Here is a 227,176-nt window from a genome sequence, read left to right on the forward strand (position 1 = left end):
TTTGATTTTTTAACCTGGTTGTCATCCAGGTGACTCGATCTCATCACTAAAAGTGACTTGACCCGCACATCTGTCAACAATATTCAGTTCTCAAAGTTCGTCTCGCTGTCTTGCGACAGCTTGTTTATTCTATCAGGAATCTTCATTCTTGTCAACAACTTTTTTATTTTCTTTCGAAAATATTCGGTTGCTGGGAAGATTTCCCGATATCATTCTCTCTCGAAAACGCTTCATTATAATACCATACTTATACAAAACCTTCAAATTCTGTATTTAAGTTTATTATTTCGTTATTTAAGTTTATTTACGTATATTTTACTTTTATACCTGTTTTTTACATTCTTTACCTCCATTTTTTATTTTAATTCGTTTCATTTATAAAAGAACGTTTAATTGTTCGATACGGTTCGGACAATTAAACGTTCTTTTATTTCTTTTATCCAATCATTTGATTTTATTTAACTTGGCTGCCAGTTCTTCCGCAGAGGGATCGTCCCCGGTGCTGGTGATAATAGGCTGCTGTCCCATCATCACTGTATCTCCACTGGCATAGGCTTCCGGCGCGGTCTTGTTGTTGTGATACACCGCAGCCAGATTCCCCATGACAAAATAGGACCGCTCTTTGCTGGACATGGATCCGGTGGCGCTGGGTGTCAGGAACTCTTTCTTGTTCACATAGACCACCCCATCTTTGTCATCCACATGTTTGTTGCTCCAGGCGTTCAGCTTCTTTACGTAGTTTTCCCGCCGTTCCGTACAAGTAGGATGGTCGCTCCAATGGATGTTCATATCCCCGTACTTTTCCAGGAACCGCTGCCATACGGCAGCCGTAGCTCCTGGGTTGTAATTGGTGTGGGTGATGTAATCAAAGGCCAGGTTGTCCGCTTCCCATTCCATGGGTTTGGACAGATGGACATTCCGGGTATAGGTATACAGCTGACCGATTGCCCCGCTGGCAATCCCTCCGGTTGCCGCATTGGCCATTTCCGCCAGCACTGCAGCATTCAGAGACTTCTTGACACCCTGGAGAGGATGGTCTTTCTGCCCATGGCCCAGTTCATGGCCGATGACCACAGCAATTTCATCGTCCGTAGGCATCAGATTGAAGATGCCCCGGTACACATTCACATTGTGCCCAATGGTGCAGTAGGCATTGGCATCATCATTGGGGCTGATGAAGTAGTTGTAGGGTTTCTTGTACACCGTAGGATCCACAGCAGCGATTCCGGCGGTCACATTGCTCATAATGGTATCCAGCCGGCTGTTCAGATACTCATCTTCATCCACCCCTTCTTCCTTCTTCATTTGTTCGAACCATTCCTGACGGCCCTTGTCCGTATTGTTGTAGGTCTTGTAGACCCCCATCACCTTGTCCCTGTACATGGTGCCGGCAATGGCGGTACCCAGTACGTCCACCAGCACCCCGCCGGCTTCTGCCGATCTGGCGGGAACCACAGTTCCGGAAACAGCGCCCAGGCTCAGCATTCCGGCCAGAGCACACCCCATCAAGCGATTCTTCCACAGTTTCATCTCATATCCACTCCTTTGTTACACTCCCTGATCCATATTCAGGTCGATGATCCCCACAGCATAAGGGGCAATTTCATACTGTCCGAAGACAAAATGGATATGTCCTTCCTGGTCCAGATAATAGTTTTCCGGCAATTTTTCCAAGCCCTTGAAATCCTGGAAGAAATAGTGTCCTTTTCCGTAATCTGTATTCCACAGGGCCTTGTTGATCTTGTCCAGGGTAAAGTTCCCTCTCACGGCCGGTGTCAGGACCTTCTGCCAGGGAACCAGCTTTCCGGTTTCCAGATCAAAGGTCTTCCCCAGTTCCCAACTGGTGGGATGGGCTGCCCTTTCCACAAAATCATAGCCGTAGGTCTGGAAGGAGAGATACCGTTCTCCATGGTAGCTGACTGCAAAATCCACCCGGGAAGTGAGTTTTTCCTCCATGGTATTGGCCTTGTTGTAATTCTCCCGGGAAATTTCCGCCTGTTTTTCAAAATACCGGGTAATTCTCCGGGACACTTCCGGTTTGCCCATGACCCTCACCTGAGGATAATGGATCAGCAGATCTTTCTCCCGGATGATCCCGCTACGGATCACCACACCGTTCTGGGCATAGACTGCCTGGCCTGGTACATGGCTCTGGAGTTCCTGTTCAATCACATGGTGAGCCGCTTCGGAAGGAGTGACCGACTGAGCCTGGACGGCTCCTGTTCCCATAAAGGCTATGACCCCTGCCAACAGAGCAGTGCCGGCAAAGGCACGGATTTTTTTCTGATCCATCGTACATCTTCCTTTCCCTTTTCTCCATCGACTGTATTATACAAAGACTCTTCCCCTGGTGCAAGACGCATCGCCAAAAGAGCTACTCGTTGAGGGAATAGACCACATGGACGGTTTTCCGGGTAGGTACTGGCCGCCCGGAGGCATCCAGGGCCGGGGAAAAACTCCACTGCCAGGCGCTTTTCAGGGCTGCCCGGTCCAGCCGGTCATACCCGGAGCTCCCTTCCAGCCAGGCGGAGGTCACTTCTCCCCCGGCGCTTACCGCCACCCCCACCAGGGCAGTCCCTTCTTCCCCGGAAGCCCGGGAGGCCTGGGGATAGATTTTGCTGTAGCCGGTGAGGCTGGCATCCCGGCTCCGGTCGCCGGCCTCTTCTCCCTCTCCTTCTCCGCCCCCGCCGGAGGTTCCGGTTCCGCCTTCCGAAGCGCTCTCTCCATTGCCGCTGCCTCCGGTTGTTCCTGTTCCCGGAACTTCTCCGCCGCTCCCCTGGGACGAGCCGCTCCCGGACAGGGTGCTGTCCGCCGTTTCCCTGGAGGAACCGGCCGGTGCCTGGACTTCTCCCTGGTCACTGACCTGGCTGGGGGCTTCCAGCAGCTGTTCCAACAGAGCCTCCCTGGCTGTTTCCCCAGATTCCCGGGATGCCGGTGTTCCCCCGCCAACTGGTTCCCCGAGAACGCCCTGGTTTCCGTTTCCCGTCCCCCGGGTCTTTCCGGAGTTTCCTCCAGCCGGCCCCGGCTCTGCCAGATGGACCCGGATGGGTTCCGCCCCTTTGTCCGGCAGGGAACGATGAGCATAGAGCAGGGCTCCTCCGGCGGACAGCAGGACCAGGTGGATCACCAGGGACAGCCGGACATACCGGCTCCACTCAGGCTTTCCCATGGTCTTCTCCTGTGGAGACGGACAGGGAGAAATCTTCCAGGCCCGCCCGTTTCAGTTCTCCCATAATGCCCATGACCCGGCCGTAGCTCACTTCCTTGTCCGCCCGGAGATTCACCGTCTGTCTGGGATTTTCCCGGGCCGCAGCCGCTCCTTCCCGGAGCAGTTCCTCCAGGGTCACCTGATGGTCCTGGAACCAGATGGTCCCGTCCCGGGGCAGGGTCACTTCCACCTGAGCCTTCTGCTGGAGCTGTCCCCGGCCTTCCGGCAGTTCCACCGGCACCCCTTTCTGCTGGGTCATGTACATGGTGCACACAATGAAAAAGATCAGCAGCAGGAACACCATGTCGATCATGGGAGAAATTTGGATGGAGGGCTTTTTGTCCCCTCCGGAACGATGGAGATGGATCATGCCCCCTGCCCTCCCTGGCCGGGCATTTTCCCGGCATTTTCCATAAAGGCGTTGTCCATCTGCTCCACTTCCTCCATCACCGTATTCACCTTCTGGGAGAAATAGGTGTGGAAACAGATGGTGGCAATGGCAATGAGCAGTCCGAACACTGTGGTGATCATGGCTTCCGCCACCCCGGCGGTCACTCCCAGAGGATTTTCCCACCGGTCTCCCAGAGCCTGGAAGGAGGACATCATGCCGGTAATGGTCCCCAGGAGCCCCAGGATGGGGGCCAGGGTCACGATGACGGACAAGTAGTTCAGCCCTTTTTCAAACTGGTTCACCAGCTGCTGGCTCTCCCCCAGGATATAACTTTCCTTTTCCCGGACGGCAGATGGCGCCGTCAGGAGTTTTTTGCCCAGTGCCGCCTGGGCTCCCGGTGTTTCCCAGGTCCCGTCCAGCAGTTCCTGCCATTTTCCTTGCCGGACCTGCCGGCAGAAGGTCCGGGCATAGGCTCTTCCGGAATCTTCCCGGCGGTAAAAAGCCAGCCGTTCCAGGATAATAGTCAGGGATGCCAGAGAACAGAGCAGAAGGGGCCACATGACCACCCCGCCCCGGAGAAAAAATGTCCACCCATGCTGCAGCCAACCAATCATCTAATTATGCCTCCCTGTTTTCCAGTATTGTATTGAGTCTTGCCAGCTCTCTTTTTTGCTGTTCCGGATCCGGACAGATCCGGATTTCCAGTCCCTCTTCTCCCTGCCGGACCTGGAAGGGAACCTGGTAGGCCGCTTCCAGATTTTCCTTCCGGAGCACCTGTTCCGGTGTCCCCTGGGCCAGCAGCTTTCTCTGTCCCAACAGCAGCAGCCGGGTGCAGTACCGGGCCGCCTGGCCGATGTCATGGAGGGACAGGACCACGGTCCGCCCTGCCCGGGCCAGGTGCCGGCTCAGTTCCAGCACGGTGTTTTCATACACCAGATCCAGCTCTGCGGTAGGTTCATCCAGCAGGATCACCGGGGTCTGCTGGATCAGGATCCGGGACAGCAGCACCCGCTGCCGCTGTCCCCCGGAAAGATCCGTCACTGGCCGCTCCTGCATATTCCCCAGACCGAAGACCTCCAAACAGTCCCGGGCCAGAGCTCTTTCCCGGCCGCCTTCCTGCTGGTGCCAGTCCAGATAGGGATACCGGCCCATGAGCACCACCTGTTCCGCCGTATAGGCAAAGGGCAGTTCCCGTTCCTGGGGCAGATAGCTGACCTTTCGGCTCAGAGCCTGCCGGTTCCAGGATTCCAGAGGTTTTCCTTCCAGTTCCAGGGTCCCGGACTGGAGGGGCTGGATCCCGGCCAGGGTCTTCAGCAGGGTACTCTTCCCTGCCCCGTTGGGGCCGATGAGCCCTACGCACTCTCCCGCTTCCAGGGTGAAATCCAATCCCGTCAGCACCGGTTCCCGGCCATAGCCCAGGCTGCCCTTTTCCATTGCAAATTCCATATCAGTATCCTTTCAGCAGAGGTTCCTGCCCCTGAGGGAACAGGACCTTCCCATAGGCCCCGTTGGCCAGGGCCCGGATGCCGTACACCGCCATGGGAGAAGCATCGTACACGTACCGGTCCGGCAGGGCCACCCGCCGTTCCAGGCCTTTCAGCCCCTGGAGGGCCGGATCGGCGAAGAACTGCTGCTGGAATTTTTCATAGTCCGCCTTTTCCTCTCCATAGGGCAGGGCTACCAGGAAAAAGTCCGGATCCGCCTGGAGAATGGCTTCCCGGGTCAGGGGCTGGCCGTTTTTCAGCCCGGCCCGGCTGAGGCCGTTCCCCACATGGGCCCGGCGGCACAGGTCGTCATACAGGGACCCGGAGCCTCCGTACCGGCTCATAAGGGAAACCAGCAGGCCCACCGGTTCCGGGCCCTGCAGATTCTTCAGGACCCGTTCCGTCTCTTCCAGTTCTCCGTCCATCCGTGCCAGGACCTGTTTCCCGGCTTCCGGCCGGTCCAGAACCCGGGCCATGAGCCCCACATTGTCACGGATTTCCTCCACAGTCACCGGACCCCGGCAGACCACCACAGGGATCCCCATTTCCTCCACTTTCTGGATCAGCCCGGGATCGGACCAGGTGGAAGCCAGGAACAGATCCGGTTTGGTCCGGGCTACGGTTTCCGGAGTCACCTGCCGGAGCACCGGTTCCATGTCACGGGTTTCTTCGGCAATGAAGGAAATCCCTGGTTCCCGGTCCTGGTAATAAACCCCGGCCAGATGGTCTGCCGGCACCAGGGTCAGCAGGGTCTCATCCAGATGGAGGGAATCCGTCAGGATCTTTTGGGGAGGCCGGGCCAGACGGACCGTCTTTCCCCGTACATCCTCCACCGTATAGCCTCCCTGTTCCGGAGCGGCAGGGCCGCAGCCGGCCGTCAGGAGCAGAAACAGGATCCCCAGGATCCGCAGCAGTTTCATAGATCTTCTCCTTTGCAAAAAAAGATGGGGCTGTTGCCCATGCAGCAGCCCCTGGTTCAACTGAAGAAATGGATACGGGCCCGGTTGCCTCCCGGAGCCACATAATACAGATTCCCCATCCGGAGCTTCCCGTCAATCAGTTCAAACTGGGGAGCCACAATGTCGCCCCCGTCGGATTTGATTTCCACATCGCTGAATTTCAGCTGTTTGTACTGGTTGGAAAAAGTCCCCTTGATGGAATTGAATTTGATGATGGCGTAAATGCCCTTGCCGGAATAAAAGGATCCGTAGGTGAGGGTGGACCGGCTGTTCCCGTCGCAGAGCATTTTCAGGTCCAGCTGGACCAGCGTCCGGAAGTAGGGAATGTTGGTGGCATCCTCACTGTGGAGATCATGGCCCATGACGCTTACATTGTAGGCTTTGGTATCGATGTTGAACCCGCCCCGGGCGTCGCAGGTCCCTTCAAACACATCCGCCGTCACGTTCTGGGCATCGATGTACCCGTCCGCATACTTGAAGTTCCCTTTCACATTGGTGAACCGCAGTCCCGGCAGGTTCAGCTTGGGCATATACAGTTCCCCCACGATCACCGGATCCGGCAGTTCCCCGGTTACGGTGGCGCTGGCGGTAACCCGTTCCTTGATGTCCAGGCCGGTGCCCAGGGAGGAAGGATTCAGCTCCTTGATCCCCAGTTTCAGGTCGTAGGTGGAAACCTGGGGTTTCAGGTCCACACTGCCCTGGATGTCCACTCCCTTGCCTTCCAGGGTCCCTCCCAGTTCCCCGGTGGAAAAATCAATGGTCAGCTTGTCGCTGCTGTTGTACCGCAGGTCCGCATTCACATCCTGGAAGGCGTGAATCCGCTGTTTGTAGCAGGCAGTCAGTTTGCAGTGGTTCAGCTTCACATGGGCATCCACGTTTTTCAGCTTGATGTCGAATTTTTTCTTCCGGCCCTTCTGCTCAGCCGGTTTGGGTACTTCTGCCGCCCGGATCCCCCGGATATGCATGTTCTCCGTAAAGGTCAGCTGGATTTCCGCCTCATTGAGCTCCAGTTCCTGGATGGTCCGGGTGCTGATCCGTTTCAGCACAATGTCCAGAGGCCGTACCTGGAAGGAGCCGCTGGGGATGAAGACCCGGTTCCCGTCATGGCTGCCCTTCCATTCCAGGTTTTCGAACCGCACATGGCCCATGGGGGTAGCCGTCAGCCGCTCCACGGTAATGGTCCCGTCAAAGAAATGCTGTTTGGCCATTTCCCGGTTGAAAATCTGGGCCGCATGGACACTGGCAATGTAGGCCAGCCACACCAGCACCAGCAGACTGGCCAGGAAGCTCAGCAGGATCCATTTGATTTTCCGGCGGTGCTTCTGGAGAAACCCTTTCAACCTTTTCATGGCTGATTACCGCAGGGCAGAGACCGCTTCCTGCATATCCGGAGCCCCAAAGACGAAGGACCCGGCCACCAGCACGTCAGCCCCGGCGTCCCGGCAGGCTTTGGCGGTTTCCCCGTTGACCCCGCCGTCCACTTCGATGAGCACCTTCAGATTCCGTTCCCGGATCATGGCCTTCAGCCGGCGGATCTTGTCCACGCTGGTGGGGATGAATTTCTGCCCCCCGAACCCCGGGTTCACGCTCATGATCAGGATCATGTCCGCATAGGGAAGGATTTCCTCGATCTGGCACAGGGGCGTGGCCGGATTCAGGGCCACCCCGGCCTGGATGCCCTTGCTGTGGATGGACTGGAGCAGCCGGTGGAGATGATGGGTGGCTTCCGCATGGACACAGATCAGGTCCGCGCCGGCAGCAGCAAAGCTGTCCACATAATTTTCCGGATTCTCCACCATCAGATGGCAGTCAAAGAACATGTCCGTCCGTTTCCGGAGACATTTCACCACCGGAGCCCCGAAGGTCAGGTTGGGAACGAACTGGCCGTCCATCACATCGATGTGGCACCAGTCGGCACCCGCATCCTGGATGCGGGCCACTTCTTCGGCCAAACAGGAAAAATCGGAAGACAAAATGGAAGGAGCGATGATGGTCATGATTTTTTTCCTCTTTTCTTTGGTTCCGCCAATTCCTGACGGATCGTGCAATAGGAAGCATAACGGCTGGGAGCGATTTCGCCCCGTTCCAGGGCCGCCTTGACTTCACAGTCCGGTTCATGGGTATGGGTGCAGCCGGTGAAGCGGCAGCAGCCTTCCCGCTGCCGGATTTCCCGGAACCCGTCGGCGGCATCCTCCATCTGGAGTTCCGACAGGTCGATGTTCCCGAAGCCGGGGGTATCCACAATGTAGCCGCCTCCAAAGGGCAGCAGCTGGGCAAACCGGGTGGTATGCCGGCCCCGGCCGATTTTACTGCTTACATGGCCGGTTTTCAGGGTCAGGGAAGGATCCAGATGGTTCAGCAGGGTGGATTTCCCGGCCCCGGAAGGTCCCCCGAAGGCCACAATGTGGCCCCAGACCTGTTCCAGGATGGGTTCCATCCCCATTCCCTCCCGGGCTTCCACCGGATACACCGGATAGCCCAGGGGCTGGTAGACCGCCTGGAACCGTTCCACCAGCCCTTCCGGCGCCAGGTCCCGTTTGTTCAGTACCAGAGCGGCCGGGATCCCGGCCGCTTCCGCCAGGGCCAGCAGCTTGTCCACCAGCAGGAAACTGGGATCCGGGTCACTGCAGGCGAAGACCGCCATAAGGCAGTCCAGATTGGCCACCAGAGGCCGCTGGAGCAGATTCTTCCGGGGCAGCACCTGCCGGATCATCCCTTCGGTGCCCTGGGCTTCCAGTTCCACCCGGTCCCCGGCAGCCATGGTGAACCGTTTCTGCTTCATCCGGCCCTTCACCTTGCAGGTGTACAGGATGCCGTCTTCTCCGGCCACATAGTAGTAGCCGTTGTAGGTCTTGATGATTCTTCCAATGGGATTGCTCACAGAGATTTATCCTCCGCCAGTTCTCCGTTCACGTAAATCTGGACGCTGGCCCCGGACCCCACATTTACGGTCCGGGTGATCCGGGTACCGGGAGCCACCGAATCGGAGAAGATGGTCCGGGTACTGCTGTCATCGGAAACGATGATCTTCACATTCTTGGCGCTGCCGCTGCCGGGAACCGTGTACCCGATGGTCCGGGTGCTGCCCCCGCCGCTGCTGCCGGAGCTGCTCCGGCTCTTCTTTTCTTCTTTTTTGCCGGCGGATACCACCAGGCTCACCGCGCCGCCCCGGTCCATGACGGAGCCGCTGCCGGGATCACTGGACAGGACCGTATCCTTGGCCTGGTCGCTTTCCTGGGTCTGGATGCTGCCGATGGTGAGTCCCACGCTGCTCAGCTGGTTCCGGGCTTCTGCCAGGCTCATGCCGGCCAGGCCGGGCACTACCGTCTGGTTGCCGCTGATGTTCACCACCAGGTCCACACTGGTCCCTTCGCTGACTTTCTGTTTGGGGGCGATGCTCTGGGACAGGACGGTTCCTTTCCCGGCCCCCGCCTCATACTTCACAGTCACGGTGCCCACCTTCAGCTTGGCTTTTTCCAGCATGGTGGTGGCTTCCGCCAGGGTCTTCTTTTTCAGGTCCGGCACCACCCCCGGTTCCGGTCCCTTGCTGACCACCAGCTGGATCTTCCGTCCGGCCTTCACCCGGCTGTGAGCCGCCGGATTCTGCTTGATGATCACCCCCGGAGTGGCAGTGGCATCATAGGCTTCCGTCAGGGTATACCCCAGTTTGTCCTTGGTCAGGATGGCTTCCGCCTCTACAATGGTCTTGCCCTTCAGGTCCGGTACCGTCACATCCCCGCTGGTGTAGCTGAGGATGGCATAGATGACCCCGGACAGGAGCACAATGGCCGCCATGAAAAAGGCCAGAAGCTTCTTTTTCCCGTATTTTTCCAGGAGGGTTTCCGGCTCTTCTTTTTTCTTCGGATCCGGTTTCTCCGGTCCCGCTGCCGGGCTCTTTTCAGCCGCTTCTGCAGTCTGGGGCTTCAGCAGCCCGTCCAGCATGTCGCTTTTGCTGATCACCATGGTCTCGTCGCTGACCGGGTGCTTCCGGGCATCGTTCCAGGTCTCTTCTTCCCCGCCCATATCTCCCAGGAGATGGGTCTGGGCACGCTTCAGATCCGTAAGAAAATCATCGGCGGTGGCATACCGGAGCCGGGGATTCTTGGCCAGGGCCTTGGTGATGATGTTGTCCAGGTAGTAGGGAATGTCCGGATCGTACCGGCGGGCGGATGGAGTGGAGGATTCCAGATGCATCCGGGCCACTTCCAGTGGGGTATCCCCGTCATAGGGCAGCTTCCCGGTGAGCATCTCGAAAAGCACCACACCCAGGGAATACAGGTCCGACTGGGGGGTCACCGGCTGGCCGGCCGCCTGTTCCGGAGACAGATAGTACACGGAGCCGATCACATTCTTGTCCGTCCCGTTGCTGGGCTGGCCGAAGGCCCGGGCAATGCCGAAATCCGTAATCTTGGGCACCCCTTTGGTGTCGATGAGGATGTTCTGGCTCTTTACATCGCAGTGAACGATGGAATGGTCATGGGCCTGTTTCAGGGCTGAAGCAATGCCGATGGCATACCGGACTGCCGTTTTGTAGTCCAGGGCGCCATTTTCCTGGATCACTTCCTTCAGGGACCGGCCCACCACATATTCCATCACAATATAGTAAATGTCATTTTCATTGCCGCTGTCGTAAATATTGACAATGTTGGGATGGGACAGACAGGCGGCATTGCAGGCTTCCTGGCGGAAACGGGCCACAAACTGCTTGTCCTGGATGAACTGATCCCGGAGGATCTTGATTCCCACATCCCGGTGGAGCACCGTATCATAGCCGTGGAACACCTCGGCCATGCCGCCTCCGCCGATTTTGTCAATGATTTCATAGCGGCCATTGAGCGTTATTCTTCCTTCCATTCTGCAGCCTCCAGATCAATGACAATAAAAGAAATGTTGTCGTCGCCGCCGGCGGTCATGGCCCCGTTCATCAGGCCGTCCGCCAGCCGTTCCAGGTTCCGGTCTCCCAGAATCCGTTCGATTTCCGCTTCTGAGATCATGTTGGTGAGACCGTCGGAGCAAACCAGCAGCTTCTGGGCTCCGTCCAGGAGGATTTCAAAGGTGTCCACCTGGACCTGGGGATCCACCCCGATGGCCCGGGTGATCATGTGCTTCTGGGCGGAGGCTTCCGCTTCCTCCTGGGTCATCTGTTTCTGCCGGACCAGTTCCGCCACATAGCTGTGGTCGCTGGTCACCTGGCGCAGGATCCCTTCCTGCCACACATAGATCCGGCTGTCTCCCACATGGGCCACAAAAGCGCTGTGGGGATTGGGCAGGTACACCGCCGTCAGGGTGGTGCCCATGCCGGTGAATCCTGCTTTTTCCTGGGAAAGTTCCCAGATTTTCTTGTTGATATTCTGGATGCTCCGTTCCAAAAATGGGAGGATTTCCTTTCTGGAAAGTCCGGACAGGTCCAGACGGCTCAGCTGATGAACCGCTTCATAGCTGGCCACTTCTCCCGCATCCGCACCGCCCATGCCGTCGGCAATGGCATACAGATCCGGTTCCCGTACCAGGATGCTGTCCTCATTGTTGGGACGCACCATGCCCCGGTTGGTCCGGCTCACTGCTATCATTGGTTCTGCGCCTCCTTTAATGCGCTGGCCCGCAGCTGGCCGCAGGCCGCATTGATGTCCTTCCCCATTTCCTTCCGGACCGTCACGTTCAGATGCCGTTTCTTCAGCAGCTGGAAGAAATGGTCCACCGCCCGGTCGCTGGGCCGTTCAAAGCCCTTTTCCGGCACCGGGTTGGCCGGGATCAGGTTGATCACACATTCTTTGTGTTCCAGGGCATCCGCCAGGTTCCGGGCATCTTCCGGCCGGTCGTTGATGCCGGCCAGCAGGATGTATTCGTACATCACCTGACGGCCATTGCTTTTTTCATAGGCATCCGCCGCCTGGATTACTTCCGGGAAAGGATACTTCCGGTTGATGGGCATCAGCCGGTTCCGCAGTTCCATGGAAGCCCCGTGGAGGGAAATGGCCAGGTTGATATTCCGGCCCTGGGCGGTCAGTTCTTCAATGCCCGGCACCACCCCGCAGGTGGAAACGGTCATGTTCCGGTAGCCGATGCACTGGCCCCGGTCGCTGTGGAGAATGTCCAGAGCCTTGAGCACATGGTCCAGGTTCAGCATGGGTTCCCCACTGCCCATGACCACGATCCGGCTCACCCGTTCTCCCCGGGGCTGGAGCCCGCTCTGGAAGAAATACAGCTGAGCCAGGATTTCCGCCGCCGTCAGGTTCCGGACGAAACCGTGGAGGCCGCTGGCACAGAAGGCGCAGTTCATGGCGCAGCCCACCTGGGAAGAAAGACAGACGCTGTAGCCATAGTCGTGGTGCATGAGCACCGTTTCCACCGTGGCTCCGTCCGTCAGCTCCAGGAGCACCTTGTGGGTCAGCCCGTCCCGGGATTTGTATTCCTTCAGGACCTTCACCTGGCTGGTGGCAATGGTGTACCGCTCTTCCAGCTGCTGCCGGGCTTCCTTGCTCAGGTTGCTCATCTGGGAAAAGTCCGTGGCCGCCTTTTCATACAGCCAGCGGAACACCTGTTCCGCCCGGAACTTCTTCATGCCCAGTCCCGCCAGTTCTGTCTGGAGTTCTTCCAGGGTCAGACCCATGATTTCTTTTTTGCACATGGCAGATCTCACTTTCGTTTTTCAAAAAGACAGAGATAGAATCCGTTGATTCCGTCCCGCTGGGGCAGAAGCTGGAGTTCCTCCACTTTTTCTCCGGTCAGGGGATGGGCAAAGGGAACAGAAACAAAATCCGGATGGTTTTCCAGGAACCATTTCCGCACCCGGGTATTTTCATCCTGTTCCAGGGTACAGGTACTGTACAGCAGCCGGCCCCCTGGCTTCACATACCGGGCTCCGTTGTCCAGGATCTTTTTCTGGAGCGGGGGGAACTGGCTGAGGGTCCGTTCCTCTTTGGTCCACCGGGATTCTGCCCGCCGGTTCAGCACCCCCAGGCCGCTGCAGGGAGCGTCCACCAGCACCCGGTCAGCCGTGTTTTCCCATTCCGGCACAAAGGTTGTCCCGTCCCGTTTTTCCGTCTGGATGCAGTGGATGCCCAGCCGCCGGGCATTCTCCCGGACCAGGGCCAGTTTGTGGTCATACAGATCCAGGGCCAGGATCTCTCCCCGGTCCTCCATTTTCTGGGCCAGATGGGTGGTCTTCCCTCCCGGGGCGCTGCACAGGTCCATCACCCGTTCTCCGGGCTGGGGATCCAGCACCGCCGCATCCAGCATGGAGCTTTCGTCCTGGATATAGATGTCCTCTCCGAACCGGTCCACCAGGGTCTCCAGGGAAGGCAGGCTGTCACAGATCAGCCCGTCCGGGGACCACCGGGAAGGATGGGTTTCGATGCCCTGGGCAGCCAGGCGGGCCTGGAGCGCCTCCCGGTTCATTTTCAGGGTATTCACCCGGAAGGAAAAAGTGGGCCGGGCGTTGTCATAGGCACAGAGCTTCACCGCATCTTCCAGTCCATAGCGGAATTTCCACCTCCGGACCAGCCATTCCGGATGGTAATATTCCAAAGCGATCCGTTCCAGCTCATGATCCGGTCCCTGGGGGAATTTCCATTGTTTCCGGGTCCGGGCCAGCTGGCGCAGAGCGCCGTTCACCAGTCCTGCCGCTCCCTCATGGACCCATTTCTTGGCCAGTTTCACACTTTCGTTGCAGGCGGCGGAAACCGGGATCCGGTCCAGGTACAGCAGCTGGTAGGCTCCCAGCCGCAAAATCACCAGCACCAGGGGATCCAGCTTCCGCAGGGGCCGGTTCACCACCTTTGACAGATACCAGTCCAGGGTCCCCATGGTCTTTACGGTGCCATAGACCAGTTCCGTGGTCAGGCTCCGGTCAAGGGGCGACAAAGGAGCCCCACGCAGCCCCTGAGCCAGAGCCAGGTTTGCATAGGCTCCCTTGAGAAAGATTTGTTCCAGTATCTGTAATGCCGCTTCCCGCGGATTCTTGCCGATTCTTCTCATTGTTCGTCCTCTTCCAGAATAAATGACCGTATGGCCTCTTCGATTTTCCCCATGTCCGCCCGGGTGTTGAAGCAGGGTCCGTTGGGCCGCTCGTTGAGCACCCCGATTACCGGCAGGGGGAACACGTCCTGGATCCCGCTGGTAAGATCCCGTTCACAGGCCACCGCCAGGATGGCTTTGGGCCGGGCTTTCTTCACCGCCTGCCGGGCCAGGGTCCCTCCGGTGGCAATGGCCACATGGACCCCGTACTTTTGGGACAGGGCCAGCAGCTGGCCCACTCCACAGCGGCCGCACTGGTGGCAGTTGCTGATGTCCCGGGTCACCTTATAGGGGCAGGTATCCAGCTGGATGCAGTGAGGTGTCAGGATCAGCAGCCGGTTGGCCGGGACCCGGATATGCTGGTTCCGGACCAGATGGTTGCTGACTTCAATAAAGGACTGCTCCACCCGCCGTTTGGAAATCCCCATAAGTTTCCCCAGGAACAGGGCCAGGGGATAGAGCAGGTTGATGATGTGCCAGGCCCAGAAATAAAAGAACCGGATGGTGGGAAAGCCCAAAATGGCCAGGACGATGCCCACCACTCCGGAAAAAAGAGCCAGGATCACCACCAGGACGATCCAGCCCACCACCTGGGGCAGCCAGGGATGGATCTGCGCCAGTCCCGGCACCAGCAGCTGCCATAGCCCATAAGCCGCTGCCGCCGCCAGCAGCACCGCCAGAGAGGCCAGTGCCATGAAAAGCCGTTTCTTCGGCCGAAATCCCATGTTCATAATCTATTCCAGTCTGTCTCCCTGTTTCACATGGCCCCCGTTTACAAAGGAGGCTGCCGGCATCCTTTTTTTTCCTTCCGGCTGACATTCCAGGATCTCCAGGGTACCCTGTCCGCAGGCTACCCGGAAACCCTTTCCGTCCGCCTGGAGCACGGTGCCCGGAGCACCCTGGGTGCCTTCCGGCGTGAAGATCCGGCTCTTCCAGAGCTTCAGCCGCTTCCCGTCCGGCAGCAGGGTAAAGGAACCGGGCCAGGGGTCAAAGGCCCGGAACTGGTTGTGGAGGGCTTCCGCCGTTTTGGTCCAGTCCGCCTTTTCCATGTCCCGGGTAATGAGAGAGGCATAGGTGGCCTCTTCTTCCGGCTGAGGTACCGGCTGGAGGGTCCCAGCCGCCAGCTGAGGAATGGTGTCCATCAGCAGCCGTGCGCCTTTTTCCTTCAGGATGTCATGGAGTTCTCCCTGGGTCATTTCCGGTCCCACCGGCACCGCCACCTTGCTGAGCATGGCGCCGGTATCCATCCCCACGTCCATCTGCATAATGGTGACCCCCGCTTCCTTTTCCCCTTTCAGGATGGCGTAATGGATGGGGGCTGCTCCCCGGTACCGGGGCAGCAGGGAAGCGTGGACGTTGATGCAGCCGTATTGGGGCAGATCCAGCAGGACTTTGGGCAGGAACTGGCCAAAAGCCGCCACCACGATCAGATCCGGACAGATTTTTTCCATCTCTGCCTGGAATTCCGGAGTCTTCACCCGTTCCGGCTGGAGCACCGGCAGATCCCGGGTCAGGGCATATTCCTTCACGGCGCTCATCATCACCTTGTGGCCCCGTCCTTTGGGACGGTCCGGCTGGGTGACCACCGCTGCGATTTCATACTGTCCGGATTCCACCAGGGCCTTCAGGCTGGCCGCGGCAAATTCCGGGGTTCCCATAAATACGATCTTCATTCTTGACCTTCCCTCGGTTTGGCAGAAAGGCTGATAGCCTTGTCAATGAACAGGACCCCTTCCAGATGGTCACATTCGTGCTGGAGGGCACGGGCCAGGAGCCCGTCGGCGGTAAGCCGGTAATGGTCCCCTTTCCGGTCCTGGAAATGGACGGTGATCTGGGCGGCCCGCTTCACTTCCCCTTCGTAGTCGGGGACGCTGAGGCACCCTTCCGAATCCACTGCTTCTCCCACCGGGTCCGTAAGCACCGGGTTCACGAATTCCCGGATGCCAGCCCCGTCGCCGGCGTCAATGACCACCAGCCGTTTGCTGAGGCCGATCTGGGGGGCCGCCAGTCCGCAGCCGTTGGCCGCATACATGGTCTCCGCCATATCCTTCAGCAGCCGGCCCAGTTTTTTATCGAATTTGGTAACAGGAACCGCCTTTTCCCGAAGGATGGGCGCCCCCACTTTTACAATGTCATAGATTGCCATATATCATCGACTCCTATCGCAATTTTTACTCTCTATTATACCATAGGAGATAAAAAAAAGGGGGGTGTGAAAAAATTCACACCCCCGGTCGCGGCCCTACACCACACTCATGGGATCCACGTCGAAATACACATTGGCCATATTCCTGTATTCGGACTGGCGGAGCCAATCTTTTACCGGCTTCATCCGGGGGCTTTTCAGCAGCACGTTGATCCGGTAGATCTGGTTCACTTTGGCCACGATAGCCGGGAAGGGACCCAGGATCTCCAGGGGATGGCCGGTTTCCAGCTGCCAGGCTTCCAGGGCATTCACCAGTTTCTGGGCTGTGGCCAGGGCCTCCTCTTCCCTTTTGTGATGGACGGTGACCTTCAGCATCCGGGTAAAGGGCGGATACCCCAGTTCCTTCCGCTGGGCCAGCTCCCTTTCGGCAAACCCTTCATAGTCCTGCCGGGCGGCCATCTGGAGAATGGGATTTTCCGCATCATAGGCCTGGAAGATCACCTGCCCCGGCTTCTCTCCCCGTCCTGCCCGGCCGGCGGCCTGGGTCAGCAGGGCAAAGCAGCGCTCTCCGCTGCGGAAATCCGGCAGGTTCAGCTGGGAATCCGCACTCAGGACTCCCACCAGGGTCACATTGGGGATATCATGGCCCTTGGCCACCATCTGAGTCCCCAGGAGCACATTGTAATCCCCCCGGCGGAAGGCCTGGAGGATCTGCTCATGGGCAAACTTTCCGCTGGTGGAATCCTGGTCCATGCGCAGGGGCCGCACCCCCGGGCACAGGTCCCGGATTTCCCGTTCCGCCTTTTCCGTGCCGGTGCCGAAGAACCGGATCCGGGGGCTGCCGCAGTAGGGACATTTGGTGGGCACCGGTTCCGTATGGCCGCAGTAATGGCATTCCATCAGCTGCTCCCGGGCATGGTACACCAGGGACACCGCACAGTTGGGACAGCTGAGGGATTCCCCGCAGTCCCGGCACAGCACAAAGGTGGAAAACCCCCGGCGGTTCAGCAGTACAATGGCCTGCTCCCCGTTCTTCACCACGTCTTCCAGCTTCCTCCGCAGAGCTTCTGACAGCACCGTCCGGTTCCCCTGGCGGAGTTCCTCCCGCATGTCCACAATGGACACCTGGGGCAGGTGGCTGCCGGTCTTGGCCCGGTGGGTAAGCCGGAGACGGGTGTAGACCCCCTGTTCCGCCAGATAATAAGACTCCAGGTCCGGGGTGGCGGACCCCAGCACCACCGGCACCTTCCGGTAATGGGCCCGGTACTGGGCCACCAGCCGGGCATGGTAGCTGGGCCGTTCCTCCTGCTTGTAGGTCCCTTCATGCTCTTCATCCATCAGGATCAGTCCCAGGTCTGCAAAGGGACAGAACACCGCCGACCGGACCCCGATCAGCACCCGGGCCTGGCCGGACCGCATCCGGCTCCACACGTCTCCCCGCTCGCTGGGGGAAAGCCGGCTGTGGGCCACCGCCACACCGGCGCCGAACCAGGCCTTGAACCGTTTCACGATCTGTCCGGTAAGGGCGATTTCCGGCACCAGCACCATTACCTGCTGGCCTGCCCGGAGGGCCCTGTCGGTGAGCCGGAGATAGACTTCCGTCTTGCCGCTGCCGGTGATCCCCTGGAGCAGGAAGGTCCGGGGATCCCGGTTTTCCCGGGCCCGGTCCACTGCCTGGATGGCCGCCTGTTGTTCTTCCGTCAGTTCCAGGGTTTCCTTCCGGGCTTCCAGCCCCTGGTAGCTGTCCCGGAGGACCCGCCGCCGGCCTTCCAGCAGCCAGCCTTTCTGGACCAGGTTCCGGAGCACTGCGGAGGAGATGCCTTTTCCTTCCAGCTCCCCGGCGCTGGCGGTGTTCCCGGACAGCAAAAAGTCCAGGGCAGCCAGCTGGCTTTTGCCCCGGACCTCTCCGTTTTCCCGTGCGGCCAACCCTTCCGGTGTTGCTGTAAAGGTCCGCTCTGTTTTTTCCCGCAGTTTGTATTTCACATCGTAGGAAAGGACCACCGCCTTTTGGGCGATCAGTCCCTTCAGGGCCGTCTCTCCTCCCGGGAGATTCCGGATGGCCCGCCGGGACTGGGGACCCTTCAGGGTCAGGAAATCGTACAGTTCCTGTTCCTCAGGAGTAAGCCCGGCCACTTCAGGCACTGGGACGTATTTCCCCACTGCCGCCAGGCTTTTCCGGCCCGGGATGAACAGCCGCAGGGCCTCCGCCAGGGTGCACAGGTAGTACTGGGACAGCCAGTAGGCGGTGGCCAGCATTTCACTGTCGAACCAGGGTTCCGTCCCCACCACATCGGCAATGTCCTTCAGTTCCCGGGACAGATCCGGGCTCCGGTCCTCTTCCACAATGAAACCTTCCAGCAGCTGCTGGCCGAAAGGCACCACCACCCGCCAGCCCTGGCCCAGGAAATCCAGGGCCTGGGGCACATGGTAGGTGAACTGCCGAAAAATGTTTTTGGCAGGCAGATTGATGGCAACCTTTGCGTATTCCATCTTATTCCAGTGCTTTTTTCAGCACATCCACTTTATCCAGCCGTTCCCAGGGCAAATCCACATCCGTCCGGCCGAAATGGCCATAGGCAGCAGTCTGGCGGTAAATGGGCCGGCGCAGATCCAGGCTCCGGATAATACCCGCCGGGGTCAGGGAGAAGTTCTTTTCAATCAGTTCCACGATCTTTTCTTCCGGAATGGCAGCGGTGCCAAAGGTGTTCACGCTGATGGACACCGGACGGGCCACCCCGATGGCATAGGCCAGCTGGATTTCGCATTTCCTGGCCAGGCCGGCAGCCACCACGTTCTTGGCCACATACCGGGCCGCATAGGCAGCACTCCGGTCCACTTTTGTGGGATCCTTCCCGGAGAAGGCACCGCCTCCGTGACGAGCCATGCCCCCGTAGGTATCCACGATGATTTTCCGCCCGGTGAGGCCGGAATCCCCCTGGGGCCCGCCGATGACGAACCGGCCGGTGGGGTTGATGTGGTAAATGGTCTTTTCATCCAGCAGATCCGCCGGCACCACCGGCCGGATCACCTGTTCCAGGATGTCCTTCCGCAGCTGTTCCATGGTGATTTCCGGGCTGTGCTGGGCAGAAACCACAATGGTGTCCACCCGTACCGGTTTGTCGTCATCATATTCCACGGAGACCTGGGTCTTCCCATCAGGACGGAGATAAGGCAGGGTGCCGTCCTTCCGGACCTGGGCCAGCCGGCGGGACAGCTTGTGGGCCAGGGAAATGGGCAGGGGCATGTATTCAGGCGTTTCATCGGTGGCATAGCCGAACATCATCCCCTGATCCCCGGCGCCGATTTTTTCTTCTTCTCCCTGGGCGCCCTGTTTGGATTCATCGGATTCATCCACCCCCTGGGCAATGTCCGGGGACTGTTCATCGATGGAGATCAGCACCCCGCAGGTGGCTCCGTCAAAACCATATTTGGCCCGGTCGTAGCCAATGTCGATCACCGTCTGCCGGGCAATCTTGGCAATGTCCACATAGCAGCTGGTGGAAATTTCCCCCACAATATGGATCTGGCCGGTGGCCACCAGGGTTTCGCAGGCAACCCGGGCATCCGGGTCCTGTTCCAGGATGGCATCCAGCACCGCATCAGAGATCTGATCGGCGATTTTGTCAGGATGGCCTTCCGTGACAGATTCAGACGTAAATACTTTCTTCATTATTTCCTCCTTACACAAAAAAAAATACTCCCAAAATGAGAGTACCTATGGGACTCTCATCTTACAATCGACAAACCGCATTGCAGGAATTAGCACCGTTGGCCCAGGGCCATGGTTGCTGTGGCTTCACAGGGCCATTCCCTCCGCCACTCTTGATGAGCTGTATTCGATTTTGCTTTGTAATTATAACAGATACAGTAGGAAAATACAAGACGGGTCCTCAGTAATGGACCACGTCCTGCTCTTTCCGGATCCGGTCCAGGATGGGCCGGGCTTCCTGGCTCTGGAGGAAGTCCCAGGTGGTGGGAGGCACCTGCTCCCGTACCAGCGCCCAGTTTCCTTCCTGGATGGCCTTCCGTACTGTGGAGGCACTGACCACCTGGCCCTGTTCTTCCCGACGGGGCACCACCACGCACTGGATCCCCGCTTCCGGCAGCCGCTTTTCCATCACCTGGTTGTACAGGCCGGTGACCACACTGGTGGGCTCTTCCCCCACATACCGGGCGGTAATCCCCAGTTTCCGGGCGATCTTCACGAAAATGGCCAGATCCAGGTTGGCATGGCTGGCGATCACCGCTTCCGCATCCTTCTGGAAATAGCTGGGGAAGGTGGCCTGGCTGATGATGTAGGGACCGCTGTCATGGTACCGGAGATTGGCCAGGTGCCGTGTCCCTTCCTGGATCAGCTTCTTCCGGACGGCATAGGGGAACAGGCTGGCGTCCTCGCTGACCATGAACAGGTGGACCAGGTCGTTTTCTGCCGCCGCTTTTTCCACCAGGTACTGATGCCCCAGGGTAAAGGGGTTGGCGTTCATGACAATGGCCGCCACTTTGGGAGCTTCCACCCGGCTCCGGGCCAGCTGGTTCAGATAGCTGGAGAAACCTTCCTTCCGGTTTTCCATAAAGACGATCTGGTCTTCGATCCGGGCGATTTCATAAAAACCCAGGTCCCCGAAAAATTTGGCGGAACTGCATTTGGTATACAGGAAAAGGTGGAGATTTCCCCGTTCATACTGGTACTGGACCAAATGGGACACAATCTCGTTCATCAGCCCTTCCCCCTGGTGGTGATGGTCCACCGCCATGCACCGGAGGGTGTTGCCGAAACAGCTTCCGGTGGCAATGGCCCGGTAATCATTGTCGAACATCACACAGGTATAGTCCAGGTTGGCATCCCGGCGGATTCCCTCCTGCTCCAGCAGGGCATCCACCTGGGCATTGGTCCGTTTATCGGAAGGATATACTTGAGAAATAAAATAATCAGACATCACGGTCTCCTTCTGGTTTCAAAGTGAATCCATTATACCACAAAAAAGGGAAAGGAAGGGTTGGTCCGCCAACTCCCTTTCCCTTTTCTTCCCGGTCAGAAACCCAGCTGATCGTTGATCAGGATCACATGGACCCGTTCCGGATGCCGGGCATACCGGGTGATCAGGATCTGGCAGCAGCGGGTTTCCGGCGCCTTGCAGTGGGAACAGAACCCGGTGGTCTTACAAGGTGTCTGGATGTCGAATTTCTGGGCACAGACCGCAGCCGCCGTGTTTTCCGCCCGGTCCAGGGCTGTTTCCAGGCTGGAACACACCTTGTTCAGGCTCACCAGGAACAATACATGGTGGGGCCCGTAGGAAATGGCGGAGACCCGGTTGCCATTGCCGTCGATGTTCACCAGGATCCCGTCCCGGGTCATGGCGTTGCAGCTGGCCAGATACCAGTCCGCATCATAGGCCTTCAGATGGGCCGGCCGCCGGGTGGGATATTCGTCCCGGTCGATGAAGGTCCAGTTGCCTTCCTTCAGTTTCTCCACCAGACCGCTTTCCCGTACGGTGGTGCTGCCGCCCATGTTCACCACACTGCCTTCCGGGATCAGTTCCAGGGCCTTCTGCACCGCCTCTTCCACCGTTGCCGCATAATACCCCTTCATGTTCCGGGATGCCAGCCCCCGGATCACCACCTGGGCCAGCAGTTCATTCCGCCGTCTCAAAGCCTCCTGCATTTCGATTCCCCCTCATTTGTGTTTTTTTTATTTTACCATAGAAAAAGAGGTTGCTGCACCTTTTGTGCAGCAACCTCTCCCTGCCTTACCTTCTTATTTTGCAAAATACCGGGCCAGCAGTCCGTCGAATACACGGCCGTGACGGGCTTCGTCTTTGGCCATTTCATGAACGGTGTCGTGGATGGCATCGTAGCCCAGCTGTTTGGCCAGGGTGGCGATTTCCTTCTTGCCGGCGCAGGCACCCTGTTCAGCGGCAGCCCGCATTTCCAGATTCTTCTTGGTGCTGTCGGTAACCACTTCACCCAGCAGTTCAGCGAACTTGGCAGCGTGTTCCGCTTCTTCGAAAGCGATCCGTTTGTAGGCTTCTGCCACTTCCGGATACCCTTCCCGGTCAGCCACCCGGCTCATGGCCAGGTACATGCCCACTTCGGAGCATTCCCCGGTGAAGTGCTGACGCAGGCCTTCCAGGACCCGTTCATCCACGCCTTTGGCAACGCCTACCACGTGTTCATCAGCGTATTCCTTCACGCCTTCCTTCAGTTCATCGAACTTGTCTTTGGGAGCGCCGCACTGAGGGCACTTTTCCGGAGCTTCTTCCCCTTCATACACATAACCGCACACTCTGCAAATGAATTTTTTCATAATATTGCCTCCCCTAAATGGTCAAGCCCTTTATTTAAGGACTTGCTATTTGTTGATATTTGTTATCTCTTACGGTTTTTATTATAACAGACTCTCAAAATAATGCAAGTACTTTTGGAAAATATTTTTCCATTTCGAAAGGTTTTTATTGCAGTCAGAGGTGCAGCTCTTCCAGCAGCTTCCGGAACCGTTCCCGGAGCCTTTGGTTCCGGACCTGGGGATCCGGTTCCGCCACCTTCAGCTGCCGGCGGAAGCTCCCCATTTTTTCATTGAGGGCCCCCAGTCCTTCCGGCAGGGCCTGTCGGATCTTTTTTTTCACATACTGGGCCACCAAAGGACTCCGGCCTCCGCTGCTGACGGCGCAGACCACTTCTCCTTCCCGGATCAGGGCCGGAAAGATAAAGGAACACAGCTCCGGATCGTCCACCACATTCACCGGGATCCGCTTCTCCCGGCAGAGACGGCTTACGGTCCGGTTCACTTCCCGGTGATTGGTAGCCGCCACTGTCAGGATCCAGTCCCCCCGGTCCAGATCTTCCGGTTCGAAGGTCCGGCTCTCCCACCGGACCGGAAGCTCCCGGAATTCCGACAGGAGTTCCGGAGCCACCACCTGGACCCGGGCTCCGAAATCCACCAGGATCTTTGCCTTGTGGAAGGCTGTCCTGCCTCCTCCCACCAGGAGCACCGGAGCATCCTCCAGCTGGACCATCAAAGGAAAATAGCTCATGATTCCCCTCCCGGCTGTTCCAGGGCCGCCCGGATCCCCGCTGCTGAATGGACCCGGGCTGTTTCCACCTCCAGGCAGCCGGCTTCCCGGGCAGCCCGGGCCGTAACCGGACCGATGCACAGGACCCGGGTTTCCGAAGCCAGGGTATACTGCTGGAAAAAGACCCGGACCCCTCCGGCACTGCCGAAGATCATTACATCCGGAGCCAGGCAGGTCCCTTTTTCCGGCTGTCCCTCCCGGGGGCAGATCCTGTACACAGCAGCATCCCTGTATGGCCGCCCGGCCTTTTCCAGTTCCCGGACCAGATCCGGGGACCCGTTTTCCGCCCGGAGCAGCAGGCACCGCTCCCCAGGTCCCATTTTTTCAGCCAGACTCTTTCCCAGCGCTTCTGCCGTGTAGCATTCCGGAAGCAGATCCGCCTGGAATCCCTGCTCTGCCAGTTCCCGGGCGGTCCCTTCCCCGATGCAGGCAAACCGGGCCTGCCCCAGGAGCCGGAAGTCTCTTTTCTTTTCCCGGAACCACTGGAAAAAGAGCCGGACCCCGTTCCGGCTGGTGAATACCAGCCAGTCCCATTGTCCGAAGTCTTCAGGAATATTCCCCCAAAGTGGCTCTGCGGCCAGAAGGGGCAGTTCTCCTGTTTCCCTGCCGCCCTCAGCCAGTTCCCGTGCCACTTCCCGGCAGAACGAGAGGGTGCCGGTTACCAGGATTTTCTCTTTTTTCCCCGGCGCCTCCGGGCAGAGTCCCAGGCCGGCAACCGGTCCCACCAGGATCACCGCTGGAGGGAAGGCCCCCTGCTGCCGGGCTTTTTCCGGCAGGTCCTCCAGGGTCCCGTCAATGCGTTTTTCCCCTTCTCCGTATCCTCCGCAAAGGACGGAGGCCGGCGTATCCGCTTTTTTGCCGGCCTGAATCAGCCGGCGGCAAATGGTTTCCACCCGTTCCAGACCCATCAGGAATACCAGGGTACCCTGCAGATGAGCCAGGACCTGCCAGTCCTCTTCCGCCCCGTCCCGGGTATGGCCGGTGATCACCGTAAAGGACCGGGCCAGTCCCCGATGAGTCACCGGGATGCCGAAATGTTCCGGCACCCCAATGGCCGAGCTGATTCCCGGCACCACCTGCCAGGGGATCCCGGCCTTCTGGAGAGCCAGGGCTTCTTCTCCCCCCCGGCCGAAGACAAAACTGTCCCCCCCTTTCAGCCGTACCACCCTTTTGCCTTCCCGGGCCTTCCGGATCAGCAGTGCATTGATGGCTTCCTGGGCCACGCTGTGCCGTCCGCTCCGTTTTCCCACCGGCAGCAGTTCCGCTTCCGGACTGGCTTCCAGAAGGGTTTCCGGGGCCACCAGGGCATCGTAGAGCACGGTCTGGGCCCGGGACAGTATCCGGCGTCCTTCCTGGGTCAGAAGGCCCCGTCCGCAGCCGGCTCCCACCAGCCACACTTTTCCCACTGTATTTTCAGTGCCGGTCATAAAGTTCCTCCTTCAGGGACTGGCAGAGCGCCTGCCCATCCTTTTCCTTTCCCATCCGCCGGGCCCGTTTCCCGTCCACCATAGCCATCAGTTCCATCCGTTCCCCGGGCAGGAGCCGGCAGTGGATTCCCACCGGGCAGGAACAGTCTACTTTCATAGCGCAGAACAGCTGCCGTTCCCACCGGAACCGGCGCCAGGTCTCCGGATCAGAGAGCTGCCGGAGGAGCCGGACCAGCTCCCGGTCCTGGGTCCGGCATTCCACTCCGATGATGCCCTGGCAGCCGGCAGGGATCACTTTCTCCGGAGAAAAGGGGATCACCTGGAACCGGCCCATGTCCAGTTCCAGCCGTTCAATGCCTGCCATGGCCAATACGATGGCATCATACTCTCCCCGTTCCAGCTTGTGGAGCCGGGTGGTCACATTCCCCCGGATATCCCGGAACTGCAGGTCCGGCCGCTGCCGGCTGAATTCCCGGATCCGCCGGGGACTGCCGGTGCCCACCACATTGCCTTCACGGAGTTCCTTATCCCGGAGCAGCACCAGGGCATCCCGGGAATCCGCCCCCCGGGGGGTACCGGCGATCACCAGCCCCTGGGCCAGCTGATAGGGCAGATCTTTGACACTGTGGACGGCGATATCCGCCTCTCCACTAAGGAGTTCCCGCTCGATTTCCCGGACAAAGATCCCCCGGCCGCCGATTTTCACCAAGGCGTGGATCCGGTCCCGGTCCCCTGCGGTGGTAATGGTCCGGACTTCCGTTTCCACCCCCGCTTCCTTCAGAAGACCGCATACAATATGAGTCTGTGCCAGTGCCAGCCGGCTGCCCCGGGTGGCTACAATGAGTTTTTTCATCTTATCTCCTTACCCTGGGGGCCAGTTTTCCATAGACCAGCACCGCCAGTACACAAAGGGCCCCGTCCGGCAGCACCGTGCTCAGGAACCAGATTTCCAGCAGCCGGACCAGGCCGATGCCCCCGGTATTCTGCAGGACGAAATTGAACATCACATCATAGTACAGGAGCCCGCAGAAGTAGTAGGCCATTTCTCCCCCCAGGGCCGCTCCCACCAGCCGTTTCCGGCCGGCCTGGAGAGGTGCGTCCCCGGCCAGGGCTCCCGTGACCCAGGCTGCACAGGGGAACCCCAGCAGGAACCCGAAGGTGGGCTTGGCCAGGTACCCCACCCCGCCTCCATGGGCGAAAATCGGCAGCCCGCAGAGCCCCAGCACCAGGTAAGCCAGGACACTGAGGAACCCCTGCCGGCGGCCCAGGAACAGTCCGGCCAGCACCGCCACGAAAATCTGCAGGGAAATGGTCACCTGCCAGATGCCCAGGGGAATCATGATATGGATAAAGGCCCCCACTGCCATGAGAGCCGTAAACAGCCCGCACAGGGCCAGCGAAGAATGATTTGGATGCATGGTACCTCCTGCAAATTCCCCTCTGGAATCCAGAGAAGAAAACTGTGATTTTTGTATCTATTATAACAGGATTTGCTGGTTTTCACCGTTGTTTTTCCCACAGCACCGTGTTTTTTCATTTTTATACATTTCTTTTATATTTTACATAAGAAAACCTGTTATTATTTTTCTTTTTGCTTTTGTATATAATGTATACAAGACACAATATTTCAGACAAGAATCAGAAATCGGGACTTTTTCACAAGGTAAAGTCCCCAGGTTTGGGAGGACGTATTCATGAAATTACATCAACTGCGCTATTTTCAGGAGGTCTGCCGGCAGCACAGCATCACCAAGGCGGCCGAAGAACTGCATATATCCCAACCTGCGGTTTCAGCAGCGATCCGAGAACTGGAAGAAGAATTTGGGCTGAGACTGTTCAAACGGTCCCACAAAAAGCTGATTCTCACCACCGAAGGGTCCTATTTTTCTCTGGAAGTGGAAGAACTGCTCCAAAAAGCCAAGCAGATTGCCGATGATATGACCCGTCTCCAGAAAAAGAACACCTCCATCCGGGTGGGCCTGCCCCCTATGATCGAGGCTCTGGAGATTCCTCTTCTGGCCCTGTTCCACAAGGACCATCCGGACATCCGGCTGGAACTCCATCACGGGAATTCCCTGTCCCTCCGGAAGGCGCTCCAGGATGACCGGATCGACATTGCCATCGTCAGCGGCCAGGACGGGGATCAGGATACCATGGCCGCCCGTGCCATGAAACGCAGCGAAATCGTCTACTGTGTAAACCAGAGCCATCCCTATGCCCGGGAAAAGGTCCTGTCCCTGCCCCAGGTGGCCCAGGATGATCTGGTAGAAATCGAAAACAGCCAGAAATTCCGGGAAACCATCCTGGAGCGGTTCCATCAGGAACGGTGCACCCCCCGGATCCAGTGGTCCACCACCCAGCTGTACACCAAGATCCAGCTGATCCGCAGCGGCGTAGCCGGCGGCTTCCTGTACCGGACGGTGGCGGAACGGGAACCGGAACTGGTGCCCATTTCCCTGAATCCCCCTCTGTATTATGAAATCGAAATGCTGTGGCAGAAAAACTCTGTGGAAAACGAAACCATCCGTACCTTCCTGGAGTTTGCCCGGAAGCACGGGGTCATCAAAGAACCGGAGAATCTGGAACAGACGAAATAAAAGAGGAAAAAGCCTTCTGCTGGGGAAGCAGAAGGCTTTTTCCTTGAAAGGAAGTTGTTTATGATGATTTGATGGGGAAGATGTAACAAGGAGGGGTAATCCCTGTTACGATTATTAGTATACCCATGACCTGTGTCAAAGGAAGGGCAAACCCATGAATAATTTGTGAATTTGACTACTCAGTCAGACAGTCCGAAATATTCATAGATATTCTGGATCAGCCCCTGGGCATTTTCCGGGCTCAGCCCCGCTTTCTGGCTGAGGAGCAGCAGCCCCTTCAACTGGTTCTTCAGAAAGCCGTTGAACTTTTCCGGATCCAGGGACAGGTTGTCCCCTTCCAATTTGTCACTCTGACAGGTGAGCATCACCAGCAGCTTCAGGGTCTCCCCTTCCTTTTCCGCCAGGAAAAAGAGAAAGGGAAAGGCCTCCCCCAGTTTACGGACAAAGGCCACGGCTTTTTTGTTTTCCCACAGGGCCTCCCCGCAGTCCCCGGCAAAGGAAAGTCCCCACCGGCTGCAGAACTTCCGGGCCAGAGCCGGCTGGCTCCCTACCGTCTCCAGCAGCTGGAAATACCGCTGGAGCCGTTCCGGATGGTCCAGTTCCTCCTGATGCACCTGAAATCCGATGAAATCCTGCCGTTCCAGATAGGAACGGATTTTTTCTTCTTCCATGGCTGCCTACCTTTCCTTGATCATTACCGTCCACTGGCCGGGCAATTTCACCCGTTTCCAGGTCCCGGGCCAGTCTTCTTCCAGTTTCGTCTTCAGTTTCCGTGTCTTGGTGTCCACCAGTACCAGGGCCCTTCCCGGCTGCTGCCGGACTTGTCCGTAAGTGGTCCAGGGCATGATGTTTTTGGCGGACCAGCTGTCTTTCCGGGGTTTGAAGGCATCCGCCTCCTCATCAGGCACCAGCATCACCATTTCCCGGCCGGTGTAGAACACCCCGGAAGTGGGATAGCCCCCGCCCCGGATGTAGATGGGCATGTCTTCCGGCACCAGGGCGTTGATGAACTGGGCCGCCATCTTCCCGGTCACATCCTCCATCAAAGGCTTGGCCAGCAGATCCAGACTGCAGCAGTGGAAAGCGATGGTCAGCAGCACCACCGTGGAAAATACTTCCTGGCTGGTTTTGCCTTTATACTTGTGAAAGGCCAGCACCGCCATGCACAGAGTGTAGAGGAGCATGAAATAAAACAGGTTCTGGGGATTGGGGAACACCCCGGGAGCCAGCTTTGTCACCTGGGAGGCGGCGTAGGTCAGCGCCCCGTAGAACAGCAGGTTTCCGACCAGCATCCCCCGGATATCCAGGCGGCTGCCCTTTTTCCAGATGTAATCTGCCGTCAGGACGCACAGAGGCAGCAGCAGGGGATAGGTGTAGGTGATGTATTTGGTGGCCATACACTGGAAGAACACGAAAATGGCGGCGATCCACAGCAGCAGGAAAGCTTCCCGGGGAGCCGGATAGTTCCATTTCCCGTTTTTCCGCAGAAGGCTCCAGAGCATGCCGGGGACAAAGCCCACCCAGGCATAGGCGTTCAGCAGGTTCACCGCCGTATAGTACCAGACCACATTGTCCCGGGGATGTTCGGACACGGTAGCCCGGAGCACGTTCTGGGTCCCCAGGAAGCTGCCCAGGAAATCCGGATGGACCCGGGCCATGGCTATGTACCAGGGCAGAGCCACCAAAAGGAACAGCGGGATCCCGGTGGCCAGCTTGGCATCCTTCAGGCATTTCCAGTCCTTCTGGTACAGCAGGAACAGGGTAATGATGAGCCCGGGCATCAGAAAGCCAATAGGGCCCTTGGTCAGGGTGGCCAGGGCGGACAGGATGTACACCCCGTAGTACCAGTTCTTTTCCCGGCTGCTGTACCCCAGGAAGAAGCACAGCAGGGCCCCGTCCATGAACAGGAACAGCATCCCGTCCGTCAGGACGCTTTTGGAAATAGTAAAGAATTCCAGGGTCATAAGCAGCAAAATACCGCTAAGGAAACCCACTTCTTCCCGGTACAGCCGTTTTCCCGCCTGGACCGTCAGCCACAGGCCTCCCAGCCCAAACAGGGAGGGAAAGAACCGGGCCCCGAATTCGCTGAACCCGAAGATCTTGAACCCCAGGGCAATCATCCAGTAGGCAAAGACCGGTTTGTCATACCAGTACCGGCCATAGATCTGGGGAGACAGCCAGTCTCCGCTGAGGACCATTTCCTTGGCCGTCAGGGCGTAGTTCCCTTCCACACTGTCCGTCAGGGGCAGGGATGAATTCATGAAAAACAGCAAAAAAACCGCCGCGGCCCAAAACCCCAGCCAGTATTTTTTCTTCATACACGTTCCTCCAATGCTTTAGCGTAGACATATCTAATCTATTTTACACTAGAATGGGGGAAGAAGAAAGAGGCTGTTGCAGATGCAACAACCTCTTTCTGGATTGCAGGTGAATCCCTTCCCCCCTATTTTTTATATCCCGGATTATACGGACACCTCTCCCCCAGACACTGCCCGTTCTTTGGATAGAACCCGCAGACTGTGTTTTCTTCCGGCAGGGTGATCCCGAACCGTTCTTTTACGTAGGGAATGGCGGTTTTGAGAGCTGTATAGGCGTCCCTTTTGCAGCACCGGGGTCCCCCCATGGCTGCCAGATTGGCCAGAGCCTGGGAGGTACAGGTCATGTGGCTGCCCCAGGAAGAACCGGTGGTCAACGGGCCTGTTCCTTCCAGGAGAGCCAGGGCGGCGCCTACGGATGCCACGGCCCCGCAGACTCCCCAGTGGCCGCACATGGCCCCGGGCATCTGGAGTCCTTCCCGGCGGAGCTTCTGGAGCATCTCCTCCAAATCAAATTCCATGCCGGCGTTATGGAGGGCCGTCAGCAGGCAGGCCCCGTCCAGCACATGGTGCTCCGGCCCATGGATCCGGACGAAATCCTGTCCTGCCACATGGCGGAAAACGGCCAGGGGATTGGTTTCCTTTTCTTTTACACAGGCTTCGATGATGGCCTGGGTCCGCTGTTCCAGATCGTTCATGCTGCACACCTCATTTCATCCGCTTCAATACTTCCAGCAGCAGGTTCCAGGTCCGCTGGACAGAAGCAATGTGCATGGTTTCCCGGTAGGTGTGGATCTCCGTCAGGGTGGGCCCCAGGGAAATGCAGTCCAGTCCCGGCAGCTTGGCGGCGAACATGCCGCATTCCACCCCCGCATGGATGGCTTCCACTTTAGGGTCCTTTCCGTACTGTTCCCGGTACACCTGGACGAACAGATCCCGGAGTGGGGAATCCGCCCGGTATTCCCAGCCCGGGTAATCCCCTTCCCGGAAGGCCTGACCTCCCAGCTGCCGCAGCAGTCCTTCGATCCGTTCCGCCACCATTTCCTTCTGACTTTCCACGCTGCTCCGGACCAGGAGACCGGCACAGACCTGGTCCCTCTCCGTATACAGGATCCCCAGGTTCAGGGAGGTCTGGACCATGCCCGCCAGTTCCGGGCTCATGGCCTGGACGCCATTGGGCAGACTGGTCAGCAGGCACTGGACCTTTTCTGTGGAAGTCCGGTCCATGGGCAGGGTTTCCGTTACAGCTGGTCCAACAGCCACCTGGAGTTCCGGATCCGTCACATGGTATTCCTTCCGGACCGCCTCTCCGAAAGCTTCCGCCGCCCTCTGGAGCCGGTCCGGTTCCGGGGTCACCAAAAGAGCCCGGGCTTCCCGGGGAATGGCATTGTCCTTGGTGCCGCCTTCCACTTCCACCAGCCGGTACAGGGCTTCCCGGTCCAGATGGAGCAGAAGCCGTCCCAGGAGCATGTGGGCATTGGCCCGTCCCCGGCCGATTTCCGCTCCCGAATGGCCTCCGGTCAGGCCGCTGATTTTCAGTTCCAGGCAGGTGCCTCCAAAGACTTCCCGGCGGACGGGCAGGGCGCAGTTTACATCCACGCCGCCGGCGCAGCCTACGGTAAATACCCCTTCCTCTTCCGAATCCATATTGATCATCCGGCGGCCTTTGAGACCGCTAGCATCCAGGGCTTCCGCCCCCAGCATGCCGATTTCCTCATCCACGGTGAACACCACTTCCAGCCGGGGCCGGGGAATGGCGGGATCATCCAGGAGAGCCAGGCCCATGGCCACGGCAATCCCGTCATCGGCTCCCAGGGTGGTGCCCCGGGCAGTGATTTCATCCCCGGACACTTCCAGGTCCAGGCCTTCTTTTTCCATATCCTTGGTGCAGTCCGGTGCCTTTTCGCAGACCATATCCATATGGCCCTGGAAGATCACCGGAGCCGCCTGTTCATAGCCGGGGGAAGCCGGTCCCACCAGGATCACATTGTCCAGGGCATCCTGATGGACTTCCAGCCCCCGCTGCCGGCCAAAATCCGCCAGCCAGTTGCTGACGGCTTTGGTGTGCCGGGATCCATGGGGGATTTTCGACAGTTCTTCAAAGAAATGGAACACCCGGCGGGGTTCCAGAGAATCCAGTACAGTCATGACGCTACGACTCCTTTGCTTGTTGGTTGGTTTCCTTATATTCCAAGGGTTTACAGGATGCCCAGCATGGGTGCCACGGAAACGATCACGGCCCCGGTAATGAGCAGCAGCAGGGCGCCTTTCAGGATGAATTTCAGATAGATATCATAGGGCACCTTGTACAGTTCCAGGGTCCCCATGTTGGTGGCGCTGGGGTACAGGGCACTGGTGAAGTTGAGCCCGATGGTGAAGCTGGCGATCAGCAGCACCTGGCCGCCCACCGGTCCGATGGGAGCGGTTTCATAAAGGGCATAGGCCACGGCCCCCAGGATGGGCATGGTGATTCCGGCCACCCCGCTGGTGGACTGCATGAAGAAACCGATGGCCACATAGGACCCGATGACCGCCAGGGAGAAGGCCCAGGAGGGCACACCCTGGAGGGCGCTCTGGATCCAGTACACGAAGGTGACGGACATGCCGGCAGTCTTGCTGCCCATGATCACGGAAATCCCGTTGGCAATGGCCAGCACCAGGACCACACTGAGCAGGTCCCGGGCCCCGGCGATGAATTCTTTGATGAAGGTGGCTTCCGGGATCTTGTTGATGATTCCCAGGAGCAGGGCCCCGGCCAGGAACACGAAGGAAAATTCTTCAAAGTACCAGTCCCCGAACTGGGTATAGTGTTCCGCCCCCAGCAGGTTCCCCAGTACCGGTACCTTGGCCAGGGAAGTAAAGGGCAGGTTCACCAGGGTCTTGGCAGTGGTCCCGTCGGCGAACTTGATGGAATCCCAGGGCACATAGCCGCAGATCATGGCAATGACGATCAGCACCAGGAGCCCGATGGACAGGGCCTGCCGGGTGGTGATTTCCACTTCTTCCTGTTTTTCCTCCACCATGGTGTTCACCGGCAGCCCGGCTACAATGGATTTGGAGGGATCTTTCTTCACCCGGGCCGCATACTGGAGCACATAGGCCAAGGCCACCAGATACAGCACCGCAAAGAGCACCAGCCGGAGGACGATGCCGCTGCCCAGGGACAGGCTTTCGTTGCCGATGGCCCCTACGGCTGCGCCAATGGAAAAAGGATTCACCACGCTGGCCATATTGCCTGCGGTGGCCCCTACGGTCAGGACCCCGATCCCGGTGATCACATCATAGCCGGCTAGGACGAACAGGGGCACCACCGCCATGGAGTAGGCGGGGATTTCTTCCCACAGGCCGTAGACGGCACCGAACAGGGCGGAGAAAAAGGTGAGTACCACGATCAGGGTCTTGCCGGTGAACCGTTTCAGCAGCCAGCCGATCCCGGCCCGCATGGCTCCCACATAGTTCAGCAGGTGGAGGAAGGCCCCGGCCATCAGCAGGGCAAAGCACAGCTGGGCCGCCTTTACAAAGCCCTTGGCCGGTGCCATGATGATGTCCCACAGTCCCATGGGCTGGAGTCCCTGGCCTGCGACCACTTTCCCTTTGACCATAATGGCGTCGTAGATGATCTTCTTGGTTCCGTGATCATTGACCACCACCGACTGGGGCACGAACCAGGTAAGGATGGCGGTAAAGATCAGGAACAGGAACACGATGGAATAGGAGCTGAGCATCTTTCTCTGTTTCTTGGGTTGATCGGACATTTCACATTCCTTCTTTCTGCAGTCGCATTTTTGCCGGTGCAGCTGTTGGCTGCGGTTGTACAAAAAAATTATAGCATAGAAAAGCGAATTTTTCGAACTTTTGTACAGTTTGGCAGTGCGGAAAAACAGGGTTGGAGAAGAGACTGAAAGAACGGCCTTCCTGTCCACAGAATAGAGCCTTCATTGACACTTTTCCAGCCGCTGCCGTATACTGGAGCAAAGACGAAAAAAGGAGCGAATCATCATGGCCCAACCTGTACTTGTGAAAAATCTGGCAATCGGCGAAGGGCAGCCGAAAATCGCCATCCCTCTCACGGCCCCTACCCTGTCCGGGCTGGAAGAAGCCCTGGATTCCCTGGCGGAAGCTCCCTGCGACCTGGCGGAGTGGCGGGGAGACTGCTACGCCTCCATCCGGGAACCGGGAAGCTGGCAGGCTCCCCTGGCCCTGTTCCGGCAGCGGATTCCCCACCTGCCCCTGCTGTTCACCATCCGCACCACGGTGGAAGGGGGACAGCTGGAGATTTCCACGGAAGACTATGTGCGGCTGCTGGAAGAAGCGATGGACAGCGGAGCCATGGACCTGGTGGATGTGGAGCTGTCCCGGGGAAAAGATGTGATGGAACATCTGGTAAACCGGGCCCACAGGGCCGGGATCAAGGTGGTGGGATCCTGCCATGATTTCCAGAAGACTCCCTCCCGGGAAACCCTGGTCCGGACCCTGTGCACCATGCAGGACCTGGGCTGCGACCTGGCCAAATACGCGGTGATGCCCCAGAAGGAAGAAGATGTGCTGACCCTTCTGGCCGCCACCCTGGAAATGAAGGAAGGCCATCCCAGGACTCCGGTGATCACCATGGCCATGGGGCCCATGGGGGCCATTACCCGGATCGGAGGAGGCCGGTTCGGTTCCGCCGTCACCTTCGGCACCGCCGGAGCCGCCTCCGCCCCCGGCCAGCTCCCGGCGGACCTGTTGGCCCAGGTGATTCAACGGGTATGAAAAAAGGAACTGTGAAAAAATGAGGAATCATTTTTTCACAGTTCTTTTTTTGTCAGCGGTCAATGGTCAGCGGTCAGCGGACCGTTGACGGGGCTGCTGCGCTGCAGCAGCCCCTTTCTTACTTTTCCAGCTCTTCTCTCATCACCGTTCCCAGTCCTCCAGTCTGGGCGTCTATTTTCTTGTACAGTTCCTGGACGGCGGGCTGGTTCCGGACTGCTTGGTAGAATTCCGGAGGATAGGCCACCAGGGTCATGCCTTTTTTCTGGAGTTTTTCCTTGCAGTCCCGGTCCACCTGGATCAGGGTAGGTGCCAGTTCTTCCCGGGCTTCCCGGACCGCGTCTTCCAAAGCCTTTTGGTATGCCTTGGGCAGATTCTCCCAAGCTTTTTTGTTCAGGACCATTTCGTTGGCGTACAGGATCACATTGGTTTCCGCCACGTATTTCTGGACTTCGTTGAAATTGGCGGAAAGGATGCTGTCCGCCGCATTTTCTTCCGCATCCACAATGCCGCTCTGCAGGGAAAAATACAGTTCCGGCCAGGCCAGAGGCGTGGGATTGGCTCCCAGGGCGGACCAGAAGGCCATATGGTTCCGGTTGCTCATGGTGCGGATCTTCAGCCCCTGGAAATCCTCCACCCTTTTCACCGGCCGGTTGGAGGTCATCAGCCGGTAGGTGCCGTTCTGGAGGGTCCCCATATAGTGGAGCCCCGCCCGGTCATAGGCCGCCGCCAGTTTCTGCCGGAAGGACCCGTCCCCGTTGAGTACCCGGTCGATGGTTTTCCCGTCATAGGGAGCAAAGACCATGGGCAGGTCGAACACCGCTCCCTCCGGCACAAAAGCCGTCACCGGAGCCATCTGGCCCACCACCAGCTGGATGTCGTTGGCCCGGAGCTGCCGGAGCAGGTCTTCGTCCCCGCCCAGTTCCGCATTGGGATGGTAGTCGATGGTCAATTGGCTGCCGGTCCGTTCAGCCACCTTTTGGGCCACCAGTTCCCCGAACCGCTGGCCCACGGAGCCTTTGCCGGAGGAATCCCCTCCCACCAGCACCACTTTGGGCAGACCGGCATAGGGCCCGGCTTCCTTCTCTTTGTTTTCGGCCGCCGGCTGGCTGCCGCAGGCAGCTGTCCCCAAAAGGAGCACCATTCCCAGGCAGGCTGCGGCCAGTTTCTTCCATATTCTATCCATGGCTGTTCCGTCCTTTCTTACCACAATGCCGGCAGGAAGGTGGAAAGCGCCGGAATGTAGGTGATGCCCACCAGAGCCGCCAGGAAAGCACAGATGAACGGAACGGATTTCCGGGCCACGCTCATGGGCTGCTGTTCTGCAATGTTCCCGGCCACAAACAGGTCCAGGCCGAAAGGCGGAGTGGCCAGGCCGATGGACAGGCAGCACACCAGCACCACCCCCAGATGGATGGGATCCACTCCCAGCTTTTTACAGGCCGGCAGCAGCACCGGTACCAGGATGATGATGGCCGGTCCCGTGTCCATCACCATGCCCAGGGCCAGGAAAATCAGCACCAGTACCGTGAGGACCGCCACCCCGGAGGTGAAGTTCCCCAGGATGAAGCTTTCCACCGCTTTGGTAGCCCGGGTCATGGACAGGACCCGTCCGAAAGCGGTGGCAAAGGCCAGCACGAAGGCCAGTCCCCCATAGGTCCGGACCGATTCCCGGAGCATGGGCAGGATATCCCCGAAGGTCATGGTCTTATAGACAAAAAGAGACACCAGCAGAGCATAGAACACGGACACCGCCGCCGCTTCCGTAGGGGTGGTGAACCCGGTGTAAATGCCTCCCAGGACAATCACCGGGCACAGCAGGGCCCAGGCGCTGTCCCGGAACAGCTGGAGGAAACCCATCCTGGACAGTTCTTCCATCCGTTCCCGGACTTTGTCCTTGTCCTCCCCGTTCCGGAGACAGTGGATCACCGCATAGACCATCAGGGCCAGGCCCACCAGGAAGCCGGGGATGATCCCCGCCAGGAACAGTTTCCCGGTGGAAACCCCGGTGGCCAGGGAATAGAGCACAAAGGGGATGGAAGGCGGAATGATGACTCCCAGGCCCCCGGCCACGGCCACCAGACCGGCACTCCAGGTCTTGTCATAGCCCAGTTCCGTCAGGAAGGGCACGCACATGGCTCCCACTGCCGCCGTGGTGGCCGGACCGGAGCCGGAAATGGCCCCGTAGAACAGGCAGGTGAGGATCACTGCACAGGGCAGGCCTCCGGGGATCCGGCCGGCAAAAAAGGCGAAGAAGTTGAACAGTTTCCGGGAAATCCCGCCTTTGGCCATGATCACACCCCCCAGGATGAACAGGGGCACTGCCAGGATGGGGGTGGAATTGGCCCCGGAAAAGGCATTGTTCAGCACCTGGCCCATGGTGCCTCCCTGATGGAACAGGGCAATGGGAGCAGTGGCCCCCAGGATCATGCTGATGCCGATAGGCAGGGACAGAGCAATGGCCAGGAGAAAGACGGAAAAAATCAGTACCGCGGACATTCAGTCATCCCCTTCCCGGGCCAGGGCCGCTTCGTCAGCCGCATCCTGGAGAGTCTGTTCCAGGGTGGACAGTTCCTTTTCCTGGAGATGCTGGACATGGATCCAGAGCATCTGGACGGACCGGACCACTCCCAGGAAGAACCCCAGGACCATGAAGCTGTACACAAAGGCCATGGACCACTGCATAGCCGGGGAAATCTCGTGGCTTTCAGCAATTACTGACACCACTTCCACCGCGTAAAGGCCCAGGACCCCCATGCAGCCCAGAGTGATCCCGTCCACCACCAGATTCAGCACCTTCCGGAGAGTTTCCGGGAGCATGTCCTTCAGCACCCCCACCCGGAGCATACTGTCCATCCGGATGGTATAGGGCAGGGACAGAAAAACGCTCCAGATCCACAAAAACCGGCACAGTTCTTCTGCCCAGGTGAGAGACGCCATGCCCGGGATTTTCCGGACAATGACCTGAAGCATGGTGATGCCGGCAATGAGAACCAGCATCACCACCAGGAAGGTCTCTTCCAGGTGCAGATCCAGCCAGTGGATCAGAGCGTTTACAGAGTTGCGTTGTACTGTCTTGCTGCTTTCCTTCACATTTTCCATTTTGTTTCTCTCCATTCTACTTTGCTACTTTGCAGCAGAAGCCCTACTCCTGCTGCTTTTTTTCTGCCAGGATTTTCTCCAGTTCCTGACCCATGGCTTCCACCGGAGCCTTCTTCCCTGACCACAGTTCCACCTGGGCCGTTCCCTGGTAGAGACTCATGGTGAGCCCGTTCAGCACCGGGCACCCGGCTTTTTCCGCATTTTCCAGGAACCGGGTCCGGGCCGGATTGTAGCAGGCGTCGAAGTAAAACTGGCCGGGCCGGATGTATTCCGGAGGCAGAGGGGTCCGGCCTGCGGTTTTCCCCATGCCCACCCCGCTGGCATTGATGACGGCATTGGCTTCTTTGACCCGGGAAAAATCTCCATAAGCCACGAATTCCGCCACAGGTGCGAAGTTTTTGTTGATGTCCGCCACCAGGCTCCGGGCGCTTTCTTCCACCAGATCCGTAATCAGGATCCGGCCGGCTCCATGGTAGGCCAGCGCCGAACAAATGGCCCGGCCGGCTCCGCCGCTGCCGAAGCAGAAGAAGGTCTTTCCGCTGACGGGCACCCCGGCTTCCTCCAGGGCCCGGTAAAAGCCCACCCCGTCGGTGTTGTACCCTTTCAGCCGTCCATCCGGCAGTTTCACCACCGTATTGCTGGACCCCATTTTGGCACACAGGGGATCCAGTTCGTCCAGGTATTCCAGGACTTTCACCTTGTTGGGCTTGGTGACGGCAAACCCGGCAAAGGGCATGTGCCGCAGTCCCTGGATGATTTCACCCAGGTGTTCGTTCCCGGTCACCGTGTAGAAATACACCAGGTTCAGCCCTGCCGCCTCATACCCTCTGTTCTGCATCCGGGCCGCAAAGGATTGGGCCAGGGGATCTCCCAACAGGGTAATGAAACGGGTGTGGATATCGATATGCATGTTCTACCATCCTACTTTCCTGCTCTGCGGGACAGTCCCGCATTTTGTATACATTCGTGATGTTTTTCATTTTAGGCCTGTAATGCTGTTTTGTCAATGACTTCCCCTACAGGGTTGACAGCCGAAGGAAATCAATTTTAACAAATTGATCTTAAAATCGGTCAGACCGTAGGGGGCGCAGGCCCGGTGCCCCGCTGAATGCACGAACCAACGATGCAAAAGCGGGCTCCCCGGCGTGGAGCCCCTACGGGTCCAATTTACACATTCATAGAATTTGCCTGCAAATTTTATCATCCGGCCGCTGATCATTGACCGCTGACGGGCAAAACGCCAAAAAAAAAAAGCCCTTGAAAACAAGGGCCAAATGAGGGGCAAATTCAACTTACAGTTGCATTATAGCACTCTTGTATACAATATTCAAGAATATTTTCAGTTTTTTCATAGTTATTTTATTTGTTGGTTAATTCATATAATGTTGGTAGAGTAAAAAAGTGGCTGTTGCGTAGGCAACAACCACTTTTGGTCGCGAGTCGCGAGCTATAAGTCGCGGTCCGCGACCGGGGTGAATTCATTCACCCCCCTACTTCCCATAATCCCGTCCTACATAAATCACCACATCCCCGCTGCTGGGGCTTACGGCTCCCTGGATCAGCTGGAAGTCGAAAGGCAGGGCTCCGGTGCGCTCTTCGGCGGCGCTGCTGCCGGCATTGATCAGCACCTGGGTCCGATCCATGGGGCTGCCGTTGGTGATGCTCACAATGGCAAACCCGGCGTTCCGGGCGTCATTGGCCGCTTCCACTCCGTACTGAGGATTGCCGCTGCAGTTGACCAGGGAGGCCCGGGGGGGTTTCTGGGGCGGCGGGGGCGGCAGATTGGGCGCCGTGCTGCCCTTGCCGGTACCGCTGCTGTCTCCCACAGGCAGGGCCGCTTTTTCTTTGTCCATTTTCCGGGCTTTTTCCACGGCTTTCTTCAGTTCCTGGTTCTGCACCTGGAGAGTCCGTTTCTCACCGCTGCCGGCGGCACTGTTGGTGCCCAGCAGTTCGTCATACTTCTTCTTGGCTGCCTGGGCCGCCATCCGGTATCCTTCCCCTGGCTGGACCCCCTGGAGCTGGGCCACCTGCTGGCGCAGGGCCGTCATGTTGGGGATCCAGTAGCTGATGTCATCAATATAGGCGGGGCTTCCCTGGACCATGGCGGTTTCCAGCTGAGAGGTGCCGGACACGTTCTTGGCAAAGGTCACCAAAAGAGATGCCAGGTCCCCTGCCGACAGATCCGTATCGATGCTCTGGTACAGAGTATGGGCGATTTCCGGGGCCCGGGTCAGGAGGCTGGCGGACCGGAGCTTGGCGAACACCGCCTTCATGAACTTCTGCTGCCGGGCCACCCGGCCGATGTCCCCTTCCTCATCCCGATACCGGACGTACTGGATGGCGGTGGTCCCGTCCATATGCTGTTTCCCGGGCTGGAGATTGATCACCAGGCCGTTTTCCCCGTCATAAGGGTCCGTATACTGCATGGACTTTTCCACATCGATGTCCACCCCGCCAATGGCATCCACCAGCTTGATGAACCCCTGGAAATCCACCAGTACATAGTTGCTGACGGGGATTCCCAGGAAGTTTTCCACAGTCTTCCGGCTCAGTTCATGGCCTCCGTAGGCATAGGCATGGTTCACCTTGTCCCAGCCGTGGCCGGGAATGGAGACCAGGGTATCCCGGGGGATGGACAAAAGAGCTGCCTGGTTCCGGGAAGTGTCCAGCATGGTCACAAAAAGGGTGTCAGACCGGCCGGTATCGCCGCTCCGCCGGTCCACTCCCATCACCAGGATGTTCCGTTTCCCCTGGATCTGGGCCACCTGGCCCGGGTCCGGCTTCTTTCCCGGCCCCAGCAGGAAAAATCCCGTCACCGCCGCCAAAAGGACCCCGATTCCCGCAATCACCGCTTTATATTTTCCCAGCATGATGGTTCTCCCTTAAACGTTACAATTTATGATCATTCCTTCTTTCATTTCTATTATACCGTAAAAAAGAAATGGATGCATCAGAAAAAGGGGGTGTGAAAGAATTCACACCCCCTGGTCACGGGCCGCAGCTGGCGGAGAAGCAACAGCCTTGTTTCACTTCGCCTCTTCCACTGCCTCTGCCATTTCCTTTACGTACGCCTTCACCGGTTCCACGGCGTCTTTACCGTACTGGGCGCAGAGTTTCACGATGGCGCTGCCTACGATGGCTCCGTCGCTGATGGCTGCCATTTCTTTGGCCTGTTCCGGGGTAGAGATGCCAAAGCCTACAGCAATGGGTTTGTCGGAGACTTCCCGGATCTTGTCCACGATTTCCTTCAGGTTGGTGGTAATGGATTTCCGCACCCCGGTGACCCCCAGAGAAGAAACCAGGTAAATATATCCCTGGGCTTCTCTGGCAATCATCTGGATCCGCTGGTGGGAGGTGGGAGCAATCATGGAAATAATCTCCACCCCGTATTTTTCCGCTTCCGGAGCGATGGTGTCCTTTTCTTCATAGGGCACGTCGGGGACGATGACCCCGTCGATTTTCACATCCCGGCACTGCTGGAAGAACTTCTCCCGGCCGTAGGTGAAGATCGGGTTCACATAGGTAAGGAACACCATGGGGATCCGGGTCTTTTCCCGGACCCGGGCCAGCATGGCGAAAATGTCCTTGATCCTGGTCCCTGCAGCCAGGGCCCGGGTGTCCGCTTCCAGGATCACCGGCCCTTCGGCAGTGGGATCGGAGAAGGGGATGCCGATTTCAATGAGCCCGGCTCCTGCCTCTTCCATGGCATAGATCAGTTTTTCCGTAGTGTCCAGGTCCGGATCCCCTGCGGTAATGAAGGGAATGAACAGCTTCCCCTTTTTCTTGAATGCGTCAGTAATCCTAGTCATGCAGATCTACCCCCTTGTATCTGGCAATGGCTGCCACGTCTTTGTCCCCCCGGCCGGACAGGTTCACCACGATGATCTTGTCCTTGGGCAGGGTGGGGGCCAGTTTCATGGCATAGGCCACCGCATGGGCACTTTCAATGGCCGGAATGATGCCTTCCGTCCGGGACAGATATTCAAACGCTTCCACCGATTCGTCGTCGGTGATGGGCACGTACTGGGCACGGCCCGTATCGTACAGGTTAGCGTGTTCCGGCCCGATTCCCGGGTAATCCAGACCGGCGGAAATGGAGTACACCGGGGCGATCTGCCCGTCTTCATCCTGGAGGAAATAGGATTCCATCCCGTGGAAGATCCCCGGTTTCCCCCGGGCGATGGTGGCGGCGGTTTCCGCGGTGTTCACTCCCCGGCCGGCGGCTTCCACCCCGATCAGCTGGACGTTTTTGTCCGGGATGAAATCGTAGAACAAGCCGATGGCATTGCTGCCGCCCCCTACGCAGGCCATGACCACATCGGGCAGCCGGCCTTCCTTCTCCAGCATCTGGGCTTTCACTTCTTCCCCGATGATTTTCTGGAAATCACGGACGATGGTGGGATAGGGATGGGGCCCCATGCAGGATCCCAGCACATAGAAGGTGTTTTCCACATTGGTGCACCAATCCCGCATGGCCTCGCTGACCGCGTCCTTCAGGGTGCCGGTGCCGGTGGTCACTGGCACCACTTTGGCCCCCAGAAGTTCCATTCGGTACACGTTCAGGGCCTGGCGGATGGTGTCCTCCTTGCCCATGTACACTTCACATTCCAGGCCCATGAGAGCCGCCACAGTAGCGGTGGCCACCCCGTGCTGGCCGGCGCCGGTTTCGGCGATGACCCGTTTCTTGCCCATCTTTTTGGCCAGAAGGCACTGACCCAGGGCGTTGTTGATCTTGTGAGCCCCGGTGTGGTTCAGGTCTTCCCGTTTCAGATAGATCTTGGCGCCTCCCAGATCCCTGGTCATCTTTTCCGCATAGTACAGCAGGCTGGGCCGGTTGGCATAGTCATGGTACAGAGTCCGCAGTTCCTGAAGGAATTCCGGATCATCCTTGAACCGGTTGTAGGCTTCGTCCAGCTGCAGCACTGCGTTCATCAGGGTTTCCGATACATATTGGCCGCCGTGTCTGCCAAATCTTCCATTGCTCATGATTCTTCCTCTTTTCTTACAGCGCTCACAAAAGCGCGGATTTTGTTTTCATCTTTCGTTCCGGCAGTTTCGATGCCGCTGCTGGTATCCACCCCGAAGGGGCTGTACCCAGCAATGGCCGCCGCCACATTGTCTGCATCCAGTCCCCCGGCCAGGAAAAAGGGTCTGGAGAACCGGGCTTGCCGGAGCAGACTGTGGTCGAAGGTTTTCCCCAGCCCTCCGAACTGGCTGCCGGAATAGGTATCCAGCAGGAAATAATCGCAGTCATACCGGTTCAGGTCCCGGAGGCTTTCCGGTCCCCGTACCCGGATCACCCGGATGATGGGAGCCGTTGTCCGCTCTCGGAGGGCCTTCACATAGGCTTCGTCTTCTTCTCCATGGAGCTGGATCAGCTGGATGGTGCCCCGGTTGGCCAGGGCCGCCGCTTCTTCCACAGGAGCCTTTACGAAGACGCCTACGGCGGCAATGGCCGGGTCCAGCTGCCGGCGGAGGTTTTCCGCCTGTTCCGCCGTTACCTGCCGCCTGCCGGGGGCGAAGACGAATCCGGCATAATCCGGCTGGGCCCGGTTCACCATGGCCACATCCTCTGGCCGCCGGATCCCGCACAGCTTGATTTTCGTCACAGGACCTCACCCCGCAGTTCTGCCAGGGCGGCTTTCATATCCGGGCTCCGCATGAGGGTTTCCCCGATGAGCACTCCGTTGACCCCGGCCTGTTCCAGTTGGGCGGTCTGCTGCCGGCTTTTGATGCCGCTTTCCGCCACAAAGGGAATGGTTTCCGGTACCAGGGACCGGAGCCGGAGGCTGTTGCCGATGTCCACGGTAAAGTCCTTTAGGTTCCGGTTGTTCACTCCGATGACCCGGGCGCCGCTCCGGATGGCCCGTTCCACTTCCTCTTCATCATGGGCTTCCACCAGGGCGTCCATGCCCAGGCTTTCCGCCAGCAGCCGGTATTCCTGGAGCTGGCTGTCGCTGAGGATGGCGGCGATCAGCAGGATGGCATCGGCCCCCAGGGTCTTGGCCTGGCACACCATGTAGTCATCCAGGGTGAAGTCCTTCCGCAGGAGGGGCGTTCCCACCGCCTGGCGGATTTCCCGGAGATACCGGTCGCTGCCCAGGAAGTAGTCCGTTTCCGTCAACACGGAAATGGCGGCAGCCCCCAGGGCTTCATACTGCCGGGCAATGGCCACATAGGGAAAGTCAGGAGCGATGAGCCCTTTGGACGGAGAGGCCTTCTTCACTTCCGTAATGAAGTTGAGGCCCGGTCTCTCCAGGGCTTCCCGAAAGCAGCCCTCCCGGTCCCGGAGCAGGGCTTCCGCTTCCCGCCGGAGGGTGTAGAAGTCTTTTTCCTTTTTCTGTTTTTCCACCCGCTGCCGGGTGGCTTCTGCCAGGGTATCCAGGATCATGTTCCGCACCTTCCGTTTATTCGTTGCTGACTTTGATGACTTTTTCCAGGGCGGCCAGGGCCTTGCCGCTGTCAATGAGTTCCGCCGCCAGTTTCACCCCGTCGGCGATGGTATCCGCCTTCCCGGCCACGAACAGGCCGGCTCCGGCATTCATGAGCACCGCATTCCGTTTGGTGCCCTGGAGCTTCCCGGAGAGGATGTCCCGGGTGATCCGGGCATTTTCTTCCGGGGTCCCCCCCACCAGGTCTTCTTTCTTCCCGGGGACCAGACCGAAATCTTCCGGACGGATCACCGAAGACCGGTAGTACCCGTCCCGGAGCTCACAGATGGTGGTGGGCCCGTTGGGAGAGATTTCGTCCAGTTTTTCCTGGCCGTAGGCCACCAGGCCCCGTTTCACCCCCAGGGAACACAGCACCTTGGCCAAAGGTTCCACCAGGTAGCCGTCATAGACCCCCAGCAGGAACATTTCCGGTTTGGCCGGGTTGGTGAGGGGCCCCAGGATATTGAACACGGTCCGGAACCCCAGTTCCTTCCGGATGGGCCCCACATACTTCATGGCTGCATGGTATTTCTGGGCAAACAGGAAGCAGAAGTTGGTCTCCTCCAGCATTTTCAGAGCCAGGGCCGGATCCTGCTGGATGTTCACCCCCAGGGCTTCCAGACAGTCTGCAGTGCCGCACAGGGAAGAAGCCGCCCGGTTCCCGTGTTTGGCCACCTTCACACCGCCGGCGGCCAGTACCATGGCGGAGGTGGTGGAAATGTTGAAGGAATGGGCTCCGTCCCCGCCGGTGCCCACGATTTCCATCACTTCCATCCCCGGATGGGGGACGGGAGTGGCCAGGGACCGCATGGCTTCCGCACAGCCGGTGATTTCGTCGATGGTTTCCGCCTTGGCGCTTTTGGTGGAAAGAGCCGCCAGGAACGCTGCATTCTGGGTGGGAGTGGTCTTGCCTCCCATGATCTCCAGCATCACTTCCTTGGCTTCGTTGTAGGTCAGGTCTCCTTTGTTGACCAGTTTGATGATGGCTTCTTTAATCATGATCTATGCCTCCTGCTTGGTGATTTTCAGATCCAGGAAATTCCGGATGATGGTCATGCCTTCCGGGGTCAGGATGGATTCCGGATGGAACTGGAGCCCGTAAATGGGATAATCCCGATGTTCCACCGCCATCACTTCCCCGTCTTCCGTAGTGGCCGTTGCCTTCAGGACTTCCGGCAGGGTATCCGGGTCGATGGCCAGGGAATGGTACCGCCCCACCAGGATCTGTTCCGGCAGCCCCTTGAACAAGGGAGAGATCCGGTCCAGGGTTACCGTGGACTGTTTCCCGTGCATCAGCTGCCGGGCGTAGGTGACGGTGCCTCCGAACACTTCCCCGATGGCCTGATGGCCCAGGCACACCCCCAGGATGGGGAATTCCCCTTTCAGTTCCCGGAGAGCTGGTTCGCAGACCCCTGCATCGCAGGGCCGGCCGGGCCCGGGAGACAGGATCAGGTGGTCCGGCTGGAGCTTCCGGATCCCTTCCACCGTAATGGCATCGTTCCGGATCACCTGGATGTCTGGGTTCAGGGTGCCCATATATTGATACAGATTGTAGGTAAAGCTGTCGTAGTTGTCGATGATCAGTTCCATGTTACGCCTCCGTGGTTGCTTCCAAAGCCTGCCGTACGGCCGCTGCCTTGTTGATGGTTTCCATGAATTCGTCCTCCACCTTGGAGTCGGCCACAATACCGCTGCCGGTCTGGAAGGAAACGGTGTCCCCGTATTTCACAGCGGTGCGGATCACAATGCAGATGTCCATGTTCCCGGCAAAATCCAGGTATCCCATGCCCCCGCCGTAGGGTCCCCGCCGTTCCGGTTCCAGTCCATCCAGGATCTCACAGGCCCGGACTTTGGGAGCCCCGGAAAGGGTCCCGGCCGGGAAGGCGGCACACAGGGTGTCGATGGCATCCTTCCCTTCCTTCAGAGTACCGGTGACCCGGGTGGTCATGTGCATCACATGGGAGAACTTTTTCACCAGCAGATGATCATGGACTTTTACGGACCCGAATTCCGCCACCTTGCCCACATCGTTCCGGGCCAGGTCCACCAGCATATTGTGTTCCGCCAGTTCCTTGGGGTCCGTCTGCATGTCCCGTTCCAGGGCTTTGTCCTCCTCTTCGGTCCGGCCTCTCCGCCGGGTGCCCGCAATGGGCATGGAGGTGATTTCCCGGTCCTGGACCTTGATCAGGGTTTCCGGAGAAGAACCGGCGATTTCCAGATTGTCGTTCTTCAGCAGCACCATGTACTGGGAAGGGTTGGTGGTCCGGAGGATCCGGTACATGTTGAACAGATCCTGGTCGTAGGAAGCGGAGAACCGCTGGGAATACACCGCCTGGAAAATATCCCCCTGCCGGATGTGTTCTTTGATTTTCTCCACATTTTCTCCATAGGTCGCTTTGTCCTGATTGCTGGTGATGGGCCCCAGATGAGCCGGGGTGAAGGCCGGCGGCGCCACCGGCTGCCGGACCAGGGCTTCCATGGCATCCAGGTTCTTCTGGGCCTTGGCGTAGTTCCCTTCCAGGTCATCGGTCTTGATGTTCACGATCAGGTACATTTTCTGGAGCACCCGGTCGAAGGCGATCACCTTGTCGAAGAGCATCAGGTCGAAATCCGGGAAGGCCGTAGACTTGGCCGGGTCGAAATGGAGGCTGGGTTCACAGTACTGGAAAAAGTCGTAGGAGAAATACCCTACGAACCCGCCGGTAAAAGGAGGCAGCCCGGGGATTTTGGGGACCCGGTAGGCCTTCAGGATGGACCGGAGGGCCTCCAGGGGCCGGTTGGGATCTACCGGGATCCGGCTGCCGGCAAATTCCACCTGGGCGTTCCGGTCCTTGGCCCGGAGCCGGACAACAGGGTCGAAGCCGATGAAGGAATACCGGCCAGCCTGGTCGTTCTGTTCCAGGCTTTCCAACAGGAAATACCGGCTGCTTTCCTTCCGCACCAGGCTCACCAGGCCGATGGGAGTGGCGGTATCCGCCAGGATTTCCCGGACCACAGGCACCGCCGCATATCCCTGGGCCAGGGCTTTGCTTTCTTCCAGACTCTGTTGTTTCATGACTGTTCCTCCTTACTGATAAAAGAAAAAGACATCCAGGTTGGATATTCCACCTGGATGCCTGTTCCTGCAAGTCACTGTCTCTGCAGTAAAAAAACACCTGTCCTCCTACAAGGACAGGTGTCATAACCTGCGGTACCACCCTGTAATGGAGCCAAAGCTCCACACCTCAAGCAGAATGCCAACACATTCCTCACCGGTAACGTCGGTGCTGCGTCGCGGGATACTTTCCGAAGATTTCATCGCGCCCTCAGTGGTCCATTTGTCAGACTGCCACGGTCCGGCTCTCAGCTTCCCGGACTCTCTGTGCGCACATTTTCTGGCGTTATCTCCACCTCAAAGGTTTTTGGTTCTTATTGAATTGATGGTTGTATAGTAGCACTGGAGAAACAGCTTGTCAAATATTTTTTCTGAAAAAGTTTAAATTGTTCACTTCTGTATCTCTTTTAACAGTTTCTGGGACTTTTGTTTCTGTACACTCTACTCTTTTTCATACACATCTGCAAATTCCGGTTTCCGGTCGAACTGGACCCGGGCATAGGAACACTGGGGGATGATCTTCACCCCGGCTTCCCGGGCCATGTCCGCCACCGCCCGGACCAGTTTCCCGGCCAGGCCCTGGCCTCCGTACTGGGGATCCACAATGGTGTGTTCCAGGGTCCAAACCCCGGGACGGGTCACCCCATAGGTGCATTTTCCGATTTCCACGGCCCCGTCATACAGGGCCGCCCGGAAGTTTTCCGGTTCCTTTACAAGACGAATGGTGTCCATGAATTTCTCCTTTCAAGACCTGGCCGCTGAAGCAGCCAGGCCGGTCAACGGTCAGCTGTCAACGGCCGCTGACAGCCTTTTACTCTTCCACCGTCACCTTTGTCCCTACTTTCACACAGGCCTTCAGCTTTTCCAGATCTTCATTGTTCATCCGGATGCAGCCTTCGGAGGCCCGGGTGCCGATGGAGGCCGGGTCGTGGGTGCCATGGATGCCGATGCCGTCCCATTTTCCCTGGCTCAGGCTCCGGGTATCCAGGCTGATGAACCAGGGCCCGTAGGCGTGCTGGATCACCCCTTTGCCGTCGTGGAAATCATGGGACCAGCTGGAGGCATCGATGATTTCATCCACCGGGAAGGTTCCCTCCGGGGTCTTCATGTCCCCGCTCATCTGCTTCTGCCCGGGATTCTTCCCCAGGGCCACCGGCCATTGGGCCACCGGTTCCCCGTGGTCCAGGAGGAACAGGGTAAATTCTCCTTTTTTGACCAGGATGGAGTAGTCGTGGGGTTCCGGGGTCTGGCGCACATCCCTGGTAACAGCCGGTGCCGCCGGAATTTCCTCTGCTTCTTCCGCCGGCTGTCCGCCCCGGCAGCCTTTGATGGCGAACCCCACTGCCAGCAGCAGGACCAGGATGAAAAAGACGCCCCAGGCCGGTCCCTTCCATCTCCGTTTTTGGTACGCGTCATGATATTTTCCCATGGTCCCCTCCTTTCCGGAAGCCGGTTACAGACGCCGGCAGAACTGGACCGAAACATACCCGGTCTGTCCGTTGTCCCGTTTCACCCGATACCAGTTGTCCTTCCGTCCGGTAATCTCCACCTTTTCTCCTTCATCGAAATAGTCCACAATATCCGTATTGGTTCCGGCACCCGCCCGGAGACGCACGTCGGTACCGGTGATCTTTCCGAAGGATTTGTCCGTCTTTTTCCCGTCCGCGGCTTTCTGGTCAGCCCCTTCCGCCTTGGGCTGGGTCTTGGGAGCCGAAGTTCCCGGTTTCTTTTCTTCCTGGGTCACCGCCGGTTTGGCATCGGACCCGCTCCCGGCATCCTTCTGCCGGGCAAAGAAGATCCCTGCCCCGGCCGCCGCCAGCATCAGGAGAATCACCAGGGCAATCCATTTGCCCCGGCCGCTTTTGTGGGGCAAATCTTCCCGGGGCTGGAAAGTCTCAAAGGAAGCCTTCTGGGGCTGGGGTGCCGGCTGGGTTGCTCCCTTTTCCTGCTGGTCCGGCTGAACCGGGGCCGCCGGCTGCTGCACCGGCGTGCCGCAGACCGGACAAAATTTTTCCTCTTCCGTCAGCTGATTCCCGCAATGGGCACAAAATTTCGCCATGGGTTACGCCTCCTGCCCCTCAGTCCGCATCCTGGTCATTGATCTTGGTGGATTTGATCTGGACACTGATCAGGGTGGGGCTCTTCTGTTTCACGATACCCACGCATTTCCCCTTCACATTGACGAAATCCCCGATTTTCAGATCATTGACGATGCTGGCCCGTTTGGCCGGCACATCCACCAGCACCTGATAGGTCTTGCCGCCGTTTTTCCGGCTTTCCAGGGTAATGCTGTAATTCTGGGAATTGTTGAACTGCCCCTTCCATTTTACCTTACCGGAAACCTGGACGGTCTTGTCCTTGTATTTTTTATCTCCGGAACTCTGGTCCCGGATATAGTCATCCACGATTTCACCGGATTTCACCTGGATGGGTTTGCTGCCGCCCCCAAAGGCGAAGAACAGTCCCAGGACCACCACAAGTACCCCGATGATGGCCAGGATCTTCTTTTTCTTTCCGTTGCCCTCCGGAGGAACCGGAGGCATCCGGAAGTTCTGGAAGCCCTGGTTCCCGCCGCCTCCCTGGCCGCCGGAAACCGGTTCCGCCACCACTACTTTGTAAGTTTCTTCCTGAGCTGGCTGTACGGATTCAGCCGGCTTTTCATCTCCGGCACCCTTTTCCTCCGGCTTTGTTTCCTTCAGCCGGGTACCGCATTCGGTGCAGAAATCATTGGCCGCCGGGTTCATATGACCGCATTTGGGGCATTTCACCACCGGATCCTGTTTGGCGCCGCACTGGACGCAGAACAGGGCATCGTCCGCCAGTTCGCAGCCGCACTGTTTGCATTTCTTGGACATAACCATTCCCCTTCCGTATAAGGAAACCATCCCCAACTCCCGGTTTCCCGCAGTTTTCTTTATGATTCTTATTATACGCAGAAAATTGGGAATAGGAAAGGGGCTGTTGCGTGCGCAACAGCCCCTTTCCCTGTCATCAGCTCTTACATCTCCCAAATAAACGCCGCCAGCTGCTTCAGACCCGGTTCCAGGCTGGTCATGTCCAGTTCTTCCTGGAGGGTGTGGACCCCTTTGCCCAGGCTGATGCCGAAGGCGATGGCCGGGATGTTCCGGCTAAGAGGGATGTTGGCATCAGTGCTGCTGGCACTGAACACCGTTTTCAGGCCTTCCCGTTTCCGGATGGCGGTGATCCGGTCATGGATTTCATGGTGCTGCACCCCTTCGCTGCAGGGCCGCTCTCCCAGAAGCAGGGTCTCCACCTTTACCTTGTCCGTGGTATGGGCCTTCAGGATGGCCTGGAAGGCGGCATCCAGCTTTTCCAGTTCGGAATGGGATACGGACCGCATGTCCACGGTGAATTCCACTTCCGCAGCAATAGAGTTGATGGTGGTGCCTCCCTGGATGGTCCCCACATTGTAGGTGGTCCGGGGATTTCTGGGCACCTGGAGGCTGTAGAAATCCCGGATGATTCCCGCGGCTTCGTTGATGGCGTTGGCCGCCCCGAAAGCCGCATAGCTGTGGCCCCCGGCCGTGACCACATGGACCGCGTACCGCCGGGACCCTACGGCCAGGTTCACGAACCGGTCGCTGTTCCCGTCCACGGCCATGAAATAGCTGAGCCGGTCCCCGAAGGCATCAGTAAGGGCCCGGCTCCCTTTCAGGTTCCCCAGCCCTTCTTCTCCCACATTGAAGGCGAACACCGCCGGCGTCCGGAGCTTCAGGGTCAGCATCATCCGGATCAGGAACAGCAGGGCAGCCACGTCAGAACTGTTGTCCCCGCAGGAAGGGGCCTTCAGGATGTGCCCGTCGATGTCCGGAGTGATCCTGTCCACTCCCGCAAACACCGTATCCATATGGGCGGTGTACAAAGGGAACTTGTCCACTCCTTCAATGCAGTGGGGATAGATCACATTGCCGGCTTCATCCCGGTATGCGCCTTCCGCCCCCATGGCTTCCAATTGTTCCAGGATCCACTGGGCCTTCCTGTCCTCTTCTCCTGTGGGAGAAGGGATGGTGATCACATCATACAGAGTCTGGAGGTATTCCGGCATCCGGTTGTGGATATAGTCCTCCACCATTTTGCGCAGCACGTCATTCATGGGCATGACTCCTTTCTTAACTGACCAGTCCAGAGTATAGAATTTTTGTTTCTGCAGGACACCGGATCCATTTCGTGTCTCCAGTTCGAAAACTGTCCACAATATGATTTACGCCTGCCATTTCTCTGCACTCTGCACTCTTCACTCTTTACTCTTCACTCATTCTACCCCAAATTCTTCCGGAATAAAACCGCTGCCAGCCAGAGGGTCAGGACGGCCACTACGGCCATGGGCAACAGATCCGGGGCAATGGTGCCAAGGCCCGCTCCTTCAAAATAGATCCGGCGGATGGCATCCAGGGCAAACCGGAGAGGATCCGCATAAGTCAGGATCTGGAGGAACTGGGGCATGTTCCGAACCGGGGTGGCCACCCCGCTCAAAAGGGCATTGGGGATCAGATATACATAGGTGTACACCTGGACCTGCTGCATGGAACTGCACACGGAAGAAATGCTCAGCCCGATGCCGGTGGAACTGAGGAAATAGACCAGCAGCACCAGGTACAGGGTCAGGTAGGACCCTTCAAAAGGCACCTGGAACCAGAACAGATCCAGCAGCAGGAGCAGCGTCCCCTGGAGCAGCCCCACCAGCACCGGAGGGAACGCCTTCCCGATCAGGAGCACCAGGGGGGACGCCGGGGTCACCAGCAGCTGTTCGAAGGTCCCTTCCTCCCGTTCCCGGGCTACGGACATGCCGGCCAAAAGGATCACCTGGGAAAAGCTCATGAGCCCCAGGATCCCGGGAGCAAAATACCACAGGGTCAGCTGGTTGGGGTTGAACCAGGTCCGGGTTTCCACGGAAAGGGGCGGTTTCTGGCCGGTCCGGGCTTCCAGCCACTGCTGGACCACCCGGGAGGTGTAGGCGGAAGCCAGACTGGCGGTCATGGTATTCCGGCCATCGGTGATTACCTGGAGGGGGGCTTTTTCTCCCCGGGCCAGTTTCTCTTCAAAATCAGAGGGAATGGCCAGCACCACCATGGCTTCTTCCCGGTCGATGGGATCCTTGAGCTGGGCGGTATTCTGGAGATCCGCCACCCGATGGAAAAAGCGGGTGCCGTCCAGGGTGGCCAGCAGAGAGGTGGAAGCCTCTGAATGGCTCTGGTCCAATACCGCATAAGTCACATCCTCCACATTGAAGGTGGCGGTGTAGCCGAAAATCACCCCCAGGACCAGAGTGGGGACTACCAGAATCTGCCGGAAGGCCTTGTCCTTCCAGATGGCCAGCAGTTCTTTCCGGCAGATATACCGGACCTGCTGACAAAATAGCTGCCAGGGCGTCATTCATTCCACCTTCTTTCGGATACGCTGGAGGGCCAGGCCCAGGAAAAGCACCATGAAAAACAGCAGCCAGCCGGCCTGGGGCAGGATCACCGGCCACAGGTCACCGGCCAAAAACAGGGTCTTCAGGGCCACCAGATAATGCTTGAAGGGCAGTACTTCCCCGATCCACTGGACCCACCGGGGGGTGGCCCGCAGGTCGAACAGGAACCCGGAAAGCATGATGCTGGGCAGGAAGCTTACCAGAAGGGCAACCTGGATGGCCATGAACTGGGCTTTGGTCACCACAGAAATCAGCATCCCCATGCCCAGGGCGGTGAGCAGGTACAGGACGGAAAACAGCAAAATCAGGGACAGGGACCCTACCAGAGGCACCTGGAACAGGAACCGGGACAGGATCAGACAGATGAAGACCCCCAGCAGGGCAATGCAGAAATAGGGGATCATCTTGGCCACAATGATCTCTCCTTTTTTCACCGGAGTCACGAACAGGGATTCAAAGGTCCCCCGTTCGTATTCCCGGGCCATGACCCCGGCGGTGAGCAGCACCCCCACCAGGGTGACGATCATCAGGATCAGCCCGGGCAAAAAGTACCAGGTGCTTTCATGGGCATCATTGAACCAGAGCCTGGATTCCAGGTCCACGGCTCCCACGCCCTGGCCGGCCATCTGGCGGGCGGACCACTGAGCCGCCGCCGTTTCCACATAACTCTGGATGCTCATGGCGGTGGTGGTGTCCGTGCCGTACAGCAGCAGCTGGACCCGTCCGTCCCCCTGGTGGAGCTGGCGGCTGAAATCCGGAGGCACCCGGAGGATGGCGTCGATTCTCCGCTGTTCCATGGCTCGGAGCGCCTGGTTCATGCTGGTCATGTATGTAGGTCGGAAGTATTCCGATCCATCCACGAAATCCACCACCTGCCGGGCCTCCGGAGACGCGTCCTCCAGCACCACCCCGATGGGGGCGTGCTTCACATCCAGGCTGATGCCGTAGCCGATCACCAGGATCAGCAGGATGGGCAGCAGGATGCCCAGGGCCAGGCTGGAATTGTCCCGGAGCACTTCCCGGAACTCCTTCACCGTCAGAGCCCGGATCCGGCGCATATTATCTTTCATTGGGCTGCCTCCTCTCCCCTGGCCCGGGCCTGGTTCACGATGTCGATGAACATGGCATCCATGTTGGCCCCCGGTTTATGGAGTTTTTCCCGGATTTCATCGGTGGAACCGATGATCAGCATCTTCCCATGGTCCTGGATCATGATCCGGTCGCAGTACTCGGATTCTTCCATAAAGTGGGTAGTGATGATGATGGTGGTCCCTTTGCAGGACAGATCCGTGATTTCCCGCCAGAACATCCGCCGGGCCAGGGGATCGATGCCGCTGGTGGGTTCGTCCAGGAACAGGATCTCCGGCTCCTGGAGCAGGGCGCAGGCCATGGACAGCCGCTGTTTGTAGCCTCCCGGCAGGTCCCCGGCATTGTGGGATTCCGTCCCGGTGAGCTGGAACTCCTCCAGCACCGTGCGGATCCGTTCCTGGAGCTTCTTCCGGGGCAGGCCGTACATGCCTCCGTAGAACTGGAGATTTTCCAGTACGCTGAGCTTGGTGTACAGGGCGAATTTCTGGGACACGTAGCCGATTTTGGCCCGGGCCTCCGTCCGGGCAGTCCGCAGGTTCTCCCCGGCCACGCTGAGCTTGCCGCCGGTGGCAGGGATCAGGCCGCAGAGCATCCGGAAGGTAGTGGTCTTCCCGGCCCCGTTGGGCCCCAGAAGGCCGAACACCTCTCCTTTGTGGACCTGGAAGGAAGTATGGGAAACCGCGGTGAAATCCCCGAACTTCTTCACCAGGTCCTTCACTTCGATGCTCACTTCATTCTGGGAAGGACGGGGCGGGATCTTGTCCAGAGGAGCCAGGGGGATCCGGGTCTTTTCCAGATCCGCCGCCTGGTGGAGAAGGATCATGAACCCGTCTTCCAGCCGGGGTTCCACCGCCCGGGGGGTCAGGCTCCACCGCTCCAGGGTGGGAATGGGTTCCCCGGGCCGGGCGGCAATGTACCGGACGGTACCGCTTTCCGGAACCGCATCGATGATCTGTTCCGTGTCATCCAGCAGGGATCCCTGGAGCACCCGGTAGGGCAGTTCTTCCGGCGGGTCCACTTCGAAGCATTTTCCCGCCGCCACCTGGCTCAGTTCCTGGGGAGTCCCTTCAAACAGCATCTGGCCCAGGTTCAGCACATACACATGGTCGCACATGGCCGCCTCGTTCATGTAGGCGGTGCATACAATGACGCTGAGGTTTTCTTCCCGGACCATCTGCTTAATGATGATCCACAACTCGTCACGGCTGAGAGGGTCCACCCCTACGGTAGGTTCGTCCAGGATCAGCAGATCCGGAGAACGGACCAACGTGCAGGCCAGCCCCAATTTCTGCTTCATGCCCCCGGACAGCTTCCCTGCCAGCCGTCCGGTAAAGGGAGCCAGCCCGGTCATGTCCAGCAGTTTGGCAAAACGGTCCTTCCGGGTATCCTGGGGGATCCCGTGAAGGTCCGCATACAGATCCATATTCTCCTGGATGGTCAGATCTTCATAAAGGCCGAATTTCTGGGGCATGTAGCTGATCCGGGACTGGATTTCCTCCGCCCCGGCCACTGAATCCAGCCCCAGCACCTTCAGGCTCCCGCCGGTGGGGTCCATGAGCCCGCAGATCAGCCGCATGGTGGTGGTCTTCCCGGCCCCGTCCGGACCGATGAGGGCGGTCATTTTCCCTTTTTCCGCCCGGAAGTCGATGCCTTGGAGAGCATGGGTCTTTCCCTGCTTGTCATCAAAGAGTTTGTCCAGCTTTTCAGCCTGGACCACCCATTCAGTCATGGCTCTGCTCCGTGTCGATCTGCACCGTGGCGGGCATTCCCATCCGCAGCACATTGTCGGAATCGGTTACATAGACCCGGACTTCGTACAGCAGGGAGGTACGCAGTTCCGTGGTCTGGACCGTTTTGGGGGTGAATTCTGCCGTAGAGGAAATATAGCCAATCTGGCCTTCGATGGGATCCTTGGGATGGCTGTCCGTATAGATCTTCGCCTTCATCCCTTCATAGATCCGGCCCAGATCCTTTTCGCTGACATAGACCCGGATCCATTTCTTTTCATTGAGGGACAGCTTGAACACCGGTTTCTGAGGAGAAGCCATATCCCCCACTTCCAGCAGCCGGGACCGGATGACCCCGTCTGCCGGTGCCTTGAGTTCCGCCTGGCTCAGCAGGTAGTCCACGTGTTTGGCGTCTTCCTGGAGGGCTTTCAGCTGGGCTTCCCCGCTGGCCACATCTTCATCCCGGGGACCGGCCTGGGCTTTTTCATATTCCTGCCGGGCCGCTTCCGCCTGGGCCGCCGTTACATCCACCTTGGTCCGGGCCGCATCCCGGTCCTGTTTGCTGACGGATTTTCCATTGGAAGAGGCAAAGGCGTTCTCCACCCGGGCCAGATCCTGCCGGGCCTGGTCCGCCTGGGCTGCCGCCTCATCGGCTTTAGCCCGGGCCGCTTCCAGATCTTCCGCCCGGGTGCCGTTGTGGAGTTTGTCCACCACGCTCTGCTGGGCGGCGATCTGAGCCTGGAGCTTGCTCTTCTTGATTTTCAGTTCATCGGTATCCAATCGGGCCAGTACCTGGCCCTTGGTGACCTTATCTCCTTCTTCCACCATTTCTTCCGCGATCCGGTCGCTTTCCCGGAAGGCCACGGATACTTCCCGCACATCCACGTTCCCGTAGAGGGTCAGCTGCCGGGCCGCCTTCTGCACCTGATACCGGTGGTAACCGTAGGAGCCCCCGCCGATGAGCAGGGCTGCCGCTGCCACCAGGGCCGCCAGTTTCTTTTTGTCCTGTAAAAGGTTTTCCCAAAATGCCATCATTTATCCTTCCCTTCTGCCCTGCTGATTTCCGCCTGTTCCGCATCGGTAAGCGGCTGCCAGCCGCCACCCAGTGCCTTGTACAGGTGGATCAGGTCCGCCAGTTCCTGGCCCCGGCTGCGGTTTTCCTGCCGTTTCATGGTAAGCAGGATCCGTTCGCTGTCCAATACCGGCTGATAATCGCTGAGTCCCGCCTGGAAGCGGTTTTCCGCCAGGTCGAAAGCCCCCTGGGCATTGTCCACCCCGGCGGTGAGCTTGTCTTTCCGTTCCTTTTCCTGAACGATACCGGTCATGGCATCCTGGACTTCCCCGGCCGCCTTCAGCACCGTGTTTTCATACTGGGCCTGGTATTCTTTGGCCCGGGCATCCTGCAGCTTCACATTCTGCCGCAGCTGTCCCCCATGGAACAGGGGGAAGGTGAAGGAAGGCGCAATGGCAAAGGAATGGGCGCCGGAACCGAACAGATTCCCGCCCCCCAGGGTGATGAGCCCCAGGAACCCGTCCAGGGTGAACCGGGGCTTCAGTTCCGCCCGTGCCTCTTTGGTCCGGGCGATCTGGGCTTCCAGCCGCTCTTCCGCCGCCCGGATATCCGGCCGCTGGCGCATCAGGTTGGCGGGAATGGCATGATACAGTTCCGGATCGATTTCCGGTAAATCTTCCGGTTCCAACAGGTCATTGAGCTGGCCCGGTTCCGTCCCGGTAAGGATGGACAGTCGGGTAAGGGTCTCCTGGATGGACTGCCGGATCCGGGGGATCTCCGCCCGAGTATTCTGTTCCTGGGTCCGCATGGCTTCCAGAGGATAGCCGCTGATCAGCCCCGCATTGTAATTGGTCTGGAGCAGATCTGCTTTTTCCCCTTCCAGGGCTGCATGCCGTTCCAACAGGTCCAGATCCTGCTGGAGGGTCCGGAGAGATACATAGTTGAGGGCTGTTTCCGCACTGAGGGTCACCCAGGTGCTGTACAGGGCTGCATGCTGGGCTGCCAGGTTGTGGGCGGCGCTCTGCTTCTTGGCCTTCAGCCGGCCGAAGAAGTCCGGTTCCCAGGAAGCATCGATGCCCAGCCCGGCTACGGAAGAATTCCGGTTGGGCGGGTTGATCATCCCCGGATAGGGACTCATATCGCTGATTTTGTCGTTGACCCCCTGAGGGGCTTCATACCGTCCGTAGGTGCCTCCCACATTCAGCCAGGGCAGGGCTTCCCCCTTGCTGATCCCCAACTGGGCCCGTGCTTCTTCCACCCGGGCCTGGGCCGCCTGGAGATCCCGGTTGTTTTTCAGAGAAAGTTCGATCAGGGCGTCCAGTTTGGGGTCCTGGAAGGTCTTCCACCAGTCCGCCAGCTGTTCCTCACTGAGCCTGGCCTCCGGCGTGGCCTTGTCATAAGCTGCCGGTTGCTTCTGGGCCAGTTCTGTCCAGGAGGGCATCTTCACCGCCTTGGGCTGGGGATCCTTCTTCCCGGCCAGGGCCGGCTGCATCATCCCCGGTGCCAGGGTCAGGGACAGCCCCACCACCACAGGTTTCCACCATTTCATGGTCATCGCTCCCATCTGTACCAGTAAAATAATTATTCGTTTGATTAATTATACCCTCATTATAGCCCAAAACCGGTCCGGTGGCAAGATGGAGAAAAAAAATGGTTGCACAAAACAGAGGGATTTGTTATACTTCGTTTAGTTAGTAATTGCTAACTATTTTGGCTGGTATTTTTCGAAGTACAGCCATTTTTCTTTGGTTATTAATTAGTCATAACTAACTTATTCAAGGAGGCTCCACTATGACCATCACCCTGGAAACAGAACTGGTGCGCCAGTGCGCGCCCACCCTGGCCGGTCTCAAAGCCGCCAGTCTGTTCCGCTTCGTTTTCCGTCCCGGAGACAGCCCTTTCGCCCAGATCGGGGAAATCCAGCGCAGCCTGGAACCCAAACAAATCCGTCTGGAAGTCCTGAGCTATGACTGCATCCGGAAAAGTGCCCTCCTGTATGTGTACCGCCCCCACCGGCTCAGCATCCTTCTCCAGGATCCGGAAAGCAGTTCCTTCCTGAAACGCCAGGGCTATGAGGGCTCCACCTGTCAGGAGATCCTGGACCAGATGGCCCTGCGCCTGGCACGGCGGGACCCCTTCCCTCATGAAATCGGCATCCTGCTGGACTATCCTCTGGAAGATGTGAAAGCCTACATGGCCTCCCCCCGGGACAAAGGCGTTTGTTCCGGGTGCTGGAAGGCCTACGGAAACCGGGAACGGGCCGCCTGTTATTTTGCCAAATGCCAGAAATGCACCCGGATCTACTGGCGCTGCTACTGCGCCGGTACTCCCCTCAGCAGGCTGGCGGTGGCTTAAATAAAATGTTTGTCAGCCGGCGTGGCCGGCGGAAAGGATGGATTACAATGAGCAAAATCGCAGTGGTATTCTGGAGCGGGACCGGCAACACGGAAGCCATGGCCAAGGCCGTGGAGGAAGGTGCCAAAGGCAAAGGGGCTGAAGTGGTGGAATACAATGCTTCCGCCTTTTCCGCCGGGGAAGTGGCCAATTTCGACGCCATCGCCTTCGGCTGCCCGGCCATGGGAGCGGAAGTCCTGGAAGAAGGGGAATTCCAGCCCATGTGGGATGAAGTGAAAGGCAGCCTGAAAGGCAAGAAAATCGCCCTGTTCGGCTCCTACGGCTGGGGCACCGGAGAATGGATGGACAGCTGGAAAGCCGACGCGGAAGCCGAAGGCGCCGTGCTGGCCGCTGATCCGGTAATCGCCAACAACGCCCCGGATGACGATGCCCTGAATCAGTGCAAAGGACTGGGCGAGGCACTGGCGTAAAAAGAGGTGGTGCTGCACATTGCGTGCAACACCACCCTTAGCTGTAGAGCCGCATAGCGGCTCAAGTCTGGAGTCGGAAGTCTGGAGCCGAAGGTTAAATTTGTAGGCAAATTTTTTGAATGTGTAGAACCTTTGGACGAAATGATCTCTCAAATTGATTGCGATTCTGTTTCTACAGAATCAAAAGGATCCGTCCAGCCAGACGGATCCTGTCCTGAGGCTTCCGACTGCAGACTCCCGACTTCCGACTAAGGGGCTGTTGCGCATGCAACAGCCCCTTTCAATGAAACACCATTCCCAACACTTTCATTACACAGTACAAAATCCCGCTGGCGATCATGGGACCTACGGGGACGCCTTTGAAGAGGATGACGCCGATGATGGTGCCGATCAGCATGGCGGCCACCACCTGAGGATCCGCCCCCATCAGTTCCACCCCCCAGCGGCCCAATAAGGCCACCAGGGCACCGATGACCAGAGAGGCCATGCCCAGGGGTGTCTTGAACACTCCCAGGGTTTCCGCCAGACCGATTTTCCCGGTAGCGATGGGCACCATCAGCGCTGCCATCAGCAGCATGACCCCCCAGTTCACCCCGTGGCCGCCGAAATAGAGCAGTTTCTCCTCCGGCAGGAACAGCTTCAGCAAGACCAGGAGGCCGGCGGCATAAGATACCGTCAGATTATGGGCCAGATAGCCCAGGACAATCAGAAAGCCAAGGATCAGATAAGGCTGCATATACCTACTTCCCTTCCGTAATCAACAAATAAGAGGCTGGGCAGAACGCCACAGTCTCTTTATTTTACCCTACTTATCCTATTTCTTCAATTCCTCCTCCCACTCCAATACATACTGGACAAAATATTCCACACCCAGTCCCAGGGCTTTTTCGTCGATGTCGAAGTAGGGGCTGTGCTGAGGATACCGGCGGTCTTCTTCCGGGAAGCCGCCGCCCAACAGCAGCAGGCATTTGGGATTGTAGTACTTGGCGAAGTCTTCTCCTCCCATCTGGAGTTCCCAGTCCACCAGCTTGTCCGGATCGAAGACTTTGGCACAGGCTTTCCGTCCCGTATCCACACAGGCCTTGTCGTTGATCATGGGAGGAGGACCGAAATGGTACACCGTCCGCAAAGTCGCCCGGGTGGCAGTGCCCACGCCCTGGGCCACCCGTTCCAGGATCCCGGGATAAGCTTCCCGAAGTTCCTTGCTGAAAGTCCGGGCAGTGCCGGAGAGCTGGACTTCTCCCGGGATCACATTGCTGGTGGTGCCTCCCTGGAACCGGGTGACACTGAGCACTGCGGGCTCCAGGGGATTCACTTCCCGGCTCACCACGGCCTGGAGGGCGGTAACGAATTCCGCTCCGGCCAAAATGGGGTCGATGGTCTGATGAGGCAGGGCCCCGTGGCCTCCCTTCCCTTCCACAGTCACATCAAAGGTATCCGCGGCACTCATGACAGGCCCATACCGTAGGGAAGCCCAGCCCGCAGGGATCTTGCTCCAGATATGGAGGGCGATCAGCCGGTCGCATTCCTTCACCAGGGGTTCTTCCTTCATATAGGCGGCTCCGCTGTTGGCAATTTCTTCTTCCGCCGGCTGGAACAGGAACCGGACGGTCACCGTCAGCTGGTCCTTCAGGGCCGCCAGGATCCTGGCCGTCCCCAGCAGGATGGTAATGTGGGTATCATGGCCGCAGGCATGCATGGTCCCCAGGTTCCGGGATTTGTATTCCGCTTCTCCCAGTTCCGTAATAGGCAGGGCATCGATGTCCGCCCGGATCCCGATGATCCGGTTCGAAGCATGGGGCCCCTTCAAGGTGGCGATCACCCCGGAATGGCAGGATTCCACATAGGGGATCCCCAGTTCATCCAGATAGGCTTCAATGGCTTTCTGGGTCTGGAATTCCTTCCAGGACCGTTCCGGATTTTCGTGGAAATGGCGGCGCAGCCGGACCAGTTCCGGCTGGAGGGCTGCCACCTGTTCTTTTACATCCATGGCAAAGTCTCCTTTTCAGCAGGAAACCCCATCAGCCTGGGCCTCCGGGGTTTGTCTGCGTGTTTTTATTTCTTGGCATTGGGGTCGAACCACAGACCCTTGTTGTTCTTCTTCATGTATTCCTGGAATTCTGCGGACTTGTAGGCGTCGGCAATATCCTTGGCCCACTGGGCATCCTTGTTCTTGTCCTGGACAACCAGCTGGAGCAGCAGGTGCGGCAGGATATCTTCCTTCATCAGAGCGGTGGAAGGATCGATCTTGGCGTTGTAGATGATGGCACCGGTGATCACAATGTAGGAGAAGTCATTCCGGACAGCCGGGATGTTCAGGGATTTCATTTCGGTGAATTTCAGGTGATGGGGATTTTCAATGATATCCTGCTGGGTCACCGTGGACAGGTCCTTCTTGGGATCCAGTTTGATCCAGCCGGCCTTCTGGAGCAGGGCGTAGGCCCGGGCGGTGTTGGCGGCATCGTTGGGAACGGCTACCGTATCCCCGTCAGCCACCTGATCCAGGCTGCTCTTGGATCCAGCGAAGATTCCGGCCGGAACCGTGGGGATGGGGGTAATGGCCGCCAGATGGCCGTTCTGTTTCTTGTTGAAGTTTTCCATATAGGCGGTGTGCTGTTCCACGTTGAAGTCCACTTCCCCTTCGTTCAGGGCAATGTCAGCCTGGAGCAGGTCGGACATGTCCTTGCCAACGAACTTGTACCCTTTCTTTTCCAGGATGGGCTTTACCCCTTTTTCAAACAGGTCGGAATAAGGACCCTGGGATTTGCTGTACTTCAGTTCCTTTTTGGTGGAAGCCCCTTTGTCGGCGCTTTTGCCGGAATCGCTGCCGCAGCCTGCCACCAGGGCGGTGGTCATCACCGCTGCCAATCCGATTACCAGCCATTTTTTCAGTTTGCTTGTGTTCATGATGTTACCCCCTCAAAATTTGTTATCCATGATTTCTGGTTTTATACGCAAAGTGGTTGCCCACGGTCTGGATGATCTGGACGAAGACAATCAGTACCACCACCGTAAACAGCATCAGCGGCGTGTTCATCCGTTCATACCCGTATGTCAGGGCCAGGTCCCCTACGCCTCCGGCCCCGATGGCACCGGCCATGGCCGTGGCGCCGATCAGCCCGATGGTGCCGGTGGTAATGGACAGGATCAAAGATCCCTTGGCCTCCGGCAGCAGGAAGTACCAGACGATTTCAAAATAGGAGGCCCCCATGGACTGGGCGGCTTCCACAATGCCCCGGTTCACATCCAGGATGGAGTTCTCGAACAGCCGGGTGAGATAGGGCGTGATGAAGACGATCAGCGGGATCAGCGCCGCGGTGGTGCCGATCCGGGTCCCCACAATGGCCTTGGTCAGGGGCATGATGAAAACCATCAGGATAATGAAAGGAACGCTCCGGATGATGTTGATGATGGTGTTCAGCACCAGATAAATGGGCCGGTTCTTCAGGATCCCGTTGTCGTTGGTCAGCACCAGGATCATGGCCAGGACAATGGCCAGTATGGAGCCCACCAGAAGGGATACGAACACCATGTACAATGTCTGTTCCGCGCTCAGGATCAGCTGGGACGCGGGAACACCCAATTGGTCGATCATGACAGGCTCACCTCCTTCCACAGAATGCCCTGCTGGGTCAGGTATGCCTCACTCCGGGCAATTTTGTCTCCTTCATCCATGCACTGGAGGATGAACAGGCCCAGGGCAGTTTGCTGGAGTTCTGTCACCGTAGCGAAAACGATGTTGGTTTTCAGACCGAACCGGTCATTAAGTACGGAGATGTCTCCTTCCGAGGCCTGGCGGCCCAGGAAACGGAGTTTCAGCAGCTTGAAGGGACGGAGATCCTTTTTCAGATCTGCCTGGATGCTTTCCGGGATGGTGTCCGGGATGACCGTCCGGACGAACTTCCGGGTGATCTCCTGCTGGGGATTGCTGAATACTTCCAGCACGGACCCCTGTTCCACCACCCGGCCGTGTTCCATGACAGCCACCTTGTTGCACAGCTGCTGGATCACCTGGATCTGGTGGGTGACGAACAGGATGGTGATCTTCAGTTCCTTGTTGATCCGCCGGAGCAACTGGAGGATCTGTTCCGTGGTTTCCGGATCCAGGGCGCTGGTGGCTTCATCGCAAAGGAGGATGCTGGGGTTGGTGGCCAGAGCCCGGGCAATGCCCACCCGCTGTTTTTGTCCCCCGGACAGCTGGATGGGATAGGACCCGGCCTTGTCTTCCAGTCCCACGAACTGGAGCAGGGTCTTTACCGTCCGGTCCAGCTGCACCGGCTCCGTGTGGTTCAGCCGCAGGGGAATGGCCACATTTTCGTAGACGGTCCGGGAATCCAGCAGATTGAACTGCTGGAAGATCATGCCGATCTTTTTCCGTACCTTCCGCAGCTCATTGTGGGACAACTGGTCTATGACCTGTCCTTCGATCTCCACATGGCCTTCCGTGGGAGTCTCCAGGGCATTCACCATCCGCAGCAGGGTGGATTTTCCTGCCCCGCTGAAACCGATGACTCCGAAGATATCTCCCTTTTCCACTTCCAGGTTCACATGCTGGAGAGCCTGTACAGCCCCGCTGCCGATCTTGAAAGTTTTGCTGATATCCTGAAACTTGATCAAATCCAACACCTCTTGGTCTGTGTAAACAAAAAGGGCCATCGTCTCAACAGAGACGATGGCCCGTGGTTCCACTCTGATTCACCGGCATCCAAAGGCCGGCCTTTGCAGCAGGGATAACGGCTGCTGACCCGGGGCGCTCTACTGGAAATTCGAGGCCCAGCTCACGGAGGCATTCCCTAAGGTTCCCGCCGCCCGGCTCTCAGCTGCCGCCGGACTCTCTGTCGGCCTTCCCCAAAGGTACTGGTTCCGCTCATTGCTTTTTTCAATATGCTAATATCCTACTATGCAGGGGGTATTTTGTCAAGAGGAAATGTAATCTTTTTTCGAACAGTAAAAAAGGACCGCCCCAGGGGGACAGTCCTTTTGAAATACCAGCAGAAATTATTTCAGTTCTACGGTAGCGCCAGCTTCTTCCAGTTTGGCTTTCATGGCTTCAGCGTCAGCTTTGGCAACATGTTCTTTGATGGCGTTGGGAGCAGCATCAACGGCAGCTTTGGCTTCTTTCAGGCCCAGGCCGGTCAGTTCCCGAACAACTTTGATTACGTTGATCTTGCTGGCACCAGCATCTTTCAGAACAACGTCGAATTCGGTCTTTTCAGCAGCGGCAGCGCCGGCAGCAGGAGCAGCAGCTACGGCAACAGGAGCAGCAGCGCTAACACCGAACTTGTCTTCCATGGCTTTAACCAGGTCGGCCAGTTCCAGAACAGTCATATTTTCAATGGCTTCCATGATTTGATCTTTATCCATTTTTCATACCTCCAAAATTTTTAATGAAATGGGTAATGGTTTTCATCAGGCTGCAGAATCAGCCTGTTTTCCGATTAAGCAGATTCCTGCTCTTTCTTTTGCCGTACGGCTTCCAGGGTATACACAAAGTTGCGAATGGTCCCCTGCAGTACGTTGACCAGCCCGGAAATGGGGGCCTGCATGCTGCCAACCAGTTTGGCCAGCAGTTCGTCTCTGGAAGGCAGTTCTGCCAGAGCCTTGACTTCGTCCAGGGCGATTACTTTACCGTCCAGGATACCGGCTTTGATTTCCAGAGCTTTGTGGTCCTTGCTGAAATCGTTCAGGATCTTGGCAGGAGCCACAGGGTCTTCAGCGGAGAAGGCCACGGCGGTATTGTGTTCCAGATAGGAATCCAGTCCTTCAACACCAGCTTCTTTGGCGGCAATGCGGATAAAGGTGTTCTTGGCAACCATGTACTTCACACCGGCTTCACGCATTTTGCTTCTCAGTTCGGTATCTTCAGCCACGGTGAGACCGCAGTAGTCAACCAGAACAGCACCTTTGGAACTGGACAGCAGATCTTTCAGTTCTGCCACTTTACCAGCTTTTTCAGGTCTAATGTCATGCATCAGTAGTACACCTCCTTGCGTCAGTTTTTTATTAATCAATGAAAAGACCTCTCGGCGGGTCAGCCGGAGGTCATGTTTATCAACACTCCGACCTAGGCAGGTAGAAATCCGTTAGGCTTGCGCGCCTGCTGTCTTGGGTCCGATGGTCATTTTCTATTTGATTATTTGTTGCTGTCAGCTTTCAGTACGTCAACAGGAACGCCAGGGCCCATGGTGGTGCTCAGGGTTACGCTCTTGATGTACTGGCCTTTTGCGCCGGAGGGTTTTACTTTGATCAGGGTGGTGATCAGAGTCAGATAGTTTTCCAGCAGCTTGTCAGCGTCAAAGGAAACCTTGCCGATGGCAGTCTGTACGTTACCGGCTTTGTCGGTACGGTACTCGATTTTACCAGCTTTGATTTCGTTGACGGCACGGGTGACATCCATGGTCACAGTACCCACTTTGGGGTTAGGCATCAAGCCTTTGGGGCCCAGGATTTTACCCAGACGGCCTACAGTACCCATCATGTCAGGAGTGGCTACGCAGACGTCGAAGTCGGTCCAGCCGCCTTTGATCTTTTCCACGTATTCATCAGTGCCAACAAAGTCTGCGCCGGCAGCTTCGGCTTCTTTGGCCTTAGCGCCTCTGGCGAATACCAGCACAGTCTTGGATTTGCCGGTGCCGTTGGGGAGAACCAGAGCGCCGCGGACCTGCTGGTCAGCGTACTTGGGATCAACGCCCAGGCGGACGGAAACTTCCACCGTGCTGTCGAATTTGGTCACAGAAGTCTTTTTAACCAGATCAACTGCTTCCTTGGGGGAATATGCCTTGCCAGCTTCGATGAGCTTTGCGGCGTCGGTATATTTCTTACCAGCTTTACTCATTGTTTGTTCCTCCTTGTGGTCAAGCGGCTTTTGCCTCCCACAGTTTTTCAGACATTAGTCTTCTACAGTAATACCCATGCTCCGGGCAGTACCTTCGACCATGCGCATGGCAGCTTCAACAGAGCCAGCGTTTAGGTCTTTCATTTTGCTTTCAGCGATTTCCCGAACTTTGTCACGTTTAATGGTGGCAACTTTGTTCTTGTTGGGTTCACCAGAAGCCTTTTCGATGCCGCAGGCTTTCTTCAGCAGTACAGCTGCCGGAGGAGTCTTGGTAACGAAAGTAAAAGAACGATCTTCGAAAACGGTGATTTCAACAGGAATGATCAGGCCAACCTGTTTGGCAGTCCGTTCGTTGAAGTCTTTTACGAAGGCCATGATGTTGATACCAGCCTGGCCCAGTGCCGGACCTACGGGAGGTGCCGGAGTTGCCTTACCAGCAGGGACCTGCAGTTTGACCATCTTAACGACTTTCTTAGGCATAATTTACACCTCCTTACTTATTCAATAGCTTCCACTTGGGTGAATTTAACTTCAATGGGAGTCTCACGTCCGAACATTTCGACCATCACTTTGATCTTCTGCTGTTCGTCGTTGATCTCCGCTACCGTCCCTACCATATCGGTAAAGCCAGGGGCTTTGATGCGGACGGTATCATTCAAACCTACAGGGCATTCCATCCGGATTACAGGTTCTTCCACAGTCTTGCCGACTGCAGCAGTCTGTTCTCCTTCTTTGGGCATGGCCCCCAGGATGCGTTCTACTTCACGGTCAGATAAAGGAATGGGTTTTGTGCCGGTACCAACGAAGCCAGTTACACCAGGGGTGTTCCGCACAGCATACCAAGTCCGGTCGTCCACGATCATTTCGATCAGTACATAGCCTGGAAACACTTTCCGCGCCACGACCTTCTGCTTGTCATCCTTTGCGTCTACTTCATTCTGCATGGGAACCAGCACCTGGAAGATCTGCTCTTCCATACCCAGGGAATGGATTTTGCTTTCCAGATTCATCTTTACCTTATTCTCGTAACCAGAATAAGTATGAATGACATACCAGTGCTTTTGATTTTCCATGCTTACTGCACTCCCATCACTAAGCGAAACAGTACGGACAAGACAGCATCAATAGCCCAGATCAGGAAAGCTGCAAAGAGAGAGGAGAGGATCACCGTAATGGTGTACCCGATCAGTTCCCTCTTGGTGGGCCATGTTACCTTTTTCATTTCGGTTTTCACTTCTCGGAGAAAACCACCCACACCAGAGGTGCTCTTTACTTCCGGGGTGAATTGAGTTCCTGCCATAGTATCGCTCCACCTTATTTCGTTTCTTTATGCAACGTATGCTTTTTGCAGAACTTGCAATACTTTTTGATTTCGATACGTTCGGTATCGTTCTTTTTATTCTTCGTAGTCTGGTAGTTACGCTGTTTGCATTCGGTGCAAGCCAGGGTAATACCCACACGGTTTCCAGCTGCCATTCCTTAACACCTCACTTACATTCAAAACTCTTGATTCCCAAAAGCCGCCTATAAAGGTTATCATAGAACCGCCAGGATGTCAACAAAAAAGTGAGGCCGATGGATAGGTCGGCCTCAGTTTTACATCCGGTGATTCGATTAGCCTTCGATTTCAGTAACCACACCGGCACCAACGGTATGGCCGCCTTCGCGGATAGCGAAACGCAGACCTTGTTCGATGGCGATCGGGGTGATCAGTTCAACATCCATCACCACGTTGTCCCCAGGCATAACCATTTCGGTGCCTTCAGGCAGGTGAGCAACACCGGTAACGTCGGTGGTACGGAAGTAGAACTGCGGACGGTAGCCGTTGAAGAACGGAGTATGACGGCCGCCTTCTTCTTTGGTCAGTACGTAAACCTGACCTTTGAATTTGGTATGAGGATGGATGGTGCCCGGTTTGGCCAGTACCTGACCTCTTTCGATTTCGGTACGGTCGATACCACGCAGCAGGCAGCCGATGTTGTCGCCGGCTTCAGCCTGATCCAGGGTCTTCCGGAACATTTCCAGACCGGTGGCTACGGACTGTTTCTTTTCGTCGGACAGACCAACGATTTCAACAGTGTCCCCAACTTTGATCACGCCACGTTCCACACGGCCGGTAGCTACGGTACCACGGCCAGTGATGGTGAACACGTCTTCGATAGGCATCAGGAACGGTTTGGCCAGGTCATGGACAGGAGTAGGAATGTATTCGTCAACAGCCTTCATCAGTTTCCGGATGTTGTCTTCCTGTTCTTTGTCCCCTTCCAGGGCTTTCAGAGCGGAACCCACAACGATGGGCACTTCGTCTCCAGGATAGCCATACTGGCTCAGCAGGTCACGGACTTCCATTTCAACCAGTTCGATCAGTTCAGGATCGTCAACTTGGTCGGATTTGTTCAGGAACACTACGATGGCAGGTACGCCAACCTGGCGGGCCAGCAGGATGTGTTCACGGGTCTGAGGCATGGGGCCGTCAGCAGCGGAAACAACCAGGATGGCGCCGTCCATCTGAGCAGCACCGGTGATCATGTTCTTTACATAGTCAGCGTGCCCCGGGCAGTCAACGTGTGCATAGTGTCTGGTTTCGGTTTCATATTCAACGTGGGCGGTATTAATGGTAATACCACGTTCTCTTTCTTCCGGAGCCTTATCGATATCAGCATAGGCTTCGAAAGTGGCCTTGCAGCCCGGAGTTTCGGACAGCACCTTGGTGATGGCCGCAGTCAGGGTCGTCTTGCCGTGGTCAACGTGACCGATGGTCCCAATGTTCACATGGGGTTTGGTTCTTTCAAATTTCTCTTTAGCCATTAGAATACCTCCCAACGCTTTCTGAATATTTTTTTGGATTTTAAAATAGCCCCTTTACGGGGCTGTGTTGGTAATGGTAGCGGCGCACGGATTTGAACCGCGGACAGGCCGGGTATGAACCGACTGCTCTAGCCAACTGAGCTACGCCGCCATAATTGGAGCTGATGACCAGAATCGAACTGGTGACCTTATCCTTACCAAGGATACGCTCTACCATCTGAGCTACATCAGCATTTGGTTGCGGGGGCTGGACTTGAACCAACGACCTTCGGGTTATGAGCCCGACGAGCTACCAACTGCTCCACCCCGCGATGTTTGGTGGAGAGAGAAGGATTCGAACCTTCGAAGCCAGAGGCGGCAGATTTACAGTCTGCTCCCTTTAACCACTCGGGAATCTCTCCACATTTGTCTGTCAGGAACATTTGGAGCTGGCAAAAGGAATTGAACCCTCAACCTACTGATTACAAGTCAGTTGCTCTACCTATTGAGCTATGCCAGCGCTTTTCGTTCGTAACAAGTGTAAGTATAAAGGATGTTGGGGTTTTTGTCAACAACTTTTTCAAAAAAAGTGTAAGAAATTTTATAAACCAGAAAAACGGGGGCTGATGCCCTCCCTCAGCCCCCGTTTTCTTACAGATAAAAGTACCACACAGTCACCAGGGCCAGGAGGATCCGGTAGATCCCGAAGGCGGTCAGGGTGGACCGCTGGAGGAACTTCATGAACCAGACAATGGAGAAGTACCCCACCACAAACGCGGTGACGAAACCGATGGCCAGTACCGCCAGATCCCCTCCGGTCAGCGCGGAGATGTTCTTCAGCAGTTCATACAGACAGGCCACCACCATAACGGGCAGGGCCATGATGAAAGTGAAATCCGCCCCGGCTTTCCGGTTCACCCCCACCAGCAGGGCACCTCCCATGGTGGACCCGCTCCGGGAGAACCCGGGCCACAGGGACAGGAACTGGAAGAAGCCGATGTACAGGGCCTGGCGGATGCTGATGTGATCCACATCCTGGACCAGTTCCGCCTCATGGCCCCGGATCTTCCATTCCGCCACAATCATCAGAAGGGCTCCCAGCACCAGGCCCACAGCCACCGTAGCCGGAGAAAACAGGTATTTTTTGATGAAGGAGTGGACCAGATAAGCAAAGGCCATGGTGGGCACGCAGCCGGCGGCAATGTGCCAGCCGGTAAGTCCGGTGCCCATCTGCCAGCCTTCTTTGGTCAGGAACCGGGCAAACCGTTCCTTGTAAATCACCAGGACGGCCAGGATGGCCCCCAGCTGGATCACCACGTCGAAGATCTTGGCCAGGTTGCCCTCAAAGCCGATCATATGCCCTACAATGATCATATGGCCGGTGGAGGATACAGGGATAAATTCCGTCAGGCCTTCCACAATGCCCAACAGGACGGCAATCAGATTTTCACTCACGTCATACACTCCTTTTTCTTCTGCAATTCTTTTTGGTTAAGAGAACTTGTTCATTATATGGCAAATATCATAAAAAAAAAAGAGAAGACACGGATTTTTCCTCAGAGTTTAAGAAAAATTGTCCTTCTCTTTTTTCTTTGTTTCTATTATTCAGTCTTCCAGTTTTTCGTCTCCGAAAGAAATCCCCAGTTCCCGGCCGGTCCGGACGATGTCCGAATCCACCGGCACCTGATGGGGTTTGGACGCCGCCTGGGCGATGGGCACCCGGACGATGGCATTGGCCTGGAGGGAAACCATCACATTGTATTCCTCATCCAGACAGGCTTCCACAGCCGCTGCCCCGTACCGGGTGGAAAGCACCCGGTCGTAAGCGGTGGGAGAACCTCCCCGCTGGAGGTAGCCCAGAACCGTGCACCGGGATTCGATGCCGGTTTTCTCTTCGATTTCCCGGGCCAGTTTTTCCCCGATGCCACCCAGCCGGATGGGTTCGAAGCTTTCCTTCACCATCCGGGCAATGGTCAGCTGGCCCCCGATGGGTTTGGCCCCTTCCGCCACAGTGATGATGCTGAATTTCTTCCCATTCTGCTGGCGCCGGCGGATTTTCCGGATCACCGCATCCAGGTCATAGGGGATTTCCGGGATCAGGATCACATCCGCTCCCCCGGCTATCCCGGAATGGAGGGCGATCCAGCCTGCATACCGGCCCATGACTTCCAGCACCATCACCCGGTGATGGGATTCCGCCGTGGTATGGAGCCGGTCCAGGGCTTCCGTGGCCATGGCCATGGCCGTATCGAAGCCGAAGGTCCGTTCCGTGCAGGGCAGATCGTTGTCGATGGTCTTGGGGACCCCCACTACGTTCACCCCGCAGAACCGGTGGAGATCATAGGCGATCTTCAGGCTGCCGTCCCCGCCGATGACGATGAGACAGCCGATGCCGTGGTCTTTCAGGTTCCGGACCACATCTTCCCGCCGGTCTTCATAGATCACATTGCCTTTTTCATCTTCTCCGGCGGCATAATGGAAGGGATTGTCCCGGTTGGTGGTTCCCAAGATGGTCCCGCCCCGGGGCAGGATCCCGGAAACATCTTCCAGGCCCATCAGCTTCATGTCGTTGCAGATCAGCCCGTGGAAGCCATTGGAAATGCCGTAGATCTCAAATCCATGATGGATGGCCGTCTTTACCACGGCCCGGATCACGGCGTTCAGGCCCGGGCAGTCACCTCCGCCGGTAAGGACCGCCAGGGTTCCCCTTTTCTTTTCCTGCATTGGACTTCACCCTTTCCTGGCTGTTATTCCACTTCCCACACCGTATAGTCCGCGGCGGAGATCCGGATGGATTCCGTGCCGTCGAACTTGTCATAGCACAGCAGCCCGTCGTTTACATAACCGGGCCAGGCCAGCACTACCGTATAGGCTTTCCCCAGGGCATCGATGACGCTCTTGGGATCAATGTGGAACACGGGAACGAACAGCGTCTGCACCCGGTCCAGCAGGATCACATCTCCCCGGTGGCCGGACAGTTCTTCCGTCAGCATTTCCGGAGCTTTTTCCTTCCGTTCACTGGGCAGCAGCTTCAGGAATTCTTCGGTGATCAAAAGCCGGGTATCCACATAATCCCAGCCTTTGGCTTCCGCCGCTTCCCGGAGCAGTTTGCTTTTGCCGCTGCCGGGTTTCCCGGTAACGACCAGGACCTTTTCATCCTTTGCCTGTACGGCTTCCACCTGTTTCAGAAATTCTTCCATTTGACTCATGTGTATCGCCCTCCCTTAGATGCATGGATTTTCCGCTGTTTATACCATGTTATTCGCCGTGAGAAAAGAGAATTCCTGCAAAAGAGTTTTTTTCTTCTTTTCACCGGCCAGCGAATTGTCAGATTGTTTCAATTCTATCATTCTTGTTATGGCTGGTCCGGAGATGTTCCTTGGCTGCCATAATCAAAAGTCCCTTGTTCAGTGTCATCAGGTCCAGTTCATGGTTCCGGCTGGCCAGATATTTTTCCAGTTTCCGTTTTACCCGCTGAAGAGCGTTGTCAATGGATTTGGTGCTCCGCTGGAGTTCCCGGGCAATCTCCTGGTAGCTTTTGCTTTCCAGGTATTTGCACAGGGCCTGCCATTCCAGACTGCTGAGCATGGCACTGACGTTCCGCTCAATGTCATTGAAGGCTTCCTGGTCCACCAGCAGATTTTCCGGATCCACTCCGTGACTTCCCCCCAGCATGTCCAACAGGGTCCGTTCCTTGCCTTCCTCAAACACCGGCTTGTCCAGGGACACATAACAGTTGAGAGGCCGATGTTTCTGCCGGGTGGCGCTTTTGATGGCAGAAATGATCTGCCGGTTCACGCAGACTTCCGCAAAGACCTTGAAGGAAGCCTGCTTTCCCGGCCGGTAATCCCGTATGGCCTTGAAAAGGCCGATCATCCCTTCTTGGATGATGTCCTCCTTTTCCGCCCCCACCAGAAAATACCGGCTGGCCCGGATCCGGATGAATTCCTTGTACTTGTCCAGCAGATACTCCTGAGCCTGCCGGTCATCCCGGTCCTGGATCAGCTGGATCAGCTCCTCGTCGGACAGGGTGTCATAGACTTTCCGCAGTTCTTCCTGCAACAGTTCACGCCCCCTCTGGTGTGTTTTGTGCTCCTTCTGATGTTGAGACCGAGGGGCTGCATGCCGCCTGCCTCAGCCTCTGTGCTCTTTACTCTGCACCCTTCACGGCTTCTTCCGCCCTTCCAGGATCCGCTGCCGGACAATGTCATAGAGCAGGATCCCGCCTGCCACAGAGGCATTCAGGCTGGACACCTGCCCCAGCATGGGGATGCGGACGATGAAGTCACAGTTTTCTTTCACCAGACGGCCCAGGCCCTTGCCTTCCGCCCCCACCACCAGCACCATGGGGCCGGTAAGGTTGGCGTCGAAATACTGGGATTCCCCGTCCATATCCGCCCCGGCGATCCAGAAGCCCCGCTTTTTCAGCTGCTTCATGGTCTGGGCAATATTGCCGATCTGGATCACCGGCACATATTCAATGGCACCGGCAGAAATCTTGGCCACCACTCCGTTGAGAGGGCAGCTCCGGCGCTGGGGCAGCAGCACCCCGTGGACCCCAGCCGCATTGGCGGTCCGGATCAGGGCTCCCACATTCTGGGGATCCTGGAGTTCATCCAGGAGCAGCAGCAGGGGCACTTCTCCCCGGCTTTCCACCCGGGCCAGCACCGTATCCAGATCCTGGAAGGCCACCGGCGCCCCCTGGGCCGCCACCCCCTGGTGACGGACCCCGTCGGAAATTCGGTCCAGGGCTTCCCGGGTCACCTTTTCCACCGGGATCTTCCGTTCCTGAGCCAGTTCCAGGATCTCGCTGAGACTGCCCCCGTGGCTGCCTTCCTGGATCAGCACTTTGTTGAAGGGCCGGCCGCTGCGCAGGGCTTCCCGCACCGCATTCCGTCCCACAATGAAATCTTCCATGGTTCCTCCTGATACAAGGGAAGGGCTGCCGCAGCTGCGACAACCCCTTTCCCGTTGTCCCGGTCAGCGCCTTCCGCCTTTTGGCATCCGGTCCGCTGGTTCCGGCAGATTTTATTCTCCCTTGCTGACTTTTTCCGCAAAGTCGTAGCCGTACTGTTCTGCCGCTTCCAGTTCAGCAGGCAGCGGACGCCATTTCACATTGTACCCGGGCAGCAGTTCCATGCCGGACTCCTTGATCATGGCTTCCATATCCTTTTCCGCACCGCCGGCCCAGCCGTAGGTCCCGAAGGCAGCGGCCTTCTTGCCAGTGGGTTTCAGGCCCTTCAGGTAAGTAAGGAACCCGCCGATGGTGGGCATCATGCCGGAATTCTGGGTGGGAGAACCGATCAGGATCCCTTTGGCGGTGAGCAGGTCGCTGACGATATCCGCCTTCAGGCTGCTTTCATACCGGTACAGCTTCACCCGCATTCCCTGCTTTTCGATGCCTTTGATCATGGCCCGGGCCATGGCGGCGGTGCCGCCCCACATGGTGTCGAATACCACCAGTACCCGGTCCACGGTTTCACCCTTGCCCCAGGATTCGTACCGGCTCAGGATGTCGTCGATGTGGGAGCGCCAGATGCAGCCGTGGCAGCTGCAGATCATCTTGAGAGGCAGGCTCCGGACCAGTTTCACCGTATTGGGTACCAGTTTCCGGTAGGGCATCAGGATGTTGGCGAAGTATTTCTGGGCTTCGAAGAACATGTTTTCCACTTCGGTTTCGTCATCGAACAGCTTGCTGCAGCAGTAGTGCTGCCCGAAGGCATCGCTGGAGAACAGGATCTGTTCTTCCGGGCAGTAGGTGACCATGGAATCCGGCCAGTGGAGCATGGGAATGGGCTGGAAGGCCAGGGTCCGTTTGCCCAGGCTTACGGTATCCCCTTTTTTCACGATCTGGGTCTTGAAGATATCCCCGTAATGTTCTTTCAGTTCATTGGCCCCCTGGACCGTGATCAGGAAGGTGGCATTGGGGCAGGCCCGGGCCAGAGCCGGCAGGCTTCCGGAATGGTCCGGTTCCACATGGTTCACTACAATGTAGTCGATTTTTTCCGGATCCACAATGGTCCGGATGTTGCTCAGCTGTTCCCCGGCGAAGGGAGCCTTCACCCCGTCGATCAGGCAGATTTTTTCATCCATGATCAGGAAGGAGTTGTAGGTGACCCCCCGGGGAGTGGCAAAGCCGTGGAAGTCATGGAGGGTCCAGTCCCGGATCCCCACTTCGTATATATCATTGACAATAGTACGAGCTTTCATGTTGAATCTCCTTTCAAAAATAACAGTTCCTTTTTTGCCCTATCATTATACTATTTTCTTCTTTCCATGACAATTTGAAAAACGGAAGTCCCAGAGAGACTTCCGTTTTGTCAATGGTCGATGGTTCTGCTGCTCAGGCAGCAGAACCATTCTTCTTTTCCTCTTTCACATGCTCCATATACTTCCGGGTCTCGGACACCACCACACCGGCCAGGCCCAGAAGGGCGATCAGGTTGGGGATGGCCATAAGGCCGTTTACGATATCTGCCAGGATCCAGATGGATTCCAGTTTCAGGAAGGCCCCGCAGCCCACCAGCAGGATGAAGCCCACCCGGTAGGGCATGATCCCTTTGATCCCCACCAGGTATTCCATGCACCGTTCTCCGTAGTAGTTCCAGCCCAGGATGGTGGTGAAGGCAAAGAGCACCAGCCCCACCATGAGCATGTAGCCCCCGAAGTGGGGATAAGCCTGGAGGAAGGCCGCATTGGTCAGTGCGGCTCCGTTCAGATCCGTTTTCCACAGACCGCTGATCACCACTACCAGACCGGTCATGGTGCAGATGATGATGGTGTCGATAAAGGTACCGGTCATGGAAACCATTCCCTGTTCCGCCGGCCATTTGGTCTTGGCAGCAGCGGCCACAATGGGAGCGCTCCCCAGGCCGGATTCGTTGGAGAATACCCCACGGGCCACCCCGTTCCGCATGGCGAACAGCACGCTGGCTCCCAGGAAGCCCCCTACTGCCGCCGTGGGATGGAAGGCATCATAGAACACTTCCGCAATGGCCCCCGGCACTTTGTCCGCAAAGATCACCAGGAAGCCCAGGGTAGAAGCCATGTAGATTACAGCCATGGCCGGCACCACCTTGGATGCGGTCTTGGCAATGCTCTGAAGGCCTCCCAGAGTAATGGCCGCCACCAGGATGGTGAGTACCACGGCGGTGTATTCCACCGGGATCCCGGCATTCAGCTGGGTGATCTGGACAATGGAGTTCACCTGGGCAAAGGTCCCGATGCCGAAATAGGCCACCAGTACTCCGAAGAAGGCGAAAGCAATGGCCAGAGGCCGGTAGGCCCGGCCCAGCCCGTTTTCAATGTAGTACATGGGGCCCCCGGAAATCTGTCCCTTGTCATCCACGGTCCGGTATTTCACTGCCAGGCAGCCTTCCGCATATTTGGTGGCCATGCCGAAGAAGGCGGCGATCCACATCCACAGGATGGCCCCCGGCCCCCCGGCTTTGATGGCCGTAGCCACCCCTACAATGTTCCCGGTGCCCACAGTGGCAGCCAGGGCGGTGCACAGGGCCTTGAAGGAATCGATGTCCCCTTCTCCCTGGTTTTCCGCGGAAAAGATCAGCTTCAGGGAACGGGGCAGACGGAAAATCTGCAGGAAACCCAGCCGGAAGCTGAGGAAAATCCCGGTCCCCACCAACAGGACCAGCAAGGGCGGTCCCCAGACAAAGCTGTCAATCTGATTCAGCAACGCAATACTCATAAACAAACTTCCCCCTTTTTCATTGAGCCCGCAGGCGCTCTTCCCACTTCTCCGCACTTTCCAGAGAAGCTGTATGTGTTTCTTTATCCAAAGCCAGCACCCGCTGGTGATAGCGGAGCAGCGTGCTTCTGTGTCCAACGCTGACCAGGGTGGTCCCAGGCAGCTTTTCTCCCAGGGTCCGGTACAGGGCCCCTTCCGTTTCCTCATCCAGGGCGGAAGTGGATTCATCCAGGAACAGCCACCGGGGCTGATAAAGCAGGGCCCGGGCAAAGGCCAGCCGCTGCTGTTCCCCGATGGAGAACACATGGGACCAGTCCCCTTCTTCCTGAAGATGGACTGCCAGATACCCGATCCGGCACTGTTCCAGGGCCTCCTTCAGGGTTTCGTCGGAAAATTCCCGGGTGCCGGGATACAGCACCGCATCCCGGAGAGTCCCCAAGGGCAGATAGGGCCGCTGGGGAATGAACATCAGCTGATCCTGGGGCGGCAGGGCTACCTTTCCCCGGGCAAAGGGCCAGATCCCCGCCAGGGCCCGGAGCAGAGTGCTTTTCCCGCTGCCGCTGATGCCCTTGATCAGCACATTGGTGCCCGGCTCCAGGGTCAGGTCCAGAGGTTTCAGGATGGGCTGTCCGTTGGGCAGGTCCACTTCCAGAGGCTCCAGACGGACAGCGCCGCCGGTGCTTTCCACCCGTTCCACATGGCTCTGGCTGCCGGCTTCCTGGACCCGGACCATGTCTTCCTCAAACCCCGTGAGCCGGTCCACCACCGCCTGCCATTCCGCCAGGGAAGCGTACATGTCCACAAAGTAGGACAGGGAATCCTGGACCCGGCCAAAGGCCGTGGCCACCTGCATCAGGCCCCCCAGGGTCAGTTCCCGGCGCAGGAACCGGGGAATGGCCACTACAAAAGGAAAGATGATGGCAATCTGGGAATAGCCGGAATTCAGCCACACCAGCTGTTTCTGCTTCAGGACGATTTTCCAGAAGTTGTCCAGCAGCAGGGCGAAGCGTTTCTTGAACACTTTCCCTTCCAGCTGTTCTCCCTGATAGAATGCCACGCTTTCCGCATTTTCCCGCATACGCATCATGCTGAACCGGAAATCCGCCTCCCGGCGTTGTTGGAAGAAGTTCAGGGCCACCAGCTTGTGGCCCACCCGGTGGGTGAGCCAGGTTCCTACAGAGGCGTAAGCCACCGCCACCCAGACCATATACCCGGCAATGTGCCAGGTACGGCCCAAAAAGGCGAAGGAAAAGGGACCGGACAGCTGCCACAGGATCACCACAAAGGAAACCAGGGTGCACAGGGCCTTCACGATCCCCACAAAGAACCCCAGGGTCTTGGTAACGAACAGATTCACGTCCTCACTGATCCGCTGGTCCGGGTTGTCCATTTCCTTCCCGAACATTTCCAACCGGTAATAGGTCCGGTGCTGGAGCCACCGGTCGATGTACCGGTTGGTGAGCCAGCGCCGCCAGTTCAGCACCAGCACCTGCTGGAGGTAGTAGGCGTAAACGGCCAGGATGATATAGATAAAAGCCAGCACAGTGAACCGCTTCAGCTGATGGAAGATTTCATCTGTCTGGTAGTTCTGGAGCGCTGTATAGAAGGCATTGTTCCACTGGTTCAGCAGCACCAGCATGGCCACCACCGCCAGGGTCAGCACCAGTATGGCCAGCAGTAAGGCGTAGGCTTTTTTCTTTTCTTCACTTTTCCAATAGCTGCGGGTCAGGTGCCAGACCTGACTGAGCAGTTTTTTCGTACCATTTGTTTGTTTCACGTGTCCTTCACCTTACACAATCAAGAATAAAAACTATTATATCCGTTCCAATGAAAAAAAGCAAAGATTTTTGGAGAAAAAAGGGGCTGCTGCATACGCAACAGCCCCTTTTCAATTGTCGATTGACTATTGACAGTAAAGGACTGCTGCAATGCAGCAGTCCTTTACCACGTTATTTCTTTTCTTCTGGAATCGGATCATCCACGGAACCTACAGGCACCTTGGGATGGAAGACCTTTTCGATGGTGAGGAACAGGACCGGCACCAGGAACAGGCTCAGGAAGGTGGAAGCCATCATGCCGCCGATGATGGCGGTACCGATGGAGGTACGGCTGCCGGCACCGGCGCCGCTGGCCCAGGCCAGAGGCACAGCCCCGATGACCGTGGAGAAGGCGGTCATCAGGATAGGACGGAGACGGACCGTAACCGTATCCACCAGAGCGGGCATGACAGCCCAGCCGTCGTCCACTCTCATCTTGGCGTATTCCACGATCAGGATGGCGTTCTTGGCGGACAGCCCGATCAGCACGATCAGCCCGATCTGCATGTAGATATCACTGGTGAGCCCCCGGAGGAACTGGAAGCCTACAGCGCCCATAACGGCGGAAGGCACCGCGAAGATGATGCCCAGAGGCAGGGTCCAGCTTTCATACAGGGCGGACAGACACAGGTACACGAACACCAGGGAGATCCCGAACATCATAAAGGAAGAGTTCCCGGCGGCTTTTTCGTCCCGGCTCTGGTCCGTCCACTGGTAGGTATACCCACTGGGCAGTTCGCTGTTCAGCACGCTTTCGATGGCGGCAATGGCCTGACCGGTGGACACGTTGGTGGCGGGAGACCCGGCGATCTTGGCCCCACGGGCCCCGTTGAACCGGGTGATAACTGGGGCAGCCGGAATTTCCTTGCTGGTTACCAAAGCGCTCAGAGGCACCAGGGACCCGGTGGTGCTGGCCACATACAGGTTGGAGAAGCTCTTTACATCCCCTCTGTATTTGGGATCAGCCTGGATGACCACTTTCCAGGTCTTGCCCAGCAGGTTGAAGTCGTTGACTTCGCTGCCGCCCAGGTTGGCCTGGAGGGCGGTGAATACGCTGGATACCGGCACGTTCAGGCTTTCCGCCTTGGCCCGGTCCACATCGAACTGGAGGGCCGGAGTATTATCGGTAAAGGTGGTGTAGATGGTGGCCAGTTCCGGACGCTGCCGAAGCTTGCCCAGGATGGTCTGCACATCTTTGGCCATGGTGTTGGTGTCATGGCCGGTGGTATCCATGATGTACAGGCTCAGGCTCCCGGTGTTGGACAGACCGGGGAGTACGGCCTGGTTGAAGGCCATGGAAGTGGCCGCCGGGTTCTGGGCACCCATCATGTTCAGCTTTTTCAGGACGCTGAATACACTCGTATCCTCCGTGGTCCGGTTCTGGATATCATCCAGTTTTACCGGTATGATGGCCGCATTGGGCTTTCTGCCCATGGACAGTACATCGATGCCCACGATTTGCAGTACATGTTTCACCCCGGGGATCTTCCGGATCTCTTCCACCATTTCATTGGTGACTTTGGTGGTCCGGTTGGTGGAAGCCGCTTCCGGCAAAGAAGCCGTCATCATGGCAAAGCTCTGGTCTTCATCAGGCAGGTAGGAGGAAGGGATCAGCTTGAAGAACATGCCGATCAGCACAAAGACGATGGCCAGTCCCACCAGCCCCAGTTTGAAATGCCGGAGCAGCCGTTTCACGTTCTTTACGTATTTGCCGGTGGTCCGTTCCAACCACCGGTTGAAATAGCCGAACATTTTGCCCAGGAATCCTTTGCTGCCGTTGGGATCCTTGGGTTTGATCACCATGGCGCACACGGCAGGGCTCAAAGACATGGCCACTACCGCGGAGATACTCAGAGCCACCACGATACTCAGGGCGAACTGTTTGTACAGTACCCCGGTGATCCCGCTCAGGAAGGCTACGGGCAGGAACACGGCCAACAGTACGAAGGCAGTGGCCACAATGGCTCCGGATACTTCCCGCATGGCGTTGTAGGTGGCTTCCTTGGGATCCATCCCCAGGGCATCCACATTGTGTTCCACGGCTTCCACCACTACGATGGCGTCGTCCACCACGATCCCGATGGCCAGCACCAGGGCGAACAGTGTCAGTGTATTGATGGTAAAGTCAAAAATGATGAAGGATCCGAAAGTCCCCAACAGAGAAACCGGGATGGCCAGGGTAGGAACCAGGGTGGCCCGCCAGCTTTGCAGGAACACCCAGGTGATCAGCACCACCAGTACCAGGGTTTCCACCAGGGTGACCACCACTTCCTTCAGGGATTCCCGTACATATTCGGTGTTGTCCTGTACGATGGTCAGTTTCAGATCCGGCGGGAAGTTCTTTTCCGCCTCCGCCAGCACCTTCTTCACTTCTGCCACGGATTCCAGGGCGTTGGCGTCGGTGTTCAGGCTGATGGCGTAGTTCATGGCGTTCTTTCCGTCCAGTTTGGAGGTAACGCTGTCGTCACGGGGACCGAATTCCACCCGGGCCACATCTTTTACCCGGAGCAGATTCCCGCTGCTGTTCTTGATGATGATGTTGCCGAATTCATCCGCAGTGGAGAGACGGCCTTTCACACGGGCGGAATACTGGAATTCCTGATCCGCCTCATTGGGCCGGGCCCCGATGCTCCCAGCAGGTGCCTGGACGTTCTGGCTGGCAATGGCATTCTTTACATCTGCCGCCGTCACGCCCAGCTGGGCCATTTTCATGGGATCCAGCCATACCCGCATGGACAGTTCCGGTCCATATTCGCTGACTTCAGATACCCCTTTCACACGCTTCAGGGCATCCACGAACTGGGTGGCCCCATAGGTTTTCATGAACAGGGTGTCATAAGTGCCGTTGGGGGAAGTCAGGGCGAAATACATGATGGTTTCCGCCGATTCCTTCTTGGTGGTGACCCCGTAGGTGCTTACTTCACTGGGCAGAGAAGCAGAAGCCTGGGCTACCCGGTTCTGCACCTTGACGGAGTCCATATCCGGATCCGTCCCCAGTTCGAACTTTACGTCCAGGGTGTAGTTGCCCTGGTTGTCACTGGTGGAGTTCATATCCACCATGCTGTCCACCCCGTTGACCTGCTTTTCAATGGCCTGGGCCACAGACTGTTCCACAACCTCCGCACTGGCCCCCACATAGTTGGTCCGCACACTGATCCGGGGATTGGAGATCTGGGGATACTGGGCAATAGGCAGGTTGTAGGCGGAAATGATTCCCACCAGAGTGATGATGATGGCTATGACGCAGGCAAATACAGGGTGATCAATGAAATACTTTGCCACTCTACTTTACCTCCTTACTTCCCGCTGGTCTGGGTCGTGTCGGTGGTATCCAGATCCGCTTCCGTCATGGGGGAAGCGTTGACTTTGGCGCCTTCCTTCAGCTTCTGGACCCCTTCCACCACAACGGTTTCCGTACCGTCCAGACCGCTCTTCACCAGCCACAGTTTCCCGATCCGGGCCCCCAGCTGGACTTCCTTCATGCTGACGGTGTTGTCGCTGTTGATCACATAGACGAAATGCTTATACATCACGTCGGTGACAGCCCGCTGAGGCACCAGGATGGCGTTGGGCACCGTGGAACCCACCACGGAAATGTTGGCGAACATACCGGGCAGCAGCACCCCGTTGGGATTCTGGAACTCCGCCTTCAGGGTCAGGGTACCGGTGGTGTCGCTGACGCCCCGGTCCACCTGGGTCACGGAACCTTTTTCCGGATAGGTGGTGCCGTCGCTGAGCTTCATGGTCACGTTCTGGAGCTTGGTGCCGTTGTTGGTGTTCCCTTTCATGATATCCAGGTAATCCGCCTGGGATACGGAGAACCGCACCCGCATGGGATCACTGCCGGAAATGGTGGTGAGCACCGTGGAGTTGGCCGTTACGAAAGAACCTTCCGCCAGAGGATTGGTATCGATCTTCCCGGAGAAAGGAGCCACGATCTGGGTATCACTTACATCCACCTGGGAAGAAGCCAGGATGGCAGACTGGGCATCCACGGCAGCCTGGGCCTGAGCCAGCTGGGTGTTGTACTGGTCCGCGGTCTGTTTGCTTACAGCCCCCTGTTCATACAGGGTCTGGTACCGGGCGGCATCCCGCTGGGCATTGGCCAGAGTGGCCTGGGCATTGGCCAAATTGGCCTGGGCATTCAGCACGGAATTCTGATAGTTCCGGGGGTCGATTACATAGAGCAGCTGACCGGCTTCCACATAATCCCCGCCGTTCACCAGTTTCTGGACAATGGTACCGGTGACCTTGCTCTTGATCTGCACGTCATTGGCCGCTTCCACGAAGCCGGTGTAATCATAGGTAATGGGGGTATCCCGCTTGATGACCTTCATGGACTTTACAGCCACGTCTCCCGCCGCCGGTGTGGTCTTGCTGCCGCAGCCGGCAACGCCTACCAGCAGAAGGAGAGCCATCCCGATGGATATCGCTTTTTTCTTTCCTAACATGGACAATCCTCCTAAAATCCTGCCCTTGCGGGCATGTACTGCAATCGTGAAACAGTTATAGAAAACCTTGTATATTATATCGTATGCAATTTCCAGATTCAAACCTGTTATTTAGAGGTTTTTTCTTTATTTTCTACGTTTTTTACTTCTTTTTTCACGTTTTCTTCATTTGACTGGCTAGTCAAAAATACTTCCCCGGGACGGTTTTTCGTCAGGAACGGCAGGACCTTTTCCGCCTCCAGATCGTATTCCTTCTGGTCCCCGTACAAAAGGCCCAGAGCCTCTCCATCGAAGTAATAGCCAGTCACGTCTTCCGGCTTCAGCAGCAGTCCGCCGGCGGCTGTTTCCTTTTCCACCATCCGCCAGAATTTTCCCCAGGGCCGGATCATGTCCTTCAGGGCCACTTCCTCTCCGGTATCCATATTGAAGTTCCAGCACCGGGTAATGGCCTGGCTCTTGTCCCGTTCCGTCAGGAGCCCCAGGACCATAATGCTGGCATAGTGCCGGCCGCTGTATTTCACATCATAATCCAGGTTCAGCCGGGTGCCGATGGACACGTTCTTCAGCTGATTCCGGACAAAGGATTCGATGCCATGGTTCAGTTTCCAGGCCAGTTTCCCATCCAGCTTCTGGAAGTGGGGATATTCCACCGCCCCGTTTTCCGCCGGCACCTTCAGGGAAACGATTTCGTAGCCGCTTTCCCCGGTGACCTTGTCTCCGCTGGTATAGGTGGGTTTGGTGTACAGCTCCGCCTGGAACCCCACGTTCCTGGGTTCCCAGCCTCCGGCCCGGTATTCCCACACAGTCCGTACATAGCCCAGGGGTTCCGCGTTCAGCACCCCCAGCACCTTCTGGATAGTGATCACTTCATCCACCCCGTCCCCGTTCACGTCCAGGGCACTGAGCTGACTCAGGTTCTGGATATAGGGCCGCAGGCCGGATTCTTTCAGGCTGCCGTCCTCATTGTACACGTTCAGGTTCCGGTAGGCGTCCTTCTCCCCGGAAAGATCCAGCACCATGTCCTGTTTCAGATCCGGGAAGGACAGGCTGGCCCGGTAATCCGGCAGATAAGTGCCCACCATGGACACCCCCCGGTTCTCTTCCTGGCCGAACACCTCCTGGAGCTTCCCGTCGATCACATCCAGGATCCGGTAGGAGACCATCCCGCCGGAGCCGCCGCTGGGCGCAGCAATGATCACGTCCGGATACCCGTCTCCAGTCACATCCGCAAGGGTCAGGTAGGCATTGTAGCCTCCCAGGTTCTGAGGCCGGTAGTAGTATTTCACCCGGTTGGCCCCGGCAGCGCCGGTTTCCCGGACGATCAGGTACATATCCCCCATGTAGCTGGATTTATCCACCAGGGGATTCCCCATAAGATCCACCACTTCCTCCACGCCATCTCCGTCAATATCCCCGATGGCTTCGCTGAGCAGCTGACCCCGCTGGAGGGAAAAGTCCACTTCTCGGGTCCGGCGCAGATCATCGGCTTTTTGGACCGGATTGACACTGTCCTTCCCGGCTGCTTCCATCCCCGGCTTTTGGGTTCCGGTCTTGGCCGGTCCCTTTTTGTCAGCCAGAGCCGTTTCTCCGGAGCCGGCAGCCGGTTCCGTTCCGTCTGTCTGAGCAAAAGTCCGCAGGTCATGCACCGGTGCTGCTGCATCTGCCAGTACCGGCAGGCAGAGACTTCCTGCCAGGGCCAGGCTGAGTATGATTTTTTTCCCGATTGGTTGTTCCATGGTCCACCCACACTTACCCTTTCCATCATGTTTTATAGTTCATTATACTATAGGTTTCCCCTTTTCGTCTGCTTTCTCTGAAAAGATTCTGTATCCGGTGGATGGATAAGTTTTCACGAATTACCAAATATTAAGAAAGTTCTTTACAGTCCGTAAGAAATTGATTATACTATCCCCATGTTTCTTTTTATAGAACCGAAGGGGGAGCTTGTACAATGATCGAATACAATCCGATTACACCGGATGTGCTGGAAGCACTCCGTGAAATTTCTGGAAAACGGGTGATCACCGGCGAAGACATCAACCCGGACTACACCCATGATGATATGCCCATTTACGGCATCGGCATGCCGGAAGCCACCATCGATGTGGAAAGCACCGAAGAAATCGCCGCCATCATGAAGCTGTGCAACGAACATCACATCCCGGTCACCGTCCGGGGCGCCGGCACCGGCCTGGCAGGCGGAGCCACTCCGGTCCAGCGGGGCCTGGTGCTGTGCACCTCCCGGATGAACCAGATCCTGGGCTATGACGAAAAGAACATGAACGTGCGGGTACAGCCCGGGGTCCTGCTGGACACCCTGTCCAAGGACGCCCTGGCCCACGGGATGTTCTATCCCCCGGATCCGGGCGAAAAATTCGCCACCCTGGGAGGCAATGTGTCCACCAACGCCGGAGGCATGCGGGCCGTAAAATACGGCACCACCCGGGATTACGTCCAGGCCATGACCGTGGTCCTGCCCACCGGGAAAGTGATCCATCTGGGGGCTCCCGTCTCCAAGACCTCTTCCGGCTACAGCCTGCTGAACCTGATCATCGGCTCTGAAGGCACTCTGGGGATCATTACGGAACTGACCCTGAAACTGATTGCCCCGCCCAAATGCCATGTAACCCTGATCGTTCCCTTTGCGGAACTGGCTGACGGCATCGGTGCCGTGCCGGCCATCAAACATTCCGGCCTGGATCCCCAGACCCTGGAATTCTTCGAAAAGGAAATCCTGGAATCTTCCGAAGCCTACATGGGCAAAAGCGTCTTCCCGAAAGAAGTGGAAGGCCAGGAAGTGGGTGCCTATCTCCTGGTGACCCTGGATTCCAACGACCGGGACCTGCTGGACAAACAGGTGGAAGAAGCGGCAGAAATGCTCCTGGAAGCCGGTGCCCTGGATGTGCTGGTGGCAGATACTCCCATGTTCCTGGAAAAGACCTGGGCAGCCCGTTCCTCCTTCCTGGAAGGCATCGAAGAACAGTTCAAGCTGCTGGATGAATGTGACGTGGTGGTCCCTGTATCCAAGATCCCGGATTTTGTCCTGTACATCAAGGAAATCCAGGGAGACTTCCCCTTCGAAGTGAAGATGTTCGGCCATGCCGGGGACGGCAACCTGCACATCTACACCTGTGCCAACGACATGGATCTGATGGAATTCAAGAAATCCGTGGAACAGTTCATGCATCTGCTGTACGCCAAATGCACGGAACTGGGCGGCCAGATTTCCGGGGAACACGGCATCGGCTTCGGCAAGGTCCAGTTCCTGGCAGAAAACCTGGGCGACACCACCATTTCCCTGATGCAGGGCATCAAGGAAGTCTTCGACCCCAACCTGATCCTGAACCCCAACAAAGTCTGCTTCTGATTTTTGCAGCCAAAAGACTGCCGCAACTGCGGCAGTCTTTTTTTGTGCATAAAATGGAGGCTGTTGCAAAAGCAACAGCCTCCAGAGGGATGGTTATGGGATTTCTCAGAAGAACTTCAGGTCCACCTTGTCCTCTACTGCATCCAGGATACCGCCTTCCTGGACCAGGTTGGTGATCTTTTCCAGTTCTTTGAACATTTCGATGTCCTTGTCGTAGGCGATGAAGTCGTTGGTCTTCCGGACGGCATCATAGGCAGCCTGGGTACCGGCACCCAGTTTGAAGCCTTCCCCTTCCCGCAGGTCGATGGCCTGGCAGGCGGCCAGGATTTCCGTTGCCACCACCCGGCGTGCGTTGAAGGCGATTTCTCCGGCTTTCCGTGCGGCATGGGCACCCATGCTGACCAGGTCTTCCTGGTTTTCGCAGGAAGGAATGGAGTCCACAGAAGCAGGATGGGCCAGGACCTTGTTTTCGCTGACCAGAGCGGCTGCCGCATACTGGGTGATCATGAAGCCGGAGTTCAGGCCGGAATGTTTCACCAGGAAGGAGGGGAATCCGCTCAGGGAGTTGTTGATCAGCCGTTCCAGACGGCGTTCAGAAACGTTGGCGATTTCGGAGATCCCGATGCCCAGGAAGTCGAAGGGCAGAGCCATGGGTTCGCCGTGGAAGTTCCCGCCGGAGATCACATCTCCATCCGGCAGGACGATGGGGTTGTCGGTGGCCGCATTGATTTCAATGTCCACTTTGTCCTTCACAAAGCCCAGAGCATCTTTGCTGGCCCCGTGGATCTGGGGTACGCAGCGCAGGCAGTAAGCATCCTGTACCTTCAGCTGGCCCTGATGGGTCACATAGGTACTGCCGGCCAGCAGGTTCCGCATGTTGTAGGCGGTATCCAGCTGCCCTCTGTGGGGGCGGATCACATGGAGCCGTTCGTCATAGGCATCGATGATGCCCCGCTGGGCTTCTACGGACAGGGCGGCGGCAATGTCGCTCTGTTTCAGCAGGGACATGCCTTCCCACAGGGCAAACACGCCCATGGCGGTCAGGATCGGAGTGCCGTTGATGAGGGCCAGCCCTTCCTTGGCTTCCAGATGGATAATGGGAATGCCGGCTCTTTCCATGGCTTCCTTGCCGGGCATTACCGTGCCCTGGTATTCCGCATCACCCAGCCCCAGCATGGGCAGAACCATGTGGGCCAGAGGCGCCAAGTCACCGGAAGCCCCCAGGGAACCTTTTTCCGGAATGTAAGGATGGACACCTTTATTGATCATATCCACCAGGGTCTGCAGGGTGGACAGCCGGATGCCGGAATAGCCTTTCACCAGGGCGTTGGCCCGGATGGTCATGGCAGCCCGGGTCACTTCCCGGCTGAGAGGTTTCCCATAGCCGCAGGAATGGGTACGGATCAGGTTTTCCTGGAGCTGGGCACAGTCATCTTTGGAGATGTGGACCCGGCACAGGGAGCCGAACCCGGTGGTAACCCCGTAAACCACACGGTCACTGTTGACGATATCATCGATAAGAGCCCGGGAAGCCTTGATCCGGTCCACAGCATCAGGATCGAAGCTCAGCTTGGCATTGTACCGGCTGACGGCGATCAGCTGTTCCAGGGTCAGGTCATTCCCGTTCAGTACGACTTCTTTAATGGCTTTTACATCTTTCAGCATGTGATTTTCCTCCTTACAAGTGAATTCCATAGAAAGGGGCTGCCTGGCAGCCCCTGATTGTTATCCAGTCAGCCCAGGATCATGGCGCCGATCAGGCCGCCGATGAACAGGGTCACATCGAAGAAAATGAAGGTGGGTACGCAGGTATCCCAGATATGGTTGTGCTGTCCGTCCGCGTTAAGCCCCGAGGTGGGTCCCAAAGTGGAGTCGGAGGCAGGAGATCCGGCATCCCCTAGTGCTGCTGCAATCCCGATCAGCAGGATGATGGAAGGGATGCTGAAGCCCAGTTTCAGGCCCATGGGGATGTAGATGGAAGCCACCACAGGGATGGTCCCGAAGGAAGTGCCGATGCCCATGGTGATCAGCAGGCCCACGGCCAGCATCAGGAAGGCGCCGCTGAATTTGGTGTTGATTACAGCCGTGGTGGCCATAACCAGGGATTCCACAGAATGGGTTTCCCGGAGCACGTTGGCATAACCGGCAGCCACCAGCATAACGAAGGCGATGAAGCCCATCATCTTGACGCCGCCATCCACCATTTCATCCATCTTGTTCCATTTGATGGAACCAGTAACCAGCATGACCAGCAGGCCGCACATGGCGCCGATGGGCAGGGATTTGAAGTACAGCTGGGCCACAAAGGCGGCTACGGCACCGGCCAGGGCTTTCCAGCAGTCCGCGTTCATTTCCGTTTCCCCGGCTTTTTCATCCTGGCCCATAATGGGCAGGTCCTTGTATTCCCGGTCACGGCTGTAGAAAATGGTGGAAAGGATCAGGCCCACCAACATAGAGGCACCGCCGATCCACATAACGGAAGAAATGTCACTGATGGAAACCATTACGTTGTTGGCCACCATCTGATCCTTGATGATGGTCATGAACAGCAGCCCGAACCCTACAGGAAGGGATACGTACGGGGCTTTCAGTCCGAAGGTCAGTGCGCAGGCAACCGCTCTCCGGTCCAGTTTCATATGGTTCATTACCACCAGCAGAGGGGGAATCAGGATAGGGATGAATGCAATATGTACCGGGATCAGGTTCTGGGAGAAGCAGGCCACGAAAGCGATCAGGAATACAAAGGCTGTTTTTTTCGTCCCTACCACCTTGGTGATTTTCCGTGCTGCAATGTCTGCCAGGCCGGACCGTCCGATGGCCACTGCCAGGGTCCCCAGCAGGATGTAGCTGAGAGCGGTTTCCGAGTTGCCGCCCATCCCGCCGATCAGGATGCTCACCGTTTTGTCAATGGCCAGGCCGCCGGTGGCTCCGGCTACAATGGCTGCCACCAGGATGGCGAACAGGACGTTCATCTTGAGCAGGCACAAGACGGACATGACAATTACGGAGACGACGATGGGGTTGGTTAAGATTTCCATACATTGATCACTCCTTTTCTATTCACTTTTCCGTTTGCGGGGATTCCTGCGCAATCCCCTTTGTCTTACGGATTTATTGTACTGTAAAAAAGTCAGAAGAATGTCAAATATTTTTCAGACGGGACACGATTTTGAATTTTCTTTTTATTGTATACAGTATACTTTGTCGTTTTTTATTCCAGTATTTCGCTAAAGCAGAAGACGTTTTATGGACAAAAAGAAGGTGCTGCAGGCAACGTGCAGCACCTTCTTTTTAGACCTTCTTTTTACACCAGCTTCTTCCCCATTCCTTCTTCCGCCCAACGAAGGATGCTTCCGTCGTGGATCTTTTCCTTCAGGAACTCGATATGGGGATACAGGTACATGTCCTCTTTCATTTCCGGCACTGTTTGGGCGATTTCCGCCAGCACCTGCCGGCTGGCGCTGCTCCGCCGGAGGCTTCCGTCCACAAAGGGCTGGGCCTCGTAGACGGACAGCAGCTCAATGGCCAGGATGTATTCCAGTTTCTCCGCCACTTTCAGGGATTTCAGGGACGCATTGTATCCCATGGCCACATAATCTTCCTGGTTCCCGCAGGTAGGCGTGTTGTCAATCACCGCAGGAGTACACAGAATCCGCATCTGGTTCAGCAGCCCCGCCTGGGTGTACTGGGGAATCATCACCCCAGAATTGAGCCCCGGATTCTGGATCAGGAACCAGGGGTACCCGGACAGATTTCCGTCAATGAGCCGGTTGTTCCGCCGTTCGGACATTTTGGCCATCATGGTGGCCGCCATACAGGACGAATCCATGGCGATCCCCACATAGGCGGAATCCGCATTGCAGGCGGAGATTACGTCCTCGTTCCCGGGCTCCGGCCACAGGATGGGATTGTCGCAGCAGGCATTCATTTCGATTTCCAGGGTTCTCCTGGCATCTTCCAGGGTTTTCCGGGCCGCCCCGTGGAGCTGGGGGATGCACCGGAGGGATAAAGCGTCCTGGACCCGTTTTCCCCGGGCGGCGGCGATCACCTGGGAATCCGCCAGCAGGTTCCGAACGTTTTCCGCCGCTTTGGCCTGGTCCGGATGGGGCCGGACGGCCATGACCCGGGGATCGAAGGCATTCATGACCCCCTGGAGGATCTCCAGGCTCATGGCCCCCACCACATCGGCGGTCCGGGCCGCCTGGAGCAGGTCATAAAGACCGATGGCTCCCAGGGCCGTGGGAGACGTGGTGCCGGACACCAGGGCCAGCCCTTCCTTGGAAGCCAGGGTAAGGGGCTCCAGTCCCGCCTGTGCCAGGGCGTCCCGGCCTTCCAGCAGTTTCCCCCGGTACCAGGCTTTTCCCCGTCCGGTGATCACCAGGGCCATGTGGGCCTCCGGGCTCAGGTATCCCACGCTGCCGTCTCCAGGAGCCCAGGGCGTCACTCCCCGGTTCAGGAACTGCCGGATCTGTTCCAGCACTTCCAGACGGACCCCGCTGTATCCCTGGCCCAGATTCTGGAGCATCATCAAAAGGGTTCCCCGGACCGCTTCTTCCGGCAGAGGTTTCCCTACGGACACGGAATGGGACAGGATGATGTTCTCCTGGAGCTGGGCAGTTTCTTCCCTGCTGATGGCTTTGGTGCACAGGGCCCCGAAACCGGTAGTGACCCCGTACATGACTTTTTCTTCTTCCACCCATTTTTCCACCAGGGCCCGGGACCGGTTCACCCGTTCACAATACCCGGGAGAAAATTCCACCGGAGCATGGAACCGGGCCACGGCCATAAAATCTTCCAGATTGATTTTCGGTCCAAGGATAATTGTCTCAGACATGGTGTCACTTCCCTTCCGGTGTCTCGATCAGATCTTCACTGTCCACAATGTCCTTTTTGGTTTCTTTTTCCATAAAGAACACCTTCACTGCAGCTGCCACCTGAAGGATGAAAATGGCCAGCACCACAAAGCCGCCGCAGGCCGCCAGGAATTTCACCCCGTCGACTCCCTGTTCCCCGCCGCCGAAGGCCACCATGATAGCGGCAATGGCACCGATGGAGACCCCCCAGACCACTTTCTGCCAGAGAGCCGGTTCTTCATCATGACTGGCTCCTTTGGTGCACAGAGCTGCAATGGTGGTGGACATGGTGTCCGCAGTGGTGGAGAAAGCGGCGATCAGGGTGATGATGATCACCGGGATCAGCACGCCCCCAAAAGGAATGGCCTGGAGGAAGGTCCAGATCCCGGATACCGCGCCCCCGGCCTTGATGGCCTGGACAATATCCACCCGGCCGTCCATCTGCCACTGGAGGGCTGTGCCGCCCCAGACGGAGAACCACACCAGACCGAACACTGCCGGCAGGATCCAGTTGATCAGCAGGAACTGTTTGATGGTGCGCCCGTAAGCGATCATGGCAAAGAAAATCCCCATGAGGGGTGCATAGGCGATCCAGATGGCCCAGTCATACATGGTCCACCAGGTGACCAGAGCTTTCCCTTCCGCCAGGTAGGGATCCAGGGCCCAGGTCCAGAACCGGTCCAGCCAGTAGCCCATCCCCACATTGGTGATGTTCAGGATGTACACGGTGGGCCCGATGATGATTAAAAGGATCAGCAGGGCATAGAAGATCTTGGTGGTCAGGTTGGCCAGCCATTTGATCCCTTTGTCGATGCCCATGACGGAGGCAACTGTAAAGGTGGCGGTGATAACGGCCGTCAGGATGAACCAGACCACCGGCCCCTGTTTGATTCCGTAGGCAGCCGTAAGCCCGGTGCCCACCAGAGCCAACCCGGCACCCAGGGAAGCCGCCAGCCCCAGGGCGATGGCCAGCACCGACAGAGTGTCAATGGCTGCCCGCCAGAAGCCTTTGGTCACCCGTTCCCCGAAGAGAGGAGTCAGGGACGCGGCTACGGACAGTTCCTTCTTCCGGTTGTAATACATGTAGGCAATGATCACACCGCTTAGGGCATACATGGCATAAGGAATAAAAGTCCAGTTGTAGAAACACCGTGCCATGGCGAAGAAAGAGGCTTCCGGCGTAAAGGGAGCAATGCCCGTTTCCTTCAGTTCCCCGTAGATGCTGCCGTAATAGATCAACGGTTCATTGACCCCGTAGGTGATCAGCCCGGTGGCAATGCCTCCGGTCAGGGTCATGGCAAACCAGGCACCGAAGGAGAATTTGGCTTTGGCGTTGGGTCCGCCAAACCGGATCTTCCCCAGAGGAGAAAAGGCCAGCAGGGTGATCAGGATCAGGGTGCCCAGGGCCACCCACTGATACAGCCAGCCAAAAGTTTCCAGGGACCAGCCGAATATGGCCTAGGTCACCTTTGTCAGCCAGGCGTTGTTCACCACCCCCAGGATGGCGGCTCCGCCGATGATCAGGAAACAGGGGACGAAGACATCCCAGCGGATGCCCTTTTTGTCGGTTGTCTGCGCATTCATTGCAATCCCTCCCAGATTCTGCAGTTGTGGCTGCGTTTGTTGATTTCTGTCTTTTTATTATGCAAATTGGATGCCAGTTCTTCTGTTTTCCGGAAAAATCTCCTATGTATACTGCATACTTTTTCTTCTCACCCTGTTTTATTTCATTTACAACAAATTTCTGCCTTTCTGAAGCAGATTTCTCTTGCCTTTGCCCTGGGAAACAGGCATAATGAAAAGAGAAATGCAAAATCATTCTGCATCTGCAAAATTTTTCTGCGCATAAAAGGAGGGCATGATGACATCTTATATCCATTTTCTGGAAAAAGCCCTGGACCTTTTGGATGAAGCAGTCTACATTTATTCTCCTCTGGGGAAAGCCATTTTCATGAACCGGAAGGCCCGGCAGATGATGGGTGTGCCGGAAAACAGTCCGTATCGGGGAGAAGCTCTGCTGTCCGTGGTCAATGTGACTTCAGAAGAAAGCACCACCCTGTCCTGCATCCGGGAACAGAAAGAGATTCGGAACCGGCTCTGCCGGTACAAAACCATGGACGGAAAGGAACACTACACCTTCAACACCGCCTATCCGGTCTTTGAGAACGGGACTTTGACGGCGGCCATCGACTTTGAAGAAGACGTGTTTCTCCTGGACAAACGGCGGCAGCTGCTGGAACAGCTCCAGAACCGGGCCCAGAACCTGGCCCTGGCTCAGGGACAGGAAAAGAAAAAGCGCAGCTATGACCTGGAGGATTTCATTGGAGAAGCTCCATCCGTGCAGGAACTGAAAAAGACGGTCCGAAAGGTGGCTCCCCAGGACAGCAACATCATGATCTACGGAGAGACGGGCACCGGCAAGGAAATCCTGGCTCAAAGCATCCACCAGCTGAGCCGCCGGAAAGACAAGCCCCTGGTGGTGCTCAACTGTGCCGCCGTTCCCGAAAGCCTCATTGAAAGCATCCTGTTCGGTACCGTAGCCGGGGCCTATACCGGTTCCACCAACCGGAAAGGTCTGCTGGAAACCGCCCATGAAGGGACCCTGTTCCTGGACGAACTGAATTCCATGAGTCCGGCCATGCAGGCCAAGCTTCTCCGGGTACTCCAGGAAGGTGTTTTCCGCCGGGTGGGAGAGACCCGGGAACGGGAAGTGGATGTGCGGGTGATCTCTACCTGCAACAAGGACCCCTTCCAGCTGGTCCGGACCGGCCAGCTTCGGGAAGACCTGTTTTACCGGCTGGCCACCATGGTGCTCCAGATTCCCCCGCTCCGGGATCGGATCGATGATCTGGAAGCCCTGTGCCATTTCTACCTCCGCCGCTGCGCCAGCCGCTATGCCTATCCCCTTACCCATATTGCCCCCAAAGCCCTGTGGCAGCTGCAGCAGTACAGCTGGCCGGGAAATGTCCGGGAGCTGTTCCATGTACTGGACTATGCCATGAACCTGGCGGAAGGCAACGAGCTCACCGATGACCTGCTTCCGGACTTTATCCGTGCCCCCTGGACGGCCCCCTCCCTCAGGGAGACCAGCCGGAAGATATCCGCCCTGCCCCGGTCCGGGCGCCAGGACCCGCCTCCGGATATGCCGGGCCGTACCCTGGCGGAAAAAATGGCCAGCTACGAAATGTACCTATTGGAGGAAACCCTCCGCCGGAACCAGGGGAACATTACCCGCAGCGCCAAAGAGCTGGGGATCCAGCGTCAAAATCTCCAGTACCGGATCAGGAAATACGGGATCGAGGTGTAAAAAAAGGGGGGTGTTGCACGTTTCGTGCAATACCCCCTTAGCTGTAGAGCCGCATAGCGGCTCAAGTCTGGAGTCGGAAGTCTGGAGCCGAAGGTTAAATTTGCAGGCAAATTTTTTGAATGTGTAGAACCTTTGGACGAAATGATTTCTCAGATTCATTGCGATTTTGGTTCTACAGAATCAAAAGGATCCGTCCAGCCAGACGGATCCTGTCCTGAGGCTTCCGACTTCAGACTCCCGACTTCTGACTAAGGGGCTGTTGCTCTTGCAACAGCCCCTTTTTCTTACAGCTTCACCTTGCCCAGCAGTGCCTGTTCTCTGGCATCCACATCGGCTTCGATTTCAGCCATTCTCTTTTTCAGATCTTCCACGAACAGAGCATCCTTGATGCTGCCCAGGTTGATCTTTACGTTCAGGAAGGCTCCCCGTACGGCAGCCCGTGCATTCATGGCCGCCACTGCCCCATCGGTGATGGCGTTCTGGTTGCCTTTGGTGATCACGGTTTCCGCCAGAGCAAACAGCTCGTTGGCTTTCTGGCCCACCTTGAAGGGCACCAGGGCTGCGCCCTTGGTGGCTTCCTGGATGGCCGCGCTCCGGGCTTTCTTGGCTTCGTCCGTATCCTTCGGCAGCTTGAAGGCTGCCATGATTTTATTGAAAGCGTTGCTGTCCTCATCAATGAGGGCCAGGAAATCATCTTTCAGGGCCGTGGCTTTGGCCGCCACATCCTTCATGTCCCCTTCCACAGCCGCATACTTTTCCTTGCCCAGGGTCAGGTTGGCCACCATGGCGATCAGGGCGGCGGAAGAAGAAGCGTTCAGGGCTGCAATGCTGCCCCCTCCGGGAGCCGGAGAAGACGAGGCCGTTTCATTGATGAATCCTTCCACTGTCAGTTTGCGTAATTCCATTGGATCCTTTCCTCCCTGCTCAGAACAGGCCGTAAATCTTGCCGTTGTTGTCGATGTCCATCTTCAGGGCCGCCGGTTTCTTGGGCAGGCCGGGCATTACCATGATGTTGCTGGTCTGGCAGACAATGAACCCTGCCCCGTTGGATACCCGCACATCCTGGACATTGATCTTGAACCCTTTGGGAGCGCCCAGGAGAGCCGGATTGTCACTGAGGGAATACTGGGTCTTGGCCACGCACACCGGCAGTTTGTCCAGTCCCCAGTCTTCCAGCTGTTTGATCTGTTTCTTGGCATTGGGGGTAAAGGTCACTCCGTCACCGCCATAGATCTTGGTCACAATGGCCTTCAGCTTGTTGGGGATGGTATCGTTCACATCGTACAGTTCCACTTTTTCCGGAGCCTGTTCTTCCAGCATGGCCACCAGTTTGTTGGCCATGTCGATGCCGCCTTCGCCGCCTTTTTCCCAGCATTCGTTCAGGCTGACTTCCACTCCGTAGCTGGCGCATTTCTGGAGCAGCATGTCGATTTCCGCCGGAGTATCCGTGGCGAACTTGTTGATGGCCACCAGGACCGGCAGCCCGAAGGTCCGCATGTTTTCCACCTGTTTGGCCAGGTTGGAGAACCCGTCGCTGACAGCCTGGACATTTTCCTGGCTCAGATCAGCCTTGGCGACGCCCCCGTGCATCTTCAGGGCACGGATGGTGGCAACCAGCACCACTGCATCCGGATAGATGTTGCCGTAATGGCATTTGATGTCCATGAATTTTTCAGCACCCAGGTCAGCACCGAAGCCGGCTTCCGTAATGGCAATGTCGCCCAGTTTCAGGGCCATCTTGGTGGCCAGGAGGGAGTTGCACCCGTGGGCGATGTTGGCAAAAGGCCCCCCGTGGATAATGGCCGGAGTGTGTTCCAGGGTCTGGACCAGGTTCGGTTTGATGGCATCCTTCATGAGCATGGCCATGGCCCCTTCGCAGCCCAGCTGGTGTACATGGACCGGATTCCCGTCCAGGTCGCAGCCGATGACGATCCGGCCGAACCGGGCTTTCAGGTCTTCCAGGTCTTTGGCCAGGCACAGGATGGCCATGATTTCAGAAGCCACGGTAATGGTGAAGGCATCCTGACGGGGGAACCCGCAGACTTTGCCCCCCAGGCCCACCACCACGTTCCGCAGGGCACGGTCGTTCATGTCCATGACCCGGCGCCAGGTGATCTGACGGGCATCCAGCCGCAGTTCGTTGCCGTGATGGATGTGGTTGTCGATCATAGCGGACAGCAGGTTGTTGGCTGCAGTAATGGCATGCATGTCTCCGGTGAAATGGAGGTTGATGTCATCCATGGGAACCACCTGGGCATAACCGCCGCCGGCAGCCCCGCCCTTGATCCCGAACACAGGTCCCAGGGACGGTTCACGAAGGGCCACCACAGCCTTTTTGCCCACCCGGTTCAGAGCCTGGGCCAGGCCGATGCTGGTGGTGGATTTTCCTTCCCCGGCAGGGGTAGGGGTAATGGCGGTGACCAGCACCAGTTTCCCGTTGGGTTTGTTTTCCAGACGTTTCAGCACATCCAGAGAAATTTTTCCTTTGTAATGACCGTACTGTTCCAGTTCTTCCGGCAGGATCCCCACTTTGTCAGCAATCTTGCTGATGGGTTCCATCACATTCTTTTGCGCAATCTCGATATCGCTCAGCATCGAATTTCCTCCTTGTGGACCGACTTGTTACTCTTCCAGTTCCAGCAGCCGTTTTTCCAGGATTTCGTCCAGGTTGAAGTTTTCAATCTGCAGATAATATTCTGCAGCCATCAGCAGGGCCTTCATGGGAACGGTCCCGATGACTTCGCTGCCCACCACGTTGACGCCGTACCGGCGGGCTTCCATCTTGATCATTTCAAAAGCCTGGTACACAGCGGATTTTTCGTAGTTCACCAGGTTCATGGAAACCTGTACCTGGTTCCGTTCTTCCAGTTTCACGCCCATGGCCTTTACATAGTGGAGACCGCCGCCGATGTTCCGGACTTTCCGGGCAATGGCATCGGCCACAGCCTTGTCGCTGCAGTCCAGGTTCACGTTGAAGGCCACCAGAGGCACCCGGGCGCCTACAGCGGAACAGCCGGATTTTTCGTTCATGACGGCAGGGCCGTAATCCGGTTTCCATTCCGAATCCTTGATCTTTTCAAAGAAGCCTTCGTACTGGCCTTTCCGTACTGCAGCCAGGTTCCGGCGGGATTCCTTGGTGCAGGCATCTTCATACAGATACACAGGGATGCCCATTTCCCCATAAGCCTTGCCTACAGCATTGGCAATGGCCACACATTCGTCCATGGTCACGCCCATCACCGGAGTGAAGGGAACCACGTCCACGGCACCGAACCGGGGATGAGCCCCATGGTGGGTCCGCATATCGATCAGCTGGATCGCAACTTTGGCCATGTTGATGGCTGCTTCCGTAACCGCTTCAGGAGAACCGATGATGGTGACGACAGAACGGTTGTGGTCAGCATCGCTGGAGTAATCCAGGATCTTCAGCCCTTTGATCTTGCGGGCTTCGTCAACGATCTTTTCAACCTTTTCCTTATCCCGGCCTTCACTGAAATTCGGAACAAATTCAACCAATTTTTTCGCCATAATGGCACCTCCATCAGACAGTTATAGTTTGGTAACAGCTGAAAGGCATCTTTATGCCCCTGTTTGCTATTATAGTATGAATTCTTCGCCTAAAAAACGTCTGAAATCAATTTTTTCCGATATTTTTATTTTTTGACACTTTCTGGACGTTCTTTCCCTAGGATGAAACTGGAAAAGACTCTTGCAATGAGGTGATACTATGGATATCCTGAAACTGTCCCGGAGCCAGGCGGTGACCACCCGCTGGTCCGGAGGCACTACCACGGAATTTTACATCGATCCCCCTGGCAGCGCCTATGCCCGACGGGATTTCGCCGTCCGGATCAGTTCCGCCACGGTGGATCTGGAAGCCTCGGATTTTACCCTGCTCCCTGATTACGACCGGATCATCCTGCCCCTGAAGGGTGGTTTTACCCTCACCTTCCCGGAAGACGGGAACCGGCAGGTGACCCTGGGACCTCTGGAACAGGCTTCTTTTGACGGAGCCTGGCATACCCACTCCATGGGGAAAGCGGTGGATTTCAACGTGATGACCCGGAAAGGCCTGACGGCCCACTGCGAAAAGATCACTGGGAACAAGCCGCTCCAGCCCGCTCCCCGGCGTTTCGTCTACGTTCCCTTCTGGACGGAAGCCCAGCTGAAAGGCGCCACTCTGGACGGGAAGCCCCTGGATCAGGACACCCTGTATGTCCTGCCCCCGGAAGGGACCGGTGAGCTGGTCCTGCCGGAAGGGGTGGCCGTGTTGTATATTGTGGTGAAGTAAAAAGAGGTGCTGCCTGTGCAAAAACGCATACAGGCAGCACCTTCTTTTTGTCAGCGGTCATCGGCCGTTTATGCATCCTGCCCTGATCCTTATTCAAAGGTTTCGTGACAGTACATGGCATCGAACTGGGCCCTGATTTTTTCCGGCATCCATTCACTGGAAAACATGGGATGGCTGACGGCCAGCTGACGGACTTCCTGCTTTACCTGTTCCAGCAACTCTTCATTGTCTTTGTTCTTCAACACCTTTCCCAGCAGCCGGCCGATTTCATACATCTCCTCTTCCTTTGCACCCCGAGTAGTCATGGTGGGAGAACCGATGCGCAGCCCACTGCCAAGGCTGGGAGGCAGCGTATCATAGGGGATCATGTTCTTGTTGGTGATGATTCCCACGCTGGCCAGCAGTGTCTCCGCCAGCTGTCCATTGGCAATGACCGGCGTCACATCCAGCATGACCATGTGGGTATCCGTCCCGCCGGTAATCAGCCGCATCCCTTCATCCGCACAGCCTTTGGCCAGGGCCTTGGCATTTTTCACCACCTGATGGGCATAGGTCCGGAATTCCGGCTGCATCAGTTCCAAAAACAGCACGCCTCTGGCGGCCAGCATATCCCCTTTGGGCCCGCCCTGGATACGGGGAAAGACCCCTCTGTCGATTTTCTTCCCCAGAGCCTCTTTGCACAGGATCACTCCACAGCCCCGGGGCCCCCGGAGCGTTTTCTGGGTAGAGAATGTCACCACATCCGCATAGGGTACGGGACTGGGAATGGCACCGCCTGCAATGAGCCCGATATCGTGAGCACAGTCAACCCAGAAATAGGCCCCCACTTCGTCACAGATGGACCGGAATCCTGCATAGTCGATCATACGGGGATAAGAAGAAGCCCCGGTAACAATCAGTTTGGGATGATGTTCCAACGCCATCTGGCGAACCTGATCCATATCGATCCGTTCTGTTTCCCGGTTGACGCCATAGTGAAGGGCATTGAACTCCCGCCCACTGTAATGGAATTTGGCTCCATGGCTTAAATGGCCTCCATTATCCAGAGTCAATCCTAAAAAAGTATCTCCTCTTTCCAGAAGACCGGTCAGTACGGCGCAATTGGCAATCGTCGCATTGCCAGACTGGATATTGGCATGTTCTGCCCCAAAGACTTTTTTGACTCTTTCCAGGGCCAGCAGTTCCGCCTGATCCGCCAGTTCACAGCCTCCCACGAACCGTTTTCCCGGATACCCTTCCGTATTTTTGTTGGTGAATACGGATCCTTCCAGGCAGGTGGACAACGGAGATGCCACATTCTCAGAGGCGATCAGGCCAATGGTTTCGAACTGCCTTTTTTCTTCTCTATGCAGCAGACTGGCCATTTCAGGATCGAAAATATCCAACAGTTTGACAGCATCTTGTTTTACAGGTTTCATTTCAGGACTCCTTTCCAGCATGAGAGGTTGAGAACACAAGAAAAAAGAAGAACAAAACAGCTGAAATCCAACAGCTGCCTGTTCTTCCCCAAGACAGTACTGAGAGGTCATCCCAGTCCCATTAAAAAAGAATCTGCAGAAGAGTATTTATTTCGCCTGTGGGTACACCAGCAGAAAATGATTCTGGGCATCCTTGAAAGCGGTAATAACGGCTTTTTGTGACAGTGCCAGGAACCGTTTCTTCAAGATCAACGTAACGGCTTCCCCATCTGTCAGCAGATTGCGCCCTATCAGGATGTCTTTCAGGAACTCCACCGTATCCTGCATCACCATATTGGCACTGGCATTGAGGATCATCCCGGTGTGTCCATCGATGATCAGGCTCAGGCTGAACGTACCATACATGGCATTGATGGCGTCTTCCCGGGTAACTTTGGCCACCCCGGTCACAAAGACCGAATCTTCCGGATAGATACATTCTCTCATAGCTCTGCCCTCTTTTCAGGTACAAAAAAAGCCGACAAAAAGAAAACTCTTTTGTCAGCCTCCCATATGTCGGTTCCAGAAGGTTATCCTGCAACCCATATACTCGACGATTTAGGTGAATCATAGCATGGTCCGGCTGTTCTGTCAAGAATATTTTGGAAAATCGATTTTTCAGAAAATACTACTTGCAGGATTCCTGTTTGCTGTGGTATAGTATAACAAATTTCAAACCCCTTATAGACAGGGTACTGAATCTCCTTCATTACCCTCTGTTTAGAAGGCCTGACCAACTGCACTGCAGCTGCCGTCAGGCTTTTTTATTTCCTGTCAGGCCAAGGAGGAATATCCAATGTCCAGATTACTGATTGGTAAAACCGTAAGCGCAGCCCTGCTGCCCTCTCTGCAGAACCAGGCTTCCCTGCTGAAAGAAAAAGGTGTGGAACCGGTCCTGGCCCTGATCCGGATTGGAAACCGGCTCAGTGATGTACGGTATCAGACCAGCATCCAGAAACGCTGCAGCAGCATCGGCATCACCTGCCGTCCCCAGATCCTTCCGGAAAACTGCCGACAGCAGGATCTGCTCCGTCTGATCCGCCAGGTCAATCAGGATATGTCCATTCACGGATGCCTGATTTTTCGTCCTTTCCCACCGGCTTTTGATGATGCTCTGATCCGGGCTTCTCTTGCCCCTGAAAAAGACGTGGACGGAATCACGGATGCATCTCTGGCCGGGCTTTTTACCGGAGCTCCCACCGGATATTCCCCCTGCACCGCCGCTGCCTGTATGGAAATCCTGGATCATTACGATATCCCTGTCAAAGGCAGGGATGTGGTGGTAATCGGATCCAGCCTGGTCATCGGCCGGCCTGTTGCCATGGAATTCCTGAAACGGGAAGCCACCGTCACCATCTGCCACATCCGGACAAAAGATGTGGGGAAGTACTGCCGGTCCGCTGACATCATCGTTTCCGCCGCCGGCTGCCGGAACCTGGTTACCGCCTCCATGGTCCGTCCAGGACAGACCCTCATCGATGTGGGCATCAACCCTGCAGAAAACGGGGGAATCTGCGGCGATGTGGATTTTTCCAACGTATCCCCTATTGTGGACGCCATCACCCCGGTTCCCGGCGGCGTCGGTTCCGTCACTACAGCCATACTGGCCCGGCATGTACTGGAAGCAGCTGAAAAAGCATCCAGACCGTTCCTGATTCGTGGCCGCCCATCCCCTGAAAATGGATAAAAGAATGACGGCAGCAAAAAGACACTGTCCTTCCATCTCTTGAAAAGGAGGTATTACCATGACTATATCCCTGAATCTTTATCATACCATGGCTTTGGCCGTTATCGTATTCTATCTGGGATCCGTCCTGAAAAAGAGAATTGCATTTTTCCAGACATACTGTATTCCCAGTCCGGTAATCGGAGGAATTGTTTTTGCACTTCTCCAGTTTTCCCTTTTTGAACTCAACCTGCTGAATCTGACTCTGGACACCAGTCTTCAAAGTGTTTTCATGAATCTCTTTTTTACCAGTGTGGGGTTTTCCGCCAGCATTTCCATGGTTAAAAAAGGAGGTAAGACACTGATTGTCTTTATGGCGGTTGTAGCTGTTCTGATAGTTCTCCAGAATACGGCCGGTGCCCTGCTGTGTCACTTCTTCGGTCTTCCGCCTCTGCTGGGATTGGCATTGGGTTCTCTGCCCCTGACAGGAGGCCATGGAACTTCTGCTGCTTTCGCTCCTCTGCTGGAAGACATGGGCATCAGCAATGCTTTAACAGTTGCCATTGCTGCAGCCACCTATGGCCTGATTGCAGGAAATCTCATTGGCAATCCGGTTGCCAGAAAACGCATTGTTTCTCTTCACCTGACAACCAGTTCTTCAGGTTTCAAGAACGAAGAAGCCAAAGCAGAACTGGAGAAAAACACGCATTTTCGACAAACGCTGGATCCAGAACGAGGGACCTGGGCCCTTGCTCTTTTATTCCTGGCCTCTGGAGCAGGCACCTTTATCACGTACTTTTTCAACCAGATCCACCTGACCATGGCCTCTTATGTAGGCTCCATGATTATCGGGATCCTGATCCGCAATATCAGTGACAGCCAGGGGCAGAATATTCCCGTCCCGGAAATCAGCACCATAGGTTCCATCTGTCTGAATTTCTTCCTGGCCCTGGCCATGATGGGGCTGAAACTCCAACAGCTGGCAGGGCTGGCTCTGCCCATGCTGGTGATTCTCCTGATCCAGACAGGCATTTGTGCCGCATTCTGTTATTTTATCACCTTTTCCTGCTGCGGACGGGATTATGATGCAGCTGTCCTGTCCTCCGGCCACTGCGGATTTGGTATGGGGGCCACCCCCAACGCCATGGCCAATATGGATTCCCTGACAAAGGTCTATGGTCCTTCGGAAAAGGCTTATCTGATCATTCCCATCTGCGGAGGATTTTTTACGGATATCGTAAACTCGCTGATCATCACCCTGTTCATGAATCTGCTGTAAGACAGATGCTCTCTCTTTTCGCCTTTGTATCCGTTAAACTTGCGGGCCGCCCGACGTGCGTCCTCTACGGATTCCGAGTTCCCTATTCAAAAAATCTGCCTGCAGATTTTATCATCCGGCCGTTGACCGTTAACCGTTTGCCGCTGACAAAAAAGCCTGCTGCCCATGTGGAAGACATCCACGGACAGCAAGCTTTTTTATTCTCCTATTTTCTCCACCACCCACATAAGTCCTGCCACAATTGTCAGGAACAGGACCAGGGCCCGGCCCCGGTCTTTGATGTCGAAGCGGGTTTTGGGACGGCGGAGGAATTCTTGGAACCCTCTCCATTTCTGCCGGAGGGTGGGCTTGGGTGCCTTATTCATAGCGCAAGGCGTCGATGGGATCCAGGAGGGCTGCCTTCTTGGCCGGATAGAGGCCGAAGAACAGGCCGATGCCCACGGAGAACACCACAGAGATAATGGTGGCTGCAATGGAAATCACAATGGGCCAGCCAATGATCTTGGCAGCAATCACCGAAATCACCGTCCCCAGGATCATGCCGGTGGTGCCCCCGGTGACTCCGATCACCATGGATTCCACCAGGAACTGGAGCAGGATATCGTGATAAGTGGCCCCCAGAGCCTTCCGGATCCCGATTTCCCGGGTCCGTTCCGTAACGGACACCAGCATGATGTTCATGATACCGATGCCCCCCACCAGGAGGCTGATTCCGGCCACAATGGCCAGCAGCAGGGTAATGGACCCGGTGGTCTCCTGGGCGGTCTTGATGATTTCCGTCAGATCCCGGACGGAAAAGTCGTCATCCATTCCCGTCTTGATCTTGTGCCGGGTCCGGAGGAGCGTCACCACATCGGACTGGACCTGGGACACTGTGTTTTCATTTTCACACTGGATGGTGATGTTCCGGATATAGGTGAGCCCCATGAGCCGCTGCATGGCTGTGGTCAGGGGAACGAACACAATGTCATCCTGGTCCTGTCCCATAGCCGACTGTCCCTTGGAAGCCAGCACCCCGATCACCGTAAAGGGAGCCTTGTTGATCCGCATGATCTGCCCCACAGCATTCCCGTCCGGGAACAGGGTATCCGCCACGGTCTTCCCGATGACGCACACCCGTTCCCGTCCGTTCATATCCCGCTGGCTGTACATCCGGCCCTGATCGATGGAATAGTTCCGGATGGACAGGATGTTGGGTGTGACACCCTGGACCTGGGAGGTCCAGTTCTGGTTCCCGGCCACCAGCTGATAGCTGGCCTGCACCCCCGGGGCCACATACTTGATGCCATCCACGTTCTTTTCGATGGCCTTGGCATCTTCGTAGGTCAGTTTGGCCCCGCTGCCGCTGGCGATCCGCTGGCCATTGGCCGTCCGGCCGCCGCTCATAACGATCAGCAGGTTGCTGCCCATGCTGGTGATGTTTTCCTTGACCTTCTGCTGCATCCCCAGTCCCAGGGATACCATGGCGATGACGGCGCCCACCCCGATGATGATCCCGAGCATAGTCAGGAAGGTCCGGATCTTGTTGGCCAGCATCCCTTCAAAGGCCATTTTCACACATTCTCTAAACAACCACCTGACCTCCTCCCTCTTTCTCTTCCGTCAGCCGGCCGTCCCGCATCACCAGGATCCGCTGGGTCATGGCCGCCAGTTCCGGTTCGTGAGTAACCATGATCACTGTTTTCCCCTCCTGGTTCAGCTTCTCGAAGATGTCGATGATCTCCAGGGTGGATTTGGTGTCCAGGTTCCCGGTGGGTTCGTCGGCCATGATGATGGCCGGATTGTTGATGAGGGCCCGGGCAATGGCCACCCGCTGCCGCTGGCCCCCGGACATTTCGTTGGGTTTGTGATACATCCGGGACCCCAGCCCCACATTGGTCAAGGCCTGTTCCGCCCTTTTGGTCCGTTCTTCCAGGTTCACCCCGGCGTAAATCAGGGGCAGGGCCACATTTTCCACCGCCGTCAGCCGGTTCAGCAGGTTAAAGCTCTGGAACACGAATCCAATCCGCCGGTTCCGGGTCCGGGCCAGTTCATCGTCAGTGTAGTTGGCGATGTTCTTTCCCTCCAGATAATATTCCCCGGAAGTGGGCCGGTCCAGACAGCCCAGGATGTTCATCATGGTGGATTTTCCGCTGCCGGAAGGCCCCACAATGGAAGTGAATTTGCCCTGTTCGAAATCCACTGTTACATGGTTCAGGGCATAGACGATGGTATCCCCCATCTGATAGCTTTTTACAATATCTTTCAGTTCAATGACGTTCATGGCTGTCCTCCCGTCTCTTAGATCGGAGGCCCCATCCGTCTGTTGTTGGTTCCGCCGGTGGCCTTGGTGGTCTTTACCACCAGTTCATCCCCAGGCTGGAGATCCCCCTGGACCGCCACCCGGTCTTCCCCGGTAAGCAGCACCTGCACCGGCACCTTCCGGCTGGTGTTGGTGGCCTTGTCATAGACCAACACATACTTTTCCCCATTCTCCGTATGGAGGCACTTGTTGGAAACAGTCAGGGCATCCTGGATTTCATCCACGATCACATTGGCCCGGGCGGTCATGGTGGGCAGCAGCTTTCCTTCCGAATTTTCCACATCCACATAGCAGGTGTAGTAGTTTACGTTGTTGGTGGTGGTGGCGCTGCGGCCGATCAGGCTGATGGTCCCCTTAAAAGTTTCATTGGGATAGGCGTCCACGGTGAACTCCACGGTCTGCCCCTGTTTGATCTGGCCGATATCCGATTCATCCACCATCAGGTAGATCTGCATTTTGTCCAGGTTGGCCACACTCATCAGTACCTGAGGCGTGGAAATACCGGAGGATACGGTCTGCCCCACAGGAGTGGGTTTACCGATTACATACCCGTCAATGGGAGTGCTGATCACCGTATCATTCACATTGGACGTAGCCTGTTCATATTCTGCTTTGGCCACCCGATAATTGGCTTCTGCCGTATCGAATACGCTTTGGGCAATGGCCCCCTGTTCCAGCAGGGCCTGGTCCCGTTCGTAGGTGGCCTGTTTGTCCGCCAGAGCAGCCCGCTTCATTTCCTGGGTGGCCTTCAAAGAGGTGTCATCCAGTTTCACCAGAGCCTGGCCCGCGGTCACATGCTGGTTTTCCGTTACATAGACCTGGACGATACGGCCGGTGATCTTGGAGTTGATATCCACGTTGTCCAGGGCTTTCAGGGCCCCGGTGGCGGAAATGGTCTTCCGCAGATCCCCCCGCTGCACGGCATCGGTCCGGGTGGCCGCCACGGCCTCCTGGGTCTTTTTGACCTGGTAGTACTTATAGCCGCCGGCCCCGCCGGCAATCAGGACTGCCAGGACTATCAGCAGCACTTTATGCTTCTGCACGATGTTCACGCTGTTTTCCCTCCATCATCCTCCTGCTCCTGCAGGAAAAAAAGCACGGATGTACAGAGAATGGCTCTCCATACATCCGTTCCCTCATTCTCTTATGGATACTGCTATTGTATAAAAGATTTATGAATCTCCCATGAACAGTCTGTAAACAACTCAGAAATTCTTACTGTCCATGCATGGTCGTTCCGGTCATTTCCGGACCTGGCCATTGCCGTTGACCAGATATTTGGTGGTGGTCAGTTCCGGCAGACCCATGGGCCCTCTGGCATGGAGTTTCTGGGTGCTGATGCCGATTTCCGCCCCGAAGCCGAATTCGAACCCGTCAGTGAACCGGGTGGAGGCGTTCACATACACCGCTGCCGCATCCACCAGCTGCTGGAACTTCCGGGCATTTTCATAGTTGTCCGTGACAATGGCTTCTGAATGGCCGGTGCCGTACCGGCGGATGTGGGCCACGGCCTCTTCCAGGCTGTCCACCACCTTCACGGAAAGCCTTAGGTCACCGTATTCCGTGGCCCAGTCCTCGTCCGTGGCAGGCTGCACATCCCCGCTGTAGCCCTGGGTCCGGGCATCCCCCAGGATGGTCACATGAGCCTTTTTGTAAGCCTCCAGCATGGCCGGCAGGAAAGCGTCCGCAATGTCCTTGTGGACCAGCAGGGTTTCCATGGCATTGCAGGTGGAAGGCCGGTTCACTTTGGCGTTCATGGCGATTTCCACCGCCATGGGTACATTGGCATAGGCATCAACATAGGTGTGACACACCCCGGCGCCAGTTTCAATCACCGGCACAGAGGCGTTGTGGACCACGTTCTTGATCAGTCCGGCCCCGCCCCGGGGAATCACCACATCCACCAGGCCTTCCAGATGGATCAGTTCATCCACCGCAGCCCGGTCCGGCACATTGACGAACTGAACCGATCCCTGGGGCAGTCCCGCCTTTTCCCCGTAGGCAATCAGCACATCGCTGACGGCCTTGTTGGAATGGAGGGCTTCCCTGCCCCCCTTCAGGATCACAGCATTGCCGCTTTTCACGCACAGGGCAATGGCGTCGGCGGTCACATTGGGCCGGGCTTCATAGATGATCCCGATCACCCCCAGAGGTACGGAAATCTTGGTGATAGTCAGTCCGTTGGCCAGATTGGCCCCGCTGAGGATCCGCCCCACCGGATCCGGCAGCCCGGCCACCTGCCGGATGCCTTTGGCCATCTGGACCAGCCGGTCATGGGTCAGCAGCAGCCGGTCCAGGAGAGAGTCCCGGAGCCCGGATTTCCGGCCTTCTTCCATATCCACAGCATTGGCTTCCAGGATGGCCTTTTCTTCCGCCAAGAGCCCGTCCGCCATACTTTCCAGGATCGCATTCTTTACCCGGGTATTCAGGATGCCCAGTTCCAGCGAAGCCTTTTTGGCGGCTTCTCCCTGAGTCCGCACCATTCCCACTTCATACATGGTTTCCGCCCCCTCTTACAATACCACCAGGTTGTCCCGGTGGATGACTTCATCATAATGTTTGTAGCCGATCTTTTCTTCGATCTGGCTGGTCTTGCAGCCTTTGATCAGATTCAGGTCTTCCGCGTTGTAGTTGGTCATGCCCCGGGCCAGTTCATGGCCTTCCTGATCCCGGACACTCACCGTGTCCCCGCTGTCGAAGCTGCCTTCCACAGCGGTAATGCCCACCGGCAGGATGCTGCAGCTCCCCTTTTGACGCAGGGCTTTGGCCAGCCCCTCATCCACAATGATCTTTCCGCTGATCTTGGACCCGAAAGCCAGCCACTGGTTCCGGAACCGGAGATGGTTTTCCCGAGGGACGAACAGAGTCCCCACTGGTTCTCCTCTCATGATCCGACGAAGGATTTCCAGATCCTCTCCGTTGGCAATGATCAGGGCAATGCCGGCGCTCATGGCATTCTTGGCCGCCTGGAGCTTGGTGAGCATGCCGCCGGTGGCATTCTTGGACCCGGCCCCTCCGGCGGTAGCTTCGATTTCCGGCGTCACTTCCTCCACCACAGAAACCAGTTTGGCCTCAGGATGGGTCTTGGGATTGGCGGTATAGAGCCCGTCAATGTCCGACAGCAGGATGTCCAGATCCGCATCTGCCAGGCTGGCCACCAGGGCGGACAGGTTGTCGTTGTCCCCGATCTTGAATTCATCGATGGCCACCACGTCGTTTTCGTTGATGATGGGGATCACCCCCCAGGAAATCATCTCCTGGAGCGCATTCCGGGCATTGGCATAGCTGTGCCGGTTCACCATGTCCGACTTGGTCAGCAGCACCTGAGCCACCACCTGGCCGTATTCCCCGAAAAGCCGTTCGTAAATATGCATCAGGATGCCCTGGCCCACAGCGGCACAGGCCTGTTTCCCGGGAATGGTGGAAGGCTTGGCGTCCAGGCCCATCCGGCCCACCCCGGCTGCCCCGGCCCCGGAAGACACCAGGATCATTTCTTTCCCCTGGTTCTGGAGGTCCGTCATGATCCGGGCCAGTTTCTCGATTTTTTCATAGTTGATCTTGCCGTTGGGATAAGTAATGGTACTGGTCCCGACTTTCACCACCACACGTTTGACTTCTGCCATCTTGGCGCGATCCATGGAATCAACCCCTTTGTGCATACAGACAGAACCTGCTTTTCAGGCCCCGCTTCCCCTTACTGCTCTTCGTAATCGAAGACCATGTCTCCGATTTTCACCGACTGGCCTTCCTGGATGCCCTTTTCCTTCAGGGCCTTTTCAATCCCCAGTCTCCGCCAGATCAGCTGGAACCGGTACACCGCTTCCTCGTTGTCGAAATTGGTCATGGCCACCAGCCGTTCGATGTTCTTCCCTTTCACTTCGAAATCCGCATCTTCCGTATCCCGCAGGATGGTAAAGGAATCCGGATCCGCTTCTTCCACTTTGCCGATGTCGATGACTTCCTCTTCCGCCGGAGCCTTCTGGAGCATCTCATAGGCCTTCCACATGATTTCCCGGAGCCCCTGACCGGTGGCGGCAGAGGCTTTCATAATGGGATACCCCTGGGCCGTCACATAGGCTTCCAGCTTTTTGAAGTTCTCTTCCGCATCGGGCAGGTCCATTTTGTTGGCCACCACCAGCATGGGCCGTTTGGCCAGCTTTTCGCTGTAGAGGACCAGCTCTTCGTTGATCTTCTTGAAATCCTCCACCGGATTCCGGCCTTCGCAGCCGCTTACATCCACCACATGGAGGATCACCCGGGTCCGTTCGATATGCCGGAGGAAGTCATGGCCAAGGCCCACACCCTGGGACGCCCCTTCAATGAGCCCCGGCAGGTCCGCCAGTACGAAGCTGGTTTCCGCATCCAGCCGGACCACTCCCAGCACGGGAGTCAGGGTGGTGAAGTGATAGGCCGCCACTTCCGGACGGGCAGCGGATACCCGGGCCACAATGGAGGATTTCCCCACGCTGGGATACCCGACCATGCCCACATCCGCCAGCATCTTCAGTTCCAGCCGGAGCCAGCCCTTGGTCCCCGGTTCGCCTTTTTCCGCAAAAGTGACCCCCTGCTTGGTGCTGGTCACATAGCAGGCATTCCCTTTGCCGCCCCGGCCGCCCCGGGCAGCCACAAACTGGTCTCCCGGATGGGCCAAATCCGCCAGGGCCACCCCGGTGGCATCGTCATAGACCACGGTCCCCAGAGGCACTTTCACTTCCACATTGGGTGCCTTGGCCCCGGTGCAGTTCTTGGCCGCCCCGTTGCCGCCCCGCTGGGCCACAAACTTCCGCTTGTAGCGGAAATCCACCAGGGTATTCAGATCCTTGTCCGCCACCAGCACCACGGAACCGCCCCGGCCTCCGTTGCCTCCGTCCGGGCCCCCGCAGGCCACATATTTCTCTCTCCGGAAACTGGAAGCACCGTCGCCACCGGATCCGGCTTCCACATAAATTCTTGCTTTATCCGTAAACAGCATGTTACACCTTTGCCTTTCTTTCTGTAAAAACAGTAATTGATTAATATCTTATTATATAATATCAGGACGGAAATGCCTAGAGGGTCCCGGCTTTCCTCCCGGATATCTCCGATTTTCTTCCGTTTTTTCAAAAACACCTTGACAGATTTTCCCCTTTCCCGTATAATAATGACTGTTCGGTAATGACTCCGTAGCTCAGCTGGATAGAGCGTTTGGCTACGAACCAAAAGGTCGAGTGTTCGAATCACTCCGGGGCCACCAATTGAATGTACAAGAAGCTGTTGCAAATGCAACAGCTTCTTTTTTTGTGCCGTACCATTTTATACAAAAACTGTAACTTTTTCAGCCGCTTTCTGATTTTTCTTGCATATTTTTAGAAAAATGCTATGATAAAGCCAAGAAAGGAAATCCAACCAAAGACAGGGAAGGTTGGAAGTTCCGAAAGACAGGAGGGGTTTCCAATGGGCCTAGATAAAAAGATCGCGAAAGCAATCGTTGCCGGATTGGTTGTTGCTTCCTCTTTTGGTACGGTTGTTCCCGCAATGGCTGCACCAGCCGTAAAAGATACCATTGCCAGCAAACAGGCTGCGATTGATGTTGCAGCGAAGGTCGTACCGCCTGAAGCGGTGCTGACAAGTGCGAAGACGGATGATGCAAAGTTTGATCTGGAGTATCTGGTTCCCGATACCCTGCAGCGGTACGAAATCGTTGTGGACCGGGCCACCAGCAAGGTACGGAGTGCCGTCATCAAGACGAGCAACTATCCTGGATCCGTTACGGTGAACAAAACGGAAGCTGATGTGAAAGGAACCATATTGGCAGACTATCCGGATGCCAAGAATATTGTGGTCACGAAATATACAGACGATAAAAGCGGTACACCGTTTGTGATTTACAAAGCCACTTTCGAAACTGCAACCTTTACCGGGACTGCTCTTTTGAACCCGGCAACTGCGTTGATCGGTTATCAGGAATTGAAATTCAAGTAAGCCAATTGGCTTTTGGGGTGAGTCCAAAATACAGGATCGTGTAAGTACGAACAGAAATGATTATTGGGGTGAGTCCAAAATACAATTGAGTGAGAAAGACCTGGAAACTTTGACAACTGAATACAGAGAATGATCCCAGGAGCGGTAAGCTGGCTCCTGGGATCGTTGTTTTATGACCTTGCTTTTTTTTGTTCCACACGTTACAATATCCATAATCTGCTCCCTGCGTACAAGGTGAACCGAGTACTAAGGCAGTACAGGAACGAATCACAGGGGGAGCTGGGCCCTTTTCAGGCCGGGCTCCTTTTTTTCTATTTCAGAGGGAGCAAAGGGGAGGAAAAAATGACCATACCGTACAATCCTGCATCTCCGAAAGCGGATGAATTCATCAACCACCAGGAAATCCTGGACACCCTGGCCTTTGCGGATAAGCAGAGCAAAGACCTGGACTACTGCCGGAGCCTTCTGGAAAAGGCCCGGACCCTGAAAGGCCTCACCCACCGGGAAGCTTCCGTGCTCCTGGCCTGCGAAGACCCCTCCATCCTGGAAGGGATCTATGACCTGGCCCGGGAAATCAAGGACAAGATCTATGGCCAGCGGATCGTACTCTTTGCCCCTCTGTATCTGTCCAACTACTGCGTCAACGGCTGTGTGTACTGCCCCTATCACATGAAGAACAAACACATTGCCCGGAAGAAGCTCACCCAGGACGAAATCCGGAAAGAAGTCATTGCCCTCCAGGACATGGGCCACAAACGGCTGGCCCTGGAAGCCGGGGAAGATCCGGTGAACAACCCCATTGACTACATCCTGGAATGCATCCATACCATCTACAGCATCAAACACAAAAACGGCGCCATCCGCCGGGTGAACGTGAACATCGCCGCCACCACCGTGGAAAACTACCGGAAGCTGAAGGAAGCCGGTATCGGCACCTACATCCTGTTCCAGGAAACCTACCATAAAGAAAACTACGAAAAGCTCCATCCCACCGGTCCCAAACATGACTATGCCTACCATACGGAAGCCATGGACCGGGCTATGGAGGGGGGCATCGACGACGTGGGAGTCGGGGTGCTGTTCGGCCTCAATATGTACCGGTATGACTTTGCCGGCCTGCTGATGCACAAGGAACACCTGGAAGCCATGTTCGGGGTAGGGCCCCACACCATCAGCGTGCCCCGGATCCGTCCGGCCGACGACATTTCCGTCCAATCCTTCCCCAACGCCATTTCCGATGCCATGTTCAAGAAGATCGTGGCCATCCTGCGGATCACCGTTCCCTACACCGGGATCATCATTTCCACCCGGGAATCCGCTGCCACCCGGAAAGCTGTACTGGAAGTGGGGGTTTCCCAGATCAGCGGCGCTTCCCGGACCAGCGTAGGAGGCTATGCAGAAGAGGAAGAAGAAGATTCCGCCCAGTTTGAAGTAAATGACAACCGGACCCTGGACCAGGTGATCAACTGGCTCCTCACCGACGGGTACATCCCCAGCTTCTGCACCGCCTGCTACCGGGCCGGCCGCACCGGGGACCGGTTCATGAGCCTGGCCAAAACGGGAGAAATCTCCAACTGCTGCCAGCCCAATGCCCTGCTGACCCTCCGGGAATACCTGGACGACTACGCCTCCCCGGAAACCCGCCAGAAAGGCATGGAAGCCATCCAAAGAGAACTGAACCACATTCCCAACCCGCAAGTAAGAGCCACCTGCGAATCCTATCTCCAGAAAATCGATGGAGGGGAACGGGATTTCCGGTTCTAATAGTAAAAAAAGGGTGTTGCACGTTGCGTGCAACACCCTTTTTTGTCAGCTGACCGTTGTCCAGGGGGCTGCTCCACAGCCCCCTACCAACTCCTGCTGGAGCCCCCGCCGCCTCCGGAGCCGCCCCCGTAGCTGCCGCCTCCGAAGCCTCCTCCGCCGAAGCCTCCTCCGCCGAAGCCGCCGCCTCCGCGGCCGCCGCCCCGGAAAAAGAACAGGTAAAAGAGGAAACGGAACAGGGTGCCTCCCAAAAGCACCCGGTCCAGGAGAAACAGGATCAGGATCCCCAGGAGCCCGGCCCCTGCCATAAGGGGAGATACGGTCACACTGTCCCCCTGTTTGGCCGGCAGGGTCTTTTCCACCTGCAGGTCCTGAGGGGTAAGATTATACTCTTTCAGCACCATCTGGAGGATGGCCGAATAGGCATTCAGGATGCCCCGGTCATAATCCCCCTGACGGAAATAGGGCAGCATGGCCTGGTCCTGGATCCGTCCGGTGAGCCCGTCCGGCAGGGTGCCTTCCAGCCCATACCCTACCTCGATCCGGCTTTTCCGGTCCTGGACTGCCACCAGCAGCAGGACCCCGTTGTTCTTTTCCTTGTCCCCGATCCCCCACTGACGGAGCACCGTCAGGGAATAGTCCTCCAGGGACTGGCCCCGGAGGCTGGGCACCGTCAGCACCACAATCTGGGCCTTGGTCTTTTGAGCCAGGGCCGTACTGTAGGCACGGATGGTGTCCCGGGTGCTCCGGGACAGGACCCCCGCCTGGTCCTGGACATAGATGCTGGATGTGGGCCGGGGCGGGACCTGGGCTGCCGCTCCTGCCTGGAGCGGGGCAAAGACCATTTGGCAGACCAGCACCAGAAGCAGCAGCAGCCGTTTCATAGGCCTCCTCCTTTCATGGTGTTCCCCCGGTTAAAACTTCACCTGGGGCGCCTTCTGGGCCTGGGGATCCGCCTTGAAATAGCTCCGTTCCTGGAAGCCCATCATCCGGGCCACCAGCACCGTGGGGAAGCTTTTGATCTTGGCGTTGTAGGCCTGGGCCGCATCGTTGTAGTCCTTACGGGCCACCGCCAGCCGGTTTTCCGTCCCGGCCAGTTCATCCTGGAGCTGGATGAAGTTGGTATTGGCCTTCAGCTGGGGATAGTTTTCGGAAATGGCCAGAAGCCGGCTCAAAGCACTGCTCAGTTCCCCATTGGCCTGGGCCGCTTCGCTGACGTTCTGGGCCCCTGCCAGTTTGGCCCGGGCATTGGCCACATCGGTGAACACCTGGCTTTCATGAGCGGAATATCCCTTCACCGTATTCACCAGGTTGGGGATCAAATCACTCCGCCGCTGGAGCTGGGTTTCCACCTGGCTCCATTTTCCATTGACATTTTCGTTGGCGGTGACCACCCCGTTGTAGGACCCGAAGATCCACCCGGCCAGCAGCAGGACCACCGCAAAGAAAATCACCAGACCTTTTTTCATCTGTCCGTTCCTCCTTGTAAAGAACTGTCAAAATTTCCTTCTCTACTCTGCATAGTATCCGATTTTTGTAACCCTGTCAATGTCAAAAAGTCAAACTTCTTGTGAATTAAGGGGGGTGCTGCTCAGCAACACCCCCTAATTCAGATTCTCCACAAACAGCTTGATCAACAGCAGGGTGTGGGGCTGATAGGCCAGATCGGCCAGGCAGGACCCCACCACCGGCACGATCAGGAAGGCTTTCCGGCTCATGCCGTACTGGTCCGCCAGCACCGTCATGTTCACCATGGCAGAGGGCACCGCCCCCAGCCCGTGGCCGCAGAGACCGGCGCACATCACCGCCGCATCGTAGTTGCTCCCCAGCAGCCGGAACACCACAAAATAGCACATGGTCAGCATGAAAGCCACCTGGGCCAGCACAATGAGCATGACCCCGCTGAGGATCCCGGCCATTTCCCACAGTTTCAGGGACATGAGCACAATGGCCAGGTACAGGTTCAGCATAATTTCCCCGAAGGACCCCACCAGGGATTCACTGAACCGGTATACCTGGAACTTTTCATTCAGGTTCCGGACCAGCACCCCCACAAACATGGCGCACACATAACTGGGGAAGGTCATGTTCAGCAGGATTCCCACCCCCTGGGCCAGCCAGACCCCCAGGCCCATGCAGATCAGGATCACCGCCACATTGATCAGGATGTCCAGTTTGGCCATCTGCTGATGAGTCAGTTCCCTGGTTTTTTCCGGAAGGGACTGGACCTCTTCCGTGTCTTCCGAATGGAGATGGTATTTTTCAATGAGGAAACGGCCCATGGGCCCTCCGCACATCACCGCCGCAATGAGCCCGAAGGTGGCGGCGGAGGCCCCTACTTCCATACTGGCGGGATACCCCATTTTCAGGAAGGTGCTCCCGTAGGCCCCGGCGGCCCCATGGCCTCCCACCATGGAAATGGCAGAAGACAGCAGGGCATAGGCCGGTTCCAGGCCGATCACACGGCCTACGGCAAGGCCGATGAGATTCTGGCACAGGGAGATGAAGGCGGTGATCAGCCAGTAGACCAGCAGCAGTTTCCCGCCTTTGTTCACCCCTTTGCTGAAGGCAGACAGCTTGGCGCCCAGTCCCACCGCCGTAAAGAAGGAAATCATAAAGGGGATCTGGAACTGGGTATCGAATTCCATCTGAAACAGCCCGGTTTCGTGGCCCAGGAACACCAGGAGCATAGCCAGGGTGCCCCCTACCACCGGTGCAGGAAGGCAGTATTTCCGCAGCAGCCGGCTTTGTCCCTTCAGCCACACCCCCAAAAGCAGCATCACCGCTGCCAGGGAGGTGGTGCAGATGCCATCCGCCCGGATGGTCAATATTCCCTCTGACAGGGAAATAAACATGGTGTCACGTCCTTAGCGATTTTTCTTCCAGAAATCTTCCATAAAGTCCACCAGCTTCTGGACGCCTTCCAGCGGCATGGCGTTGTAGATGGAAGCCCGGATGCCCCCTACGGCCCGGTGGCCCTTCAGCCCTGCCATGCCGCAAGCCTTGGCTTCTTCCACGAACCGGGTTTCCAGGTCTTTGGTGGGCAGATTGAAGGTCACGTTCATCAGGGACCGGCTGTCCTTCTGGGCATGGCCCTTGTAGAAGTCCGGATGGGCATCCAGCACGTCATAGACCTTTCTGGCCTTGGCGATGTTCCGCTGTTCCACCTTCTCCAGGCCTCCCTGGTCCAGCAGCCACTGGGACATGAGATCCACCAGATAGATGCCGAATACCGGCGGGGTATTGTAGGTGGAATCGTGGTCCGCATAGGTTTCGTAGTTCATCATAATGGGCAGCTGAGGATCCCGTCCCTTCAGGAAATCCTTTTTGGCCATGACCACCGTGACCCCTGCAGGACCGATGTTCTTCTGAGCCCCGTTGTAGATCAGGGAAAACTTGTCCAAGGGGATGGGCCGGCTGAGGATGTCAGAAGACATGTCCACGATCAGGGGCACATCTCCCGTATCCGGATAGTCAAAATATTCCAGGCCTTCTGCGGTGCAGTTCCCGGTAAGATGGAGATAGGCGCAGTTGTCCGGCAGCACCAGTTCTTCCGGCCGGGGCACCCGGTCCAGGCCCGTGGCCTTGCTGCTGTACACTTCCACCGCATTTCCCACTTTATGGGCTTCCTTGATGGCCTTTTCAGAGAAGGTACTGGTAATGGCATAAGCCGCGGTCTTCCCGGGGGTCAGAAAGTTCATGGGGATCATGGAGAACTGCAGGGTGGCCCCGCCGCCCATGAACATTACGCTCCAGCTGTCATCCATGCCCAGAAGTTTTTTGATATGGTCCTGGGCCTGGTCGTTCACTTCCTCGAACAGGGGGCTCCGGTGGCTGATTTCCAGCATGGACATGCCGCTTCCCTTGTAATCCAGCAGTTCCCGCTGGGCCTGTTCCAGCACCGGCAGGGGCATCATGGAGGGCCCTGCCCCGAAATTAAAGATTCTTCCCATCTTGTTCATCTCCTATTAAGTGTACAGTCAGTGCGTCCCGGAGCTTCGGTTCAAACCAGGTGGATTTGGGAGGCATCACCAGTCCCTTGTCCGCCACCGTCATCAGCTGATCCATGGAAGTGGGGTACAGGGAGAAAGCCACGGTGGCATCTTCCCCGTCCACCGCGTCTTCCAGGGCTCCCAGCCCCCGTACGCCTCCCACAAAGTCGATCCGGGGATCCGTCCGGGGATCGTCGATGTCCAGCACCGGTGCCAGCAGATTGTCCTGGAGGATGCTTACATCCAGGGAATGGATGGGGTCAGCGGTGGGATAGGTATCCGGTTTGGCGGTCAGCCGGTACCACTGGCCGCTGATATACATGCCGAAGGTGTGAGGAACCTGAGGTTCCACCGGCCGGTCGTCCTTTTCCAACAGGAAGTTTTCCTGGACCATTTCCAGGAACTTCTCTTCGCTCAGTTCTCCCAGATCCCGGACAACCCGGTTGTAGGGCAGGATATGGAGCATGTTGGAGGGGAAGATCACGGACAGCACGTAGTTGTATTCTTCCTTTCCGGTCTGACCCGGCCGTTTGGCCAGTTCTTCCGCCACCCGCAGGGCTGCGGCGCACCGGTGATGGCCATCGGCGATGTACAGTTCCGGCACCTGTTGGAACAGACGGGTCACTTCCTTTACCTTCAGGGGTTCGCTGATTACATACAGGGTGTGGCGGATCTTGTCATCCCCTACAAAATTGTACACCGGCGTATGGCTGCCCATGTATTCCAGCAGGAAGGCGGTCAAAAGCCCCTTGCTTCGGTAGGCCAGGAACACCGGCCCGGTCTGGGCTTTGGTGGACAGAATGTGATTCACCCGGTCCGTTTCCTTCACCTGGCGGGTCAGTTCATGGCGTTTGATGATTCCTTCTTTATATTCCTTCAGAGAGGCGGCAGCCACCAGACCGATCTGGATATAGGCCCCCATCTGCTGCCGGTAGATATAGTAGCAGGGCTGGGGATCCTGTTTCATCTGGCCTTTGGCCACATAGTTCTCCAGGTTTTCCCGGGCTTTGGCATAAACCCTGGGATCCGATTCTGCCACATTTTCCGGCAGATCCGCTTCCGCCCGGGTGACCCGGACGAAACTCAGAGGATTCTTTTTCAGGATATCCCGTGCTTCCTGGGTGCTCATTACATCATAAGGTAATTCAGCAATCTGACTGACCAGTTCCGGAACCGGACGCAGGGCAGCAAAAGGTCTGATTTCTGCCATAATTATCACTCCCGAATGATAGCTTTGATTTTTGGGTGCTTTTCGTAACAAAAGTCCCTCTGCAATATTGTGTCATAGGTTCATTATACCATATTTGCGTTTTTATAGTAAAAATTCGTAAACTGGTATATAATATGGGACAAAGAATTCTGTATCCATTATACATAGAAAGAGGGGTTTTGTTCATGGCTTATATTACACGACGTGTACTGCAGAAAGACGCTCCCATTATCCTGGGGTACTGGGTGCTGGGAATGGCCTGCGGCATGTTGGGAGAAAAGGCCGGCCTGAATCCCTTCCATATGTTCATTATGAGCGTGCTGGCCTTTGCCGGCAGTTCCCAGTTCATCGGGATCGCCATGATGCTCCAGAGTGCCTCCTATATTTCCATTGCTCTCACCATCCTGATGGTGAACCTCCGGTATTCCCTGTTCACCTCCACTCTGGCTCCTCTGGTCTCTCAAAAATCAGGACTCTACACCGGGCTGTTCGCCTACGGTACCACCGATGAGACCTTTGCGGTGAACCTTTCTTCCTTCCAGGAAGGGCAGGACCACTGGACCCATGAAGAAGCGCTGGGCCTGGATATCCTCAGCATGGGGGTGTGGGCAGTAGCCAACGCCTTCGGCTGCTATGCCTCCCGGCTGATCCACCTGGATCTGTCCCTGGTGTCCTACATCCTTACCGCCATGTTCCTAGGGATCTGGTCCAACTACCTGAAGAACCGGACCATGGTGATCACCGGCCTGACTGCCGGGATCCTGGCTGTGGTGCTGTCCCAGGTGGTACCCTACAAGCTCCATATTGTGTTGGCGTCCCTGATCCCTTCCGGACTGGCCGCCTGGGTATACCTGAAGCATGAAAAGAAAATCCAGCCGGAAAAAGCGCCGGAAGCGGAAGAAGACTGCGGGCCTGTGGAAGGAGGCAGTGAAGCATGAACCAGACTTATATTCTCTGTGTAATCCTGATCATGGCCCTGACCGGCTTCCTGCCCCGGGTGATCCCCATGGCCATTATCCGGAAACATCCCATTCCCCACTGGTTCAAGGTGTGGCTGAATTTTGTGCCTCCGGCCATTTTCGGAGCCCTGGTGTTCCCGGATATTTTCCTGACAGAAGGCCGCCTGAACCTGTCCCTCCACAACATTCCCCTGCTGACCACCCTGCTGATCACTCCCCTGGTATTGAAGACCAAATCCCTGGGCGTAGCAGTGCTGGCCGGAGGCGGCGTGTTTGCGTTGTTGGAGCACTTTTTGTAAGGAGCTGTGAAGAAATGGATCCTCATTTCTTCACAGCTTTTTTTGTAACACCATGTTACACTTTTCTCTTTGTTTATTTTTTAATTGTGAAATTGATTTGTCTTTTTGACTTTTAATCTCCGTCTGCTATACTTATATCTGAAGTTGTAATGAAGGAGATGAGGGATCATGGAAAGCAAGCTGATCCATGATGCTGAACGGAAAGCCGTGGAAACGGTGGTTGATCATGTACTGTCTGTAAAAGATCCGGAAGAACGGAAGAAATCCCTGCTCCGTCTTTCCTATCTGATGGAGAAATTCTTTGGGAGCTTTTTCGCCCCTTCCTCCTTTGCCGGTGCCCGGGAACTGATTCGCCAGGACGGAAAATGGTGGAAGTTTGTGGAACGGGGCCTGGATACCCTGAATCCCCATATCCTGAAAACCGGGATCATGAATCTGGGTTTTGAATCGGGATTTTATGGACTGAAGACCCGGAAAGCCTGCCGGGAAAAATACCACTGCAACATTCCCTGGACCATCCTGTTCGACCCTACCAGTGCCTGCAACATGCACTGCATCGGCTGCTGGGCGGCGGAATACGGCCATACCCTGAACCTTTCCTATGAAACCATGGACAAGATCGTGACTCAGGGGAAAGCCCTGGGGGTCCATACCTTCATGATGACCGGGGGCGAACCTCTGGTCCGGAAAGGGGATATCCTGAAGCTCTGCCGGGCCCATCCGGACTGTGAATTCCACGCCTTCACCAACGGCACCCTGATCGATGAGGATTTCTGCCGCCAGGTAGTGGACGTGGGGAACCTGAGCTTCTCCATCAGCATCGAAGGCTATCGGGAAGTCAATGACAGCCGCCGTGGCAAAGGTGATTTCGATAAAGTGATGCACGCCATGGCCCTTTTGAAGAAATACGGGATTTTCTTCGGGACATCCATCTGCTACACCCGGAAGAACATCGAGACCGTCACCAGTGACCGTTTCCTCCAGATGCTGGTAGACAACGGAGCCTGGTACAGCTGGTTCTTCCATTATATGCCCGTGGGCAACGAAGCGTCCCTAGATCTGCTGCCCACCCCGGAACAGCGTGCCTATATGGTCCGGCGGATCCGGGAGATCCGCCGCAGTGACAGTCCCATCGCTCTGTTTCCCATCGATTTCCAGAACGATGGGGAATTCATCGGAGGCTGCATCGCTGGAGGACGGAACTACTGCCACATCAACCCAGCCGGAGATGTGGAGCCCTGCGTATTCATCCACTATTCCAACGCCAACATCAACCGGGACGACTTACTCACTTGCCTGCGCCAGCCCCTGTTCCAGGAATATGCCAAAGGGCAGCCTTTCAATGCAAACCACCTGCGGCCCTGTCCCATGCTGGAGAACCCGGACTGCCTGAAAGCCATGGTCCATCGCTCCGGAGCCCGTTCCACCGATCTCCAGTCTCCGGAAGACGTGGATACCCTCTGCGGCAGCTGCCAAGCTTATGCCAAAGCCTGGGCTCCTATGGCTGCAAAACTTTGGAAGGAGATCCAGGAAAAGAAAGAAAAAGAAGAAATACCTTTAGGAGCAGATTGAAAAGATGGGTGTGCTGCACAAGACGTGCAGCACACCCATCTTTTATTTTCCTAAGGGAACCAGATGTTTCTTCAATACCGGCAGTACCAGGCTCAGGATCCCGAACTTGATCACGATCCCGGCAGCGCACTGGAACAGCCGGAGAGTGGCCAGGTCTTTCCAGGGGACCTGGAACAATACCGTGAGCCAAAAGGTGTTCAGCAGCAGGCTGATGGCCACCTGGACCACCAGCACCGCCAACAGGATCTGCCGCTTGCCGATGCCCCGGCGGAAGCACCAGCCGTACACCACCCCATCCAGGAAGCTGGACAGGGTAAATCCGGGGAAATAAGCTCCCACCGGAAACAGCAGGGCTCCAATCAGATCCCCCAGGGCCCCGGTGATGCCGCCGGCCAGAGGCCCGCCCCACAGGGCAGCCGCCGCCACCGGCAGAAAGCTGAAGCCGATTTTCAGATTCCAGGTATGGAGAGACAGGAACCGGGCCAGGATCACCTCCATGGCCACACAGAACCCGATCATGGTGATCCACTGTCCGGGCCGCCTTTTCTGCAGCCCTGTCATGGCTTACTCCTGTTTCTTTTCCCGGGCCTTGGTGGCAAACCCCAGCATGTCAGAAATCAGCCGGGCCGCCAGATACCCGGTGGTGCCCCCCACATCGTCAAAAGGAGGGGCCACTTCCGTCAGCACCATCCCCACCAGTTCCGTATGGTTGGCAATGGCTTCCAGGATATCCACCGCATCGTCGTAGTTGAAGCCCCCAAACATGGGAGAACCGGTGGCCGGAGCGTACACCGCATCCATGGCATCGATGTCGAAGCAGAGCACCACTTTGTCCGCCGGCTGGAATTCGTCCAGGATGGCCTCGATGCCCTTTTTCCGCACGTCCCGGACGGAGTAGATCCCGTCCCCGTGTTCCCGGGCTTCTGCAAAGTCTTCCGGGCCGCTGCTGCCGATGCCCCGGATCCCCAGATGGAGGATCCGTCCCACATAGGGCAGGCTGGCTGCGTTCCGCATGGGAGACCCATTGAAATATTTCTGCCCGTCCAGAGGCTTGGTCCAGTCCAGATGGGCATCAATGTGGATGATGTCAAACTTGCCGGCCCCTTCCATGCCCTGAAGCATAGGGAAGTCCACGGCGCAGTCCCCACCCAGCACCACCGGCATGGTACCCTGGCTCTGGATGATCCGGACCGCTTCCCGGAGGTTGGCCATGGTACCCATCAGGTCCCCGGGGATATAATCCGCATCCCCGCAGTCCACCACCTTCCATTTGTCCGTATCCATGTAGAATTCTTTCCGTTCGGAATCGTAGGTGCCGCCTTTTTTGTAGGTAAACCGGGTGGAACCCAGACGGATGCCCCGGGGCCCCAGCCGGCAGCCAGTACGTCCCTGGATAGCCAGGTCAAACGGCGCTCCCAGGATGGCGATATCCGCATTCAGGTTGTAAATATCCGGCGCCAGGTCGGTTTTGGCAAAGGTGGCAATGCCCGTAGGGGCCATATTCAAAGGTTTCTGCAGGCTGAAGTTGTCCATGTGCAATCTCCTCTTCTTTCTGTACTTGGGTTTTCCCTTCTCTTGGGACCATTATAGGAAGACCCCTCTGGGAAGTCAACGAAATTGGACACTATTTCGCAATACGGACACTATAACGAAACAATTTTCCTTGACCCTGTTTTTGGTTCTCCGTATAATGAGGGAAAACAAGATCCATTGGGAAAGGAAGTTCAATGTTATGGCAGAAACCACACCGGCGGTCCATTCCGTCCTCCATGCCATCCGGATCCTTGAGCTGTATGCCGCCCAGCGCCGGGAAACCCTGAGCCTTACGGAAATCAGCAAAGCCCTGGGGCTCCACAAGACCACGGTCTACCGGATCCTCCGGACCCTCCAGCAGGCTGGATGGATGGAACAATCCGCCAAAACCGGAAAGTACTACCTGGGAACCGGGATCCTGCTGGTGGCTTCCGCCGTTTCCGTCCACAACACCTCCCGGGATCTGCTGTCGGAAGAAATGCACCGGCTGGCGGAAAAGTTCAACGAAACCGTGGTACTGTCCGTGCTCCTGGGCCATACGGGGATTTGTGCGGACCTGGCCAAAAGCCGGCACCGTCTGGGGGTGGCGGGAGAACGGGGCTACATCGTCCCTCTGCGCAGCGGCGCCACAGGCAAGACCCTGCTGGCCGCCCAGCCGGAAGAACTGCGGGAGCAGCTGCTCCAGGAACTGGAACCGGACCGGACGAAGCAACGGATCCTGAAGAACCAGCTGCTGAAGATCCTCCAGGACGGATACTGTATTTCGGAAGGAGAAGTGGACCAGGGGGTGGCCGCCATCGCCATGCCCCTCCATCTGAAGGATAAACGGTTCGTCCTGACCATTTCCGGTCCAGTGGACCGGCTTCGGGCCATCACCTACCCGGTGCTCCGGCAGGGACTGGAAGAAACGGTAACCCGGCTGGAGCGGAAAAGTGCATTGTTGGAAGAGTGAAAAAGGGGGCTGTTGCCCATGGCAACAGCCCCCTTTTATCACTTGCACGCAAAAGCTTCGATTTCCACCAGGGCCCCTTTGGGCAGAGCGGCCACTTGGAAGCAGGCACGGGCCGGGCATACGCCGGTGAAGAAGGTGCCGTACACTTCGTTCATGGGACCGAAATCGGCAATGTCGCTGAGAAGCACTGTAGTCTTCACCACATCCTCCATGGTGTAGCCGGCGGCTTCCAGGATGTTTTTCACATTGGTCAGGGACTGGCGGGTCTGGGTCACAATATCTGTCCCGGCAAATTCACCGGTAGCCGGGTCGATGGGGATCTGGCCGGAAACATACACGGTCTTGCCGGACGCTTCGATACCCTGGGAATAAGGTCCGATGGCACCGGGGGCTTTGGGAGTTGCAATCTGTTTGTTCATGGGAAAAACCTCCTTAAAAGTTGGGATAGGGGTATTATACCATGGAAGAGAGGGTGTTGCACATAACGTGCAACACCCTCTTCTTCACGTAATCACATAATTGCTCTTTTCGTTGTTCAGGAGGATCACGTCTTCCAGATCCAGGTACAGGGGTTCCCCATCGGCCCACTGATGATAGGCGCTGCCGTGGGTCATCACCCGGAGGACATGGTCTCCCACCTGGATCCGGTAATCCACCGCATCTCCCATGTAAAACCGGTGCTTCACCGTTCCCTGGAGCATCCCACCGGTTTTGGACAGGGTGATGTTTTCCGGACGGACCCCGATGATGGCCGGCCCTGCCGGCAGGTTCGCCTTATTGGGGAAGGACACCTGGGTGCCCTGGACAAAGACCCGTTCGCCCCGGACTTCCGCCGGCAGGAAATTCACCAGGCCGATGAAATCCGCCACCATCCGGTTCACCGGATGGGTATACACTTCATAAGGCCGTCCCACCTGCTGGACCACGCCTCCGTTCATCACCACGATCCGGTCACTCATGGTCATGGCTTCCGACTGGTCGTGGGTCACGTAGATCACCGTGATCCCCAGCCGTTTCTGGAGGGAGGAGATTTCGAACCGCATGCTTTCCCGGAGTTTGGCATCCAGGTTGGACAGCGGTTCGTCCAGAAGCAGCAGACCCGGCTGGGCGATCAGAGCCCGGGCCAGAGCCACCCGCTGCTGCTGGCCTCCGGACAGCTGGCTGGGATACCGTTCCCCGTACTTGTCCAGATGGACCATGGAAAGAGCCTCGGCCACCCGTTTGTCCCGTTCCTCTTTGGGGACCTTCTGGATCTTCAGGGGATAAGCCACGTTTTCCGCCACAGTCATATGGGGCCATACCGCATAGGACTGGAACACCATGCCGATGTTCCGCTTTTCCGGGGGTACGAACACATGGGATTCCGCACTGCTCACCAGGGTGTCCCCCAGCAGGATGTTCCCTTCCGTGGGCCGTTCAAAGCCGGCGATCATCCGCAGGGTAGTGGATTTGCCGCATCCGGAGGGTCCCAGGAAGGATATGAATTCCCCATCCGCCACCTCCAGGTTGAAATCCCCCACGGCCGTCACGGCACCGAACCGTTTGTAGAGATGTTCCAATTTTACTTGAGCCACAATAGTCCTCCTCATCAAATGGCAATATTGCCCTTGGATACCTTGTTCAGGATCAGGTTCCCCACCATGACGATCACCAGGATGATCACCGACAGCACGGAGGCATTCTGGGTATCCGCATAGGTCTGGAGCTCGTAAAGCAGCACCCCGATGGTCTGGGTGTCACTGCCGTAGAGCAGGTTGGACATGGTCAGTTCATAAAAGCTGGGCATGAAGATCAGGAACCAGCCGGCCACAATGGAGGGGGCGATCAGGGGCATGATAATGTCCCGGCACACCCGCAGCCAGTCGGCCCCGGCGTTGAGCCCCGCCTCTTCCAGACTGCTGGAGACCTGGCTCAGGGAAGCGGCAATGGTCCGGACACTCATGGTCATGTATTTCACCAGATAGCTGACGATCAGGATCCACATGCTGGAATACAGGTTCAGCCCATAGTTGCCGGAAAAGAAGATGATCAGGGCCAGGGCAATGACCACACTGGGGGTACTGCCCCCCACCATCACCAGGATATCCGGCAGGGACCGGCCGGGCACCCGGGTCTTTACGGACAGATAGGCTACAAACAGGGCCAGCAGGGTACCCACACAGGCGGAAATGAAGGCATAGCCCAGGGACCGCCAAATGCAGTCCAGGTACTGGCTGTTTTCCAGCACCGGGATCCAGGCGTCGATGCCGAAATTGTCCAGCCGGATGCCCTTGGACATGCTGACCATGAAGGAGGTCATCACAATGGACCCCAGGGGCAGGATCACGGAAAGGAAGGCATACAGCCCCACAAAGAAAGTGGCCAGTCCTTTCCAACGGCCCAGTTCCACCAGCACCGGACGGGTGCTTTTGCCGCTGATGGTGGTGTAGTCCTTCCGGCCCATGAGCCAGCTCATGAAGAACAGCAGCCCGTTGGCCAGAAACATCAGAGAAACCGCTAACGTGGTGGCGTCCCGGATTCCCTGGTCATCCCCCATGTACACGAAGGATACGATCCGGGTGGTGAGCACTTCGATGTTCCCGGGCATCCCCACTATGGCCGGGATCCCGAAACAGGAACCGGCACCGATGAACACCAGGAGTCCCCCGGCCAAGATGCTGGGAGCCATAAGAGGCAGAGTCACATCCCACAGGGCTTTGAGGGGAGACGCTCCGGCGATCCGGGAAGCCTCCTCCAGGGTAGGATCCATTTTTTCCATGGCCCGGGAAATGGTAATGAAGGCAAAGGGAGAATAGAATAAGGTCAGGACCCAGATCATCCCGCCCCGGGTATAGATGTTGAAAGGCGCCTGGGACAGGGAAAACAGGGTTTTCAGCAGCTGGTTCAGATAGCCCACATCCGGGTTCAGCAGCTGGGTCCAGGCAATGGCTCCCACATAGGGTGGGATCATGTAACTGGCCACCAGGATGGTCCGGAACTTTTTCCGTCCCGGCAGGTCCGTCCGGCCAATGAGCCAGGCCAGGGGAAAGGTGATCAGCACGCTGAGCAGCATCACCAGAAGGGAAATCTCCACGGTGTTCCGCAGGGCTTTCAGGTTCACTTTCTGGCTGTACACCGCTGCATAATTGCTCAGGTCAAAGGTCCCCTCCACCATCACGCTGTCCCAGATCAGTACCGCCAGAGGCAGCACGATAAAATACAACAGAGCCAGGACGGTAAGGGCAATGACCGCAAACTTACTGTCGATTCGAGGCAAATTCCACTTTTTCACCATACACTCCTTTGGACACAATGAGGCAGGAAAGGAGCCAGGGCTGGATTCCCGACCCTGACTCCTTTTGTCTCCAGGCATACTTGGGCATCATGTCCCGCAACACGCCGGATCAGGCATCCATGACTCTGGACCGGAATTCTTCCTTGATCTTGGATTCGTCCCGGGTGAGTTTTTCCCAATCCACTTTCAGAGCGTTCTTCAGCAGTTCCTTCAGACTGTACTTGGCCCCTTTGGGTTTTTCCACATCATCCCGCACAGAATGCATCCAGCCGGCTGTTACCGCCGCCTGGCCTTCCTTGCTCAGCCACCAGTCGGTGAGGGCTTTGGCCCCTTCCGGGTTCTTGGTGGCCTTGAAGATCCCGATGGGGGAAGAAATCAGGATGCAGCCTTCCTTGGGATAAACCACTTCCAGAGGTTCCTTCTTGGTTTGCTGGAGCTTCAGGATGTTTTCTTCCAGGATGATAGCGGCCATGTATTCTCCGGTCAGGAGCTTGTTCTGGATGGCGCTGTTCCCTTCTTCCACCCGGAGGCCGTTGGCTTTCAGGGCATCAAAGTATTCCCAGCCGAACTTGTCCGCCAGGGTCCCTACGGCCACATAGGCGGTACCGGACAGCAGGGGGTTGGGCATGGCAATCCGGCCCTTGTACTTGGGGTTGGTCAGATCCTGCCAGCTGGTGGGAACATCTTCCGGTTTCAGTTTGTCCTTGTTGTAGGCGATAATCATGTTGCAGACCCGGACAGCCGCCCAGGCTCCGTCCTTGTCCACTTCCATGATGTGATGCTTGGTTTCCGGAGATTTATAATCCAGCAGCAGACCTTTTTCCTTCAGATAGATGTAATAGGAAGGATCCGCCACCATCAGCACATCGTCGCTGATCTTGTTGGCCTTGACTTCCCCGGCGATTTTGGTCTTGATCTTTTCCGTTCCGCCCTGGAACCAGCTGACTTTCAGATCCGGGAAGGCTTTCTGGACTTTCGGTTTGCACATGGAGTTGACGATATCCGGATACATGGAGGTGTAGACCATTACATTCCCGGATACCCCTTTCTTCCCATCCGCCGCCTTTTTGTCTCCCCCGCCGCAGCCGGCCAGGAGGAGGGTTCCGCAGGCCAGCAGAGCTGCTGCCGCGGCCAGCCATTTCTTGCTGCTCATACAATCCCGTCCTTTCCTGATGATTTTTTCTATTCTGATAATTTGTGATGCCCTGATGCCTGTCAGGGATGATTTCTTTCAGTATATCCGTTTCCATCCGGAAAAACGTCAAAAATCAGTTTTGTCCATTACTTTTTTTCATAATAGGTAAACAGAGCCTGGGTCCCTAGGTCCCCCTTCCCTTCCTTGGCCAGGGAACGGTATTCCTTCAGCACCTGGTGGAGCACCGGCAGCTTCAGATCCTTCTTTTCCGCTTCTTCTTCCGCCAGGCCCATGTCCTTGATGAAATGCTTCAGGAAGAAGCCGGGAGCATAGTCTCCCTGGATGATCTTGGGCCCGAAGGCATTCAGCTGGGCACTGCCCGCCGCCCCGGTGGACACTGCCTTCAACAGGGTTTCCAGATCAAGGCCGTTGGCCTGGGCGTACCGGAGGGCTTCGCAGACTCCGGACAAGGCACCGGCAATCATGATCTGGTTGGCCATCTTGGCATGCTGGCCCATCCCTGCTTCTCCCATGTAGTTGATGTTGGTACCCATGCCCCGGAACACCGGCTGGAGCACATCGAAATCTTCCTTTTTCCCGCCCACCAGGATGGACAGGGTGCCGTTCCGGGCGCCGGTATCCCCGCCGGTCACCGGTGCATCCAGCACATGGAAGCCCCGTTTGGTTCCTTCCGCATACAGTTTCTGAGCCAGGGTGGGGCTGGTGGTAGTCATGTCAATGAGGAAGCTGCCGGGCCGGGCACTGTCCATAAGAGCCCCGGGGGCCAGATAGACTTCCTCCACATCCCGGGGAAAGCCCACAATGGTGATCAGGCACTGGCAGGCACCGGCCAGATCGGCGATGGAAGGATGAAAGGTAACCCCTTCTGCCTTCAGATCCGCCACTTTTTCCGGATGCCGGGCATAACAGTGCATTGCATACCCTGCCTTCCCCAGATTCCGCAGCATGGATTTTCCCATAATGCCCGTACCGATAAAGCCAATATCACGGATTTCCGTCATACAAACCCCTTCTTTCCGGAAAAATGCAAAACAAAACCACATCATTTAGAATCATTATAATTTATGGGAATGGAGGCGCGCAAGAGGGAATTGGATTGTCAGCTGACCGTTGACAAAGCCTCACATCCCCCTATTTCCCCTTGCTGGGGGTGATCTTCAGGGTGTTGATGATGTTGGTGAGCTTGTGGGTGTCTTCTTTCCAGTAGCCGTCATCCGCCTTGTTCCACACCACAGTCAGGGTATGGACCCGGTCCAGGTTGAACAGGGTCCACCGTTCTGCATGGAAGGTCATCAGAGGCTGTCCCTTCTGGAGCACTTGGAAGTCATAGCTGGTATGGAGATTTTCCACCCCGTTCACAATGGTGCTGGCCATGGGCTGCCAATTGCTGAACTTCACTTCATAGCCCTCCGGAGTCATTTTATGATAGATCCCTTCGATGCTCTTTCGGGTAATGTCTCCGAACTCTTTGATCTGGTCCCCTTTCAGGCCGATGTTCTGGCCGTACCGGGGCATTTTTTCCGGGCTGGCCACGGTCTTGAATTCCACCCACACCAGGTGTTCATCGGTATTCCAGGGCACCGGATCCAGTTTCCCGCTCTGGACGATGACGGACCCGGGGCTCTTCACCACTTCCTGGTCCGCTTCCAGCCATTTTTTCAAGAGCGGATCCAGGTCCGGAGCTTTCAGCAGTTCATCCCGGGTTTCCTGGCTCTGGAGGATCATTTCCGGAGGCACCGCAAAGGATTCCTGATCCCCGGCCTGGATTTCCACCCAGCCCGGATAAGAAGCCACATGGACCTGTTCTGTTTTATTGGTCTCTTTGCCGCACCCGGCTCCCAGAAAAAGGGCCAGCAGGCAGCCAAGGAGCATGATTTTCTTCAACATACGATTTCCCGCCTTTCTGATACGGGAATATTATAGCATAAAAAAAAAGGGGGAGTGCTGCACAGAACGTGCAGCACTCCCTTTAACTCAGTCCCCCACTGCCACCGCTGCTTTTTTGGCGGCTTTTCTGGCTTCGTACCGGTCCATGTTCCGGGCGAAGAGGCCGGCCAGGAAGGAACCGGTGATCTGATGGACGGCGGCGCCTACAGCAGCCGGGATGGCCACGGCAGGAGCGAAATACACGGCGCAGATGGACAGGGCCAGGGCGTCATTCTGCATCCCCACTTCCAGGGTCACGGAATGCTGCTGGGGTTTGCCCATACCCAGTTTCCCGGTGATAAAATATCCCATGCCGAAGCCCACCAGGTTATGGAGCAGCACCAGCACCACCACAAAGGCACCCAGGGCCACGATCTTGGCTCCGTTCACAGCCACCACGCCGCCCAGGATGGACAGCACCGCAAAAGCGGACAGCAGCACCAGCACTTTCTGAATCTGGGCCAGGAACTTTTCCCCTACGGCTTTGTGGACCAGGAGCCCCAGCACCAGAGGCACCAGGATCACTTTCATCACCGTGAGAGCCATGGAAACAAAGGAAACATTCACATATTCACCGGCCAGGGCCCATACCAGGAAGGGCATCATCACAGGAGCCAGCAGGGTGGAAACAGTGGTGACGGATACGGCCAGAGGCACATCCCCTTTGGCCAGGAAGCTCATCACATTGGAAGCGGTGCCGCTGGGGCAGGAACCCAGGAGCACCATGCCCACCGCCAGATCCGGGCTCAGATGGAACACCTTGGTGAGAGCAAAGGCCACCAGAGGCATGATGGTGTAGTGGCACACCGTACCGGCCAGGACTTCCTTAGGCCGCTGGAGCACCAGTTTGAAATCGGACAGATGGAGGGTCATGCCCATGCCGAACATCACCACACCCAGGAGCCATACAGTGTAATGGACGGACCAGGAAAAGGCCCCCGGAACAAAATAGCCGCCCACGATGGTAGCCAGCACCAGCCAGGTGAGATTTTTCCCTACAAAGCCACTTACTTTTGTCAACAGATTCATGTTTTACCCCTCCAAAAAATGTTTTCTGCAAAAATCAAACGGCTGATGGCTTCCCTGGGAGAAAAAGAAAAGCGCTTTGTCTCCTGTAAGAGACAAAGCGCTGTGCTCTGCGGTACCACTCTTGTTGTCGCTGCTGCGACCTCTTTACTAGCATCTCCGGATTTCCCTTCCAATGCCGGACAGAATAACGGCTGTCAGCCGGCCCCACTTACTTGGAATCTTTCAGCGGGCAGCTCCTGGGTGATTTTCCTTCTCCTCTCAGCATCCTGCCTCGCACCAAGCGGCAGGTTCTCTGGAATGTGAGACTGGACAAGTACTTTTCCCATTCAACACTGTCTGATGTTTTGTTATGGGCTTTATTATACGCTTTTGAGAAAATTTGTCAACAAGTTTTTTTCAAGTCCTCAATACGCGGACATCCATACGTCCATCAGAAGGGTCCCAGATGGGTAGCGGAAGCGTACCACATCACCACGAAGGCAAAGATCCATTCCAGCCCCAAAAGAGGGAAGGCAAACTTCCACCAGCGCCGGAGAGGCACACCGGCTACGGTGAGCACAGTCATGGTGGTGCCGCTGGCCGGGGTGATCATGTTGGTGAAGGCGTCCCCCATCTGGAAGGCCAGGACGGCGGTCTGCCGGGTGAGCCCCACCAGATCCGCCAGCGGTGCCATAATGGGCATGGTGATGGCTGCCTGGCCGGAGCCGGAAGGCACCACCAGGTTGAACACGTCCTGGACGATGAACATGCCGAAGCCCAGCAGAGAATGAGGGAATACATTCAGCCCGGCCGCCAGGTAGTAGATAATGGTATCCAGGATCTTGCTGTCCCCCATGAGCAGGGTCACCCCTTTGCACAGGGAAACCATCATGCAGGGCATGGCCATGTTCTTCACTCCGCCGATGAAGGCGTTGGCAAAGTCGTTGACGCTGAGCCGTCCCACAATGCCGGCGAACACCGCCATCATCAGGAACAGGGCGGCCAGTTCATCCATGTAGAAGCCGTATTTGATGACCCCCACCAGGATGGCGGCCACGGTGACCACAAAGCCGCCCATGATGATCTTCTGACGGCCGGTCATGAGCACATTATCCCCTTCATAGGCACTCAGGTCCATCTGGGGACGGTAGATCTGGTCATAATCGTACATGTAGCTGCTTTCCGGATTCTTCTTGATCTTCCGGGCATACCACATGGTATACACCACATTGATCACAATCAGCACCACCAGCATGGCCACCCGGACCTGGATGCCAGAGAACATGGGCAGGCCGGAAATGCTCTGGGCCACCCCTACGGTAAAGGCGTTGGTCACCCCGGCTCCGTAGCCCCCGCTTACAGCGGCCAGAGGCATGGCCACCGCCACAATGGAGTCGAACCCCAGGGCATAGCATACGGCCATGATCAGGGGCACAAAGGCGATGTATTCCTCGCTGCAGCCGGCAAAGGTGCTGAGACAGGTCATAATGGTGAGCAGCACCGGGATCAGCAGCATTTCCCGACCCTTCACCTTGGTGACCACATGGCCCAGAGCCCCGTTGATGGCCCCGGTGGCCGCCATTACGTTCAAAGCTCCCCCGATGATCATCAGGAAACCTACAATACCGCTGGCCCCTTTGACGCCCCGGGGCACCGCCTTGAACACGTCGAAGAAGCCGGCAGGATGCTTGGCGATGAAATGGAAGGTGTTGGGATCCACCACCATACGGCCGCTGGCCGCATCCTTCACCCGGTCAAAGATCCCGGCCGGGATCAGATAGGTGGCAATGGCGGTAAGGATCAGGATAAAGAAGATGATAATGATCGGGCTGGGTACCGATACTTTTTTGTTCACCGGTTTCTGGACGGTGTCCTGTTTGTTTTCTGTCATAACAACTCCCCTTTACAGCAGTTACAGACGGCAGATGGCTGCGGTCAGCAGCATGGTCCGTTCAAACATGGTTTCAACGATGGCATATTCCTGGAGAGTATGGGCTCCATCCCCCTGGACCCCCACGGAATCCAGGATGGGGATCCCCGCCTGGGCCATGAAGGAGGCATCGGAACAGCCCCCGGGATGAGCCGCACCGAAAGCCGGGATCCCGAATTCCGCAGCCGCCTGGTTCACCAGGGCCAGCAGGTGGTCATTGCCTTCGGTCCGTTCAAAGACGGGCATGAAGGCCGGGAATTCCACTTCTGTCCGGGTGCCGGCCACATGGGTCTCGGCGCAGATGGCCCGGATGGCTTCCTGGAGCTTGTCCTTGTCCTCATTGTAATCGTACCGGCAGTCCACTTCGATCCGGCAGGTATCCGGCACCGCATTGGAGGCCGTGCCCCCGGAAATGATGTCCGTGCTGACGATCCGGCCTTTGTCCAGGTCCGTAAGAGCCCGGAGGGCCACGATTTTGTGGGCCATTTCTTCAATGGCGTTGGCGGATTTGGTGTAGGCATTGCCCACATGGCCGGCCTTCCCGTGGACGGTGATCCACACATCCATGCAGCCTTTTCGGCCTACGGTGAGGCAGTTGTCCATCCGGCCGGTTTCCAAGTTGAAGGCGCACAGGCAGCCCTTGGCTTCTTCCGCCAGCAGCTGGTCCGCCCGGGACCCCTGGTGGGTGATTTCCTCATCGGGGACGAAAAGCAGTTTGATGGGATGCCGGTCATAGCCGATCTTTTCCAGCACTTTGGCCAGGTAGACCGCCATGACAATCCCCCCCTTCATGTCGCAGACCCCGGGGCCATAGGCCTTTCCTTCCTTGATGGTGAAGGGATTTTCCGGGTAGCTGCCGTTGGGGAACACCGTATCCAGGTGTCCGCTCAGGAGGATGGGCTGGCCGGCCCTTTCCTTCCCGGACCAGGCCCGGATCAGGGGGACCGCCCCGGTTTCCACCAGTTCGCTTTCCATTCCCAGCTTCTGGAGATAGGCAGACACCTTTTCCATCAGGGTCTCCATCCGTTCTTTTTCCTTGCTGCCGACCTGGAAGTTGATCAGATCCTTCCAAAAATCCAGCATGTCCTGCCGGAAGCTTTCCACCGCTTCCTGGATTTGTTTGTTTTGCTGCTCCATGGGTTTCTCCTTTGTACAATACAGCAACTTATCATCGATATTTTATACAGATATAGTGTATATTAATTTTTATTTTATCGAAAATCTTCGGAGTTGGCAATAGGAAAAAGGGGGTGTGAATTCTTTCACACCCCCTTTTTCACATAAAAAACAGCGCCAGTGCCGTGGTTATGATCCCGCACACACACAGGGATATGGAACTCATGGCACCCTGGATCTTGCCGATTTCCAGGGCCTTGCTGGTGCCTACAGCGTGGCTGCAGGCACCGATGGCCACCCCTTCCGCCACCGGATCCGTAATATGGAACAGTTTGCTCAGGAAGGGAGCCAATACCGCCCCTTCGATGCCGGTGATCACCACCGCTCCTGCGGTGATGCCCGGGATGCCCCCGCCGTTTTCCGAAATCCCCAGGGCAATGGCCGTGGTGACGCTTTTGGGCAGCATGGAGGCGGAAAAGACGGAATTGGTACCGAACAGATGGCACAGGGCCAGAGCCGCAATGATGCTCCCCAGGCTGCCGATGGTGCAGCCCACCAGGATGGGCAGGAAGTTCTCCTGTAGTACCTTCCGCTGCTGATAAATATTCAGGGCCAGCACCGCCGTGGCCGGTCCCAGGAGCATGGTGATCACCGACCCGCCCATATTGAAATGCTTCAGGGGCACCCCGGTGACCGTCAGGATCACCACGATCATCAGGGCTGACGTGAGCACCGGGTTGCACAGGAGCCAGCCGGTCTTTTTCTGGAGTTTCACCCCCAGGACCCAGCAAATGAAGATCAGGGTCAGGCCGAAAAACGGGGTACGGGTAAATGCATCAGGCATGGGAGGCTCCTTTCTTTCTCCACAGTTTCAAACAAATCTGGACACTCCAGCCGGTAATGAAATACACCAGAGGCGTGGTCACCAGGGTGATCACCAGGAAGGGGATCAGATAGTTTTTCAGGGTTTCCACATATTCCAGGGTCCCCACCACCGCCGGGACGAAAAAAATACCCATATTCCGGATGAAGAACCCGCCGGCATCTTTAATCTGCTCCGGTTTCAGGATTTTCCGGTACAGCAGAAAAGTCAGCACCAGCAGACTGATCACACTGTAGGGTACCGTAAAGGGCAGCAGCTCCGCGATGCCGATGCCGATCAGACAGACGCCGAAAATCAGCGCCAATTCCATGACAATATTCATGACTCCCCCCAACTACACTGCAAATACAAGACGTTCCGCAACACACAATATTAATAGTATATAGTATCAACGGCCGGAAGGGAAGATGTTTACTGTAAAATCTGACTTATTTTTACTTAATTAGCTGACAATTCTTCTGTACGAATTCAAATTTTATCGAACATACGTCATTGAGTTTTACATTGCCGTTCAATATTTTTAGAACGCTATGAAGAATTTATGCTTGATTGTTCGAGAAAAAGGTTTATAATGGGACCATAAATTGATTTCCAAGGAGGAAACAGGCAATGAGTGAGCAAAAACTCGAACGTTTGGAAAGTGATTCTATCGGCAAGAAGTACGTCCCCCGGGACGCCTATTATGGGGTGCAGTCTCTCCGTGCCCATGAGAACTTCCACATCACCGGTCAGTCCACTCATCCCGTCATGATCCGCAGCCTGGCGTACATCAAAAAAGCCTGCGCCCTGGCCAACCGGCAGGCAGGCACCCTGACTCCCAAAACCGCAGATGCCATTGTGGCCGCCTGCGATCAGCTCCTGGAAGGGAAATACCAGGACCAGTTCATCCAGGATCCCATCCAGGGCGGCGCCGGCACCTCCCTGAACATGAATGCCAATGAAGTAATCGCCAACATCGCCATCGAGATTTTAGGCGGGGAAAAGGGAGATTACACCCTGGTCCATCCCAACGATGATGTGAACCGGGGCCAGTCCACCAATGACGTGATCCCCACCGCCGGGAAACTGACCGCCCTTTTCCTGCTGGAAGACCTGTACAAAAGCCTGAAAGCCCTGAAAGAGGCCTTTGCCCAAAAAGGAGTGGAATTCGACCCGATCCTGAAAATGGGCCGGACCCAGCTCCAGGACGCAGTGCCCATCCGCCTGGGCCAGGAATTCAAAGCCTATGCCACCGCCCTGGACAGAGGGCTCAGACGGATCCAGTCGGCAGCCAGAGAAATGACCGAAATCAATATGGGCGGTACCGCCATCGGTACCGGAGTCAATGCAGCCCCTGCCTACTCCCGCCATATTGCCGAAGATCTTTCCCGGCTGACCGGCTTTTCTTTTACCCAGGCCGCGGACCTGATCGATGCCACCCAGAACATCGACAGTTTCGCCGCCGTATCCGGCAGCCTGAAGGACTGTGCCATTGCCCTGTCCAAGATTTCCAATGACCTGCGGCTCATGTCTTCCGGTCCCCGGACCGGACTGGAAGAGATCAACCTGCCTGCCAAGCAGAACGGATCTTCCATTATGCCCGGGAAAGTGAACCCGGTGATCCCGGAAGTGGTGAGCCAGGTGGCCTTCCGGCTGGTGGGCAACGACACCTGCATCGCCATGGCCATGGAGGCGGGACAGCTGGAACTGAACGCCTTTGAACCGGTGATCTTCTATTCCCTGTTCCAGAGCATCGACATGCTCCGGGAAGCGGCGGACACCTTGCGGATCAACTGTGTGGAAGGGATCACCGCCAACCGGGAACACTGCCAGCACCTGTTGAAAATGAGCGCCGGCATCGTAACGGCCCTGAGCCCCTACATCGGCTACGTAAAAGCCGCCAAGCTGGCCAAGGAATCCCTGGCCAAGAACATCCCGGTGGTGGAACTGGCCCGGAGCCGTCATTACCTTTCCGACACCCAGCTGGACAGAATCCTGGATCCCTACAAGATGACCACGCCGGTGGCGAAATAAAAAAGCTGCCTTGCGGCAGCTTTTTTTATCATCTGGTGCGATTGGCGCGAGTCGAACGCGCGACCCTCTGCTTAGGAGGCAGATGCTCTATCCAACTGAGCTACAACCGCATAACATGATTATTATAACAACTGCCGTCCCCGGAAGCAAGGTATACCCCTGCTTTTGTTAGGAAATGTAGACATTTTCCCTGATTCTCCCTTATAATATAAATTAACAGTTTATTCCGTCCTTTTATCCCAGGGGCGGTTCTCTGTATCCCTGAAAGGAGGAATTCCCATGACAGCCATCGAACAGGAACTGCTCCAGCTGGCCCGCACCATCCTCCATGCCTATTTTGAAAAAACGGATCCGGATCCTCTGCTGGCCCATCTGGCTCCTGATGTGATCTGGCTGGGGGCCGGGCAGGAAATGGAGGCGGAAGGCCGGGACAGAGTTGCCGCCATTTTCCGGAAGGGCCAGGATCAGCTGATTCCCTGCCGGCAGAGCCAGGAACGGTCCCTGGTGCGTCCTCTGGCAGAGGGACTGTGGCTGGTCCAGGTGTCTTCCCTGGTGGAAACGAATCCCTCCTACAAAATGTATCTCCAGGGCTACCAGCGCTGTGCCTTCTGTTTCCGGAAAAACGCCGCCGGCCGCTGGGAAATCACCTATCTGAACCATTCCATGGCCTATGAGGCCGTCCGGGAAAACGAGCTGTTTGCCATCAGCCAGGGAATCCGGAACTTCCGGAAGCTGAAGACGGCGGATCCGGACCTGTTCACCCCCCACGACAAGGAACTGATGTACCAGCTGATCCGGAAACTGTTCCATCCCCTTTCCCGGGAAGAACAGCAGGTCTGCCTGATTCTTTCCCTGTTCCCCCGTTTTTCCCGGGCCCAGGCGGAATTCCTCTGCCCCCACCCGGACACCCTGGCCCGGCTGGAAGAACACTGGAAGCGCAGCCCCTTCCTGACCTACGAGCCTTTCCAGGGGACCTTTGCCTTCCATCCGGTGTTCCAGGAATATCTCCAGAGCCAGTTCCAGTGTGAATCCTGGAACTGGCAGAAGAAAGCCTGTCTCCAGGCCGCCCGGTGGCAGCTCCGCAGCCGAGATTTTGCCCAGGCCCTTGCCCTGGCTCTCAGGGGAAAAGCCTGGCCCCAGGCCCTCCAGGCCGTAGAACAGGCGGGCCTTGCCATTTTATACCAGCAGCCTCCCTCCCTGCTGATCCAGCTGCTCCGGAAATGCCCTCAGGAGGAAAAAGCCCGGCATTTTGCTGGCTGCGGCCTGATCCTCCTGGCCCTGAACCTGCTCCAGTCCCCTCAGACCGCCCGGGAAGAACGGGAAATCCTGCTGGCCTCCCTGCCCGATGCCTGGACCTGTACCCCGGAAGACCAAGCCCGGATCCTTTTCCTTACGGCCCTGGACAGCCTGCCGGACCTGGGCGCCATGGAGCCGGCCTTCCGGCAGTTCTTCACCTATTGCCGGGAGCACCGTATCCGGCTGCCCCGGGATTATTTCCAAGGCATCCACCGGGGTGTCTCAGGTCAACTGGTGCTGTACTACCGCCGGGCCGGCAGCCTGGCCCGGAACACCCGCCAGCTCCAGGCCCTCTATGACGGCTGCGGAGAAGCCCTCCAGGGCGTCAGCGGTCCCCTGTGGCGTTCCACAGTGGCGGCGGAGCTGGCCTATCTCCAGGGGGAACTGTCCACGGCCGAAGAAGTGCTCCAGGCTTTTCTGGATGCTCCCTGCCGGACCCTGGATGAACAGCAGCGGGCCATCATCGCTCTGTTCCTGATGCCCCGGATCGCCCTGATCCGGCAGGACCAGGAACAGTTCCTAGGCTGGAAAAAGCATTACCAGAAGCTGTCCCAGCTGATTACAGACCCCCTGACCCGGACGGACCTGGATCTGGTGGGGATTTTCGTCCAGAGCCTTTTGGAACAGCCTTCTCCCAGCCTGGCAAAACATCTGGAACGGATGAACAGCCTGCCGGATTATCCTTCCCTCCAGGGGATGCGCCAGTCCACCCGGCACCGTCTCCAGCTGACCATGGGCAGATACCAGCTGCTGCTCCTTTCCACCCGTCCCCAGGATGCCGTCCCGGCTCCCACTTCTTCCCAAATGTGCCGGTGCTACGATGCCATTGTCCAGATTGCGGCCCTGGAGCATACGGGCCTTGGGGAAGAAGCGGCCGCCCTGCTCCGGTCCACCCTGGCTGAAGCCCTGAAAGACAGACTGTACCTGCCTTTTGTTGAGCACCAGTCCCTGCTGGGTCCCCTGCTGGTGAAAGCCGCCCGGCAGCCGGAATTTGCCGCATTCCTGCAGGCGGTCCTGTCCTATTCCCTCACTCCGGCCAAAGGCCGCCCGTTGAAGGAGGCATCCTTCACGGCCCGGGAAAAGCTGGTGATCCGGCGGGTGAAAGAAGGCCGGACCAACAAAGAAATCGCCCAAGAACTGAACGTGGCGGAAATCACCGTAAAAAAACAACTGAGCCTGCTCTATCAGCGTTTCCAGGTAAAGAACAGGACCCAGCTGCTCCATGCGGTGGAGAAAATGTGAAAAAAGGAGATGTCACACAGGACGCATGACATCTCCTTTTTTTAAAACTTGTACGATACCCCCACATTCACTTCATGGGTCTTGGCATCGATGTCTCCTTTGAAATCTTTGTACTTGCTGTCGTTGTAGGAGACGTTGGCTTCCCAGTTGTCGGTGAAGGCATAGCCCACGCCCAGTTCATACTGGGTGATGTTGTTGCCGGTGCCGAACTTGGCCCAGCCGGTGGTCTTGTCCGTAATGGGCAGCCGGCCTATGGCCCCCACCTGATAGCCGCTGTTGTTGTCATGGTAGCCATGCTGTTTCAGCCGGTTCCGCACATAGCCCCCGTACCCGTACAGATAGGGATTGAACTGATAGATCAGGCTTACCTGATGGGACTGGGCCGAAGCATCATGGTCCCCTTCATGGGCTGCATACCGGTAATCCAGACCCAGGTTGTCGGCGATCCCGATGGTACCCCCCACCCGGTACCGGGAATCACCTCCAAAGTCTTTGGTCTCTCCGTGCTGTTTCCATTTGAGAGTATTGCCCACCGTGACGTTGGCATCGACTTTTGCAGCGCCAGGAGCAATCTTGGCCAGGGGAGAAGCACAGGCCACGGTCAAAGGCAGCAGGCTCAGCACTGCAGTGGCCATCATCATTTTTTTCATGGGAAATCCCTCCTTCAATGGATTCAAACATTCATCATTCTTTCATTATACACTTTTTCATCAATTTTCGCAAAATTTCACTGTTTTTCCCCGGAGAGCTTCACGGCCGCTGCGGCTGCAGCCAGGGCCGCCAGGGTGGGCAGCAGCCAGCTCATCCCCAGGGAAAACAGGGGAAGCTGATGGTAGCAGCCCAGCAAAGCCTGGACCGGCGCCGTCCCCTGGAGCCCTTTGGGCAGCACGCTGAGGGCATCCCCAAAAGCCGCCACACCGGCCAGCACCATGGGCCACCGGTACAGCCGCCGGTTCTTCCCCAAAAGAGCGGAGGCAAAGGAGGACAGGATCAGGGTAATGGCCATGGGATACAGGAACATGAGGATGGGCACAGCCAGCACAATGATCTGGGTGAGCCCCACATTCCCGATCAGGAAGGAAATCCCTGCAAAGACCACACAGTAAGCCTTGTAGCCCAGGGTCCCGGGGAACAGTTCCTGGAAGGTGTTGGCGCAGGCAGTGATCAGGCCGATGGCGGTCTTCAGGCAGGCGAAGGTCACAATGGCCGCCAGCAGCATGCCTCCTACCGGTCCAAAATAGCCATGGGCGATCTGGGCCAGAGCAATGCCCCCGTTGGCGGATACCGCCAGCTGTCCCAGGCTGGAGGTGCCCAGCCAGGTGATCAGAGTATAGATCAGGGACATAAGGAACACCACAATGCCCCCTACCTTCAGCAGATCCACAGAAATGGTGGCCACATCCCGGACGCCCAGATTCTTCAGGGTATCGATCACCACCACGGAAAAGGCCAGCATGGCCAGTACGTCCATGGTATTGTACCCTTCCTTGAACCCGGTAAGGAAAGCATGGTCCACATAGTCTCCCTGGGGAAGGCTTCCGGCAATGGACCCCATGGGATGGACCAGGGCCACTGCCACCAGGATGGCCAGGAAAGCCAGGAACACCGGGTTCAGGAATTTCCCGATGTACACCACCAGTTTGGATGGCTTCAGGGAAAACAGAAGGGCCACTCCCATGAACAGAAAGGTAAACCCGGCCAGGATCAGGGTCTGGTTCTCTCCTACAAAGGGCACGATCCCGATCTGGTAGGACACGGTGGCAGTCCGGGGCAGGGCAAAGGCCGGCCCGATGGTCAGATACAGCAGTACTGTAAAGACCCGGGCAAAGACAGGGTGCACGTTTCCGGCCAGTTCTTCCAGGCTGCCGCTGCCGGAAAGGCCGAAGGCAATGAGCGCCAGGAAGGGCATCAGCACTCCGGTGGCAATGAAGCCGATGTTGGCGCTCCAGAAATGGGCACCGGCCAATTGGCCCATGTGCACCGGGAAGATCAGGTTCCCGGCTCCGAACAGCATCCCGAACAGCATGGAGCCCACAAAAAGATATTCAGCAGAAGTCAGTTTGTGATTGTTCATGGTGCCTCCTTATTTGGCGGTCAGGCCGCCATCCACGGAAATGATGGCGCCGGTCATGAAGCCGTTCATAGGGGACAGCACCGCACAGATCATATGGGCCGCTTCCTCCGGTTTTCCGATCCGTCCCATGGGATATACAGAAGCCATGGATTCCCGGGAATAGCCCCCTTCTGCCAGCTGCTTTTCCACCAGAGGGGTATCCACATCCCCCGGGCACAGGCAGTTCACCCGGATCCAGGGGGCCAGATCCAGGGCCAGAGACCGGGTAAAGGCCACCACCGCCCCTTTGGAAGCGGCGTACAGACAGCAGCCGTAATTTCCTTCCAGGGCCGCGTCAGAAGCGATGTTCACAATGGACGGACCGTCCTGGACAAAAAGGTCCAGCAGGGCCTGGGTGAGGAAAATGGTCCCCTTCACATTCACATCCATCAGCTGCTGATAATCCTCTTCCGTTACGTCCTGGAAAGGCTTTTCCTGGTAGATCCCGGCGCTGTTCACCAGAAAATCCAGTTCCTGGTGCTGTGCCTGGAGTTCCCCGGCGATTTTCCGGCAGCCTTCCACGGTGCTTACATCTCCCTGGAGATACAGGGCTTCTCCCGGCAGCCCTGTGAGGCTCTCCACTGCCTTTTGGCCCCGTTCCGGATCCCGGCCCACCAGCCACACTGTGGCTCCGTCCTGGACCAGCAGCCGGGCTGCTGCCAGGCCGATGCCGGACGTGCCACCGCTGATGACCCCTTTTTTCTTCTCCATTCCGTATCCGATCATATCCACGACTCCCTTCCTGCAATTTGTTCCCCAAACAGAAAAAAAGGAGATACCGTTTCCACGATATCCCCTCTTTGTTGCGCTTGTTGTTCTTGCAGATATCTATATCTTACAGTTTCACAACGTTGGCAGCCTGTTCACCACGGTTGCCTTCGACAACGTCGAATTCTACAGCCTGGCCTTCTTCCAGAGTTTTGAAGCCTTCACCCTGGATTGCGGAGAAATGAACGAATACATCGCCGCCATCTTCCCGTTCAATGAAACCATAACCCTTTTCAGCATTAAACCATTTAACTTTGCCAGTCATCTTTACTTGGCCTCCTAAAAATTATTGCGAAAAACGATCCAACTATATGTGATACCTGCGTGAGTTCAACATTCAGTAAGTCCGTTGTTTCTGTGTTCCATTCTAGCATAACCCCTGGACTTTTACAAGCAAAAGAATTGCGAGAGTACAGACGACTCAGGGTATTTTCAAAGATTTTCGAGGAAATTGACGGACCAGCTCTTCTTTTTGTTTTTTTGCCAGTTGTTTCAGTGCATATTCCCGCTGAAGGGCCGTCCTTTTGTCCGGCAGTTCCTCAAAATAGGCCAGGTCCACCGCCTTGAAGGCCCGGGTGTATTTGGCCCCGGACCCGCGGCGGTGCATGGCCAGCCGGTGGACCAGGTCGTTTGTCCAGCCGGTATACAGGGCGCCGTTGGCACAGCGCACCATATAGACGTAGGCAGTCATTCTGTTACGATTTCCACCTTTTCCATCACCACGTCCTTCAGGGGACGGTCGGCGAAATCCGTGGGGGTGGAGCCGATTTTATGGACCACATCCATCCCTTGGGTGATTTTCCCGAAGACCGCATGATGGCCGTCCAGCCAGGGGGTGGCATCCAGGGTGATGAAGAACTGGCTGCCTCCGGTGTTGGGGCCGGCATTGGCCATGGACAGGATCCCTTCCCCGCTGTGGGCCAGGCCGGGACCGAATTCGTCGTCGATGGTGTAGCCCGGGCCGCCCATGCCGGTGCCGGTGGGATCCCCGCCCTGGATCATGAAGCCGTCAATGACCCGGTGGAAGATGACCCCGTCATAGAATCCCTTCTCCACCAGTTCCCGGAAGTTCCCTGCGGTTTTGGGAGCCTTGTCCTCAAACAGCTCCGCAGTAAAATCTCCCAGATTCGTATGGAAATGCACTTTTTTGTTCATGTTGTTCACCTCGTTGTTGTGGGGCTGCCTTCAGCAGCCCCTGTCAATGGACGAGGATGCTGCCCCTGCAGCATCCTCTCAAAACTCCCTGATCACCAGATCCGACAGATCCAGATCCACCCGTCCTTTGCCCGGGACGGAGGCCAGGGCCACCAGACGTCCCTGGGTGGTGATGTAGAAATCATCCTTCTGGAGCCGGGCTCCTTCGCCCAGTCCGGCCAGCCGTTCCTGGAGCTCTTCCTGCCGGTTGGCTCCCAGGAAATAGTCCAGGGTCAGCCGGCTGCCGGTGGCCAGGTCGAACACCAGGGCATAGTGGAGGTCCGTGATCCGGGCCACCAGCAGGGTGGGATCAGCTCCTCCCTGGAGGGAGGATACATAAGCGTAGTTCTTCAGCCGGGTCCAGCTGGCCAGGCTGTTCACTTCCGACACCGGATAGCTCCGGTACAGGATGGGGGTCCCCTGGAACACCAGGCTCAGGATCTGCCGCCGGTTGTAGGTGACCTGGCACTGGAGCTCGCTTTCCACCGGGCCGGTAATGTGCCGGTACACGGACAGGTAGTTCCCCAGTTCCTGGTTGATCCGGTCCTGGACCTGAGGAGCCACACCGCCGGTCACCTGGGGAAAGGTGGTCTCATACCCATCGTTGGTGATCTTCAGGGGATTCCGTTTGTCCCGGGGCCCGGCCCCATCTTTGGCCGGCACCGCATACCATCCGGTGACCCCGTCCCGGGTGGCCACCTTGGCCCATTCCAGTCCGTTGATCTCCCGTTTCCCGAAGATCATCCCCTGAGCTCCCTCCGGGGCCGGCCGGAGGATGGTTTCCGGCTTTTCTTCCGGCAGGCTGCGCAGGTAACCTCCGCTGAATATGACCCGCTCCATTTTGTGTTCCCGGTTGACGAATTCCACCCTTGCTCCCTGTTCTCCCTCCCCGGGAGCCAGGGCCTTGGTTTCCGAAGCCGCTTCCGTTTCTCCGGCGGTCTGGCTGCTTTCCGCCGTCTGGGACCGGCTGCACCCGCCGGCCAGGCAGCCCAAAAATGCCAGAACCGTCAGGACCAGCAGGTAATGCCGGATCCTGCCACCGGTCATACCGGGTTCTCCCGGAGCCAGGAAGCCGCAGACAGCAGAGCCTTCTGGCCTTCTCCCGCCGCTTTGTTGATCTGCCAGGGATAGCCCACCGCATCTCCGGCGGCAAAAACTCCCTCCACACTGGTGGCCAGGTTGTCATCCACCCGGATGAAGGGACCATCCAGCCGGAGTCCCGGCAGGAGCCGGTCCAGAGGATCCGTTTCCCGGAGCAGGAACAGCCCCTCCAGTTTTTCCGTGCCGGCAGTGGTTTCCAGGGCTTCCACCCGTTCCTCTCCCAGCACCTTCCGGGGTTTGCCTTCCATGATCTGCACATTGGCAGGCCGTTTTTCCGGCAGGGGGAAGTCCGCCCACAGCTTCACTTCCCCAGCCACCCCCGCCAGAAATTCCACTTCTTCCCAGGCAGAGGGCAGATTGGTCACCACCCCGATGGTCTTTCCCCGGTACAGGTACCCGTCGCAGGTGGCACAGTAGGTGACCCCCTTCCCCACAAGGGCCGTTTCTCCCTCCAGGGGCTTTCCGTGGGAGGCTCCCGGGCACAGCAGGATGCTCCGGGCCTCGTACACTTCTCCCGGGGTGGCCAGATAGAAGTGCTTTTCCCGGGGCAGGATGCTCAGCACCTTGTGGGGGACCACCGTGGTCCCGGCGGCCTTCATGTGGGCGGTAAAGGCGTCCATCAGTTCCGCTCCCGACCGGTCCGGCATCCCCAGGTAGTTTTTCACCAGGGCGCTTTTCCGCAGGGCCAGGCCGAAATCCCCGGTATCCAGCAGCAGGGCGGACAGGGACCGGTTGGCGGCGGTCACCGCCGCACTGCAGCCTGCAGGGCCGCCCCCTACAATGGCAATGTCATACAGCATAGCTTTCTCCTTGTTTCCTCATCCGTTTATTTGAAATCCGCCACTTTTTCCAGGGGCAGTTTGGGCACATAATAATCCCGGGCCTCATCCACATAGTAGGCCAGTTTCCCTTCTTCCCCGGGCACCAGGGTGCTTTTGTGGGCGGGATAGCCCAGGGCCAGCACGGTGACCACTTCCCGGTCTTCCGGGATCTCCAGCAGAGCGGCGATCTTTACCCGGTCCACCGCTGCCAGGATGGCGCTGCCCACCCCCTGGGTCCAGGCAGTGATGGCCATGGCATCCAGGGCGATGCCCACGTCGATGCTGGTGATGGTGGGGTTGGCCTCCTTGGGCCGGGACACTACCACAAAGGCCACCGGCTGTTCCCCTTCCCTGGGGGTGCCGATTTCTTTGGGCAGGGCTGCCGCCCACCGGAGCAGCGGCTGCATGGCCTTCACGTTGGCGGGGCTTGCCACCACCGTGAACCGGAGGCTCTGGCCGTTCCGGCCGCAGCTCCGTTTCCGGGCCACATCCGCCAGGGTCCGCAGCAGGGCCGGATCCACCGGTTTCTGTTCAAAACGCCGGTAGGTCCGGCAGGTATCATACAGGGAAGCCAATTCCATTCCAATCACTCCTTTTTATTCCACTTCGGCCACATAGCCGTTTTCTCCGTCCGCCCGGAGGGCCAGCACATGGGGAGCCTGTTCCAGGAACAGCACCGCTTCCTGCTGGCGGATCTGGAGAGGACTGTTGAACACATCGGTGGGCACAAAGCCGTTCACCGGCAGCTGCCGGATCACCCCCAGGGAATCCTCCCCGATGACGGCCACTTCATTCAGATGGGTCTTGCCGGTGCCCCGGCGGCCGTAGCTGAGCACCAAGATATCCTGTTTTCCCGGACGGAAATCCAGTTTGTACAGGGCGTATTCCACCCCTTTCTGGAGGGTGCACAGGCCTACTCCGTCTCCCACCTGCCAGCCCAGCACCAGGACTTTTTCGCTGCCGGCGGCACCGGTAAGGCTGGCACTGATCTTCTGGGGAACCCCTTTCTGGAATTCCACCGTCAGAGGGGGCTGCAGCTGGCCGTTGGCGCTGAGGCTGTAACGGGGAGCAAAATACTGGGCCGCTTCCCCGGCCGCCGGCCCGCCCATCCCCAGCATCACGGCCAGAAGGGCAATTTCCCAGGTATTTTTCATACATCCACCTCCCCCAATGTTTGGGCTTTCATGATTTTTCTGTATCCTTTTTATTATACCCTACCCAGAGGAAAGAAGACAATTGTCTTTTCCTTTACTCCTCCAAGGCTTCCCGGAGGGCCTCCACTCCTGCCCGGATCTTTTCCTCTCCGATGCCGGCAAAGGACAGGAGGAATTCCGGAGGCCGGCCCGGTTCCGTACCCCGGACAGGGATCACCCGGACGCCTTTTTCCAGGGCCCGGGCGGCCAGTTCTTCTGCTGTCCCCGACCGATCCAGGGCAATGTGGAGATGGAGCCCGGAGCCGTAGCCCAGCAGCCGTACCTGGTCCCCGAACACGGCAGTCAGAGCTTCCTGGAGCAGCCGGCTCTTGGTCCGGTACAGGGTTCGGAGCTTCCGGATGTGCCGGGTCAGGTGCCCTTCTTCAATATAGGCCGCCAGGGCCAGCTGTTCCACAGTGGACGAGGTCTGGTTGTACCGGCCGGCAATGGCCCGGTAGGCAGGCAGCAGTTTTTCCGGCAGCACCAAAAAACTGATCCGCAGGGAAGGCAGCATGGTCCGGGAAAAGGACCCCAGATAGATGATCTGTTCCCGGTTCCCGAAGCTGTGGAGGGCAGGGGTGGGCCGGTGGAGGTAGCGGAATTCCCCATTGTAGTCGTCTTCCAGCAGGTACACCCGCTCCAGCTGGGTGGCCACGATCAGGTTGTTCCGTTCTTTTTCCGTCAGGGCCCGTCCCTTGTAGGGATTGGCGGTAGAGATCATCAAAAGGCCGGGCCAGTCCCCTTTGGGGTCTGCCGGATCGTAGGCACAGGTTTCCCAGCCCATGAGATGGAAGATCTGTTCCGCCTGGGGGAACCCGGGGGCTTCCAGTCCCGCCACCTTCCGTTCCAGCGGCAGCAGGGGCAGCAGCACCAGCAGCAGGGTCTGGAGACCGGCTCCCACCAGGATCTGTTCCGGCCGGCACACCACCCCCCGGGAAGCGTAGCTGTACCGGGCCAGCACCTTCCGCAGTTCCGGTTCTCCCTGGGGATCCCCGTATCCGGCAATGGAGGCGGGATTCCGGAGCACCTGGTTCAGGCACCGGCGCCAGAGCACCGTATCGAAGGTGGAGGTATCGATGTAATTGTTGGAAAAATTGTAAAGGACAGCCGGCCGGGCCGGATCCGGCGGGGTTTTCGGCTCCTCTCCCTCTTCCCGGGGCCGGTAGGCAGCCACCCGGTACCCCCGGTTGGGCAGGTTTTCCACCACTCCCTGGTCGATGAGGATCTGATAGGCTCCCTCCACGGTGGTCCGGCTCAGTTTCAGGTCCCGGGTCAGCTTCCGGATGGAAGGGAGAAAGTCCTGGGATCCCAGGTGGTGGAGCCGGATTTCCCGGCAGAAATAAGCGGCCAGCTGCCGGTAAAGGGGACCCGCCCCCGGCTGTACCCGGAAATTAAAAGTGGTCAGCAAAGAACCGTGCTCCTTTCAGTGCTGCTTTTCAGCAGGATCTATAGTCACGGATATTGTAGCATAAAAAAACAGAGTGCTGCAGACAACCTGCAGCACTCTGTTTTTCACGCCTGTTTCGCCATGATTTCCTTGGCTTTCATCAGGCGTACGGTGCTGGCTCTTTCGTTTTCGCTGAGCTTCATGGTGATGTACTTGATGCTTTCCTGCATTTCCGGGATCATGACATATTCCAGGGCGTTGACCCGCCGGCGGGTCTTTTCGATTTCATCCGCCAGCATGTTGCAGGTCTTTTCCACTTCCGCCAGTTCCAGAAGATCCGGCAGGCAGGTGGTCAGTTCCGTCACCGCCGTATCCAGTTCCCCGGTGGTGAACGCGAAGGAATAAGGCACCTGGGCCGCATCATCCGCCGTGGCCCCGGTATAGGTCAGGGTGGGCACATCCACGCTCATCACGTTCTTGCTTCCCACTTCGAACTCGGCGCTCCGTGCCGGGTACAGCAGGGCTTCGTTCATGGTCAGGAATCCCATATGGGCCCGGGCCACCACGAAATGGTGGGACACGTTCTGGAGGGCTTTTTCCATTTTCAGCCGCAGTTCGTGGTTCCGGCGGATGTAGATCATGAACTGCCGGACCATTTCGTCCCGTTTGTCTTTCAGCAGTTTATGCCCCCGGACGGCGGTGGCCAGCCGGCGTTTCAGCCGGGTCAGCTCCATCCGGGTAGGGTTTACGTTGGTAGCCATGGGTTATTCCCCCTTGGTGCCGTCCGCCGGTTTGTAGTACTTGTCCAGGTATTCATCCCGGATCCGTTTCAGCTCGCTGCGGGGCAGGATCCCCAGCAGCTTCCAGCCCAGATCCAGGGTCTCTTCGATGGACCGGTTGGTCCGGTACCCCTGGGACACGTATTCCTTTTCAAAGGCATCGGCGAATTGGGCATACAGCTTGTCCACCTTGCTAAGGGCCGAATCCCCCAGGATGGTGGCCAGTTCCTTGGCCTGTTTCCCCCGGGAATAAGCGGCGAACAGCTGGTTCATGGTATCCGCATGGTCTTCCCGGGTCTTGCCCTTGCCCACCCCTTTATCCTTCAAACGGGACAGGGAAGGCAGCACGTCGATGGGAGGGGTCAGCCCCTTTCGGTACAGTTCCCGGGACAGGATGATCTGGCCTTCGGTGATGTACCCGGTCAGGTCGGGGATGGGATGGGTCTTGTCGTCTTCCGGCATGGACAGGATGGGGATCATGGTAATGGACCCCTTCTTGCCCCGGATCCGGCCGGCCCGTTCGTACATGGTGGCCAGGTCCGTATACAGATACCCAGGGTAGCCCCGGCGTCCGGGGACTTCCTTCCGGGCAGCGGACACTTCCCGGAGGGCATCGGCATAGTTGGTGATATCGGTGATGATGACCAGCACGTGCATATCCAGCTCAAAGGCCAGATATTCCGCTGCGGTAATGGCCATACGAGGGGTGGCGATCCGTTCTACCGCCGGGTCGTTGGCCAGGTTGATGAACATCACCGCACGGCTCAGAGCCCCGGTCCGGTTGAAGTCCTGCATGAAGAAGTTGGCTTCTTCGAAGGTGATCCCTACGGCGGCGAACACCACGGCGAATTTTTCATCGGTTCCCCGGACTCTGGCCTGCCGGGCGATCTGGGCAGCCAGCTGGGCATGGGGCAAACCGGAGCCGGAGAACACCGGCAGCTTCTGGCCCCGGACCAGGGTGTTCAGGCCGTCGATGGCACTGATCCCGGTCTGGATGAATTCCGAAGGATATTCCCGGGCTGCCGGGTTCATAGGCTCCCCGTTGATGTCCTTGTATTCTTCCGGAATGATGGCCGGGCCTCCGTCAATGGGGTTGCCCATGCCGTCGAACACACGGCCCAGCATGGCAGGGGATACCCCCAGCTGGATCCCGTGGCCCAGGAACCGGGCTTTGGCGGTAGCCGGCTGCAGCCCCTGGGAGTCCTCGAACAGCTGGACCAGGGCTTTGTCCCCGTCCACGGTAAGCACCTTCCCGTTCCGGACTTCCCCGTTCTGCTGGTGGATTTCCACCAGTTCGTCATAGGTTGCGCCTTTTACCTGGTCCACCAGCATCAGAGGGCCCACCACTTCACGGATGGTTTTGTAATCCTTACGCATTTTCTTCACCCTCTTCCGTCAGTTCTGCAAAAGCCTGCTCCAGTTCCCGGTTCAGCTGGCCGAACTTTTCCTTCCGTTCTTTTTCCGGAATGTACTTGGCACGGCCAATCTGTTCCCGGATGGGCATGTCGATCAGCTTGTCCAGCTTCACATGCTTGGTCATGGCATCCAGGGCCTTTTCATACCAGGTGATGATCAGCTTCAGCATATCGTACTGTTTTTCCAGGGAAGTGTAGGTATCCACTTCGTGGAAAGAGTTCTGGTGCAGGAAGTCTTCCCGGATGGACCGGGCACATTCCATGGTGATCCGGTCCTTGAAGCCCAGGGCATCGATCCCTACCAGACGGACGATTTCGTTCAGGTTGGATTCTTCCTGGAGGATTTCCATGGCAGTCCCCACCAGTTTGGACCAGTCGGGAGCCACTTTGGCATCATAGTAGGCCCGGAGCCGGTCGGAATACAGGGAATAGCTCTGGAGCCAGTCGATGGCCGGGAAATGCCGGGCATAGGCCAGGGCCGAAGACAGGCACCAGAACACCTTCACGATCCGCAGGGTGGCCTGGGAAACCGGTTCGGAAATATCCCCGCCGGGAGGGGACACGGCCCCGATGGCGGAAACGGCGCCTACCCGGTCGTCCTTCCCCAGACATTCCACTTCCCCGGCCCGTTCGTAGTATTCGGCCAGACGGGAAGACAGGTACGCCGGGTACCCTTCTTCACCGGGCATTTCTTCCAGACGGGAGGACATTTCCCGGAGGGCTTCTGCCCAGCGGGAGGTGGAGTCAGCCATAATGGCCACTTTGTACCCCATGTCCCGGTAATATTCCGCAATGGTGATGCCGGTATAGATGGACGCTTCCCGGGCGGCCACCGGCATGTCGGAGGTGTTGGCGATCAGCACGGTCCGCTTCATCAGAGGCAGGCCGGTGCGGGGGTCGTTCAGGGCCGGAAATTCGTTCAGCACGTCGGTCATTTCATTCCCACGTTCTCCGCAGCCCACGTACACGATGATGTCCGCATCCGCCCACTTGGCCAGCTGGTGCTGGATTACGGTCTTGCCGCTGCCGAAAGGACCGGGCACAGCCGCCACACCGCCCTTGGCAATGGGGAACAGGGTATCGATGACCCGCTGGCCGGTAACCATGGGTTCTTCCGGAGGCAGCTTGGTCTTGTAGGGACGGGCCACCCGGACCGGCCACTGCTGAAGCATGGGATAGTCCTTCACATTCCCCTTGCTGTCCTTCAGTTTGTACACCGGGTCCAGGATGGTGGCTTCCCCTTCATAGACCCATTCCACCGTGCCGCTTTGGCCGGGAGGCACCATGATTTTGTGGAGCACGGCGGGTGTTTCCTGGACGGTACCGATCACATCGCCGCCGGACACCTGGTCCCCGGGTTTGGCCACCGGCACGAACTGCCATTTCTTTTCCCGGTCCAGTTTGGGGACTTCCACCTCACGGCTGATCCGGTCCCCGGCCAGTTCATAGATTTTTTCCAGCGGGCGCTGGATTCCGTCGAAGATACTTTCGATCAGCCCGGGAGCCAGTTCCACGCTCATGGGAGAGCCGGTGGATTCCACCGGTTCCCCAGGCCCCAGGCCGGCCGTTTCTTCGTATACCTGGATAGAAGCCTTATCATCACGAAGCTCGATGACTTCACCGATCAGGCGCTTGTCACTGACGCGGACCATATCATGGAGCTGCACGTCCTTCATGCCTTCGGCGACAATCAGCGGGCCGGATACTTTCACGATCTTTCCACTCACGATTGTTCCCTACCCTTCCTTGAATAGAATATCGGCGCCTACTGCTTTTTCCACATTTTCCCGGACACGCTTCATGCCCAGTCCCAGGGATTTGTTTCCTGCCGGGATGGGGATGATAGCGGGAAAGGTAGCGGTAGCATATTCTGCGATCACGGTCTGGGCCTTCTGGGCTGCGGTTTCCGTAATGTAAATCACGGCATAGCCCTCATCGGCCAGACGGTGGATCCTGCGCTCTATCTGTTCCTGTTCTTCCTCGTAGAATACATCGAACCCTACGGCCTTGAAGATCATCACAGAGCTGGGATCGCCGATCACTGCAATTTTCTTTTTATCCATCTTGCTGCCTCCCATGCTTCCTGTGATCAGGCATAGACGCTGGGCAGCTGGGGTTCAAAACCGCCCTGGATGGCTCCGAAGATCATCCGCAGGGCTTCCGCCTCGGTTTCCCGGGCTTCCAGATACCCTACGATGGGTCCCAGGGTATGGGTGTCCCATCTGGCCCGGCGGAGGATCAGGCTCAGGCCCTCTTCCATCCGGCGGGGAATGACCCCCAGCTCATTGGTCTGTGCAAATTCGTTGATGGCCTGGACCAGTTCGGCTCCATGGCTCCCCTGGTTCAGCCGGGCTCCCAGCTGTTCCGGAGGCACATCCAGGCTTTCCTCGAACACCGTTTTGGGGATATCCCCACAGTCCACCAGGACCAGACGCAGCTGGGACAGCTCCCAGTGGAGGTTCTGGGCCCGGATCAGGCTGATGGTGTTCTGGTAATCCGCCCACAGGGAGAAGTAGTTCCGGATGAAGCCCCGCTCCTTTTTCCGGTCCAGCACCTCTTTGGCCTGGCGGAACAGGGCTCCGTCCAGGAGCGCGCTGAGCCGGAACGGATCCGCTTCCCGGGCCAGGTCCCCTTCGATTTCGTTGAGCACCTGGCAGTAAATGGGCGGCAGGTCTTCATAATACTTGGTATGGACCATGTCCTTCAGCAGGTTCAGGTCGAAATTGCCTCCCTCCCGAAGGATGTCATCGGCCTGGATCCCCAGCAGCCGTGCCTTCAGCAGGCATTTCAGGTTGTGGGTATCCACCGGCAGCAGGAACAGGCCGGTAAGCTCCGGATCCGGGGTCAGTTCCTTGATCCGTTTCCGGGTCAGCTGCATCTGGGCCCGGATGATCAGGTCGATTTCTCCCCGGACCACTTCCTGTTCCGTGGCCACGTTTTCCCCATAGCCGGTTTCCAGCAGCAGCTTCATGGCTGTCTTCGTACTGTCCGCTTCCGCGATCCGCCGCAGCTGGGCGGCGGTGAGCAGATGGGTGGACAGGACGCTGATCCGGCCCAGGGCATATTCATAACTGGGCTGGGGCATATTACTTCACCTCCGCGCCAAACAGGAGCTCTGCCACGCGGTATTCCTCCCCGGTCCGTACGTCTTCCAGCAGGGTGGCGAAGGAGCCGTCATAATCACAGGTCTCCCCTTCGATGAGCACACCGTCGGTGAACTCCGCCTCTTTGTCCGAAAGGGTCAGGGACCCGTTCCGGCCCTGGGCCTTCAGCTCTTTGTTCAGCCGGTCCAGGAATCCCTTTTCATACCGGGAGCGGTCCTTGGCAGGCACCACCAGGGTTTCCCGGCCGGTAAGATCCGCTTCCAGGATGATCCGCCCGATCAGTTTCTCCCATTGTTCCTGGGGCAGGGCTTCCAGCTGCTCCCGGGCCCGGTCAAAGGCCTCCTGGAGCACTTTCCGCTTGCTGGCCAGGTTCTCTTTCCGGCTCTGCAGTTCGGCAATCAGCTGCAGACGGCCTGCAGCCTCTTTGGCATCCACCTGGGATTTGGCCTGGATTTCCCGGACCTGTTCCTGGGCTTTGGCCAGGATCTGTTCCTTTTCCTTCCGGGCCTTTTCCTGGGCTGCTGCTCCGATGGCTGCCGCGTCCCGCTTCGCTTCTTCTTCTATTTTCTGAATGATTTTATCGCCAGACACGACGGGTCACCCTTTCTTATAATTTGATCCCGTTCACCATGATGAAGGAAATCAGCAGACTCAGCACGGCGTAGGTTTCCACCATAGCCGTCAGGATAATGCCTTTACCGGTTTCTTCCGGCCGTTTGGCGGTCAGGTAGATGCCGGAGGCAGCCACTTTCCCCTGGTAAATGGCGGACAGCAGGCCCCCGATGCCCATGGGCATAGCGGCGAACAGATAGGCCAGGCCCTGGAAGGTGGTCAGGTCCTTTACGTTCCCGTCGATGACTCCCAGGTTCAGGATGATGATAAAGGCGATCAGCAGGCCATAAATGCCCTGGGTACCAGGCAGAGCCTGGAGCACCAGCACGTTACCGAATTTGTCCGGATCTTCGCTGACCACGCCGGAAGCGGCCTGCCCGGCAATCCCTACACCAATGGCACTGCCAACCCCTGCCAGAGCTGCAGCCGTTGCTGCTCCACCAAATGCCAGCGCTGTTCCTAAAGTAATCATAATGAAATCCTCCCTTATTTCGTAATATCCGTATACTTGGTCCGGAGTGCCAAAGGCAGGAACGCCCGGCCGCCGGCTTCATAAAACTTGCCGAAGAACTCGATGTACTGCAGACGGCTGCTGTGCACGAAGGCACCCAGCACGTTGATGATGATGTTGAAATAGTGACCGGCCAGAAGCACCAGGATGGCGGCCACAATGCCCACCGGTCCTGCACTCCAGAGCATCTGGGCCACCGTGTTGATGACCATGGCGATGACCCCGGTGGCCAGTCCCAGGGCAAAGATCCGGGAATAGCTCAACAGATCGCTGAGATAGCCGCTGATGTTGTACAGAGTCAGCAGCCCTCCCAGGAGCCGGCTGACGATGCCTTTTTTCTCCCGGCCTCCAAAAAGGATGATGATCCCGGCACCCAGCCAGGCCAGGTATTTGCCCACAGGCCCCGGAACCAGAGCCATCAGGAAAAAGCCCAGGAACATGATCAGCCAGCTGATCTGGTCACAGACCGCTCCCACAATGTCTCCCTCCCGGAAGAGCATGTAGACCTTCACCAGCATGCCGGCCACCAGATGGATGGCCCCCAGGCCGAAGCACAGGGCCAGCATCTTCAGGGGTTCCTTCATGGGGACAAAGAGCAGAGGTTTCCACTCCAGCCCGAACCAGCCTCCGAACATGGCCCCCCACAGGATGGTGGAAATGCTGCCGAAGAAAATCACCATGGCCAGCTGCCGGGCAAAGCCCGTAGGCCGGAACTTCTTCAGAGCGAAATACAGCATCACCGTGAGCACCAGCCCGTAGCCTGCGTCCGAAAGCATCATCCCGAAAAAGATGAAATGGAAAGGAGCCATGATCAGGTCCGGATCGATGGACCCGGCTTTGGGCAGAGAGTACAATTCCACTACGCTTTCGTAGGGTTCTACCAGCTTCCCGTTTTCCAGCACCGTGGGAGGGATCTCCCCTTCTGCCGGGTCGGCAAAGGTCAGCTGGTAAGCATCGGTGACGCCCTGGACCACTTTTTCCACCCGCTGGACCCGGTCCTTCCGGACCCAGCCCTGTACCTTGAAGGCACTGACGGTTTCCACCCCGCCGTTCTGGAGACGGTCATGGGCGGCGTTCAGCTGGTCGTAGTACAGTTCCACCTGCTGTTTCTGAGGGATGCTTTGCCGGGTTTCCTCTTTCAGCCGGGTGATCCGACTTTCCTTTTCTTCCGCTTCCTGGAGCAGTTCCTTCCGGACATCCGCTGCCAGGCCGCTGCGCTTGGGCAGCACCGCCTCGCTGAAATCATGTTCCTTCAGGAGATGCTTCACCTCATTGTCAGCGTCTTCATAAGCCAGGATCACCATGGCCTGGCCGTCCTGGGTCAAGTCATAGAAGCTCACATCCGCCAGGAGGCTGCTGATGGCCTTCTGGAATTCCGGCAATTCCTTTTCCGGCAGGAAACCCACATGGCAGCGGGTGGTTTCCGTAAAGCTCAGCTGCTCCAGGGGAATATCCAGTTTCAGCCAGGGATCCAGGCTTTCTGCCTGAGTCCGGAGGGCGGCCGCTTCACTTTCCAGGGAAGCGATCTTGCTGGCCGTAGTATCCAGTTTCTCCGTCAGCTGCCGGCCTTCCTGGGTCTCTTTCAGGAAATTTCCATAGGAAATGGCTTCTTTTTGGGGAAACAGAGGATTCTTGGCACCGTTCTGGACCAGGAACTGGAGCACCTGGCCGGTTTTATCCAGCTGGGCGCTGACTTTTTCTGATCCGGGCAGGGCCTTGGTTCCCGCTTCCGGTTCCAGCATCACACTCCCGTCCTTCTGGAGGGCCAGGAGCAGGGCATCGCGATCGGCTTTCAGAGCATAGAGGGTCAGTTTTTGCATGGGTACTAACATTCGATCACGACCTTCTTCATAATATACTGGACTGCCCCATCCAGATTTTTCCGGGCTTCCGCCGCCTGGGCCTCATCCCGTTTCCGGTTTTTCTCCACCAGAGCGTCTGCTTCCTGTTTGGCCTGGGCTTCCGCCTGGGCAATGGCTGCGGCGGCCTGTTTCCGGGCTTCCGCGATCAGGGCGTCCGCCTCCTTGTGGGCTTCTGCCTGGGCATCCCGTACGGTGTTCCGGGCTTCCAGGGTGGCCTGTTTCTTCAGGTCATCCGCCTTCTGTTCGGCATTTTTGATGTCTTCCAGCATGGACATGGTATCACCACCTTTGCACAGGGAAGGCTGTGCCTTCCGGATTTCAATGAAAAATAAAATTGCGGTAACAATATAGTATTTCAACAAAAACAGAGAAATTCCTGCTGGTATACTATAGACCCATTATACTATACTGTATCTATTTTTGTAACATAAACTTTGTGGAAATTTAAGAGTTTTTCCTGACTTTGTTCCATTATCAAAAGTTTTTGTATCATTTGGTACAAATATAAAAAGAGGCGCTGCCTGCACAGCAGCCTTCTCAACGGTCAGCGGCCAAAAGAAATCCATTTCAGCAAATTGATTTTGAGCCAGTACAAACCGTAGGGGCGTTGGCCCCGCTCCCTTCCATTGGCCTGTTCCTGTTTTTCCGCTATAATAGATTCATACTGACACAGTAAAGGAGAGATTTTCCATGGATATACAGGAAACCCTGACCCGGCAGCTGCCTTTGTATGCCCGGGTGCTGGTGAAAAAAGGGATCTGCCTCCAGAAGGACCAGATCCTGGTGATCAACGCCCCGGTGGAGGCCAGTTCCTTCTCCACTCTGCTGACGGAAGAGGCCTACCGGGCCGGTGCTTCCCAGGTGGTGTTCAACTGGTACTGCAACGGCACCACCCGGCTCCGGTACGAATATGAAACCCAGGACAAGTTTGAATCCGTCCCGGGCTGGCGCAGCGAATTCAACCTGTACTACTACCGGAAGGGAGCGGCCTTCCTGAGCCTAATCTCCGCAGACCCCTATGCCATGAAGGGCATCGACCGGAACAAGATCATGGCCTGGCAGAAGGCGTTCCACCAGGCGGTAAAGGAGTATTCCGACGGGATGATGGCTTCCAAGACCAACTGGCTGGTGGCCGCCGTCCCCAGTACCGTTTGGGCCCGCCTGCTGTATCCGGATCTGCCGGAACAGGAAGGAAGGGACCGGCTGTGGATCCAGCTGCTGGATGCGGCCCGGTGCCTGGGAGAAGACCCGCTGGCGGACTGGGACAAGCATCTGGCAGAGCTGAAACAGCGGCGGGAATGGCTGACCGCCCTGCAGTTCACTGCCCTGGAATATAGAAACAGCCTGGGCACCCATCTCACCGTAGGCCTGCCAGACCGTCACATCTGGCAGGGCGGAGCCGAAACTACCGGCCGGGGCTTTTTGTTCAACGCCAACATCCCCACGGAAGAAGTCTATTCCGCTCCCCAGGCGGACCGGGTGGACGGGGTGGTGTGCAGCACCCGGCCTCTGGTGTACAGCGGCAATCTCATTGAAAATTTCCGGCTGTCCTTTAAAAACGGAAAAGTGGTGGAAGCCACTGCAGAAAAAGGAGAAGAAATCCTGAAAGACCTGCTGAAAATGGACGAAGGAGCCTGCCGGCTGGGGGAAGTGGCTCTCATCCCCTACCACTCCCCCATTTCCCTTATGGACAGGGTTTTCTACGAAACCCTCCTGGACGAAAACGCCTCCTGCCACCTGGCCCTGGGAGATGCCTACCCCACCTGTGTGGAAAAGGGAGCGGACATGAGCGAAGAAGAGCAGAAAAAAGCCGGCCTCAACGATTCCATGATCCACGTGGACTTCATGGTGGGCAGCCCGGATCTTTCCATCACCGGGATCCGGAAAGACGGCACCCGGGTGCCCGTGTTCGTGGACGGGGATTGGGCGTAAAAAAAGGGGGTGTGAAAAAATCACACCCCCTTTTAATTTTTACTTCCCGTGCCGTTCCCATACAGCCTGAGGAATGAACACCAGGTGCTGATTCACGAAGGTATCGAATCCGCTCCGGGACAGTTCGTGGCCGTAACCGGAATTCTTTACGCCTCCGAAGGGCAGTTCCGGCAGAGAGGTCCAGCCATGATTGATGAAGCTCATACCGGTTTCGATCCGGGCCGCCACCCGGCCTGCATGGTCCATATCACTGCTGAACACCGTGTTCCCCAGTCCATAACTGGAATCATTGGCCAAGGCAATGGCTTCCTCTTCGTTCCGGACTTTGTATACCACACCTACCGGGCCGAAGACTTCTTTGTTGTAGAGGGGATTGTCTTTCGTCACATCGGTCAGGATGGTGGGCATCACGAAATAACCGGGGCTCTCGATAGGCTGGTTCCCGTACACCACCCGGGCACCGGCCTGGACAGCCTGGTCAATGGCGGCCAGCACATCCCGCTTGGCCGTGGCGGAGGACAGAGGTGCCAGCGTGGTAGCCGGATCCATGGGATCCCCCCATTGGGCGGAAGCAAAGACTTCCGTCAGATCCTGGAGGAACCGGTGATAGTTCTTTTCCGTCACGATAAACCGTTTGGAAGAAACACAGACCTGCCCTGCATTGTACAAACGGGCGGCAAACAGCTGGGACTTCACTTCGTCCATATCCGCATCATCCAGGACAATGAAGGCATCGTTGCCCCCCAATTCCAGGGAGGAAGGCTTCAGGGCCTTTCCGGCATGTTCTGCTACAGAGGAACCTCCCCGTTCCGATCCTGTCAGGCAGGCTCCGGCCACCCGGGGATCCTCGATGATCCGGGAAACCTGATCATAGCTGGCAAACAGATTCTGGAAAGCTCCTTCCGGAGCCCCCGCTTCCCGGACCAGGGCTTCAAAGGCCAGGGCAGAGCCAGGACAGTTGGAGGCATGTTTCAGCAGCAGCGGATTCCCTATGATGAAGTTGGGAGCAAACACCCGCATCACCTGATAGAAGGGAAAATTCCAGGGTTCCACCGCCATGATCACACCTCGGGCCTGTTTCAGGATATAGGCTTTGCCGGCAGGGGTTTCCACCGGTTCCCGAGCCAGGAATCCATCCGCCTGGTCCGCATAATATTCGGCAATGGCGGCGCAGAGGGCCACTTCTCCCTGGGCTTCCACAAACAGTTTGCCCATGTCTTTGGTCATGGTTTCCGCATACCGGTCCAAATCCCTCCGGAGCAGTGCGGCTACCTGACGCAGGACAGCTTTCCGGCCTTCCACATCATTGTCTTGCTGCCAGGCCTGATATTGTCCATAGGCCCGTTCCAGGGCTTTTTCCACCCCAGCATCGGACAGATTTTCATAGGACTGGAGCACTTCATTGGTATAGGGGTAAATCGTCTGATAAGCCATCTTTGTTCCTCCTTTATTTTTTCAATTGTATTTATGCCGTTTACAGTTAGCCATATTATACGATATAGCTTCCAGAAGCGCAAGTATTTTTAAGAATTTTTATTAATTAAAAAGGAACTGTTGCATATGCAACAGTTCCTGCAGCAGCCCTGTATTCTCTTTATTTCTCCATCCCCCAGGCATACCCGGTCATAGCCATGGATCCCAGGTTGCAAACTTTGTTGAACACCTGGGCCCGGTCGCTTCCGGCGGCTCCCAGGCACACCAGAAGGGGCAGGTAGTGGTCCGGAGTGGGTACGGCATACGCCGCATCCGGATGGGATCCGAACCCGATCACCTTGTCCGTGTCTCCCTGGAGCACCGCTTCGGTAATATAGTCATTGAACCGGAGAGTGGCGGCAGAACCGCCCTTGTTGTCCCATTCCACTTCCCGGAGGTTGTGGACCACGTTGCCGCTGCCCAGGATCAGATATCCCTGTTTCCGGAGATCTGCCAGCTTCCGGCCCAGCTGAAATTCTTCCTCATGGGAAATATCCCCGTCCACGGACAGCTGGACCACGGGAATATCCGCCTTGGGGAACATATGCACCAGCACCGTCCAGGCCCCGTGATCGATGCCCCAGTCGTCATTGACGGCCACGGCGGAACCCAGCAGTTCCTGCACCTTCCCGGTCAGTTCCCGATCCCCTTTGGCAGGATACTTCACTTCATACAATTCCTTGGGGAAGCCGTACATGTCATAGATCTGCCGGGGTTCCGGGGCGCTCTGGACGAAGGTCCCGTGGGTGTACCAGTGGGCGGACACCATGAGGATGGCCTTGGGTTTGCCGAACTGCTTTTCCACGGCCCGGCCGATCCGGTCCATCCCTTCCGTGATTGCATTGTGTGCCAGGGCAATCATGGGGCTGCCATGGCCGGAAAACACCACCGGCATGATTTTCTGATCTTCCATGGTTTCTCTCCTTTTATTTCAGATACTTGTCAAAGAAATCTCCAATCACCTGGAGCACATTGTCCTGAACCCAGTACACGCCTCCATGGGCGGCTCCCGGAATCTCATACCGTTCTGCCGGAACTCCCTTGGCTTTCAGGGCCTGGTACAGCAGGTCCGTCTGGCCCGGGGACACCACTTTGTCCGCCGTCCCGTGCATCAGCAGCATGGGGGCGCTGTTTTTCCCGATATAGGCAATGGGGTTGGCTGCTTCCGTGGCTTTGGGATCGGCGCTGACCCCGCCGTCTTTTCCGCCGAACACCGGGCTGCCATTGATCCACAGGGCTTCCGTGGCTCCGGCGGACTGATGGAGCTTCTGGTTTTCCGGGCTGTAGTCCATGCCCACCCGACTCAGGTCGGAGAGCCCGTAGAGATCCACGGCACAGTTCACCTGGCTGGATTCCTGGAGATTTTCTCCTTTGTCAAAGGTCCTGGTGCCGCTGGTGGTCCCTGCAAAAGCGGAGAGATAACCCCCGGCGCTGCCTCCCACGATGCCGATCCGGTTTTTGTCGATGTTCCATTTGTCCGCATGGGCCCGAAGATACCGGATGGATGCCTTCACATCTTCCAGAGGTTCCGGGAACCGGGCGGTGGGCGCCACCCGGTAGGTAATGCTGGCTACCACATAGCCTTTTTCCGCCAGGTAGTTCCGCAGCTGGACCCCGTTGTCCCGGTTGGCGTTGATGAAGCCCCCACCGGTTACAAAGACGATGGCGGGCATTTTCTCTTTTTTCTGGGGCTGGAGCAGATCCATGGCCATGGGCACATTGGGATAGCCCCGGGTGGGCACCTGTTCATAGACCACACCGGAAATCTGCTTCACTTCCGTTTTCACCGGAGTCACCTCCAGGGTCTTGCTGGCATAATGCTCTGCCCCTTCTGCCCCGGAAAATCCCGTCATGCCCAGCAGCAGCAGACTGGACAGCACCAGCCGGCTCATTTTTCCTTTCATTTTCATAAAACTGCCTCCCTTGCTCGCTCTCAGACTGTCTTCCTCCTGCTGAAGGAAAACATGTAAATATTTACATATTTTGGTTGTCACGAGTGTAGCATGTTGGCAGACAGGCTGTCAATATGCCTGGATGTCCTTTTTTCTATGATATAATACAACGGAAGAAAGGAGCCCTCCCATGACGAAAGAAAACACCCTCCAGTATGTTCTGCTGGGCCTTTTGGCCAAGCAGGATCTCACCGGCTACGACATCAGGAAGATCTTTGCCCAGGAAGTGGGAGACTTCTGGAGCGCCCGGCACAGCCAGGTCTATCCGGAACTCCGGAAGCTGGAAGAAAGTGGACAGATCACCAGCTATACCGGCACCGTGGGCACCAAGCTCCAGAAAAAATACTACCGCCTGGCCCCTTCCGGCCGCCAGCGGCTTCGGGACTGGCTGGCCCAGCCTTTGGGCAGCATCATGCCCACCCGGGACGAATTCACCATGAAACTGTACCTGATCCGCAGCCGGAAAGATCCCCAGCTCCGTCAGCTGTTCCTGGAAGACATCCAACGCCACGAAGAACGGCTGGCCCACCTCCGGCTCCGCTGGCAGCTGCTGTTCCCCACCCAGGAAGACCGGGAAAAAGAATACGGCCACGCCCTGATCCTCCAGGAAGCCATCCAGCGGGAAACCCGGAAGCTGGAGTGGGAAAAGAAGCAGTTGGCGGAGATTTAACAATTTGTAAATTTTTTGGGGAAACGGTTGAAGGCACCGGATTTTCGCGATAAAATATTGACCCGGTAGTCAAGATGTGCAGAACAATCGAAGAGTTGTACAGGACGTGCCGCCGGCACGTCCTTTTTGTAAGGAGCAGGTATGGAGAAAAAGGAACTGACGGATAAATTGAAAGGAATCAAGGGGATCCTCCCTTCCGGGCACCTGGTGGGAGCCGGTTTTTCTTTCCAGTGGAAAGATGCAGACGGGCAAATCCAGGAATTCCATGCAGGGCCCAAGCTGCTGGTGGGCTTCTGCGGTGCCTTCCTGGCCAGCCTGATGGGGCTGGCGGTGTGTGCCGGGCTGCTGTTCAAGGCCTGGGACGAACAGACGGAACTGGCCAACTACCGGGCGGACTATGGGGTCTATACGGAACGGCTGGCCAAGCTTATGGATGACAACGAAAAGCTCCAGCGGGAACTGGCCCAGGTGGTCCAGGTGGAAAACGCCGTCCGTCAGAAGCTGGCCAAGGACGGAGTAAAAATCGGAGAAGATGCCGTGGACAAAAAGTCCAAGGAACTGGACAAAGGGGGCCAGGGAGGCTCCACCACCGCTGACCAGCTTTCCGTACTGGAAGTCCAGGATGAAATCAACTGGAAAAAGCTGGCCTACAAGAAGGAAAACCTCACCAACATGCTGCTGGCCCTGTCGGATACCGGGGACGGCACCTACGGCTGGCCGGTGAGCGGCGGAGAAATCAGTTCCTTCTTCGGGCTCCGGGCAGATCCTTTCGGGAACGGCAGTGATTACCATCCCGGGGTGGACATCGCCGTGGATTACGGCACCCCCATCAAGGCATCCGCTGCCGGAACGGTGGAAGATGCCCAGTGGAACGGGGGCTACGGCCGGTTCGTCAGCATCAATCACGGCAACGGGCTCACCACCTGCTACGGCCACATGAGCGCCATCGCCGTCCAGCCGGGCCAGACCGTACGCCGGGGAGACATCATCGGCTACGCCGGCAGCAGCGGCTACAGCACCGGCCCTCACGTGCATTTCGAAGTGCGCCAGAACGGAAGCCCGGTGAATCCGCTGAATTTTGCAAGGCCGGTGGGATAAAAAAGGAGCTGTGAAGAAATGAATCCTCATTTCTTCACAGCTCCTTTTTCCAATTCCTGAAAATGCTTTTGGAGGGCGGTGGCCATTTCTTTTACCCAGAGCCGGTCTTCTCCCTGACGGCAGGCCAGGTACAGCCGGTGGAAAGGAGTCCTTTCCGCCAGGGGGAATACGGAAAATCCTCTTTCGCCCATGGCGGCGGCCACCGACCGGGGCACCAGCATCCAGTCTTCCGGAGCCTGGAAATACTTTTCGGCGGTGGGGGTGCTGTTCACCCGGATCTTGCTGTCCATGGCCCGCCAGTACTGATCATGCCAGCTGCGGAATTCTTCCGTAAAGATCTGGAAGATTTCCTGTTTCCCGTTGAGTTCTTCCATGGAAATGACCTTTTTCCCCTGGAAGTGTCCCGGATCCTTCATCACCACCAGGAACGGCTCTTCGTGGAGCAGCACACTGACCAGTCCCCTGTTGGAAAGGGGAAACTGCACAATGCCCACATCCAGCATCCCTTCCAGCAGCAAATCCCGGATTTCCACACTGTGATGGTCTTCCAGGGTAAGGCTGCACCTGGGATGCTCCCCCAGGTAATCCTGGAGGAACCCGGCCAGGAAATATTCCTGGGCACTGCGCATGCACCCAAGCCGCAGCAGATACCGTTCCTTTTCTTCCCGGAAAGAAAGCCCTTCCTCATACAATTCCAGCATATGGACCGCCACCCCCAGGAACTGTTCTCCCTTCCCGGTCAGTTCCGCTTCCTGCCTCCCTTTGCTCCGCAGCAGCAGCGGATACCCCAGTTCCTCTTCCAGCCGGGCCAGCCGTTTGCTGAGGGTGGATTGGGTCAGATAAAAATTCTTGGCGGTCTGGGTCATATTCCGGGTCCGGCAAAGATCCCGGAACAGGTAGAGTGATTCCGTATCCATTTTTCCGCTCCTTTTAATAATCGTTTTTAGAATATTATAAAGTAAAATAAGTTGTTTTACAACTGTTTCCTTCTGACTTATACTGAAACCATCCAAGGAAAACATTCCTGGGAAACAGAAAGATTGATAAAGAAAGGGTGAGTGCTATGAAAAAGAGCTTCATGGATAAATTACTGACTGGTTTGGAAAAAGACGAATTCATCCGGACCCGTCTGGCAGGAAAACTGGCATCCGCCCCAGCTCCCGGAAAGAAAGCGTCTGCCTCCGTCATCTGCCGCTGCCAGCAGGCAAAAGCCACTGTCCTCCCGGGAATGTAAAAAACATCCAGCAACAGCGCAATCTATAAAAAAGGAGAATCAACCATGGATCTGATGACAGCAAAATTCCAGCGTTTGGGAATCGACAATGCTCCGGGGCAGGAAAGCCGGCAGCAAAAAGTGGAACTGGATCTGAGGGGAGAACCCCTGCCCGGTCCGGCGGTCAACTTCTCTCACGGCGACGTGGACGCCCACCAGCCGGCTCCCGGCACCCTGGAAACCTTTGTGGAAGGGTTCCGGAAAGGGGGCTGCGTGGCCTATACGGAATACCGGGGCGGAGAAGATATCCGGAAAGATGTGGCAGCCAAACTGGCAGCCTTCACCGGAGCTCCCATCGACCCGGAAACGGAACTGATCCTGACCCCCGGGACCCAGGGTGCCCTGTTCCTGGCCCTGGGCAGCCTGGTGGGCCGGGGCGACAAAGTGGCCATCGTGGAACCGGATTACTTCGACAACCGGAAACTGGTGGAATTCTTTGAAGGGGAACTGGTTCCTGTGAAACTGGACTACCTGAGCCAGGATAAAAATGCCGGAGTGAATCTGGCGGCCCTGGAAGAATCTTTCAAACAGGGTGTGAAGCTGTTCCTGTATTCCAACCCCAACAACCCCACCGGCGTGATCTTTTCTGAAGAGGAGACCCGGGAAATCGCCCGGCTGGCGAAAAAATACCATGTAATCCTCCTGGTGGACCAGCTGTATTCCCGGCAGATCTTCGACAATCATCCCTATACCCATCTCCGGGCCCTGCCCGAAGCCGACCGTCCGGACAGCCTGCTGACCATCATGGGACCGTCCAAGACCGAATCTCTCAGCGGGTTCCGTCTGGGCACGGCTTTCGGTTCCTCCTGGATCATCGACCGGATGGAAAAACTCCAGGCCATTGTGACCCTCCGGGCCCCGGGCTACAGCCAGTATGTGTTCCGCAGCTGGTTCCGGGAACCGGAAGGATGGCTGAAGGACCGGATTGCCGTCCATCAGGCCATCCGGGATGATCTGATTGCCCTGGTCCGGAGCCATGCAGGATGCAGCGTCCGGAAAACCGAAGGAGGCAGCTATATTTTTCCCACTCTGCCGCCTATGGACGTGAGCATCAGTGATTTTGCCAAGATCGTCCGGAAACTCACCGGTGTCATCATCACTCCGGGCACAGAATTCGGTCCCCAGTTCACCCACAGTTTCCGGGTGAACTTCTCCCAGGATCCCCAAAATACCCATGATGCCATTGACCGGGTGCTCCAGATCATGGAACGGTACCGCAGCCGGTAACAGCAGGTAAATTCAGTACAGGAGGCCAAACTATGGAAAAACATTTTGTATTCGATCCGGAACTGCAGAAGGAAATCAAAAGCAGATTCTGTTATATGGATGAGAATCCCCTGGGCCGGAAACGGCTGTTCTTTGAAAACTCCGGAGGCTCCCTCCGTCTCAAAGCCTGTGTGGAAGCCAAGGCCCGCTATGAGCAGATCCCTGACTGTCCCCTCCGGTATCATGATGTTTCCCTGAAGCTCCATGAAGTGAAGGACAAGGGGATCCGGGACCTGATGGAAGTGCTTTTTGGCGCTGCCCCGGGAGAAGGAGCCCTGGTGACGGAACTAACCCCTTCCAAGGTCACCTTCAGTATCACCCGGGCCATTGTGGAAAATGTGCCGGGGACCAATGTGGTCACCACGGCCATCGAGCATCCTTCCGCCTACGATGCCGCCCGGATGTATGCGGAAAAGACCGGGAAGGAATTCCGGGTGGCCAGGGCCAATCCGGAAACCGGCGGGGTGGATGTGGAGGAAATCCTGAAGCTGGTGGACCAGGACACCTGCCTGCTCAGTGTCATGAGTGCCTCCAACATCTCCGGGAAAGTGTTCCCCATGAAGGAAATCGTGGAAAAAGCCCGGCAGATCAAACCGGATCTGTTCATCCTCTCTGATGCGGTACAGCACGCTCCCCATGCAGCCCTGTACGCCCATGACCTGCAGCTGGACGGACTGGTGATCGCTCCCTACAAAGCCATGGGGATCCGGGGCTGCGGCTATGGATACGTCTCTGACCGGGTGGCCGCCCTGCCCCATGACAAACTGCTGGCCAAACCGGAAAAGGAATGGGAGCTGGGCACCTACCCGCACGCCAACTTCGCAGCCATGAGTGCCATGGTGGACTACATCTGCTGGATCGGCCGTCACTATACGGACAGCCAGGATCGGCGTACCCAGTATGTAACAGGTTTCCAGTACTGCCACGCCCACGAAAACAGCCTGTTGGAACGGATGCTGGAAGGCACCGAAGCCCTGCCGGGTCTGCGCCACATCCCGGGAGTGGAGCTGTATTTCGACGGACCGGTGGATGACAGCCGGGACCTGGTGGTGGCCATGGGTCTGAAAGGGATGGATTACACCACACTCCGGGAAGAATATGACAAACGGGGGGTACTGGTCTTCGAACGGATCAACACCAGTGAATATTCCAAGCGGATCGTGGAATCCCTGGGCCGCACCGGCCTGCTGCGGGTATCCCCTCTCCACTGCCACGACTTCAGCGATATCGACCGTTTCCTGGAAGTCACCTGGGACATTGCCAAAGCCCAGGGCTGCTGAGAAAGGAGTCTTCCAATGAAAGATCCCATCCCTCAGGGGAAATATGTACCGGCAGCCCGCAGCGGACGGCTCATTGCCACTGCCGGCATGACCCCCCGGAAAGAAGGCGTCCTGATCATGCAGGGCAAAGTCCAGGGGGCGGTTCCCCTGGAAACCTATCGGGAGGCGGTGGTCCAGGCGGCGGCCAATGCCCTGACAGCCGCCCGGAACCAGCTCCGGACCGGAGAAATGCTGGAAAGGATCCTGCGGATGGACGTGTACGTGAACGGAGCTCCGGATTTTACCGCCCACCCCAAACTGGCGGATTTTGCTTCTGAATACCTGCTGAATGAACTGGGAGACGCCGGCCGGTGTGCCCGCTGTGCCCTGGGCATGGCCGGGCTCCCGGGCAACGCTCCGGTGGAAATCAGCCTGCTGGCTGTGGTGAAAGAGAAGGAATGAAAAAAGAGGCTGTTGCACGCGCAACAGCCTCTTTTTTACAGCAATTTCAGTTTCTTCCCCACCATCACCATTCTCCTTCCCAGGAAGGGGATCTGGTTCAGTTCTTCTTCGGGCATGGTCTTCAGCACCAGGAGCAGGAGGCCGTAGACGGGAATGGCTACGGCCATGCCGCCCAGGATGCTCCAGGCACCCCAGTTGGGCACCAGGGCCAGGAAGCCTTTCACCGCCGCTCCCATGACCAGGGCAGCCAGGGCGGTTTTTCCCAGCTGCTTCAGTTCCAGGGAGAAGCCGGTGTACTTTTTAATGAAGAAAAGGTTCAGGATGGCGGCGATCCCGATATCCGCCACAGTGGCCCAGGAGGACCCCACGATTCCCAGGGTGGGGGTCAGGTTCCAGTTCAGGAGCACTTTGGAAGCCGCCGCAATGATCATATTGATCACCGGGATCTTGGTCTTCCCCAACCCCTGGAGGATCCCGGTGCTCACCTGATGGAGCCCCAGGAGGAAAATGGCCCAGCTCATGGTCTCAATGGAGGGCCCGGCCTTGGGGGCGTTATAAATCAGGGCCGCCACCCGTCCTCCCAGTACATGAAGGCCGATGCTGCAGGGAATGGTGATTACCGCCGCCACGGAGAAGGCCGCCGCCACTTTTTCCCGGATCCCTTCCCTGTCTTCCAGCACCCGGGATTCACTGATGGCAGGCACCAGACTGATGGACAGAGCCGCCGTCAGGATGGTGGACATGTTGATGAGAGGCACCGCCATGCCGGTGAGATACCCGAACAGAGTAGTGGCTTCGGACATGGACCAGCCTCCCACCATGAGCCGCCGGGGCACGATCATCATGTCCAGGTTGGACACAATGGGCAGCATCAGGCTGGACATGGATACGGGCAGGGCCAGGGCGATGAGCCGGCGGATGATTTTCCCGGCCGGTTCCTGTTCCGCTTCCGGCACCTTCTGTTCCCCTTTGGGGAAGAATTTGTGCTTCAGCCGGAGGTAGAACACCTGGAGGAGCAGGAGGCCGCACAGGGCCCCGGCCCCAGCCCCCATGCTGGCCCCGGCTGCCGCATAGGTGAGACCGTAGGGCATCAGCAGATAGGAAAAGGCGATCATGGTGACCACCCGGACCAGCTGCTCGGTGATTTCCGAACAGGCGGTGGGAGTCATGATCTGCCAGCCCTGGAAGTACCCCCGGAAGCTGGAAAGGAAGGTGACGAAGAACACCGCCGGTGCCAGGGCGATGATGGAATAGTAGGCCCGGGGATCCGGGATGATCCCGGAAGACACCAGCCATCTGGCCATCACCAGCAGGCACAGGGAGAAGAACAGCCCGGTGCAGAACAGCATCCGCAGGGATACCCGGAACACCCGCTGGGCCCCGGTATAGTCCTCCTTGGCCACTTTTTCCGCGGTGATGATGGAAATGGCCACCGGGATCCCGGCGGAAGAAACGGTGATGGCCATGAGATAGATGGGGAAGCCCATCTGGTACAGACCAATGCCTTCGCCCCCCATGACCCGGGAGAGGATCACCCAGTTCAGGGCCCCGATCACCTTCACCACGATGCTGGAAATGGTGAGAATCAAAGTACCCTTCAAAAATTTTTTCGTCTTGCTGTTGCCGGAAGTTTGTCCTTGCTGTTCCATACTGCCCTTCCTTTATCGGTTTCTGCAGGAACCCCGACGGGTCCGCCGGGCTCCTGGGATTTGCACTGTAATTGTATTATTTTATCATATTTTGGCAGGTTGTGGGCATTTCTCCCATGGATCAGGGAAATAAATGTTCTCCATCCAGCTGATACTCATCCTCCCTTCCCTGGTCTCCGGGGCTGTAGCGGATCTTGACAAACACATCCGGCCGGGCTCCCGGATGCAGCCACACCCCAAAAGCAGCAAGGGTCTGAGGTCCGTCCGGCCGGCTGCCCAGCCGCCAGATGCTGTTGTCCGGTCCTTCCGCCTTGTCTTGGCTGAAGCGGATCAAATCTTCCAACACATACGGGGTCTGCTGGCTTGCCAGCAGTTCTTCGATCCGGCGGTACCGGTGCCGGGCCGAAACGCCCTCTTTCAGATTCAGACGCTGGAACTCCGGGCTCAGATAAAAATTGGTATGGGAAAGGGTACCGTTGCTGACCCGGCGCACAGCCACCTGGTCATGATCCCCCACTTCCACCCAGGCCAGTTCAGAAGCATCTGCCAGCAGCAGGAATTTGGGACCTCCCAAATCCGTACCCCTGGCCAGCGCCTCTTCTACTGTGGCACAGCTGCCCAGAAGTTCTTTCAGCGCCCCCTTTCCCCAAGGCCCCATGGCCAGCCGTTCCTTTCGCGGGATGCTGCTGGCAGATGCTGAGAACACCGCCAGGCCGGCTTCATTAACCCCGCCTTTGAGAGCCATATGGTTTTCCGCTCCCCCATAGATTCCATAATACCGGTATAAAGGTCCCTGGACCAGCCGCATTTCCTGATATTCCGGCCGCCAGTCCCGATTCTTTACAAGCAGACTTCCCCCTCCCAAGACCCGGCTCCCCTGAGCTCCGAACAGGGTACATCCCCAGGCGGCAGCCGCCGGCAGCCAGGCGGCCAGGCAGACTGGGAGAAGTTTCCTTACTGAAATTCCCATGATGGATTCCTTCCCTTTCTTTGTTTTCTGTCATTGTATCACAATTATCCTTTCAGTGCCTTATGCCCCCAACACCGGGCTTGGAGGGAACCCCCTGCTCCCTTTGCGGGTCCTTTCCCCCTTGCTCCACGGGACTAGGTTGCTCCTATTCGTCGCATCCGTCGCAGGGGGGCACAGCCCCAGGGGCGGCAACCCAATGGGCCATCCGATTGCGCCAATACCTCTCTGCACTCTGCACTCTTCACTCTGCACTGCGATAAGGGTTTCAATCAGGACCTGCTGCCACATACCCTATGTTGGATTAACCACTGGAGTTCTCCGGGATTTGTGCTATAATTAAATACACTTTAAGATGAGGTGCATTATGAGTACGTATCGTGTAGGTTTAGACATCGGGTCCACCACGTGCAAAATCGTCGTGCTGGACAATCATTCCCATGTGGTGTTTTCCCGCTACAAGCGGCACCAGGCCAATGTGGCTGGCGTTTTGCGGGAAGAACTGCAGACTTTGCGTTCCCAGATCGGAGCCGCCAGCCTGAAGCTGAAGATCACTGGTTCCGTGGGCATGGGGGTGGCGGAAAAATTCAACATTCCTTTTGAACAGGAAGTCATCGCCGCCACCAAATTCGTCAAAGCCAAATATCCGGACGTGGCCACCCTGATCGACATCGGCGGCGAAGACGCCAAAATCGTGTATATTAAAAAAGATGGCAGCTGTGATCTGCGGATGAACGGGAACTGTGCCGGCGGCACCGGGGCCTTCCTGGATCAGATGGCTGTGCTGTTGGGGATTCCCATCGAACAGCTGAACGGGCTGGCGGAAAAGGCCCAGCACGTCCACTACATTGCTTCCCGCTGCGGAGTTTTTGCCAAAACGGATATCCAGAACCTGCTGGCCAAGAACGTGAGCCGGGAAGACATTGCCATTTCCATTTTCCATGCAGTGGCGGTCCAGGTAATTTCCACCCTGAGCCACGGCTGCACCATCGAGCCCAAGATCCTGCTCTGCGGCGGTCCTTTGACCTTTATGCCCGCTCTGCGGAAGGCTCTCATGGACTGTCTCCAGATTCCCTATGTGAATTTCGTGGTGCCGGACAACGCCAACCTGATCCCGGCCTACGGCACTGCCCTCAGTGCGGCGGACGCTCCTTCCATCACCTTTGACCAGCTGGTGGAGAAACTGGAAAGCGCCCCCAAGGTAAAGGTCCGGTCCGATGATGTGCTGCCTCCCATTTTCAAATCCCCGGAAGACTATGCCGCCTGGAAAAAGGCCAAGGAAGCGGACGCCATCCAGCTGACCCCTCTCACCCCGGAAACTGACGCAGTCTATGTGGGCATCGACTCCGGCTCCACCACCACCAAACTGGTGGTTACGGACCCGGAAGACCGGATCCTGTACACCCATTACGGGCCCAACAACGGGAATCCCATCGGCGCCGTCCAGGAAGCCTTCGAAGCGTTCTATGCAGAATGCCTGAAGGTGGGAGCCAACCCCCGGATCCTGGGCAGCTGTTCCACCGGCTACGGGGAAGACCTGATCAAAGCCGCCTTCGACCTGAAGACCGGCATCATCGAGACCATCGCCCATTATCTGGCTGCCCGGAAAATCCACCAGGACGTTTCCTTTATCCTGGACATCGGGGGCCAGGACATGAAGGCCATTTTCGTGGACCACGGGGTCCTGAACCGGATGGAACTGAACGAATCCTGCTCCTCCGGCTGCGGCACCTTCCTGGAAACCTTCGCCAAGGGGCTGAACTATTCCGTCAGCGACTTTGCCAAACTGGCCTGTGAAGCCAAGGAACCCTGCGACCTGGGTACCCGGTGCACGGTGTTCATGAACTCCAAGGTAAAACAGAGCCTCCGGGAAGGGGTCACCATCGGGGACATTTCCGCCGGTCTGGCCTATTCCGTGATCAAAAACTGCCTGTACAAGGTGCTGAAGCTCCAGAACACCCATGACCTGGGGAACGACATCGTCCTCCAGGGAGGCACCATGAAGAATGATGCGGTGGTCCGGGCCTTCGAACTGCTGACCGGCACCACTGTCCACCGGAGCAACATCCCGGAAATCATGGGAGCCTACGGCTGTGCCCTGTTTGCCCGGAGCCGGGCGGAAGGGGAAGCCACCCTGGACGACATGATCCATGTGGCCAACTACACTGACAGCCAGCTCCAGTGCCACGGCTGCGAAAACAACTGCCTGATCAAGAAGTACAACTTCAGCAACGGCAGCATCTATTATTCCGGGAACAAATGTGAGAAATTCTTCACCAACAACGGGGAAGACCACAAGCCCGGAGAAAACATCTACGACTACAAATACAAGCTGCTCTTCGACCGTCCGGTAAACGAGGATGCCCAGCGGGTCATCGGGATCCCCCGGTGCCTGAACATCTACGAGGATTATCCCTTCTGGCATGCCCTGTTCACCACCTGCGGCCTGAAGGTCCAGCTGTCCGATCCCTCCACCTTCAAGAACTACGAAGGCGGGATCCACGATGTGATGAGCGACAACATCTGCTTCCCGGCCAAACTGGTCCACGGCCACATCAACAACCTGATCCGGAAGCGGGTGAACCGGATCTTCATGCCCTATGTGATCTACGAACGGCAGGATGACAAACGGCAGCTGAACAGCTACAACTGCCCGGTGGTCTCCGGCTATTCCGACGTGATCAAAAGCGTGGTGAACACGGAGATCCCCATTGATTCCCCGCCCATCAACTTCCAGGATGAATCCCTGCTGAAGAAGCAGATCCGGAAATACCTGAGCTACATCGGCTTTGACCGGTTCACCGCGGACAAGGCCCTGAAGGCGGCCCTGAAGGCCCAGGAAGAATACGGCCGGGCCATCAAGGCAAAGAATGAGGAAATTCTCCGGAAAAGCCGGGACAATAAACAGCTGACCATCCTGCTGGCAGGACGTCCCTACCATACGGACCCCCTGATCCAGCACAAACTCAGCGAATCCATTGCAGCCATGGGCATCAATGTGATCAACGAGGACCTGGTCCGGGATGACAGCACCATCACCATCGATGATTCCTATCTGGTCCGCCAGTGGGCCTATATCAACCGGATTTCCAAGGCTGCCGACTGGGTGGCCCGTCAGGACAACAGCGTCCACTTTATGGAAATGACCTCCTTCGGCTGCGGCCCGGATGCCTTCCTCCAGGACGAAGTCCGGGGCATCCTCCAGCGTCACGGGAAGGCCCTGACCCTGCTGAAGATCGACGATGTGTCCAATATCGGCTCCCTGAAACTGCGGGTCCGGTCCGTGGTGGAAAGCATCCGGTACAACCGGGATGCCAAATTCACTTCCACCCCCTTCGAACAGCCTCCCCGCTTCGAAAAGAGCATGCGGGACTACACCATCCTGGCTCCCTATTTCACTCCCTTCATCTCCCCGCTGATCCCTTCGGTGATGAAGAATGCAGGCTTCCATGTGGAAACCCTGCCGGAAAGCACTGTCCAAAGTGCGGATCTGGGGCTGAAATTCGCCAACAACGAAGTGTGCTACCCGGCCACCCTGGTGGTGGGGGACTTTATCCGGGCGCTCCAGTCCGGGAAATACGACCCCTCCCACACGGCTGTGGCCATTACCCAGACCGGCGGCCAGTGCCGAGCCTCCAACTATTTCGGGCTCATCAAGCACGCTCTGATTGCCGCCGGGTTCAAGGACACCCCGGTGCTGTCCCTGGCCACCAGCAAGAACATCCAGAACGACCAGCCGGGGTTTGAACTGAACTGGCTGAAGATTGCCAAGATCACCGTTTCCACCGTATTGTTCTCCGACTGCCTGGCCAAGTTCTTCAATGCCTCCGTAGTCCGGGAAACCGTAAAGGGCAAGGCAGAAGAACTGAAGGACAAGTACCTGGATCTGGCCAAGAAGGAAATCGAAGCCAACAGCTCCAGCGGCCTTCTGAAGCTGCTGAAGGAAGCGGCAGCGGAATTCAACGACCTGGCCAAACCGGATGTGCGGCTGCCCCAGGTGGGGATCGTAGGGGAGATTTACCTGAAGTTCAACGCCTTCGCCCATAAGAACATCACTGGCTGGCTCATGGAGCATTCCATCGAAGTGATGCCGCCTCTCCTGACACCCTTCTTCATGCAGGCCTTCGTGAACCGGATCACCAACCGGAAATTCGGCCTGGAACGGCACCATATGCCCAATGTGATTGCCGATGTGCTGTACATGTGGGTGAACAAGCAGGTGAAGAAGTTCAACGAGATCGGGGAAGAATTCCGATACTTCACTCCCATCGAGGACATTTTCGAACTGGCCAACGACGGGAAGAACATCATCAACATGGCCGCCCAGTTCGGGGAAGGGTGGCTGCTGCCGGCGGAAGTGGTGAACTTCGCCAAGCACGGCATCGAGAATGTAATCAGCCTCCAGCCTTTCGGCTGCATCGCCAACCACATCATCTCCAAGGGGATCGAAAAGAAGATCAAATCCCTTTATCCCCACATGAACCTGCTGAGCCTGGACTTCGACAGCGGGGTCAGCGACGTGAACGTGACCAACCGGCTGCTGCTGTTTGTGGAGAACATCCGCACCAGCGCCGCCCCGGCTCCCGCTCCCAAAGCAGAAAAGAAAAAAGGCTTCTTCGACGAGAATCTGGCGAAGAGGGAGATCATGATTTAAAGAAAAGGCCTGCTGCCGGCGCAGCAGGCCTTTTTTGTTATTCCTAAAACCTATGGCAGCTGGTTGTTTTTCTGTATTATCCAAATCCCTATGCGTATGCTATACTTTTCCCATGAACAAAATGTGAATGATGTGGGAGGATATATTCATGACTGTAAAGAACAAACCGCCTTTTCGGTATGATATTGTAGGGAGCTTTCTGCGGCCGGCTGCTTTGAAGGAAAAACGGGAGGCTCTGGCCGCCGGGACCATCACTGCCGCTGACCTGAAGGCTGCGGAAGACGAAGCCATCCGGGACCTGGTGGCCAAGGAAAAAGAAGTGGGACTCCGGGCCGTTACCGACGGGGAATTCCGCCGCCGGTACTGGCACCTGGATTTCCTGACGGAACTGGAAGGAGTTACGGAGATTTCCGCAGAAAACTGGTCCGTCCATTTCAAAGGGGCCCAGCCCAAAGCCCGGACCGCCAAGATCACCGGTCCCATCAGCTTCGGCAGCCACCCCTTCCTGGACCATTTTCGGTTTCTGAAGGAAGCGGCCGGGGACACCCTGGCCAAAATGACCATCCCCTCTCCCAGCATGCTGCATCTGATCTGCTGCGTCCGGGAAAAACACTATGAACCCATTCCCCAATACCAGGACCAGAACCGGCTGTTCACGGACATTGCCCTGGCCTACCAGCAGGCCATCCGGTCCTTCTACGCTGCCGGCTGCCGGTACCTGCAGCTGGATGACACCAGCTGGGGAGAATTCTGCGACGCAGACAAGCGGAAAGCCTATGCAGAACGGGGCTTTGACCTGGATGAACTGGCCAACCACTATGTGGATATGATCAACCGGGCCCTGGAAGCCAAACCGGAGGACATGACCATCACCATGCACATCTGCCGGGGGAACTTCCGTTCCACCTGGTTCTCCAGCGGCGGCTACGAACCGGTGGCGGAAACCCTCTTCGGCCGCTGCCATGTGGACGGATTCTTCCTGGAATACGACAGCGACCGGGCCGGAGGCTTCGAACCTCTCCGGTTCATCAAAGACCAGCAGGTGGTCCTGGGCCTGGTGACCTCCAAGACCCCGGAACTGGAAAAGGAAGAAGACATCATCGCCCGGATCCGGGAAGCGGAAAAATACGTACCCCTGGACCAGCTGTGCCTGAGTCCCCAGTGCGGTTTCTCCTCCACCGAAGAAGGGAACCTGCTGACGGAAAAAGAACAGTGGGCCAAGCTCCGTCTGATCCGGTCCATTGCGGAAAAAGTCTGGGAAGATGCATGAAAACAAGGGGCTGTTGCATACGCAACAGCCCCCTTTTCCTTACCGTTCTTTTGCAGTCAGCTGATCGATCAGGGCACTCTGGCGGCTGACGATGGCTTTCAGTTCTTCCACATTGCTGCGGAGGATGCTGATTTCCCTGGCCATGGCCGTCTTGGAGGTGGTCACTTTGCCTCCTTTGCCCAGTTTGAAGGTGACTCCGGCATTGACCATATTCTCCCCTCCGCCGAAGGAGCCTCCCACACTGAACATCATATCTTCCGTGGGCCGGTAATAGGCCCCGATGGCCATGGCATGGGCTCCTGCATAATTGCCGTATCCGGCGGCAAAATCCCATTTGTCATCCGGATCAAAGTCCAGGGGCTGGAGAGCTGCCAGCGCGGCGGCCCCGGCACCCACCCGGTTCACCCGGGCATCCAGTTTGTTCAGAGAGTTCCCCAGCTGGGTGATATTCTGCCGATTTTCCTGGACCATCTGGTTGGTGGCATAGAGCTGGCTGCCGTTCACTGCATCGGTAGAGGCAGCCGACACTTCGCCAGGTGCCAGTCCCGTAATGGACAGACCTTTCATATCCATACCCTTTCCATCCAGCACCGGGCCCTTTTCCCCGATGGTCACACTGTTCACCTTGATGTCCGGTTTCAGATGGATGTGGATGGTGTCCACAGTCCGGCCATTTTCGACTGTAGTGGAGGAAGCCGTATGGATGTTGTCCCCGCCCAGTACATTGACGGTACCCCCGTCGTTGAGTTTGGCGGTATTCCTGTCGTCGGTGGCAAAATCCACCTCGTTGGCCACGTAGCCTACATGGAGCGGACCTCCGTCGTCAGTTTCCGGTTCCGCCACCGCCCGCAGGGCAGCTCTGGCCGGTCTGAGTTCCGGCTCATCCTGGGTGCCGGGAAGCTCACTGGGGTCGGACAGGATATGTACCGTTCCATGTTCGTTGCTCAATCCGTTGAGATTGGCTTTGATGGTGTATTCCGTTCCCAGTTTCTCCACAATGATCCCTTCTCCGGCATGGATGGAGATCCGGGCATCGCTCATGGCTTCCTTCAGCTGGGCTACGTTCACCGCATCGGTATCTTCCGTCCCGGCTGCCAGGTTGATGATCTGCCGGGTCTGCTGGGGAATCGGCCTGCCGTTTTCATCCTGATCCTGAGGCCCAGCTCCTACGGACACGGCGCCCCACGAGGACTGCCAGGCAGGAGACGAATCGACCATCTGGCCGTATACGGGATGGTAGCCCTGCCAGCCCGCTTTCCGGTCGGCCACGGATTCCATGCCCAGAGCCACGGACCCGGAGGCAACAGCACGGCTCAGGATACCGGCAGCCGTTCCCCCTTCTCCTTCTGCCAGACTGGCGGCTCCCACCGCCGTCCCCCGCAGGCCGGCTCCACTGGCATACCCCAGGGAAGTGGCAAATTTCTCAGTGGCTTTGCTGAAGCCGCCCAAAGCTGTGGAAGCCAGTCCGGAAGATTCAGAATAGGCGCCTACGGCGGTGGAATAATCCCCGGCCGTGCCTCCTTCATACATGCCGTTGGCCATAAGGCCGATGCTGGTGCTGTATGCCCCTTTGCTCTTGGCCTGCTGCCCCAGGGCCACGGCCCCTTCTGCAGTGGCTTCGGAATAACTGCCTACCGCTGTGGTGTACAGGCCTACAGCATGGCTCTGTTCCCCAATGGCAATGGCATTGGTGCCATTGGCTTCTCCCTGGGACCCGGTGCCGATGGCAATGGCATCCAACCCTGTGGCCCGGGATCCGTTCCCTACGGCCAAAGCCCGTTCCCCTTCTGCATGGGCATCATTGCCCAGGGCGGTTGCCCCCATGGTCCCATCGGCATAAGCCCCGGCCCCTACTGCCAGGGAATCGGTTCCCACGGCACCGTCATTGAGATAATTCCGGTCCCGGTTACCGCCTTCCGGGTTCACTTGGAATTTTCCGTATTTTATTTTTCCTCTTCCTGTCATACCAGCAGTCGTACGTACAGCTGTCCTCCTTTTCTTTAATCAATCCTTCGATTGTGTTTAATTTTCCTTTAAGATTCCCTTCTATACTGGAACCATCAAGATATGGGAGGATCCGGATATGGAATATTGGGAACATGACGACAATCCGCTGCTGGGCTTTTATCATCGGCACTGGCCTGCTTTTCTGCTTCTGCTGCTGAGCCTGGTGCTGTTCTTTGCCGGCAACGGACAGCTGTTGATCACCGATCCGGTGGAATCCAACTATGCCCTTACCGCCAAGGAGATGCTGGCTTCCGGGGACTGGCTTTCCCCCCGGATCTACGGAAACTACTGGTATGACAAACCCTGGATGTTCTACGGAGAACTGCTGGCGGCCTTCCAACTGTTTGGAGAGACTTCCTTTGCCGCCCGGTTCTTCCCGGCGGTTTTCGGCACCATCGGGGTGCTCCAGACCTACTGGTTCGCCCAGAAGCTGTACAGCCGGAATGTGGGATTCCTCAGCGGTCTCATTATGGCCACCAGCGCGGAATATTTCTACCTGGCCAAAGCGGTGATCACCGATATGACCCTGTTCGTCACGCTGGACGGAGCCCTGATGCTGTTCTACCTGGCCAAGACAGAAAAACGGCCCCGTCTGTATTACGGAGCCTATGCCCTGGCCGGTCTGGCCATCCTGACCAAAGGGCCTCTGGGTCTGGTGCTCCCCGGCCTGATCATCCTGGCCTACCTGGCCGGGAACCGGGATTTCAAGACCCTGGCCCACATGAAGCTGTTCCGGGGAATCCTGCTGGCTCTGGCCATTGCCGCCCTTTGGTACGTCCCCATGACACTTCTCCACGGTTCCGCCTTCCTGGACGGGTTCATCGGGGTCCACAATGTGCTCCGGGCCACGGTGTCCGAACATCCCCGGAACAACACCTGGTGGTATTACTTCCTGATTTTCCTCATTGGCTGCTTCCCCTGGAGCCTGAGCCTGCCCTGGCTGTGGAAGAAATACGGGAAGACCCTGAAGGAACGGATCAAAACCCGGACCTTCTGGAAGAGCCTGGACGACCGGCAGCGATTCCTGTTCCTGTGGGTGCTGGTCACCTGGTTCTTCTTTGAATGCATGGCCACCAAATATCCCACCTACACCTTCCCCTGTCTGCCCCCGCTGGCCATAGGCCTGGCCTGTGCCGCCAGCCGGCTGGATCTCCAGTACTGGGTGAAACGGGCAGCCGTGACCATGGGCCTGCTGTTCACGGTGCTGTCTTTTGTGCTGGCTGCTCCCCTGTGCCGCCAGGCTTCCGCCTGGGATGTGGCCCAGCTGGTTTCTGCCCATCATGTGCCCGGGGTGCCGGTGTACGTGTACGGGGGCCGGTATCCGGTTTCCTTCACCTATTACAGCAAGATCCCCGCTCCCCGGCTGGTAACCCGGCAGCGGCTGCAGCAGATGCGGCCGGAAGGGATCAGTTGGAACGCCAAGAACATGATGCCCTTCGAAGCCCTGGAAGACCTGCCAGATACGGGAAGAATCATCGTCCTAGTAGACCAGAGCAGCCAGAAGGACTTCCTCCAGACCGTCCCGGGAAACTGGGAAAAACTGGGAGAAGGAGGACGCTGGACCGTGTGGGGAAGAAACTGAATCTCCTGGAAGCAAAAAGGACTGTCCCTGTTACAGGGCAGTCCCTTTTTTCGGTATGGTGAAACCGAAGGCTTTCAGATCGATTCCTTCATGTTCCAGCAGCCACACTTTCCGGGGCATACCGCCGCCGTATCCGGTCAGGCTTCCGCTGGTCCCCACCACCCGATGGCAGGGAATGATCAAGCTGATGGGATTGTGGCCCACCGCTCCTCCCACGGCCTGTGCCGACATCCGCTCCTTTCCCTCCCTCCGGGCCATTTCCCGGGCAATGGCGCCATAGGTCATGGTCTTTCCGTAAGGAATGGTCAGCATGATCCGCCCTACCTGCTGCCGGAAATCACTGCCGGACAGTTCAAGGGGAGGCGTGAAGCCTGGATCTTTCCCCTGGAAATACAGGTCCAGCCAACGCCGGGTTTCCTGGAATACAGGGAGATCCGGCCGTTCTTCCACACCGTCTTCGTTTTTCATCCGGATTTCTTCATACTTCTCCCCCTGGAACCACAGCCCGTTCAGCTTTTCTCCATGGCTGCTCAAGAGGATGGTCCCCAAGGGACTTTCCACCTTATCCATATACAACACCGTCTTTTTCATGGTTTCCCCTCCTGTTCTGCCTATATTGTACCAGAAAAAAAGAAAAAACCGGCGGTTATCGGACATGAAAAAGGGGCTGCTGCAGACGCAGCAACCCTCTCAATGATTCCCCAGATACCACTGGACGAACTGTTTGGCGATCCTTCCGTTCCGGCCGGAGTGTTCCATTTCCCACCGGACCCCTTCCACCCGGAGTTCTTCCGGAGACAGCTGGATGCCTTCTTTCCGGAGTTCATGGTCGATGATGGCCAGGTATTCCTGCTGGGTGGGAGCCCCGAAATGGAGGATCAGCCCGAACCGGTCGGACAGGGAAATGGATTCATTGGTGGCGTCTTCCCGGTACACTTCCGCCTCCAGGTCGTCGCTCCGGTCCGTCCAGGTTTCCTTCAGCAGGTGCCGCCGGTTGCTGGTGGCGCACAGCATCACATTGTCCGGCTGGGGAGCGGCCCCTCCGTCAATGGCGGATTTCAGGTACTTGTATTCCTTTTCGTTCTCATCAAAGGACAGGTCGTCGAAGAAGAACAGGAACCGGTGGCTGCGGATCTTCCCGGCCCGTTCCATGGCTTCCGCCAGGAGCTGGAGCTGATCCCGCTTGATCTGGACCAGACGCAGGCCCTGGGCACTGAACAGGGGGATCAGGGCCTTGATGGAGGTGGACTTCCCGGTTCCCCGGCTGCCGGTGGAAAGCACATTGTTGCAGCCCCGGCCGGCCATGAACTGCCGGGTATTGGCCAGGAGCTTCTCCTTCTGGTCCTCATAACCCAGGATATCGTCCCAGGCGTAATGGGGAAAGTCTGCAATCCCCTGGAACCGTCCTTTGGCATCCAGGCAGAAGGCTTCATACCGGGCCATTTTTCCCCGGCCGTACCGCTGGTAATGGTGGAGCAGCAGCCGGGCCTGTCCGGCTGCTTCAGGGGTTTCTTTCAATTGCCGGGCCAGCTGGCTTTCCAGGTTCTCCCGGGCCGGCCGGCTGGGTTCATAATGGTCATAGAACCCGTCCTGGAACACCGCCTGCCCGGACAGGTCCAAAAAGGGACGGAGGGCCTCCAGATCCCGGGTGAGAGCCGCCAGAAGGCCGCTGCCGGCGGTGCCCTGTTTTTCCGCCACCTGGGCGGCCAGGTTGTCCCCTTCTGCCAGGAGATGGAAAAAGTATCCCTGCCACAGGTTCCCGGCAAGGCCCAGCTCTTCAGCGGCGGCCAGGACAGCTTCCCGGGCCCTGGCCAGGTGTTTCTCCCGTTCCGGATGGGCCTGGGCTTTGGCCAGGCTGTGGATCACCGGATCCCGGCGGAGGTTCCGGAGGACGGACAAACGGGCAAACAGGCGGAAATCCGCGGTCTGGTTCTGGCTCATGGCTGTTCTCCTTTCCTTTCAGCCGGTTCCGTTTCTTCCGGCCGGGGTGCGGCCAGCAGGCTGTCCTTCACCGTCTGGGGCCCCCGTCCCAGGGCAATCTGTCCGGTGGTGGCGATTTCCAGGACGGTGTAGCTCCGGAGCATCTGCTTTAAGGCCTCAATATGATCCTGTCGTCCCGTAAGCCGGAAAATCAGGGAATCCGGATACACATCCACGATCTTGGCATGGAACAGCCCGGCAATGTTGGTCAGTTCTTCCCGGATCTGGGGGGTAGGGGCGCTGACCTTGATCAGGGTCAGTTCATAGCTCACCAGGGGGGCATCATCCAGGTTCACCACCTTGATTACATCGATGAGATGGCTCAGCTGGTGGATGGCCTGGTCCAGCTGGAACCGGCTTTCCACTCCCACCACCAGGTTGATCCGGCTGATTTCCGGGATTTCCGTGTAGCCTACGTTCAGGCATTCGATATTGATGTTCCGGCGGGCGATGAGTCCGGCCACATGGGACAGGACTCCCGGCCGGTTGTTGACCAGAAGGGCGATATGCTGCCATTTCATGGGTTTTCCTCCTTATTTCTCTTCCGGGCCCAGGATCATCTGATCCAGCCCTTTGCTGCCCGGGACCATGGGATAGACCCGTTCATCCTCGGGAATGGTGATTTCCAGCAGGGCGGATCCCTCCGACCCAAACAGGAACTCCAGACCTGCTGCCAGCTCTTCCGGCCGGGAAATGCTCCGGGAAGGGATCCCCATGGCTTCCGCGATTTTGGCCATGGAGGGCTTCCGGATCAGTTTGGTCTGGGAATACCGGCCTCCCCGGAACAGGCCCTGGAGCTGGCGCACCATGCCCAGCTGGCCGTTCCGCAGGACGATGGTCTTCACCTGGATGCCGTAGGTGGGCAGGGTGGTGAATTCCTGACAGTTCATCAAAATGCTCCCGTCCCCGGTAATCAGGAGGACGGTTTTGTCCGGTTCCCCCACTTTGGCTCCCAGGGCGGCAGGAAGGCCGAACCCCATGGTGCCCAGCCCTCCGGACGTAAGGAAATGCCGGGGCTGTTCCGTAGGGAAGAACTGGGCCGCCCACATCTGGTGCTGGCCCACGTCGGTGACCACAAGGGTGTCCTGGGGAGCCCGGGCCGCCGCCTGTTTCAGGGCGGTTTCCGGAGAAATCCCCCCGGTGCACCCATGGGCGCTGCAGGGGACCTCCCGTTTCATTTCTTCTCCCTGTTCCCGCCAGGGAGCCGTCTGCTCTTTAACGGCTTCTGCCAGAGGTTCCACCAGACTGGCAAAAAGGGGCAGGGATTCCTGGAGATCGCCGGGCACCGCCACCTGGACCGGGATGATCTTGTTGATTTCCCCCGGTTCCACATTGAAATGGACGATCCGGGCCGCCGGGGCAAACAGGCTGGCCTTGGCGGTGGACCGTTCGTCGAACCGGACCCCGAAAGCCAGCAGCAGGTCACAGCCGGATACTGCCATATTGGCGGCGTAGCTGCCGTGCATCCCCAGCATCCCCAGGTTCTGGGGGAGGGAATCGGGCACGGCCCCTTTCCCCATCAGGGTGGTGACCACCGGGATCCCGGTTTTTCGGGCCAGTTCCGTAAGCACTCCTCCGGTGCCAGACAGGATCACCCCGCCTCCGGCCATGATCACCGGACGGTGGGCCCGGCAGAGGGCTTCCGCCGCCCGCCGGACATCGGACTGCCGGGGATGGAGACTCCCCTGGTAGCCCAGGAGATGGACCTCCTGGGGATACTGGAAATCCAGTCTGGCATCGAACACGTCGGTGACGATGTCGATGAGCACCGGTCCCGGCCGGCCGGTCCGGGCAATGTAAAAGGCTTCTTTCAGCACCTGGGGCAGGTTCTCCACCTTCCGGACCAGATAGTTGTATTTGGTGATGGGAGTGGTGATCCCTGCGGTGTCCGCCTCCTGGAAGGCGTCCTGACCGATCAGGGAGGTGGCCACCTGACCGCTGATGATCACCAGGGGAATGGAATCCATGTTGGCGGTGGCAATCCCCGTCACCATGTTGCAGACCCCGGGGCCGCTGGTGGCAATGCACACCCCCACCTTTCCGGTGGCCCGGGCGTACCCGTCCGCCGCGTGGATGGCCCCCTGTTCGTGGCCGGTGAGGATATGGGGAAAGTTGGTTTTGTAAATGGCATCATACAGGCCCAGTACGGCCCCTCCCGGGTAGCCGAAAACCACCGGGACCTGTTCTGCTTTGAGACATGCAAGGATGGCTTCTGCGCCGGTCATTTCCATAAGAGGTCCTCCTTCAACGCTGTTTCCTTTTCAACTGGGCCCTGGTATCGTGGCCCTGATCCTTTTCAATGGGTTCTGGTATCGGAACCCTGGTGGGGAAAGTCGATTTGACGGTGGCCGCAGAAATAAAAAAATCCGTCCCTCCAAAGGGACGGAAAAATCCGCGGTACCACCCTGTTTCCCCGGTCCATTGCTGGTCCGGGACACTTTGCCACGTACAGTCATACGCGCTTCCGGTAACGGGGAACACCGTCCAGGCCTACTGCCCTGCTTCAGCCTGTCTCCTCCGGGACCAGTTTCCTCCAGGTTCCCCTGATGGCTCGCACCTGCCGCCATCTCTCTGTCAGCTTCCCCCGGACTACTCTTTCCCCTCATGGGATTGGGATTTGAAATTGTGAATTGTCGCTATTTTATCTCCCGTGAGTACGCTTGTCAATGATTTTTTGTATTTTTGTTGCATTCTCCCATTTTTTATTTTTTTATTGTAAAGAAAGAAACAGCCCATAAACTCTTTCGAAACAATCTTTCCTTCCATTCGGAGGCCCCGGGAAAAATGCTATAATATGAAGACAGTCAAAAAGAAAGGAGCCTCCCGCTTTTCCCGGGCGGGACTGTGGAACCTATGCGCTGGAAAGACCTTCCCATCCGGAAACGGCTGCTGGCCGCCAACTATCTGATGATCCTGACCCCTGTACTCTGCTTCATGGTGCTCAGTGTGGGGATTTTCTGGATCTTTGGTATAGAAAACCTGAACCGTGCCAGCGTCCTTTCCTTCATCTGGCCGGAAAGCGGCCCCACTCTGTCCATCCAGTTTGAACTGACCCGGCTCCGGGTCCGGTCAGACCATTACAACCCGGACAAACCCAAACCTCTGCTGCTGGTCAGTGACCATCTGGAAGACCAGGGGCTCCGGGTACTGCTGGAACGGAACGGCCAGCCCTTCTATGTGACGGAAGGGCAGCAGCCGGAGGAAATCCGCACCGCCACTCTCCAGCAGGTACCGGAAGGCCGGGGTGGCATCAGCTGGGGGAAAAAAGGAGTGGCCTTCTACTACCGTTCCCTCCAGACCGGCGTGGAAACCTATGTGGTGGGGGCTGACCCGCTGGTGGAAACCGACGACCGGTTCGCCATGCACTCCAAGGAACTTTTCAAGGGCAGCTTCGTAGGAGCCTTCCTGCTGGTGATGCTGACCGCTGCCCTGGCAGGCCTGGCTCTCAGCCGGCTTATGGCCGTCCAGCTGCTGAAGCCTTTGAACAAACTCCGCCGGGTGGCCGCCCAGGTGAGCCGGGGAGACCTGGATACCCCGGTGAAAGCCGACAGCCGGGATGAAATCGGAGACACCCTCCGGGCCTTTGAGACCACCCGGCTGGAACTGCGCCATGCCCGGGAAAAACGGGAGCAGTATGACCGGAGCCGGAAGGAAATGCTGGCAGGGATCGCCCACGACCTGGCCACCCCTCTCACCAAAATCCAGGGCTATGCCTCCGGGCTCCAGGACGGGATCGCGGACACCCCGGAAAAACAGCAGCGGTACCTCCAGAAAATCCTGGAAACCACCGAAAGCATGGCCAAACTGAACCAGACCCTGTTCCTGTTTTCCAAACTGGATCTGGACCAGGTTCCCTTCCATTGGGAAACGGTGGATCTTTGCGCCTGTCTGAAGGACTATGTGGAGGAACAAAAGGATCACTGGGAACAGAACGGCCTCCAGGTGACTCTGGAAAGCACCCTGGACCGGGCCCCTGTGAAAATGGACCGGGACCAGTTTGCCCGGGTGCTGGACAACCTGCTGAGCAACAGCTGGAAATACAAAACGGAAAAAACCGGCACCGCCCAATTCCACCTGTTCTCTGACGGAAAGAACCGGGTACGGCTGGAACTGGCGGACAACGGATCCGGGGTGGCACCAGACCAGCTGGACCGGATCTTTGAAAGCTTCTACCGGACGGACCGGGCCCGGAGCCATGTGTCCGCCGGCAGCGGCCTGGGCCTGGCGGTGGTCCGGAAAATCGTGGAAACCATGAAGGGAAAGATCTGGGCGGAGGCCAATCAGCCCAGGGGCCTGAAAATATGCATGGAATTTTCTTTGGAGGAGAATGGGAACAATGGAAAAGATCCTGATTGTTGAAGATGACAGGGATATAGCGGAACTGGAACGGGATTATCTGGAAGCCAACGGCTATCAGGTGGAAATCGCCCCGGACGGCCCCTCCGGGGAAAAGAAAGCCCTGGAACCAGAGGTGGATCTGGTGCTGCTGGACATTATGCTGCCGGGGCTGGATGGGTTCCAGGTGTGCCGGCAGATCCGGGAAAAGCGGAACATCCCCATCCTTATGGTGTCCGCCCGGCAGGAAGATGTGGACAAGATCCGGGGCCTGGGCCTGGGCGCCGATGACTATATCGTGAAGCCCTTCAGCCCGGGAGAACTGGTGGCCCGGGTAAAGTCCCATCTCCAGCGGTACCGGCAGCTCACCGGCCAGAAAGCCGCCAGCCCGGTGCTCCAGCGGGGAGGCCTGACCATCGACCGGGAAGGCCACCGGGTCTATGTGGACGGGAAAGAAGTGATCATGCCCAACAAGGAATTCGCCCTGCTGCTGTTCCTGGCGGAACATCCGGGGATCGTGTTCAGCAAAGAGACCCTGTTCGAGCGGATCTGGGGAGAAGATTCCCTGGGGGACACGGCCACGGTTTCCGTCCACGTGAACCGGATTCGGGAAAAAATCGAAACCTCCACCACCAAACCGGAGTACATCGAAACCGTATGGGGCGTGGGCTACCGGTTCCGGAAATAGAAAAACGGCTATTACATTCTTTACACTTTTTATTTTCGTTTTGTGCTTTTGAAACTTTTTTAAAAATCATGTTGACAACTGTTCTTGTGCAATGTATACTGACACCATCCTTTTCAAACCAAGTGAACAAGGCAAATCCCATGAAGGGAACGAGTACTTTGCCTCCCGTTTCTCCCAGAGAGCTGACAGATGGTGAGAGCCAGCAGAAACCGGCAAAGGAAAATCCTCCCCCAGGAGCCTGCTGAAAGACAGTAAGCACGGACGGCTTTCCCCCGTTAACCGGAACGCGTATGATTGTACGTTGCAGAGCGCTCCAGGCCAGCAATGGCCGGAGAACCAGGGTGGTATCGCGGAAACTTTCCGTCCCTATTTTCATAGGGACGGATTTTTTTATACGAAAGACCCCTGCAGTGTATCCCCATTTTATTTCTATTTTCAAAGGAGATGTTTCCCATGGCAAAAGTATTTTATGACAAGGACGTTAACTGGAGCGTACTGAAGGACAAGACGGTGGCCGTCATCGGCTACGGCAGCCAGGGCCATGCCCATGCCCTGAACCTGAAGGAAAGCGGCGTCAACGTGGTGGTGGGCCTGTACAAAGGCAGCAAATCCGCCGATGTGGCCCGGGCTGCCGGCCTGGAAGTGAAGACCGTAGCCGAAGCGGTAGCCGCTGCTGACGTAACCATGGTCCTGATCCCTGATGAAAAGCAGGCCGATGTGTACAAAGCCGAAATCGCTCCCAACCTGAAAAGCGGCAGCGCCCTGGCTTTTGCCCATGGGTTCAACGTCCATTTCAAGCAGATCGTCCCTCCCGCTGATGTGGACGTGTTCATGGTGGCTCCCAAAGGTCCGGGCCATCTGGTCCGCCGGACTTTTGTAGAAGGGGGCGGCGTCCCTGATGTATTCGCAGTGGAACAGGATGCCACGGGCAAATGCTTCGACCTGGCCCTGGCCTATGCCAGAGGCATCGGCGGCACCCGTGCCGGGGTCATCCAGACCACCTTCCAAGAAGAAACGGAAACTGACCTGTTCGGGGAACAGGCTGTCCTGTGCGGCGGCATCTGCCAGCTGATCACCAACGGATTCGAAACCCTGTGCGAAGCCGGCTATCAGCCTGAAATCGCCTACTTTGAAACCTTCCATGAAATGAAACTGATCGTGGACCTGATGTACGAAGGCGGCATGGCCAAAATGCGGAAATCCATTTCCGACACCGCCGAATATGGGGACTATACCGCCGGCCCGAAAGTGGTGACCCAGGATTCCAAAGCTGCCATGAAACAGGTTCTGAAGGATATCCAAGACGGCACCTTCGCCAAAGACTGGCTGCTGGAAAACCGTGCCGGCGGCCGGGCTCACTTCCTGGCCATGCGCCGTCAGCATGCGGAACATCCCATCGAAAAAGTCGGGGAAAAACTGCGCAGCATGATGCCCTGGCTCCATGAAAACGACAAAAACGAGTAATCCACAACCATTCCAGCTTTAAAGGAGGCAGGGGAAACCATGAAAATCACCGGTGCAGAAGCCGTCATCGAAAGTTTGCGAAAAGAACAGGTCCAGGTTGTCTTCGGCTATCCTGGAGGGGCCGTACTGAGCCTGTATGATGCTCTGTACCGGATGAAATTCCCCCATATCCTCACCGGCCATGAACAGGGGGCCGTCCATGCAGCGGACGGCTATGCCCGGGCCACCGGGAAAGTGGGTGTCTGCTTTGCCACCAGCGGTCCCGGAGTCTGCAACATGGTCACCGGCATTGCCACCGCCAATATGGATTCCATCCCTCTGGTGGTGATCAGCGGCCAGGTGGCCACCCATCTCATCGGCCGGGATTCCTTCCAGGAAGCGGACATCTCCGGCATCACCACCCCCATCACCAAGCACAACTACCTGGTGAAAAAGGTTCAGGACCTGCCCCGGGTGCTGAAGGAAGCCTTCTACATCGCCCGGAGCGGCCGGCCGGGACCGGTGCTGGTGGACGTGGCCAAGGATGTGTTCGACACGGCCTTTGACTACGAATATCCGGAAACCGTCTCCCTCCGGGGGTATCAGCCCCTCCAGGAAGGCCGGGAAGAAGAAGTGGACCGGGCCCTGGAGGCTCTCCGTAAGGCTCACCGTCCCCTTTTGATGGTGGGCGGCGGAGTGGTCCTGTCCGACACTGCGGACACCCTCCGGCAGATCGTCCAAGCCGCCCAGCTGCCGGTGGTATACACCCTTATGGGCAAAGGAGCCATCCCCGATGCCTGGGAGGAAAACCTGGGCATGGCCGGTATGCACGGCACCTGGACCGCCAACATGGCCATCACCCAGTGTGACCTGCTGCTCACAGTGGGAGCCCGGTTCGACGACCGGGTCACCGGCTCTGTGGCCAACTTCGCTCCCAAAGCCCGGATCGTCCATTTCGACATCGATCAGGTGGAGATCAACAAGATCGTCCACGCGGATCTCAGTGTGAACGGGGATCTCCGCTGGTCCCTGCCCGCCTTCTGGAAGAAATTGGAAGCCGCCCCCATTCCGGCGGTCCAGACCGTCACCTGGCGCCAGGAGCTCCAGGAAATGAAGGCCGGCCATCCTTCCGGTACCCGTCCTTCCTCTGACAGAGGGCTTTCTCCCCAGGTAGTGCTGGAACAGCTGGCCCAAAAGGCCGGTCCCGATTCCATTGCCGCCACCGATGTGGGCCAGCACCAGATGTGGGCCGCCCAGTTCTACCCGGTTTCCCAGCCCCATCACTTCATCACTTCCGGAGGCCTGGGGACCATGGGCTACGGTCTGCCCGCCGCCCTGGGAGCCAAGCTGGGGGCTCCGGACAACCCGGTGGTGCTCATTACCGGAGACGGGAGCATCCTGATGAACTGTCAGGAATTCGCCACCCTCCACAAATACGGCATTGCCGTAAAGACCGTCGTCCTGCGGAACAACACCCTGGGCATGGTCCATCAGTGGCAGGGCATGTTCTACCAGGGCCATTTTGCCGAATCCGACCTGACGGCCAATCCGTCCATTGCAGGGATTGCCCAGTCCATGGGCGTACCGGCCTGGACAGTGGAAACGGAAGACCAGCTGCCGGAAGCCCTGGACAGACTTTTTGCCCAGGACGGCCCGGCCCTTCTGGAAGTGACCATCCCGCCGGACGAAAATGTCTACCCCATGGTCCCTGGTGGGAAGAAACTGGATGAAATGGTAACAGGAGGCGAACAATCATGATTCGACAGCATCTGGCCATCCTGGCCGACAACAAGCCCGGGGTCCTGACCCATGTAGCCGGACTGATCAGCCGCCGGGCCATCAATATCGAGTTCATCAACGCCGGCTATACGGAAGAACGGGACGTGACCCGGATCAACATCGTGGTGTCCGTGGAGGACCGGTACGAGCTGGACCAGGCCATCAAACAGCTGGCCAAGCTTATCGATGTGATCAAGGTGGTGAACCTGGACGACGCTCCCTTTGTGAGCTACGAACTGGCCATGATCAAAGTCAGCGCCCCCACCCCCCAGGCGCGGGAAGAGCTGACCAACCTGGCGGACCTGTTCCATGCCAAAGTGGTGGACGTGCAGAAAAAGTCCCTGGTGCTCCGGCTCACCGGCCGGGAAGACCACATCGACGCCCTGCTGGAAGTCCTGGAAGACTACCAGATCATCGAAATCGCCCGGACCGGGCAGATTTCCCTGGGACGGGGGCTGGTGCCGGTGAAGAAGATGTAAAGAAAAAGGAGTTCCGCGTTTTGCGGAACTCCTTTTTTGTCAGCGGTCAGCGGTCAGCGGCCGTTGACGCGGCCGGTTCTTCCGGCTGCTCTAAAAAGCACCCCTTCTCATGGCTCCAGATGACTCCTACGGCCTGGAGGAGGGAGTAGACCACCGTGGTGCCCACGAATTTCATACCCCGCTTCTTCAGGTCTTTGGACAGGGCATCGGACAGAGGGGAATGGGCAAGGCCCGTTTCCCGGATGGTCTTTCCTTCCGTCCAGTGCCACAGGTACCGGTCGAAGGTCCCCCATTCCTTTTGGATGGTCAGGAACACCTGAGCATTGGTCACGGCGGCCCGGATCTTCAGCCGGTTCCGGATAATGGCGGGATTTTGCCGGAGAGCTTCTGTTTTTGCTTCCGTATAACGGGCAATGATTTCCGGGTCGAAGCCGTCAAAGGCCTGCCGGAACCCTTCCCGCTTGTTCAGTACGCACTCCCAGGAAAGGCCGGCCTGAAAGGTTTCCAAAAGCAGCATCTCAAACAGTTTCCGGTCTTCATGGACCGGCCGGCCCCATTCCTCATCATGGTACCGGATATACAAGGGATTGTTGGGATTGGCCCAGAAATACCGTATTTTCCCGTCCGCCCATTGGGTCATAATTTTCATCTCCTTCATCAAAAAAAGCTGCCTTTCCAGGCAGCTTTTTTCCTTCGGCCGCTGACCATTGACAGCTGACGGTCTGTTGCCCAGGCAGCAGACCCCTTATTTTCTCACCGCTTCCGCCACCAGTTGGCCCATTTTCTTCGTGCCTACGGTGGTGAGTCCTTCTCCGGCCAGGTCCGGAGTCCGGTAGCCGGCTTTCATCACCTCGTCCACGGCCTTTTCGATGGCCCGGGCGGCTTCTTCCTGATGGAGGGAATAGCGCAGCAGCATGGCGGCAGACAGGATGGTCCCCAGGGGATTGGCAATGTCCTTTCCGGCAATGTCCGGGGCGCTGCCGTGGATGGGTTCATAGAGCCCGGTGCCGTCCCCCAGGCTGGCAGAAGGCAGGAGCCCGATGCTGCCGGCAATGGTGGAGGCTTCGTCGCTGAGGATATCCCCGAAAATGTTGTTGGTAAGGATCACGTCGAACTGTTTCGGGTTCAGCACCAGCTGCATGGCGCAGTTGTCCACATAAAAATGGTTCAGTTCCACATCAGGATACTTGACCTCATGGATTTCTTCCACGATTTTACGCCACATCCGGGAGGCCCCCAGCACATTGGCCTTGTCCACGCTGGTCACCTTGCCCCGGCGCAGCCGGGCTGCCTCGAAGGCTTTCACGGCGATCCGTTCCACTTCCGGACGGGTGTATTTTTCCACGTCAGAGGCGGTTTCCACCCCGTCCACCAGGGCAGCTTCCCGGTGTTCCCCGAAATAGATGCCCCCGGTGAGCTCCCGGACGATAACCAGATCGGCCCCTTCCGCCCGGTCCGTCTTCAGGGGAGACAGATGGGCCATGTAGGGCCGCACCTGGACCGGACGCAGGTTGCAGTAGAGTCCCAGGGCCTTCCGGATGCCCAAAAGACCCTTCTCCGGCCGTTTGGTCACGTCTTCGATATGATCCCATTTGGGACCCCCTACGGCCCCCAGCAGGACCCCGTCAGCAGCCTTGGCGCTGGCGATGGTTTCTTCCGGCAGAGGGGTGCCGAACTTGTCATAGGCACAGCCCCCCATGAGTTTATGGTCATAGGAAATGTCCAGGCCGAACACTTCCGCCGTTTTCTTCAGGACTTCCAGAGCCGCATCGGTGATTTCAGGGCCGATGCCGTCCCCGGCCAATACAGTGACTTTCATCAGGCATGGACTCCTTTCACATAATTGATGAGACCGCCGGCTTCGGCGATTTTCCGGACAAAGGCCGGCAGGGGATGGGTCTTGATGGTCAGGTTCTTGTTCACCACATGGATTTCTCCCTTGTCAAAATCCACTTCCACCTGGTCTCCGGCCTGGATCTTTTTGGCTTCTTCCCCGATTTCCAGCACCGGCAGGCCGATGTTGATGGCATTCCGGTAGAAGATCCGGGCAAAGCTTTCCGCAATGATGCAGGCGACCCCTTTCTGCTGGATCACAATGGGGGCGTGTTCCCGGGAAGACCCGCAGCCGAAGTTCCGGCCGGCCACCATAATGTCCCCGGGTTTTACATTGGGGGCAAAGGTGGTGTCGATGTCTTCCATGGCATGTTCACTCAGTTCCTTGAAATCGGAGATGTTCAGGTAGCGGGCGGGGATGATTACATCCGTGTCCACATGGTCTCCGTAACGCCATACTTTACTCATTTCAGTACCTCCCTGGGATCAGTGATGTGACCGGTAACGGCGCTGGCAGCAGCCGTCAGCGGGCTGGCCAGGTAGACTTCGCTGTCCACATGGCCCATGCGGCCCCGGAAATTCCGGTTGGTGGTGGAAACGCACCGTTCCCCGGCAGCCAGGATGCCCATGTAGCCTCCCAGACAGGGTCCGCAGGTAGGCGTGGAAACCGCTGCACCGGCTTCGATGAAGATATCCAGCAGTCCGTTGTCCATGGCCCGTTTGTAGATTTCCTGGGTAGCCGGGATGATGATGCACCGGACTCGGGGATCCACTTTCCGTCCCTTCAGGATCCGGGCGGCGGATACCAGATCCTCATACCGTCCATTGGTGCAGGATCCAATCACCACCTGGTCGATGGCAATGTCTTTGCCCTCTGCTGCGGGATGGGTGTTTTCCGGCAGATGGGGATAGGCCACCACCGGCACCAGCTTGTTCAGTTCGATGGTGATGGTCCGGTCGTAGACCGCATCCTCATCGGCTTCCACCGGTTCCCATTCCCGGGTGACTCCCCGTTCCTTCAGGTATGCCCGGGTCTTGTCATCCACCGGGAAGATGCCGTTTTTGGCACCGGCTTCAATGGCCATGTTGCAGATGGTGAACCGGTCCGCCATGGCCAGTTCCCCTACTCCTTCTCCGAAGAATTCCAGGGACTGGTACAGGGCACCGTCCACCCCGATCATCCCGATCAGGGTCAGGATCACGTCCTTGCCGGAAATGTAGTCCGGCTTTTTGCCGGCGAGCACCACTTTGATGGCCTTGGGAACCTTGAACCAGGTCTGGCCGCTGGCCATGGCTGCCCCCAGGTCCGTCTGGCCTACCCCGGTGGAGAAGGCGTTGACAGCCCCGTAGGTGCAGGTGTGGGAATCAGCCCCGATCACCAGTTCCCCAGGAGCCACCAGCCCGCTGTCCGGCACCAGGGCGTGTTCGATGCCCATCCGGCCCACTTCGAAATAATTGGTGATGTTATGCTTCCGGGCAAAATCCCGCATATGCTTGCACAAAGTGGCGGATTTGATGTCCTTGGGAGGAGAGAAATGGTCCGGCACCAATGCGATCTTGTCCTTGTTGAATACCGGACGGCCGATCTTGTCGAATTCGTCAATGGCCGGAGGCCCGGTAATGTCGTTGGCCAGGGTCAGGTCAACCTGGGAAACCAGCAGTTCCCCTTCTTCCACCTCCGGACGGCCGGCATGCCGGGCCAGGATTTTCTGTGTCCTTGTCATTCCCATACGTATTCCCCTCTCTTGCACAAAAAGCCCCTACCTGCTGCAAAGCAGATAGGGGCGAATGGACGCGGTACCACCCTATGTTGGGTCTCATTCAGTTTAACGCACTGTGGACGGCAGGGACTACTGGTCTTTCCCCCCTGCGGCTCCCGGGTGAGAGGAATCCTCGAAGCTTACCGGCTCACACCCGCCGCCGGCTCTCTGGAAGTTTCTGCGATTCCGCTCCCGTTCATTACCTGTGTTTGTTTGAAATGGTATGGTTTACATTATGCCACTGTACTTCGTTTCTGTCAATAGCTTTTTGTAGCCGATTTGAAAAATCAGTCGAAAATTCCAGCCTTGTCATATTGCGGAGAGATTACGACCTTTGCATTTTCATCCACATAGCCCCATTTCTTCTTTTGGGTGTCCTTGTAGGCCGCCCGGTCCGCTGTCAGAGGCCCCAGTTCCCGGAGCTCGGACCGGAAAGGGGCCACCGGATTCCCGGTTTTGTCGATGATCCCGCCTTTTTCCTTTTCCACTGCTGTGGTCCGGTCCTGGAAGAAGTTCTGGACACTGTCGAACCGGTTGGGGACCACCACTTTGTTGGTCTCGTCGATGAACCCCCATTTTTTGTCCGACTGGAAGGCGGCCAGTCCCTCACTGAAGGGCAGCAGGGCATCGTAGGCTGCCGGGATCACCACCTGGCCTTTGGCATCCACCATACCCCAGTGGCCCTCGTCCCGGATGAGGGCCAGTTTCCCGTAGAAGGGGGACACAAAACTGTAGGTGGGGGAAATCACTTCCTGGCCTTGTTTGTTCACATAGCCCCGGTACATACTGGAGGGCATCACGGCTCCCGGAGAGATACCGATGCTGCCGCCCCAGCCGTGATGATGGTGATGATGGTGGTAGCCGTAATCTCCCCAATAGGGGCCCCAGCCCGGGCCCACGCCCCAGTAGGGACCGCCCCAGCCCCAGCCGTCTCCCCAGCCCCAGCCGATGGAGATGTAATCCAGGAAGCTGTGGCTGGCCCGGCGGACACCCACTTCCGCCAATCCATTGTCCTGGAAGTCCCCTACGAAGGAATAAGGCTTCAGTTTGGCGTATTTCTTTCCCTGGGTATCCATGAGCCAGCCTCCGTCCACCACGGCCACCCCCTGGTGAAAGTCCCCGGCCTTTTTCACGCTCATGCTGGGCAGCAGGCTCCCGTCCTTCCGGATATAGAACCACTGGCTGTCTTTTTTCACCGCGGCCAGCCCTTCGCTGAAGCTGCGGACTTCCTTGTACTGGGCGGGGATCACCAGTTTCCCGGTTTTGTCCGCAAAGCCCCATTTGCCCTGGGTTTTCACCGGGGCCAGCCCTTCCTGGAAGGCCCGGGCCTCTTCCCATTCCCCGGGAAGCCTGGCTCCCTGGAGGGTGTAGAAATTCCACTTCTTTTCCGTCACGCCGCCGATGATCCCTTCATTGATATCGGTGATCTTCTTCAGGGTGGGGGCCAGCAGCTGCTTTCCCTCCCGGTCATAAAGGCCGTATTTTCCCTTCAGCTGGACCAGGATCGCCGGATCCTCTTTCGGATCCCCCACTGCGATTTTTTTATAGACCAGGGGCAGGATTTCCTTCCCTGTCCGGTCGATCACGCCCTGCTTTCCGTCTTTCTCCACCACGGCCACATGGTCGGCGGCAAAAGCCGTCTGCCCCAAAGCCAGAGAAAGTCCAACCAGCAGAGCCATCTGTTTTCTGTTCATAGAAAACACCTCCGTTCGCTTGCCTTATTGTACCATAGAACGGGATTCTGTTACACTGGTCCGGATCAGGCCGCAGAGGGCTTCCATGGCCCGGGTCATGTAGGCCCCCTTCCGCCGGGCCAGGTACAGTGTCCGGTCCAGAGGATGGTCTTTCACCTGGAAAAACACCGACTGATCCGTCCGGGCCAGGGTGGGAAAAGCCAGCCGGGGGATCAGGGCAAACCCGTGGTTGGCCAGGGCCAGCCGATGGGCCAGTTCCACGCTGTCCGTTTCCAGGATGATCCGGGGCTGGATCTTCCCCTCCCGGAAGAACTGATCCGCCTTGTACCGGAGCCCCCGCCCCGGTTTCAGCAGGATAAAGGGCTGGTTCCGAAGCCGCCCCACATCCTCCAGCACATGGCCGGTACCCGGGGTCCAGGAAAACTGCCGGCTGAAGCCGGGAGGAGCCTCCAGATACACCGTATCCGTCAGCAGCCGGGTGTATTCCAACTCCGGGTCGTCAGGGAAATAGGTCAGGGCCAGGTCCAGTTTTCCCTGCCGGAGGAGGGGATTCAGCTGCCGGATCAGGGTTTCCGTCAATCGGAGTTCCACCTGGGGATACAGGGTGCGGAACTGCTCCAGGATCACCGGCAGCAGGGTCTCACTGGAGATCCGGGACAGCCCCAGACGGATCTGGCCGCTTTGGGAATCCCGCAGGTCATGGATCTCCCGGAGACCGTTCTGGTAGTTTTCCAGCATGGCCTGGGCCATCCGGGCATAGATTTCACCCGCCTGGGTCAGGTAGACTCCGCTGGCTTCCCGGACCAGGAGAGGCATCCCTGCTTCTTTTTCCACCGTTTTCACGATCCGGCTGAGGGCAGGCTGGGACAGGCCCAGCTGGGCGGCGGCAGCGGTAATGTTGCCGTTTTCGCAGACTTTCAGGAAATCCCGCAGGTATTTTTCATGGAACATGGCAGTCCCTCCTTTTGTTATATCATTTTTGCTATATCCCTATTATACTATTAAGATTTTACAGTATAGAGCCCATTGTCTATAATAAAAGTATCCTGCCGGACAGGCGCTCCGGCTTCCAAAGGAGATCTTTCCATGAAACAACGTTTTCCCGCCTTACTGGCATCCGCCCTGCTGGGCTTCCTGCTCCGGCAGCTGGCCATCCCCATTCCCTATTTGCTGGGAGGCATCATCACCGGTTTTGTTGTACGCACTTTTCTGGATAATTCCTTCCAATGGCCCCGGGCCTGGCGGGGGCTGATGCTGGGGGTAGCCGGCTACGGCATCGGCAGCAACTGCACCCCGGACACCTTCCTTAAAATGAGCCAGGAAACCCTGGGGATCCTGGGTGCCAGCCTGTTCACCCTGGGCGTTTCCGTGGCCGTGGCCATCCACATGCACCGGCACACCTTCGCCAACCTGCTCAGTTCCATTATGGGCTGCCTGCCGGGAGGACTGACAGCCATGACCGTGCTCATGGACGATTATGAGGAAGCAGACGAAAACGTGGTGGTAGTCTCCCAGTGCCTGCGGCTGTTCGTGGTGGAAGTCAGCGTGCCCTTCCTGGCCATCAACCTGTTCGGAGGCCAGATCACCCGGGCCGCCGGCGCCAGTCTGTGGGTCACCACCCTGGGTGATTTCCGGAGCCTGTTCCATCCGGGCTGGCTGCTGGTGTTCCCCCTGGTGTTCCTGGGCCGGTTCCTGGCCCAAAAGACCCATATGCCCACAGGGCAGCTGCTGGGACCCATTCTGATCACTTCCCTCTTTGCTCTGTGGCAGGGCAGTGTGCCCCGGGTCCCGGCTCCCGCCATGGCTTTTGCCCAGCTCCACATCGGCCTGTACATCGGCACCATGATGGACCGGGAAAAACTGCTGAAGACCCGGGAACTGATTCCCAACGTACTCCTGGGTTCCCTTTTGATGGTGGCTTCCAGCGTCGCCCTGTCCCTGTTCATGTCCCGGCTCTACGGTTTTTCCACCCTTACCGCCTTTCTGGCCCTGGCCCCCGGAGGCATTGCGGAAATGTGCCTTACCGGCCTGGAAATGCACCAGGATGTAGCTGTGATCCTTACCTACCAGCTGGTCCGGGTGCTCATGCTGGCCATGGGAGTGCCCTTTGTGATCCGGAGGTTCTTCAAGCCGGACAGCGGAAAAAAAGGGGCTGCTGCATAAGCAGCAGCCCCTTTTTGAGGTCACGGGCCGCGAGTCGTGAGTCGCGGCCCACTGGATAGAACCTGTCCTTCGGCCAGGTTCTTCTTATTGTGTATAATCGTAGGGGGCGCAGGCCCGGTGCCCCGCAAAATGCGCAGATAATCGATGATTTGGCGGGCAGCCCGGCGTGCAGCCCCTACGGTACCGATTTACACATCCAAAAATTTGCCTGCAAATTTTATCATTCGGCCATTGACGATTGACCATTGACGGGGATATTGCATACATATTTTTCACGTGCAATATTCCCCCTTTTTCACTGCCAGTTGATCAACAGCGCTATGGCCACGGTCACCATCTGGGTGGCCAGGAGCATCAGGAACAGGGGCACGAACCACTTCCACCACTTCTGGACCTTCACCCCGGCGATGCCGGCACACACCGGGGCCATGGCCGTAGGCCACAGGATGTTGGACAGCCCGTCCCCGTACTGGAAGCAGAGCTCCACTCTCTGCCCGGGAGAACCAGAAGGCGCTGTCGGAAGAACGGGATCCTGCCCTGCAGGATGTCCCCTTCCGGCAGCGCCTTTTTGCGTATCCCGGGGCCTGCCCAGGAAAGAAGGTATGGAGATGATAACCATCAACTTGAAACATTTTTAGAATGATATTTTTACTTTATTTTACATTTTTAAGAACGCTTTTATAACTATTTAAATCATTTTTTAGAACGACACTTGGAAGAGCATCCCCCCAAGAGAATTTTTATACCGCCTTCGATGAAGTAAAACGGAATAAAAAAGGGCTGTTGCATGAGCAACAGCCCTTCAACGTTCAGCTGTCAACGTTCAACGGCCCCAGATACAAAAAATACCCTTGCGGTATCACAACCGCAAGGGTACTGACTTTTCATTTGGTGGAGACAAGGAGGATCGAACTCCTGACCTCTTGCATGCCATGCAAGCGCTCTCCCAGCTGAGCTATGCCCCCAAACGACTTCTTAAGTATACCCCCAAAAGGGGTTCCTGTCAACAACTTTTTTCATGGTTTTGAAAAAAAACCGTTCAAAGCCTGTGCCAGCAGGCTTCCCTCGGCCATTGACAATTGACCATTGGCGGAAAGCGCAGCTTCCCTTACTTCACCAGACTGGTCCACCCGTTTTCCTGGGTGATCTTCCCTTCCTTCATCAGGCGCCCCAGGGCCCGTTTGAAAGCGGCTTTGGAAATGCCGAAGGCGTCTTTGATGATTTCCGGCGGGGTGGCATCGCTGTAGGGCATGGTGCCCTGGCGTTTTTCCAGGAGGGCCAGGATCCGTTCGCTGTCGGTGACCATGGCTTTTTCCTTCACTTCCCGGAGGGACATGTCCACCCGGCCGTCTTCCCGGACGAAGGTGACCCGTCCGGTGACCTTCTGACCGAAGTCCAGCCGTCCGTCAGGCACTTCGCTCCGGTGGATGAAGGCCAGATACCGCTGGGTGGTCAGCAGGAAGAACCCTTCCGGCAGGATGTTGTAGACGGTGCCGGTGAGTTCATCCCCCACCTTCACATCTTTGGCAGGCACGGAAGCCCGGACCATGTCCTCTTCCACCCGCATGGTCACCGCTTGCCGGCCGCTTTTGTCCCGGTAGAGCTTCACCCATACCAGCTGACCCGGAGACACATGGCCCCGCATTTCGCTGTAGGGCAGGAATACCCCCCGTTCGGCGCCGATGTCCACAAAGCCCCCCTGGCGGGTGACGGACAGGACCTTTACATAGCCCAGCTGGCCTTCCCGCATTTTGGGCAGCTTCATGCTGGCGGTCATCCGGCCCTTGGCGTCCAGGTACAGGTACACTTTCACCTTGTCTCCCACTTTCACCGGGCTGGTCTGCTGGTGCTGGTGGAGCAGGATGTCATCGGAGGTGCTGCCGGTGCCCGCATCCAGGAAAGCTCCCGCTTCCCCCACACGGGCCACGGTCATCTCGCACACATCCCCCACCCGATATCGGCCCACAGTCTTGACGGTTACCGGTCCACGCTCTTTTCTCATGCTTCCGTCTCCGTATAACTTTCGCTGGGAGCGTCCGCCCACAGCTGTTCCAGATTGTAGAAATTCCGCTGGGATTCCTGGAACACATGGGCCACACAGTCACCGTAGTCCAGCAGCACCCAGTTCCCTTCGCTGTACCCTTCCTTGTGGGCCGGCAGCTTCCCTTCCTGGGCCAGTTTGTCTTCGATACCGTCGGCAATAGCCCGCACCTGGGTGGTGCTGGGAGCCGAGCAGATCATGAAGTAGTCGGTTACGGAAGACAGTCCCTCCATGTTCAGCAACAGGATATCCCGTGCTTTTTTGTCCGCAGCCGCCGCTGCAATTTTGTTGGCCAGTTCTTTTCCGGTCATAGTATCATCCTTCCTTTCTCATAAAAACTCATATTTCTCGTTTCACAGAACGTTTGTGCACTCAGATGCTGGGGATCCGCCGGTGGGGGATCTTCAGTTCGTCCAGGGTGGCAGCAATCTTGGAGGGAGTGGTGACCCAGTAGCTGACGCCGCCGATGTCCCCGAAATCCCCCTTCAGGCTGGCGCTCTTCACGCCCCCTTCGCCGAAGATCCGCAGGCAGTTGGCCGCCTTCACCAGCTGGATGAAGGTCATGTCCGTTTTCACATACTCTGACGCCGTGCCGATGATCACGGGCAGCTTCACCATGTTCCCCACGGTGAAGGCCTGTTTGGCCAGGGCTTTCATGAATTTCTGCTGCCGTTCCACCCGGCCGATGTCCCCCATTTCGTCATGACGGAACCGGACGTATTCCCCGGCTTTTTCCCCGTTCAGATGCTGTTTTCCCTTCTTCAGGTGGATCTTCAGGTCTGCGTAGGGGTCTTCGTAATCCATGTCCTGTTCCACATCCAGGTCCACCCCGCCCAGCATATCCACCACTTTGATGAAGCCCTGCCAGTCCACCTGCATGTAGTGGTTCACCGGCACCTGGAGCAGATTGGCCACAGTCCGTTTGGCCAGATTCACGCCCCCGTAGGCGTAGGCCGCGTTGATCTTGTCATGGCCCCGCCGTCCGGGGATGGTCACCCGGGTATCCCGGGGCAGACTCAGGACGGAAACCTGGCTGTTTTCCGGGTCGAAGCTCACCAACAGCATGGCGTCCGTCCGTTTGGGCACGTCCTTGTCAAAGTCTTCGCTGTCCCCATCGTCCGTCCCCAGGAGCAGCACATTGATCCGGTTGGAGAACCCTTCCGTAGTCAGGGTATCCTTCTGGGTTTCGGCCACCTGAGCCCGGGGCCGGAAGAAACGGTTGTAGATCCGCATGCCTGCCGCAAAGCAGCTGGCCATGAGGAAAAGGATCATCACCAGGGAAAAGAAGGCCCGTCCTTTCCGCAGCCGTTTCTTGTACCGCCGGTTCCCTGTTTTCTTTTGGTCTGTCATCTTTTGTTCTGCTCCTGTTATTTCTGATTCTTTTTCTCTTTCAGGACAAGTTCATTGTACCCGGCCAGACAGTCGGGATGGATCAGCATCTCCTGGTCCAGGAGATATTCCATGGTATGTGCATAGGCCTTCCGCATACCGTTTTCCAGGCCTTTCTTCACTTCTTCCCGCATGGTGTCCACCCCGGGGAAATCCCGGTTGGGCTCCACCAGGTCCGCCAGGTAGATCACCATGGCCAGAGGACTCATATGGGCTGCCCCGGTGGTGTGGTACCGGATGCTGGACAGAATGTCCGGATCCGTGACCCCGAATTCATGTTGGGCGTAATAGACCCCCAGTTTGGCATGGATCAGGATGGGCTGGTTCTTTTCCACTTCATCCAGTTCAATGCCCAGTTCCGCCGCCCTGGCAATGAAATCCTTTTTGGGGACCTGCCGCCCGCTGTCATGGAGCAGGCCGGCAATGGCGGCTTTCTCTTCGTCCACTCCGTACAGCCGGGCCAGTTCAACGGCCGTCTGGCTGACGGCCAGGGTATGATGGAAGCGTTTGGCCGGCAGTTCTTTTTCCAGCCGTTCTTTCATTTCGTTCAATTCCATAGGTTTTCCCCTCCCAAGAAAAAAACAGAGAAGCCCCTACTGACGGTAGAGGTCTCTCTGTTCGATGTATTCCGCTACTGCCTTGGGGATCATGGTATCCACCGGTTCGCCTTTCCGGATCCGTTCCCGGATCGCTGTGGAAGAAATGTCCAGTTCCGGTGTATCCACCCAGACCAGATTCTTCAGTCCCTGCCGGGCCAGATCCTCGCTGACTTTCTCCTTCTGGGGAGCAAAGCCGGGCCGGGCCGCCGCCACAAAGGTGGCATAGGTCATGGCCTCCCGGATATGGTGCCAGGTGGGCAGCTGTTCTGCCGAATCCGCCCCGATGATGAAGTACAGATCGTAGAACCGGTGCCATTTCCGGTGGAGCTTCCGGAGGGTATCGCAGGTGTAGGATACGCCGCCCCGGTCCAGTTCCATGGAGGAAACCGTGTACCGGGGATTTTCCCCTGCCCCCAGGATGGTCATGGCCAGCCGGTCTGCAGAGGGAGAACAGTGCCAGCCCCGTTTGTGGGGCGGAATGTAGTCCGGGATGAACAGGATCCTGTCCAGTCCCAGTTTGTCCAGCATGGCACGGGCGATCATCAGATGTCCGTTGTGGATGGGATCGAAGGTCCCGCCCAGGATGCCCAGGCGCTGACGGCCCATGTTCTCCACTCTCCTTTGTGATGGTGATACCAGAGTATTATAACAGGGAAAAGAAACGAAAACAAGAATATAGCCGTGACAAATGTATGGAAAATGGGCCCAAAGGCCCATTTGTCAGCAGCGGATCCGCTTCCGTTCTTTGTAGTACACCAGGGTCAGGCCCGCTTCTTCGGCCATCTGTTTCCCCTTGGCGAAATCCCGGCCCACATGTTCCTTGTAATGGGCGTCACTGCCCAGGGTGGCGTATTTCCCTCCCAGTTCCCGGAACCGTTTGTACAGCTTCAGGAGGGGCGGGATCACGCTGTCATCCCCCAGCCGCCGGGTGTTGATCTCCAGGGCCTTGTCCTCTGCGATCAGCAGCCGGAACACCCGGTCCCACAGGTCCGGATGGTCTTCATAATACAGATTGGGATCCGGATAGGGCATGTACCGGCAGATATAGTCGATGTGCCCGTAGGAATCGAAATCCGGCTTCCTTTCCAGGCACCGGACGGAATTCTCCAGGTACCGGCGCACCGCCTGGTCCTTGGTAAGCCCTTCATAGGAGGTGGGTTCGTACATGTCCAGCCCGTCGAAACAGTGCATGGACCCCACCACTTCGTCAAAGGGATGGGCCTGGACCATTTTCCGGTCTTCCTCGATGGCCCGGGGCTGGAGCCCCACCTCGATGCCCAGGAGCACCTGGCTGCTGCGGTAAGGCCCGTCCTTTTTGAAATAGTCGTCGATGTCAAACAGGAACATCTCCGGATTGGTGGGATAGTACAGGTCCCAGTGTTCCGTCAGGATAATCCCGATTCCCTGAGCCCTGGCCGCTGCTGCAGCATCCTGGATGGTCTGTTCCGCATCGCAGGAATAATCTGCATGGGTATGGGTATCAAACAGCATGGGCACGCACCTCTTTTCCTGTTTTTACACGTTGAAACGGAATTCCACTACATCCCCGTCCTGCATGATGTAGTCCTTGCCTTCCAGACGCACCAGGCCCTTTTCCTTGGCCGCCTGTTTGGAGCCGCACTTCACCAGGTCGTCATAAGAGACGATTTCCGCCCGGATGAAGCCTTTTTCAAAGTCCGTATGGATCTTCCCGGCTGCCTGAGGCGCGGTGGAACCCTGGACGATGGTCCAGGCCCGGGATTCCATTTCCCCGGCGGTAAGGAAGGTCTGGAGCCCCAGCAGCTTGAACCCGGCTTTGATGAGACGGTCCAGGCCGGCTTCGGAAAGGCCTTCCATTTCCAGGTATTCCTTGGCTTCGTCTTCCGGCAGTTCGGCAATCTCTTCTTCCACTTTGGCGGAGATCACGATCACCTGGGCGTTTTCTTTGGCGGCATAGTTTTCCAGGGCCTTCACATAGGGATTCCCGGACCAGTCCGCCGCTTCTTCTTCCGCCACATTGGCCACATAGAGGATGGGTTTGGAGGTCAGGAGATCCAGTTCCTTCAGGCCGGCTTTTTCATCGTCGGTCATTTCCACCCGGCGCACCGGGATCCCTTCTCCCAGGGCATCGGAAATCCGCTGGAGCAGGTCAGCCCGGGCGGCAGCCTTCTTGTCCCCGGCCTTGATCAGCTTCTGGGCCTTCACCAGCTGCTTTTCCACGCTTTCCAGATCCGCCAGGCACAGTTCCGTGTTGATGATTTCCACGTCCCGGACCGGATCGATGGATCCTTCCACATGGGTGATGTTCCCATCTTCAAAGCACCGGACCACTTCGGCGATGGCATCGGTCTGACGGATGTGGGACAGGAACTTGTTCCCCAGGCCTTCCCCTTTGGAAGCCCCTTTCACCAGGCCGGCAATGTCCACGAACTTCATCCCCGCCGGTACGATCTTTTTGGAATGGAACATGTCCGCCAGCACTTTCAGCCGGGCATCGGGCACGTCCACCACGCCCACGTTGGGCTCTATGGTACAGAAAGGATAGTTGGCCGCTTCGGCCCCTGCCTTGGTGATGGCGTTGAACAGGGTGCTTTTGCCCACGTTGGGCAGGCCCACGATTCCCATTTCCAGATTGGTAGAACTCATATTGTATCTCTCCTTCATGCAGACTATTGTTTATTATATCATATTCCGGTGTCCATCTTCACCACCCGGAACCGGAACTTTTTCCCTCCGGGCAGATACTTCAGCAGGAACCGTTCCTCTTCCGGGATCCTTCCCAGCACATCCACCCGCCGGTCCGCCGGCAGTTCCGTGAGACAGATCTCCAGTTCCCCGGCATACCGGCCGTAAAGAGGATTGTCCAGCGTCACATCCCCGGCATGGCAGCGGCGGAAAGGCAGTTTGGGAATTTCCACCCCTTTCCACAGGGCCCGGCTGTTTACCGTGCGGATCACTTCTTCCGCCTCGTCCGGACGGGTTTCATACACATGGTGTGCCAGTACCGGGTACAGGGGCCTGTCCTCCCACACCTGGAGGGTCAGTTCCAGCACCTCACCGGATACCCGGGCCAGATCTTCCAGTTCCTGCCGGTCCGGACCGTCGTCCCCGATGTATACAGCGTCCAGGCCCAGGGCCGCCAGCTGCCGGGCTCCCTGGGATACGGTCCGGTGCCGGTCCTGTTCCAGGGTGGGGAGCCCTTCCCGAAGGGGCCCCCGCCGTCCCTTCCGGCTGGCCACAAAGGCCCCTACCGGAATTCCCAGCCGGTGGAACAGGTCATTCTGCCGGCGCAGGTAGCCTTCGGAAAGGCCGGTGTGGGGATGGGGATAGAAATTGTGGAGGGCTTCCATCCGGGACAGGTCCACCCCCTGGCGTTCCAGTGCTTCCAGCAGGTCTTCTCCCACCGCAGAAGCATTGAGCACCAGTTTCCGGTCCGGATACCGGTCCTGGAGGGCCTTCATGGCTTCCGGAGTGTATCCGTCATCCAGCCGCAGGGAAGTCAGCGTTTCCGGTACCGGGCGCCCGGGCACCAGATCCCCTACGGTTTCCATGGACAGTTCCCGGGCCCGGGCCAAAAGCGGTGCCACTTCCCGTTCAAAGGCCTCCGGATCTGTTTCCGGGATGTGGAAGGAAAGGAACAGACGGGTGATCCCCAGTGCCGCAGCCTCTTCCAGCCGCCGGAGACAGTCTTCCAAAGGCCGTCCCAGGCCGGGGTACAGGGAAATCCCTTTTGCCAATTTCGTCATACTCGAACGCCTCCTTGAGGGAATCATTCAGTGGTTAAGTGGTTAAGTGATTAGGTGGTTAAGTGTTTTTTCTCTTCACTCTGCACTTTTCTCTTCAAACCCCAGCACCCAGGTGGCCGCGAAACCGGCTGCGTAGGAAACCAGGAGCCCCAGCAGGTACACGGGCACGTTGGTGGTGCTGGGAGCCAGAGGAAGACCGGAAATCCCCAGGGCCGCCGCCCCCACCTGGAAGGCCGCCTGGACGGCGCCTCCGCAGGCACCCCCGATGCAGGCTCCGATGAAAGGCCGTCCCAGGGGCAGGGTGACCCCGTAGATCAGCGGTTCCCCCACGCCCAGGAAACCCACTGGCAGGGCGGAGGCCACCACTTTCCGGATCCGGGGATCCCGGGTCCTGGCATATACTGCCAGAGCGGCTCCCACCTGTCCTCCGCCGGCCATGGCCAGGATGGGCAGCAGGATGGTGTACCCGTACTGGGCGATCAACTGGGCATGGATGGGGGTCAGTCCCTGATGGACTCCCAGCATCACCAGGGGCAGGAACAGGCCCCCCAGCACAAAGCCGGTAAAGGCTCCGCCCCGGCTCACTGCTTCCGTGGCGGCATAGCCGATGCCTTCCGCCGCCCAGCCTCCCAAAGGCTGGAACACAAACAGGGTGGCAAAAGCCATGATCCCCAGTACCAGGAAGGGAGTCAGGAACAGGTCCAGGGCTTCCGGCACCAGTTTGCGGATCCGTTTTTCCAACAGGGCTCCCAGGGCCGCTGCCAGCAGCACCGCCACCACGCCTCCCCGGCCAGGGATGAGGGCCTGGCCGTACAGGGTGATCCCGGCAAGGCCCGGATGGCTGATGAGAGCCCCCAGGACTCCGCCCAGCACCGGAGACCCGCCGAACTCTTTGGCGGCGTTCCAGCCCACGAACAGGTTCATGGCCCAGAACACAGCATTCCCGGCCAGTCCCAGGATTTGGAAAAAAGCATGACCGGCCAGCTGGGGATCCAGCCGACGGACGATGTTCAGGATCCCGGTCAAAAGACCGCAGCCGATGAACCCGGGGATGAGAGGCACAAAGATTCCGGCGATCCGTTTCAGAAACAATTTCCCGGGGGTGGCGTTCCGGGCCCGGATGGCCTCATGGAGTTCTTTTCCGTCCCCCACTTTTCCGGTGAAATCTCCCAGAACCGGCTGCTCTGTTTCCTTCTTTTCCCCTGGAAGATCCGGTGCTTCCTGGAGCAGAGCCTGGAAAGCATCGGTGACTTGGGCAGCCTTTCCCGGCCCCAGGATGATCTGGAGTTCCGGTCCCGCCTCATTGATCCCCATGACCCCCGGCAGTTTTTCCAGGGCCTGCCGGTCCACTGCCCGGTCCGCCAGCTGGAGCCGGAGCCGGGTCATGCAGTGGCTGGCCTGGAGCACGTTGTCCCGGGGCCCCACCAGGTCCAGGATGGCCCGGGCCAGGTCCTTATTTTCCATGGGCCGCCTCCCATTCCTCCACGGCCTTCCGGGCACTGCCCCGGTTCCGGGCCAGGCTCAGCCGGGCTTCTTCCCGGGAACAGCCGGTGACGGTGCAGACAATATGCAGGGCCCGTTCCAGGAGTTTTTCGTTGGTGGCCTTCACGTCGATCATCAGGTTCCCCCGGACCTTTCCCAGCTTCACCATGGCTCCGGTGGTGATCATATTCAGCACCATTTTGGTGGCGGTGCCCGCCTTCATCCGGGTGGATCCGGTGATCACTTCCGGCCCCGGCAGCACCGTAAGGCACAGATCCGCCAGTTTGGCCATGGGGGACTGGCGGCTGCAGCAGAGCCCCAGTACCGCGCAGCCCCGTTCCCGGGCTTCCTTCATGCCCCCCAGCACATAGGGAGTCCGGCCGGAGGCACTGATGCCCATCACCACATCCAGGGGAGTCAGTTCCTTGTTCCAGATATCGTCCCGGCCCTGTTCCTCGCTGTCTTCCGCCCCTTCCTTGGCCCGGAAGATGGCTTCATAGCCTCCGGCGATGAGCCCCTGGATCTGTTCCGGGTCGGTGCTGTAGGTAGGGGGGCACTCCACCGCATCCAGGATCCCCAGCCGTCCGGAGGTGCCGCTGCCCATGTAGAACAGCCGGCCGCCCCGGCCCAGCCGGTCCGCCACCAGGTCCACGGCCAGGGCAATGGCCGGCAGGATCTTTTCCACTGCATCGGCCACCTTGTGGTCCTCCCGGTTGATGATTTCCACCAGTTCCTGGGTGGATACCTTGTCAATGGCAACGGAAGCGGGATTCCGCTGTTCCGTAGAAAGCTTGTCCAGATCGATCATTGAAAAAAACCTCCAGCCTTTTGCTATGCTATAATAAAGAGTGTTTTGTCGATAGGTACCCCATGGAGAGGATCCCTTCCCCATGGTCAGCAGAAAAAGGAGATCCACCATGAAAGCAATCATCAACGGCAGACTTATTTTACCACAAGAAATCCGGGAGGGACAGGCGCTCCTGTTCGGGGAGACCCTGGAGGGATTCTGTGAGCCGGACCGGCTACCGGCCGGCACGGAGATCATCGATGCCCAGGGAGCCTATGTATCCCCCGGGTTCCTTAATCTCCACATCCACGGCTGCGGAGGAAAAGATGCCATGGACGGCACCCGGGAGGCCCTTGGAACCATGAGCCGGCTGCTGCCATCCACCGGGGTCACCGGCTGGCTGCCCACCACCATGACGTCCAGCGGAGACGCCATCACCCGGGCTCTTTCCGCCATCCGGGAAGCCCGGGGCAGAGCAACCGGGGCGGAGATCCTGGGGGCCAACCTGGAAGGACCCTTCATCAGCGAAAGATATAAGGGAGCCCAGAAGGCCTGCCACATCCAGAAAGCCCACTGGGATCTGGTGGAACCCTTCACCGGTCTGATCCGGATCCTGACCCTGGCTCCGGAGACCCTTACGGACATGGATTTCATTCCCCGGTGCTGCCGGGCGGGGATCATCGTATCCCTGGGCCACAGCGACGCCACCTATGAGGAGGCAGCCCGGGCCATATCTGCAGGGGCCAGCCACATCACCCACCTGTACAATGCCATGAGTCCTCTCCATCACCGTAAGCCCGGCCTGGTGGGGGCAGCCCTGACTCTGCCGGTGACCTGCGAACTGATTGCCGACGGGGTCCACATCCACCCGGCGGCCCTGGAGCTGGCGGTGCGGACCAAGGGCCTCAGCCGGATAGTGCTGATCACTGATTCCATGCGGGCCTGTCTCCTGGGAGAAGGGAAAAGCGAACTGGGGGGCCAGACCGTGTACGTAAAGGACGGCCGGGCCACCCTGGAAGACGGCACCCTGGCCGGCAGCATCCTGACCATGGAACAGGCAGTCCGGAACATCTGGAAATGGGCCCACCTGACCCTGCCCCAGGCCGTCCAGTTGGCCACCGCCAACCCGGCCCGGGAACTGGACCTCACCGACCGGGGCACCCTGGAACCAGGAAAACGGGCGGACATCACCATGTTTGACGAAGATTTCCGGATTTTGCGGACATACGTAAAGGGGTGCTGCGCATTTCGCGCAGCACCCCTGGCCGCGGGTCGCCAGTCACGGGCCAAATGAAAAATTTCCAGGCAAATTTTTGAACGGGTAAACCGGTACCGTAGGGGCTGCACGCCGGGCAGCCCGCCAAATCATCGATTATCTGCGCATTTTGCGGGGCGCCGGGCCTGCGCCCCCTACGGTTATACACAATAAGAAGGACAGGTTCTATCCAGTGGCCTGAGACTCGAGACCCATAGCTCGAGACCCCAAAAAGGGGCTGTTGCTCACGCAACAGCCCCTTTTTCTTACACCGCCACACTCATGGCGTCCATGCCCAGTTCTTCCCGCACTTCCTCCCAGATCACCGTCCGGGCCTTTTTAAACCCGTTGAAGGTGGTGGCGGAAGCGGAGGTGTAGGCCCCGCAGACAGGGACCAGCAGCAGGTCCCCCACTTCCAGAGGCTCGGTCATCTTCCCCCGGAACATAATGTCCAGGGAATCGCAGCTGGGCCCGGCGAAAGTGGCCGGGATCTTTTTCCCTTCCTTGAAGCTGATCAGCTTGAAATCCCACTGGTCGAAGATCACCCCGGAGAAAGTCCCGTAGATCCCGTCATCCAGGAAATACCAGTGCTGGCCGTTCCGTTCATTTTCCCCGATTACCCGGGTGATCAGGTTCACGGCGGTGCCGCACATGTACCGGCCCGGTTCTGCCCAGATCTCCAGGTCGGAGAAGTCTTCCTGGAGCCGGGCAGACACCTGGTCCAGGAGAGCCGTCAGATTGTAATGGACTCCGGTTTCCGGAATGGGGAATCCCCCGCCGATGTCCAGTACCCGCATGGTCAGTCCCTTGGCCCGGGCTTCGGCCATCAGTTCCTTGGTAATGTCCATGGCGTGGAAATAGGGATCCGCCGCCACCGTCTGGCTGCCTACATGGAAGGCAATGCCGGCCACATCCAGTCCGGCCTCTTTGGCCTTCAGCATCAGATCCAGGGCTTTTTCCCGGGGGCAGCCAAACTTCTTGTTCAGGTCCACATGGGCCTTGGCATTGTCGATCCGCAGCCGCAGCAGCACCGTGGCACCCGGGCAGTGTTCCGCGATCTTTTTGATCTCGCTTTCGCTGTCATAGGTCATCCGGTACACCCCGGCATCCCGGCAGGCCTGGAACCCGGCATCCAGCTTGATGGGGTTGGCGTAGATCATCCGGTCCCCGGAAACGCCCAGCTGGCTCAGGGTACGGATTTCTCCGTCGCTGGCCACGTCGAAGCAGGCTCCCTTGTTGATCAGCAGATCCAGGATATGGAGGTCCGGATTGGCTTTCATGGCATAATGTATTTTCAATTGCGGGATATGCTCCCGCAGGATATCATAGTTTTTCTCAACCTGTTCCAGAGACAGCACCAGAAGAGGAGTTCCATACCTTTCAGCCAGGCTGGTGACAGCATCTTGGGTCAATTGGAAAAAGCTTTGTTCGTTCATTATCCATCCCCCTTTGGGCCTGCAGCTGCGTTCCGGCTTTTGCCGGGACAGACGCGGCCTTCCTTAAATTCGTAGTTCATTATACTACGATGAACTGAAAGTGCAAGAGGAAAATAAAGGAAAATCGAGGAGATGGAAGGAGTTTTAAGGAGTTTAAAGAAAAATATTCACCAATCACTTTTGTTCAGCATAACAATGAATAATTCTGTTTTGCTCAATTTGGGACGAATCAGGGAGTATGAGCCCGTATGAGCCCGTCCGGCCTATTGTGAAACAAAAGAAACACCCGCCGGAAAAGGCGGGCGTTGGATAAATATTCAATTGTAGTGAATATCTGCACACTATCAGGAATTGACTCCCGTAATCACATCGCAGCCCATGTAGGGACGGAGCACTTCCGGCACCACCACGGACCCATCGGCCTGCTGGTAGTTTTCCAGGATGGCGGCCACCGTACGGCCTACAGCCAGTCCGGAGCCGTTGAGGGTATGGACGTATTCCGGTTTGGACTTGGCATCCCGGCGGAACCGGATATTGGCCCGGCGGGCCTGGAAGTCTTCCGTGTTGGAGCAGGAAGAGATTTCCCGGTATTTGTTCTGTTCCGGGAACCAGACTTCCACATCGTAGCATTTGGCAGCGGAGAAGCCCAGATCCCCGGTGCACAGGCACACCACATGGTAAGGCAGCTTCAGGGCCTTCAGGATGTCTTCTGCATTGCCCACCAGTTTTTCCAGTTCGTCATAGCTGGTTTCCGGTTTGCAGAACTTCACCATTTCCACCTTGTGGAACTGGTGCTGCCGGATCAGCCCCCGGGTATCCCGGCCGGCACTGCCGGCTTCTGCCCGGAAGCAGGGGGTCATGGCGGTAAGATAGATGGGCAGGTCGTCCCCGTTCAGGATCTCACCCCGGTAGTAGTTGGTCAGCGGCACTTCAGCCGTGGGGATCAGGTACATGTCCTGTCCTTCCACCTTGTACATGTCTTCGTGGAATTTGGGCAGTTGCCCGGTGCCGGTCATGGAAGCGGTGTTCACAATATAGGGAGGGATCACTTCCGTATAGCCGTCCTTCCGGGTGTGCTGGTCCAGCATGAAGTTGTAGACGGCACGTTCCAGACGGGCACCAGCCCCTTTGTAGTAGTAGAACCGGGCACCGGACACTTTGGCAGCCCGTTCCGCATCCAGGATCCCCAGTTTTTCCCCGATTTCCCAATGGGCTTTCGGTTCGAAGTCAAAATAGGTGGGTTCCCCCCATTTCCGTACTTCCGGGTTTTCCGTATCATCCTTGCCCACCGGCACATCTGCCGCCGGCATGTTGGGGATGGTGAGCATCACAGCCTGGAGCCGTGCTTCCACATCCTTCACCTTTTTGTCCGCTTCCGCGATTTTGTCCCCCAGGGCCCGCATGGCGGTGATTTTTTCCGTTGCGTCCTCCCCGTTCCGCTTCATCTGGCTGATTTCAGCGCTTACCGTATTCCGCTGGCTTTTGTCTCCTTCCACTTCCTGGAGCAGGGACCGGCGTTCCTGGTCCAAAGCCTTGAATTCTTCCAGATCCACTTTCGCATGACGGTTTTTCAGAGCCTGGGCAACCTTTTCCGTGTTGTCCCGGACAAATTTCAGATCCAACATAACTATAACCCCCAAAAATTCTATGCAATACTTCTGTCATTATAGCACAAAAGCCCCAGAAAAAGCATCCTTTCCTGCCTACAGGGCAATTCCTTCTTTGGCCGCCAGGGCCCCGAACACCTTGTCCATGTTTTCCGTGATCACCAGGGTGTCCGCCTTCATATGGACGGACAGGGGATCCCGGTTCAGGATCACCAGCCGTTTCCCATGGAAATAGTTGATGAAGGAGGCGGCCGGGTACACGGTCAGGGAGGTGCCGGCGATGATCATCATGTCTGCTTCCGAAATGGCCCGTACAGCATTTTCCACCGCTTCATCCGGGAGCATCTCTTCATACAGGGTAATGTCCGGACGGATCACGCCCCCGCAGGAGCAGTGGGGCACCGGTTCTTTGGATTCGAAGATGTAGTCCGCAGGATAGGTCTTCCCGCAGCTCATGCAGTAGTTCCGCAGGGCACTGCCGTGGATTTCGAACACCTTCCGGCTGCCGGCCTTCTGGTGGAGCCCGTCGATGTTCTGGGTGACGATGCCCAGCAGCTTCCCGGTCTTTTCCAGGGCCGCCAGACATTTGTGGGCCTTGTTGGGCTGGATCTTCCGGGTATCCATTTTCTGCCGGTGGAATTCAAAATAGACTTTCGGTTCATTCACCAGGCAGCTGTGGCTGAGAAGGTATTCCGGCCGGTACTGGTCGAACCGCACATCGTGCTGGTTGTACAGTCCATCCTTGCTGCGGAAATCCGGGATGCCGCTGGCGGTGGAAACCCCGGCCCCTCCAAAGAACACGATTTTCTGAGATTCCCGGATCCATTGATCCAGGGTGTCCACATCCTGCTCAAATTCTTTCTGTTCCATGGCTGTCAGCTCCTTTATTCTCCTCCATATTTGGGTTTCGGTGCCGGGACCTTTTTACCCGCCCGGGCAGGGGGCTCCGGATCCTTCCACTGGAGGCTGTTTACCGAATGGTCGATGACCTTCTGCTGGTCCCGGGCTCCCAGCTGGAAATAATCCAGGGAAAGAAGGGTGCCCTTCCGGAGGAACACGTATCCCAGGCTTTTGCCTCCCGGGGTCACTTCTTCCTCCACAATACAGGTCCGCCCTGCCGCTTTGGAGAAATAGGTCCGGTTTTCCTTCAGGGACAGGCCCGGGTGGCTCTTCTCCCACTTGGCCCGGCGGTTCTCCGTCATAAGCCGGCAGAGATTTTCCCGGTCCTGGTCACACAGATTTTCCAGGCTGTCCGGCAGGAAAGCATAGTCCATGTTTTCCTGGAGAGACTGGAAGATCACCCCGGTGACCAGCTGGTTGTCCAGATGGAGCCGGGACAGCTGGTGGAGATCCCCGGGATCCGCTGCCTTCTGGATGTCCACGCTCCCAAAGGGGATTTCGTAGGAAACCCCGCTGTGGGGCAGGGTGATCCGTTCATAGGCCCCGCCGATTTCCAGCGAATCCAGCACCTGCCGGACGGCCGGTTCCAGGGTCCCGGCCTCTTTTTCAGGAACCAGGAAGCTGAGGCTGTACAGATTCTTCCGGTCCCCGAAAAAGTACCGGTCCGACACCTTCCCGTTTTCCAGCTGCCGGATGTGGAGCCCCTCCCGGCCGGCAAATTCGCCCATTTCCGCAGCCTGGACCGGGATGTCCTTGGCTTTGGCCTCTTCTTCATAGGTCCGCAGGGTCAGTTCCAGCATGATCTTTTCCGACTGGAAAGGTTTGGCTTCCTTCTCACCGTCGGTTTTCATCATGGCCCCGTTGGCCATGTACACCAGCATCGTATCTCCCCGGGAAGCCCGCATCAGGATGTCTTCCTGGTGTTTGCCCCGGCCGTAAAGGCCCTGGAGGGCAAAGCCCTCCGGCAGGGAAAACTGTACATCGTTCCGGGGATCCTTGAATTCCTCCCGTGCCTTTTCCCGGGTGCCGTATCTGGCCAGCAGTTCCGCCTTCAGATCCTTCTGCCGGGAAATACCGGACTCCGCCAGAGGCTGACTGGTTTCCAGATGGCCTCCGGCCCCCTCCGCGGGTTCCTGGGCGGCCGCTCCTTGTTCAGTTGTGTTTCCGCCGGCGGCCCAGGCGGCCGGCAGCAGGCTTCCCCACAGCACCAGCGCCAGGAGCAGCCCCTTCATGGATGGTTTCATATGGACTCCTGTAGGCCCAAGGCCCCTTCTGTTGGATGGATCGTTACAGTTCTTATTATAATCCATACGGGGAAAGGAAAAAAGGGGCTGTTGCATGAGCAACAGCCCCTTAGTCGGAAGTCAGGCGTCTGAAGTCGGAAGCCTCAGGACAGGATCCGCCTGGCTAGACGGATCCTTTTGATTACGTACAACCAGAATCGAAATCAATCTGAGCAATCATTTCGTCTAAAGGTTCTACACATTCAAAAATTTGCATGCAAATTTAACATTCGGCTCCAGACTTCAGACTCCAGACTTGAGCCGCTATGCGGCTCTACAGCTAGGGGGTGTTACACGCAACGTGCAACACCCCCTTTTTTTTACGCCACAAAATCTCCGTTCACATCCACCAGTTTCCCGGGATTCATGATATTGTTGGGATCCAGGGCTTGTTTGATGGCTTTGATCAGTTTTACTTCCCCTTCAGGGGTGCAGCGGGCAAATTCTTCCAGCTTCTTGTAGCCGATGCCGTGTTCCCCGCTCATTTTCCCGCCCAGGGCATAGACCCGGGGGAACAGGTCTGCATGGAAAGCTTTGATGGTCTTGAACCAGTCTTCCGGAGACAGGCCGTATTTGTTCAGAGGCAGTACATGGATGTTCCCGTCCCCGATATGGGCCACGGTCACGGTGTACAGGTTGTATTTCTTTTCCAGTTCAGGGATCTGGGCGGTCATGTCCGCGATTTTGTCCAGAGGTACCACGAAGTCTTCGGTCTGGAACATTTTGTCAATGTCCCGGGCGGCTTCAGCAAACTGTTTCCGCAGGGTCCAGATCCGCTGATCCGCTTCGAATTCATCGATGGAGCCATTGGCTTCCGCCAGGTCGCAGAGTTTTTCCATTTTCCGGTCAGATTCATCCTGGTCGAAGCTTTCCACCGTAACGATCACGTAGCAGCACCCTTCCTTCACATGGGGCATTTCCATGTTGTCCAGGTATTTGCAGGTCATGTCGATGGCGGAGTTGCCCATATATTCAATGGAAGTGGGGTCGATGCCGGCCTTCAGGATCTTGTTGGGCAGGGCAAAGGCTTCCTTGTCCGTATTGAACACGCAGACCATGTTGAAGGAATAGGGAGGCAGAGGACGAAGCTTTACGGTGACTTCCGTGATGATCCCCAGGGTCCCTTCACTGCCGGCAAAAAGCTGTTCCAGACACAGGCCGGTGGAGCATTTCTTCAGCCGGGCGCCCACATCCACAATATCCCCGGTGGGAGTGACCACTTTCAGGGCATAGATCTGATCCCGGGTGGTGCCGTACCGGACGGCCCGGTTGCCCCCGGCGTTGTTGGCCACGTTGCCGCCGATCTGGCAGGATTCCGCACTGGACGGATCCCCGGCGTACATGACACCGGCCTTCTTGGCTTCTGCCTGGAGCTGACCGGTGAATACCCCGGTCTGACAAACGGCATAAAAATTGTCCGCATCCAGTTTCAGGATCTTGTTCATCCGCTGGAGTTCCACCACCATGCCATGATAGATGGGGATGGCGCCGCAGGCCACACCGGTGCCGGCGGACCGGGGGGTGATGGGTACCAGATACTTGTTGGCCAGTTTCACCACTTCTGCCACTTCTTCGGTGGTGCCGGGGAATACCACCACTTCCGGCTTCTTGAAGAAATGGGGGTTCCCTTCTTCATCGGTCTGGTACTGTTCCAGATACTCTTCATCGGTCTTTACATACCGGTCCCCTACCACTTTTTTCAGTTCTTCCACCAGTTCCGGCGTAACCGGGTTATACTTGTGTTCCATTATTATGCCCTCTTCCCTGTATATTGTAATCTATACGTTTTTTCGTCTTTCTCTCACTGACGATGATGTTTCCTAGTATACCATATCCTGTATACAAGTAAAGGGCTTTTTTCTTTTCTTTATGTTATATATACATATCTTTTATTCAATTTATGCATCTTCTGCTGAAAAGTGTAATGTTTTTTATAGAGAAATGGGATTTCAGCGCATATTCATCATATGAATTATTTTTATTTACATTTTTTCATTCCTTGCCTCCCTCACATCCGTTCTGCCTCCGGAGACAGTCTGGAAGCAAAAGAAAACCCGGGAGACAAGCTCCCGGGTTTTCCTGAAGGGAATCGATTTTTTACAAGGGATCAGCCTTGGACAGGTTTGTCTGCAATATCCAGTTCCCCACTGTCCACTTTCTTGGCCCGTTTCCAGAACAGGCAGAAGGCAACGATGGCGAACACAACGCCTACAGGGTAGGCAATGGAAGTGCTCAGCTGCAGCCCTTCCTTGGCAACCAGGATGTAGGTGCAGGATACGGCGCTCATGAAGGTAGCAGGGATAATAGCGATCCAGGCATTGCCCTTGTTGGCGTACAGGTACATGGCACCGGACCACAGTACCAGCATGGCCAGGGTCTGGTTGGTCCAGGAGAAGTATCTCCACAGGATGGTTACGTCTACCTGGGTCAGGATGCCGCCTACAGCGATGATGGGCAAAGCCAGTTTCAGACGGGAAGCCAGGGTGTGCTGGTCAATCTTGAACCAGTCAACAATGGTGTACCGGGCGGAACGGAAGGCCGTATCAGCGGAGGATACAGGGCAGGCAATAACACCGATCATGGCGATGACGGTGCCCAGATAGCCCATCAGGCCGGAGCAGATGTCATATACAACGCCGCCGGCGCCATGGTATTTCACGAAAGCGTCGCTCAGGCCTGCAGTGTTGCCATAGAAGGAAACACCGGCAGCAGCCCAGATTAGAGCAATGATCCCTTCGCAGACCATGGCTCCGTAGAAGATCTTGTGGCAGTCACGTTCACTCTTGATGCAGCGGGCCATAATAGGAGACTGGGTGGAATGGAAACCAGAGATGGCGCCGCAGGCCACGGTGATGAACATGATCGGCCAGATCGGGGTTCCTTTCGGATGCATGTTGGTGAGGGTGATTTCAGGAACATGGTACCCTTCAGCAAAGAGCATGGTCCCAACGCCCACAGCCATGAAGATCAGGCAGAATCCGAAGAACGGATACAGTTTCCCGATCAGTTTATCCACCGGCAGGAAGGTAGCACAGAAATAATAGATCAGTAAGATAACCAGCCAGAAGTTGTAGCTGAGCGGGGTAATCTTGGTCAGCAGGCCGGCAGGGCCAGTAGTGAAGGCAACGCCTACCAGGATCAGCAGCACAACGGAGAACCCACGCATAATGTGTCTCATGGTCGTGCCCAGATATTTGCCGCACAGTTCGGAAATAGAGGCCCCATCGTTCCGTTCGGACAGTACGCCGGAGATGAAGTCATGGACACCGCCGGCAAACACCGTGCCGAAAGTGATCCAAAGGAATACAGCCGGGCCCCACATGGCCCCAGCCAGAGCACCGAAAATAGGACCCAGGCCGGCAATGTTCAGCAGCTGAATCAGGAAAACCCGCCAGTTTTCCATAGGTACGTAGTCAACGCCATCTTCCAGACGATAGGCAGGAGTCTTTCTGTCATCGATAGGAGGACGGAAGCAGCTTTCTACGTATCCGCCATAGATGAAATAACCACCAATTAAAATAGCAAGACACACAAAGAAGCTAATCATTGAATAAAACCCCCTTCTGCGAACCCCTTCAATTCGCAAGTTTTACTGTCGAGTTCATTATAAGCCTTCTTTCACAAAAAATCCACAGGAATTGTGGTAATTCTGTGTATATTTACTATATTGCGTTAAATGAAGAGGGAAGGTGTATCACCTTCCCTCTTGTTGTAAACACATGTGATTTTGGTTGTAGACAATTGCCAAGAAGTTACTTTCTTTTCAGACCCCACTGGCTGTAAATGTGGAGCCCGTCTGCTTCCGGCACCAGTCCGGTGAGCCGCACCAGGTCGAACAGGTTGAAGCCCTTCACTTTCAGCTGGGCCAGTTTGCTCTTCTTGATCACGTCGGTGAAGTCCACCGTCAGGCTCTGATCGCTGAAAGTGCAGATCAGGTCGTCCCGGTTCACCACCGTCATGTTGAAAATGGCGTTCACCAGGCTCATGATGATCCGGGTACCCAGGAGCCGTACCAGCAGTTCGCCCAGCTTGTTGTCCGCAATGGCGAAATCGTGGATCCGGAACCGGGCATAGGAGGCGGTGTTGTTAAGGGCCAGAGCCTCGATTTCCACATCCGCAGTAAGGGTCCCGTATTTTTCATGTTCCACAGTGACTTCCAGCTGATGGTCCCCCTTGTACCGGCATTCCCGGAACTGGAATTCGCTGTCCTTCATGGCTTCTCCCAGGCCCTTGGCCAGGTCCGTATAGGGGACTGCCACTTCGCCCCGGCGCAGCTGTTCGAAGGTCTGGGCGTTCACCCACCGGCTCACCCCTTCCTTGAAGGGAGCCACCAGTTCGTTAAGGTCTTCCACATAGGTGCCCATGTTCCCGGCCACTTCGCTGAGCCGGTCCGCAGCTTCATCCGCCCGGTTCTTCAGTTTGTCGAAAAGGGGTTTGGCCTTTTCCGCCACTTTCCGCCGTTCATCCCCCAGAGGGATGTTCCTGTTCTTGTCCTTGGTAAATTCCCGGAATTTCTCCATGCCTTCCTTCCGGGCCTGTTCATAGAAATCTTTGAACTGGCTCAAGTCATCAGGCCGGCCGGCATCCAGCCAGGCGTTGGCCGCTTTCCCCACGGCGTAGGTGATGCCTACGGCCATGGGAACCTGGAGCGGCGGGAAGGGGATCACCGTGAACACGGTCTGCCCCACGAAGGAAGCCCCCAGGGACCCTACCAGCCCGGCAATGGCCCCGGTTTCCAGTTCCACTCCCCGCAGGTCACAGAGCCGGGTGATCATGTACACCTCGTTGGCCATGAGAGCCAGGCTCCCCAGGAAAGGCGTCATGACAATGACACTGGCCCGGGCAGCCCCCCAACGGATGATCCGTTCCGATTCCCGGGCAATGTCTTCCGGACCCAGGGCCTCTTCCTCGTCCACTTCTTCATCCATGGGACGGGTTTCCGCTTCTACCGCATCTTCTTCCTTTTCCATTTCGTCCCGTTTATCCATTTCTTCTGTCATAGTAATCCCTCCTGTCATTGTCTTCACAACAAACCGGTTTTCTGCCTTTAGTATAGCATATTTCCCCGGGCCCGTCAGTCTCCAGGGCCCGGTGTCTGAAAAGTGTCACACATTCCCCTCAGTCCGGGATCACCGCCACCTGGCCGTCGCCGAACACCCCCCGGCAGCAGTCGGTGTACACTTCCACAAAGGCGTAACCTCCGTACAGGGCCAGGTTCCGTCCCTTCTCCAACCCTTCCGGCAGCGGTTCTCCCTTGTGGAAATGGCGGATCACCTGTCCCTGGAAGTCCAGCATGTGCACATCATAGGAATCATCGATCCGGCAAACTGCCAGGATCCCCAGGAACTGTCCCAGGCACCGGATTTCCGGAAAATCCTTCCGGATGGTTTCCAGTACCTTTTCCAGGAACCGGGGGTCCAGCTTCCCGGTCCTGGCCGGCAGTTGTTCTTCTCCGATAGGCCGTCCGGAAGCGGGTACCGCCCTTTCTTTCCCCCAGTTCCGGATCTGATTGATTTTTTCCGGGCTGGTCTGGGAAAGAGGCACTACATTTTGGAAGGAGGACAGGATCTCGCTCCGGGTCAGGTCCAGCAGCCGCTGGGCTTCCCCGTTGTCTTCGCTGATATCCGGAACTTCCGTCAGGATCAGGGTCTGGTATTCCTTTTGTTCCTGGTGCATCTTTCCGATGAGGGCGTCTCCGGTGCTTTCCCCTCAGCCATTGTCCTTCCCCCTGCTGTCAGTTTGGTTCCATTGTACAACAAAAGAGGGCCTGTGAAAATATTTTCACAGGCCCTGATCACCCTTCAGCGGCTGGCCACCATCTTTTCCCTTTTGTCCTGTTTCACCGGCACCACCAGCTTCTGTCCCGGCTGGATGGCCTGGCGCAGATCCAGATGGTTGGCTTTGGCGATCCGGTCGATCACTTCCCGCACATCCTCTTCCGGATGGGTGTACTTCCGGGCAATGCCCCACAGGCTGTCCCCCCGCATCACCACCACCTGTTCCGTATGATAACTGGTGGGAGCCGCTTCCATCTCCAACACTCCGCGGGAAGAAACCCCCAACAGGACCAGCACCAACCCCAGTAAAAGTTTCTTCATTTTTCTTCCCTCCACTCGAACTTTTGTTTGTTATGTGTATGATATCACGTTCTGTTCGCTTTTTCAATAAGTTTATGAAACTCTGTTCGTTTTTTCTTATCCAACGGGGAATGGTTATAACCGTTCCCCCTCTGTTGGAATCTCCTGAATTACGTTATAATGAAAAAAAAACGGCAAGGGAAGGTGCGATGGAATGGCGCTGATATATTGTGTGGAAGATGATGAAAACATCCGGGAACTGGTCCGTTATGCCCTGTGCAGCCAGAAATTCCAGGCGGAGGCCTTTCCCGACGGAGCCTCCTTCTGGAAGGCCCTGGAGGAAAAGAAGCCGGATCTGGTGCTCCTGGACATTATGCTCCCGGGGGAAAGCGGCCTGGAGATCCTGAAGAAGCTCCGGGACCAGCCGGCCACCAGCAGCCTCCCGGTAATCATGCTCACTGCCCGGACCAGTGAATACGATGTGGTCACCGGCCTGGACGCCGGAGCGGACGACTACATTTCCAAACCTTTCGGGATCATGGAACTGCTGAGCCGGGTGAAAGCGGTTCTCCGCCGGGGTACCCAGCAGAAACCCCAGGACCGGGACCTTTTGGTGTGCGGGGACATTACCCTGGACCTGAAGAAGCACCAGGTGACCACCCAGGGCCAGCCCTGCGAACTGACCGTAAAGGAATTCGACCTGCTCCATTACCTGATGGCCAACGCCGGCATCGTCCTGAGCCGGGACCAGATCATGGAAGCGGTATGGTCCTTCTCCTATGCCGGAGAAAGCCGCACCATCGACATGCACATCCGGAGCCTCCGGCAGAAACTGGGAGAAGCCGGCCGGATCATCCAGACTGTCCGGGGTATAGGGTACCGGATCCAGTAAAGGAGCACGCCGCCTATGAAAAAACAGATCTATCTCCATCTGTTCCTGGTGGGACTGGCCTGTATCCTGATCACCGCCCTGGTATGTGCCTTCGCCTCCTGGCAGACCGCCAAGCGCCAGACCCTGGCAGATCTTCAGCAGGTGTCCCAGGTGATGAGTACGGAACTGAACCACCACAGCGATTCCTATGTGTTTCTCCAGCGCTCCAGCCAGGCGTCCCCGGACCTGCGGTTCACCTGGGTGGACAGCCACGGCACCGTGCTCTACGATTCCTATGAAGAAGCCGGCAGCCTGCCCAACCACCGGGAACGGCCGGAAATCGCCCAGGCTCTGGGAGAAGGCCAGGGCAGCGATGCCCGGCACTCCTCCACCCTCCAGGAAGTGACCCTTTATGCGGCCCAGCGGCTGTCCGACGGCTCCGTGCTCCGGGTGGCCCGGACCCAGACGGAACTGCTCCGGCCTCTGGAAGAGCTCCTGCCCTGGTGGATCATTTCCCTGCTTCTCCTGATCCTGATCTGCCAGTTCACCGTCCGCCGGCTCACCCAGGGGCTCCTGGATCCCCTGGACCAGGCCACCCGGTATCTGTCCCAGGTCGGCCAGGGAGACACCACGGAAGAAGAACGGCAGCTGTTCCACACCTCCTATCCGGAGCTGCTCCCTTTCCTGGCCACCATTGACCGGCAGGGAAAACAGCTGGACCAGAGTCTGCGGAACCTGGAACAGGAACGGAACACCATGAAGCGGATCACCGACAGCCTGAAGGAGGGCGTGATCCTCCTGGACGACCAGATGCGGATCCAGTGGATCAATGCCTGGGGATTCCAGCTGCTCCAGCAGGAAGAGAAACCCACTGCCGGCCGGCCTCGGCTCCTGGGGAAATTCCTTATGCCCTTCCTGCCTCCGGAAGCCCGGATTCCCCAGGGCCGGCTCCGGAGCAGCCAGCCCTGGAGCCAGACGGTAAAATACCGGAGCCGCCAGTACCAGCTGGATCTCCAGCTGCTGAAGCCTCCCCAGGGCCGGGCCACCCGTATGCTGATCATCCAGGACATTACGGAAGCCCGGGAACGGGAACAGCTGCGGAGGGACTTTACCGCCAACGTAACCCATGAACTGAAGACCCCCCTTACCTCCATCAGCGGCTTTGCGGAACTGATGGCCGCCGGCATGTACCAGAAGAAAGAGGACATTGCCCATTTTGGCCAGCTGATCCGGAAAGAAGCCGCCCGGCTGCTGGAAATGATCAACAGCATCATCTTCCTGTCCCGGATCGAGGAAATGCCGGCGGAGGCCATGCAGGAAGCCGTTCCTCTGGGAGGGCTGATCCAGTCGGTGGTGGAATTCATGGATCCCTTCTGCAAGGACAAGCAGGTGACCATCCACTGCCAGCTTACGGAAGACAAGGTCCGGGGCAGCAGCAGCATGCTCCGGGAAATGGCCATGAATCTCATCGACAACGGAGTGAAGTACAACCGGCCGGGAGGCCATGTGTACGTAACCATGAAAAAAGAGGAAGACCAGGTGATCCTTACTGTGAAGGACACCGGCATCGGCATCCCAGAAGACGTCCAGGAACGGGTATTCGAACGGTTCTACCGGGTGGAGGGCAGCCGGAGCAAGCAAAACGGCGGCAGCGGCCTGGGGCTTTCCATCGTGAAGCACATCGTGGAACAGCACCGGGGCAACATCAGCCTCACCAGCCGGCTGAATGAAGGGACCACCATAGAAGTCCAGCTGCCGGGAGCGTGAAAATAGGGGGGGTGAAAAAATTCACACCCCCGGTCACGGGCCACGAGTCACGGATCGCGAGCCTTGACGTTTAAGCCGTTTGTTCTTTTTCTATAGGATGATAAGGCAAAATCCACTGGAATTTGCAAAACGGGATTTTCGGCTTGCACCAACAAGCCCGCGACTCACGACTCGCGACCAAAGGGATCACTGCTAATTCCTTATCTTCTTGCGCATGAGCGGTTTGATGCCCCCGGCTTCCAGGATCTTCATGGCCTGGGGTCCCAGTTTCTCACAGGGATAGGTTTCCCCGGTTTCCTGCACCGTCACCTGATACTTTTCCAGGTCCAGGGTCAGGGTCATCCCATCTTTCACCTTGTCCTTCAATCCCTTGCAGATAATGGGCAGAAGTCCCAGATTGATGGCATTCCGGAAAAAGATCCGGGCAAAAGAATCTGCCAGTACCGCTTTGGCACCCATATTCAAAAGCGCAATGGGGGCATGTTCCCGGGAAGACCCACAGCCAAAATTCCGGCCGGCCACCACCATGCCTCCCTTGGGAAAACTGGCAGCGATGTTTTCATCCACTCCGCACAGGCAGTGGCTGCCGATTTCTTTGGGGTCTACGATATCCAGATACCGCCCCGGATAGATCTGATCCGTATCGATGTTGTCTCCCACTACGATGATTTTTCCCGTTACCTTTGTTTCCATCTCTGCTTCCTCCTTCACCTTACAGATACTTCCGGGGATCCGTGATATATCCGGTCACCATGCTGGCTGCCACCGTAGCCGGGCTGGCCAGGTACATCAGGGCTTCCGTGGATCCCATCCGTCCCGGGAAATTCCGGTTGGTGCTGGTGATGCAGACCTCTCCGGCGGTCAGCACCCCTTCATGGGCTCCCAGGCAGGCCCCACATCCAGGGGTGGAAATGGTCGCCCCAGCCTTGATCAGATCTTGGATATATCCTTTTTCCAGGCATTTCTCCATCACTTCATTGGAAGCTGGGATCACCACCAGGCGGGTATATTCCGGGATATGTCTCCCTTTCAGGATCTTTGCGGCAATGGCAATGTCTTCTTCCCGTCCTCCCGTACAGGATCCGATATAGCCCTGATTCAGCTTCACCGGCCCCTGGGCCACTACGCTGGAGAGAGGATGGACATTTTCCACACTGCTGGGGCAGGACAGTTCCGGTTCCAATTGGGAAACGTCGAAAGTATAGCTTTCTGCATAGGTATACCCTGGGTCGGTGTACTGCACTTCAAAGGGACGGACGGCACGTGCCTTTACATAATCCAGCACGGCCTGGTTCGGCTGCATGTAGGCCGTCTTGGCTCCCATTTCCACAGCCATGTTGCAGATGGTCATCCGTCCTGCCACATTCAGGTTCTCCACATAGCTGCCGGTGAAATCGATGGCCTTGTACACCGCTCCATCGGCTCGAATCTTTCCCAGCACAGCCAGGATCACGTCTTTGGGGAATACACCCTTGGGGGCTTCTCCTTCCAGACGCACTTCGATGATTTCAGGAATCCGGAACCACAGTTCCCCCGTCATCAGGATGGTGGCCATATCCGTGGCTCCGCAGCCCGTGCCCACTGCACCAAAGGCGCCATGGGTTGTCGTATGGCTGTCCGTAGCCACCACAATCATCCCAGGATAAATCAGGCCGGCTTCCGGCATGACCTGATGGCAGACCCCGCAGTTGGTGTCAAAATGGTATTTCAGGTTGTTCTTCTGGGCAAATTCCCGCATTTCCTTATGATTCTGGGCACTCTTGATGGTGGGACAGGGAGCATAATGGTCGAAGACAAAAGCGCAGCGGGTATTGTCCCAGACCTTTTCCCCTCCCATCTCATAAAAAGAGTAGACCGTCTGCAGATACAGATCATTAATCTCCGCGAAATCCACCTTGGCCATCACGATTTCACCGGTTTCTACCGTCTTTTTACCGGCATTCTTTGCAAAGATTTTCTCAATGGCATGCATAATAGCTGTTCTCCTTTCAGCGGTTGGCCTCAATCATTTTTTCTAGTTCCTGGATGACAGTTTCCGGTTTTTCTTCCGGTACAAAGTGCCCACAGCCTGGGATTCCATAACCAGTTACATGATTGGCCAGCTTCTTCCAGATACCCAATACATCCCAATACCTGCAGATATTTCCATTGGATCCCCACAAACAACAGATGGGGGTTTGGATGGTACGTCCCAAATCTGCCATATCCAGATTCCAATCGATCGCTGCACTTGCCCGATAATCCTCGGCAATGGCATGGACTGTAGCCGGTTCAGAATAATACCGGATATATTCGCGTACGATATCTTCCGGAAATTGCTGCTTTCCAATGGTTCCCGGAATGGTTTTCTTGCGGATATTGCTGCGGATGAAATAGGCAGGTTCTGCACCCAAGAAAGTTTCTGGAAAAGGCTCCGGCTGGATATAAAAGAACCAGTGCCAATACTTCGTGGCAATTTCCCGATCTGTTCTGTTATAAACATCAAGGGTAGGGATGATATCTAGCAATAGGCAGGATTTGATTTTCTCCGGATAGTCCAGCATCATACGGTGACATACACGCCCGCCACGGTCGTGTCCGGCAATATGGAATTTCTGATACCCCAATTTTTCCATGACAAATACCTGATCCCTAGCCATCGCCCTCTTGGAATACGTAGAATGGTCAGGCAATCCATGTGGCTTGCTACTTTCTCCATAACCTCTCATATCCGGTATGACTACACGATATCTCTCCGCCAGACGGGGGGCTACAGCATACCAAGTCAGATGGCTTTCCGGGTGCCCGTGCAGCAACAATACAGCCTCATGCCCAGTTCCTCCACACCAAGCATGGATTTTCACTTCTCCGGTATCGATGATCCGGTGCTCAAAACCTACAAAATATTTCTCATTGATATCCATATTTTTCTCCTTATGATTGATTCTTGATTTCCCCTCTGTTGTTGCCAGCCTTCAAGCAGATTCTCTCTTTTTCAGGCGGGGAAAAACAGAGGCGAAAGCAGAAACATGATGAGCAGTAATATGATGCTGAGCGGAATCCCCACTTTGACAAAATCTTTAAAGCGAAACCCTCCCTGCATGACGATTACGGTTGTCGGAGATGCCAGAGGCGTAGTAATGGCAATGGCTGTCCCAATGATGACCGGGACGCAAAAATAGAGTACATTGATATTCATTGCCATGCCTAGCGAAAGTGCAATGGGGATGACAATGGCATTGGCCGCAGTGTTGCTCATGAATTGGGAAAGGAACCAGCCGACCAGACCCATTGCGACCATCATCATGGGAAGACTGGCCTCGCTGCCTCCCATCAACTGCAAGAACGCATGGGCAATGACTTTCCCGGCACCACTGGCATCCAGCCCATTGGCCATCGAAGTGACTCCTGCCATGACGATCAGCACGTTCCAGTCACAAGAACGGATCGCCGCTTTCATCGAGATGCAGTGGGTCAGGCAGAGAACAGCCACACACAGCAGCGAAACAATGGCGACATTCCAGATCCCAGAAATGAAGCCTGCAATCATCAAGAAAAATACTACAAGGTTCAAAATCGGTTTCCATCTGGGGACCTGCTTCATATTTACAGCAGGGAGTTCCACCACCGGATCTTCAAAATCAAAACTTTTCTTCATGATCCAATATCCTGCCGTAGCAAAGTAGAGCGTACTGACGGCCAAAAGGATCAGTGTAATCGGTGCCATGGAAAAAAATCCCAGATTTCCTCCCGCTTCATTGACCATAGCTCCAGCCATGGAAACAGCGGCAGCTCCTGACAGAGACAGAGGCGATCCGATGGTGCTCATCATCCCCACAGGCATCAACAGATTTTTGGCTTTGACCTTGCCGTGGGATTCCATGGCAATCGACCGGGCAACAGGCACCATAGTCGCGGCAATGGCGGAATTGGTCGTAAAACCAGTAATCAGCCCTGTAAAAAGAGAAATCGCTGCAACCAGCGCACGCTCACTTTTTTGGGCCATCTTCCGGAACAGCAAATCACTGACCTTTTGGATTGCACCTGTTTCAAACAACCCATTGCATATGATCATCGTCGCCCCACAAAAAACAATCGTGGTATTCCCAAAATAAGCATATGCCTTTCCTAAAGGCTGGATCCCAGTCAGCGACATCGCCAATGCAGCCAGCAT

207 protein-coding genes, 8 tRNA genes, 1 pseudogene, 1 riboswitch and 4 other annotated features (1 of these 221 cut by a window edge) are annotated in these 227,176 nt (G+C 57.2%); of the genes and pseudogenes, 37 read left to right on the forward strand and 179 right to left on the reverse strand.

The window, feature by feature from the left end; genetic code table 11:
- Positions 1 to 444: 444 nt before the first annotated feature.
- The 26 genes from ACTQY1_RS00005 to ACTQY1_RS00130 form a co-directional block, all read right to left on the reverse strand.
- Positions 445 to 1,530 (reverse strand): M48 family metallopeptidase, encoded by a 1,086-nt coding sequence (locus tag ACTQY1_RS00005; protein ID WP_302573633.1) that lies wholly within the window; start codon positions 1,528 to 1,530, stop codon positions 445 to 447.
- A gap of 18 nt (positions 1,531 to 1,548) precedes the next feature.
- On the reverse strand, positions 1,549 to 2,292 hold the full coding sequence (locus ACTQY1_RS00010; RefSeq protein WP_279127098.1) for an RsiV family protein: 744 nt from the start codon (positions 2,290 to 2,292) through the stop codon (positions 1,549 to 1,551).
- Between the two features lie 82 nt (positions 2,293 to 2,374).
- Positions 2,375 to 3,169 carry an energy transducer TonB gene (locus ACTQY1_RS00015; protein WP_441368733.1) on the reverse strand — a complete coding sequence of 265 codons (795 nt, stop codon included), beginning with the start codon at positions 3,167 to 3,169 and terminating at the stop codon, positions 2,375 to 2,377.
- Positions 3,156 to 3,578: an ExbD/TolR family protein gene (locus tag ACTQY1_RS00020; RefSeq protein WP_022487129.1), complete on the reverse strand. Its 423-nt coding sequence runs from the start codon at positions 3,576 to 3,578 to the stop codon at positions 3,156 to 3,158. Before ACTQY1_RS00020 ends, ACTQY1_RS00015 begins: the two co-directional genes overlap by 14 nt.
- Complete coding sequence (locus ACTQY1_RS00025; RefSeq protein WP_022487128.1) at positions 3,575 to 4,213, reverse strand: MotA/TolQ/ExbB proton channel family protein; 639 nt, start codon at positions 4,211 to 4,213, stop codon at positions 3,575 to 3,577. The genes ACTQY1_RS00020 and ACTQY1_RS00025 overlap by 4 nt, the downstream gene beginning before the upstream one ends.
- Positions 4,214 to 4,217: 4 nt before the next feature.
- On the reverse strand, positions 4,218 to 5,045 hold the full coding sequence (locus ACTQY1_RS00030; RefSeq protein WP_441368734.1) for an ABC transporter ATP-binding protein: 828 nt from the start codon (positions 5,043 to 5,045) through the stop codon (positions 4,218 to 4,220).
- Between the two features lies 1 nt (position 5,046).
- On the reverse strand, positions 5,047 to 6,003 hold the full coding sequence (locus ACTQY1_RS00035) for an ABC transporter substrate-binding protein (RefSeq protein ID WP_441368735.1): 957 nt from the start codon (positions 6,001 to 6,003) through the stop codon (positions 5,047 to 5,049).
- Positions 6,004 to 6,059: 56 nt separating this feature from the next.
- Complete coding sequence (locus ACTQY1_RS00040; protein ID WP_022487125.1) at positions 6,060 to 7,391, reverse strand: hypothetical protein; 1,332 nt, start codon at positions 7,389 to 7,391, stop codon at positions 6,060 to 6,062.
- Between the two features lie 6 nt (positions 7,392 to 7,397).
- Entirely contained in the window at positions 7,398 to 8,039 is a 642-nt protein-coding gene (gene rpe / locus ACTQY1_RS00045; RefSeq protein WP_022487124.1) for a ribulose-phosphate 3-epimerase, read from the reverse strand.
- Complete coding sequence (gene rsgA / locus ACTQY1_RS00050; protein ID WP_308664472.1) at positions 8,036 to 8,923, reverse strand: ribosome small subunit-dependent GTPase A; 888 nt, start codon at positions 8,921 to 8,923, stop codon at positions 8,036 to 8,038. The genes rpe and rsgA overlap by 4 nt, the downstream gene beginning before the upstream one ends.
- The gene (gene pknB, locus ACTQY1_RS00055) at positions 8,920 to 10,896 is read right to left on the reverse strand and encodes a Stk1 family PASTA domain-containing Ser/Thr kinase (protein WP_022487122.1); all 1,977 of its coding nucleotides are present in this window, start codon (positions 10,894 to 10,896) and stop codon (positions 8,920 to 8,922) included. The genes rsgA and pknB overlap by 4 nt, the downstream gene beginning before the upstream one ends.
- Positions 10,881 to 11,612, reverse strand: a complete 732-nt coding sequence (locus tag ACTQY1_RS00060) for a Stp1/IreP family PP2C-type Ser/Thr phosphatase (RefSeq protein ID WP_022487121.1) — start codon at positions 11,610 to 11,612, stop codon at positions 10,881 to 10,883. The genes pknB and ACTQY1_RS00060 overlap by 16 nt, the downstream gene beginning before the upstream one ends.
- Positions 11,609 to 12,670 carry a 23S rRNA (adenine(2503)-C(2))-methyltransferase RlmN gene (gene rlmN / locus ACTQY1_RS00065; RefSeq protein ID WP_022487120.1) on the reverse strand — a complete coding sequence of 354 codons (1,062 nt, stop codon included), beginning with the start codon at positions 12,668 to 12,670 and terminating at the stop codon, positions 11,609 to 11,611. The genes ACTQY1_RS00060 and rlmN overlap by 4 nt, the downstream gene beginning before the upstream one ends.
- A gap of 8 nt (positions 12,671 to 12,678) precedes the next feature.
- A complete protein-coding gene (rsmB, locus tag ACTQY1_RS00070; RefSeq protein WP_441368736.1) occupies positions 12,679 to 14,019 on the reverse strand; it encodes a 16S rRNA (cytosine(967)-C(5))-methyltransferase RsmB in 1,341 nt (446 codons plus the stop codon).
- Positions 14,016 to 14,789, reverse strand: coding sequence for a DUF116 domain-containing protein (locus ACTQY1_RS00075; protein WP_022487118.1), 774 nt, complete (start codon positions 14,787 to 14,789; stop codon positions 14,016 to 14,018). The genes rsmB and ACTQY1_RS00075 overlap by 4 nt, the downstream gene beginning before the upstream one ends.
- A gap of 3 nt (positions 14,790 to 14,792) precedes the next feature.
- The gene (gene fmt, locus ACTQY1_RS00080) at positions 14,793 to 15,731 is read right to left on the reverse strand and encodes a methionyl-tRNA formyltransferase (protein ID WP_441368737.1); all 939 of its coding nucleotides are present in this window, start codon (positions 15,729 to 15,731) and stop codon (positions 14,793 to 14,795) included.
- Positions 15,728 to 16,204: a peptide deformylase gene (gene def, locus ACTQY1_RS00085; RefSeq protein ID WP_154487681.1), complete on the reverse strand. Its 477-nt coding sequence runs from the start codon at positions 16,202 to 16,204 to the stop codon at positions 15,728 to 15,730. The genes fmt and def overlap by 4 nt, the downstream gene beginning before the upstream one ends.
- 96 nt (positions 16,205 to 16,300) lie before the next feature.
- Complete coding sequence (gene priA, locus ACTQY1_RS00090) at positions 16,301 to 18,694, reverse strand: primosomal protein N' (RefSeq protein WP_441368775.1); 2,394 nt, start codon at positions 18,692 to 18,694, stop codon at positions 16,301 to 16,303.
- A gap of 1 nt (position 18,695) precedes the next feature.
- Complete coding sequence (metK, locus tag ACTQY1_RS00095) at positions 18,696 to 19,874, reverse strand: methionine adenosyltransferase (protein WP_022487114.1); 1,179 nt, start codon at positions 19,872 to 19,874, stop codon at positions 18,696 to 18,698.
- A 53-nt stretch (positions 19,875 to 19,927) separates the two neighbouring features.
- Positions 19,928 to 20,036, reverse strand: a riboswitch (SAM riboswitch).
- A gap of 58 nt (positions 20,037 to 20,094) precedes the next feature.
- Entirely contained in the window at positions 20,095 to 21,144 is a 1,050-nt protein-coding gene (gene citC / locus ACTQY1_RS00100; RefSeq protein WP_441368776.1) for a [citrate (pro-3S)-lyase] ligase, read from the reverse strand.
- A 92-nt stretch (positions 21,145 to 21,236) separates the two neighbouring features.
- The gene (locus tag ACTQY1_RS00105; RefSeq protein ID WP_022487112.1) at positions 21,237 to 21,866 is read right to left on the reverse strand and encodes a lactate utilization protein; all 630 of its coding nucleotides are present in this window, start codon (positions 21,864 to 21,866) and stop codon (positions 21,237 to 21,239) included.
- Between the two features lie 93 nt (positions 21,867 to 21,959).
- Positions 21,960 to 22,508: a ferritin family protein gene (locus ACTQY1_RS00110; RefSeq protein WP_012938354.1), complete on the reverse strand. Its 549-nt coding sequence runs from the start codon at positions 22,506 to 22,508 to the stop codon at positions 21,960 to 21,962.
- A 154-nt stretch (positions 22,509 to 22,662) separates the two neighbouring features.
- Positions 22,663 to 23,235: a precorrin-2 dehydrogenase/sirohydrochlorin ferrochelatase family protein gene (locus tag ACTQY1_RS00115; protein WP_022487111.1), complete on the reverse strand. Its 573-nt coding sequence runs from the start codon at positions 23,233 to 23,235 to the stop codon at positions 22,663 to 22,665.
- Complete coding sequence (cobA, locus tag ACTQY1_RS00120; protein WP_441368777.1) at positions 23,232 to 24,701, reverse strand: uroporphyrinogen-III C-methyltransferase; 1,470 nt, start codon at positions 24,699 to 24,701, stop codon at positions 23,232 to 23,234. The genes ACTQY1_RS00115 and cobA overlap by 4 nt, the downstream gene beginning before the upstream one ends.
- Positions 24,688 to 25,554, reverse strand: coding sequence for a hydroxymethylbilane synthase (gene hemC, locus ACTQY1_RS00125; RefSeq protein WP_441368778.1), 867 nt, complete (start codon positions 25,552 to 25,554; stop codon positions 24,688 to 24,690). Before hemC ends, cobA begins: the two co-directional genes overlap by 14 nt.
- A 1-nt stretch (position 25,555) precedes the next feature.
- Positions 25,556 to 26,119: a biotin transporter BioY gene (locus tag ACTQY1_RS00130; protein ID WP_022487470.1), complete on the reverse strand. Its 564-nt coding sequence runs from the start codon at positions 26,117 to 26,119 to the stop codon at positions 25,556 to 25,558.
- Between the two features lie 276 nt (positions 26,120 to 26,395).
- On the opposite strand from ACTQY1_RS00130, the gene ACTQY1_RS00135 reads away from it, so the two are divergent.
- Complete coding sequence (locus ACTQY1_RS00135; protein WP_022487471.1) at positions 26,396 to 27,298, forward strand: LysR family transcriptional regulator; 903 nt, start codon at positions 26,396 to 26,398, stop codon at positions 27,296 to 27,298.
- A gap of 179 nt (positions 27,299 to 27,477) precedes the next feature.
- Here ACTQY1_RS00135 and ACTQY1_RS00140 read toward each other — a convergent pair whose 3' ends face one another.
- The 5 genes from ACTQY1_RS00140 to ACTQY1_RS00160 form a co-directional block, all read right to left on the reverse strand.
- On the reverse strand, positions 27,478 to 27,969 hold the full coding sequence (locus tag ACTQY1_RS00140) for a hypothetical protein (protein ID WP_441368779.1): 492 nt from the start codon (positions 27,967 to 27,969) through the stop codon (positions 27,478 to 27,480).
- Between the two features lie 6 nt (positions 27,970 to 27,975).
- Positions 27,976 to 29,616, reverse strand: a complete 1,641-nt coding sequence (locus tag ACTQY1_RS00145; protein ID WP_441368780.1) for an ArnT family glycosyltransferase — start codon at positions 29,614 to 29,616, stop codon at positions 27,976 to 27,978.
- A gap of 125 nt (positions 29,617 to 29,741) precedes the next feature.
- The gene (locus ACTQY1_RS00150) at positions 29,742 to 30,311 is read right to left on the reverse strand and encodes a DUF5714 domain-containing protein (RefSeq protein ID WP_288310916.1); all 570 of its coding nucleotides are present in this window, start codon (positions 30,309 to 30,311) and stop codon (positions 29,742 to 29,744) included.
- Between the two features lie 10 nt (positions 30,312 to 30,321).
- Positions 30,322 to 31,761 carry an aminoacyl-histidine dipeptidase gene (locus ACTQY1_RS00155; RefSeq protein WP_441368781.1) on the reverse strand — a complete coding sequence of 480 codons (1,440 nt, stop codon included), beginning with the start codon at positions 31,759 to 31,761 and terminating at the stop codon, positions 30,322 to 30,324.
- Positions 31,762 to 31,811: 50 nt separating this feature from the next.
- The gene (locus ACTQY1_RS00160) at positions 31,812 to 33,368 is read right to left on the reverse strand and encodes a YfcC family protein (protein ID WP_288310918.1); all 1,557 of its coding nucleotides are present in this window, start codon (positions 33,366 to 33,368) and stop codon (positions 31,812 to 31,814) included.
- 244 nt (positions 33,369 to 33,612) lie between these two features.
- Here ACTQY1_RS00160 and aroD point away from each other — a divergent pair, with 244 nt between their 5' ends.
- Positions 33,613 to 34,365, forward strand: coding sequence for a type I 3-dehydroquinate dehydratase (aroD, locus tag ACTQY1_RS00165; protein ID WP_154487667.1), 753 nt, complete (start codon positions 33,613 to 33,615; stop codon positions 34,363 to 34,365).
- A gap of 118 nt (positions 34,366 to 34,483) precedes the next feature.
- Here aroD and ACTQY1_RS00170 read toward each other — a convergent pair whose 3' ends face one another.
- From ACTQY1_RS00170 to ACTQY1_RS00275, 22 genes are all read right to left on the reverse strand, one after another.
- On the reverse strand, positions 34,484 to 35,548 hold the full coding sequence (locus ACTQY1_RS00170) for a TRAP transporter substrate-binding protein (protein ID WP_288310919.1): 1,065 nt from the start codon (positions 35,546 to 35,548) through the stop codon (positions 34,484 to 34,486).
- Between the two features lie 17 nt (positions 35,549 to 35,565).
- Entirely contained in the window at positions 35,566 to 36,861 is a 1,296-nt protein-coding gene (locus ACTQY1_RS00175) for a TRAP transporter large permease (RefSeq protein WP_441373705.1), read from the reverse strand.
- Positions 36,862 to 37,464 carry a TRAP transporter small permease gene (locus ACTQY1_RS00180; RefSeq protein WP_288310921.1) on the reverse strand — a complete coding sequence of 201 codons (603 nt, stop codon included), beginning with the start codon at positions 37,462 to 37,464 and terminating at the stop codon, positions 36,862 to 36,864.
- Positions 37,465 to 37,507: 43 nt separating this feature from the next.
- Complete coding sequence (locus tag ACTQY1_RS00185) at positions 37,508 to 38,374, reverse strand: shikimate dehydrogenase family protein (RefSeq protein ID WP_288310922.1); 867 nt, start codon at positions 38,372 to 38,374, stop codon at positions 37,508 to 37,510.
- 580 nt (positions 38,375 to 38,954) lie between these two features.
- Positions 38,955 to 40,334, reverse strand: coding sequence for an LCP family protein (locus ACTQY1_RS00190; RefSeq protein WP_441368783.1), 1,380 nt, complete (start codon positions 40,332 to 40,334; stop codon positions 38,955 to 38,957).
- Between the two features lie 156 nt (positions 40,335 to 40,490).
- Positions 40,491 to 41,273 carry a tryptophan synthase subunit alpha gene (trpA, locus tag ACTQY1_RS00195; RefSeq protein ID WP_279127052.1) on the reverse strand — a complete coding sequence of 261 codons (783 nt, stop codon included), beginning with the start codon at positions 41,271 to 41,273 and terminating at the stop codon, positions 40,491 to 40,493.
- Positions 41,266 to 42,450 (reverse strand): tryptophan synthase subunit beta, encoded by a 1,185-nt coding sequence (gene trpB / locus ACTQY1_RS00200; RefSeq protein ID WP_022487484.1) that lies wholly within the window; start codon positions 42,448 to 42,450, stop codon positions 41,266 to 41,268. Before trpB ends, trpA begins: the two co-directional genes overlap by 8 nt.
- Positions 42,447 to 43,073, reverse strand: a complete 627-nt coding sequence (locus ACTQY1_RS00205; protein WP_441368784.1) for a phosphoribosylanthranilate isomerase — start codon at positions 43,071 to 43,073, stop codon at positions 42,447 to 42,449. The genes trpB and ACTQY1_RS00205 overlap by 4 nt, the downstream gene beginning before the upstream one ends.
- The gene (gene trpC / locus ACTQY1_RS00210) at positions 43,070 to 43,855 is read right to left on the reverse strand and encodes an indole-3-glycerol phosphate synthase TrpC (RefSeq protein ID WP_288310925.1); all 786 of its coding nucleotides are present in this window, start codon (positions 43,853 to 43,855) and stop codon (positions 43,070 to 43,072) included. Before trpC ends, ACTQY1_RS00205 begins: the two co-directional genes overlap by 4 nt.
- Positions 43,856 to 43,871: 16 nt before the next feature.
- Entirely contained in the window at positions 43,872 to 44,894 is a 1,023-nt protein-coding gene (gene trpD, locus ACTQY1_RS00215; protein WP_022487487.1) for an anthranilate phosphoribosyltransferase, read from the reverse strand.
- Positions 44,895 to 44,897: 3 nt separating this feature from the next.
- On the reverse strand, positions 44,898 to 45,485 hold the full coding sequence (locus tag ACTQY1_RS00220; protein WP_441368785.1) for an anthranilate synthase component II: 588 nt from the start codon (positions 45,483 to 45,485) through the stop codon (positions 44,898 to 44,900).
- Between the two features lies 1 nt (position 45,486).
- A complete protein-coding gene (locus tag ACTQY1_RS00225) occupies positions 45,487 to 46,950 on the reverse strand; it encodes an anthranilate synthase component I family protein (protein ID WP_441368786.1) in 1,464 nt (487 codons plus the stop codon).
- Between the two features lie 480 nt (positions 46,951 to 47,430).
- Positions 47,431 to 47,721, reverse strand: a complete 291-nt coding sequence (locus ACTQY1_RS00230; protein WP_022487490.1) for a GNAT family N-acetyltransferase — start codon at positions 47,719 to 47,721, stop codon at positions 47,431 to 47,433.
- Between the two features lie 79 nt (positions 47,722 to 47,800).
- A complete protein-coding gene (locus tag ACTQY1_RS00235) occupies positions 47,801 to 48,418 on the reverse strand; it encodes a L,D-transpeptidase (protein ID WP_022487491.1) in 618 nt (205 codons plus the stop codon).
- A 24-nt stretch (positions 48,419 to 48,442) separates the two neighbouring features.
- Positions 48,443 to 49,048 (reverse strand): SH3 domain-containing protein, encoded by a 606-nt coding sequence (locus ACTQY1_RS00240; protein ID WP_441368787.1) that lies wholly within the window; start codon positions 49,046 to 49,048, stop codon positions 48,443 to 48,445.
- A gap of 19 nt (positions 49,049 to 49,067) precedes the next feature.
- Positions 49,068 to 49,844: a double zinc ribbon domain-containing protein gene (locus ACTQY1_RS00245; protein WP_288174554.1), complete on the reverse strand. Its 777-nt coding sequence runs from the start codon at positions 49,842 to 49,844 to the stop codon at positions 49,068 to 49,070.
- Between the two features lie 143 nt (positions 49,845 to 49,987).
- Positions 49,988 to 51,103 (reverse strand): M20/M25/M40 family metallo-hydrolase, encoded by a 1,116-nt coding sequence (locus ACTQY1_RS00250; RefSeq protein ID WP_329777676.1) that lies wholly within the window; start codon positions 51,101 to 51,103, stop codon positions 49,988 to 49,990.
- A gap of 164 nt (positions 51,104 to 51,267) precedes the next feature.
- Complete coding sequence (locus tag ACTQY1_RS00255; protein WP_022487495.1) at positions 51,268 to 52,383, reverse strand: ABC transporter permease; 1,116 nt, start codon at positions 52,381 to 52,383, stop codon at positions 51,268 to 51,270.
- Complete coding sequence (locus tag ACTQY1_RS00260; protein ID WP_441368788.1) at positions 52,384 to 53,493, reverse strand: ABC transporter permease; 1,110 nt, start codon at positions 53,491 to 53,493, stop codon at positions 52,384 to 52,386.
- Entirely contained in the window at positions 53,490 to 55,241 is a 1,752-nt protein-coding gene (locus ACTQY1_RS00265) for an ATP-binding cassette domain-containing protein (RefSeq protein ID WP_441368789.1), read from the reverse strand. The genes ACTQY1_RS00260 and ACTQY1_RS00265 overlap by 4 nt, the downstream gene beginning before the upstream one ends.
- Complete coding sequence (locus ACTQY1_RS00270) at positions 55,234 to 56,274, reverse strand: HlyD family efflux transporter periplasmic adaptor subunit (protein ID WP_441368790.1); 1,041 nt, start codon at positions 56,272 to 56,274, stop codon at positions 55,234 to 55,236. Before ACTQY1_RS00270 ends, ACTQY1_RS00265 begins: the two co-directional genes overlap by 8 nt.
- On the reverse strand, positions 56,271 to 57,800 hold the full coding sequence (locus ACTQY1_RS00275; RefSeq protein ID WP_441368791.1) for an efflux transporter outer membrane subunit: 1,530 nt from the start codon (positions 57,798 to 57,800) through the stop codon (positions 56,271 to 56,273). Before ACTQY1_RS00275 ends, ACTQY1_RS00270 begins: the two co-directional genes overlap by 4 nt.
- A 242-nt stretch (positions 57,801 to 58,042) precedes the next feature.
- Here ACTQY1_RS00275 and ACTQY1_RS00280 point away from each other — a divergent pair, with 242 nt between their 5' ends.
- Together ACTQY1_RS00280 and ACTQY1_RS00285 are read left to right on the forward strand one after the other, a co-directional pair.
- Entirely contained in the window at positions 58,043 to 58,606 is a 564-nt protein-coding gene (locus ACTQY1_RS00280; protein WP_022487501.1) for a DUF3793 family protein, read from the forward strand.
- A 47-nt stretch (positions 58,607 to 58,653) separates the two neighbouring features.
- On the forward strand, positions 58,654 to 59,076 hold the full coding sequence (locus tag ACTQY1_RS00285) for a flavodoxin (RefSeq protein WP_022487502.1): 423 nt from the start codon (positions 58,654 to 58,656) through the stop codon (positions 59,074 to 59,076).
- Positions 59,077 to 59,356: 280 nt separating this feature from the next.
- On the opposite strand, the gene ACTQY1_RS00290 is transcribed toward ACTQY1_RS00285, so the two are convergent.
- From ACTQY1_RS00290 to ACTQY1_RS00430, 29 genes are all read right to left on the reverse strand, one after another.
- Entirely contained in the window at positions 59,357 to 59,812 is a 456-nt protein-coding gene (locus ACTQY1_RS00290; RefSeq protein ID WP_022487503.1) for a DUF441 domain-containing protein, read from the reverse strand.
- 78 nt (positions 59,813 to 59,890) lie between these two features.
- Entirely contained in the window at positions 59,891 to 61,066 is a 1,176-nt protein-coding gene (locus ACTQY1_RS00295; protein ID WP_441368792.1) for a M20 metallopeptidase family protein, read from the reverse strand.
- Positions 61,067 to 61,131: 65 nt separating this feature from the next.
- The gene (locus ACTQY1_RS00300) at positions 61,132 to 61,983 is read right to left on the reverse strand and encodes a MetQ/NlpA family ABC transporter substrate-binding protein (protein ID WP_329777685.1); all 852 of its coding nucleotides are present in this window, start codon (positions 61,981 to 61,983) and stop codon (positions 61,132 to 61,134) included.
- Between the two features lie 22 nt (positions 61,984 to 62,005).
- Positions 62,006 to 62,671, reverse strand: coding sequence for a methionine ABC transporter permease (locus ACTQY1_RS00305; protein ID WP_308664060.1), 666 nt, complete (start codon positions 62,669 to 62,671; stop codon positions 62,006 to 62,008).
- Positions 62,668 to 63,693: a methionine ABC transporter ATP-binding protein gene (locus ACTQY1_RS00310; RefSeq protein ID WP_329777686.1), complete on the reverse strand. Its 1,026-nt coding sequence runs from the start codon at positions 63,691 to 63,693 to the stop codon at positions 62,668 to 62,670. Before ACTQY1_RS00310 ends, ACTQY1_RS00305 begins: the two co-directional genes overlap by 4 nt.
- A gap of 45 nt (positions 63,694 to 63,738) precedes the next feature.
- Positions 63,739 to 63,956 (reverse strand) — a binding site (T-box leader).
- Between the two features lie 118 nt (positions 63,957 to 64,074).
- Complete coding sequence (rplL, locus tag ACTQY1_RS00315) at positions 64,075 to 64,440, reverse strand: 50S ribosomal protein L7/L12 (RefSeq protein WP_012937659.1); 366 nt, start codon at positions 64,438 to 64,440, stop codon at positions 64,075 to 64,077.
- 74 nt (positions 64,441 to 64,514) lie between these two features.
- Positions 64,515 to 65,048 carry a 50S ribosomal protein L10 gene (gene rplJ / locus ACTQY1_RS00320; RefSeq protein WP_022487508.1) on the reverse strand — a complete coding sequence of 178 codons (534 nt, stop codon included), beginning with the start codon at positions 65,046 to 65,048 and terminating at the stop codon, positions 64,515 to 64,517.
- Positions 65,049 to 65,209: 161 nt separating this feature from the next.
- Entirely contained in the window at positions 65,210 to 65,911 is a 702-nt protein-coding gene (gene rplA / locus ACTQY1_RS00325; RefSeq protein ID WP_154487623.1) for a 50S ribosomal protein L1, read from the reverse strand.
- A gap of 54 nt (positions 65,912 to 65,965) precedes the next feature.
- Positions 65,966 to 66,391 (reverse strand): 50S ribosomal protein L11, encoded by a 426-nt coding sequence (gene rplK, locus ACTQY1_RS00330; protein ID WP_012937656.1) that lies wholly within the window; start codon positions 66,389 to 66,391, stop codon positions 65,966 to 65,968.
- Between the two features lie 17 nt (positions 66,392 to 66,408).
- On the reverse strand, positions 66,409 to 66,984 hold the full coding sequence (nusG, locus tag ACTQY1_RS00335) for a transcription termination/antitermination protein NusG (RefSeq protein WP_022487510.1): 576 nt from the start codon (positions 66,982 to 66,984) through the stop codon (positions 66,409 to 66,411).
- 2 nt (positions 66,985 to 66,986) lie between these two features.
- Positions 66,987 to 67,211, reverse strand: coding sequence for a preprotein translocase subunit SecE (gene secE / locus ACTQY1_RS00340; RefSeq protein WP_022487511.1), 225 nt, complete (start codon positions 67,209 to 67,211; stop codon positions 66,987 to 66,989).
- Between the two features lie 14 nt (positions 67,212 to 67,225).
- A complete protein-coding gene (gene rpmG / locus ACTQY1_RS00345) occupies positions 67,226 to 67,387 on the reverse strand; it encodes a 50S ribosomal protein L33 (protein ID WP_022487512.1) in 162 nt (53 codons plus the stop codon).
- A gap of 138 nt (positions 67,388 to 67,525) precedes the next feature.
- Positions 67,526 to 68,719 (reverse strand): elongation factor Tu, encoded by a 1,194-nt coding sequence (tuf, locus tag ACTQY1_RS00350; RefSeq protein ID WP_154487621.1) that lies wholly within the window; start codon positions 68,717 to 68,719, stop codon positions 67,526 to 67,528.
- A gap of 74 nt (positions 68,720 to 68,793) precedes the next feature.
- Positions 68,794 to 68,870, reverse strand: a tRNA-Met gene (locus ACTQY1_RS00355).
- A gap of 5 nt (positions 68,871 to 68,875) precedes the next feature.
- Positions 68,876 to 68,951, reverse strand: a tRNA-Thr gene (locus ACTQY1_RS00360).
- A gap of 3 nt (positions 68,952 to 68,954) precedes the next feature.
- Positions 68,955 to 69,030, reverse strand: a tRNA-Met gene (locus tag ACTQY1_RS00365).
- A gap of 5 nt (positions 69,031 to 69,035) precedes the next feature.
- Positions 69,036 to 69,120, reverse strand: a tRNA-Tyr gene (locus ACTQY1_RS00370).
- 22 nt (positions 69,121 to 69,142) lie between these two features.
- Positions 69,143 to 69,218: transfer RNA gene (locus ACTQY1_RS00375), tRNA-Thr, on the reverse strand.
- A 131-nt stretch (positions 69,219 to 69,349) separates the two neighbouring features.
- Positions 69,350 to 70,153 (reverse strand): undecaprenyl-diphosphate phosphatase, encoded by an 804-nt coding sequence (locus tag ACTQY1_RS00380; RefSeq protein ID WP_441368793.1) that lies wholly within the window; start codon positions 70,151 to 70,153, stop codon positions 69,350 to 69,352.
- A 150-nt stretch (positions 70,154 to 70,303) separates the two neighbouring features.
- Positions 70,304 to 71,422, reverse strand: a complete 1,119-nt coding sequence (locus ACTQY1_RS00385; RefSeq protein ID WP_441368794.1) for a 6-phosphofructokinase — start codon at positions 71,420 to 71,422, stop codon at positions 70,304 to 70,306.
- A 23-nt stretch (positions 71,423 to 71,445) separates the two neighbouring features.
- On the reverse strand, positions 71,446 to 71,907 hold the full coding sequence (gene brxF / locus ACTQY1_RS00390; RefSeq protein WP_022486795.1) for a BREX-3 system P-loop-containing protein BrxF: 462 nt from the start codon (positions 71,905 to 71,907) through the stop codon (positions 71,446 to 71,448).
- A 118-nt stretch (positions 71,908 to 72,025) separates the two neighbouring features.
- Positions 72,026 to 72,760, reverse strand: a complete 735-nt coding sequence (gene sigH / locus ACTQY1_RS00395; protein ID WP_022486794.1) for an RNA polymerase sporulation sigma factor SigH — start codon at positions 72,758 to 72,760, stop codon at positions 72,026 to 72,028.
- A gap of 102 nt (positions 72,761 to 72,862) precedes the next feature.
- Positions 72,863 to 73,615, reverse strand: a complete 753-nt coding sequence (rlmB, locus tag ACTQY1_RS00400; protein ID WP_022486793.1) for a 23S rRNA (guanosine(2251)-2'-O)-methyltransferase RlmB — start codon at positions 73,613 to 73,615, stop codon at positions 72,863 to 72,865.
- Positions 73,616 to 73,726: 111 nt separating this feature from the next.
- A complete protein-coding gene (locus ACTQY1_RS00405) occupies positions 73,727 to 74,908 on the reverse strand; it encodes an FprA family A-type flavoprotein (protein ID WP_022486792.1) in 1,182 nt (393 codons plus the stop codon).
- Positions 74,909 to 75,041: 133 nt separating this feature from the next.
- Entirely contained in the window at positions 75,042 to 76,403 is a 1,362-nt protein-coding gene (locus ACTQY1_RS00410) for an alanine/glycine:cation symporter family protein (protein WP_441373706.1), read from the reverse strand.
- A gap of 19 nt (positions 76,404 to 76,422) precedes the next feature.
- Complete coding sequence (locus ACTQY1_RS00415; protein WP_288310788.1) at positions 76,423 to 78,180, reverse strand: ABC transporter ATP-binding protein/permease; 1,758 nt, start codon at positions 78,178 to 78,180, stop codon at positions 76,423 to 76,425.
- A 172-nt stretch (positions 78,181 to 78,352) separates the two neighbouring features.
- Entirely contained in the window at positions 78,353 to 81,502 is a 3,150-nt protein-coding gene (locus ACTQY1_RS00420) for an efflux RND transporter permease subunit (RefSeq protein WP_022486789.1), read from the reverse strand.
- Between the two features lie 14 nt (positions 81,503 to 81,516).
- Positions 81,517 to 82,671 (reverse strand): efflux RND transporter periplasmic adaptor subunit, encoded by a 1,155-nt coding sequence (locus tag ACTQY1_RS00425; protein WP_022486788.1) that lies wholly within the window; start codon positions 82,669 to 82,671, stop codon positions 81,517 to 81,519.
- Between the two features lie 107 nt (positions 82,672 to 82,778).
- Entirely contained in the window at positions 82,779 to 84,407 is a 1,629-nt protein-coding gene (locus ACTQY1_RS00430) for a hypothetical protein (RefSeq protein ID WP_441368795.1), read from the reverse strand.
- Between the two features lie 215 nt (positions 84,408 to 84,622).
- Here ACTQY1_RS00430 and ACTQY1_RS00435 point away from each other — a divergent pair, with 215 nt between their 5' ends.
- Positions 84,623 to 86,038 (forward strand): FAD-binding oxidoreductase, encoded by a 1,416-nt coding sequence (locus ACTQY1_RS00435; RefSeq protein ID WP_022486786.1) that lies wholly within the window; start codon positions 84,623 to 84,625, stop codon positions 86,036 to 86,038.
- Between the two features lie 105 nt (positions 86,039 to 86,143).
- Here the strand turns inward: ACTQY1_RS00435 and hutH are convergent, their stop codons facing one another.
- From hutH to ACTQY1_RS00455, 4 genes and pseudogenes are all read right to left on the reverse strand, one after another.
- On the reverse strand, positions 86,144 to 87,703 hold the full coding sequence (gene hutH / locus ACTQY1_RS00440) for a histidine ammonia-lyase (RefSeq protein ID WP_154487613.1): 1,560 nt from the start codon (positions 87,701 to 87,703) through the stop codon (positions 86,144 to 86,146).
- 68 nt (positions 87,704 to 87,771) lie between these two features.
- A complete protein-coding gene (locus tag ACTQY1_RS00445; protein ID WP_154487611.1) occupies positions 87,772 to 89,076 on the reverse strand; it encodes a Na+/H+ antiporter family protein in 1,305 nt (434 codons plus the stop codon).
- Between the two features lie 266 nt (positions 89,077 to 89,342).
- Positions 89,343 to 90,872, reverse strand: a complete 1,530-nt coding sequence (locus ACTQY1_RS00450) for an HAL/PAL/TAL family ammonia-lyase (RefSeq protein WP_308664052.1) — start codon at positions 90,870 to 90,872, stop codon at positions 89,343 to 89,345.
- Positions 90,873 to 90,876: 4 nt separating this feature from the next.
- A pseudogene (locus ACTQY1_RS00455) lies at positions 90,877 to 92,475 on the reverse strand (BCCT family transporter).
- Positions 92,476 to 92,749: 274 nt separating this feature from the next.
- Here ACTQY1_RS00455 and ACTQY1_RS00460 point away from each other — a divergent pair.
- Entirely contained in the window at positions 92,750 to 94,198 is a 1,449-nt protein-coding gene (locus ACTQY1_RS00460) for a sigma-54 interaction domain-containing protein (protein WP_441373707.1), read from the forward strand.
- Between the two features lie 284 nt (positions 94,199 to 94,482).
- On the opposite strand, the gene ACTQY1_RS00465 is transcribed toward ACTQY1_RS00460, so the two are convergent.
- The 3 genes from ACTQY1_RS00465 to ftcD are packed head-to-tail and all read right to left on the reverse strand — an operon-like array spanning position 94,483 to position 97,726.
- Positions 94,483 to 95,103: a cyclodeaminase/cyclohydrolase family protein gene (locus tag ACTQY1_RS00465; protein ID WP_022486779.1), complete on the reverse strand. Its 621-nt coding sequence runs from the start codon at positions 95,101 to 95,103 to the stop codon at positions 94,483 to 94,485.
- A gap of 19 nt (positions 95,104 to 95,122) precedes the next feature.
- Positions 95,123 to 96,793 (reverse strand): formate--tetrahydrofolate ligase, encoded by a 1,671-nt coding sequence (locus tag ACTQY1_RS00470; RefSeq protein ID WP_106787907.1) that lies wholly within the window; start codon positions 96,791 to 96,793, stop codon positions 95,123 to 95,125.
- Between the two features lie 27 nt (positions 96,794 to 96,820).
- Positions 96,821 to 97,726, reverse strand: a complete 906-nt coding sequence (gene ftcD, locus ACTQY1_RS00475; protein ID WP_441373708.1) for a glutamate formimidoyltransferase — start codon at positions 97,724 to 97,726, stop codon at positions 96,821 to 96,823.
- 199 nt (positions 97,727 to 97,925) lie between these two features.
- On the opposite strand from ftcD, the gene ACTQY1_RS00480 reads away from it, so the two are divergent.
- A complete protein-coding gene (locus ACTQY1_RS00480) occupies positions 97,926 to 98,489 on the forward strand; it encodes a HutD/Ves family protein (RefSeq protein ID WP_441373709.1) in 564 nt (187 codons plus the stop codon).
- Positions 98,490 to 98,578: 89 nt separating this feature from the next.
- Here ACTQY1_RS00480 and glyA read toward each other — a convergent pair whose 3' ends face one another.
- Positions 98,579 to 99,907 (reverse strand): serine hydroxymethyltransferase, encoded by a 1,329-nt coding sequence (gene glyA, locus ACTQY1_RS00485; RefSeq protein ID WP_022486775.1) that lies wholly within the window; start codon positions 99,905 to 99,907, stop codon positions 98,579 to 98,581.
- A 147-nt stretch (positions 99,908 to 100,054) separates the two neighbouring features.
- The gene (locus ACTQY1_RS00490) at positions 100,055 to 100,393 is read right to left on the reverse strand and encodes a DUF3870 domain-containing protein (RefSeq protein WP_106787911.1); all 339 of its coding nucleotides are present in this window, start codon (positions 100,391 to 100,393) and stop codon (positions 100,055 to 100,057) included.
- A 349-nt stretch (positions 100,394 to 100,742) separates the two neighbouring features.
- Between ACTQY1_RS00490 and ACTQY1_RS00495 the strand changes: the two genes are divergently transcribed.
- Together ACTQY1_RS00495 and gltS (ACTQY1_RS00500) are read left to right on the forward strand one after the other, a co-directional pair.
- Entirely contained in the window at positions 100,743 to 101,633 is an 891-nt protein-coding gene (locus ACTQY1_RS00495) for a bifunctional 5,10-methylenetetrahydrofolate dehydrogenase/5,10-methenyltetrahydrofolate cyclohydrolase (RefSeq protein WP_441373710.1), read from the forward strand.
- 58 nt (positions 101,634 to 101,691) lie between these two features.
- Positions 101,692 to 102,891, forward strand: coding sequence for a sodium/glutamate symporter (gene gltS, locus ACTQY1_RS00500; protein ID WP_022486772.1), 1,200 nt, complete (start codon positions 101,692 to 101,694; stop codon positions 102,889 to 102,891).
- Between the two features lie 197 nt (positions 102,892 to 103,088).
- Here gltS (ACTQY1_RS00500) and ACTQY1_RS00505 read toward each other — a convergent pair whose 3' ends face one another.
- From ACTQY1_RS00505 to obgE, 7 genes are all read right to left on the reverse strand, one after another.
- A complete protein-coding gene (locus ACTQY1_RS00505; RefSeq protein WP_279125912.1) occupies positions 103,089 to 103,256 on the reverse strand; it encodes a hypothetical protein in 168 nt (55 codons plus the stop codon).
- A complete protein-coding gene (locus ACTQY1_RS00510; protein ID WP_022486770.1) occupies positions 103,249 to 104,463 on the reverse strand; it encodes an ABC transporter permease in 1,215 nt (404 codons plus the stop codon). The genes ACTQY1_RS00505 and ACTQY1_RS00510 overlap by 8 nt, the downstream gene beginning before the upstream one ends.
- Positions 104,456 to 105,154: an ABC transporter ATP-binding protein gene (locus ACTQY1_RS00515; RefSeq protein WP_154487603.1), complete on the reverse strand. Its 699-nt coding sequence runs from the start codon at positions 105,152 to 105,154 to the stop codon at positions 104,456 to 104,458. Before ACTQY1_RS00515 ends, ACTQY1_RS00510 begins: the two co-directional genes overlap by 8 nt.
- Positions 105,155 to 105,171: 17 nt before the next feature.
- A complete protein-coding gene (locus ACTQY1_RS00520; protein ID WP_302573729.1) occupies positions 105,172 to 106,245 on the reverse strand; it encodes an efflux RND transporter periplasmic adaptor subunit in 1,074 nt (357 codons plus the stop codon).
- 189 nt (positions 106,246 to 106,434) lie between these two features.
- Entirely contained in the window at positions 106,435 to 107,691 is a 1,257-nt protein-coding gene (locus ACTQY1_RS00525) for a glutamate-5-semialdehyde dehydrogenase (protein ID WP_288310772.1), read from the reverse strand.
- Between the two features lie 15 nt (positions 107,692 to 107,706).
- Positions 107,707 to 108,831 (reverse strand): glutamate 5-kinase, encoded by a 1,125-nt coding sequence (gene proB, locus ACTQY1_RS00530; protein WP_154487599.1) that lies wholly within the window; start codon positions 108,829 to 108,831, stop codon positions 107,707 to 107,709.
- Positions 108,832 to 108,887: 56 nt separating this feature from the next.
- A complete protein-coding gene (gene obgE / locus ACTQY1_RS00535) occupies positions 108,888 to 110,165 on the reverse strand; it encodes a GTPase ObgE (RefSeq protein WP_441373711.1) in 1,278 nt (425 codons plus the stop codon).
- A 184-nt stretch (positions 110,166 to 110,349) separates the two neighbouring features.
- Here obgE and ACTQY1_RS00540 point away from each other — a divergent pair.
- The 3 genes from ACTQY1_RS00540 (at position 110,350) to hydG (ending at position 112,918) form a co-directional block, all read left to right on the forward strand.
- Positions 110,350 to 110,426, forward strand: a tRNA-Arg gene (locus ACTQY1_RS00540).
- Between the two features lie 200 nt (positions 110,427 to 110,626).
- Entirely contained in the window at positions 110,627 to 111,154 is a 528-nt protein-coding gene (locus tag ACTQY1_RS00545; RefSeq protein WP_441373712.1) for a hypothetical protein, read from the forward strand.
- Between the two features lie 342 nt (positions 111,155 to 111,496).
- Positions 111,497 to 112,918 (forward strand): [FeFe] hydrogenase H-cluster radical SAM maturase HydG, encoded by a 1,422-nt coding sequence (gene hydG / locus ACTQY1_RS00550; protein ID WP_154487595.1) that lies wholly within the window; start codon positions 111,497 to 111,499, stop codon positions 112,916 to 112,918.
- 83 nt (positions 112,919 to 113,001) lie between these two features.
- Here hydG and ACTQY1_RS00555 read toward each other — a convergent pair whose 3' ends face one another.
- The 5 genes from ACTQY1_RS00555 to ACTQY1_RS00575 form a co-directional block, all read right to left on the reverse strand.
- A complete protein-coding gene (locus tag ACTQY1_RS00555) occupies positions 113,002 to 113,799 on the reverse strand; it encodes a TPM domain-containing protein (RefSeq protein WP_441373713.1) in 798 nt (265 codons plus the stop codon).
- A gap of 30 nt (positions 113,800 to 113,829) precedes the next feature.
- Positions 113,830 to 114,384, reverse strand: a complete 555-nt coding sequence (locus tag ACTQY1_RS00560; RefSeq protein WP_022486761.1) for a LemA family protein — start codon at positions 114,382 to 114,384, stop codon at positions 113,830 to 113,832.
- 135 nt (positions 114,385 to 114,519) lie between these two features.
- A complete protein-coding gene (gene gltS / locus ACTQY1_RS00565; RefSeq protein WP_302158247.1) occupies positions 114,520 to 115,770 on the reverse strand; it encodes a sodium/glutamate symporter in 1,251 nt (416 codons plus the stop codon).
- Positions 115,771 to 115,782: 12 nt separating this feature from the next.
- A complete protein-coding gene (serC, locus tag ACTQY1_RS00570) occupies positions 115,783 to 116,868 on the reverse strand; it encodes a 3-phosphoserine/phosphohydroxythreonine transaminase (RefSeq protein WP_441373714.1) in 1,086 nt (361 codons plus the stop codon).
- Positions 116,852 to 118,117 (reverse strand): DUF1015 domain-containing protein, encoded by a 1,266-nt coding sequence (locus tag ACTQY1_RS00575; protein ID WP_441373715.1) that lies wholly within the window; start codon positions 118,115 to 118,117, stop codon positions 116,852 to 116,854. Before ACTQY1_RS00575 ends, serC begins: the two co-directional genes overlap by 17 nt.
- 185 nt (positions 118,118 to 118,302) lie before the next feature.
- On the opposite strand from ACTQY1_RS00575, the gene ACTQY1_RS00580 reads away from it, so the two are divergent.
- The 3 genes from ACTQY1_RS00580 to ACTQY1_RS00590 all read left to right on the forward strand — a co-directional run bounded on the left by ACTQY1_RS00580 (position 118,303) and on the right by ACTQY1_RS00590 (position 120,947).
- Positions 118,303 to 119,055 carry an AzlC family ABC transporter permease gene (locus ACTQY1_RS00580; protein WP_195839598.1) on the forward strand — a complete coding sequence of 251 codons (753 nt, stop codon included), beginning with the start codon at positions 118,303 to 118,305 and terminating at the stop codon, positions 119,053 to 119,055.
- Positions 119,052 to 119,375, forward strand: a complete 324-nt coding sequence (locus ACTQY1_RS00585; protein ID WP_022486756.1) for an AzlD domain-containing protein — start codon at positions 119,052 to 119,054, stop codon at positions 119,373 to 119,375. Before ACTQY1_RS00580 ends, ACTQY1_RS00585 begins: the two co-directional genes overlap by 4 nt.
- A 168-nt stretch (positions 119,376 to 119,543) precedes the next feature.
- Positions 119,544 to 120,947, forward strand: a complete 1,404-nt coding sequence (locus ACTQY1_RS00590; protein ID WP_441373716.1) for a radical SAM protein — start codon at positions 119,544 to 119,546, stop codon at positions 120,945 to 120,947.
- A gap of 42 nt (positions 120,948 to 120,989) precedes the next feature.
- On the opposite strand, the gene ACTQY1_RS00595 is transcribed toward ACTQY1_RS00590, so the two are convergent.
- Positions 120,990 to 121,508, reverse strand: coding sequence for a folate family ECF transporter S component (locus ACTQY1_RS00595; protein WP_154487581.1), 519 nt, complete (start codon positions 121,506 to 121,508; stop codon positions 120,990 to 120,992).
- A 3-nt stretch (positions 121,509 to 121,511) separates the two neighbouring features.
- A complete protein-coding gene (locus ACTQY1_RS00600; protein ID WP_154487579.1) occupies positions 121,512 to 122,480 on the reverse strand; it encodes an agmatinase in 969 nt (322 codons plus the stop codon).
- Between the two features lie 199 nt (positions 122,481 to 122,679).
- Here ACTQY1_RS00600 and ACTQY1_RS00605 point away from each other — a divergent pair, with 199 nt between their 5' ends.
- The gene (locus ACTQY1_RS00605) at positions 122,680 to 123,432 is read left to right on the forward strand and encodes an IclR family transcriptional regulator (RefSeq protein ID WP_022486752.1); all 753 of its coding nucleotides are present in this window, start codon (positions 122,680 to 122,682) and stop codon (positions 123,430 to 123,432) included.
- Positions 123,433 to 123,470: 38 nt separating this feature from the next.
- On the opposite strand, the gene ACTQY1_RS00610 is transcribed toward ACTQY1_RS00605, so the two are convergent.
- The 11 genes from ACTQY1_RS00610 to ACTQY1_RS00660 form a co-directional block, all read right to left on the reverse strand.
- A complete protein-coding gene (locus ACTQY1_RS00610) occupies positions 123,471 to 123,851 on the reverse strand; it encodes a RidA family protein (protein ID WP_022486751.1) in 381 nt (126 codons plus the stop codon).
- An 84-nt stretch (positions 123,852 to 123,935) separates the two neighbouring features.
- On the reverse strand, positions 123,936 to 125,006 hold the full coding sequence (locus tag ACTQY1_RS00615; protein ID WP_308664038.1) for an ABC transporter ATP-binding protein: 1,071 nt from the start codon (positions 125,004 to 125,006) through the stop codon (positions 123,936 to 123,938).
- A gap of 14 nt (positions 125,007 to 125,020) precedes the next feature.
- Positions 125,021 to 126,703 carry an ABC transporter permease gene (locus ACTQY1_RS00620; protein WP_022488011.1) on the reverse strand — a complete coding sequence of 561 codons (1,683 nt, stop codon included), beginning with the start codon at positions 126,701 to 126,703 and terminating at the stop codon, positions 125,021 to 125,023.
- A gap of 112 nt (positions 126,704 to 126,815) precedes the next feature.
- Complete coding sequence (locus ACTQY1_RS00625; protein ID WP_154487573.1) at positions 126,816 to 127,859, reverse strand: ABC transporter substrate-binding protein; 1,044 nt, start codon at positions 127,857 to 127,859, stop codon at positions 126,816 to 126,818.
- 128 nt (positions 127,860 to 127,987) lie between these two features.
- A complete protein-coding gene (locus tag ACTQY1_RS00630) occupies positions 127,988 to 128,863 on the reverse strand; it encodes an NAD(P)-dependent oxidoreductase (RefSeq protein ID WP_308664037.1) in 876 nt (291 codons plus the stop codon).
- Between the two features lie 130 nt (positions 128,864 to 128,993).
- Complete coding sequence (locus tag ACTQY1_RS00635; RefSeq protein WP_308664036.1) at positions 128,994 to 129,749, reverse strand: hypothetical protein; 756 nt, start codon at positions 129,747 to 129,749, stop codon at positions 128,994 to 128,996.
- Positions 129,750 to 129,836: 87 nt separating this feature from the next.
- Positions 129,837 to 130,817, reverse strand: a complete 981-nt coding sequence (locus tag ACTQY1_RS00640) for a bile acid:sodium symporter family protein (protein ID WP_022488007.1) — start codon at positions 130,815 to 130,817, stop codon at positions 129,837 to 129,839.
- An 85-nt stretch (positions 130,818 to 130,902) separates the two neighbouring features.
- Positions 130,903 to 131,156 (reverse strand) — a binding site (T-box leader).
- 91 nt (positions 131,157 to 131,247) lie between these two features.
- Positions 131,248 to 132,687, reverse strand: a complete 1,440-nt coding sequence (locus ACTQY1_RS00645; RefSeq protein WP_022488006.1) for a YfcC family protein — start codon at positions 132,685 to 132,687, stop codon at positions 131,248 to 131,250.
- A 21-nt stretch (positions 132,688 to 132,708) separates the two neighbouring features.
- Positions 132,709 to 133,863 (reverse strand): M20 family metallopeptidase, encoded by a 1,155-nt coding sequence (locus ACTQY1_RS00650; protein WP_441373717.1) that lies wholly within the window; start codon positions 133,861 to 133,863, stop codon positions 132,709 to 132,711.
- A 139-nt stretch (positions 133,864 to 134,002) separates the two neighbouring features.
- Positions 134,003 to 134,686: an LrgB family protein gene (locus ACTQY1_RS00655; protein WP_302573757.1), complete on the reverse strand. Its 684-nt coding sequence runs from the start codon at positions 134,684 to 134,686 to the stop codon at positions 134,003 to 134,005.
- Entirely contained in the window at positions 134,679 to 135,047 is a 369-nt protein-coding gene (locus ACTQY1_RS00660; RefSeq protein ID WP_154487563.1) for a CidA/LrgA family protein, read from the reverse strand. Before ACTQY1_RS00660 ends, ACTQY1_RS00655 begins: the two co-directional genes overlap by 8 nt.
- A gap of 287 nt (positions 135,048 to 135,334) precedes the next feature.
- Here ACTQY1_RS00660 and ACTQY1_RS00665 point away from each other — a divergent pair, with 287 nt between their 5' ends.
- Positions 135,335 to 136,738: an aspartate ammonia-lyase gene (locus ACTQY1_RS00665; RefSeq protein WP_441373718.1), complete on the forward strand. Its 1,404-nt coding sequence runs from the start codon at positions 135,335 to 135,337 to the stop codon at positions 136,736 to 136,738.
- Positions 136,739 to 136,771: 33 nt separating this feature from the next.
- On the opposite strand, the gene ACTQY1_RS00670 is transcribed toward ACTQY1_RS00665, so the two are convergent.
- A tRNA-Arg gene (locus ACTQY1_RS00670) sits at positions 136,772 to 136,848 on the reverse strand.
- Positions 136,849 to 137,017: 169 nt separating this feature from the next.
- On the opposite strand from ACTQY1_RS00670, the gene ACTQY1_RS00675 reads away from it, so the two are divergent.
- Complete coding sequence (locus ACTQY1_RS00675; RefSeq protein WP_441373719.1) at positions 137,018 to 139,276, forward strand: LuxR C-terminal-related transcriptional regulator; 2,259 nt, start codon at positions 137,018 to 137,020, stop codon at positions 139,274 to 139,276.
- A gap of 41 nt (positions 139,277 to 139,317) precedes the next feature.
- Here ACTQY1_RS00675 and ACTQY1_RS00680 read toward each other — a convergent pair whose 3' ends face one another.
- The 20 genes from ACTQY1_RS00680 to ACTQY1_RS00775 form a co-directional block, all read right to left on the reverse strand.
- Positions 139,318 to 139,926 (reverse strand): porin family protein, encoded by a 609-nt coding sequence (locus tag ACTQY1_RS00680; RefSeq protein WP_022488000.1) that lies wholly within the window; start codon positions 139,924 to 139,926, stop codon positions 139,318 to 139,320.
- A 77-nt stretch (positions 139,927 to 140,003) separates the two neighbouring features.
- A complete protein-coding gene (gene brnQ, locus ACTQY1_RS00685) occupies positions 140,004 to 141,350 on the reverse strand; it encodes a branched-chain amino acid transport system II carrier protein (RefSeq protein ID WP_308664033.1) in 1,347 nt (448 codons plus the stop codon).
- 9 nt (positions 141,351 to 141,359) lie between these two features.
- Positions 141,360 to 142,115, reverse strand: a complete 756-nt coding sequence (locus ACTQY1_RS00690) for an SDR family NAD(P)-dependent oxidoreductase (RefSeq protein WP_022487998.1) — start codon at positions 142,113 to 142,115, stop codon at positions 141,360 to 141,362.
- A 109-nt stretch (positions 142,116 to 142,224) separates the two neighbouring features.
- Entirely contained in the window at positions 142,225 to 142,422 is a 198-nt protein-coding gene (locus tag ACTQY1_RS00695) for a cold shock domain-containing protein (protein ID WP_009015310.1), read from the reverse strand.
- Positions 142,423 to 142,578: 156 nt separating this feature from the next.
- Positions 142,579 to 142,848 carry a GIY-YIG nuclease family protein gene (locus ACTQY1_RS00700; protein WP_154487555.1) on the reverse strand — a complete coding sequence of 90 codons (270 nt, stop codon included), beginning with the start codon at positions 142,846 to 142,848 and terminating at the stop codon, positions 142,579 to 142,581.
- A complete protein-coding gene (locus ACTQY1_RS00705) occupies positions 142,845 to 143,312 on the reverse strand; it encodes a peptidylprolyl isomerase (protein ID WP_022487996.1) in 468 nt (155 codons plus the stop codon). Before ACTQY1_RS00705 ends, ACTQY1_RS00700 begins: the two co-directional genes overlap by 4 nt.
- A gap of 78 nt (positions 143,313 to 143,390) precedes the next feature.
- Positions 143,391 to 144,398, reverse strand: coding sequence for a hypothetical protein (locus ACTQY1_RS00710; protein WP_441373720.1), 1,008 nt, complete (start codon positions 144,396 to 144,398; stop codon positions 143,391 to 143,393).
- A complete protein-coding gene (locus ACTQY1_RS00715) occupies positions 144,395 to 145,252 on the reverse strand; it encodes an NAD(P)/FAD-dependent oxidoreductase (RefSeq protein ID WP_022487994.1) in 858 nt (285 codons plus the stop codon). The genes ACTQY1_RS00710 and ACTQY1_RS00715 overlap by 4 nt, the downstream gene beginning before the upstream one ends.
- A gap of 26 nt (positions 145,253 to 145,278) precedes the next feature.
- Complete coding sequence (locus ACTQY1_RS00720; protein ID WP_154487549.1) at positions 145,279 to 145,854, reverse strand: nitroreductase family protein; 576 nt, start codon at positions 145,852 to 145,854, stop codon at positions 145,279 to 145,281.
- A 15-nt stretch (positions 145,855 to 145,869) separates the two neighbouring features.
- Entirely contained in the window at positions 145,870 to 146,427 is a 558-nt protein-coding gene (locus ACTQY1_RS00725) for a hypothetical protein (protein WP_154487547.1), read from the reverse strand.
- A gap of 94 nt (positions 146,428 to 146,521) precedes the next feature.
- Positions 146,522 to 147,874, reverse strand: a complete 1,353-nt coding sequence (gene pdxR, locus ACTQY1_RS00730) for a MocR-like pyridoxine biosynthesis transcription factor PdxR (protein WP_441373721.1) — start codon at positions 147,872 to 147,874, stop codon at positions 146,522 to 146,524.
- Positions 147,875 to 147,978: 104 nt separating this feature from the next.
- A complete protein-coding gene (locus tag ACTQY1_RS00735; RefSeq protein WP_012937587.1) occupies positions 147,979 to 148,614 on the reverse strand; it encodes a V-type ATP synthase subunit D in 636 nt (211 codons plus the stop codon).
- 3 nt (positions 148,615 to 148,617) lie between these two features.
- Positions 148,618 to 150,009, reverse strand: a complete 1,392-nt coding sequence (locus ACTQY1_RS00740; protein ID WP_022487990.1) for a V-type ATP synthase subunit B — start codon at positions 150,007 to 150,009, stop codon at positions 148,618 to 148,620.
- Entirely contained in the window at positions 150,002 to 151,777 is a 1,776-nt protein-coding gene (locus ACTQY1_RS00745; protein ID WP_441373745.1) for a V-type ATP synthase subunit A, read from the reverse strand. The genes ACTQY1_RS00740 and ACTQY1_RS00745 overlap by 8 nt, the downstream gene beginning before the upstream one ends.
- Before the next feature lie 6 nt (positions 151,778 to 151,783).
- Positions 151,784 to 152,110, reverse strand: a complete 327-nt coding sequence (locus tag ACTQY1_RS00750) for a V-type ATP synthase subunit F (RefSeq protein WP_022487988.1) — start codon at positions 152,108 to 152,110, stop codon at positions 151,784 to 151,786.
- Positions 152,111 to 152,136: 26 nt separating this feature from the next.
- Positions 152,137 to 153,132, reverse strand: a complete 996-nt coding sequence (locus ACTQY1_RS00755; RefSeq protein ID WP_308664030.1) for a V-type ATPase subunit — start codon at positions 153,130 to 153,132, stop codon at positions 152,137 to 152,139.
- Between the two features lies 1 nt (position 153,133).
- Positions 153,134 to 153,742, reverse strand: a complete 609-nt coding sequence (locus ACTQY1_RS00760) for a V-type ATP synthase subunit E (RefSeq protein ID WP_308664029.1) — start codon at positions 153,740 to 153,742, stop codon at positions 153,134 to 153,136.
- A gap of 16 nt (positions 153,743 to 153,758) precedes the next feature.
- Positions 153,759 to 154,235, reverse strand: a complete 477-nt coding sequence (locus ACTQY1_RS00765) for a V-type ATP synthase subunit K (RefSeq protein ID WP_022487985.1) — start codon at positions 154,233 to 154,235, stop codon at positions 153,759 to 153,761.
- Positions 154,236 to 154,249: 14 nt separating this feature from the next.
- Positions 154,250 to 156,106 (reverse strand): V-type ATP synthase subunit I, encoded by a 1,857-nt coding sequence (locus tag ACTQY1_RS00770; protein ID WP_308664028.1) that lies wholly within the window; start codon positions 156,104 to 156,106, stop codon positions 154,250 to 154,252.
- Positions 156,100 to 156,411 carry a hypothetical protein gene (locus ACTQY1_RS00775; RefSeq protein WP_288174763.1) on the reverse strand — a complete coding sequence of 104 codons (312 nt, stop codon included), beginning with the start codon at positions 156,409 to 156,411 and terminating at the stop codon, positions 156,100 to 156,102. The genes ACTQY1_RS00770 and ACTQY1_RS00775 overlap by 7 nt, the downstream gene beginning before the upstream one ends.
- A gap of 415 nt (positions 156,412 to 156,826) precedes the next feature.
- Here ACTQY1_RS00775 and ACTQY1_RS00780 point away from each other — a divergent pair, with 415 nt between their 5' ends.
- On the forward strand, positions 156,827 to 158,068 hold the full coding sequence (locus ACTQY1_RS00780; RefSeq protein ID WP_441373722.1) for an aminopeptidase: 1,242 nt from the start codon (positions 156,827 to 156,829) through the stop codon (positions 158,066 to 158,068).
- A 39-nt stretch (positions 158,069 to 158,107) separates the two neighbouring features.
- On the opposite strand, the gene ACTQY1_RS00785 is transcribed toward ACTQY1_RS00780, so the two are convergent.
- The 3 genes from ACTQY1_RS00785 to ACTQY1_RS00795 all read right to left on the reverse strand — a co-directional run bounded on the left by ACTQY1_RS00785 (position 158,108) and on the right by ACTQY1_RS00795 (position 161,451).
- The gene (locus tag ACTQY1_RS00785) at positions 158,108 to 159,502 is read right to left on the reverse strand and encodes an NAD-dependent succinate-semialdehyde dehydrogenase (RefSeq protein ID WP_022487974.1); all 1,395 of its coding nucleotides are present in this window, start codon (positions 159,500 to 159,502) and stop codon (positions 158,108 to 158,110) included.
- A gap of 160 nt (positions 159,503 to 159,662) precedes the next feature.
- A complete protein-coding gene (gene ygiD, locus ACTQY1_RS00790; RefSeq protein WP_022487973.1) occupies positions 159,663 to 160,454 on the reverse strand; it encodes a 4,5-DOPA dioxygenase extradiol in 792 nt (263 codons plus the stop codon).
- A gap of 13 nt (positions 160,455 to 160,467) precedes the next feature.
- A complete protein-coding gene (locus tag ACTQY1_RS00795; protein WP_022487972.1) occupies positions 160,468 to 161,451 on the reverse strand; it encodes an alpha/beta hydrolase in 984 nt (327 codons plus the stop codon).
- Positions 161,452 to 161,623: 172 nt separating this feature from the next.
- Here ACTQY1_RS00795 and ACTQY1_RS00800 point away from each other — a divergent pair, with 172 nt between their 5' ends.
- A complete protein-coding gene (locus ACTQY1_RS00800) occupies positions 161,624 to 162,163 on the forward strand; it encodes a PadR family transcriptional regulator (protein WP_022487971.1) in 540 nt (179 codons plus the stop codon).
- 141 nt (positions 162,164 to 162,304) lie between these two features.
- On the forward strand, positions 162,305 to 163,261 hold the full coding sequence (locus ACTQY1_RS00805) for a M23 family metallopeptidase (RefSeq protein WP_022487970.1): 957 nt from the start codon (positions 162,305 to 162,307) through the stop codon (positions 163,259 to 163,261).
- 26 nt (positions 163,262 to 163,287) lie between these two features.
- Here ACTQY1_RS00805 and ACTQY1_RS00810 read toward each other — a convergent pair whose 3' ends face one another.
- The gene (locus tag ACTQY1_RS00810; RefSeq protein ID WP_441373723.1) at positions 163,288 to 164,178 is read right to left on the reverse strand and encodes a LysR family transcriptional regulator; all 891 of its coding nucleotides are present in this window, start codon (positions 164,176 to 164,178) and stop codon (positions 163,288 to 163,290) included.
- A 161-nt stretch (positions 164,179 to 164,339) separates the two neighbouring features.
- On the opposite strand from ACTQY1_RS00810, the gene ACTQY1_RS00815 reads away from it, so the two are divergent.
- Genes ACTQY1_RS00815 through ACTQY1_RS00830 form a run of 4 tightly spaced genes read left to right on the forward strand, consistent with a single transcriptional unit; the run spans position 164,340 to position 167,521 of the window.
- Complete coding sequence (locus ACTQY1_RS00815; protein ID WP_441373724.1) at positions 164,340 to 164,495, forward strand: hypothetical protein; 156 nt, start codon at positions 164,340 to 164,342, stop codon at positions 164,493 to 164,495.
- Positions 164,496 to 164,540: 45 nt separating this feature from the next.
- Entirely contained in the window at positions 164,541 to 165,761 is a 1,221-nt protein-coding gene (locus tag ACTQY1_RS00820) for a pyridoxal phosphate-dependent aminotransferase (protein ID WP_154487523.1), read from the forward strand.
- Positions 165,762 to 165,793: 32 nt separating this feature from the next.
- On the forward strand, positions 165,794 to 167,080 hold the full coding sequence (locus tag ACTQY1_RS00825) for an aminotransferase class V-fold PLP-dependent enzyme (protein WP_154487521.1): 1,287 nt from the start codon (positions 165,794 to 165,796) through the stop codon (positions 167,078 to 167,080).
- Positions 167,081 to 167,095: 15 nt separating this feature from the next.
- A complete protein-coding gene (locus ACTQY1_RS00830; protein WP_317424034.1) occupies positions 167,096 to 167,521 on the forward strand; it encodes a RidA family protein in 426 nt (141 codons plus the stop codon).
- A gap of 35 nt (positions 167,522 to 167,556) precedes the next feature.
- Here ACTQY1_RS00830 and ACTQY1_RS00835 read toward each other — a convergent pair whose 3' ends face one another.
- Positions 167,557 to 169,170, reverse strand: a complete 1,614-nt coding sequence (locus ACTQY1_RS00835) for a putative polysaccharide biosynthesis protein (protein ID WP_154487517.1) — start codon at positions 169,168 to 169,170, stop codon at positions 167,557 to 167,559.
- A 121-nt stretch (positions 169,171 to 169,291) separates the two neighbouring features.
- Complete coding sequence (locus tag ACTQY1_RS00840; protein ID WP_154487515.1) at positions 169,292 to 170,140, reverse strand: carcinine hydrolase/isopenicillin-N N-acyltransferase family protein; 849 nt, start codon at positions 170,138 to 170,140, stop codon at positions 169,292 to 169,294.
- 364 nt (positions 170,141 to 170,504) lie between these two features.
- Between ACTQY1_RS00840 and ACTQY1_RS00845 the strand changes: the two genes are divergently transcribed.
- Complete coding sequence (locus tag ACTQY1_RS00845; RefSeq protein ID WP_441373725.1) at positions 170,505 to 174,791, forward strand: acyl-CoA dehydratase activase-related protein; 4,287 nt, start codon at positions 170,505 to 170,507, stop codon at positions 174,789 to 174,791.
- Between the two features lie 148 nt (positions 174,792 to 174,939).
- Positions 174,940 to 176,061 carry a 5-methyltetrahydropteroyltriglutamate--homocysteine S-methyltransferase gene (locus ACTQY1_RS00850; RefSeq protein WP_022487966.1) on the forward strand — a complete coding sequence of 374 codons (1,122 nt, stop codon included), beginning with the start codon at positions 174,940 to 174,942 and terminating at the stop codon, positions 176,059 to 176,061.
- 39 nt (positions 176,062 to 176,100) lie between these two features.
- Here the strand turns inward: ACTQY1_RS00850 and ACTQY1_RS00855 are convergent, their stop codons facing one another.
- On the reverse strand, positions 176,101 to 178,026 hold the full coding sequence (locus ACTQY1_RS00855; protein WP_441373726.1) for a YadA-like family protein: 1,926 nt from the start codon (positions 178,024 to 178,026) through the stop codon (positions 176,101 to 176,103).
- A gap of 118 nt (positions 178,027 to 178,144) precedes the next feature.
- On the opposite strand from ACTQY1_RS00855, the gene ACTQY1_RS00860 reads away from it, so the two are divergent.
- A complete protein-coding gene (locus tag ACTQY1_RS00860) occupies positions 178,145 to 179,650 on the forward strand; it encodes an ArnT family glycosyltransferase (protein ID WP_022487961.1) in 1,506 nt (501 codons plus the stop codon).
- Positions 179,651 to 179,680: 30 nt separating this feature from the next.
- On the opposite strand, the gene ACTQY1_RS00865 is transcribed toward ACTQY1_RS00860, so the two are convergent.
- From ACTQY1_RS00865 to ilvB (ACTQY1_RS00880), 4 genes are all read right to left on the reverse strand, one after another.
- Positions 179,681 to 180,241 carry a methylated-DNA--[protein]-cysteine S-methyltransferase gene (locus ACTQY1_RS00865; protein WP_441373727.1) on the reverse strand — a complete coding sequence of 187 codons (561 nt, stop codon included), beginning with the start codon at positions 180,239 to 180,241 and terminating at the stop codon, positions 179,681 to 179,683.
- A 99-nt stretch (positions 180,242 to 180,340) separates the two neighbouring features.
- Positions 180,341 to 181,591, reverse strand: a complete 1,251-nt coding sequence (locus ACTQY1_RS00870) for an ATP-binding protein (protein ID WP_441373728.1) — start codon at positions 181,589 to 181,591, stop codon at positions 180,341 to 180,343.
- Positions 181,588 to 182,151: an acetolactate synthase small subunit gene (ilvN, locus tag ACTQY1_RS00875; RefSeq protein ID WP_022487958.1), complete on the reverse strand. Its 564-nt coding sequence runs from the start codon at positions 182,149 to 182,151 to the stop codon at positions 181,588 to 181,590. Before ilvN (ACTQY1_RS00875) ends, ACTQY1_RS00870 begins: the two co-directional genes overlap by 4 nt.
- 12 nt (positions 182,152 to 182,163) lie before the next feature.
- A complete protein-coding gene (ilvB, locus tag ACTQY1_RS00880) occupies positions 182,164 to 183,861 on the reverse strand; it encodes a biosynthetic-type acetolactate synthase large subunit (protein WP_370833443.1) in 1,698 nt (565 codons plus the stop codon).
- Positions 183,862 to 184,005: 144 nt separating this feature from the next.
- Positions 184,006 to 184,245 (reverse strand) — a binding site (T-box leader).
- A 238-nt stretch (positions 184,246 to 184,483) separates the two neighbouring features.
- Here ilvB (ACTQY1_RS00880) and ACTQY1_RS00885 point away from each other — a divergent pair.
- The 5 genes from ACTQY1_RS00885 (at position 184,484) to ilvN (ACTQY1_RS00905) (ending at position 190,354) form a co-directional block, all read left to right on the forward strand.
- A complete protein-coding gene (locus ACTQY1_RS00885; RefSeq protein WP_022487956.1) occupies positions 184,484 to 185,989 on the forward strand; it encodes a sensor histidine kinase in 1,506 nt (501 codons plus the stop codon).
- Entirely contained in the window at positions 185,967 to 186,653 is a 687-nt protein-coding gene (locus tag ACTQY1_RS00890) for a response regulator transcription factor (RefSeq protein ID WP_022487955.1), read from the forward strand. The genes ACTQY1_RS00885 and ACTQY1_RS00890 overlap by 23 nt, the downstream gene beginning before the upstream one ends.
- Positions 186,654 to 186,784: 131 nt before the next feature.
- Positions 186,785 to 187,024 (forward strand) — a binding site (T-box leader).
- Between the two features lie 82 nt (positions 187,025 to 187,106).
- A complete protein-coding gene (gene ilvC, locus ACTQY1_RS00895) occupies positions 187,107 to 188,117 on the forward strand; it encodes a ketol-acid reductoisomerase (RefSeq protein ID WP_022487954.1) in 1,011 nt (336 codons plus the stop codon).
- Between the two features lie 39 nt (positions 188,118 to 188,156).
- The gene (gene ilvB, locus ACTQY1_RS00900) at positions 188,157 to 189,854 is read left to right on the forward strand and encodes a biosynthetic-type acetolactate synthase large subunit (protein WP_154487501.1); all 1,698 of its coding nucleotides are present in this window, start codon (positions 188,157 to 188,159) and stop codon (positions 189,852 to 189,854) included.
- The gene (gene ilvN, locus ACTQY1_RS00905; protein WP_154487499.1) at positions 189,851 to 190,354 is read left to right on the forward strand and encodes an acetolactate synthase small subunit; all 504 of its coding nucleotides are present in this window, start codon (positions 189,851 to 189,853) and stop codon (positions 190,352 to 190,354) included. The genes ilvB (ACTQY1_RS00900) and ilvN (ACTQY1_RS00905) overlap by 4 nt, the downstream gene beginning before the upstream one ends.
- A gap of 46 nt (positions 190,355 to 190,400) precedes the next feature.
- Here the strand turns inward: ilvN (ACTQY1_RS00905) and ACTQY1_RS00910 are convergent, their stop codons facing one another.
- The 6 genes from ACTQY1_RS00910 to ACTQY1_RS00935 all read right to left on the reverse strand — a co-directional run bounded on the left by ACTQY1_RS00910 (position 190,401) and on the right by ACTQY1_RS00935 (position 196,592).
- Positions 190,401 to 190,994: a DNA-3-methyladenine glycosylase I gene (locus ACTQY1_RS00910; protein WP_441368819.1), complete on the reverse strand. Its 594-nt coding sequence runs from the start codon at positions 190,992 to 190,994 to the stop codon at positions 190,401 to 190,403.
- A gap of 105 nt (positions 190,995 to 191,099) precedes the next feature.
- A complete protein-coding gene (gene leuB, locus ACTQY1_RS00915) occupies positions 191,100 to 192,173 on the reverse strand; it encodes a 3-isopropylmalate dehydrogenase (RefSeq protein WP_441368820.1) in 1,074 nt (357 codons plus the stop codon).
- Positions 192,173 to 192,655, reverse strand: a complete 483-nt coding sequence (locus ACTQY1_RS00920) for a 3-isopropylmalate dehydratase small subunit (RefSeq protein WP_022487949.1) — start codon at positions 192,653 to 192,655, stop codon at positions 192,173 to 192,175. The genes leuB and ACTQY1_RS00920 overlap by 1 nt, the downstream gene beginning before the upstream one ends.
- The gene (gene leuC, locus ACTQY1_RS00925) at positions 192,652 to 193,917 is read right to left on the reverse strand and encodes a 3-isopropylmalate dehydratase large subunit (protein WP_441368821.1); all 1,266 of its coding nucleotides are present in this window, start codon (positions 193,915 to 193,917) and stop codon (positions 192,652 to 192,654) included. Before leuC ends, ACTQY1_RS00920 begins: the two co-directional genes overlap by 4 nt.
- A gap of 317 nt (positions 193,918 to 194,234) precedes the next feature.
- Entirely contained in the window at positions 194,235 to 195,641 is a 1,407-nt protein-coding gene (locus tag ACTQY1_RS00930) for a WG repeat-containing protein (RefSeq protein ID WP_441368822.1), read from the reverse strand.
- A gap of 24 nt (positions 195,642 to 195,665) precedes the next feature.
- Positions 195,666 to 196,592 carry a LysR family transcriptional regulator gene (locus tag ACTQY1_RS00935; RefSeq protein ID WP_308664554.1) on the reverse strand — a complete coding sequence of 309 codons (927 nt, stop codon included), beginning with the start codon at positions 196,590 to 196,592 and terminating at the stop codon, positions 195,666 to 195,668.
- 135 nt (positions 196,593 to 196,727) lie between these two features.
- Here ACTQY1_RS00935 and ACTQY1_RS00940 point away from each other — a divergent pair, with 135 nt between their 5' ends.
- Positions 196,728 to 197,804, forward strand: coding sequence for an AbrB family transcriptional regulator (locus ACTQY1_RS00940; RefSeq protein ID WP_302573865.1), 1,077 nt, complete (start codon positions 196,728 to 196,730; stop codon positions 197,802 to 197,804).
- A 295-nt stretch (positions 197,805 to 198,099) separates the two neighbouring features.
- Here the strand turns inward: ACTQY1_RS00940 and ACTQY1_RS00945 are convergent, their stop codons facing one another.
- The 12 genes from ACTQY1_RS00945 to murQ form a co-directional block, all read right to left on the reverse strand.
- Positions 198,100 to 198,291 carry a hypothetical protein gene (locus tag ACTQY1_RS00945; protein WP_441368823.1) on the reverse strand — a complete coding sequence of 64 codons (192 nt, stop codon included), beginning with the start codon at positions 198,289 to 198,291 and terminating at the stop codon, positions 198,100 to 198,102.
- Positions 198,292 to 198,693: 402 nt separating this feature from the next.
- Positions 198,694 to 198,769, reverse strand: a tRNA-Ala gene (locus tag ACTQY1_RS00950).
- A gap of 143 nt (positions 198,770 to 198,912) precedes the next feature.
- On the reverse strand, positions 198,913 to 199,806 hold the full coding sequence (locus ACTQY1_RS00955; protein ID WP_022487944.1) for a CvfB family protein: 894 nt from the start codon (positions 199,804 to 199,806) through the stop codon (positions 198,913 to 198,915).
- A complete protein-coding gene (gene rsfS, locus ACTQY1_RS00960) occupies positions 199,803 to 200,156 on the reverse strand; it encodes a ribosome silencing factor (protein WP_012937544.1) in 354 nt (117 codons plus the stop codon). The genes ACTQY1_RS00955 and rsfS overlap by 4 nt, the downstream gene beginning before the upstream one ends.
- 61 nt (positions 200,157 to 200,217) lie before the next feature.
- Positions 200,218 to 201,195, reverse strand: coding sequence for an LCP family protein (locus tag ACTQY1_RS00965; protein ID WP_022487943.1), 978 nt, complete (start codon positions 201,193 to 201,195; stop codon positions 200,218 to 200,220).
- A 17-nt stretch (positions 201,196 to 201,212) separates the two neighbouring features.
- Entirely contained in the window at positions 201,213 to 201,791 is a 579-nt protein-coding gene (gene yqeK, locus ACTQY1_RS00970) for a bis(5'-nucleosyl)-tetraphosphatase (symmetrical) YqeK (protein WP_022487942.1), read from the reverse strand.
- Positions 201,792 to 201,827: 36 nt separating this feature from the next.
- Complete coding sequence (gene nadD / locus ACTQY1_RS00975) at positions 201,828 to 202,439, reverse strand: nicotinate-nucleotide adenylyltransferase (protein ID WP_288310821.1); 612 nt, start codon at positions 202,437 to 202,439, stop codon at positions 201,828 to 201,830.
- Positions 202,440 to 202,553: 114 nt separating this feature from the next.
- Positions 202,554 to 203,324: a histidinol-phosphatase HisJ family protein gene (locus tag ACTQY1_RS00980; RefSeq protein ID WP_441368824.1), complete on the reverse strand. Its 771-nt coding sequence runs from the start codon at positions 203,322 to 203,324 to the stop codon at positions 202,554 to 202,556.
- Between the two features lie 24 nt (positions 203,325 to 203,348).
- Complete coding sequence (ychF, locus tag ACTQY1_RS00985) at positions 203,349 to 204,458, reverse strand: redox-regulated ATPase YchF (protein WP_288310823.1); 1,110 nt, start codon at positions 204,456 to 204,458, stop codon at positions 203,349 to 203,351.
- 38 nt (positions 204,459 to 204,496) lie between these two features.
- Positions 204,497 to 205,558, reverse strand: coding sequence for a MupG family TIM beta-alpha barrel fold protein (locus tag ACTQY1_RS00990; RefSeq protein WP_288310824.1), 1,062 nt, complete (start codon positions 205,556 to 205,558; stop codon positions 204,497 to 204,499).
- Between the two features lie 75 nt (positions 205,559 to 205,633).
- The gene (locus tag ACTQY1_RS00995) at positions 205,634 to 207,022 is read right to left on the reverse strand and encodes a PTS transporter subunit EIIC (RefSeq protein ID WP_022487937.1); all 1,389 of its coding nucleotides are present in this window, start codon (positions 207,020 to 207,022) and stop codon (positions 205,634 to 205,636) included.
- Positions 207,012 to 207,848, reverse strand: coding sequence for an N-acetylmuramic acid 6-phosphate etherase (gene murQ, locus ACTQY1_RS01000; RefSeq protein ID WP_022487936.1), 837 nt, complete (start codon positions 207,846 to 207,848; stop codon positions 207,012 to 207,014). The genes ACTQY1_RS00995 and murQ overlap by 11 nt, the downstream gene beginning before the upstream one ends.
- Positions 207,849 to 207,957: 109 nt before the next feature.
- On the opposite strand from murQ, the gene nagA reads away from it, so the two are divergent.
- Positions 207,958 to 209,121 (forward strand): N-acetylglucosamine-6-phosphate deacetylase, encoded by a 1,164-nt coding sequence (gene nagA / locus ACTQY1_RS01005; protein WP_022487935.1) that lies wholly within the window; start codon positions 207,958 to 207,960, stop codon positions 209,119 to 209,121.
- A gap of 227 nt (positions 209,122 to 209,348) precedes the next feature.
- Here the strand turns inward: nagA and ACTQY1_RS01010 are convergent, their stop codons facing one another.
- The 9 genes from ACTQY1_RS01010 to ACTQY1_RS01050 form a co-directional block, all read right to left on the reverse strand.
- The gene (locus tag ACTQY1_RS01010) at positions 209,349 to 210,518 is read right to left on the reverse strand and encodes a type III PLP-dependent enzyme (RefSeq protein ID WP_022487934.1); all 1,170 of its coding nucleotides are present in this window, start codon (positions 210,516 to 210,518) and stop codon (positions 209,349 to 209,351) included.
- 344 nt (positions 210,519 to 210,862) lie between these two features.
- A complete protein-coding gene (gene serS / locus ACTQY1_RS01015; RefSeq protein ID WP_022487933.1) occupies positions 210,863 to 212,143 on the reverse strand; it encodes a serine--tRNA ligase in 1,281 nt (426 codons plus the stop codon).
- 78 nt (positions 212,144 to 212,221) lie between these two features.
- Positions 212,222 to 212,995 carry an NAD-dependent protein deacylase gene (locus ACTQY1_RS01020; protein ID WP_441368825.1) on the reverse strand — a complete coding sequence of 258 codons (774 nt, stop codon included), beginning with the start codon at positions 212,993 to 212,995 and terminating at the stop codon, positions 212,222 to 212,224.
- A gap of 14 nt (positions 212,996 to 213,009) precedes the next feature.
- Positions 213,010 to 214,269 carry a hypothetical protein gene (locus tag ACTQY1_RS01025; RefSeq protein ID WP_022487931.1) on the reverse strand — a complete coding sequence of 420 codons (1,260 nt, stop codon included), beginning with the start codon at positions 214,267 to 214,269 and terminating at the stop codon, positions 213,010 to 213,012.
- Between the two features lie 359 nt (positions 214,270 to 214,628).
- On the reverse strand, positions 214,629 to 216,056 hold the full coding sequence (locus ACTQY1_RS01030) for an FAD-binding oxidoreductase (RefSeq protein ID WP_022487930.1): 1,428 nt from the start codon (positions 216,054 to 216,056) through the stop codon (positions 214,629 to 214,631).
- 359 nt (positions 216,057 to 216,415) lie between these two features.
- On the reverse strand, positions 216,416 to 217,855 hold the full coding sequence (locus tag ACTQY1_RS01035; protein ID WP_022487929.1) for a carbon starvation CstA family protein: 1,440 nt from the start codon (positions 217,853 to 217,855) through the stop codon (positions 216,416 to 216,418).
- Between the two features lie 205 nt (positions 217,856 to 218,060).
- Entirely contained in the window at positions 218,061 to 219,308 is a 1,248-nt protein-coding gene (locus tag ACTQY1_RS01040; protein ID WP_022487928.1) for a hypothetical protein, read from the reverse strand.
- Positions 219,309 to 219,426: 118 nt separating this feature from the next.
- Complete coding sequence (locus ACTQY1_RS01045) at positions 219,427 to 219,984, reverse strand: hypothetical protein (RefSeq protein ID WP_022487927.1); 558 nt, start codon at positions 219,982 to 219,984, stop codon at positions 219,427 to 219,429.
- 125 nt (positions 219,985 to 220,109) lie between these two features.
- Positions 220,110 to 220,406 carry a LysM peptidoglycan-binding domain-containing protein gene (locus ACTQY1_RS01050; RefSeq protein ID WP_022487926.1) on the reverse strand — a complete coding sequence of 99 codons (297 nt, stop codon included), beginning with the start codon at positions 220,404 to 220,406 and terminating at the stop codon, positions 220,110 to 220,112.
- A gap of 193 nt (positions 220,407 to 220,599) precedes the next feature.
- Between ACTQY1_RS01050 and ACTQY1_RS01055 the strand changes: the two genes are divergently transcribed.
- Together ACTQY1_RS01055 and ACTQY1_RS01060 are read left to right on the forward strand one after the other, a co-directional pair.
- A complete protein-coding gene (locus ACTQY1_RS01055; RefSeq protein ID WP_022487925.1) occupies positions 220,600 to 221,277 on the forward strand; it encodes a response regulator transcription factor in 678 nt (225 codons plus the stop codon).
- A gap of 15 nt (positions 221,278 to 221,292) precedes the next feature.
- Positions 221,293 to 223,023, forward strand: coding sequence for a sensor histidine kinase (locus tag ACTQY1_RS01060; protein ID WP_022487924.1), 1,731 nt, complete (start codon positions 221,293 to 221,295; stop codon positions 223,021 to 223,023).
- Positions 223,024 to 223,215: 192 nt separating this feature from the next.
- Here ACTQY1_RS01060 and ACTQY1_RS01065 read toward each other — a convergent pair whose 3' ends face one another.
- The 4 genes from ACTQY1_RS01065 to ACTQY1_RS01080 all read right to left on the reverse strand — a co-directional run.
- Positions 223,216 to 223,716 carry a LeuD/DmdB family oxidoreductase small subunit gene (locus ACTQY1_RS01065; RefSeq protein ID WP_022487923.1) on the reverse strand — a complete coding sequence of 167 codons (501 nt, stop codon included), beginning with the start codon at positions 223,714 to 223,716 and terminating at the stop codon, positions 223,216 to 223,218.
- 19 nt (positions 223,717 to 223,735) lie between these two features.
- Positions 223,736 to 224,995 carry a 3-isopropylmalate dehydratase large subunit gene (locus ACTQY1_RS01070; RefSeq protein ID WP_022487922.1) on the reverse strand — a complete coding sequence of 420 codons (1,260 nt, stop codon included), beginning with the start codon at positions 224,993 to 224,995 and terminating at the stop codon, positions 223,736 to 223,738.
- Positions 224,996 to 225,011: 16 nt separating this feature from the next.
- Positions 225,012 to 225,926 (reverse strand): alpha/beta fold hydrolase, encoded by a 915-nt coding sequence (locus ACTQY1_RS01075; RefSeq protein WP_441368826.1) that lies wholly within the window; start codon positions 225,924 to 225,926, stop codon positions 225,012 to 225,014.
- Between the two features lie 71 nt (positions 225,927 to 225,997).
- A protein-coding gene (locus ACTQY1_RS01080) for an SLC13 family permease (RefSeq protein WP_022487920.1) crosses the window boundary here: on the reverse strand, positions 225,998 to 227,176 show its 3' portion. It continues 87 nt past the right edge of the window; the window shows 1,179 of its 1,266 coding nt (coding positions 88-1,266); its start codon lies beyond the right edge, outside the window — the gene reads right to left on this strand; it ends in the stop codon at positions 225,998 to 226,000.

The sequence above is a fragment of the Acidaminococcus sp. HCP3S3_G9_1 genome, assembly GCF_052122455.1.
Taxonomy (GTDB): domain Bacteria; phylum Bacillota; class Negativicutes; order Acidaminococcales; family Acidaminococcaceae; genus Acidaminococcus.

Bases quoted from the DNA above. Each gene is read 5' to 3' on its own strand.
- ACTQY1_RS00005 (WP_302573633.1), bottom strand. From the start codon at position 1,530: ATGAAACTGTGGAAGAATCGCTTGATGGGGTGTGCTCTGGCCGGAATG.
- ACTQY1_RS00010 (WP_279127098.1), bottom strand. From the start codon at position 2,292: ATGGATCAGAAAAAAATCCGTGCCTTTGCCGGCACTGCTCTGTTGGCA.
- ACTQY1_RS00015 (WP_441368733.1), bottom strand. From the start codon at position 3,169: ATGGGAAAGCCTGAGTGGAGCCGGTATGTCCGGCTGTCCCTGGTGATC.
- ACTQY1_RS00020 (WP_022487129.1), bottom strand. From the start codon at position 3,578: ATGATCCATCTCCATCGTTCCGGAGGGGACAAAAAGCCCTCCATCCAA.
- ACTQY1_RS00025 (WP_022487128.1), bottom strand. From the start codon at position 4,213: ATGATTGGTTGGCTGCAGCATGGGTGGACATTTTTTCTCCGGGGCGGG.
- ACTQY1_RS00030 (WP_441368734.1), bottom strand. From the start codon at position 5,045: ATGGAATTTGCAATGGAAAAGGGCAGCCTGGGCTATGGCCGGGAACCG.
- ACTQY1_RS00035 (WP_441368735.1), bottom strand. From the start codon at position 6,003: ATGAAACTGCTGCGGATCCTGGGGATCCTGTTTCTGCTCCTGACGGCC.
- ACTQY1_RS00040 (WP_022487125.1), bottom strand. From the start codon at position 7,391: ATGAAAAGGTTGAAAGGGTTTCTCCAGAAGCACCGCCGGAAAATCAAA.
- rpe (WP_022487124.1), bottom strand. From the start codon at position 8,039: ATGACCATCATCGCTCCTTCCATTTTGTCTTCCGATTTTTCCTGTTTG.
- pknB (WP_022487122.1), bottom strand. From the start codon at position 10,896: ATGGAAGGAAGAATAACGCTCAATGGCCGCTATGAAATCATTGACAAA.
- ACTQY1_RS00060 (WP_022487121.1), bottom strand. From the start codon at position 11,612: ATGATAGCAGTGAGCCGGACCAACCGGGGCATGGTGCGTCCCAACAAT.
- rlmN (WP_022487120.1), bottom strand. From the start codon at position 12,670: ATGTGCAAAAAAGAAATCATGGGTCTGACCCTGGAAGAACTCCAGACA.
- rsmB (WP_441368736.1), bottom strand. From the start codon at position 14,019: ATGAGAAGAATCGGCAAGAATCCGCGGGAAGCGGCATTACAGATACTG.
- ACTQY1_RS00075 (WP_022487118.1), bottom strand. From the start codon at position 14,789: ATGAACATGGGATTTCGGCCGAAGAAACGGCTTTTCATGGCACTGGCC.
- fmt (WP_441368737.1), bottom strand. From the start codon at position 15,731: ATGAAGATCGTATTTATGGGAACCCCGGAATTTGCCGCGGCCAGCCTG.
- def (WP_154487681.1), bottom strand. From the start codon at position 16,204: ATGGCAATCTATGACATTGTAAAAGTGGGGGCGCCCATCCTTCGGGAA.
- priA (WP_441368775.1), bottom strand. From the start codon at position 18,694: ATGGAATACGCAAAGGTTGCCATCAATCTGCCTGCCAAAAACATTTTT.
- metK (WP_022487114.1), bottom strand. From the start codon at position 19,874: ATGAAGAAAGTATTTACGTCTGAATCTGTCACGGAAGGCCATCCTGAC.
- ACTQY1_RS00105 (WP_022487112.1), bottom strand. From the start codon at position 21,866: ATGCAGGAGGCTTTGAGACGGCGGAATGAACTGCTGGCCCAGGTGGTG.
- ACTQY1_RS00110 (WP_012938354.1), bottom strand. From the start codon at position 22,508: ATGAAAAAATTCATTTGCAGAGTGTGCGGTTATGTGTATGAAGGGGAA.
- ACTQY1_RS00115 (WP_022487111.1), bottom strand. From the start codon at position 23,235: ATGAGCTATTTTCCTTTGATGGTCCAGCTGGAGGATGCTCCGGTGCTC.
- cobA (WP_441368777.1), bottom strand. From the start codon at position 24,701: ATGACCGGCACTGAAAATACAGTGGGAAAAGTGTGGCTGGTGGGAGCC.
- hemC (WP_441368778.1), bottom strand. From the start codon at position 25,554: ATGAAAAAACTCATTGTAGCCACCCGGGGCAGCCGGCTGGCACTGGCA.
- ACTQY1_RS00130 (WP_022487470.1), bottom strand. From the start codon at position 26,119: ATGCATCCAAATCATTCTTCGCTGGCCCTGTGCGGGCTGTTTACGGCT.
- ACTQY1_RS00135 (WP_022487471.1), top strand. From the start codon at position 26,396: ATGAAATTACATCAACTGCGCTATTTTCAGGAGGTCTGCCGGCAGCAC.
- ACTQY1_RS00140 (WP_441368779.1), bottom strand. From the start codon at position 27,969: ATGGAAGAAGAAAAAATCCGTTCCTATCTGGAACGGCAGGATTTCATC.
- ACTQY1_RS00145 (WP_441368780.1), bottom strand. From the start codon at position 29,616: ATGAAGAAAAAATACTGGCTGGGGTTTTGGGCCGCGGCGGTTTTTTTG.
- ACTQY1_RS00150 (WP_288310916.1), bottom strand. From the start codon at position 30,311: ATGAACGATCTGGAACAGCGGACCCAGGCCATCATCGAAGCCTGTGTA.
- ACTQY1_RS00155 (WP_441368781.1), bottom strand. From the start codon at position 31,761: ATGACTGTACTGGATTCTCTGGAACCCCGCCGGGTGTTCCATTTCTTT.
- ACTQY1_RS00160 (WP_288310918.1), bottom strand. From the start codon at position 33,368: ATGTCCGATCAACCCAAGAAACAGAGAAAGATGCTCAGCTCCTATTCC.
- aroD (WP_154487667.1), top strand. From the start codon at position 33,613: ATGGCCCAACCTGTACTTGTGAAAAATCTGGCAATCGGCGAAGGGCAG.
- ACTQY1_RS00170 (WP_288310919.1), bottom strand. From the start codon at position 35,548: ATGGATAGAATATGGAAGAAACTGGCCGCAGCCTGCCTGGGAATGGTG.
- ACTQY1_RS00175 (WP_441373705.1), bottom strand. From the start codon at position 36,861: ATGTCCGCGGTACTGATTTTTTCCGTCTTTCTCCTGGCCATTGCTCTG.
- ACTQY1_RS00180 (WP_288310921.1), bottom strand. From the start codon at position 37,464: ATGGAAAATGTGAAGGAAAGCAGCAAGACAGTACAACGCAACTCTGTA.
- ACTQY1_RS00185 (WP_288310922.1), bottom strand. From the start codon at position 38,374: ATGCATATCGATATCCACACCCGTTTCATTACCCTGTTGGGAGATCCC.
- ACTQY1_RS00190 (WP_441368783.1), bottom strand. From the start codon at position 40,334: ATGCTGGGAAAATATAAAGCGGTGATTGCGGGAATCGGGGTCCTTTTG.
- trpA (WP_279127052.1), bottom strand. From the start codon at position 41,273: ATGACTAGGATTACTGACGCATTCAAGAAAAAGGGGAAGCTGTTCATT.
- trpB (WP_022487484.1), bottom strand. From the start codon at position 42,450: ATGAGCAATGGAAGATTTGGCAGACACGGCGGCCAATATGTATCGGAA.
- trpC (WP_288310925.1), bottom strand. From the start codon at position 43,855: ATGATCCTGGATACCCTGGCAGAAGCCACCCGGCAGCGGGTGGAAAAA.
- trpD (WP_022487487.1), bottom strand. From the start codon at position 44,894: ATGATTAAAGAAGCCATCATCAAACTGGTCAACAAAGGAGACCTGACC.
- ACTQY1_RS00220 (WP_441368785.1), bottom strand. From the start codon at position 45,485: ATGGAACTGATCATCGACAACTACGACAGCTTTACCTACAATCTGTAT.
- ACTQY1_RS00225 (WP_441368786.1), bottom strand. From the start codon at position 46,950: ATGAAACAACAGAGTCTGGAAGAAAGCAAAGCCCTGGCCCAGGGATAT.
- ACTQY1_RS00230 (WP_022487490.1), bottom strand. From the start codon at position 47,721: ATGGACACCATTCGTCTTGTAAAGGAACCGGAAAACTTCCGGGCGGCC.
- ACTQY1_RS00235 (WP_022487491.1), bottom strand. From the start codon at position 48,418: ATGGGAAAATATCATGACGCGTACCAAAAACGGAGATGGAAGGGACCG.
- ACTQY1_RS00240 (WP_441368787.1), bottom strand. From the start codon at position 49,048: ATGGCGAAATTTTGTGCCCATTGCGGGAATCAGCTGACGGAAGAGGAA.
- ACTQY1_RS00245 (WP_288174554.1), bottom strand. From the start codon at position 49,844: ATGTCCAAGAAATGCAAACAGTGCGGCTGCGAACTGGCGGACGATGCC.
- ACTQY1_RS00250 (WP_329777676.1), bottom strand. From the start codon at position 51,103: ATGAATGACGTGCTGCGCAAAATGGTGGAGGACTATATCCACAACCGG.
- ACTQY1_RS00255 (WP_022487495.1), bottom strand. From the start codon at position 52,383: ATGACGCCCTGGCAGCTATTTTGTCAGCAGGTCCGGTATATCTGCCGG.
- ACTQY1_RS00260 (WP_441368788.1), bottom strand. From the start codon at position 53,493: ATGAAAGATAATATGCGCCGGATCCGGGCTCTGACGGTGAAGGAGTTC.
- ACTQY1_RS00265 (WP_441368789.1), bottom strand. From the start codon at position 55,241: ATGACTGAATGGGTGGTCCAGGCTGAAAAGCTGGACAAACTCTTTGAT.
- ACTQY1_RS00270 (WP_441368790.1), bottom strand. From the start codon at position 56,274: ATGATGGCATTTTGGGAAAACCTTTTACAGGACAAAAAGAAACTGGCG.
- ACTQY1_RS00275 (WP_441368791.1), bottom strand. From the start codon at position 57,800: ATGAAATGGTGGAAACCTGTGGTGGTGGGGCTGTCCCTGACCCTGGCA.
- ACTQY1_RS00280 (WP_022487501.1), top strand. From the start codon at position 58,043: ATGACCATCACCCTGGAAACAGAACTGGTGCGCCAGTGCGCGCCCACC.
- ACTQY1_RS00285 (WP_022487502.1), top strand. From the start codon at position 58,654: ATGAGCAAAATCGCAGTGGTATTCTGGAGCGGGACCGGCAACACGGAA.
- ACTQY1_RS00290 (WP_022487503.1), bottom strand. From the start codon at position 59,812: ATGCAGCCTTATCTGATCCTTGGCTTTCTGATTGTCCTGGGCTATCTG.
- ACTQY1_RS00295 (WP_441368792.1), bottom strand. From the start codon at position 61,066: ATGGATGTAAAAGAACAGGTGGCAGCCCTCCAGCCGGAACTGGTCCGG.
- ACTQY1_RS00300 (WP_329777685.1), bottom strand. From the start codon at position 61,983: ATGAACACAAGCAAACTGAAAAAATGGCTGGTAATCGGATTGGCAGCG.
- ACTQY1_RS00305 (WP_308664060.1), bottom strand. From the start codon at position 62,671: ATGATCGACCAATTGGGTGTTCCCGCGTCCCAGCTGATCCTGAGCGCG.
- rplL (WP_012937659.1), bottom strand. From the start codon at position 64,440: ATGGATAAAGATCAAATCATGGAAGCCATTGAAAATATGACTGTTCTG.
- rplJ (WP_022487508.1), bottom strand. From the start codon at position 65,048: ATGCATGACATTAGACCTGAAAAAGCTGGTAAAGTGGCAGAACTGAAA.
- rplA (WP_154487623.1), bottom strand. From the start codon at position 65,911: ATGAGTAAAGCTGGTAAGAAATATACCGACGCCGCAAAGCTCATCGAA.
- rplK (WP_012937656.1), bottom strand. From the start codon at position 66,391: ATGCCTAAGAAAGTCGTTAAGATGGTCAAACTGCAGGTCCCTGCTGGT.
- nusG (WP_022487510.1), bottom strand. From the start codon at position 66,984: ATGGAAAATCAAAAGCACTGGTATGTCATTCATACTTATTCTGGTTAC.
- secE (WP_022487511.1), bottom strand. From the start codon at position 67,211: ATGGCAGGAACTCAATTCACCCCGGAAGTAAAGAGCACCTCTGGTGTG.
- rpmG (WP_022487512.1), bottom strand. From the start codon at position 67,387: ATGGCAGCTGGAAACCGTGTGGGTATTACCCTGGCTTGCACCGAATGC.
- tuf (WP_154487621.1), bottom strand. From the start codon at position 68,719: ATGGCTAAAGAGAAATTTGAAAGAACCAAACCCCATGTGAACATTGGG.
- ACTQY1_RS00385 (WP_441368794.1), bottom strand. From the start codon at position 71,422: ATGCAGGAAAAGAAAAGGGGAACCCTGGCGGTCCTTACCGGCGGAGGT.
- brxF (WP_022486795.1), bottom strand. From the start codon at position 71,907: ATGAGTCAAATGGAAGAATTTCTGAAACAGGTGGAAGCCGTACAGGCA.
- rlmB (WP_022486793.1), bottom strand. From the start codon at position 73,615: ATGGAAGATTTCATTGTGGGACGGAATGCGGTGCGGGAAGCCCTGCGC.
- ACTQY1_RS00405 (WP_022486792.1), bottom strand. From the start codon at position 74,908: ATGAAAGCTCGTACTATTGTCAATGATATATACGAAGTGGGGATCCGG.
- ACTQY1_RS00410 (WP_441373706.1), bottom strand. From the start codon at position 76,403: ATGAGTATTGCGTTGCTGAATCAGATTGACAGCTTTGTCTGGGGACCG.
- ACTQY1_RS00425 (WP_022486788.1), bottom strand. From the start codon at position 82,671: ATGTTAGGAAAGAAAAAAGCGATATCCATCGGGATGGCTCTCCTTCTG.
- ACTQY1_RS00430 (WP_441368795.1), bottom strand. From the start codon at position 84,407: ATGGAACAACCAATCGGGAAAAAAATCATACTCAGCCTGGCCCTGGCA.
- ACTQY1_RS00435 (WP_022486786.1), top strand. From the start codon at position 84,623: ATGATCGAATACAATCCGATTACACCGGATGTGCTGGAAGCACTCCGT.
- hutH (WP_154487613.1), bottom strand. From the start codon at position 87,703: ATGCTGAAAGATGTAAAAGCCATTAAAGAAGTCGTACTGAACGGGAAT.
- ACTQY1_RS00445 (WP_154487611.1), bottom strand. From the start codon at position 89,076: ATGGAAATCTTAACCAACCCCATCGTCGTCTCCGTAATTGTCATGTCC.
- ACTQY1_RS00450 (WP_308664052.1), bottom strand. From the start codon at position 90,872: ATGTCTGAGACAATTATCCTTGGACCGAAAATCAATCTGGAAGATTTT.
- ACTQY1_RS00460 (WP_441373707.1), top strand. From the start codon at position 92,750: ATGATGACATCTTATATCCATTTTCTGGAAAAAGCCCTGGACCTTTTG.
- ACTQY1_RS00465 (WP_022486779.1), bottom strand. From the start codon at position 95,103: ATGGAATTACGCAAACTGACAGTGGAAGGATTCATCAATGAAACGGCC.
- ACTQY1_RS00470 (WP_106787907.1), bottom strand. From the start codon at position 96,793: ATGCTGAGCGATATCGAGATTGCGCAAAAGAATGTGATGGAACCCATC.
- ftcD (WP_441373708.1), bottom strand. From the start codon at position 97,726: ATGGCGAAAAAATTGGTTGAATTTGTTCCGAATTTCAGTGAAGGCCGG.
- ACTQY1_RS00480 (WP_441373709.1), top strand. From the start codon at position 97,926: ATGGATATCCTGAAACTGTCCCGGAGCCAGGCGGTGACCACCCGCTGG.
- glyA (WP_022486775.1), bottom strand. From the start codon at position 99,907: ATGAAACCTGTAAAACAAGATGCTGTCAAACTGTTGGATATTTTCGAT.
- ACTQY1_RS00490 (WP_106787911.1), bottom strand. From the start codon at position 100,393: ATGAGAGAATGTATCTATCCGGAAGATTCGGTCTTTGTGACCGGGGTG.
- ACTQY1_RS00495 (WP_441373710.1), top strand. From the start codon at position 100,743: ATGTCCAGATTACTGATTGGTAAAACCGTAAGCGCAGCCCTGCTGCCC.
- gltS (WP_022486772.1), top strand. From the start codon at position 101,692: ATGACTATATCCCTGAATCTTTATCATACCATGGCTTTGGCCGTTATC.
- ACTQY1_RS00505 (WP_279125912.1), bottom strand. From the start codon at position 103,256: ATGAATAAGGCACCCAAGCCCACCCTCCGGCAGAAATGGAGAGGGTTC.
- ACTQY1_RS00515 (WP_154487603.1), bottom strand. From the start codon at position 105,154: ATGAACGTCATTGAACTGAAAGATATTGTAAAAAGCTATCAGATGGGG.
- ACTQY1_RS00525 (WP_288310772.1), bottom strand. From the start codon at position 107,691: ATGTATGAAGTGGGAATGGTGCGGACTCAGGGAGAAGCCGCCAAAAAG.
- proB (WP_154487599.1), bottom strand. From the start codon at position 108,831: ATGGATCGCGCCAAGATGGCAGAAGTCAAACGTGTGGTGGTGAAAGTC.
- obgE (WP_441373711.1), bottom strand. From the start codon at position 110,165: ATGCTGTTTACGGATAAAGCAAGAATTTATGTGGAAGCCGGATCCGGT.
- ACTQY1_RS00545 (WP_441373712.1), top strand. From the start codon at position 110,627: ATGGGCCTAGATAAAAAGATCGCGAAAGCAATCGTTGCCGGATTGGTT.
- hydG (WP_154487595.1), top strand. From the start codon at position 111,497: ATGACCATACCGTACAATCCTGCATCTCCGAAAGCGGATGAATTCATC.
- ACTQY1_RS00555 (WP_441373713.1), bottom strand. From the start codon at position 113,799: ATGAAACGGCTGCTGCTGCTTCTGGTGCTGGTCTGCCAAATGGTCTTT.
- ACTQY1_RS00560 (WP_022486761.1), bottom strand. From the start codon at position 114,384: ATGAAAAAAGGTCTGGTGATTTTCTTTGCGGTGGTCCTGCTGCTGGCC.
- gltS (WP_302158247.1), bottom strand. From the start codon at position 115,770: ATGTTTATTTCCCTGTCAGAGGGAATATTGACCATCCGGGCGGATGGC.
- serC (WP_441373714.1), bottom strand. From the start codon at position 116,868: ATGGGAAGAATCTTTAATTTCGGGGCAGGGCCCTCCATGATGCCCCTG.
- ACTQY1_RS00575 (WP_441373715.1), bottom strand. From the start codon at position 118,117: ATGGCAGAAATCAGACCTTTTGCTGCCCTGCGTCCGGTTCCGGAACTG.
- ACTQY1_RS00580 (WP_195839598.1), top strand. From the start codon at position 118,303: ATGGCTTATATTACACGACGTGTACTGCAGAAAGACGCTCCCATTATC.
- ACTQY1_RS00585 (WP_022486756.1), top strand. From the start codon at position 119,052: ATGAACCAGACTTATATTCTCTGTGTAATCCTGATCATGGCCCTGACC.
- ACTQY1_RS00590 (WP_441373716.1), top strand. From the start codon at position 119,544: ATGGAAAGCAAGCTGATCCATGATGCTGAACGGAAAGCCGTGGAAACG.
- ACTQY1_RS00595 (WP_154487581.1), bottom strand. From the start codon at position 121,508: ATGACAGGGCTGCAGAAAAGGCGGCCCGGACAGTGGATCACCATGATC.
- ACTQY1_RS00600 (WP_154487579.1), bottom strand. From the start codon at position 122,480: ATGGACAACTTCAGCCTGCAGAAACCTTTGAATATGGCCCCTACGGGC.
- ACTQY1_RS00605 (WP_022486752.1), top strand. From the start codon at position 122,680: ATGGCAGAAACCACACCGGCGGTCCATTCCGTCCTCCATGCCATCCGG.
- ACTQY1_RS00610 (WP_022486751.1), bottom strand. From the start codon at position 123,851: ATGAACAAACAGATTGCAACTCCCAAAGCCCCCGGTGCCATCGGACCT.
- ACTQY1_RS00625 (WP_154487573.1), bottom strand. From the start codon at position 127,859: ATGAGCAGCAAGAAATGGCTGGCCGCGGCAGCAGCTCTGCTGGCCTGC.
- ACTQY1_RS00630 (WP_308664037.1), bottom strand. From the start codon at position 128,863: ATGACGGAAATCCGTGATATTGGCTTTATCGGTACGGGCATTATGGGA.
- ACTQY1_RS00635 (WP_308664036.1), bottom strand. From the start codon at position 129,749: ATGTTGAAGAAAATCATGCTCCTTGGCTGCCTGCTGGCCCTTTTTCTG.
- ACTQY1_RS00640 (WP_022488007.1), bottom strand. From the start codon at position 130,817: ATGAATCTGTTGACAAAAGTAAGTGGCTTTGTAGGGAAAAATCTCACC.
- ACTQY1_RS00645 (WP_022488006.1), bottom strand. From the start codon at position 132,687: ATGACAGAAAACAAACAGGACACCGTCCAGAAACCGGTGAACAAAAAA.
- ACTQY1_RS00650 (WP_441373717.1), bottom strand. From the start codon at position 133,863: ATGGAGCAGCAAAACAAACAAATCCAGGAAGCGGTGGAAAGCTTCCGG.
- ACTQY1_RS00655 (WP_302573757.1), bottom strand. From the start codon at position 134,686: ATGCCTGATGCATTTACCCGTACCCCGTTTTTCGGCCTGACCCTGATC.
- ACTQY1_RS00660 (WP_154487563.1), bottom strand. From the start codon at position 135,047: ATGAATATTGTCATGGAATTGGCGCTGATTTTCGGCGTCTGTCTGATC.
- ACTQY1_RS00665 (WP_441373718.1), top strand. From the start codon at position 135,335: ATGAGTGAGCAAAAACTCGAACGTTTGGAAAGTGATTCTATCGGCAAG.
- ACTQY1_RS00675 (WP_441373719.1), top strand. From the start codon at position 137,018: ATGACAGCCATCGAACAGGAACTGCTCCAGCTGGCCCGCACCATCCTC.
- ACTQY1_RS00680 (WP_022488000.1), bottom strand. From the start codon at position 139,926: ATGAAAAAAATGATGATGGCCACTGCAGTGCTGAGCCTGCTGCCTTTG.
- brnQ (WP_308664033.1), bottom strand. From the start codon at position 141,350: ATGAACAATCACAAACTGACTTCTGCTGAATATCTTTTTGTGGGCTCC.
- ACTQY1_RS00690 (WP_022487998.1), bottom strand. From the start codon at position 142,115: ATGATCGGATACGGAATGGAGAAGAAAAAAGGGGTCATCAGCGGTGGC.
- ACTQY1_RS00695 (WP_009015310.1), bottom strand. From the start codon at position 142,422: ATGACTGGCAAAGTTAAATGGTTTAATGCTGAAAAGGGTTATGGTTTC.
- ACTQY1_RS00700 (WP_154487555.1), bottom strand. From the start codon at position 142,848: ATGACTGCCTACGTCTATATGGTGCGCTGTGCCAACGGCGCCCTGTAT.
- ACTQY1_RS00705 (WP_022487996.1), bottom strand. From the start codon at position 143,312: ATGAACAAAAAAGTGCATTTCCATACGAATCTGGGAGATTTTACTGCG.
- ACTQY1_RS00710 (WP_441373720.1), bottom strand. From the start codon at position 144,398: ATGACCGGTGGCAGGATCCGGCATTACCTGCTGGTCCTGACGGTTCTG.
- ACTQY1_RS00715 (WP_022487994.1), bottom strand. From the start codon at position 145,252: ATGCTGTATGACATTGCCATTGTAGGGGGCGGCCCTGCAGGCTGCAGT.
- ACTQY1_RS00720 (WP_154487549.1), bottom strand. From the start codon at position 145,854: ATGGAATTGGCTTCCCTGTATGATACCTGCCGGACCTACCGGCGTTTT.
- ACTQY1_RS00725 (WP_154487547.1), bottom strand. From the start codon at position 146,427: ATGAAAAATACCTGGGAAATTGCCCTTCTGGCCGTGATGCTGGGGATG.
- ACTQY1_RS00735 (WP_012937587.1), bottom strand. From the start codon at position 148,614: ATGGCTACCAACGTAAACCCTACCCGGATGGAGCTGACCCGGCTGAAA.
- ACTQY1_RS00740 (WP_022487990.1), bottom strand. From the start codon at position 150,009: ATGCGTAAGGATTACAAAACCATCCGTGAAGTGGTGGGCCCTCTGATG.
- ACTQY1_RS00750 (WP_022487988.1), bottom strand. From the start codon at position 152,110: ATGGATAAAAAGAAAATTGCAGTGATCGGCGATCCCAGCTCTGTGATG.
- ACTQY1_RS00755 (WP_308664030.1), bottom strand. From the start codon at position 153,132: ATGCCCCAGCCCAGTTATGAATATGCCCTGGGCCGGATCAGCGTCCTG.
- ACTQY1_RS00765 (WP_022487985.1), bottom strand. From the start codon at position 154,235: ATGATTACTTTAGGAACAGCGCTGGCATTTGGTGGAGCAGCAACGGCT.
- ACTQY1_RS00770 (WP_308664028.1), bottom strand. From the start codon at position 156,106: ATGTTAGTACCCATGCAAAAACTGACCCTCTATGCTCTGAAAGCCGAT.
- ACTQY1_RS00775 (WP_288174763.1), bottom strand. From the start codon at position 156,411: ATGTCCATGCTGGAAGACATCAAAAATGCCGAACAGAAGGCGGATGAC.
- ACTQY1_RS00780 (WP_441373722.1), top strand. From the start codon at position 156,827: ATGGATATACAGGAAACCCTGACCCGGCAGCTGCCTTTGTATGCCCGG.
- ACTQY1_RS00785 (WP_022487974.1), bottom strand. From the start codon at position 159,502: ATGGCTTATCAGACGATTTACCCCTATACCAATGAAGTGCTCCAGTCC.
- ygiD (WP_022487973.1), bottom strand. From the start codon at position 160,454: ATGGAAGATCAGAAAATCATGCCGGTGGTGTTTTCCGGCCATGGCAGC.
- ACTQY1_RS00795 (WP_022487972.1), bottom strand. From the start codon at position 161,451: ATGAAAATGAAAGGAAAAATGAGCCGGCTGGTGCTGTCCAGTCTGCTG.
- ACTQY1_RS00800 (WP_022487971.1), top strand. From the start codon at position 161,624: ATGACGAAAGAAAACACCCTCCAGTATGTTCTGCTGGGCCTTTTGGCC.
- ACTQY1_RS00805 (WP_022487970.1), top strand. From the start codon at position 162,305: ATGGAGAAAAAGGAACTGACGGATAAATTGAAAGGAATCAAGGGGATC.
- ACTQY1_RS00810 (WP_441373723.1), bottom strand. From the start codon at position 164,178: ATGGATACGGAATCACTCTACCTGTTCCGGGATCTTTGCCGGACCCGG.
- ACTQY1_RS00815 (WP_441373724.1), top strand. From the start codon at position 164,340: ATGGATAAATTACTGACTGGTTTGGAAAAAGACGAATTCATCCGGACC.
- ACTQY1_RS00820 (WP_154487523.1), top strand. From the start codon at position 164,541: ATGGATCTGATGACAGCAAAATTCCAGCGTTTGGGAATCGACAATGCT.
- ACTQY1_RS00825 (WP_154487521.1), top strand. From the start codon at position 165,794: ATGGAAAAACATTTTGTATTCGATCCGGAACTGCAGAAGGAAATCAAA.
- ACTQY1_RS00830 (WP_317424034.1), top strand. From the start codon at position 167,096: ATGAAAGATCCCATCCCTCAGGGGAAATATGTACCGGCAGCCCGCAGC.
- ACTQY1_RS00835 (WP_154487517.1), bottom strand. From the start codon at position 169,170: ATGGAACAGCAAGGACAAACTTCCGGCAACAGCAAGACGAAAAAATTT.
- ACTQY1_RS00840 (WP_154487515.1), bottom strand. From the start codon at position 170,140: ATGGGAATTTCAGTAAGGAAACTTCTCCCAGTCTGCCTGGCCGCCTGG.
- ACTQY1_RS00845 (WP_441373725.1), top strand. From the start codon at position 170,505: ATGAGTACGTATCGTGTAGGTTTAGACATCGGGTCCACCACGTGCAAA.
- ACTQY1_RS00850 (WP_022487966.1), top strand. From the start codon at position 174,940: ATGACTGTAAAGAACAAACCGCCTTTTCGGTATGATATTGTAGGGAGC.
- ACTQY1_RS00855 (WP_441373726.1), bottom strand. From the start codon at position 178,026: ATGACAGGAAGAGGAAAAATAAAATACGGAAAATTCCAAGTGAACCCG.
- ACTQY1_RS00860 (WP_022487961.1), top strand. From the start codon at position 178,145: ATGGAATATTGGGAACATGACGACAATCCGCTGCTGGGCTTTTATCAT.
- ACTQY1_RS00865 (WP_441373727.1), bottom strand. From the start codon at position 180,241: ATGAAAAAGACGGTGTTGTATATGGATAAGGTGGAAAGTCCCTTGGGG.
- ACTQY1_RS00870 (WP_441373728.1), bottom strand. From the start codon at position 181,591: ATGAGCCAGAACCAGACCGCGGATTTCCGCCTGTTTGCCCGTTTGTCC.
- ilvN (WP_022487958.1), bottom strand. From the start codon at position 182,151: ATGAAATGGCAGCATATCGCCCTTCTGGTCAACAACCGGCCGGGAGTC.
- ilvB (WP_370833443.1), bottom strand. From the start codon at position 183,861: ATGGAAATGACCGGCGCAGAAGCCATCCTTGCATGTCTCAAAGCAGAA.
- ACTQY1_RS00885 (WP_022487956.1), top strand. From the start codon at position 184,484: ATGCGCTGGAAAGACCTTCCCATCCGGAAACGGCTGCTGGCCGCCAAC.
- ACTQY1_RS00890 (WP_022487955.1), top strand. From the start codon at position 185,967: ATGGAAAAGATCCTGATTGTTGAAGATGACAGGGATATAGCGGAACTG.
- ilvC (WP_022487954.1), top strand. From the start codon at position 187,107: ATGGCAAAAGTATTTTATGACAAGGACGTTAACTGGAGCGTACTGAAG.
- ilvB (WP_154487501.1), top strand. From the start codon at position 188,157: ATGAAAATCACCGGTGCAGAAGCCGTCATCGAAAGTTTGCGAAAAGAA.
- ilvN (WP_154487499.1), top strand. From the start codon at position 189,851: ATGATTCGACAGCATCTGGCCATCCTGGCCGACAACAAGCCCGGGGTC.
- ACTQY1_RS00910 (WP_441368819.1), bottom strand. From the start codon at position 190,994: ATGACCCAATGGGCGGACGGGAAAATACGGTATTTCTGGGCCAATCCC.
- leuB (WP_441368820.1), bottom strand. From the start codon at position 192,173: ATGAAAGTCACTGTATTGGCCGGGGACGGCATCGGCCCTGAAATCACC.
- ACTQY1_RS00920 (WP_022487949.1), bottom strand. From the start codon at position 192,655: ATGAGTAAAGTATGGCGTTACGGAGACCATGTGGACACGGATGTAATC.
- leuC (WP_441368821.1), bottom strand. From the start codon at position 193,917: ATGGGAATGACAAGGACACAGAAAATCCTGGCCCGGCATGCCGGCCGT.
- ACTQY1_RS00930 (WP_441368822.1), bottom strand. From the start codon at position 195,641: ATGAACAGAAAACAGATGGCTCTGCTGGTTGGACTTTCTCTGGCTTTG.
- ACTQY1_RS00935 (WP_308664554.1), bottom strand. From the start codon at position 196,592: ATGTTCCATGAAAAATACCTGCGGGATTTCCTGAAAGTCTGCGAAAAC.
- ACTQY1_RS00940 (WP_302573865.1), top strand. From the start codon at position 196,728: ATGAAACAACGTTTTCCCGCCTTACTGGCATCCGCCCTGCTGGGCTTC.
- ACTQY1_RS00955 (WP_022487944.1), bottom strand. From the start codon at position 199,806: ATGAGAAAAGAGCGTGGACCGGTAACCGTCAAGACTGTGGGCCGATAT.
- rsfS (WP_012937544.1), bottom strand. From the start codon at position 200,156: ATGACCGGAAAAGAACTGGCCAACAAAATTGCAGCGGCGGCTGCGGAC.
- ACTQY1_RS00965 (WP_022487943.1), bottom strand. From the start codon at position 201,195: ATGACAGACCAAAAGAAAACAGGGAACCGGCGGTACAAGAAACGGCTG.
- yqeK (WP_022487942.1), bottom strand. From the start codon at position 201,791: ATGGAATTGAACGAAATGAAAGAACGGCTGGAAAAAGAACTGCCGGCC.
- nadD (WP_288310821.1), bottom strand. From the start codon at position 202,439: ATGGGCCGTCAGCGCCTGGGCATCCTGGGCGGGACCTTCGATCCCATC.
- ACTQY1_RS00980 (WP_441368824.1), bottom strand. From the start codon at position 203,324: ATGCTGTTTGATACCCATACCCATGCAGATTATTCCTGCGATGCGGAA.
- ychF (WP_288310823.1), bottom strand. From the start codon at position 204,458: ATGAGTTCTACCAATCTGGAAATGGGAATCGTGGGCCTGCCCAACGTG.
- ACTQY1_RS00990 (WP_288310824.1), bottom strand. From the start codon at position 205,558: ATGACGAAATTGGCAAAAGGGATTTCCCTGTACCCCGGCCTGGGACGG.
- ACTQY1_RS00995 (WP_022487937.1), bottom strand. From the start codon at position 207,022: ATGGAAAATAAGGACCTGGCCCGGGCCATCCTGGACCTGGTGGGGCCC.
- murQ (WP_022487936.1), bottom strand. From the start codon at position 207,848: ATGATCGATCTGGACAAGCTTTCTACGGAACAGCGGAATCCCGCTTCC.
- nagA (WP_022487935.1), top strand. From the start codon at position 207,958: ATGAAAGCAATCATCAACGGCAGACTTATTTTACCACAAGAAATCCGG.
- ACTQY1_RS01010 (WP_022487934.1), bottom strand. From the start codon at position 210,518: ATGAACGAACAAAGCTTTTTCCAATTGACCCAAGATGCTGTCACCAGC.
- serS (WP_022487933.1), bottom strand. From the start codon at position 212,143: ATGTTGGATCTGAAATTTGTCCGGGACAACACGGAAAAGGTTGCCCAG.
- ACTQY1_RS01020 (WP_441368825.1), bottom strand. From the start codon at position 212,995: ATGGAACAGAAAGAATTTGAGCAGGATGTGGACACCCTGGATCAATGG.
- ACTQY1_RS01025 (WP_022487931.1), bottom strand. From the start codon at position 214,269: ATGAAACCATCCATGAAGGGGCTGCTCCTGGCGCTGGTGCTGTGGGGA.
- ACTQY1_RS01030 (WP_022487930.1), bottom strand. From the start codon at position 216,056: ATGGAACACAAGTATAACCCGGTTACGCCGGAACTGGTGGAAGAACTG.
- ACTQY1_RS01035 (WP_022487929.1), bottom strand. From the start codon at position 217,855: ATGATTAGCTTCTTTGTGTGTCTTGCTATTTTAATTGGTGGTTATTTC.
- ACTQY1_RS01040 (WP_022487928.1), bottom strand. From the start codon at position 219,308: ATGACAGAAGAAATGGATAAACGGGACGAAATGGAAAAGGAAGAAGAT.
- ACTQY1_RS01045 (WP_022487927.1), bottom strand. From the start codon at position 219,984: ATGCACCAGGAACAAAAGGAATACCAGACCCTGATCCTGACGGAAGTT.
- ACTQY1_RS01050 (WP_022487926.1), bottom strand. From the start codon at position 220,406: ATGAAGAAACTTTTACTGGGGTTGGTGCTGGTCCTGTTGGGGGTTTCT.
- ACTQY1_RS01055 (WP_022487925.1), top strand. From the start codon at position 220,600: ATGGCGCTGATATATTGTGTGGAAGATGATGAAAACATCCGGGAACTG.
- ACTQY1_RS01060 (WP_022487924.1), top strand. From the start codon at position 221,293: ATGAAAAAACAGATCTATCTCCATCTGTTCCTGGTGGGACTGGCCTGT.
- ACTQY1_RS01065 (WP_022487923.1), bottom strand. From the start codon at position 223,716: ATGGAAACAAAGGTAACGGGAAAAATCATCGTAGTGGGAGACAACATC.
- ACTQY1_RS01070 (WP_022487922.1), bottom strand. From the start codon at position 224,995: ATGCATGCCATTGAGAAAATCTTTGCAAAGAATGCCGGTAAAAAGACG.
- ACTQY1_RS01075 (WP_441368826.1), bottom strand. From the start codon at position 225,926: ATGGATATCAATGAGAAATATTTTGTAGGTTTTGAGCACCGGATCATC.